The 205,546-nt window shown below is 56.0% G+C and carries 191 protein-coding genes, 2 tRNA genes, 2 pseudogenes and 1 riboswitch; of the genes and pseudogenes, 108 read left to right on the forward strand and 87 right to left on the reverse strand.

Going from position 1 to position 205,546, the window contains the following annotated elements; all coding sequences use genetic code 11:
* Window positions 1-181: 181 nt before the first annotated feature.
* Entirely contained in the window at window positions 182-484 is a 303-nt protein-coding gene (locus tag G6L28_RS06180; protein ID WP_174062914.1) for a helix-turn-helix domain-containing protein, read from the reverse strand.
* A gap of 147 nt (window positions 485-631) precedes the next feature.
* Here G6L28_RS06180 and G6L28_RS06185 point away from each other — a divergent pair, with 147 nt between their 5' ends.
* Window positions 632-1,438: an XRE family transcriptional regulator gene (locus G6L28_RS06185; RefSeq protein ID WP_174062915.1), complete on the forward strand. Its 807-nt coding sequence runs from the start codon at window positions 632-634 to the stop codon at window positions 1,436-1,438.
* 593 nt (window positions 1,439-2,031) lie between these two features.
* Here the strand turns inward: G6L28_RS06185 and xth are convergent.
* On the reverse strand, window positions 2,032-2,826 hold the full coding sequence (gene xth / locus G6L28_RS06190) for an exodeoxyribonuclease III (protein WP_174062916.1): 795 nt from the start codon (window positions 2,824-2,826) through the stop codon (window positions 2,032-2,034).
* A gap of 81 nt (window positions 2,827-2,907) precedes the next feature.
* Entirely contained in the window at window positions 2,908-3,237 is a 330-nt protein-coding gene (gene erpA / locus G6L28_RS06195; RefSeq protein ID WP_174062917.1) for an iron-sulfur cluster insertion protein ErpA, read from the reverse strand.
* A 176-nt stretch (window positions 3,238-3,413) separates the two neighbouring features.
* On the opposite strand from erpA, the gene G6L28_RS06200 reads away from it, so the two are divergent.
* The 13 genes from G6L28_RS06200 (at window position 3,414) to G6L28_RS06260 (ending at window position 19,350) form a co-directional block, all read left to right on the forward strand.
* On the forward strand, window positions 3,414-4,631 hold the full coding sequence (locus tag G6L28_RS06200) for a deoxyguanosinetriphosphate triphosphohydrolase (RefSeq protein WP_174062918.1): 1,218 nt from the start codon (window positions 3,414-3,416) through the stop codon (window positions 4,629-4,631).
* 117 nt (window positions 4,632-4,748) lie between these two features.
* Window positions 4,749-6,506 (forward strand): arginine--tRNA ligase, encoded by a 1,758-nt coding sequence (gene argS, locus G6L28_RS06205; RefSeq protein WP_174062919.1) that lies wholly within the window; start codon window positions 4,749-4,751, stop codon window positions 6,504-6,506.
* A gap of 67 nt (window positions 6,507-6,573) precedes the next feature.
* Window positions 6,574-9,591: an SPOR domain-containing protein gene (locus G6L28_RS06210; RefSeq protein WP_174062920.1), complete on the forward strand. Its 3,018-nt coding sequence runs from the start codon at window positions 6,574-6,576 to the stop codon at window positions 9,589-9,591.
* 229 nt (window positions 9,592-9,820) lie between these two features.
* The gene (gene nagZ / locus G6L28_RS06215) at window positions 9,821-10,837 is read left to right on the forward strand and encodes a beta-N-acetylhexosaminidase (protein WP_174062921.1); all 1,017 of its coding nucleotides are present in this window, start codon (window positions 9,821-9,823) and stop codon (window positions 10,835-10,837) included.
* Between the two features lie 46 nt (window positions 10,838-10,883).
* Complete coding sequence (locus tag G6L28_RS06220) at window positions 10,884-11,699, forward strand: segregation and condensation protein A (protein WP_174062922.1); 816 nt, start codon at window positions 10,884-10,886, stop codon at window positions 11,697-11,699.
* 118 nt (window positions 11,700-11,817) lie between these two features.
* Window positions 11,818-12,450: an SMC-Scp complex subunit ScpB gene (gene scpB / locus G6L28_RS06225; protein ID WP_234902489.1), complete on the forward strand. Its 633-nt coding sequence runs from the start codon at window positions 11,818-11,820 to the stop codon at window positions 12,448-12,450.
* Between the two features lie 161 nt (window positions 12,451-12,611).
* On the forward strand, window positions 12,612-12,818 hold the full coding sequence (locus G6L28_RS06230; protein WP_174062924.1) for a twin-arginine translocase TatA/TatE family subunit: 207 nt from the start codon (window positions 12,612-12,614) through the stop codon (window positions 12,816-12,818).
* A gap of 61 nt (window positions 12,819-12,879) precedes the next feature.
* Window positions 12,880-13,698, forward strand: a complete 819-nt coding sequence (gene tatB, locus G6L28_RS06235; RefSeq protein WP_174062925.1) for a Sec-independent protein translocase protein TatB — start codon at window positions 12,880-12,882, stop codon at window positions 13,696-13,698.
* On the forward strand, window positions 13,695-14,507 hold the full coding sequence (tatC, locus tag G6L28_RS06240) for a twin-arginine translocase subunit TatC (RefSeq protein ID WP_174062926.1): 813 nt from the start codon (window positions 13,695-13,697) through the stop codon (window positions 14,505-14,507). Before tatB ends, tatC begins: the two co-directional genes overlap by 4 nt.
* Window positions 14,508-14,599: 92 nt before the next feature.
* Window positions 14,600-15,883, forward strand: coding sequence for a serine--tRNA ligase (serS, locus tag G6L28_RS06245; RefSeq protein ID WP_174062927.1), 1,284 nt, complete (start codon window positions 14,600-14,602; stop codon window positions 15,881-15,883).
* 156 nt (window positions 15,884-16,039) lie between these two features.
* Entirely contained in the window at window positions 16,040-16,816 is a 777-nt protein-coding gene (gene surE, locus G6L28_RS06250; protein WP_174062928.1) for a 5'/3'-nucleotidase SurE, read from the forward strand.
* Window positions 16,813-17,466, forward strand: a complete 654-nt coding sequence (locus tag G6L28_RS06255; protein WP_174062929.1) for a protein-L-isoaspartate(D-aspartate) O-methyltransferase — start codon at window positions 16,813-16,815, stop codon at window positions 17,464-17,466. Before surE ends, G6L28_RS06255 begins: the two co-directional genes overlap by 4 nt.
* Window positions 17,467-17,760: 294 nt before the next feature.
* Entirely contained in the window at window positions 17,761-19,350 is a 1,590-nt protein-coding gene (locus G6L28_RS06260) for a peptidoglycan DD-metalloendopeptidase family protein (protein ID WP_425292656.1), read from the forward strand.
* A gap of 105 nt (window positions 19,351-19,455) precedes the next feature.
* Here the strand turns inward: G6L28_RS06260 and mobB are convergent, their stop codons facing one another.
* The 5 genes from mobB to moaA form a co-directional block, all read right to left on the reverse strand.
* Window positions 19,456-19,971 carry a molybdopterin-guanine dinucleotide biosynthesis protein B gene (gene mobB, locus G6L28_RS06265; RefSeq protein WP_174062930.1) on the reverse strand — a complete coding sequence of 172 codons (516 nt, stop codon included), beginning with the start codon at window positions 19,969-19,971 and terminating at the stop codon, window positions 19,456-19,458.
* The gene (mobA, locus tag G6L28_RS06270; RefSeq protein ID WP_174062931.1) at window positions 19,968-20,597 is read right to left on the reverse strand and encodes a molybdenum cofactor guanylyltransferase MobA; all 630 of its coding nucleotides are present in this window, start codon (window positions 20,595-20,597) and stop codon (window positions 19,968-19,970) included. Before mobA ends, mobB begins: the two co-directional genes overlap by 4 nt.
* Entirely contained in the window at window positions 20,594-21,820 is a 1,227-nt protein-coding gene (locus tag G6L28_RS06275; protein WP_174062932.1) for a multidrug effflux MFS transporter, read from the reverse strand. The genes mobA and G6L28_RS06275 overlap by 4 nt, the downstream gene beginning before the upstream one ends.
* Window positions 21,817-22,719, reverse strand: a complete 903-nt coding sequence (locus G6L28_RS06280) for a DMT family transporter (RefSeq protein WP_174062933.1) — start codon at window positions 22,717-22,719, stop codon at window positions 21,817-21,819. Before G6L28_RS06280 ends, G6L28_RS06275 begins: the two co-directional genes overlap by 4 nt.
* A gap of 138 nt (window positions 22,720-22,857) precedes the next feature.
* Complete coding sequence (moaA, locus tag G6L28_RS06285; RefSeq protein WP_234902490.1) at window positions 22,858-23,865, reverse strand: GTP 3',8-cyclase MoaA; 1,008 nt, start codon at window positions 23,863-23,865, stop codon at window positions 22,858-22,860.
* 162 nt (window positions 23,866-24,027) lie between these two features.
* On the opposite strand from moaA, the gene G6L28_RS06290 reads away from it, so the two are divergent.
* The 3 genes and pseudogenes from G6L28_RS06290 (at window position 24,028) to G6L28_RS06300 (ending at window position 26,928) form a co-directional block, all read left to right on the forward strand.
* Window positions 24,028-24,396, forward strand: a complete 369-nt coding sequence (locus tag G6L28_RS06290; protein WP_174062935.1) for a gamma-butyrobetaine hydroxylase-like domain-containing protein — start codon at window positions 24,028-24,030, stop codon at window positions 24,394-24,396.
* A 38-nt stretch (window positions 24,397-24,434) separates the two neighbouring features.
* On the forward strand, window positions 24,435-26,249 hold the full coding sequence (locus G6L28_RS06295; protein WP_174062936.1) for a monovalent cation:proton antiporter-2 (CPA2) family protein: 1,815 nt from the start codon (window positions 24,435-24,437) through the stop codon (window positions 26,247-26,249).
* 60 nt (window positions 26,250-26,309) lie between these two features.
* Window positions 26,310-26,928 (forward strand): annotated as a pseudogene (locus tag G6L28_RS06300) (pyridoxamine 5'-phosphate oxidase family protein).
* Window positions 26,929-27,017: 89 nt separating this feature from the next.
* Here G6L28_RS06300 and G6L28_RS06305 read toward each other — a convergent pair.
* Both G6L28_RS06305 and fumC read right to left on the reverse strand, forming a co-directional pair.
* On the reverse strand, window positions 27,018-28,088 hold the full coding sequence (locus G6L28_RS06305; RefSeq protein WP_174062937.1) for a GGDEF domain-containing protein: 1,071 nt from the start codon (window positions 28,086-28,088) through the stop codon (window positions 27,018-27,020).
* 307 nt (window positions 28,089-28,395) lie between these two features.
* A complete protein-coding gene (fumC, locus tag G6L28_RS06310) occupies window positions 28,396-29,787 on the reverse strand; it encodes a class II fumarate hydratase (RefSeq protein ID WP_174062938.1) in 1,392 nt (463 codons plus the stop codon).
* Window positions 29,788-30,240: 453 nt separating this feature from the next.
* Here fumC and G6L28_RS06315 point away from each other — a divergent pair, with 453 nt between their 5' ends.
* From G6L28_RS06315 to G6L28_RS06330, 4 genes are all read left to right on the forward strand, one after another.
* The gene (locus G6L28_RS06315; RefSeq protein ID WP_174062939.1) at window positions 30,241-32,079 is read left to right on the forward strand and encodes a L,D-transpeptidase family protein; all 1,839 of its coding nucleotides are present in this window, start codon (window positions 30,241-30,243) and stop codon (window positions 32,077-32,079) included.
* Between the two features lie 196 nt (window positions 32,080-32,275).
* Entirely contained in the window at window positions 32,276-33,205 is a 930-nt protein-coding gene (locus G6L28_RS06320; RefSeq protein WP_174062940.1) for a glutaminase, read from the forward strand.
* 69 nt (window positions 33,206-33,274) lie between these two features.
* The gene (gene ttcA / locus G6L28_RS06325; protein ID WP_174062941.1) at window positions 33,275-34,153 is read left to right on the forward strand and encodes a tRNA 2-thiocytidine(32) synthetase TtcA; all 879 of its coding nucleotides are present in this window, start codon (window positions 33,275-33,277) and stop codon (window positions 34,151-34,153) included.
* 60 nt (window positions 34,154-34,213) lie between these two features.
* Window positions 34,214-35,038, forward strand: a complete 825-nt coding sequence (locus G6L28_RS06330; protein ID WP_174062942.1) for an inositol monophosphatase family protein — start codon at window positions 34,214-34,216, stop codon at window positions 35,036-35,038.
* Window positions 35,039-35,107: 69 nt separating this feature from the next.
* Here G6L28_RS06330 and G6L28_RS06335 read toward each other — a convergent pair whose 3' ends face one another.
* A complete protein-coding gene (locus G6L28_RS06335; RefSeq protein ID WP_174063086.1) occupies window positions 35,108-36,316 on the reverse strand; it encodes a multidrug effflux MFS transporter in 1,209 nt (402 codons plus the stop codon).
* Window positions 36,317-36,451: 135 nt separating this feature from the next.
* Complete coding sequence (gene grxD / locus G6L28_RS06340; RefSeq protein WP_174062943.1) at window positions 36,452-36,787, reverse strand: Grx4 family monothiol glutaredoxin; 336 nt, start codon at window positions 36,785-36,787, stop codon at window positions 36,452-36,454.
* 186 nt (window positions 36,788-36,973) lie between these two features.
* Between grxD and G6L28_RS06345 the strand changes: the two genes are divergently transcribed.
* Entirely contained in the window at window positions 36,974-37,684 is a 711-nt protein-coding gene (locus G6L28_RS06345) for a polysaccharide deacetylase family protein (RefSeq protein ID WP_174062944.1), read from the forward strand.
* 2 nt (window positions 37,685-37,686) lie between these two features.
* Here G6L28_RS06345 and G6L28_RS06350 read toward each other — a convergent pair whose 3' ends face one another.
* On the reverse strand, window positions 37,687-37,950 hold the full coding sequence (locus G6L28_RS06350) for a hypothetical protein (RefSeq protein ID WP_174062945.1): 264 nt from the start codon (window positions 37,948-37,950) through the stop codon (window positions 37,687-37,689).
* A 140-nt stretch (window positions 37,951-38,090) separates the two neighbouring features.
* On the opposite strand from G6L28_RS06350, the gene G6L28_RS06355 reads away from it, so the two are divergent.
* Window positions 38,091-39,245: an alpha/beta fold hydrolase gene (locus tag G6L28_RS06355; protein WP_174062946.1), complete on the forward strand. Its 1,155-nt coding sequence runs from the start codon at window positions 38,091-38,093 to the stop codon at window positions 39,243-39,245.
* Window positions 39,246-39,426: 181 nt separating this feature from the next.
* Here the strand turns inward: G6L28_RS06355 and G6L28_RS06360 are convergent, their stop codons facing one another.
* The 3 genes from G6L28_RS06360 to G6L28_RS06370 form a co-directional block, all read right to left on the reverse strand.
* On the reverse strand, window positions 39,427-39,660 hold the full coding sequence (locus G6L28_RS06360; RefSeq protein WP_003516012.1) for a BolA family protein: 234 nt from the start codon (window positions 39,658-39,660) through the stop codon (window positions 39,427-39,429).
* A gap of 19 nt (window positions 39,661-39,679) precedes the next feature.
* Window positions 39,680-41,911 (reverse strand): phosphoribosylformylglycinamidine synthase subunit PurL, encoded by a 2,232-nt coding sequence (gene purL, locus G6L28_RS06365; protein WP_174062947.1) that lies wholly within the window; start codon window positions 41,909-41,911, stop codon window positions 39,680-39,682.
* A gap of 115 nt (window positions 41,912-42,026) precedes the next feature.
* On the reverse strand, window positions 42,027-43,442 hold the full coding sequence (locus tag G6L28_RS06370) for a PLP-dependent aminotransferase family protein (protein WP_174062948.1): 1,416 nt from the start codon (window positions 43,440-43,442) through the stop codon (window positions 42,027-42,029).
* A gap of 95 nt (window positions 43,443-43,537) precedes the next feature.
* Here G6L28_RS06370 and G6L28_RS06375 point away from each other — a divergent pair, with 95 nt between their 5' ends.
* Entirely contained in the window at window positions 43,538-43,843 is a 306-nt protein-coding gene (locus G6L28_RS06375) for a DUF1127 domain-containing protein (RefSeq protein WP_174062949.1), read from the forward strand.
* 89 nt (window positions 43,844-43,932) lie between these two features.
* Here G6L28_RS06375 and G6L28_RS06380 read toward each other — a convergent pair whose 3' ends face one another.
* The 12 genes from G6L28_RS06380 to bcp all read right to left on the reverse strand — a co-directional run bounded on the left by G6L28_RS06380 (window position 43,933) and on the right by bcp (window position 54,648).
* Window positions 43,933-44,340 (reverse strand): hypothetical protein, encoded by a 408-nt coding sequence (locus G6L28_RS06380; protein WP_174062950.1) that lies wholly within the window; start codon window positions 44,338-44,340, stop codon window positions 43,933-43,935.
* Between the two features lie 59 nt (window positions 44,341-44,399).
* Window positions 44,400-45,071: a phosphoribosylformylglycinamidine synthase subunit PurQ gene (gene purQ, locus G6L28_RS06385; RefSeq protein WP_174062951.1), complete on the reverse strand. Its 672-nt coding sequence runs from the start codon at window positions 45,069-45,071 to the stop codon at window positions 44,400-44,402.
* 19 nt (window positions 45,072-45,090) lie between these two features.
* Complete coding sequence (gene purS / locus G6L28_RS06390; RefSeq protein ID WP_174062952.1) at window positions 45,091-45,333, reverse strand: phosphoribosylformylglycinamidine synthase subunit PurS; 243 nt, start codon at window positions 45,331-45,333, stop codon at window positions 45,091-45,093.
* A gap of 17 nt (window positions 45,334-45,350) precedes the next feature.
* Complete coding sequence (gene purC, locus G6L28_RS06395; RefSeq protein WP_174062953.1) at window positions 45,351-46,115, reverse strand: phosphoribosylaminoimidazolesuccinocarboxamide synthase; 765 nt, start codon at window positions 46,113-46,115, stop codon at window positions 45,351-45,353.
* A 365-nt stretch (window positions 46,116-46,480) separates the two neighbouring features.
* The gene (locus G6L28_RS06400; RefSeq protein ID WP_174062954.1) at window positions 46,481-47,053 is read right to left on the reverse strand and encodes an RBBP9/YdeN family alpha/beta hydrolase; all 573 of its coding nucleotides are present in this window, start codon (window positions 47,051-47,053) and stop codon (window positions 46,481-46,483) included.
* A 178-nt stretch (window positions 47,054-47,231) separates the two neighbouring features.
* Window positions 47,232-48,539 (reverse strand): adenylosuccinate lyase, encoded by a 1,308-nt coding sequence (gene purB, locus G6L28_RS06405; protein ID WP_174062955.1) that lies wholly within the window; start codon window positions 48,537-48,539, stop codon window positions 47,232-47,234.
* A gap of 114 nt (window positions 48,540-48,653) precedes the next feature.
* Window positions 48,654-49,331 (reverse strand): ribulose-phosphate 3-epimerase, encoded by a 678-nt coding sequence (gene rpe / locus G6L28_RS06410; protein WP_174062956.1) that lies wholly within the window; start codon window positions 49,329-49,331, stop codon window positions 48,654-48,656.
* A gap of 184 nt (window positions 49,332-49,515) precedes the next feature.
* A complete protein-coding gene (locus G6L28_RS06415; protein WP_174062957.1) occupies window positions 49,516-50,589 on the reverse strand; it encodes an ABC transporter substrate-binding protein in 1,074 nt (357 codons plus the stop codon).
* A 130-nt stretch (window positions 50,590-50,719) separates the two neighbouring features.
* Window positions 50,720-51,124, reverse strand: a complete 405-nt coding sequence (locus G6L28_RS06420) for an NUDIX domain-containing protein (RefSeq protein ID WP_174062958.1) — start codon at window positions 51,122-51,124, stop codon at window positions 50,720-50,722.
* On the reverse strand, window positions 51,124-52,620 hold the full coding sequence (locus tag G6L28_RS06425; RefSeq protein WP_174062959.1) for a DEAD/DEAH box helicase: 1,497 nt from the start codon (window positions 52,618-52,620) through the stop codon (window positions 51,124-51,126). Before G6L28_RS06425 ends, G6L28_RS06420 begins: the two co-directional genes overlap by 1 nt.
* Before the next feature lie 179 nt (window positions 52,621-52,799).
* Complete coding sequence (locus G6L28_RS06430) at window positions 52,800-54,068, reverse strand: M23 family metallopeptidase (protein ID WP_234902484.1); 1,269 nt, start codon at window positions 54,066-54,068, stop codon at window positions 52,800-52,802.
* Between the two features lie 112 nt (window positions 54,069-54,180).
* Entirely contained in the window at window positions 54,181-54,648 is a 468-nt protein-coding gene (gene bcp / locus G6L28_RS06435; protein ID WP_174062960.1) for a thioredoxin-dependent thiol peroxidase, read from the reverse strand.
* A 179-nt stretch (window positions 54,649-54,827) separates the two neighbouring features.
* On the opposite strand from bcp, the gene G6L28_RS06440 reads away from it, so the two are divergent.
* The gene (locus G6L28_RS06440) at window positions 54,828-58,220 is read left to right on the forward strand and encodes a DUF3971 domain-containing protein (protein WP_174062961.1); all 3,393 of its coding nucleotides are present in this window, start codon (window positions 54,828-54,830) and stop codon (window positions 58,218-58,220) included.
* A 47-nt stretch (window positions 58,221-58,267) separates the two neighbouring features.
* On the opposite strand, the gene gltA is transcribed toward G6L28_RS06440, so the two are convergent.
* Window positions 58,268-59,557, reverse strand: a complete 1,290-nt coding sequence (gene gltA, locus G6L28_RS06445; RefSeq protein WP_174062962.1) for a citrate synthase — start codon at window positions 59,555-59,557, stop codon at window positions 58,268-58,270.
* Between the two features lie 317 nt (window positions 59,558-59,874).
* Here gltA and G6L28_RS06450 point away from each other — a divergent pair, with 317 nt between their 5' ends.
* On the forward strand, window positions 59,875-62,286 hold the full coding sequence (locus G6L28_RS06450) for a ComEC/Rec2 family competence protein (RefSeq protein WP_174063088.1): 2,412 nt from the start codon (window positions 59,875-59,877) through the stop codon (window positions 62,284-62,286).
* Window positions 62,287-62,508: 222 nt separating this feature from the next.
* Here G6L28_RS06450 and G6L28_RS06455 read toward each other — a convergent pair whose 3' ends face one another.
* Entirely contained in the window at window positions 62,509-69,327 is a 6,819-nt protein-coding gene (locus G6L28_RS06455) for a hypothetical protein (protein ID WP_174063089.1), read from the reverse strand.
* 480 nt (window positions 69,328-69,807) lie between these two features.
* On the opposite strand from G6L28_RS06455, the gene G6L28_RS06460 reads away from it, so the two are divergent.
* Both G6L28_RS06460 and G6L28_RS06465 read left to right on the forward strand, forming a co-directional pair.
* Window positions 69,808-70,176, forward strand: coding sequence for an Hpt domain-containing protein (locus tag G6L28_RS06460; protein ID WP_174062963.1), 369 nt, complete (start codon window positions 69,808-69,810; stop codon window positions 70,174-70,176).
* Between the two features lie 145 nt (window positions 70,177-70,321).
* Window positions 70,322-70,642: a 2Fe-2S iron-sulfur cluster-binding protein gene (locus tag G6L28_RS06465; protein ID WP_174062964.1), complete on the forward strand. Its 321-nt coding sequence runs from the start codon at window positions 70,322-70,324 to the stop codon at window positions 70,640-70,642.
* A 273-nt stretch (window positions 70,643-70,915) separates the two neighbouring features.
* Here G6L28_RS06465 and G6L28_RS06470 read toward each other — a convergent pair whose 3' ends face one another.
* Window positions 70,916-71,542, reverse strand: a complete 627-nt coding sequence (locus G6L28_RS06470; protein WP_174062965.1) for a DUF922 domain-containing Zn-dependent protease — start codon at window positions 71,540-71,542, stop codon at window positions 70,916-70,918.
* Between the two features lie 178 nt (window positions 71,543-71,720).
* Here G6L28_RS06470 and folP point away from each other — a divergent pair, with 178 nt between their 5' ends.
* Genes folP through folK form a run of 3 tightly spaced genes read left to right on the forward strand, consistent with a single transcriptional unit; the run spans window position 71,721 to window position 73,404 of the window.
* Entirely contained in the window at window positions 71,721-72,497 is a 777-nt protein-coding gene (gene folP, locus G6L28_RS06475) for a dihydropteroate synthase (RefSeq protein WP_174062966.1), read from the forward strand.
* A gap of 15 nt (window positions 72,498-72,512) precedes the next feature.
* Window positions 72,513-72,878 carry a dihydroneopterin aldolase gene (folB, locus tag G6L28_RS06480; RefSeq protein WP_174062967.1) on the forward strand — a complete coding sequence of 122 codons (366 nt, stop codon included), beginning with the start codon at window positions 72,513-72,515 and terminating at the stop codon, window positions 72,876-72,878.
* Complete coding sequence (gene folK, locus G6L28_RS06485) at window positions 72,871-73,404, forward strand: 2-amino-4-hydroxy-6-hydroxymethyldihydropteridine diphosphokinase (protein WP_174062968.1); 534 nt, start codon at window positions 72,871-72,873, stop codon at window positions 73,402-73,404. The genes folB and folK overlap by 8 nt, the downstream gene beginning before the upstream one ends.
* Before the next feature lie 6 nt (window positions 73,405-73,410).
* Here the strand turns inward: folK and G6L28_RS06490 are convergent, their stop codons facing one another.
* The 4 genes from G6L28_RS06490 to G6L28_RS06505 form a co-directional block, all read right to left on the reverse strand.
* A complete protein-coding gene (locus tag G6L28_RS06490) occupies window positions 73,411-73,965 on the reverse strand; it encodes a hypothetical protein (RefSeq protein ID WP_174062969.1) in 555 nt (184 codons plus the stop codon).
* Window positions 73,966-74,078: 113 nt separating this feature from the next.
* A complete protein-coding gene (locus tag G6L28_RS06495) occupies window positions 74,079-75,170 on the reverse strand; it encodes a YcjF family protein (RefSeq protein ID WP_174062970.1) in 1,092 nt (363 codons plus the stop codon).
* On the reverse strand, window positions 75,167-76,642 hold the full coding sequence (locus tag G6L28_RS06500) for a YcjX family protein (protein WP_174062971.1): 1,476 nt from the start codon (window positions 76,640-76,642) through the stop codon (window positions 75,167-75,169). The genes G6L28_RS06495 and G6L28_RS06500 overlap by 4 nt, the downstream gene beginning before the upstream one ends.
* 106 nt (window positions 76,643-76,748) lie before the next feature.
* Window positions 76,749-77,258 (reverse strand): SixA phosphatase family protein, encoded by a 510-nt coding sequence (locus G6L28_RS06505; RefSeq protein WP_174062972.1) that lies wholly within the window; start codon window positions 77,256-77,258, stop codon window positions 76,749-76,751.
* A gap of 269 nt (window positions 77,259-77,527) precedes the next feature.
* On the opposite strand from G6L28_RS06505, the gene dksA reads away from it, so the two are divergent.
* Window positions 77,528-77,947 (forward strand): RNA polymerase-binding protein DksA, encoded by a 420-nt coding sequence (gene dksA, locus G6L28_RS06510; RefSeq protein ID WP_174062973.1) that lies wholly within the window; start codon window positions 77,528-77,530, stop codon window positions 77,945-77,947.
* 122 nt (window positions 77,948-78,069) lie between these two features.
* Here dksA and tyrS read toward each other — a convergent pair whose 3' ends face one another.
* On the reverse strand, window positions 78,070-79,323 hold the full coding sequence (tyrS, locus tag G6L28_RS06515; RefSeq protein ID WP_174062974.1) for a tyrosine--tRNA ligase: 1,254 nt from the start codon (window positions 79,321-79,323) through the stop codon (window positions 78,070-78,072).
* A 148-nt stretch (window positions 79,324-79,471) separates the two neighbouring features.
* On the opposite strand from tyrS, the gene G6L28_RS06520 reads away from it, so the two are divergent.
* Window positions 79,472-80,605, forward strand: coding sequence for an anhydro-N-acetylmuramic acid kinase (locus G6L28_RS06520; RefSeq protein WP_174062975.1), 1,134 nt, complete (start codon window positions 79,472-79,474; stop codon window positions 80,603-80,605).
* A gap of 82 nt (window positions 80,606-80,687) precedes the next feature.
* Here the strand turns inward: G6L28_RS06520 and G6L28_RS06525 are convergent, their stop codons facing one another.
* Entirely contained in the window at window positions 80,688-81,365 is a 678-nt protein-coding gene (locus G6L28_RS06525) for an alpha/beta hydrolase (RefSeq protein WP_174062976.1), read from the reverse strand.
* A 214-nt stretch (window positions 81,366-81,579) separates the two neighbouring features.
* Here G6L28_RS06525 and G6L28_RS06530 point away from each other — a divergent pair, with 214 nt between their 5' ends.
* The 7 genes from G6L28_RS06530 (at window position 81,580) to sufA (ending at window position 88,835) form a co-directional block, all read left to right on the forward strand.
* Window positions 81,580-82,749 carry a cysteine desulfurase family protein gene (locus G6L28_RS06530; protein ID WP_174062977.1) on the forward strand — a complete coding sequence of 390 codons (1,170 nt, stop codon included), beginning with the start codon at window positions 81,580-81,582 and terminating at the stop codon, window positions 82,747-82,749.
* Window positions 82,750-82,954: 205 nt separating this feature from the next.
* Window positions 82,955-84,424, forward strand: coding sequence for a Fe-S cluster assembly protein SufB (gene sufB, locus G6L28_RS06535; RefSeq protein WP_174062978.1), 1,470 nt, complete (start codon window positions 82,955-82,957; stop codon window positions 84,422-84,424).
* A gap of 181 nt (window positions 84,425-84,605) precedes the next feature.
* Window positions 84,606-85,361, forward strand: coding sequence for a Fe-S cluster assembly ATPase SufC (sufC, locus tag G6L28_RS06540; RefSeq protein WP_174062979.1), 756 nt, complete (start codon window positions 84,606-84,608; stop codon window positions 85,359-85,361).
* Between the two features lie 24 nt (window positions 85,362-85,385).
* The gene (gene sufD, locus G6L28_RS06545) at window positions 85,386-86,657 is read left to right on the forward strand and encodes a Fe-S cluster assembly protein SufD (protein ID WP_174062980.1); all 1,272 of its coding nucleotides are present in this window, start codon (window positions 85,386-85,388) and stop codon (window positions 86,655-86,657) included.
* Window positions 86,650-87,903 (forward strand): cysteine desulfurase, encoded by a 1,254-nt coding sequence (locus tag G6L28_RS06550; RefSeq protein ID WP_174062981.1) that lies wholly within the window; start codon window positions 86,650-86,652, stop codon window positions 87,901-87,903. The genes sufD and G6L28_RS06550 overlap by 8 nt, the downstream gene beginning before the upstream one ends.
* A 22-nt stretch (window positions 87,904-87,925) precedes the next feature.
* The gene (locus G6L28_RS06555; RefSeq protein ID WP_174062982.1) at window positions 87,926-88,333 is read left to right on the forward strand and encodes an SUF system Fe-S cluster assembly protein; all 408 of its coding nucleotides are present in this window, start codon (window positions 87,926-87,928) and stop codon (window positions 88,331-88,333) included.
* 112 nt (window positions 88,334-88,445) lie between these two features.
* The gene (gene sufA / locus G6L28_RS06560) at window positions 88,446-88,835 is read left to right on the forward strand and encodes a Fe-S cluster assembly scaffold SufA (protein WP_174062983.1); all 390 of its coding nucleotides are present in this window, start codon (window positions 88,446-88,448) and stop codon (window positions 88,833-88,835) included.
* A gap of 147 nt (window positions 88,836-88,982) precedes the next feature.
* On the opposite strand, the gene G6L28_RS06565 is transcribed toward sufA, so the two are convergent.
* Complete coding sequence (locus tag G6L28_RS06565; protein ID WP_174062984.1) at window positions 88,983-89,963, reverse strand: hypothetical protein; 981 nt, start codon at window positions 89,961-89,963, stop codon at window positions 88,983-88,985.
* A 108-nt stretch (window positions 89,964-90,071) separates the two neighbouring features.
* On the opposite strand from G6L28_RS06565, the gene G6L28_RS06570 reads away from it, so the two are divergent.
* The 3 genes from G6L28_RS06570 to G6L28_RS06580 all read left to right on the forward strand — a co-directional run bounded on the left by G6L28_RS06570 (window position 90,072) and on the right by G6L28_RS06580 (window position 92,531).
* Window positions 90,072-90,653: a nitroreductase family protein gene (locus G6L28_RS06570; RefSeq protein WP_174062985.1), complete on the forward strand. Its 582-nt coding sequence runs from the start codon at window positions 90,072-90,074 to the stop codon at window positions 90,651-90,653.
* Window positions 90,653-91,258: a flavin reductase family protein gene (locus G6L28_RS06575; RefSeq protein ID WP_174062986.1), complete on the forward strand. Its 606-nt coding sequence runs from the start codon at window positions 90,653-90,655 to the stop codon at window positions 91,256-91,258. The genes G6L28_RS06570 and G6L28_RS06575 overlap by 1 nt, the downstream gene beginning before the upstream one ends.
* Before the next feature lie 124 nt (window positions 91,259-91,382).
* On the forward strand, window positions 91,383-92,531 hold the full coding sequence (locus tag G6L28_RS06580; protein WP_174062987.1) for a DUF2336 domain-containing protein: 1,149 nt from the start codon (window positions 91,383-91,385) through the stop codon (window positions 92,529-92,531).
* Between the two features lie 3 nt (window positions 92,532-92,534).
* Here the strand turns inward: G6L28_RS06580 and G6L28_RS06585 are convergent, their stop codons facing one another.
* Window positions 92,535-92,936, reverse strand: a complete 402-nt coding sequence (locus G6L28_RS06585; RefSeq protein WP_174062988.1) for a hypothetical protein — start codon at window positions 92,934-92,936, stop codon at window positions 92,535-92,537.
* 109 nt (window positions 92,937-93,045) lie between these two features.
* On the opposite strand from G6L28_RS06585, the gene G6L28_RS06590 reads away from it, so the two are divergent.
* On the forward strand, window positions 93,046-93,501 hold the full coding sequence (locus G6L28_RS06590) for a GNAT family N-acetyltransferase (RefSeq protein ID WP_174062989.1): 456 nt from the start codon (window positions 93,046-93,048) through the stop codon (window positions 93,499-93,501).
* A 27-nt stretch (window positions 93,502-93,528) separates the two neighbouring features.
* Here the strand turns inward: G6L28_RS06590 and G6L28_RS06595 are convergent, their stop codons facing one another.
* Window positions 93,529-94,728 (reverse strand): AI-2E family transporter, encoded by a 1,200-nt coding sequence (locus G6L28_RS06595; protein ID WP_174062990.1) that lies wholly within the window; start codon window positions 94,726-94,728, stop codon window positions 93,529-93,531.
* 224 nt (window positions 94,729-94,952) lie between these two features.
* On the opposite strand from G6L28_RS06595, the gene G6L28_RS06600 reads away from it, so the two are divergent.
* Window positions 94,953-96,680 carry an ABC transporter ATP-binding protein gene (locus tag G6L28_RS06600; RefSeq protein WP_174062991.1) on the forward strand — a complete coding sequence of 576 codons (1,728 nt, stop codon included), beginning with the start codon at window positions 94,953-94,955 and terminating at the stop codon, window positions 96,678-96,680.
* Between the two features lie 73 nt (window positions 96,681-96,753).
* Here G6L28_RS06600 and pdxY read toward each other — a convergent pair whose 3' ends face one another.
* Together pdxY and parE are read right to left on the reverse strand one after the other, a co-directional pair.
* The gene (gene pdxY, locus G6L28_RS06605; protein WP_174062992.1) at window positions 96,754-97,602 is read right to left on the reverse strand and encodes a pyridoxal kinase PdxY; all 849 of its coding nucleotides are present in this window, start codon (window positions 97,600-97,602) and stop codon (window positions 96,754-96,756) included.
* A 62-nt stretch (window positions 97,603-97,664) separates the two neighbouring features.
* Complete coding sequence (parE, locus tag G6L28_RS06610) at window positions 97,665-99,749, reverse strand: DNA topoisomerase IV subunit B (RefSeq protein ID WP_174062993.1); 2,085 nt, start codon at window positions 99,747-99,749, stop codon at window positions 97,665-97,667.
* 182 nt (window positions 99,750-99,931) lie between these two features.
* Between parE and G6L28_RS06615 the strand changes: the two genes are divergently transcribed.
* From G6L28_RS06615 to G6L28_RS06635, 5 genes are all read left to right on the forward strand, one after another.
* A complete protein-coding gene (locus tag G6L28_RS06615) occupies window positions 99,932-100,813 on the forward strand; it encodes an alpha/beta fold hydrolase (protein ID WP_174062994.1) in 882 nt (293 codons plus the stop codon).
* Window positions 100,814-100,982: 169 nt separating this feature from the next.
* Window positions 100,983-101,753, forward strand: coding sequence for a triose-phosphate isomerase (gene tpiA, locus G6L28_RS06620; protein WP_174062995.1), 771 nt, complete (start codon window positions 100,983-100,985; stop codon window positions 101,751-101,753).
* 102 nt (window positions 101,754-101,855) lie between these two features.
* Complete coding sequence (gene secG, locus G6L28_RS06625; RefSeq protein WP_174062996.1) at window positions 101,856-102,341, forward strand: preprotein translocase subunit SecG; 486 nt, start codon at window positions 101,856-101,858, stop codon at window positions 102,339-102,341.
* Window positions 102,342-102,500: 159 nt separating this feature from the next.
* The gene (locus G6L28_RS06630; protein WP_174062997.1) at window positions 102,501-104,129 is read left to right on the forward strand and encodes a CTP synthase; all 1,629 of its coding nucleotides are present in this window, start codon (window positions 102,501-102,503) and stop codon (window positions 104,127-104,129) included.
* A 345-nt stretch (window positions 104,130-104,474) separates the two neighbouring features.
* Window positions 104,475-105,464 (forward strand): carbon-nitrogen hydrolase family protein, encoded by a 990-nt coding sequence (locus G6L28_RS06635; RefSeq protein WP_174062998.1) that lies wholly within the window; start codon window positions 104,475-104,477, stop codon window positions 105,462-105,464.
* Window positions 105,465-105,662: 198 nt separating this feature from the next.
* Here the strand turns inward: G6L28_RS06635 and glp are convergent, their stop codons facing one another.
* The 7 genes from glp to G6L28_RS06665 all read right to left on the reverse strand — a co-directional run bounded on the left by glp (window position 105,663) and on the right by G6L28_RS06665 (window position 111,863).
* Window positions 105,663-106,877 carry a gephyrin-like molybdotransferase Glp gene (gene glp / locus G6L28_RS06640; RefSeq protein WP_174062999.1) on the reverse strand — a complete coding sequence of 405 codons (1,215 nt, stop codon included), beginning with the start codon at window positions 106,875-106,877 and terminating at the stop codon, window positions 105,663-105,665.
* A 160-nt stretch (window positions 106,878-107,037) separates the two neighbouring features.
* Window positions 107,038-107,520, reverse strand: coding sequence for a cyclic pyranopterin monophosphate synthase MoaC (gene moaC, locus G6L28_RS06645; protein WP_174063000.1), 483 nt, complete (start codon window positions 107,518-107,520; stop codon window positions 107,038-107,040).
* On the reverse strand, window positions 107,517-108,332 hold the full coding sequence (gene trpC, locus G6L28_RS06650; protein WP_174063001.1) for an indole-3-glycerol phosphate synthase TrpC: 816 nt from the start codon (window positions 108,330-108,332) through the stop codon (window positions 107,517-107,519). Before trpC ends, moaC begins: the two co-directional genes overlap by 4 nt.
* Before the next feature lie 9 nt (window positions 108,333-108,341).
* On the reverse strand, window positions 108,342-109,355 hold the full coding sequence (trpD, locus tag G6L28_RS06655) for an anthranilate phosphoribosyltransferase (RefSeq protein WP_174063002.1): 1,014 nt from the start codon (window positions 109,353-109,355) through the stop codon (window positions 108,342-108,344).
* A 21-nt stretch (window positions 109,356-109,376) separates the two neighbouring features.
* Complete coding sequence (locus G6L28_RS06660; RefSeq protein ID WP_174063003.1) at window positions 109,377-111,269, reverse strand: peptidylprolyl isomerase; 1,893 nt, start codon at window positions 111,267-111,269, stop codon at window positions 109,377-109,379.
* 246 nt (window positions 111,270-111,515) lie between these two features.
* Window positions 111,516-111,650 carry a hypothetical protein gene (locus G6L28_RS23045; RefSeq protein WP_272955837.1) on the reverse strand — a complete coding sequence of 45 codons (135 nt, stop codon included), beginning with the start codon at window positions 111,648-111,650 and terminating at the stop codon, window positions 111,516-111,518.
* A gap of 36 nt (window positions 111,651-111,686) precedes the next feature.
* Complete coding sequence (locus G6L28_RS06665) at window positions 111,687-111,863, reverse strand: hypothetical protein (RefSeq protein WP_174063004.1); 177 nt, start codon at window positions 111,861-111,863, stop codon at window positions 111,687-111,689.
* A 100-nt stretch (window positions 111,864-111,963) separates the two neighbouring features.
* Here G6L28_RS06665 and G6L28_RS06670 point away from each other — a divergent pair, with 100 nt between their 5' ends.
* From G6L28_RS06670 to G6L28_RS06700, 7 genes are all read left to right on the forward strand, one after another.
* The gene (locus tag G6L28_RS06670) at window positions 111,964-112,152 is read left to right on the forward strand and encodes a hypothetical protein (RefSeq protein WP_174063005.1); all 189 of its coding nucleotides are present in this window, start codon (window positions 111,964-111,966) and stop codon (window positions 112,150-112,152) included.
* 128 nt (window positions 112,153-112,280) lie between these two features.
* A complete protein-coding gene (gene coaD, locus G6L28_RS06675; RefSeq protein ID WP_174063006.1) occupies window positions 112,281-112,775 on the forward strand; it encodes a pantetheine-phosphate adenylyltransferase in 495 nt (164 codons plus the stop codon).
* Between the two features lie 26 nt (window positions 112,776-112,801).
* Window positions 112,802-113,371 (forward strand): peptidylprolyl isomerase, encoded by a 570-nt coding sequence (locus G6L28_RS06680; protein WP_174063007.1) that lies wholly within the window; start codon window positions 112,802-112,804, stop codon window positions 113,369-113,371.
* A 56-nt stretch (window positions 113,372-113,427) separates the two neighbouring features.
* Complete coding sequence (locus tag G6L28_RS06685) at window positions 113,428-113,937, forward strand: peptidylprolyl isomerase (RefSeq protein WP_174063008.1); 510 nt, start codon at window positions 113,428-113,430, stop codon at window positions 113,935-113,937.
* Window positions 113,938-114,077: 140 nt separating this feature from the next.
* The gene (gene queA, locus G6L28_RS06690; RefSeq protein WP_174063009.1) at window positions 114,078-115,160 is read left to right on the forward strand and encodes a tRNA preQ1(34) S-adenosylmethionine ribosyltransferase-isomerase QueA; all 1,083 of its coding nucleotides are present in this window, start codon (window positions 114,078-114,080) and stop codon (window positions 115,158-115,160) included.
* Window positions 115,160-116,290, forward strand: coding sequence for a tRNA guanosine(34) transglycosylase Tgt (gene tgt / locus G6L28_RS06695; RefSeq protein WP_174063010.1), 1,131 nt, complete (start codon window positions 115,160-115,162; stop codon window positions 116,288-116,290). Before queA ends, tgt begins: the two co-directional genes overlap by 1 nt.
* Window positions 116,291-116,314: 24 nt before the next feature.
* Window positions 116,315-117,469 carry an aminodeoxychorismate synthase component I gene (locus G6L28_RS06700; protein ID WP_174063011.1) on the forward strand — a complete coding sequence of 385 codons (1,155 nt, stop codon included), beginning with the start codon at window positions 116,315-116,317 and terminating at the stop codon, window positions 117,467-117,469.
* 99 nt (window positions 117,470-117,568) lie between these two features.
* Here G6L28_RS06700 and G6L28_RS06705 read toward each other — a convergent pair whose 3' ends face one another.
* The 4 genes from G6L28_RS06705 to lipB form a co-directional block, all read right to left on the reverse strand.
* Window positions 117,569-118,696: an S-(hydroxymethyl)glutathione dehydrogenase/class III alcohol dehydrogenase gene (locus G6L28_RS06705; protein WP_174063012.1), complete on the reverse strand. Its 1,128-nt coding sequence runs from the start codon at window positions 118,694-118,696 to the stop codon at window positions 117,569-117,571.
* Window positions 118,697-118,782: 86 nt separating this feature from the next.
* Entirely contained in the window at window positions 118,783-119,724 is a 942-nt protein-coding gene (locus G6L28_RS06710) for a DMT family transporter (RefSeq protein WP_174063013.1), read from the reverse strand.
* Between the two features lie 60 nt (window positions 119,725-119,784).
* Window positions 119,785-120,849 carry an NAD(P)-dependent alcohol dehydrogenase gene (locus G6L28_RS06715; RefSeq protein WP_174063014.1) on the reverse strand — a complete coding sequence of 355 codons (1,065 nt, stop codon included), beginning with the start codon at window positions 120,847-120,849 and terminating at the stop codon, window positions 119,785-119,787.
* Between the two features lie 101 nt (window positions 120,850-120,950).
* Complete coding sequence (gene lipB, locus G6L28_RS06720; protein WP_174063015.1) at window positions 120,951-121,682, reverse strand: lipoyl(octanoyl) transferase LipB; 732 nt, start codon at window positions 121,680-121,682, stop codon at window positions 120,951-120,953.
* A gap of 188 nt (window positions 121,683-121,870) precedes the next feature.
* Here lipB and G6L28_RS06725 point away from each other — a divergent pair.
* Window positions 121,871-121,955: transfer RNA gene (locus tag G6L28_RS06725), tRNA-Leu, on the forward strand.
* A 469-nt stretch (window positions 121,956-122,424) separates the two neighbouring features.
* Window positions 122,425-124,611 (forward strand): methyl-accepting chemotaxis protein, encoded by a 2,187-nt coding sequence (locus tag G6L28_RS06730; RefSeq protein WP_174063016.1) that lies wholly within the window; start codon window positions 122,425-122,427, stop codon window positions 124,609-124,611.
* 76 nt (window positions 124,612-124,687) lie between these two features.
* On the opposite strand, the gene G6L28_RS06735 is transcribed toward G6L28_RS06730, so the two are convergent.
* Together G6L28_RS06735 and G6L28_RS06740 are read right to left on the reverse strand one after the other, a co-directional pair.
* Window positions 124,688-124,933: a hypothetical protein gene (locus tag G6L28_RS06735; RefSeq protein ID WP_234902485.1), complete on the reverse strand. Its 246-nt coding sequence runs from the start codon at window positions 124,931-124,933 to the stop codon at window positions 124,688-124,690.
* 184 nt (window positions 124,934-125,117) lie between these two features.
* Window positions 125,118-125,285, reverse strand: a complete 168-nt coding sequence (locus G6L28_RS06740) for a Thivi_2564 family membrane protein (protein WP_174063017.1) — start codon at window positions 125,283-125,285, stop codon at window positions 125,118-125,120.
* A gap of 127 nt (window positions 125,286-125,412) precedes the next feature.
* Here G6L28_RS06740 and G6L28_RS06745 point away from each other — a divergent pair, with 127 nt between their 5' ends.
* The gene (locus G6L28_RS06745) at window positions 125,413-125,844 is read left to right on the forward strand and encodes an OsmC family protein (RefSeq protein WP_174063018.1); all 432 of its coding nucleotides are present in this window, start codon (window positions 125,413-125,415) and stop codon (window positions 125,842-125,844) included.
* Here G6L28_RS06745 and G6L28_RS06750 read toward each other — a convergent pair.
* Genes G6L28_RS06750 through G6L28_RS06760 form a run of 3 tightly spaced genes read right to left on the reverse strand, consistent with a single transcriptional unit; the run spans window position 125,835 to window position 128,975 of the window.
* Window positions 125,835-126,326 carry a peptide deformylase gene (locus tag G6L28_RS06750; RefSeq protein ID WP_174063019.1) on the reverse strand — a complete coding sequence of 164 codons (492 nt, stop codon included), beginning with the start codon at window positions 126,324-126,326 and terminating at the stop codon, window positions 125,835-125,837. The genes G6L28_RS06745 and G6L28_RS06750 overlap by 10 nt on opposite strands.
* A 13-nt stretch (window positions 126,327-126,339) precedes the next feature.
* Complete coding sequence (locus G6L28_RS06755; protein ID WP_174063020.1) at window positions 126,340-126,669, reverse strand: hypothetical protein; 330 nt, start codon at window positions 126,667-126,669, stop codon at window positions 126,340-126,342.
* Window positions 126,669-128,975 (reverse strand): FdhF/YdeP family oxidoreductase, encoded by a 2,307-nt coding sequence (locus G6L28_RS06760; RefSeq protein ID WP_174063021.1) that lies wholly within the window; start codon window positions 128,973-128,975, stop codon window positions 126,669-126,671. Before G6L28_RS06760 ends, G6L28_RS06755 begins: the two co-directional genes overlap by 1 nt.
* Window positions 128,976-129,374: 399 nt before the next feature.
* Here G6L28_RS06760 and G6L28_RS06765 point away from each other — a divergent pair, with 399 nt between their 5' ends.
* The 3 genes from G6L28_RS06765 to G6L28_RS06775 all read left to right on the forward strand — a co-directional run bounded on the left by G6L28_RS06765 (window position 129,375) and on the right by G6L28_RS06775 (window position 133,266).
* Window positions 129,375-131,141: a peptidoglycan D,D-transpeptidase FtsI family protein gene (locus G6L28_RS06765; protein WP_174063022.1), complete on the forward strand. Its 1,767-nt coding sequence runs from the start codon at window positions 129,375-129,377 to the stop codon at window positions 131,139-131,141.
* A gap of 172 nt (window positions 131,142-131,313) precedes the next feature.
* The gene (gene mgtE, locus G6L28_RS06770; RefSeq protein ID WP_174063091.1) at window positions 131,314-132,714 is read left to right on the forward strand and encodes a magnesium transporter; all 1,401 of its coding nucleotides are present in this window, start codon (window positions 131,314-131,316) and stop codon (window positions 132,712-132,714) included.
* 165 nt (window positions 132,715-132,879) lie between these two features.
* Window positions 132,880-133,266 (forward strand): MerR family transcriptional regulator, encoded by a 387-nt coding sequence (locus tag G6L28_RS06775; protein ID WP_174063023.1) that lies wholly within the window; start codon window positions 132,880-132,882, stop codon window positions 133,264-133,266.
* Between the two features lie 13 nt (window positions 133,267-133,279).
* On the opposite strand, the gene G6L28_RS06780 is transcribed toward G6L28_RS06775, so the two are convergent.
* The 3 genes from G6L28_RS06780 to G6L28_RS06790 all read right to left on the reverse strand — a co-directional run bounded on the left by G6L28_RS06780 (window position 133,280) and on the right by G6L28_RS06790 (window position 135,507).
* On the reverse strand, window positions 133,280-134,248 hold the full coding sequence (locus G6L28_RS06780) for a heparan-alpha-glucosaminide N-acetyltransferase (protein WP_174063024.1): 969 nt from the start codon (window positions 134,246-134,248) through the stop codon (window positions 133,280-133,282).
* A 73-nt stretch (window positions 134,249-134,321) separates the two neighbouring features.
* Complete coding sequence (locus tag G6L28_RS06785; RefSeq protein ID WP_174063025.1) at window positions 134,322-135,008, reverse strand: DUF599 domain-containing protein; 687 nt, start codon at window positions 135,006-135,008, stop codon at window positions 134,322-134,324.
* 103 nt (window positions 135,009-135,111) lie between these two features.
* Entirely contained in the window at window positions 135,112-135,507 is a 396-nt protein-coding gene (locus G6L28_RS06790; RefSeq protein ID WP_174063026.1) for a hypothetical protein, read from the reverse strand.
* 26 nt (window positions 135,508-135,533) lie between these two features.
* Between G6L28_RS06790 and cobU the strand changes: the two genes are divergently transcribed.
* The 5 genes from cobU (at window position 135,534) to ccoP (ending at window position 139,647) form a co-directional block, all read left to right on the forward strand.
* Entirely contained in the window at window positions 135,534-136,058 is a 525-nt protein-coding gene (gene cobU / locus G6L28_RS06795; RefSeq protein ID WP_174063027.1) for a bifunctional adenosylcobinamide kinase/adenosylcobinamide-phosphate guanylyltransferase, read from the forward strand.
* A gap of 188 nt (window positions 136,059-136,246) precedes the next feature.
* Window positions 136,247-137,869 carry a cytochrome-c oxidase, cbb3-type subunit I gene (ccoN, locus tag G6L28_RS06800; RefSeq protein ID WP_174063028.1) on the forward strand — a complete coding sequence of 541 codons (1,623 nt, stop codon included), beginning with the start codon at window positions 136,247-136,249 and terminating at the stop codon, window positions 137,867-137,869.
* A 12-nt stretch (window positions 137,870-137,881) separates the two neighbouring features.
* Window positions 137,882-138,613 (forward strand): cytochrome-c oxidase, cbb3-type subunit II, encoded by a 732-nt coding sequence (gene ccoO, locus G6L28_RS06805; protein ID WP_174063029.1) that lies wholly within the window; start codon window positions 137,882-137,884, stop codon window positions 138,611-138,613.
* A gap of 13 nt (window positions 138,614-138,626) precedes the next feature.
* Window positions 138,627-138,779 carry a cbb3-type cytochrome c oxidase subunit 3 gene (locus G6L28_RS06810; protein WP_174063030.1) on the forward strand — a complete coding sequence of 51 codons (153 nt, stop codon included), beginning with the start codon at window positions 138,627-138,629 and terminating at the stop codon, window positions 138,777-138,779.
* Between the two features lie 4 nt (window positions 138,780-138,783).
* Window positions 138,784-139,647, forward strand: coding sequence for a cytochrome-c oxidase, cbb3-type subunit III (ccoP, locus tag G6L28_RS06815; RefSeq protein WP_174063031.1), 864 nt, complete (start codon window positions 138,784-138,786; stop codon window positions 139,645-139,647).
* 56 nt (window positions 139,648-139,703) lie between these two features.
* Here the strand turns inward: ccoP and G6L28_RS06820 are convergent, their stop codons facing one another.
* The 3 genes from G6L28_RS06820 to G6L28_RS06830 all read right to left on the reverse strand — a co-directional run bounded on the left by G6L28_RS06820 (window position 139,704) and on the right by G6L28_RS06830 (window position 141,691).
* Entirely contained in the window at window positions 139,704-140,636 is a 933-nt protein-coding gene (locus G6L28_RS06820; RefSeq protein ID WP_174063032.1) for a DMT family transporter, read from the reverse strand.
* A 72-nt stretch (window positions 140,637-140,708) separates the two neighbouring features.
* The gene (locus tag G6L28_RS06825; RefSeq protein ID WP_174063033.1) at window positions 140,709-141,440 is read right to left on the reverse strand and encodes a helix-turn-helix transcriptional regulator; all 732 of its coding nucleotides are present in this window, start codon (window positions 141,438-141,440) and stop codon (window positions 140,709-140,711) included.
* A 68-nt stretch (window positions 141,441-141,508) separates the two neighbouring features.
* On the reverse strand, window positions 141,509-141,691 hold the full coding sequence (locus G6L28_RS06830) for a hypothetical protein (protein WP_174063092.1): 183 nt from the start codon (window positions 141,689-141,691) through the stop codon (window positions 141,509-141,511).
* 192 nt (window positions 141,692-141,883) lie between these two features.
* On the opposite strand from G6L28_RS06830, the gene G6L28_RS06835 reads away from it, so the two are divergent.
* On the forward strand, window positions 141,884-142,456 hold the full coding sequence (locus G6L28_RS06835) for an AAA family ATPase (protein ID WP_174063034.1): 573 nt from the start codon (window positions 141,884-141,886) through the stop codon (window positions 142,454-142,456).
* Window positions 142,457-142,465: 9 nt separating this feature from the next.
* Window positions 142,466-142,915 (forward strand): type II toxin-antitoxin system RatA family toxin, encoded by a 450-nt coding sequence (locus G6L28_RS06840; protein WP_174063035.1) that lies wholly within the window; start codon window positions 142,466-142,468, stop codon window positions 142,913-142,915.
* On the opposite strand, the gene G6L28_RS06845 is transcribed toward G6L28_RS06840, so the two are convergent.
* Together G6L28_RS06845 and G6L28_RS06850 are read right to left on the reverse strand one after the other, a co-directional pair.
* The gene (locus tag G6L28_RS06845; protein WP_174063036.1) at window positions 142,903-143,406 is read right to left on the reverse strand and encodes a CinA family protein; all 504 of its coding nucleotides are present in this window, start codon (window positions 143,404-143,406) and stop codon (window positions 142,903-142,905) included. The genes G6L28_RS06840 and G6L28_RS06845 overlap by 13 nt on opposite strands.
* The gene (locus tag G6L28_RS06850; RefSeq protein WP_174063093.1) at window positions 143,403-144,611 is read right to left on the reverse strand and encodes a bifunctional 2-C-methyl-D-erythritol 4-phosphate cytidylyltransferase/2-C-methyl-D-erythritol 2,4-cyclodiphosphate synthase; all 1,209 of its coding nucleotides are present in this window, start codon (window positions 144,609-144,611) and stop codon (window positions 143,403-143,405) included. The genes G6L28_RS06845 and G6L28_RS06850 overlap by 4 nt, the downstream gene beginning before the upstream one ends.
* Window positions 144,612-144,930: 319 nt before the next feature.
* Between G6L28_RS06850 and dusB the strand changes: the two genes are divergently transcribed.
* From dusB to G6L28_RS06895, 9 genes are all read left to right on the forward strand, one after another.
* Window positions 144,931-145,857, forward strand: coding sequence for a tRNA dihydrouridine synthase DusB (dusB, locus tag G6L28_RS06855; protein WP_234902492.1), 927 nt, complete (start codon window positions 144,931-144,933; stop codon window positions 145,855-145,857).
* Window positions 145,854-147,002, forward strand: a complete 1,149-nt coding sequence (locus G6L28_RS06860; protein WP_174063037.1) for a two-component system sensor histidine kinase NtrB — start codon at window positions 145,854-145,856, stop codon at window positions 147,000-147,002. Before dusB ends, G6L28_RS06860 begins: the two co-directional genes overlap by 4 nt.
* Window positions 146,999-148,450, forward strand: a complete 1,452-nt coding sequence (gene ntrC / locus G6L28_RS06865; RefSeq protein WP_174063038.1) for a nitrogen regulation protein NR(I) — start codon at window positions 146,999-147,001, stop codon at window positions 148,448-148,450. The genes G6L28_RS06860 and ntrC overlap by 4 nt, the downstream gene beginning before the upstream one ends.
* A 147-nt stretch (window positions 148,451-148,597) precedes the next feature.
* Window positions 148,598-150,862, forward strand: a complete 2,265-nt coding sequence (locus G6L28_RS06870; protein WP_174063039.1) for a sensor histidine kinase NtrY-like — start codon at window positions 148,598-148,600, stop codon at window positions 150,860-150,862.
* Window positions 150,852-152,216, forward strand: coding sequence for a sigma-54-dependent transcriptional regulator (locus G6L28_RS06875; RefSeq protein WP_174063040.1), 1,365 nt, complete (start codon window positions 150,852-150,854; stop codon window positions 152,214-152,216). Before G6L28_RS06870 ends, G6L28_RS06875 begins: the two co-directional genes overlap by 11 nt.
* 36 nt (window positions 152,217-152,252) lie before the next feature.
* On the forward strand, window positions 152,253-153,629 hold the full coding sequence (gene trkA, locus G6L28_RS06880) for a Trk system potassium transporter TrkA (RefSeq protein WP_174063041.1): 1,377 nt from the start codon (window positions 152,253-152,255) through the stop codon (window positions 153,627-153,629).
* 191 nt (window positions 153,630-153,820) lie between these two features.
* Entirely contained in the window at window positions 153,821-154,063 is a 243-nt protein-coding gene (hfq, locus tag G6L28_RS06885) for an RNA chaperone Hfq (RefSeq protein WP_027673217.1), read from the forward strand.
* A gap of 224 nt (window positions 154,064-154,287) precedes the next feature.
* The gene (hflX, locus tag G6L28_RS06890; protein ID WP_234902487.1) at window positions 154,288-155,616 is read left to right on the forward strand and encodes a GTPase HflX; all 1,329 of its coding nucleotides are present in this window, start codon (window positions 154,288-154,290) and stop codon (window positions 155,614-155,616) included.
* Between the two features lie 116 nt (window positions 155,617-155,732).
* Window positions 155,733-156,917, forward strand: coding sequence for a GGDEF domain-containing protein (locus G6L28_RS06895; protein ID WP_174063042.1), 1,185 nt, complete (start codon window positions 155,733-155,735; stop codon window positions 156,915-156,917).
* Between the two features lie 12 nt (window positions 156,918-156,929).
* On the opposite strand, the gene mazG is transcribed toward G6L28_RS06895, so the two are convergent.
* Both mazG and G6L28_RS06905 read right to left on the reverse strand, forming a co-directional pair.
* The gene (gene mazG / locus G6L28_RS06900) at window positions 156,930-157,769 is read right to left on the reverse strand and encodes a nucleoside triphosphate pyrophosphohydrolase (protein WP_174063043.1); all 840 of its coding nucleotides are present in this window, start codon (window positions 157,767-157,769) and stop codon (window positions 156,930-156,932) included.
* A 20-nt stretch (window positions 157,770-157,789) separates the two neighbouring features.
* Window positions 157,790-158,377 carry a nucleoside deaminase gene (locus tag G6L28_RS06905; RefSeq protein WP_174063044.1) on the reverse strand — a complete coding sequence of 196 codons (588 nt, stop codon included), beginning with the start codon at window positions 158,375-158,377 and terminating at the stop codon, window positions 157,790-157,792.
* Window positions 158,378-158,609: 232 nt separating this feature from the next.
* Between G6L28_RS06905 and cysG the strand changes: the two genes are divergently transcribed.
* The 5 genes from cysG to G6L28_RS06930 all read left to right on the forward strand — a co-directional run bounded on the left by cysG (window position 158,610) and on the right by G6L28_RS06930 (window position 163,535).
* Entirely contained in the window at window positions 158,610-160,070 is a 1,461-nt protein-coding gene (gene cysG, locus G6L28_RS06910) for a siroheme synthase CysG (RefSeq protein WP_174063045.1), read from the forward strand.
* Window positions 160,063-160,377 (forward strand): DUF2849 domain-containing protein, encoded by a 315-nt coding sequence (locus tag G6L28_RS06915; protein WP_174063046.1) that lies wholly within the window; start codon window positions 160,063-160,065, stop codon window positions 160,375-160,377. Before cysG ends, G6L28_RS06915 begins: the two co-directional genes overlap by 8 nt.
* Window positions 160,378-160,385: 8 nt before the next feature.
* The gene (locus G6L28_RS06920; RefSeq protein WP_174063047.1) at window positions 160,386-162,056 is read left to right on the forward strand and encodes a nitrite/sulfite reductase; all 1,671 of its coding nucleotides are present in this window, start codon (window positions 160,386-160,388) and stop codon (window positions 162,054-162,056) included.
* 13 nt (window positions 162,057-162,069) lie between these two features.
* Window positions 162,070-162,576: a DUF934 domain-containing protein gene (locus G6L28_RS06925; protein ID WP_174063048.1), complete on the forward strand. Its 507-nt coding sequence runs from the start codon at window positions 162,070-162,072 to the stop codon at window positions 162,574-162,576.
* Window positions 162,577-162,722: 146 nt separating this feature from the next.
* Window positions 162,723-163,535, forward strand: a complete 813-nt coding sequence (locus tag G6L28_RS06930; protein WP_174063049.1) for a ferredoxin--NADP reductase — start codon at window positions 162,723-162,725, stop codon at window positions 163,533-163,535.
* Between the two features lie 49 nt (window positions 163,536-163,584).
* On the opposite strand, the gene G6L28_RS06935 is transcribed toward G6L28_RS06930, so the two are convergent.
* Window positions 163,585-164,850 (reverse strand): MFS transporter, encoded by a 1,266-nt coding sequence (locus G6L28_RS06935; RefSeq protein WP_174063050.1) that lies wholly within the window; start codon window positions 164,848-164,850, stop codon window positions 163,585-163,587.
* Between the two features lie 141 nt (window positions 164,851-164,991).
* On the opposite strand from G6L28_RS06935, the gene G6L28_RS06940 reads away from it, so the two are divergent.
* Window positions 164,992-165,495, forward strand: coding sequence for a hypothetical protein (locus G6L28_RS06940; RefSeq protein WP_174063051.1), 504 nt, complete (start codon window positions 164,992-164,994; stop codon window positions 165,493-165,495).
* Between the two features lie 47 nt (window positions 165,496-165,542).
* Here the strand turns inward: G6L28_RS06940 and gcvP are convergent, their stop codons facing one another.
* From gcvP to G6L28_RS06960, 4 genes are all read right to left on the reverse strand, one after another.
* Complete coding sequence (gene gcvP, locus G6L28_RS06945; RefSeq protein WP_174063052.1) at window positions 165,543-168,407, reverse strand: aminomethyl-transferring glycine dehydrogenase; 2,865 nt, start codon at window positions 168,405-168,407, stop codon at window positions 165,543-165,545.
* Window positions 168,407-168,769 carry a glycine cleavage system protein GcvH gene (gene gcvH, locus G6L28_RS06950; RefSeq protein ID WP_027673205.1) on the reverse strand — a complete coding sequence of 121 codons (363 nt, stop codon included), beginning with the start codon at window positions 168,767-168,769 and terminating at the stop codon, window positions 168,407-168,409. The genes gcvP and gcvH overlap by 1 nt, the downstream gene beginning before the upstream one ends.
* A gap of 16 nt (window positions 168,770-168,785) precedes the next feature.
* On the reverse strand, window positions 168,786-169,925 hold the full coding sequence (gcvT, locus tag G6L28_RS06955; RefSeq protein ID WP_174063053.1) for a glycine cleavage system aminomethyltransferase GcvT: 1,140 nt from the start codon (window positions 169,923-169,925) through the stop codon (window positions 168,786-168,788).
* A gap of 151 nt (window positions 169,926-170,076) precedes the next feature.
* A riboswitch (glycine riboswitch) is annotated at window positions 170,077-170,164 on the reverse strand.
* A gap of 123 nt (window positions 170,165-170,287) precedes the next feature.
* The gene (locus G6L28_RS06960) at window positions 170,288-170,464 is read right to left on the reverse strand and encodes a DUF3008 family protein (RefSeq protein WP_174063054.1); all 177 of its coding nucleotides are present in this window, start codon (window positions 170,462-170,464) and stop codon (window positions 170,288-170,290) included.
* 128 nt (window positions 170,465-170,592) lie between these two features.
* Here G6L28_RS06960 and G6L28_RS06965 point away from each other — a divergent pair, with 128 nt between their 5' ends.
* Both G6L28_RS06965 and G6L28_RS06970 read left to right on the forward strand, forming a co-directional pair.
* Complete coding sequence (locus G6L28_RS06965) at window positions 170,593-171,000, forward strand: hypothetical protein (protein WP_174063055.1); 408 nt, start codon at window positions 170,593-170,595, stop codon at window positions 170,998-171,000.
* Between the two features lie 84 nt (window positions 171,001-171,084).
* Complete coding sequence (locus tag G6L28_RS06970; protein WP_174063056.1) at window positions 171,085-172,056, forward strand: copper chaperone PCu(A)C; 972 nt, start codon at window positions 171,085-171,087, stop codon at window positions 172,054-172,056.
* A 122-nt stretch (window positions 172,057-172,178) separates the two neighbouring features.
* On the opposite strand, the gene G6L28_RS06975 is transcribed toward G6L28_RS06970, so the two are convergent.
* Both G6L28_RS06975 and G6L28_RS06980 read right to left on the reverse strand, forming a co-directional pair.
* On the reverse strand, window positions 172,179-172,607 hold the full coding sequence (locus G6L28_RS06975; RefSeq protein WP_174063096.1) for a plastocyanin/azurin family copper-binding protein: 429 nt from the start codon (window positions 172,605-172,607) through the stop codon (window positions 172,179-172,181).
* Between the two features lie 78 nt (window positions 172,608-172,685).
* The gene (locus tag G6L28_RS06980; RefSeq protein ID WP_174063057.1) at window positions 172,686-172,961 is read right to left on the reverse strand and encodes a hypothetical protein; all 276 of its coding nucleotides are present in this window, start codon (window positions 172,959-172,961) and stop codon (window positions 172,686-172,688) included.
* A gap of 209 nt (window positions 172,962-173,170) precedes the next feature.
* Between G6L28_RS06980 and crcB the strand changes: the two genes are divergently transcribed.
* The 5 genes from crcB to G6L28_RS07005 all read left to right on the forward strand — a co-directional run bounded on the left by crcB (window position 173,171) and on the right by G6L28_RS07005 (window position 176,704).
* Window positions 173,171-173,548 (forward strand): fluoride efflux transporter CrcB, encoded by a 378-nt coding sequence (gene crcB, locus G6L28_RS06985; RefSeq protein WP_174063058.1) that lies wholly within the window; start codon window positions 173,171-173,173, stop codon window positions 173,546-173,548.
* A gap of 63 nt (window positions 173,549-173,611) precedes the next feature.
* Entirely contained in the window at window positions 173,612-174,604 is a 993-nt protein-coding gene (locus G6L28_RS06990; RefSeq protein ID WP_174063059.1) for an RluA family pseudouridine synthase, read from the forward strand.
* Entirely contained in the window at window positions 174,601-175,257 is a 657-nt protein-coding gene (locus G6L28_RS06995) for an HAD-IA family hydrolase (protein ID WP_174063060.1), read from the forward strand. Before G6L28_RS06990 ends, G6L28_RS06995 begins: the two co-directional genes overlap by 4 nt.
* Window positions 175,258-175,269: 12 nt before the next feature.
* Entirely contained in the window at window positions 175,270-176,061 is a 792-nt protein-coding gene (locus tag G6L28_RS07000) for an ATP12 family chaperone protein (protein WP_174063061.1), read from the forward strand.
* Between the two features lie 196 nt (window positions 176,062-176,257).
* Window positions 176,258-176,704: a hypothetical protein gene (locus G6L28_RS07005; protein ID WP_174063097.1), complete on the forward strand. Its 447-nt coding sequence runs from the start codon at window positions 176,258-176,260 to the stop codon at window positions 176,702-176,704.
* Between the two features lie 6 nt (window positions 176,705-176,710).
* Here the strand turns inward: G6L28_RS07005 and fghA are convergent, their stop codons facing one another.
* The 5 genes from fghA to G6L28_RS07030 all read right to left on the reverse strand — a co-directional run bounded on the left by fghA (window position 176,711) and on the right by G6L28_RS07030 (window position 180,871).
* Window positions 176,711-177,544 carry an S-formylglutathione hydrolase gene (gene fghA / locus G6L28_RS07010; protein ID WP_174063062.1) on the reverse strand — a complete coding sequence of 278 codons (834 nt, stop codon included), beginning with the start codon at window positions 177,542-177,544 and terminating at the stop codon, window positions 176,711-176,713.
* Window positions 177,545-177,568: 24 nt separating this feature from the next.
* Window positions 177,569-178,228 carry a DUF1345 domain-containing protein gene (locus tag G6L28_RS07015; protein WP_174063063.1) on the reverse strand — a complete coding sequence of 220 codons (660 nt, stop codon included), beginning with the start codon at window positions 178,226-178,228 and terminating at the stop codon, window positions 177,569-177,571.
* A 32-nt stretch (window positions 178,229-178,260) separates the two neighbouring features.
* Entirely contained in the window at window positions 178,261-178,707 is a 447-nt protein-coding gene (locus G6L28_RS07020) for a YaiI/YqxD family protein (RefSeq protein WP_174063098.1), read from the reverse strand.
* 370 nt (window positions 178,708-179,077) lie between these two features.
* Complete coding sequence (locus G6L28_RS07025; RefSeq protein ID WP_174063099.1) at window positions 179,078-179,341, reverse strand: hypothetical protein; 264 nt, start codon at window positions 179,339-179,341, stop codon at window positions 179,078-179,080.
* An 87-nt stretch (window positions 179,342-179,428) separates the two neighbouring features.
* On the reverse strand, window positions 179,429-180,871 hold the full coding sequence (locus G6L28_RS07030; RefSeq protein WP_174063064.1) for a D-alanyl-D-alanine carboxypeptidase: 1,443 nt from the start codon (window positions 180,869-180,871) through the stop codon (window positions 179,429-179,431).
* A gap of 574 nt (window positions 180,872-181,445) precedes the next feature.
* Between G6L28_RS07030 and G6L28_RS07035 the strand changes: the two genes are divergently transcribed.
* The gene (locus G6L28_RS07035) at window positions 181,446-181,703 is read left to right on the forward strand and encodes a hypothetical protein (protein WP_174063065.1); all 258 of its coding nucleotides are present in this window, start codon (window positions 181,446-181,448) and stop codon (window positions 181,701-181,703) included.
* A gap of 248 nt (window positions 181,704-181,951) precedes the next feature.
* Here G6L28_RS07035 and G6L28_RS07040 read toward each other — a convergent pair whose 3' ends face one another.
* Window positions 181,952-182,278: a hypothetical protein gene (locus G6L28_RS07040; protein WP_174063066.1), complete on the reverse strand. Its 327-nt coding sequence runs from the start codon at window positions 182,276-182,278 to the stop codon at window positions 181,952-181,954.
* A gap of 74 nt (window positions 182,279-182,352) precedes the next feature.
* Here G6L28_RS07040 and G6L28_RS07045 point away from each other — a divergent pair, with 74 nt between their 5' ends.
* Both G6L28_RS07045 and G6L28_RS07050 read left to right on the forward strand, forming a co-directional pair.
* Window positions 182,353-182,718 (forward strand): hypothetical protein, encoded by a 366-nt coding sequence (locus tag G6L28_RS07045; protein ID WP_174063067.1) that lies wholly within the window; start codon window positions 182,353-182,355, stop codon window positions 182,716-182,718.
* Between the two features lie 174 nt (window positions 182,719-182,892).
* Window positions 182,893-183,246, forward strand: coding sequence for a DUF1304 domain-containing protein (locus G6L28_RS07050; protein WP_174063100.1), 354 nt, complete (start codon window positions 182,893-182,895; stop codon window positions 183,244-183,246).
* Between the two features lie 2 nt (window positions 183,247-183,248).
* Here G6L28_RS07050 and G6L28_RS07055 read toward each other — a convergent pair whose 3' ends face one another.
* Complete coding sequence (locus G6L28_RS07055; protein ID WP_174063068.1) at window positions 183,249-183,476, reverse strand: hypothetical protein; 228 nt, start codon at window positions 183,474-183,476, stop codon at window positions 183,249-183,251.
* Window positions 183,477-183,624: 148 nt separating this feature from the next.
* Here G6L28_RS07055 and G6L28_RS07060 point away from each other — a divergent pair.
* From G6L28_RS07060 to G6L28_RS07100, 9 genes are all read left to right on the forward strand, one after another.
* Window positions 183,625-183,714: transfer RNA gene (locus G6L28_RS07060), tRNA-Ser, on the forward strand.
* 337 nt (window positions 183,715-184,051) lie between these two features.
* Complete coding sequence (locus G6L28_RS07065; RefSeq protein ID WP_174063069.1) at window positions 184,052-185,101, forward strand: septal ring lytic transglycosylase RlpA family protein; 1,050 nt, start codon at window positions 184,052-184,054, stop codon at window positions 185,099-185,101.
* Window positions 185,102-185,231: 130 nt separating this feature from the next.
* Entirely contained in the window at window positions 185,232-186,401 is a 1,170-nt protein-coding gene (locus G6L28_RS07070; RefSeq protein WP_174063070.1) for a D-alanyl-D-alanine carboxypeptidase family protein, read from the forward strand.
* Window positions 186,402-186,479: 78 nt separating this feature from the next.
* A complete protein-coding gene (gene tmk, locus G6L28_RS07075; RefSeq protein ID WP_174063071.1) occupies window positions 186,480-187,148 on the forward strand; it encodes a dTMP kinase in 669 nt (222 codons plus the stop codon).
* A complete protein-coding gene (locus tag G6L28_RS07080) occupies window positions 187,145-188,170 on the forward strand; it encodes a DNA polymerase III subunit delta' (RefSeq protein ID WP_174063072.1) in 1,026 nt (341 codons plus the stop codon). Before tmk ends, G6L28_RS07080 begins: the two co-directional genes overlap by 4 nt.
* A 102-nt stretch (window positions 188,171-188,272) precedes the next feature.
* Window positions 188,273-189,823, forward strand: a complete 1,551-nt coding sequence (gene metG / locus G6L28_RS07085; protein WP_174063073.1) for a methionine--tRNA ligase — start codon at window positions 188,273-188,275, stop codon at window positions 189,821-189,823.
* Between the two features lie 6 nt (window positions 189,824-189,829).
* Window positions 189,830-190,612 carry a TatD family hydrolase gene (locus G6L28_RS07090; protein ID WP_174063074.1) on the forward strand — a complete coding sequence of 261 codons (783 nt, stop codon included), beginning with the start codon at window positions 189,830-189,832 and terminating at the stop codon, window positions 190,610-190,612.
* 3 nt (window positions 190,613-190,615) lie between these two features.
* The gene (locus G6L28_RS07095; RefSeq protein WP_174063075.1) at window positions 190,616-191,446 is read left to right on the forward strand and encodes an MBL fold metallo-hydrolase; all 831 of its coding nucleotides are present in this window, start codon (window positions 190,616-190,618) and stop codon (window positions 191,444-191,446) included.
* A 17-nt stretch (window positions 191,447-191,463) separates the two neighbouring features.
* Window positions 191,464-193,245, forward strand: a complete 1,782-nt coding sequence (locus G6L28_RS07100) for a chloride channel protein (RefSeq protein ID WP_174063076.1) — start codon at window positions 191,464-191,466, stop codon at window positions 193,243-193,245.
* 590 nt (window positions 193,246-193,835) lie between these two features.
* Here the strand turns inward: G6L28_RS07100 and gyrA are convergent.
* Window positions 193,836-196,619 (reverse strand): DNA gyrase subunit A, encoded by a 2,784-nt coding sequence (gene gyrA, locus G6L28_RS07105; protein ID WP_174063077.1) that lies wholly within the window; start codon window positions 196,617-196,619, stop codon window positions 193,836-193,838.
* A 252-nt stretch (window positions 196,620-196,871) separates the two neighbouring features.
* Here gyrA and G6L28_RS07110 point away from each other — a divergent pair, with 252 nt between their 5' ends.
* Together G6L28_RS07110 and G6L28_RS07115 are read left to right on the forward strand one after the other, a co-directional pair.
* Window positions 196,872-197,501, forward strand: coding sequence for a MarC family protein (locus G6L28_RS07110; protein WP_174063078.1), 630 nt, complete (start codon window positions 196,872-196,874; stop codon window positions 197,499-197,501).
* Window positions 197,502-197,580: 79 nt separating this feature from the next.
* Complete coding sequence (locus tag G6L28_RS07115) at window positions 197,581-198,729, forward strand: HPP family protein (protein WP_174063079.1); 1,149 nt, start codon at window positions 197,581-197,583, stop codon at window positions 198,727-198,729.
* A 61-nt stretch (window positions 198,730-198,790) separates the two neighbouring features.
* Here the strand turns inward: G6L28_RS07115 and G6L28_RS07120 are convergent, their stop codons facing one another.
* Together G6L28_RS07120 and G6L28_RS07125 are read right to left on the reverse strand one after the other, a co-directional pair.
* The gene (locus tag G6L28_RS07120) at window positions 198,791-199,048 is read right to left on the reverse strand and encodes a hypothetical protein (protein ID WP_174063080.1); all 258 of its coding nucleotides are present in this window, start codon (window positions 199,046-199,048) and stop codon (window positions 198,791-198,793) included.
* Between the two features lie 202 nt (window positions 199,049-199,250).
* Entirely contained in the window at window positions 199,251-199,793 is a 543-nt protein-coding gene (locus G6L28_RS07125) for a single-stranded DNA-binding protein (RefSeq protein ID WP_174063081.1), read from the reverse strand.
* A 289-nt stretch (window positions 199,794-200,082) separates the two neighbouring features.
* Between G6L28_RS07125 and uvrA the strand changes: the two genes are divergently transcribed.
* Complete coding sequence (gene uvrA, locus G6L28_RS07130; RefSeq protein WP_174063082.1) at window positions 200,083-203,004, forward strand: excinuclease ABC subunit UvrA; 2,922 nt, start codon at window positions 200,083-200,085, stop codon at window positions 203,002-203,004.
* Window positions 203,005-203,050: 46 nt separating this feature from the next.
* On the forward strand, window positions 203,051-203,851 hold the full coding sequence (locus G6L28_RS07135) for a DUF72 domain-containing protein (protein WP_174063083.1): 801 nt from the start codon (window positions 203,051-203,053) through the stop codon (window positions 203,849-203,851).
* 98 nt (window positions 203,852-203,949) lie between these two features.
* Here G6L28_RS07135 and dusA read toward each other — a convergent pair whose 3' ends face one another.
* Together dusA and G6L28_RS07145 are read right to left on the reverse strand one after the other, a co-directional pair.
* Entirely contained in the window at window positions 203,950-204,960 is a 1,011-nt protein-coding gene (gene dusA / locus G6L28_RS07140) for a tRNA dihydrouridine(20/20a) synthase DusA (protein ID WP_174063084.1), read from the reverse strand.
* 482 nt (window positions 204,961-205,442) lie between these two features.
* Window positions 205,443-205,546, reverse strand: a pseudogene (locus tag G6L28_RS07145) (IS481 family transposase); the annotation flags it as partial.

Genomic DNA, 205,546 nt, shown 5'->3' on the forward strand with positions numbered 1-205,546 from the left:
CCGCTGCCAAAAGCCGGATGGTCGGATGAAATCCAGAGGGGGTCAAAATTGGATAAGTATTACCCCACCAGAGGGGTCAACATTCCATGCTTAAACACAACTGAGGAGAGCGTGTAGCGGGGCAGACTAGCGAAATATGTTACCGCGTCAGCAAGCGCCGAGGTCGTTGACAGAACCTTCTTCATGCCGCCACCATCATGCCAGCGGAGGCGTTAGATTTTTGACTTTCTAACGGTGGCCACTTTGCGCTATCTAATATGCCGGAGCTTTTCTTTGGGTAACGAGTCGGCCAGAGGTTTTCGGGCTTCTGGTCAATAAATGCGGCAAGCGTGTCCTGTGCTTTGTAGTGGGTAGTGGTGTTCAGTTTCCGTAGCAGGGAGCGATGAAATCCATTTCTAACTGCGAGTTCAGTTAGCGTCATTCCTCTTCGATGGACTTCGGCCTTGATGGCCTGCCAGTCCATAACTGGCTTGTGTTTGCTCATGGTTTTTCTCCGCTGAGAAAGCGGGCGCTGCAACGCCCGCTTTTTTGGGACTGTTTTAGGTACAAGTGCGAAGCGCCTAGGCGTTTCGCTGATAGGAGTATTAACGGAGATTCGCCGTTTTTTAAACGGAGACACTCCGTAATCGGTATGGCACGCCCACAGGTCGCTAAAACACCGTTGGCTCAACGGCTTACAGATGTTCGAAAGGCGCTCGGTTATCCCGCGCGCCTACCTTTTGCACAGCTTTTAGAGATGCACTCCGACACACTTGGTGGATACGAGCGCGGCGATTCGACGCCGGACCACGATTTCCTAAGTATGTATAAACGGAGATTTGGCGTTAATCTCGATTGGATCATTACGGGCGAAGGTCCGATGTTCACACCTCGAGAAGTGATGAGGATACTTGCGTCTCATTCCAATGATGCCATTTACGATCCAACGGCAGGCTCAGGCACGTTTCTCACTCATGCCCTTGAGCATGTGGAGGAAGAGGGGGAGAAAAAGGCTCTACCCGAAACGCTTCAAAAAGCTGACTTCGTCAACTTGCCCCAGTACGACGTGAGGGCGTCGGCAGGACGCGGGCTAATCCCCATCAACGAAATGCCGGTTTCCCAAACCGCCTTTGAACGCAACTTCCTGCGAAGTCTCGGTGGTGCGCCTGATTTCTGCTTTATGATGTGGTCAACCGGCGACAGCATGTTCCCAACCATCCACGACAACGCTTTGCTGATTGTGGATTCGAGCCAAACTCTCGTGGATCACGGGCGGATATACGTTTTCGCAGTCGGCAACGCCGTGCTGGTAAAGCGGGCGAAATGGCGCATGGATGGCAAGCTTGAGCTGGCGTCCGACAATGTTGACGGCCATTACCCTGTCGAAATCTTTGACGCGGACCGCGTAGAAGATTTGGTGGTCGTGGGCCGTGTGATTTTTATCGGCCATCAATCATAGACAACTCTATGAGAAGAGTTCTCTGTGTTTTCAATTTCTGTTTTTCTAACGCTGCTCTAAGCAAAAAGCGTCTTCCCACTTAGGAAATCGCGCTCATAGCGCTACCGCAGAAAATTCCCTAATTTTTTCAAGCTGTTGATCTAAGTGGGCAGCAGGAGTGCTAAGCGGGCAATTTCTGCCCACTTTATCTCCCGCGCTCGCAACGGGGTCGCTTGTCAGTTTTCGAGTAATTTGGGTGAACCGCGCAGGCATCGGTGATGCTGTTCGCGATTTTCTCTTTTCTTTTCAGAATGTTGTTCTTGTCAGCACCGTTGGCAGAACAATGCGAGAAGAATGCGCGAATCTGTCCAGAAGAATGCGCGATTTATCGCCACTTTTGATAGGCAACTTTCATCCGCATGCCCGACGCCGTTAGAGGCACAGCGCCGGATTTCCCTTATTTCATAGGCGGTTGCGGGTTTGGTTGGCCGGATAGCTCGTGTCCAGAAGGTAACACCCCCCTACATTGGCAGCAGCAAGAATTTGGATCAGATCGTTATGAGTCTACGGCCTAGGCTAACCGGTTACTGGATCACGTCCGATACCGTTAAAGATTAGGCCGCCTGAAAATCAAAATACCCGCACACCGGCACATGGTCGGATGGCTTTTCCCATGCGCGCACATGTTTCTCGATGGACACGGAATGCAGTTTGTCCGCTGCTTCCGATGACAGCAGCAGGTGATCGATGCGGATGCCGTTGTTCTTCTGCCATGCCCCGGCCTGGTAATCCCAGAATGTATAAAGGCCGGAGGCATCCGTCGTTGTGCGGGCGGCATCGGTTAGGCCAAGGTTTTCGAGCCTGCGAAACGCCGCGCGGGTCTGCGGCAGGAAAAGCGCATCGCCCTCCCAAACACGCGGGTCGTGGCAGTCGAACGGCTCGGGGATGACGTTGTAGTCGCCCGCGAGTATCAACGGCTCCTCAAGATCAAGTCGATCCTGGGCATAACGGCACAGACGCTCCATCCATGCCAGCTTGTATGGATATTTGATCGGGTCATCTGGCGGATTGCCGTTTGGCAGATAGAACGAGCAGACGCGGATAACGCCACCGGTGACCGAGAACACGCCTTCGATGAAGCGGGCCTGCTCATCGGCATCGTCGCCCGGTAGGCCACGGTTCACTTCGTCCGGCCTGATTTTAGAGAGTAGAGCCACGCCATTGAAGCCCTTTTGGCCATGCGTTTCCACATGATAACCAAGTGCCTCGATTTCGAGCCGAGGGAAGTTTTCATCGACGGATTTGATTTCCTGAAGGCAGGCGATATCCGGGTTCGAATCCTTCAGCCATTGGCAAAGATTTTCGATACGGGCCTTTACGCCGTTTATGTTCCAGGTGGCAATCTTCATCGCAGGTTCCATGTTCTTCTGGAATTGGTTTTAAACCATGCTACTGCGAAAGCCACCTGTTTTCATCGTTTCAACAGGTTGTCAGATTGAGAAACTGGTACCGCATCCGCAGCTTGCCACGGCATTGGGGTTTTTGATCTGGAAAGACTGGCCGAGCAGATTGTCGACGAAATCGATTTCCGAACCGGCCATGTAGACGACCGACATGCTGTCGATCAGCACCTTTGCATCGCCACGTGAAATAACCAGATCGTCGTCGGTCGGTGCGCCATCCAGGTCGAACTTGTAGGAAAAGCCTGAACAGCCTCCGCCTTTCACGGAAACGCGCAGCGCTTCCTTGCCGCTGTCTGCCGCGACGATCTGGGCGATTCGCTTCGCGGCGGATTCTGAGAGTGTGATGTCTGTGGTCATGTCGTTTCTCCAACCGGGGTCAAGAACCGGAGAGCAAAGTTCTGTGCAAGACCGATTATAAACCAGTCAAATTAGCCGTCTATAGGGTTACCTCAAGCCAAACAGCTTTGCGGCAACCTTCGCGATAGGTATGAAGGGTAATTGAAAAGGTCAATGGCCATATGGCAGGACGAGTAATGATTATCGATCAGCGTGCATTGGGGTTTGGTAGTGGAGACAGGGCGGTCTACGCCGCCGATCCATGGACGACGCGGGGACGTTTGTTTCCTGAAACCTCCAGCCTGACGCGATCTGAATTCCAACGAGACCGCGACCGCATCGTTCACACCACGGCCTTTCGCCGTCTGAAGCACAAGACGCAGGTTTTCATCAGCCCCGATGGCGATCATTATCGCACACGGTTGACGCATACGGTTGAAGTTGCACAGATTGCGCGTGCGCTTGCACGTGCTCTGAAGCTGGATGAAGATCTGGCTGAAGGCGTGGCGCTCGTTCATGACTTCGGCCACACACCGTTCGGGCATACGGGTGAGGATGCGCTGGATGCGGTGCTAAAGCCCTATGGCGGCTTTGATCATAACGCACAATCTCTGCGCATCGTCACCAAGCTAGAGCGACGCTACGCGGAATATGACGGTATAAATCTGACCTGGGAAACGCTCGAAGGCCTGGTCAAACACAATGGGCCACTGCAGGACAAAGACGGTCAGGGTACACATGGCCCAGTACCGCTGCCGATCACGGAGTATTGCCAGCTTCAGGATCTGGAGATCGACACCTTCGCAAGCCTTGAAGCGCAGGTGGCGGCGATTGCGGATGACATTGCCTATAATACACATGACATCGATGATGGTCTGCGCGCGGGCTATCTAACCTTCGAGATGCTGGAGGACGTGCCATTTCTCTCCGGGCTGATGTCAGAAGTGCGGGCGAAATACCCTAACCTCGACGATGACCGCTTCGCTCACGAGATCATGCGTCGCCAGATTACCCACATGGTGGAAGACGTGATTGGCGTGGCACAACACAATCTTGATCTGCTCAAACCGAGAAGCGCTGCGGACATTCGGGCAGCCGACCGCACCGTTGCAACTTTCTCGCCCGAGATGGCGCAGACGGACAAGCAAATCAAGAAGCTGCTGTTCGGCCACATTTATCGCCACCCGGAAATTATGCGTATTCGAGCAGGTGCTACGCAGATCGTCACCGATCTTTTTCACCGTTACATGGAAGCGCCTGCGGAGATGCAGAGCCACTATTGGGTGGATAGCATTCCAGGCATGAGCGAAGGGGCGAGGGCGCGTCACGTGGGCGATTATCTTGCGGGGATGACCGATAGTTATGCACTAAAGGCGCACCAGCGGCTGTTTGACCATACACCGGATTTGAGATAGGCAGCGGGCAATTACGGAGCCCAATGCATATCTCCAAGAAAGTGGTTGCCGGTTTCGAGAGACATGCACAGACAAAGCCCGGTTACGAACCAAAGCCCTTCGCGCAGGTAGATGATTATGAACCTTTTCGCCGATTTCGACGCACGAATCAAAAACGCTCTCGAGACAATCGATCTCGTGAGAGCCAATCGCGATGCCGTTGATTTTGGCCGGATAACCGTAGAAGCACCGCGTGATCCGAGCCACGGCGACGTCGCCACCAATGCCGCTATGGTGCTGGCAAAGCCGCTCGGCACTAATCCTCGCGCGCTGGCCGAACTCATCGTTCCGGCACTGGAGCAGGACGCGGATGTGGACAGCGTCAACGTCGCCGGTCCGGGCTTCATAAATATCCGCGTATCTGTCGCCTACTGGCAGCGCCTGCTGGCCGGCATGATTGAGCAGGGAGCTGATTTCGGTCGCTCCACGCTTGGTTCCGGCAAGACCATCAACGTGGAATACGTTTCCGCCAATCCTACAGGCCCGATGCATGTCGGCCATTGCCGTGGTGCGGTTGTCGGCGATACGCTGGCGAACCTCTTGGCATTCGCAGGCTATGGCGTCACCAAGGAATACTACATCAATGATGCGGGTTCGCAGATCGACGTTCTTGCGAAGTCTGTTTTCCTGCGTTACCGTGAAGCGCTTGGCGAGGAAGTCGGTACCATTCCGCCCGGCCTCTATCCTGGCGACTACCTCGTTCCCGTCGGCAAGGCGCTGGCCAATGAATTCGGCATAAAGCTGCGCACCATGCCTGAAGAGCAATGGCTACCCATCGTTAAAGAGAAGGCCATCGATGCGATGATGGCGATGATCCGTGAGGATCTTGCGGCACTCAACGTCCGGCACGATGTGTTCTATTCCGAGCGCACGCTCCATGCGGGCAACGCTGGGCCGATCCTTTCGGCCATCAACGACCTGACCTTCAAGGGCCATGTCTACAAGGGCACGCTTCCGCCGCCAAAAGGCGAAGTGTCCGAGGATTGGGAAGATCGCGAACAGACGCTGTTCCGTTCGACTGAAGTGGGCGACGACATGGACCGTCCGCTGATGAAGTCGGATGGAACCTATACCTATTTTGCGGCGGATGTGGCCTATTTCAAGGACAAGTACGACCGCGGCTTCAACGAGATGATCTATGTCCTGGGCGCCGACCATGGCGGCTATGTCAAGCGTCTGGAAGCAGTTGCACGTGCTGTTTCCGAGGGTAAATCTAAACTAACGGTTTTGCTCTGCCAATTGGTCAAGTTGTTCCGGGATGGTGAACCAGTCAAGATGTCCAAGCGCTCCGGCGATTTCGTTACGTTGCGAGACGTGGTAGACGAAGTCGGACGTGATCCGGTGCGATTCATGATGCTCTATCGGAAGAATTCGGAGCCGCTGGACTTCGATTTTGCCAAAGTGACGGAGCAATCGAAAGACAATCCGGTATTTTATGTGCAATATGCGCATGCACGTTGCAAGTCGGTCTTCCGGCAGGCAAACGAGGCGTTTCCGGGCTTGGAACTCTCCGTGTCCGACCTCGCTTCAGGGGCAGGTTTGATAAGCGATGTCAATGAGTTGCAGTTGATTGCTAAACTGGCAGAATATCCGCGCCTGATCGAGTCTGCGGCACAGAATCACGAGCCGCATCGCTTGGCATTTTATCTCTATGATCTGGCCAGTTCTTTCCATGGACACTGGAACAAAGGTAAAGATCAGCCGGAATTACGTTTTGTTAACGATAAAAACCGAGAATTGAGCGTTGCCAGACTAGGGCTGGTGAGTGCTGTCGCTAATGTACTGAAGTCCGGACTGACGCTTTTGGGAGCGGATGCACCTGACGAGATGCGATAACATACTCACCATTATTTGCTCACAATACGCTGGCAGTAGCTTTGATGCGTAGATGGTGGAACACGTAATGGTCGAAAAAAATGTCGCGTATAACCGGGACAACCGGTCTGAGGAATTCGCTGACAACGATCCCTTGGCGCAATTGGCGCGTCTCGTCGCGCAGGAGGATCGTCCCGCCCATGTTGCTCCACCGGTCGGTACGTCACCGGATGGACGGCGGGAGCCCGAGTTCAATCTGGAAGACGAGCTGCTTCGAGAGTTCGCCATCTATGATGCACCCCGGCATGAGCCGGTAGCGCTCGATCCGGCTAACGATGTTCGCGCTTCTGTGCCTGCAAACGAGTTTCTTCAGCGGGTCGAATCCGTATTTGCCCGCAAGGAGCCGGAGCTCGGACAAACACCTGCCGAGCAAACTGTGTATCAGCCAGTTGAGCAGTACGCGCCCGCTGACAACGAGGAATATTTGATTCCCGCTCACGCTGCGCCGTCTAATGCCTATTCCGATCTGCGCGATGATTTCAGCGATGATCCTGCATCGGTTGCGGCGCTGTTCGACGTTAATCATCGTGGCACCCACCAGCGGGTTGATACCCCGGTTTATCATGAGCCTGCCGCTGAGCCGGTTTACGAAGAGCCGGTCGCACAGCGTGCCGTCGAGCAAGAGCCTGTTCCTCACTACGTAGAGCCTGTTGCGGAAGCCCCTCAGGCCCAAATGCAGGCTGCATCCGCAGCGCCGCTACATCAACCCGACTGGGAGCAGATGGCGGAAACTTCCGGTGAAGCTGCGGTCGATCTGGCCAGCGAGTTGGAAATGTCCGTGGCAGATGTTGCTTCGCCCGTTCTGCCAACTGCGCCTCCCGTTCGCCGCTCGTCTCTGGAGTTTTCCAGCCTGCGCCTGCCTCTTGCGAATTTTGGAGCGACGCGTCCGATCCCGACCGCGCCAAGGTCTGCCGCAACTGTTGTCGACGCGCCCGCGCCCGTAGAGCCTGCGCCTGCTATTGCTGCTGCTGCGCCGCAAATGGAAGCACCGATCAGTCACATAGAGCCGTCTATCCCGGCAGGGCAGAAACTTTCAGCTATGGATGAGCTGATCTACGATGTTGCGAAATACGAAATCAGCAACAAGAGCGTGAGCGCCGCAGCGCCCGTTGCGCATCTTGAGCCTGTGGCGACTGCCGCTCCTACTGCGGCTGTTGCCCCCGCCATCGAGGCAGCGGTAAGGCCAGTGCCGCAACAGCCTGTTCGGGCCGAGCCATCTTTTCAGGTTCAGCCTGCCGCGCCCGCGCCCGCCGCGGACGACTTCGATGCATTCAAGGATGAAGATTTCGAGTTGGCTCTCGATGATATCGATTTCGATATCGACCTGTCGGAGATCGCCAACATCGATGTGCCCGAGCCAGTCGTGAACAAGTCTGCCGCGGAACCAGCGCCTGCCGCTCCGATTCTCGCGAGACCTGTTACTCCCGTTGCGCCGGTGGCTGCTGCACCAGCGCCTAAGCCTGCATCCGTTGCTCCACGTCCACAGCCAGTCGCTGTACCGGTTGCCCGGCAGGAAGTGCCACGTCATGCGGCCCCTGTCGTGCCGGTTTCGGAAGCGAGCCTTGAAAGCCTGCCATTCGATCCAACGCAGATCGGTGAAACGGAAGACGCTCCGGAAACAATCACCGAGATGGAAGTGCCGGAACTGCCTGTCGGCGTCTTCGAGCCTAAGTCAGCACCGCGCCGGCAGGAGGAAGACCTCGATCTTGATACGGAACTGGCCGCGCTTTTTGCACCCGCAGGGTCCGGTGGTCTTGATCGTCACAAAAACGCTGAAGCCAAGCAGGTAGCTGAGCGCCAGCCTCAGCCCACCCAGCATGAAGTCGATGAATTTGAGCGCGCGCTTGAGGAAGACTTCCGCCGAAGCATGCAGGAGGCGGCGGAGACGCGCGCCAGTGCAGCAAGCTCTCATCCTGAAAACATCGGGCAACAGGTTCGTTACGAAGATGAAGGCCGCAGCGGTGGTCGGCGTTGGTTCGTGCCGATGGCTGCTGCGGTCGGTCTCATTCTTGTCGGCGGCGGCACCTATGCGTTGTTGTCTGGCGGTGGTTCTAGCACCGGTTCCAATGGCGCTCCAGTCATCATCTCGGCCGATAATGAGCCAACGAAGGTCGTACCGGATAATCCGGGCGGCCGCGTGGTGCCTAATCAGGACAAGGCGGTTTACGACCGTGTTGCCGGTGGCGCGCCTTCGGCTCCAGTCCAGCCAGCCCTGATTTCGACGAATGAAGAGCCGGTTGATGTCGTTCAGCGCACGCTGATCCCGGAGCAGTTGCCGCTTGAAGACGAGGGCGATCAGATCGGAGGGGCGTCCACGCCGGTTGGAGAAACCGAGGACCCGCGTCTTCTGTCTCCCGAAGAGCAGCACGCCCAGAACAACAACGGTGGTTCCGGCGTAGGCGTTTCGCCGCGCAAGGTCCGTACAATGATCGTCAAGCCGGATGGTACGCTGGTAGCACAGGAAGTTCCTGAGCCGACGCCAGCAGCACCGCAACCGCAGGCCGACCGCGTTGAGCAACTTGCTGCGCCGCAGCCTCAGTCCGGCGAAGGCGCGCCAGCCGTGATCGCAACCTCGCGCGTTCCGGTAGCGCCGCAGCCGCCTGCACAGGCTCAGCCGCAGCAAACTGCCCCAACGCAGGCGGCCACGCAGACCGCTGCACCTATGCCAGCGTCGCGTCCGGCACCGGCTACACAGCCAACAACGACGGCTGCGAACCAGCCCAACGTCCGTCCTGCTCCGCCTTCGCAGCCTGCACAGGAAACGGCGGCGGCTCCAACACCTGCAACCAACGCTTCCTCCTCCGGCGGATACTATATCCAGATCGCATCTCTGCCGAGCCAAGCGGATGCGCAGAAGTCCTACCAGAACCTCTCGACCAAATTCGCTTCGGTCATCGGTGGTCGCGGTGTGGACATCAAGGCAGCGGAAATTGCTGGCAAGGGCACCTTCTATCGCGTTCGCATTCCCGCTGGCGATAAGAACGAAGCAGCAGCGCTTTGCGAGCGCTTCCGTTCTGCTGGTGGCAGCTGCCTGATTGCACGCTGATTGTTGCGAATGAATCTGGGAGCCGGGGTGGTATAGTTGCCCCGGCTTTTGTTTAAGCGGCGCTTCTCCCTACACTCGACGTCATCCTCGGGCTTGAGCCGAGGATTTGACCACGTTGATGTTGTGTTCGCTGATTCTTGGACCAAGCCCGAGGATGGCGGAGAGGCTCGAGGCCCGTATATCCTTGTATGCCCTCCAAATAGCATCCTTTTTTAGCAGGACCACCATCATGACCGAATCGAAAGCTGTCATCCTTGGCTGTAGCGGGCTGACCCTGACGCCGGAAGAAATTGCGCTTTACAAGGCGGAGCGCCCTTGGGGCTTCATCCTTTTCGGTCGTAACATTGGGGATGCCCAGCAGATCACCGATCTTGTGGCTTCCATGCGCGATGCGGTCGGTCGTCCCGACGCACCGGTGCTGATCGATCAGGAGGGAGGGCGCGTCCAGCGTATTCGCCCACCATTGTTGCAAGCCTACCCCAATGCACAGGCTCTCGGTGAAATCTACCTGCGCGACAAGGAGCAAGGTCTGCGCGCAGCTTGGCTGATGTCGCGCCTCCACGCCTTCGACCTGATGAAGTTTGGCATCAATGTAGATTGCCTGCCGGTGCTGGACGTGCCGGTGGAAGGGGCGAGTAACGTTATTGGCAACCGCGCATACGGCTTCGATCCGCATCTGGTCGCGCAGATGGGGCAGGCAGCGGCGGATGGCCTCAAGGCGGGCGGCATGTTACCCATAATGAAGCATATGCCGGGCCATGGTCGAGGCATGGTCGATTCGCATCATGAGCTGCCAGTGGTCGACGTCCCGCTCGCCGATCTGGAACGCCACGACTTTATTCCGTTCAAGGCCCTGAACGGAGAACTGATGGCCATGAGTGCGCATCTCGTCTTCAACGCAGTCGATGCCGAACGGCCCGCGACGACCTCTCCCAAAGTGATTGAAGAGATCATTCGCGGCACAATCGGCTTTGATGGTCTGCTCGTTTCCGACGATAGCTCCATGAACGCGCTGCAAGGTACCCTCGGCCAACGCGCTGCCAATATTGTTGCGGGTGGCTGTGATATTGTCTTGCATTGCAATGGCGTCATGAGTGAAATGCTGGAAGTCGTAAAGGAAGCTCCTGTTCTTTCCGGAAAAGCTCTTGAGCGTGCGCGGGCCGTGGAAGCGGGCTTTACAATTCCCGATGGTTCGGACGAGGCGACGCTTAGAGAAGAATTCAACGCCATGCTCGCAATCGCCTGATACTTTATCCGGCAGGCTGGTGAAGCATGGTCTGGCGGATGACAAGATGGCGGCAGAAAAATCGCGTGGCAGCGCGCCGATGGAAAAGCTTTGGCAGGATGTGACGCCTGAGCGCGCCACCGGCGAAGCTGCATTGATGATAGACGTGGCAGGCTTCGAAGGTCCGCTCGATCTTTTGCTCCATTTGGCCCGCGTCCAGAAAGTCGACCTTTCCCGTATTTCAGTTCTCGCGCTGGCTGAGCAATATCTGCTGTTCGTGGAAACCGCGCGCCGGGTGCGCATAGAGCTTGCCGCCGACTATCTGGTTATGGCGGCGTGGTTAGCATTCCTGAAATCGAAGCTGCTTATTCCGCAGCAAGCCAAGGATGACGGCCCAAGCGGCGAAGAGATGGCTGCAACACTGGCTTTCCGACTAAAACGTCTTGAAGCCATGCGAGACGCTGCAGAAAGGCTGACAGGCCGAGGTCAGCTCGGGCGCGATATATTTGCTCGTGGAGCGCCGGAACATATTCCGCACACCAACCGATCAGCTTTCGATGCATCGCTTTACGATCTGCTCAGCGCTTATGCGACCATGCGCCAGAAGCAGGCGATCACGCAGGTTACGATCGAAAAACGTCAGGTCTGGTCACTGGTGGAAGCGCGCGAATTGTTGACGTCGATGCTGGGTGACATCGGTGAATGGACTGTGCTGGATCGTTATCTTTTGCAATATGTGCCAGACCCGTCCATGCGGGCAACCGCCACTGCCAGCGCCTTTGCCGCATCGCTGGAACTTGTGAGGGAAGGGGCGCTCGAAATCCGTCAGGATGGCGCATTCGAGCCGATTTACATGCGTAAGGGCTGCCGTGAAGAGGAGTAGTCCATTGAAAGGAATAACGGTGGAGAGTGATCTGGATGCGAAAGATGACATCTTGCCGGAAGGTCAGGAGCGCACCTTGCCTTCGCTGGCTGAGCGCCAATTGAGGGAGGCTGAGCGGATGGCGGAGGCGTTGGTCTTTGCATCCGCTCAACCTGTTTCCGAGGCCTTTCTTGCCGAGCGTTTGCCGAAAGGTATCGATGTTTCGGCGCTGATGTGGAAGCTCAAGGCGACCTACATCATGCGCGGCGTCAATCTCGTGCAGGTGGGCGGCAACTGGGCTTTCAGAACGGCTGGCGATCTCTCCTTTATCATTCGTACGGATGACAAGGAGCCGAAGAAGCTTTCGCGGGCGGCACTGGAGGTTTTGGCCATCATTGCATATCATCAGCCGGTGACGCGTGCGGAAATCGAGGATATCCGCGGGGTTCAGACATCGCGCGGCACGCTCGATGTGTTGATGGAGGCGGGATGGGTCCGTTTTCGGGGACGCCGCCGCACACCGGGGCGACCAGTGACGCTCGGAACGACGGTTGATTTTCTGGATCACTTCGGGCTGGAAGATTTGCGCGATCTCCCCGGTTTGGACGAGCTGAAGGGGGCTGGACTTCTATCCGGCCGTATTCCAGCGAATTTCGGCATTCCCATTCCGTTGGCAAGTGATGATTTGACAGAAGACGAAGACCCGATCACCCAGCTCGATCTGGAAGAGCTTGGTCTTCTCGCTCCAAGGGACGGCGATCCGGACAGCTGACTTGGCTGCTTCACACAGCACTCATCACGAAAATTTGCTACGGCACTGATATCTCTTGTCCTCCGTACTCCGCTTCCTTTGTTGAATAGCCATTTTGTTGTTTGAAAAAGCCCGGCAAACGGCTTACATCGGTTCAAAGCAAAATTCAGGGAGTTTGCGTTATGGGTTCTTTTAGTGTGTGGCACTGGCTGATCGTTCTGGTGATCGTGCTCGTCCTCTTCGGTCGTGGCAAAATTCCGGAATTGATGGGCGACGTCGCAAAGGGCATCAAGAGCTTCAAGAAGGGTATGGCTGACGAAGACAACACGCCGCCTCAGACAGACGCCAACAGCAAGACGGTCGACCACAAGGCTGACGAGATCAAGTAATCGGTCTTTGTGCGCGGGCTGAACGACAGGCCGCGCCGTTGGGCGTGTCAGGAGCGTTGTAATGTTAGATATCGGCTGGAGCGAGTTGCTGGTGATCGCGATCGTATTGATCGTCGTCGTTGGCCCGAAAGACTTGCCGCCAATGATCCGTGCTTTCGGAAAGACGATGGCGGGATTGCGAAAGATGGCGGGCGATTTTCGCTCTCAGTTCGATGAGGCCTTGAAAGAGGCTGACATGGACGATGTACGCCAGACGATTTCGGATGTGCGCAACCTCAATCCGACGAATTCCTTGCGCGATGCGATGAATCCGTTGCGCCAGCTTGGCAACGACATCCGTACCGATCTACAGAAAGCGGCAACGCCTCCATCCGGTCCCGCCACAAGCGCGCCGGTCGATGCGCCTGCGGTCAGCCTGTCCGATCCGGAAATGAAGCTGCCTGACACGCCGCCACTTGGCGTCGCGCCAGCCGCCGCTACCGCTGCTCCGGCGGCGCCGGTCGTTGCCGAGGCTGCGCCTGTCGCCGAAAAGCCGAAGCGAGTACGCAAAGCCGTGAAATCCGCCCAGGAGGTGGAAGCCGAAACGGTTGCCGCCAAACCTAAGCGCACGTCTCGCACCATCGCGGCAAAGCCGGATGCTCAGAAGTCGAAGCCAGCAACGCTTGAGGATATGGCGGCTGAACCAGCCATTACGCCAGCATTGACGGAAGTAGCGGCGAATGCTGCTCGTTCGCGCACTGCAAAGCCCGCCGCTTCCGATAAGGTGGCTACGACGGCCAAGGCCCCCGCCAAGAAGACGGTAAGCATGAAGACAGATGTTTCTTCCGCCGCGCCGGTTAGAAAAGCAAAGACGGCCAAGGCCAAGAAGGATGAAGCATGAGTGAGGATATCGAGGATAAGCCGCAGCCGCTTATCGAACACCTCATGGAACTGCGCACGCGGCTGATCTGGTCGCTAGGTGCATTTTTTGTGGCTTTCTTGGGATGCTTTGCCGTTGCGAAGCATCTTTTTAACCTGCTCGTAATTCCTTATAAGTGGGCGGTGATGTGGGCCGGACTCGACGTTGCCAAGTCGTCGTTGATCTATACCGCCCCACAGGAGTTCTTCTTCACGCAGATCAAGGTCGCTATGTTCGGCGCGATGGTCATCTCCTTTCCGGTGGTGGCCTCGCAGCTTTACAAATTCGTGGCTCCCGGTCTCTATAAAAACGAGCGTGCGGCCTTTCTGCCGTTCCTGATCGCGTCACCTCTACTGTTTTTGCTCGGTGGTGCGCTGGTTTACTTCTTCTTCACGCCCATGGTCATGTGGTTCTTCCTCGCGATGCAGCAGCTACCGGAAGATGGCGAAGTTGCCATTTCCCTGATGCCGAAGGTGTCCGAATATCTCAGCCTTATCATGACGTTGGTGCTGTCTTTTGGTCTGGTTTTCCAGCTGCCGGTCATCACCACGCTTTTGGCACGGGTCGGAATTCTGACGAGCGACTGGCTGCGCGAGAAGCGCAAGTTCGCCATCGTCGCTGCCTTCGTTGTTGCCGCCGTGCTGACGCCGCCAGATCCCATGTCCCAGATCGGTCTTGCGTTGCCCGCAATCCTTCTCTACGAGGTTTCCATATATATGGCTCGACTCGTGGAGAAGAAGCGCGCTGCGGAAAACGCAGGCCGGGAGCTTGATGGTCCCGAAGAGGTTTGACGTTTTCACCTCAGCATTTTCTCCAGACGCCGGGCCATTCGTCCCGGCGTTTTGTTTTTGAACTCAATGCCAAATAACGGTCTGGAAGCACCATGCACGATATTAAATGGATACGCGAAAACCCTGAAGCTTTTGATGCGGCGCTGGCAAAGCGCAGCGCGGAGCCGCAGTCCGCAGCACTCATCGCTTTGGATGAAAAGCGCCGCTCCGTCATCCAGACCTTGCAGGACATGCAGTCCCGTCGTAACGCCGCCTCAAAGGAAATCGGTGCGGCATTGTCGCAGAAGAACGCCGAGCTTGCCGAAAAGCTGAAGGCCGAGGTCGCCGATATCAAGGACACCATGCCGAAGCTCGAGGAAGAGGATCGTCAGGTCACCGGCGAACTCAACGACGCTCTGTCGCGCATCCCCAACATTCCGCTGGACGACGTACCGGTCGGCAAGGACGAGCATGACAACGTCGTCACTCGCGTGGTCGGCCAAAAGCCCGGCTGGAACCATCCTGCGAGAGAGCATTTCGAAATCGGTGAAGCGCTCGGCTACATGGATTTCGACCGTGCAGCCAAGCTGTCGGGTTCGCGCTTCACAGTGCTGACCAGCCAGATTGCCCGGCTAGAACGCGCGCTCGGCCAGTTCATGATCGATTTGCACACCAGCGAGCATGGTTATATGGAAGTGTCGTCGCCGCTGATGGTGCGTGATGAGGCCATGTTCGGTACGGGCCAGTTGCCGAAATTCGCTGATGATTTGTTCAAGACCACGGATGGCCGCTGGCTCATCCCGACTGCAGAAGTGACGCTGACCAATCTTGTTTCGGGTGAAATCCTCGATCAGGAGAAACTGCCGCTTCGCTTTACTGCGCTGACACCATCCTTCCGTTCCGAGGCGGGCTCCGCCGGTCGCGATACGCGCGGCATGCTGCGCCAGCACCAGTTCTGGAAGTGCGAACTTGTTTCGATTACGGATGCGGAAAGCTCGATCGAAGAGCATGAGCGCATGACGGCTTGTGCGGAAGAGGTGCTGAAACGTCTCGGCCTGCATTTCCGCACCCTGACGCTCTGCACCGGCGATATGGGTTTCGGCGCTCGCAAGACCTACGATCTGGAGGTGTGGCTTCCTGGTCAGGATACCTACCGTGAAATCTCGTCCTGCTCCGTCTGCGGTGATTTTCAAGCGAGACGCATGGATGCGCGCTATCGCGGCAAGGGTGAGAAGGCGACGAAATTCGTTCATACGCTCAACGGCTCCGGTACGGCAGTCGGTCGCTGCCTGATTGCGGTTCTGGAGAACTATCTGAACGAAGACGGCTCCGTCACGATACCTGACGTTCTGCTGCCATACATGGGTGGTCTGACGCGGATCGAAAAGGCGGCTTGACCACTACAATGCGTCCCGGCCTTAAGCCGGGGCCTAGCGACGCGCGTCATGGATTGTCTTTAAGCCCAAAAAACGCAGATTGGATGATTCTGCTCACGGACGGAATGACGAGTGCTAGATGGCCGGTACGCTAAGAACTGAAGCCGGGAGGGCACCATGCGGATTTTGCTGACCAACGACGATGGCATTCATGCCGAAGGCCTCGCTGCACTTGAGCGGATCGCTCGGCAGCTTTCGGATGATGTCTGGATCGTCGCGCCGGAGACCGACCAGAGCGGTCTCGCGCATTCGCTGACCCTGTCCGAACCGCTCCGTCTTCGCAAAATTTCCGACAAGCACTTTGCGCTGCGTGGCACGCCGACGGATTGCGTCATCATGGGTATCCGTGAAGTTCTGCCGGGCAAGCCAGACCTCGTGCTTTCCGGTGTCAATGCCGGTGCCAACATGGCCGATGACGTGACCTATTCCGGAACCATCGCTGGTGCCATCGAAGGGACACTTCAAGGCGTGCGTTCTTTTGCGCTGAGCCAGGCTTTTGCGTATACCGGCCACGCCGAGCGGGTGGTGCCGTGGGAAGTGGCTGAGGCCTACGCGCCCGATCTCATCCGCAAGCTTAGCGATGTGGATCTGCCGGACGGTACGTTCCTTAATCTCAATTTCCCGAACTGCGCACCGAAAGAGGTGCAGGGCGTCAGCGTCACAGGGCAGGGGAAACTGGACTTCGGCTTAACGGTGGAGCAGCGGCAGGACGGTCGCGGGCTTCCATATTATTGGCTTCGCTTCGGCGAACGCCTCGGAACCTTCATGGAGGGGACGGACATCCACGCTGTCAAACACAACAGGATTTCTGTGACGCCGCTCAAGCTTGACCTAACGGACTACTCGGTGAAGGATCGCATCGCGAAGGCGATTGGATTCGGAGTGAACGATTGAAATCTGCGATGGTTGAGAAAGAGGGCTTTGCTGCACTGGTTCTGAGGCTGCGTGCCGAAGGCATCTCCGACATCGACCTTTTGACGGCTGTCGAGCAGACGCCACGTTCCCAGTTCGTGCCGAGTGAATTTACTGCGGAGGCTTACTCCAGCCGCACCATCCCCATTGATTGCGGTGCCTTTATGGAAGGTGCGGATATGGCGGTGAAGATTGTCCACCGTCTTCAAGTCAAGCCTGGTCAGCGTATTTTGGAAATCGGTACTGGCAGCGGCTTCATGGCTGCTGTCATGGGGCGTCGCGCCGAGCGGGTGCTTTCCATTGATCGTTACAAGACGCTGGTCCAGGCGGCGCAGAACCGAATGGATGATCTCGGCATTCGCAATGTCGTTATCCGGCAGGCAGATGGCACGAACGGACTGGTGGGCGAGGGCACCTTCGACCGGATCATTTCGACCGCCGCCTTTAGCACCATGCCGCGCTTCTTTGCCGAACAGATCGTGTCAGGCGGCATGATGATCGCACCGATCATTCTGGAAGACGGTCGTTGCATCATGACCCGCTTCTCCAAGACAGGCAGCCGCTTTGATCGGGAGGAACTGTTTGAGACGCCTTATCTCGCGCTTGAACCTCACATCGCCCGCTACCTGTAACAAAATGACACTGGTTTCCTAAACGCGATGACAGCGGTTTTCGCGTAAGCTGCTGGGTCGAGACGCGTTTATGCTACGGCTGGTAGCATCTGACATGACCACACCCCACGTCATGGTTATCGAATTATCAAAAAATATTCGAAGAGCTTAACGTTTTAACGGCGTGGTAACACTAACGCGCTTTAATCATATCCATCGACGCATGGTTTTTCCGTTTCGGAAGAGGGGCCTTGCAAGTGTTTGTTTCAGCCGGATCGATACCGATACGGCGTTTGCGTCAGTGTAGATCGAGTCATGCGTATGAGCCATTCGCCTAAAATCGGAAAATCAATCGCAAAGATGTTCGCAGCAGCATTACTGGCAAGCGTCGCCACGGGTTGCAGCTCGGATGCTACGCGTTTCAGTGGCCTCTTTTCCAGTGGACCGGACCAGATGACGACCGCTTCCATTCCAGCTCGCAACGGTGCGGGCGCTTATGGTCAAGTTCCTGTTCCGCAAGGGGAGATGAACGGCGGTGGTTATGCTGCGGCCCCACAGGGTGGCTATGCCAACCAGAATGCTGCCCAGAATAGTGGTATGAACCAGCCATATCCGGCTAATGGTGGCTACGTTCAGCCGTCCACCGCTCGTACCGCTTCTTCGTCTGCTCCGATCCAGCGCGGGGAGCTCTCGGCGCCAGCGCCTGCTGCATCTCGCGATCCATCCACGCGCAGAGACGCGATGGCTCAGCCGATGCCAGCAGCAAGCCCGGCGCCTTCCATGGCGTCCGCTCGCATCCCGAGCGATGCTCGTGCCGACAACATTTCCACCGGCTCCGTCCGTGCGGATAACAATGGCTGGCACGCCGACGGTGCATCCTCCGTTACGCTCAAGCAGGGTGAGACGATTGCGACGCTTTCCCAGCGTTACGGTGTGCCGGAAAAAGCGCTGTTGCAGGCAAACGGCCTAAGCTCGGCATCCGCTGCCCGCCCCGGACAATCTATCTTGATCCCGAAATTCGGCCAGGCCCGCAACGCTGCACGCGCCGCCTCCGACAATATCGACCTTAGCAAGAGCAATAATGGCCCGGCACCATCCCGTGGTCAGGAACAGAACGTTGCTGTTCTGCCGACGCAGACTGCGGCCCGCGACAAGGTTTCCGCAGAAAACGGCAAGCTCACCCCTCCCGGCGGTAAGCCTCTGCCTCCAGGCGGTGGCTACAAGGTCCAGTCTGGAGACAGCCTTGCCAAGGTTGCGCGTGATCACGGCGTCAGCGTCGCCGATCTGAAAGCAGCCAATGGTCTTGCCGACGGCAACATCCGTATTGGTCAAACCCTGACCATTCCGGGTGCCGCCACCGACAACATCAAGACGGCATCGGTGAAGCCGCAGCAGGCCGCCGCTGCAAAGCCAGTCGAAACCCCTGCCGTCGCCAAGGTCGAAGCACCGAAGGCGCCAGCTGCTGAAGCCAGCGTCAGCGATGTCGAGAAGAAGTCTGACGTTGCTTCCATCGCACCGGAATCTACCGGCATTGGCAAATATCGCTGGCCGGTCCGTGGCGCGGTCATTGCTGGCTTTGGTGAAAATGTCGACGGCAACCGAAATGACGGTATCAACATCTCCGTCCCGGAAGGAACGCCGATCAAGGCCGCAGAGAACGGCGTCGTCATCTATTCGGGCAACGGCCTGAAGCAGCTCGGCAACACGGTTCTTGTTCGCCACGACGACGGTAAAGTCACGGTTTACGGCAACGCTGCGAACCTCGATGTCCAGCGCGGCCAGAAGGTCCAGCGTGGCCAGACCATCGCTACGTCAGGTATGACAGGCAGCGCGAAGCGTCCGCAGGTTCACTTCGAAGTCCGCAAAGATGCGACGCCTGTAAATCCATCCTCTTTCCTTGAATAGTGTATCTCGTATCAAGGGCAGGAAAAGCCGGGTCGATAGCCCGGCTTTTTCATTTCATGACGGCTCCAGAAAACGCGAGGAGCGATTTTACTTTCGGAAATGCGTCTAGGTACGCTGTAAACCGACAGTGGTTTCGATGAAGTCTGCCACGCTTGCGGTATCGTCCAGATCGAAAACCGGCAACTGCGTGTCGGTCACTGAGTGGTCGGCCGCGATCGCTACGATGTATGGATCGCTCGGCGCGAGCGGCTCTCGTTTTGCCGCCTCCAGCCTTCGTGCTTCAATTTTCGGCACCGGCTCGTATTTGTAGCCTTCGATCAAAACGAGATCACAGGGCGCGATGCGTGCTAAAATGTCTTCGAAAGACGGCTCTGGTGCACCGCGAAGCTCATGCATGATGGCAAATCGCGTGCCGGAAACGATGGTCACTTCCTGCGCGCCCGCCTGCCGGTGCCTCCAGCTATCTGCCCCCACCTTGTCGATATCGAAATCATGGTGCGCATGCTTGATGGTCGAAACGCGATAGCCTCGTGCAGTCAATTCTTCGACGATACGCACTGCAAGACCCGTTTTGCCGGAGTTTTTCCAGCCGGAAATGCCGAATACTTTCTGGACCGTCATGCGCTCATACTCTTGAAGAAGGCCTCCGCCTGCGAAAGCTCGTCAGGCGTATTGATGTTGAAGAATGGATCGATGGAGGCCGTCGGGCTTTCGGCCGAGGGAAATGAAACGCCGAGCGTGGGGTGGCGCGAAAGAAAGCTGCGGATACGCCGGTTTTCGTCGTTCTCCAACCAGCGTTCCAGATCCTCCGCAATTGCGACCGGCCACAGCGCGAAGACTGGATGAACCTGTCCTTTCGACGCAGCAATCACGATCGTATCGTCATCGACCAGATGAGCGGCCAGCTTGCCCAGAAGATCCTCGGGAAAGAACGGGCTGTCCGCTGGAACGGTGATGAAATGACTTGTCGCTGGCATACTCGTACGGAAGTGGTGCATACCAGCGAGGATGCCAGCAAGCGGCCCGGCGTGGCCTTTTTTCGTATCCGGAACAAGTGGTAGCCCAAAGATTTCCGCCCAGCCGGACGGCGCGTTCAAGGTAAGCGTTGCCACCTGCGGCTCAAGCCGTTCGATGACGTGATGAAGAAGTGCTTTACCCCCAAGTGTGCTTAGCGCCTTGTTCGTTCCCATGCGCCTGGAAAGGCCTCCGGCGAGGATCAGTCCCGGAAAACTCAAATTTTGGCTCATCGTTCTTCTCGCCGTAACCGTTCGGAGTGCCGACGCTCCTGTGCACCTGCATAGGCACTCGTGACAACTGCCACCATTCCGTTTGCAAGCAATACAAGCAGCAAATATCTGGTGCCAGCTTCCGCGGATAAAAGAGAGGAGGCGAGGACGGAGAGGAGAGCTCCGCCGCCGATGGTCAGCGCGCCCCCTAAACCCGATGCCGATCCAGCGAGATGCGGCTGGACGCTGACCATCCCCGCATTCGCGCTTGGCAATGTTACGCCGTTGCCGACACCGATGAGGGCGAGTGGCAGGAAAAATTCGTAGTGGCTATCGAAACTGAAATACGGCAGCATGAACGCAACCACGATGCCGATGAAGGCGATGATGTTTCCGGTCAACATCATCTTCGGTATGCCAATCCTGCTTGCATATCGGCCAGAGATGAAATTCCCCAGCATGTAGCCACTGGCCATGAAGAAGAACTGCATGCCCAGCATTGCGGGGCTGAGGCCATAAATTACGCTGCCCACGAAGGGCGCTCCTCCGAGAAAGGAGAAAAACAGACCCGAAGAGAAGGTGGATGTCAGTGCGTAACCCCAGAACCGTCGGGAGCGCAGTAGTTGCGGCCAGGCATTGAACTGCTCGGAAAAGCTCGCTGATTTTTGGTCGTTTGTTTCACCGAGATCGAAGAATGCCAGCAGCAGCACGACAAATCCTGCGATGGCGACGAAAATGAAGCTGGACTGCCAGCCGGCAAAGTCGTTCAGAAAGCCTCCGAAGGTGGGGCCGACCATAGGAACGACAGACATGCCCATGGTGACATAACCGATCATGGAAGCCGCCTGCTCTGCGGGGACCATGTCGCGAACGATGGCGCGGGCAAGCACGAAGCCGGAAGCGATTGCGGCCTGCAATACACGACCGATCATGAAAATCGTAATATTGGGAGCAAAAGCGCAGATCAGTGTAGCAACGATCATCAGCAATATGCTGAAAAGCATCACGGGTCGCCTGCCAAACAGGTCGGAAAGCGGGCCGATGACGAGTTGTAGCAGTGCAGTCGCGGCCAGATAACCGGATACCGCAAATTGCATAACCGCGTAGTCGGTCTTGAAATGGACCGCCATTGCCGCGAGCGATGGCAGAAACACGTTCATGCAGAGAGCTGCAACGCCTGCGACGAGCACGAGCGTAACGACATGGGGCGGCGTCGAACGATCAAGGAAGCGAGCGCCGGTCATAGAATCCTCGTTGCGCGTTTGGCGATGGGCGCGCGCCGACGTCTGCTTTCACGATAAAACGTATAGAGGCCGGACACGACGATAATAGCTGTTCCAAGAATGATCCAGCTGTCCAGACGTTCTTGGAAGAAGAAGTAGCCGATGGAAAACGCCCACAGCATGCTCGTGTAGCGGAAGGGCGCTACGAAGGCGATATCGCCGCTGCGCATCGCGATAATAACCGCCTGATAACCGATAACGACCAGAAACGCCGCAGCGACGAGATGAGACCACACATATCCATCCATCGGTTGCCATCCACCAAAAGGAACGATCAACGCTGCACCGAAGATCGTATTGACGATGGTGGTGGTCATAGTCACAGCGAGAGAAGGCACGTCGGAATACATGCGCCTTGTCAGGATATCGCGTGCCGCAGTGGCGAATACCGAGCCCATGACAAGAAGGGCGCCAGTGGTGAAACCATCCGGGCCGGGTCTGAGGATGATAAGAACACCAAGAAAGCCGACCAAAATTGCCGTCCATCGCCGCCAGCCAACCGGCTCACGCAAAAATAACGCAGCGCCGAGTGTTACTGCCAATGGCAGCGACTGCATGATTGCCGCCACGTTGGCGAAATCCATGAGGGCCAAGGCGTTGAAGTAGAGGATCGAAGCGAAGACTTCGCAGAGGCAGCGTAGCAGGATGATCGGCCTCAGCATCGTCTTGATAGGCCGCAGTGCACCCATATGTCTGGCAATGCAGTAGACGAGTACGCATGTCATAAGGCCGCGAACGAAAAGAATCTGTCCGGTGTTGATGTAGGGAGTGACGGATTTCGTGAACGCGTCGTTTATCGTGAAACTCGCCATCGCGAGCGCCATCAGCAGAGCGCCGCGGGTGTTGTCCGTCAATGCCATTACCACAATCCCAGATCACTTGGCGATGTCAAAGACGCCAAGCGTCATACGACTCCTCCAACTCCTCCTACCGAGATGGAGTTACATGGCACGAGAATGAATTCAATCGAATAATGTGCAGAATGACGAATATGCTGATCAGCCGCCGGTGACACTCATATGCCGCGCGACTGCGGGCCGCTTGTGCGTGCGGTCGATGATGAAATCGTGCCCCTTCGGCTTGCGAAGAATGGCATCATCGATGGCCTTTGAAAGAAGCGCATTATCGTCCGACGCACGCAGCGCCGTGCGAAGATCCGCCGCATCGTCCTGACCAAGACACATATAAAGCGTGCCGGTGCAGGTGAGGCGCACGCGATTGCAGCTTTCGCAGAAATTATGCGTCATGGGCGTAATGAAGCCTAAGCGCCCGCCGGTCTCCTCGACCTTGACGTATCGTGCCGGACCACCGGTCTTGAACGGTATGTCCGTCAGCGTGAACTGTTCTTCCAGCGAGGCACGAAGCCGCGAAAGTGGCAGGTATCTGTCGGTGCGATCTTCCTCGATTTCGCCCATCGGCATGGTTTCTATGACGGTGAGGTCCATTCTCCGCTCATGCGCAAAGCGCAACATGTCGGGGATTTCGTACTCGTTGAAATCCTTCAGGGCGACGGCATTGAGTTTGATCTTGAGACCAGCCGCCAAAGCGGCATCGATGCCAGCCATAACTTTGGAGAAATCGCCCCAACGCGTAATCTGGCGAAATTTTTCGGGGTTCAGCGTATCCAGCGAAACATTTATCCGGCGCACACCGGAATCATAGAGTTCTTCCGCGTGGGTCGCCAATTGTGAGCCATTTGTCGTCAGCGTCAATTCGTCAAGCGTGCCCGCATGAACGTGCTGTCCGAGATCGCGCACCAGATGCATGATATTCTTGCGTACCAGCGGCTCTCCGCCTGTCAGCCGTAGCTTCCGGACCCCTTTGGCGATGAAGACGGAACAGAGACGGTTAAGCTCTTCGAGCGTCAGCAAATCCTTCTTCGGCAGGAAGGTCATATGTTCGGACATGCAATAGGTACAGCGGAAATCGCAGCGATCGGTAACGGAGACGCGCAGATAGGAGACGGCGCGCCCGAAGGGGTCGACCATCGGCGCCTTGCTTTCCATCAGGGATTCCGCTTCCTGAAGCGATCCGAGGAAGCTGTTCAAACTGAAATCTCCATTGCATTCCGCACTGTTTTCGCTGCTTACTAAATCCATGTAGTGCCTAGCGGATTGATGCACAAGAATACAGACATGCGGCATATTATCAAATGATGGAAATGAACAATGAGTGAGCCTTGGCCAACGGAACTTCGTGTTTCAAAGGACAGAAAACTGCTTTCGGTGAAGTTCGACACCGAAGCATCCTACGATCTTCCCGCCGAGATGCTGCGCGTCCTTTCTCCGTCTGCAGAAGTGCAGGGCCATGGGCTAGGACAGAAAGTAACTGTGCCGGGCAAACGCAATGTGGCAATCCGCAATGTCGTCGCGACTGGAAACTATGCCGTTCGCATTGCCTTCAATGACGGTCATGATAGCGGCATCTACACCTGGAAATATCTTCTGGAGCTGGGGCAGCAGGGTGACGCACTGTTCAGCGCTTATCAGCAAGAACTGACGGAAAAAGGCTTGAGCCGGGAGCCGAGAGTCCGTTAGTGGAAACAGTGTAATCGAAGCATTTCAGGGGTGACACTTTGGCCGTCGAAAATGGAAATGATCTGGCCCAGGTGGTCGTTCTCTTAGGCGCGGGGGTTGTTGCCGCGCCGCTGTTCAAGCGGGTAGGGCTGGGCTCCGTTCTCGGCTATCTCGCCGCAGGTCTCGTTATCGGGCCTTTTGGACTAGGCGCATTTTCCGATCCTCAAGCCATTTTGCACATAGCCGAACTCGGCGTGGTAATGTTCCTTTTCATCATAGGACTGGAAATGCAGCCATCGCGGCTGTGGTCCATGCGCAAGGATATTTTTGGGCTAGGCGCGTTTCAGGTCTTGAGCTGCATGGGCGGCCTGACGCTGATCGGTGTCGCGCTCGGCTTCCCGGTCATCCAGTCATTCGTCGCAGGCACCGGTTTCGTCCTGACTTCCACCGCCATCGTCATGCAGATGCTTCAGGAACGAAACAGCATGTCGACGCTGAAAGGTCAGCGCATTATTGCGATCCTGCTGTTCGAAGATCTGGCGATCGTGCCGCTTCTCGTGCTCGTCACTTTCCTAGGCGGTAGCGGAGAAGAAGCGACGTTTTCGGAGCAGATGACTTCCATCGGTATCGCGCTCGCGGCTATTGCGGCGCTGATTGTTGCCGGTCGGTACCTGCTTAACCCTTTCTTTCGGCTCTTGGCTGCCTCCGGCGCACGCGAAGTCATGACGGCGGCAGCACTGCTTGTTGTCCTCGGATCGGCGCTGCTGATGCAGGTCAGCGGGCTATCCATGGCTATGGGCGCGTTTCTTGCAGGTGTCCTGCTGTCGGAGTCCTCTTTCCGCCACCAGTTGGAAGCGGATATCGAGCCATTCCGTGGAATCCTGCTCGGCCTGTTTTTCCTAGGCGTCGGCATGGCGATCAACCTGTCTGTGATCGCCGCCAACTGGGAACTCGTCATCATCGGCGTCGTGGCATACATGGTATTGAAGGCGGCTTTGATCTATGGCGTTGCGCGTGTCGTCGGCACCTGTCAGCGTGAAGCGATAGAACGTGCAGTCCTGATGGCGCAGGGCGGTGAATTTGCCTTCGTGCTTTATTCTGCTGCCGCCGCAGTGGGCATTCTCGATGCGGAAGCCAACGCCATCCTGACGGCGACGATCATCATCTCAATGGTTCTCACACCGTTGATGGTAATCGCCCATGACCGCATCGTTCCAGCCGCCGTTCCGGATACGACTGATCTCGACTTGCCTGAGAATGTGGAGGGCACAATTCTGATGATCGGCTTTGGTCGCTTTGGCCAGATCGTCAGTCAGCCACTGCTTGCACGCGGTTACACGCTCTCGCTGATCGACAAGGATGCGCAATTTGTGCGCGATGCGGCGGATTTCGGCTTCAAGGTCTATTATGGCGACGGCTCGCGGTCCGAGATTCTGCACGCTGCCGGCGCCGCGACCGCGCGCGCCGTGCTGATCTGTGTCGATGATAAGGAAGCGGCGGTCCGGATTGCGGAAATCGTCAAGCACGAGTTTCCGTTGGTGCCGGTTTTGGCGCGGGCCTTCGACCGCGGCCACGCAATCGACCTACTGAAAGCCGGTGTAGATTACCAGATCCGCGAGACCTACGAGTCAGCGCTGAACTTCAGCAGTGAGGTTCTCACCTCCATGGGCGAGGAAAGGGAAGCTGCCCAGCAACTGGTGGAAGAGTTCCGCGATGTCGACAAGGAACGTTTTGCACTCGAAGTCGTCGGCGGTGTCTATGCGGGCCGCTCTCTGGTTCGAGGTAACGCGCAGCCGGCCGATATCATCGCTGCCAGAACGGCGCGGGAAAGAGCAGAGCGGGAAGCGCTGGAAGAGGCGGCAGAGAGCAATTGAGGTTGTCATGCTGCTGTCGCAGGACTGCGCTTCAAGCATGACATATGATGGGAGAAAAGGATGACGATCATTCGGTCGGTAGAGGAGTTGCGCGGAATTTACGATGGTGCCTCGGAGGCGTCGCTCGTCAAAGTCACTTCGGCGCTGACGCCGGAATATCGGCTGATGATCGAAGCCTCCCCATTTCTGGCTCTGGCAACGGTCGGCCCAGAGGGAATGGACTGTTCTCCACGTGGTGACAAGGGCGGTGTGGTGCGCGTTAAGGACGAGAAAACCGTGCTATTACCAGACTGGCGAGGCAACAATCGCGTCGACTCGTTGATAAACATTGTGCGCGATCCGCGCGTTGCGCTGATGTTTCTCGTTCCCGGCTCCAATACGACGATGCGCATCAACGGATCGGCTGTCGTATCTGTCGACCCCGATCTGCTTGCAAATTTCGAGATGGACGGCAAGCACCCGCGCACGGTGACTGTCGTAACGATTGATGAAGTCTACTTCCAGTGCGCCCGCGCTCTGATCCGCTCTGATCCGCTCTGAACTCTGGAACCCTGAAAATTTCATTGAATCGCAGTCACTTCCCACGCCAGGAAGTCTTCTGAAAGCGGCCAAGGCCGATTTCGACCGGGAAACCTATGATCGTGAATGGCCGGAGCGCGCTGCTAAAACCATGTGGTGACACGGCAATTGAAATAAAGCGCTGCATATCGATGCAGCGCCAGCCGGGTCAAGCGTCCTTCATGCGGTCCACATCACAAAGGCAGCGCTCTACTTTTTGTAAATCAGCCAGCTCTTGCCGGTGTAGTTCTTGTGCATACTCTCTTCAAAGAAAACGGTACGGTTACGACCGGTTTCTTTCGCATGGTAAAGCGCAGCATCTGCGTGAGCATAAAGTTCGCCGGGATTTCCTGCCTGAGATGCCATTGCGCAACCGATGGAAATCGTAACCTGGCCGTAGTCGGTGCCCGATTTAGAATTGCGGAAAGGTGTCTTCTCTAGCGAGAGGCGAATGCGTTCACATATCGCCCTGATCTCTTCCTGATTATTACCTTCCAGCAAAATAGCGAATTCTTCGCCGCCGCTCCTTGCTACAAAGACATCCTTGCGCACCGCGCTTCGAATGACCGAAGCCACTGAGGCGAGAATCTTGTCGCCCACAGGATGACCGTAGGTGTCGTTTATACGTTTGAAATTATCGACATCCAGCAAGACCAGCGCAGATAGATGCAGGCCGATACTTGTATCGTAGACCGATGCCAATTTGTCATCGAAGGCGCGGCGATTTGAAAGGCGCGTCAGAGAGTCCGTGTGGGCTATTCGCTTGTACTCGTCAAGTTCAAGGCGTACCTGCTGCATTTCCTCGGCGTGGCGATCGAAGTTTTTCGAAGTATCTTCACCCTCCGAAATCTTGTGGCCTGTCGCATCCGACAAAAGGCTGATCGCTGTCTTCAGAATGGTCGCGCTACTGATATTCTTGTCGATGATACGCTCACGCGTCTCATCCAGAATACGATTATAATTTTCAAGGCTGGATTGTTCGTGCCGCAACAAGAGCAGCAACGCTTCAAGTTCGGAATGAAGCTTCTCCTGCACGCTTTCTATCAGCTTGGAGTGATTGTAATCGAAATATCTGGCGCCGATCTCGTCCAGCTCTTCCTGATTTGCCTTATTACCAAGCGCGGCCAGATCCTTGGTCAGAGCAGGATTTGAACCGATGAAGGCTTCATAGAATAGGTTATAGTTGCGAGGAATGGGCGCGACACCCATGTTGCGCATCGCAAACAATATTTGCCCGGAGATGTCAGGTATCGGCGCTCTCGGCGTGGAACCTGTACTCATCAAGCGCCTCCAATAATATCGGGCTGTACTTCGGAATGATAATCTAACCCGATCGCGTTTCAAAATTTTAGGCGAAAAGCCATAAAACCTAACGCGTTGATCAGGTGCCTATCTTCTGCGTTCTTCGTCTGTCCTGCAGCCCCGTTTTCGAAACATATACGAAGAATGAGATAAGCCTATAACATTTTGCGGGTAAGTTTATCTAGTTATATTACTGTTTTATAAACAGCTTTTGAGCAGCAGGTGCATTCTAAAAAACCGGCGACGCGGGCGTCGCCGGTTTAAAGATAAAAGCGGACGCGCTAGATCACTTGGGGCCGATCATGTTCTCGGGGCGAACATACTGATCGAACTCTTCATTGGTGAGATAGCCGCCGCCAACGGTTTCTTCGCGAAGGGTGGTGCCGTTCTTGTGAGCGGTCTTGGCAATCTTCGCGCAGGCGTCATATCCGAGCTTGCTGTTCAGCGCGGTCACCAGCATCAGGGAGTTTTCGACGCCCTTTTTGATGTTGTCTTCACGTGCTTCGATACCAACGACACAGTTATCGGTGAACGAAACCGCCGCATCGCCCAGAAGTTGGACGGACTGCAGGAAATTGTAAGCCATCATCGGATTGTAGACGTTCAGTTCGAAGTGACCCTGCGAACCGGCAAAGGTGATCGCGGCCTGATTGCCGAAGATGTGGGCGCAAACCTGCGTCAAGGCTTCGGACTGGGTCGGGTTGACCTTGCCCGGCATGATGGAAGAACCGGGTTCGTTTTCCGGCAGTGCCAGTTCGCCGAGACCGGCGCGGGGACCGGAGCCCAGGAAGCGAATGTCGTTGGCAATCTTGAAGAGCGCGGCAGCAGCAGAATTGATGGCGCCGTGTGCGAAGACCATGGAGTCATGTGCGGCCAATGCTTCGAACTTGTTCGGTGCTGTGACGAATGGCAACCCGGTAATCTTTGCGATCTCGTCCGCTACCTGCTCGGCAAAGCCGACCGGTGCATTGAGGCCGGTGCCGACGGCGGTGCCGCCCTGTGCCAGTTCGCAAAGGCCAGGAAGTGTGAGTTCGATGCGCTTGATGGCGGAGGCAACCTGCGCGGCATAGCCGGAGAATTCCTGGCCGAGTGTCAGCGGCGTTGCGTCCTGCGTGTGCGTGCGACCGATCTTGATAATGTGGGCGAAGCCCGTTGCCTTGGCGTCCAGCGCTGCGTGCAGATGCTTGAGGCTCGGCAGCAGGTGGTGAACGATCTGCTCCGCACATGCAATATGCATTGCGGTCGGGTAGGTGTCGTTGGACGACTGGCTCATATTAACGTGGTCGTTCGGGTGAACGGGCTTCTTCGAGCCCATAACGCCGCCCAACATCTCGATGGCGCGGTTTGAAATCACCTCGTTCGCATTCATGTTTGACTGGGTGCCGGAACCGGTCTGCCAGACGACCAGCGGGAAGTGGTCATCCAGCTTGCCATCGATGACTTCTTGCGCGGCCTTTATAATTGTTTCGCCGATCTGCGCATCCAGACCGCTGAGCGCCATGTTGGTGCGAGCGGCAGCCTGTTTGACGATGCCGAGCGAGCGCACGACGGAAGCGGGCTGCTTTTCCCAACCGATTTTGAAGTTTCCGAGCGAACGCTGTGCTTGCGCGCCCCAATAGCGGTCGCTAGCGACTTCGATCGGGCCAAAAGTATCGGTTTCCGTGCGTGTGGCTGTCATCAGTCCTGCCTCTTGTGTGTGGTCCTCCGGCAAGACGGCCTCTCCGCACGTCCTGCGCGCGCAGACATATAGAGCCATAGGCGTTTCATGGAAAGCCTGTCATGAATGCACTCGTCATATTTTGGGGTAGATTCGAAAGTCCAGCGGCGTGACTTTTCGGTAACTGGTGCATCGATGTTGTTGAAGCCCTGTGCACTAAGAAAACTTGTTAGGGCAATCCTAGGAAATTAAAGAGAAATTTAACTATTCCTACCGGACTCTGTGGCCACGAATGCGTTTTTTAACGTGTTGGCATACGTGCGTTGGCACGAGACTGCGCTTCGTGCGTTTTCTTCCAAACGTCGGGCCAATCAGGTAGACAAGCTTGTACTTTCACGCGCCACGATGAAGATGGCGCAGGACGCGATGAGGACTAAATTGCAAATCACTTCTGGAAAAATATCGGCGGCATTCATGGTGGCTCTCGGTCTTTCCGTCTCGGTAAGCGCTCCAACCACCGCCAATGCCATTACGCTGATGGACCTGCTGCGTGGCGGACCCGGCAAGGTGGAACGTGAGCGTCAGGACCGTGGTTTGCCAGGCGTTTCTACCCAGAAGGAACTAAAGGCTGCGGGCGATGCCGATCCTGAGCCGCTGCCGAAGGTGTCCGGTCCTCGCTACTATACTTACAAGGCGGATGCTGCGCGTGCCGTCGATACGTCGAAATTCGGTTCTGCTTTTGCCTCCGCAAAGCTCTCAGCCACGCCGGACGTCGCTAAGGCTCTTGAGGCTTATTATGGAGCCGGTGGGAAGGCAATCTGGGTCGATAACGGCGATATCAGCGCACGTGCCAGCGCTGTGCTCGCATTCTTCGAAACGGTTGGCGACAGCGGCTTGAACCCTGCCGATTACAGTATCTCTGCGCCATCGCAGGACGTTACAGCAAGCATTACGGAGCAATCGCAGGCGCAGGTGCAGACTGTTGCGGTGACGCAGGAAACTGTGACTGGCTCGCCAGCCATGATGCAGTTCGAACTAGCGCTTTCTGCCAAGGTTCTGGCCTATGTTCAGGACACGCTTCGCGGTCGCGTCGATCCCAACAAGCTGTCCGGCTACCATGATTTCAAGCGCAAGACGGTCAATCTGGCTCCAGTCTTGAAGCTTGCCTCCATGAGCCCGGACGTTACCGCCTATCTTCGTTCGCGTGAGCCTTCCAATGAAGAGTACCAGGCTCTTAAGGCGGAGCTTTCCACGCTTCGCAACGAGGACAAGGATCTACAGAACCACATCGCCGTTTCCGCCGATCTGATTTTAAAGCCAGGCGAAAATAACGCCGAGATGGCAAGAGTGGTAAAGGCTATCGAGCACCGCGCTTCGCCAGCCTTCAAGACTAGCCATGCGGCGACGCTGTCCGGCTACCAGGAAACATCTGACTACTCGCCAGAACTGGTGGACCTCGTAAAGGCGTTCCAGAGCGAAAACGGCTTGAAGCCGGATGGCGTGATTGGTCGCGCTACCGTGCGTGCCATGACCGGTGACAGCAACGAAGCCAAGATTGCCAAGCTGGAAGTGGCCATGGAGCAGGTTCGCTGGCTTCCAGCCGATCTTGGTCAACGTTTCGTCTTCATAAACCAGCCCGCGTTCATGGCTTACTATCATGAGCAGGGTATCGAGCAATTTGGCATGAAGGTCGTTATCGGCTCCAAGGCGAACCAGACATACTTCTTCCAGGATGAAATCCAGACGGTAGAGTTCAACCCGTATTGGGGCGTTCCGCAGTCCATTATCGTCAACGAAATGCTGCCGAAGCTGCGCAACGATCCACATTATCTGGATCGCCTCGGCTATGAAGTATCGGTCAATGGCCGCCCGGTTTCGTCATCCAACGTCAACTGGTACGGCTCGACCAATGCCATTTCCGTGCGCCAGCCACCGAGCAGTGACAATGCGCTGGGAGATTTGAAAATTCTCTTCCCGAATGCGCATGCCATCTACATGCACGACACGCCTGCGAAGAGCTTCTTCAATAAGGATATGCGTGCGCTCAGCCATGGCTGTATCCGTCTGGTAGATCCACGCCGGATGGCCGCCGCTGTTCTCGGCACGAGCGAGGATAGCGTGAACAAGCAGATTGCGTCCGGCCAGAACCGCGCCGTGCAGGTGCCGGTCAAGATTCCCGTCTACGTGTCGTATTTCACGGCGTGGCCGGACAAGGATGGCAAGGTCCAGTATTTTGACGACGTTTACGATCGCGACAGCTACGTGATGAAGGCCTTCGATGTGACGACGAAGGCACGCTCGTCGTCTATTTGATACGTGCTTGATTTGAGTGGGCTTGAAGGCCTCTGCTTGTCATCCTCGGGCTTGACCCGAGGATCTAACTAATCACAACATAAACCGTGGTCAGATCCTCGGGTCAAGCCCGAGGATGACGTCGAGTTTGAGGCAAACTTCTTCGCCTCTAGCTTACGGTCTTCGTCATATCACTTCTTCATCGTCGGGCAGGGGCATGAAAGACATTCAGGCAGTCTTGAATTCCATCCATGAACGCATGCAGATGCGTCTCGGTGAAGGAAAAGTCGCAGACTATATTCCCGAACTTGCCAAGATAGACCCCCGCCACTTCGGCATTGCCGTCACGACCGTCGATGGTGAAACCTTCGTTGCTGGCGATGCTGCCGTACCCTTTTCAATCCAGAGCATTTCCAAAGTCTTCATGTTGACCCTTGCGCTTGGCAAGGCGGGCGAATCGGTGTGGAAGCGGGTAGGGCGCGAGCCATCGGGGTCCGCTTTCAACTCCATCGTCCAGCTGGAGCATGAGCACGGTATTCCGCGAAATCCATTCGTCAACGCAGGCGCCATCGTTGTGACCGACATGGTACTGGCGGGCCACCAGCCGCGTGAGGCTATCGGTGAGCTTCTGCGTTTCGTTCGTTACCTTGCAGATGATGAAACGATTTCCATCGACAACACTGTGGCCAAATCCGAACACGCAACCGGTTTCCGTAACTTTGCGCTGGCCAATTTCATGCGCAGCTTCGGCAATCTCCATCATCCTGTCGAATACACGCTCGGCGTCTACTTTCACCAATGCGCATTATCGATGAGCTGCGTACAGCTTGCCCGCGCGGGTTTGTTTCTGGCCAATCGGGGGCGCAATCCTCTAACGGGTCACAATGTCGTTTCGGACAAACGTGCCAAACGTATCAATGCGCTTATGCTCACCTGTGGCCATTATGACGGGTCGGGCGATTTCGCCTACCATGTCGGCCTGCCGGGGAAGAGCGGCGTGGGTGGCGGCATTATGGCGGTTGCCCCAGGCAAGGCTTCCATCGCCGTCTGGTCACCCGGTTTGAACAAGGTTGGCAATTCCGCACTGGGGTCGGATGCATTGGAAATGCTGGCGAACGAGATGGGCTGGTCTGTATTCGGGGCTTGATCTTGGCGGCATATGCGGGCATTCCCTTTGCCGGAACGCTCTCGCCGTTGGAGAGCAAGCGAGATTACCATGAACATGTCCGCTAATATCGATGACTTGCAGGAAACAGTTGAGGTCGAAGAGGCTGGTGGCTCGCATCCGCTTTTTGCCGATGCGCCACGCTCGGTTTCCTTCAACAAGCTGCGCAAGCGCCTGTTGAGAAATGTGCGGCAGGCCTTCGATGATTTCGACATGCTGAAAGGCCAGAAACGCTGGCTTGTTGGGCTTTCAGGCGGCAAGGATAGCTACGGGCTACTGGCGCTTTTGCTCGATCTCAAATGGCGCGGCCTGCTTCCGGTGGAAATCGTCGCCTGTAATCTGGATCAGGGACAGCCCAATTTCCCCAAGCATATCTTACCGGAATATCTGACGAAGATCGGCATCGAGCACCGCATCGAATATCGCGATACCTATTCCATCGTGAAGGAAAAGGTGCCTGCGGGCGGTACATACTGTTCGCTCTGTTCGCGCCTGCGACGCGGCAATCTCTACCGCATTGCCCGCGAGGAAGGCTGCGATGCGCTGCTCTTGGGACATCATCGCGAAGATATTCTCGAAACATTCTTCATGAATTTCTTCCATGGCGGGCGTCTCGCAGGCATGCCTGCAAAGCTGCTGAACGACGAGGGGAATTTGATGGTACTACGCCCGCTCGCCTACTGCGCGGAAGAGGACATGGCGAAATTTGCGACAGCGATGCAGTTTCCGATCATTCCTTGCGATCTGTGCGGTTCTCAGGATGGTTTGCAGCGCAACGCGATGAAGGACATGCTCGCAGATATCGAACGACGCATGCCTGGCCGTAAGGATGTGATGCTGCGAGCACTTTCACATGTAAACCCTTCGCATCTTCTCGACACGAAGCTGTTCGACTTTTCGGGGCTCGGTGTCACCGATCCGTCATCCTGACGGCGCCGACAGGCGGGCAACCCTGCCTGTCATGCTTTGAACGTAAAACAAGGAAAAGCCATGTCCGTTGAACTCGATATCGCTTCATTGGCCAATGCTTTGCAAGAAGCTGCGGCAGTAGAAATTCTCCCTCGATTTCGCAATCTCGGAGACGGTGATATCCGGGTGAAGACCGAGGCAATCGACCTTGTGACTGAAGCTGACGAGGCGGCGGAACGTCTGATCCGCGCGCGCGTGGCGGAATTCATGCCTGACGCCCTGTTCATTGGCGAGGAAGCGGTAGCTGCAGACCCCGCTCTTCTGGATAAGCTCGGTGGTGCGGAGCTTGCCGTTGTGGTCGATCCTATCGACGGCACTTTTAACTTTGCGTCGGGTCTTCCCTTGTTCGGTGTGATGCTGAGTGTCGTCTCAAAGGGTGAGACGGTTGCAGGCCTCATCTTCGATCCGATGGGTAATGACTGGGTGATCGCAGAAAAAGGGTCCGGTACATGGATGTGCAGCGCCGATGGCTCGCAGACGCAGATGCATGTTACGCCAGCGCCTGAACTTTCGCAGATGATCGGTATTGCCAACACAGGCTATTTCGAGGGGGACGCCCGTAGGCGCCTGCTGAATAATCTGGCCGACGTTCGCCTGTTTACGAGTTATCGCTGCGCGGCGCATGAATACCGTATCTTCTGCGGCGGGCATATGCACTTCCTGATGTATAACAAGCTGATGCCTTGGGATCACCTCGCAGGCACGCTTATTTCACAGGAGGCCGGTGCCTATGCGGCGCGTTTCGACGGTTCGCATTACTTGCCGCATCACGTTAGCGGTGGTCTGCTGCTTGCGCCGGACAAGGAGACATGGACGCTGCTCCGTGAACAGATTTTTACTGTCTGAAAACACACCATGAGATAAGCAAAAAGGCGCGGATGGGCATCCGCGCCTTTTTTATTAAGTTGGTTTCGATCAGTGAGTTGGTTTGTTGTGGGCTTGGAAAAGCTGACCTTTTTCACCGATCAAAACGAACACGAGCCCGAATACGGATACGATAAAGAAACCAGCGACCATGGGCAGGGCGGTTCCATCGAATGCCTGTCCGATTGCGGCACCGATCAGCGATCCGCCAACCGTTCCTAAAAACCCAATCACTGACGAAGCCGTGCCTGCGACGTGGCCGAGTGGCTCCATGGCTAATGAATTGAAATTCGAGCCGATGAGACCGAACTGGAACATGGACAGCGCAAAAAGCACGAGGAACAGCGCGAATGGCATGGGCTGTGGTCCAAAGATCTGAATCAGTAGCCAGACGAATGTGATGGCTATGAAGCCAAGCAGTGAGCCATGCGACAGCTTTCGCATGCCGAAACGGCCAACGAGCTTCGAATTCAGGAAAGAGGACAAGGCCATGAAAAGCGCCACTGCCGCAAAAGCTGCAGCAAACCACGCACCGAGACCATAGATACCCTTGTAGACTTGCTCGGCGGAGTTGATGAAGCCGAACAGCGCGCCGAAAATGATGGTGCTGGCGATGGTGTAGCACAGCGCAACACGGTTCGTCAGAACGATCTTGAAGCCGCCGATCACCGATGAAACGGTGAGTGGGCGAATGTCTTCTGCATGCAACGTTTCGGGCATTCGGATATACATCCAGACGGAAACGATGGCCGCGATCGCCGCCATGAAGCCGAAGATCAGGTGCCAGTCACCGAAGAAAAGGACGATCTGACCAGTCCCCGGCGCGATCACTGGAACGACCATGAAGACCATCATGATCAGTGACATGACTTCCGCCATCTGACGGCCGCCATAGATATCGCGAACGATGGAGATGGTAATGACACGCGTTGCAGCAGAGCCGATGCCCTGAATAAATCGCAGAACCAGAAGTCCGGCGAAAGACGGTATGAACACCACGGCGATGGAAGAGATGATGTAGATCGCAAGGCCAAACAGCATAGGCTTGCGACGGCCAAAGCGGTCCGCGATGGGTCCGTAAAAAAGCTGCGCTACGCCGAAGCCGAGAAGATAAGCCGAGATGACATACTGACGATGATTTTCATTATCGACACCGAGCGAAGCCCCGATCTCCTGTAGGCCAGGCAGCATGATGTCGATGGCGAGCGCATTGAGCGCCATCAGCGCTGCGGCCAGACATATGAATTCCGTGCGCCCCATGGTGATGGAGCGGGAAGTGGATTGTGAGGGATTTTTCAAAGATGTTGTCCCGAAAGAACGGCAAAGGCGTTGCTTGGGGCAACGCCTGGCAGAGATTTTTGACGTTCAGGATGGGCCGGTTCGAACCGGCCGAAATCAGGCCGCGCCGCGGACGCTGATACCCTGTTCTTGGAAGTGGCTTTGCAGTTCGCCGGACTGGAACATCTCTCGCACGATGTCACAGCCACCAACGAATTCGCCCTTGATGTAGAGCTGTGGAATGGTGGGCCAGTTGGAGTAATCCTTGATGCCCTGACGAATATCGGCATCCGAAAGCACGTTCACACCCTTGTACTCAACGCCAAGGTAATCGAGAATCTGAACGACCTGACCGGAAAATCCGCACTGCGGAAACTGCGGGGTGCCCTTCAGGAAAAGAACGATGTCGTTGTTCTTCACTTCGTTGTCGATCATTTCGTGGATGCCGCTCATGGCCGAATTCCTTTCACATGCGGTTCAAGGCCGCTGCTTCGTTCGCTCTTAAATAACACGGAATGCCATTATTTCCAGTCGTAAAGCCGAAAAAAGGCAGAGTGTTTGAAATGAAAACCGCTGCCATTCTTTCGCTTGGAAGCTGTATTTCGTTGATCGCCTACTTAATCGATTCCGAGGCAGGCTTTGCGCAGATATCTGATAGCGGCAGGTACTTTACTTTTTGCTTTCGCGGCGCTGTTCGGGATTTTTCAGCTCAGCAAGGCGCGCAGCTACCAGATTTTCGGCAAGATCCTTCCCCGCGTGGAAACAGCCCAGCCGGTGGTAGCGCTGACGCTCGATGACGGGCCGACGCTTCGCTACACCCGGGATGTGCTGAACATTCTGGATGATCGCGACGTCAAGGCGACCTTCTTCCTGACCGGCAGGGAAATCGAAGAAACCCCAGCTTTGGCAGCCGATATCGTGCGCCGCGGCCATCAGATCGGCAACCACTCCTATTCCCATTCGGACATGGCTCTGATGAGCACGGATAAAATCCGCGACGAAATCGAACGCACGGATCGGGCCATACGAAATGCTGACTATCAGGGTGAAATCTATTTCCGCCCGCCCTACGGCAAGAAGCTGGTGACGCTGCCGTGGTATCTCTCACGAACCGAACGCACCAGCATTACCTGGGATGTGGAGCCCGAATCCTACGCCGATATTGCCGAGGATGCGGACGCGATGGAAAAACATGTCATCGAGAATGCGCGCCACGGCTCGATCATTCTGCTGCACGTCATGTATCGAAGCCGGGAGGCATCCCGCCAAGCTTTGCCCAAGGTCATCGATGGCCTGAAAGCGCGGGGCTTCCAGTTTGTTACCGTGACGGACTTACTCTCCAGACGGTAGGTTTACCGAGAACGCTGCTTACTTCTCCCAGCGGCGGTACGGCGCTTGCTGACCTGCTTTTTTGCGGGCGCTCGTTTGGTCTTCCGGGCGGGCTTTCCGCCGAGGGCAGCCTCCAGAATGCTTCCGACGATGCCGCCACCGAGAGAGGTGCCAGCTTTCGCTTTTCCGCGCGTTCTTCTCGTCTTGCGAACGCCGGTTTTGGATAGGATTTCCGACATGGCGCCTTTGACCACGTTACCGATGATATCTTCGACTATTTTGGACAAGCAAACCTCGCAATAACGAACCGGCATATCGCCTGATTATGATGTAAAATCATAATTAAGCCACGGTCTTTACTATACGGGCGTAACCCACTGTATCAAGCGATCCTTTCGGGGCTTTCTCGAACCTGAGGCTCGCTATCATGGCGTCTGTCAACTCACGTCTTGTCTTTTATTTCCCCGGTTTCGACCCGTTAGACGCAAAGGCGCATCAGCAGCGTTACAGCCGAAGTGCAGCGCAATCCGGCAAGACCTTCGGGGTCGATTACACGGTAAGCGACGTCGAGCAGACGGAAGCGGGAAGCCGCATTGACGTGACCTCGGCGGTGGGGCCGGAACGCACAACATCCACGATTTACATCCACGATCACAACGCCATCATTTCGCAATTGCGCGCAATCCCCGTATGGAAACAGATCGCACTCGGCTTCAGGGCCGGGGCAGGGATCATCGCGGAAGGTGCGGCAACACAATATTTTCGCCATGCGTGGCGCTTCGGGCTGTTTTTATTGTTCCCATATCTGTTCATTCTTTGCGGGCTTCTTTTCTCGTGCCTCATCGCCAGCCTGCCACTTATGTTCGGCATCTCGCCGCTACTCTGTCTTCTCAGCATCCCTGCGGGATATGCGTTTTTCGTCTTCTGCGTCATGCGCTTCTCCCAACGTTTCCACACGCTGCACCTGTTCGCAGACTGGCGCTTTGCCTTGATCGTCGGACGCGACGAGCCGATGGCGCGGGAATGGATCGATGATCGCGCGGACAAGGTATTGCTCGCGCTGCACACACCTTGCGACGAAGTGCTCTTCGTGTCGCACAGCATGGGCGCAAGCCTGGCGCTCGCCGTCGCCGCACGCGTACTCGAACTGAAGCCGAACGCCTTCGACGGACGCAACGTCTCCTTCGTCACGCTTGGCGGTGCCGCCTTGCAATGTGCCTTCGTTTCCAGCGCAATGCGTCTGCGAAAAAGCATCGGCATTCTTGCTGGTCACCACGCGGTGAACTGGTTCGATATCCAATGCATCTCGGACCCTATCCACCTCTACAAGTGCAATACGGCGGTGCTGACAGGCCATGCCGATGCCGCTCAGCCAAGGTTGGTGCGGATCAAGTTCAAGCACTCCCTTTCGGACGAGCGTTACAGGAAGAACAAACTGAATTTCCTGCGCATGCACCGTCAATATGTGCTGGGCTCTGACCGCAAGTCCGGCTTCGACTTTACGCTGCTGACGGCGGGGCCGCTGCCTTCGGCGTCTTTTGCGGAGTTGCGGTCGGATGTAGCGCCGCAGATGTTCCGGTAGAGCAACTGGTTCTCAAAAGCTGTTCTAGCCGAACCTAACCCTCCAGCGTCATCCTTGCCTCAAGGGCGAGGATGACGGCAGTGGTTGGGAGAAAACGGAGCAAGTACTTCCGTTCCCAAAAACAAATGGCCTGCGTGATGTCATCACACATGCCATTTTCATTTCAAGTCGTAAGGCAGGGTTATTCCGGTGCAGACGTCTGTAGCGCAAGCGCGTGCAGGACGCCGCCCATATTGCCCTTCAGCGCGTCGTAGACCATCTGGTGCTGCTGGACGCGGGTCTTGCCCTTGAAGGCATCCGCTACGACTTCAGCTGCATAGTGGTCACCGTCGCCGGCGAGATCACGGATGGTTACCTTCGCTCCGGGAATTCCGGCTTTAATCATGTCTTCTATGTCGCCGGGCTTCATGGGCATGGTGTCTACTCCTCAATTATTATTCTGCAGCGACGAGCGTTTCGCCGTCCATGAACTGAGGGAACCATGATTCATGGGCGTTGCGCAATTCTTTAATCTCGACCGCGCGAGCCTTACCCAGCTTAACGGCGGAGCCGCCGGTTTTGCCGATGGCAACAAGCGAAACGCCTGCTGAAGCTGCCTGCGCCTTGACGGCTTCGAGGTCGGATTGCTTCACCGTTAAAACGTAGCGGCCCTGGTCTTCACCGTAGAAAGCAACAATTGGGTTGCCTGAAACGTCATCCACGGTCGCACCGATATCGGATGCTATTGCCATTTCGGCAACGGCAAGCGCCAGACCGCCGGAGGAGCAGTCGTGAACTGCGCTCGTCAGACCTTCGGTGATGATGGAACGGACGAAGTCGCCAGTCTTCTTTTCGTTTTCCAGATCGACATGCGGGGCAGGGCCATCGATACGGCCATGGATATCACGCATGTAGACGGACTGTGCGATGTGCGTGCCGAGGCCTTCCGGTGCGCCAGCGACGAGAATGACTTCTTCTGCAGCGGCGAAGCGAATGCGGGCCATTTTGCCCCAATCCTTCAGTAAACCAACGCCGCCGATGGTTGGTGTCGGCAGAATTGCCTGACCGTTGGTCTCGTTATAGAGCGAGACGTTGCCCGAGACGATAGGGAATTCGAGAACGCGGCAGGCTTCGCCGATGCCCTTGATGGCATGCACGAGCTGGCTCATGATCTCCGGCTTTTCAGGGTTGCCGAAGTTCAGGTTATCGGTTGCCGCCAGCGGCAGAGCGCCAGTTGCGGTAATGTTGCGCCAGCATTCGGCCACGGCCTGCTTGCCGCCTTCGAACGGATCGGCTTCGACATAGCGCGGGGTCACGTCAGACGAGAAGGCAAGAGCCTTTGTCTCGTGACCTTCAACGCGCACGACACCAGCGTCACCGCCCGGCAGTTGAAGCGAGTTGCCCTGAATGAGCGTGTCGTACTGCTCGTAAACCCAGCGGCGCGAGGAGTTGTTGGCCGAGCCCATGAGCTTTACCAGCGCGTCGGCAACATCTGCCTCCGGCACGTCATTTTCGGCAAGCGGGGCGGAAACCTTGGGCTGCGTCCATGGGCGATCATATTCCGGAGCCTGATCGCCCAGCTCCTTGATCGGCAGGTTGGCGACTTCTTCGCCATTATGCAGAACGCGGAAGCGCAGATCGTCCGTGGTCTTGCCGACGATTGCGAAATCCAGACCCCATTTGACGAAGATCGCCTTGGCAACTTCTTCCTTGGAGGGTTCCAGAACCATGAGCATACGCTCCTGGCTTTCGGACAGCATCATTTCGTAAGCCGTCATACGCTCTTCGCGCACCGGAACCTGATCGAGGTTGAGTTCGATGCCGAGATCGCCCTTCGCGCCCATTTCAACGGCGGAGCAGGTGAGGCCAGCGGCACCCATATCCTGAATGGCGATGACGGCGCCCGTCTTCATCAGTTCGAGGCAGGCTTCCAGCAGGCACTTTTCGGTGAAGGGGTCGCCGACCTGAACGGTGGGGCGCTTCTCTTCGATGGATTCATCGAATTCCGCAGAGGCCATGGTTGCGCCGCCGACGCCGTCACGACCCGTCTTTGCACCGAGATAGACGACCGGCAGGCCGACGCCTTTGGCTTCGGACAGGAAGATCGCGTCGGACTTGGCAAGGCCAGCGGCAAACGCGTTGACGAGGATGTTGCCGTTATAACGCTGATCGAACTCGACTTCGCCACCGACAGTCGGGACGCCGAAGGAGTTTCCGTAACCGCCGACACCGGCGACGACACCAGCCACGAGGTGGCGGGTCTTCGGATGATCAGGCGCACCGAAACGCAGTGCGTTCATGGCCGCAATCGGGCGCGCGCCCATGGTGAAGACGTCACGTAAGATTCCGCCAACGCCGGTTGCCGCGCCCTGATAAGGCTCGATGTAGGAAGGGTGGTTGTGGCTTTCCATTTTGAAGACCACGACATCGCCATCGTCGATATCAACCACACCGGCATTTTCGCCCGGCCCCTGAATGACGCGCGGACCCGTAGTCGGCAGGGTCTTCAGCCATTTCTTGGAGGATTTGTAAGAGCAGTGCTCGTTCCACATCGCGGAGAAGATACCAAGCTCGGTAAAGCTCGGCTCGCGTCCGATCAGGTCGAGGATACGCTGGTATTCATCGGGCTTTAGCCCGTGGGATGCAACGAGTTCCGGGGTGATCTGAATATGATTTGGAAGTGTCATAGGTCTCACGGGGTTCGAGCCGGTACGGGAGTTTTCGGTTCTTTACCCTAAGACACGCCTTCGTGCGACAGGAAAATGCCTTATCGAAGCGGCAAATCCACTGGTTGCGGTGTGGCTACTCAAGGCTGTCGTAACCCGCCGTGCCATTGTCCAACAGGCGTCGCAATATATTGAGTCCCTGTTGCAACTCCGCGTGCGTTCTAGGTAGAGAAAAACTCACGCGAACCCGGTGGAAAATTCTGTCGGTGCGGGCCGGTTTAAATTCGTCCTCGTCATCGATGAAGACTTTTTCCTTCATGGCGGCGCTGCGGAATGTACCGGAAAGCCATGGCTCAGGCAGCTTCACCCAGGCAAAAGCGATTTCCGGTGCGGAGTTGAAGTCCAAGCCATCAAAGGTCGCCTGAACGATCGCCTCCCGGGCGCGGATTTCGGCAATGCAATCCTTATGGATATCATAGGCATCGCCGCTGTTTACGAGCCGGGCCGAAAGCTCTGCCATCAGAAACGGCACGCCGCCCGTCAGCATTTTGTGGGCAACGCGGACCCGCGCGACAAAGTGGGGAGGGCAGGCGACCCATCCGCCCCGCAGGCCAGCGCCGACCGATTTTGATAGTCCACCAACCAGAAACGTCTGGTCCGGCGCAAGTTCGACAATCAATGGAATGCCATCGTTGCGCATCGCGCCATAAAGATTGTCTTCCACGATCCAGACATTGTAACGGCGGGCGATGTCTGCGATTGCCTTGCGCCGTTCCAGTGGTAGCGTCGCGCAAGTCGGGTTTTGCGCGGAGGACATGAGGAATATCAGTTTCGGATGCTGCTGGGCGCAGACGCGCTCGAAATCATCCGGCACGATACCATGCTCATCGATCTCGACCAGCGATATCCGCCGCCCGGTCAGGACCGCAGCGCGACTGACCTGCGAATAGGTCACGGGTTCGAAGACGATGCGGTCTCCCGGCGCAGTCATGGCCGAGATGACGCTCAACACTGCGGCATGGGCTCCAAGTGTCGCCACCACGCCCTCCGGCTTGGGTGACCAGTCGCCGTGGGATAGCCATTTCACGCCTGCGTCGGTCCAGCTTGTTGGAAAGCCGCGCGTGTAATCGGTGATCTCGTTCGGGTGTTCCTGCATGATGTCGCTGATGTGGCTGTTAATGATACTTTGCTGGCCGATGTTTGGAGCGGCGGTGCCATTGAGCATGATGTGGCCCGCATCAGCTTCGATCCCGACCCGAGTTCCGCCGAAAGGGCCGTCAACATCTTTCGGTTTGGGGGTAAGCGTTCGCCTTTCGTTGACGTAAGTGCCGCGCCCGACTTCACCGCTGACCAGCCCACGCTCATGAATGAGTGAGTAGGCGCGGCTGATGGTGCCGATTGTCACCCCGAGATCGAAAGCGAGATTTCTTTGCGGCGGCAGCTTCGTGCCAGCCGCTAGAGTGCCGCTGGCAATTGCGTTTTCGATGTGTTCGGCAAGGCGCAGGTAGATTGGGCCGCTGCCTTTCGTCAAGTCTGGAAGCCAATTTGTCATGGTGACAATTTATGCATTGTATCAGTATTCGAGTCAAATGTATTTATTGTTTCGGCGGAAGGCAGGTAGCCTCTGAAGAATAATACAGGTGCGATATGCGCAAGCTGAACGAATATTTAGTGACAATCGATACAATTCATCCGGACAACGATGAGCGCGACCATGTATTTCGCGATTCATGTGATATGCTGGATGCGAGGCCGTTTCCTCGACTGCCAGCGCGTACGATGCCGGGCAAAATCTTCTGTGCCATTTCCGTATGGTGTAGCAAGCGCCAAAGCAGATTGTCCTTGCGCGATCTTTCGCCTGAGCAATTGCGTGATATCGGCATCTCGCGTGGGCAGACCGATGAGGAGCTGGATAAGTCCCGCCTCTTATCGAGGCTGACGAGATCGCTTTGATCCCGGATTGGTAATGCCGACTTAAGTATTGCCAATCGAAGCTCGCTGCGCCCGTCCCAACCGGCTCAGCGAGTTTTTCTTTGTCGTGGTCAGCAGCCTTTGCCGCCGTTTGCCCAACGTTTGACATCGGCGGCGATGCGCGTGGCGTTCGCCTCGTTCATCATTGGCCCGAAGGCATCTAGCTTTGCCGGATTGCCTTCCGCGTGAACGACAAGCATCGGGCGCGATTCCGGGCTGTTGCGCGGCACGACCAGAATACGAGGTCGACCGGAGAAGGAATTCAGCTCTGGCGCAAGGCGGTAGGCCTTGAAGGCCGGATCACCCGACTTGAACCAGCAGGCATTGGCGCCGAGTGCGATGCGCTCCATGACCGGCAACGCGGCCTGCGAGGCCGCGCTGGCCGCAGGCTTTTTCTCAGACTGGCAAGCGGCGAGAGAGAGTGCGACGAGGCCGAGGCCTGCGATAGTGAGAACATTGCGGAGGGGCAGGCGGTTCATCGCTTCAATCCACTGGTACGAGATACAACAAAGCCGGTTTAACCCGGCTTTGTTAATATTTACGCTGCAATGACGCCGAGAGCGGAGGCGAATATGCCGCGTCCATCCTTGCCGCCATGCGCGGCTTCGATAAGGTTTTCCGGATGCGGCATCATGCCGAGAACGTTGCCCTTGGCATTGATTACGCCAGCGATATCGTTCAGGGAGCCGTTCGGATTGGTGCCTTCCGCATACCGGAAAACGACCTGACCGTTATCTTCCAGTGCCTTCAGCTCTTCCGCTTCTACGAAGTAGTTGCCATCGTGGTGAGCGACAGGCGAGCGGATGATCTGGCCCTTATCATAAGTGCGAGTGAATTCGGTGTCGTTGTTGACGACCTCGAGCTTCACTTCGCGGCAGACGAATTTGAGCGAGGAATTGCGCATCAGCGCACCCGGCAGAAGACCTAACTCAACGAGGATCTGAAAGCCGTTGCAGACGCCCAGAACCTTGACGCCCTGTTCCGCCTTTTCGCGGATGGCCTGCATCACCGGCATACGCGCGGCAATCGCGCCGCAGCGTAGGTAATCGCCATAGGAGAAGCCACCCGGTATGACGATCAGATCCACATCGGGGATTTGCGTTTCCGTCTGCCAGATGGTGACAGGGGCCTCGCCTGAAATCTTCGTCAAAGCCGCGATCATGTCACGGTCGCGATTGAGGCCAGGAAGCTGGACGACTGCGGATTTCATGGGCGCATGGCTCCCGATTTTAGAGGATGGCGATGGAGTAGTTTTCGATAACCGTGTTGGCGAGCAGCTTTTCGCACATCGCCTTCAGGTCTGCTTCTGCCTTCGACGTGTCGGAGGCGTTCAGTTCAAGATCGAAAACCTTGCCCTGACGAACCTGGCCGACGCCATCGAAACCGAGGCTGCCGAGCGCGCCTTCGATTGCTTTACCCTGCGGATCGAGAACGCCGTTTTTAAGCGTAACAGTCACCCGTGCCTTGATCACCTGAAGCTCCCCTGATGTCACTTGACGAGAACCGGACCCGTGCCACGGATCGGTTCGTTTTCATTGATGATGCCGAGACGCCGTGCGACTTCCGAATAGGCTTCGACAAGCCCACCCATATCGCGGCGAAAACGGTCCTTGTCCATCTTTTCCTGCGTTTCGATATCCCACAGACGGCAGCTATCCGGCGAAATCTCGTCGGCGAGAATGATGCGCATCATATCACCTTCGTAGAGACGTCCGCACTCGATCTTGAAATCGACCAGTTGGATGCCGACGCCAAGGAAAAGACCGGAGAGGAAGTCGTTCACACGAATGGCAAGCGCCATGATGTCATCCAGCTCGGCAGGGTTGGCCCAGCCAAAAGCGGTGATGTGCTCTTCGGAAACCATAGGGTCTTCCAGCGCATCCGACTTGTAATAGAATTCGATGATCGAACGCGGCAGAACCACACCTTCGTCGATTCCGAGGCGCTTGGACAAGGAGCCGGCCGCGACATTGCGCACGACGACCTCGAGCGGGATCATCTCCACTTCCTTGATCAACTGCTCGCGCATGTTCAGGCGGCGGATGAAGTGGGTGGGAATGCCGATCTTGTTCAGATGCGTGAAGACATATTCCGAAATGCGGTTGTTCAGAACGCCCTTGCCATCGATGACTTCATGCTTCTTTTTGTTGAAGGCAGTGGCATCGTCCTTGAAGAACTGGATGAGAGTTCCCGGCTCCGGACCCTCGTACAGGATCTTGGCCTTGCCTTCGTAAATACGGCGGCGACGATTCATAATGACAAATCTCTTAGTTGACGCCGATGCTGGCGGCGCTGGTTTAGTTTATTGAAGCGGTCCCATAACGGAAAAGACGGACTTTCACAATGCGGCTGGGCCTGCTTCGCAGCAATTCTCTTTGCCGTTGTTTTTCGCAAGAACCGGTTGGCAATACAGCCAGCGTGCTTCAATCGCTTTGTCCCGCATAGCAGTTCATGCTTGGAGACATGGAAATGGCGATAAAGTAAAACGGGGGTAGAAATATGTTCTTGCAAAAGGACCACTTCAGCCTTTCCTGACTAGATGGCGAGTCGTTTTTATACTCTATTTCCAGCCCATCCCGTTTACCACCTGTTATCGCCATTCTACCGAACGCTACACAGCTAATTCTTGAATTCCGGCGGCGGCTTCAGGCGGCTGAGAAACTGAGCGAACACCATCGTGCCCTCAGGCCATGGTCCATGACCGGACTCGCTGTTGATGTGTCCCGACATGCCGGCGTCTATCAACAATGAGCCCCAGGCAGCGGCAATATCGTCCGCATGCTCATAAGAGCCAAACGAGTCGTTCCGGCTTGCGATGGTTATCGTCGGGAAAGGAAGAGGATCGCGCGGGTAGGGGCCGAACGTCATAAGGTGCTTAGGGCGAATATCCGGGTTCGCCACGTCCGGCGGCGCAACCAGCATTGCGCCCGCTACCTTGTGGCCGATCTGCGGCAACGCATGGATAACCGTTGGTACGCCCAGCGAATGGGCAACCAGAACGACGGGCTTGGTGCATGCGTTGACCTCTTCGACCAACTTCGCAACCCAGTCTTCCTTCACCGGCTTCGACCACTCCGCCTGCTCCACCCGGCGCGCAGTGGACAGTTTTTGCTGCCACCGGCTTTGCCAGTGGTCGGGACCGGAATTGGTGTATCCAGGAACGATGAGGATATCTGCTTCTGATGCTTTCATGCCGTTTATCTTGGTGTGATGGTTGGTGGAATCAAGGTGCGTGACGTATTCCTCTACGTCATCCTAGGGCTTGACCCGAGGATCTGCTGCCGGTGCATCATATTGGCGGCGAACGAGAGAATGCCTTTGCGGTCGGTGGATCCTCGGGACAAGCCCGAGGATGACGGCATCAAATATTTCAAACCTGCCCAAACACCCGCTTGAAAATCGTATCAACGTGCTTGGTGTGATAGCCAAGGTCGAACTTTTCGCGAATGGTCTCTTCCGGAAGCGCAGCGCGCACTTCTTCGTCAGCGAGCAGCTCCTCAAGGAAATCCTTGCCTTCTTCCCACACTTTCATCGCATTACGCTGGACGAGACGGTAGGAATCCTCGCGGGATACACCGGCCTGCGTCAGAGCCAGAAGAACGCGCTGCGAGTGGACCAGTCCGCGAAACTTGTTCATGTTCTTCAACATGTTGTCCGGGTAGATGACCAGCTTTTCGATGACACCAGCCAGACGGTTCAGTGCGAAGTCCAGCGTTACCGTGGTGTCCGGGCCGATGGCGCGTTCGACGGACGAGTGGCTAATGTCGCGCTCGTGCCAGAGCGCTACGTTTTCCATGGCCGGAACGACCGACATACGTACCAGACGCGCAAGGCCAGTGAGGTTTTCCGTCAAAACCGGGTTGCGCTTGTGCGGCATGGCCGACGAGCCCTTCTGACCCGGAGAGAAGAACTCTTCGGCTTCGAGAACTTCCGTGCGCTGCATGTGGCGGATTTCGATGGCGACGTTTTCGATGGACGAGGCAATGACGCCGAGCGTTGCGAAGAACATCGCGTGCCGGTCACGCGGGATGACCTGCGTGGAGACGGGCTCTGGTGCGAGGCCGAGGGCCTTGCAGACGTGTTCTTCGACCGACGGATCGATATTGGCGAAAGTGCCGACTGCACCGGAAATGGCACCCGTGGCGATTTCCGCGCGGGCAGCGACGAGGCGGGCGCGGTTGCGGTCCATCTCAGCATAGAAGCGCGCAAATGTCAGGCCCATTGTCGTCGGCTCGGCATGGATGCCGTGGCTGCGACCGATGCGAACTGTGTTCTTGTGTTCAAAGGCGCGGGTCTTCAGCGCATTGAGAACGCGGTCCATATCGGCAATCAGAAGGTCTGCGGCGCGAACCAATTGTATGTTCAGCGTGGTATCGAGGACGTCCGACGAGGTCATGCCCTGGTGGATGAAGCGCGAGTCCGGGCCGACGAATTCTGCCAGATGCGTGAGGAAGGCGATGACGTCATGCTTGGTGACGGCTTCGATCTCGTCGATGCGCGCAACATCGAATTCAGCCGCGCCGCCCTTTTCCCATATGGTCTTTGCTGCTTCCTTTGGAATGACGCCGATTTCCGCAAGAGCATCGCAGGCATGAGCCTCGATTTCGAACCAGATGCGGAACTTGGTTTCCGGCGACCAGATAGCGACCATTTCCGGGCGGGAATAACGAGGGATCATGGCAAAGGCCTTCTTGATGGAGAAATTTTCTGCCCGTTTAGCAAAGTGTTTCGGCAATCTCAACGCATTCGGCGCGAGAGAGTGAATCGGTTAAACGAGTTCTTACGGTTGTTTTCAGGTCCGTCCGCTTTCCGCAGCCGTTCTGACGGCGTTGACCATCTTTCGATAGTCCTCAGTTCCGTCTCCCTTGAAAATGGCAGATCCTGCGACGAGCACGTTGGCGCCAGCGGCTATGGCGCTGCCAGCGGTCTCGACGGTAATGCCGCCATCAACCTCGAGTTCGATTGGCCTGTCACCGATAAGAGACTTTGCTGCGCGAATTTTATCCAGCATGGCGGGAATGAATTTCTGTCCACCGAATCCTGGGTTTACGCTCATGATAAGGATGAGGTCGATATCGTTCAGGATATTTTCCAGAACAGATAGCGGGGTCGCCGGATTGAGCGTGACGCCGACTTTTTTGCCCAACGAACGGATCGTCTGGAGCGAGCGATGAAGATGCGGTCCGGCCTCAGCGTGAACGGTAATGCCGTCACAGCCCGCCTTTGCAAAGGCTTCGAGATAAGGGTCGGCTGGCGCTATCATCAGGTGGCAATCAAAGAATGCCTGGCTGTGCGGGCGTAGCGCCTTGATGACGTCTGGTCCGAAAGAGATGTTAGGGACGAAATGTCCGTCCATCACGTCCAGATGAATCCAGTCTGCACCGGCAGCTGTAACATCGGCCACTTCCTGACCGAGCTTCGCGAAGTTTGCGGCAAGAATGGAAGGGGCGATTCGAACAGGAAGAGACATCGATAAAAGCTCCTTGAAGAAAAGGTATATAATGGCTGTCAGAAGACCGAATACCGCGCATCAGCCACCTTCGGGAAACGCCGACGATAATGCCGAATTCGGAAGACGGCCCGTCGTGAATCTCTCGTTGCGCGCCTTTACCACCGAAGTCGGAAATCAACAATCGCCACGCCTGCGATTGGCCTCAACGTTCGGCACGGTCCACAGGCGTGAAAGCCGTTCCGTTCCAGCGCTGCAAGATATAAGGGTTTGGTAGGAGCGTTTGCTGGTCATTGAAAGTGACCTTACCCATAACCGTTTCGAAAGTAGAGCCGATCATAACAGTCGGCGCTGGCTTTTCCTGAGATTGAACCAGCTCCAAAACCTTCGCCGAAATCTGCGTTGCAGCAAAGGCAGGCAATACGTAGGCTTCCGGCTCGATATTGCTCGCCCGCAGCTCGCTCACAGCTTCTGCCGCGGCAGGAAGGGCCGCGTAGTCGGGCGTCGTGATGGCCAGAACGCCTTGCTGGAGAGCAACAGGGGAATCTGCTGCCTTCATCGTATCGCCGGACATGATCGTGAGCGCGATCTTTTCCTGCGCGGCGTCGCGCGCTATGATCGAAACATCGTTTCGTTCTGCTGCGATGAAGACATTCGTGATGCCGGTCCGGCCCAGACGGCGAACGAGCGCAACCTGCTGTTCCTGCGCGGGCCTAACTGTGTCGTTGAAGGTTGGCTTCAGGCCCGCTTCTTCAAGCTTCAAGCGGATGCGGTCGACAAGTTCGCGGCTGTAGATTGTGCCGTCATCCACCAATCCGAACGACATGCCTTTCCAGTCTCGCAAAATAATGTCCGCTATCGCGTCGGACTCATCGCTGTCGGACGGAGCTAATCGAAATAGTGGCCACTGGCGCTTCAACGCGTCTTCCATCAGGATCGGGGCACGGCTGGACAGCGTAATCGCCGGGACCGCCGCATTTTTTAAAGTCGGAAGAGCGCCGCTGAGTGTTTCAGTGCAGAGAAAACCGATGACGACGCTGACTTTCGCGGCAACAAGACCATCCGCAATCGCACCACCGCTGCCTTCTTCGCAACTTTCCTGAATTTCGATAACATCAAGACCGGCTTTGGCCGCCGCAGCCTTTGCACCAGCACGAACCTGCGCGCCCAGCACCTCGAAGGGTCCGCTTTGAGGTGCGACGACGCCTATCGTTGCTGCACTCGCTGCGCCAGCCATGGCAAGGGTTGCTGCGGTGGTGAGCAAGCGAAATAAATGCATCGGGTGGCTGTCGTCCTCTTCCTGTTACTCGATGTTTATCGATACCAGCCGGTTTGCAAAAGAGGAAATGCTTTCGAATTACAACATGAAAGCGAATTTCATGTGCTTTCAGCGTGATCTAGGCAGCATCCTAAAGATGTCGCAGCGCGTCCTTGGCGAAAAGCGATAGTGGGGCAGGGAGTTCGTCCATCGCAAACCATCCCATATCCGAGAGCTTATCTGGCTCCGTGAGGGTCGGCTCGCCTTCAATATCTTCGGTAACGTAGATAAGCGACAGCCAGTGCTGGTCATCTTCCACAATGATTTGTTCACTTGTGCAAAGAAACTTTATATCGCCGATAACGAGGCCCGTTTCTTCGCAGGCCTCACGTTTTGCCGCCTTTGCCGCAGCTTCCATATGGTCGACCTTGCCGCCGACGATGCTCCAGTGACCCGCCTCTGGCGCTTTTACACGCTTGTAAAGAAGCACCTTGTCATCACGCATGATGACAAGGCCCGATCCAACGCCGGGAAAATCAATGCCGGGCTTGCCCATCAAGCTTTCGCGTTGGCGACGATCAGCATGAATGCGGGAATGTCGTCGCCGAAACCAACTGGCGTCGGGCCATCATCGTAGTCACGGTAATGGCGGCGGCGGTTATCGTCGTTTGCGTGGGAAGGATTGTGGTTACGCTCGAAATTGCGAGGTGCCTTTTCGTTTCTGCGTTCTGCCTTCACCTTGTCGCCTCCGTTCGCCGCAACGGGAGCGTTGTCGGCTGCTTGTACAATTGGATTTTCTGCTTCGAAGACCTGCGGAGTTTCGCGCCGGTTTCTGTCACGACCGCGGCCGCGTTCGCGTTCTTTTTCCTTGCCACGGCGCGGACGCTCGGAAGCAAAGCTTTCCATCGGCGCTGGCAATGCGGAAAGATCGCCACTCAACCATTCGATCTTCTCGCCGATCAGCTTCTCGATGGCGTCTAGATACTTGGTGTCACGACGGTTGACGAGCGTGAATGCGGCGCCTGAGCGGCCTGCGCGACCCGTACGACCGATGCGGTGGACATAATCTTCCGCATGAATCGGAACGTCGAAGTTGAAGACGTGACTGACGTCTGGAATATCCAGACCGCGCGCTGCAACATCCGATGCTACGAGCAGAGTGATCTGGTTATCCTTGAAACCAGCCAGCATTTTTGTGCGGGAATTCTGGTCCATGTCGCCATGAAGCGCACCGACAGAAAAACCGTGACGCTCAAGCGAGCGGTAAAGATCGGCAACATCCTTTTTGCGATTGCAGAAGATGATGGCGTTCTTCAGGTCTTCCTGCTGCTTGATAAGATCGCGCAGAACTGCACGCTTCTCGTAATCCTTTTCATGCGTGGCGACGATGCGCTGCGTGACGGTCTTTGCAGTGGAGGACGGCTTCGCCACCTCGACACGCACAGGGTTCTGCAGGAAGCGGTCGGCCAGCTTCTGGATTTCCGGCGGCATGGTGGCCGAGAAGAATAGTGTCTGGCGCGTGAACGGGATCATCTTGGCGATACGCTCGATATCGGGGATGAAGCCCATATCCAGCATGCGGTCGGCCTCGTCGATGACGAGGATTTCGACGCCCGTCATCAATAACTTGCCGCGTTCGCAGTGGTCCAGCAGGCGACCGGGGGTGCAGATCAGCACGTCTGCGCCACGCTCAAGCTTGCGATCCTGCTCTTCGAAAGATACGCCGCCGATGAGAAGTGCCACGTTGAGCTTGTGGTTCTTGCCGTATTTCTCGAAGTTCTCGGCCACCTGCGCTGCAAGCTCACGGGTCGGTTCTAGAATCAGGGTGCGCGGCATTCTTGCGCGCGCGCGGCCTTTTTCCAGAAGCGTCAGCATGGGCAGCACGAAGGACGCCGTCTTGCCGGTTCCAGTCTGCGCGATTCCGCAGATATCGCGTCTTTCCAGCGCTGGCGGAATTGCGCCAGCCTGAATGGGGGTCGGCGTCGAATAGCCCGCGTCAGTAATAGCGGAAAGAACTTTTTGGCTCAGGCCAAGATCAGAGAATGTTGTCAAAGGAAAAACTGTTTCCGTTCTGGTTCGAAAGAACACGCGATAGACGTAGCGGGTTTACCGCAGATCGTGGCCGCGACATAGGCCCAAATCGCCGAAAAGTCAAGGAAACAAGGGGAAGTCTCGAAATGATACGCTTTGCAGTATCAAATCTATGTGAAATTACTCGGCGTCAACTCCGTTTATTGCAGATATGACTTCAATTCGGTTCCGGCGACCAGAAACCGCATCGGGTCGACTGGCTCGTCCTTAAGCCTTACTTCGTAATGCACATGCGGGCCGGTGGAGCGCCCGGTACTGCCGGCATTACCAATGACATCTCCAAGTTCGACCTTTTGTCCTTCGTGTACTCTGATCTGCGACATGTGGCCATAACGGGTGGTGACGCCTTGCCCGTGGTCAATCTCGACCATGTTGCCGTAACCGCCCGATACACCCGCGAATACGACCTTGCCAGCGCCCGTTGTACGAACATTCGCACCGGTCTCTGCGCGGAAATCGATTCCAGTATGGAGCGCCAGTCTCCCGAGAAATGGGTCCATCCGGTTACCGAACCGGCTCGTGATATCCTGACCGGGGGCAGGGTTTCCGAGGGGAAGTTTTTCCGCAGCACCTCGAACGGTTTCAAGACGATCAAGCGCATTATCGAGGTTTTCGATGGACGTTTTAAACGGAATGCCATTTGTCATGTCGGGCTCCGCAAACGGGCCGCCAACTGCATCTGAATCATCAATCTTCAGGCCGGTGCTGCGGATGATATCCGCCATGGCGTCCGCCTTGTTCCGAACGCCCACCGTCAGCGAAGCGATTCGAGACATCTGGTCTGATTCGACTTCGTCGAGAGAGGCAAGCATGCGGGAGAGCGCATGCCCTGCGACAGGTTCTGTCGTGTCTTGATGATAGGCAATGGTGCCCTTGAGGTCAGAGCTTGCCGACGATGGACGTAGAAGGCGATCTATTGCAATCGATCCTTCCGAGAGGCTGGCCCGTTTTTGAGGGGCAAAAGCATTGGCAGGCAAACTGTCTTCACTGCTTTTCGTTGCAGCAGCATCTTGGGCTTCGTCCAGCAAGCCATTCATGCGCCCATGGCGGGATTTCAGCTCGCTCTGTTGTGCCAGAAGCTTTTCCACCTTTCGCTCGACGGCCTGCTGCTCCAGCAATTGCCGTGAGGTGACGCGATCGACCTGAGATCGCAGAGAGGCAATTCGGTCTTCATATTCCTGCTGCATGCGGGATTGGCGCGCCATCATCGCACCCAGCATATCGTCACGAAACATCAGATAGGCCGTGGCGCCCAGGTATCCTGCGGTAATAAAGGTAATGATGACGAGAGTAGCGACGATCAGCCATGGACGGATTGTGATGTGGCGAATTTTCTCGCCACTCGCCAATATGAGAACATGCTGCTGGCGCTTTTTGCCAAAGGCCAGGTTCTTCCCCGCGTCTGTCAAAATCCCCACTCCAGCTGTTCGCCCACTGCTGGAGAAGGTAATTTGTTAAGGTTAACGAAGTTTTACTTTTTAGCTAGGGTTGATGGAGCTGGACGACTGAGTTCGCTGAGGATCAGAGTGCTTTTGCAGCGTCTAGCACAGCCTTAGCGTGGCCCGGCACCTTCACCTTCTGCCAGACACTGGCGATGTTGCCTTCTTTTGAAATCAGGAAAGTCGTGCGTTCAACGCCCATGTATTTCTTGCCATACATGCTTTTTTCCTTCCATACGCCGTAGGCTTCCACCGCAGTCTTGTCTTCGTCGGCGGCAAGCATGACGGTAAGGGAATGCTTGGCTGCGAACTTGTCGTGGCTTTTTACCGAGTCGGGCGAAATACCGATGACGACAGTATTTGCGGCCTCGAATTCTGCGCCGAGTGCACTGAAATCTATGGCTTCCGCCGTGCAACCGGATGTGTCATCCTTCGGGTAAAAGTAGAGAACGACGGCTTTACCCTGAAGATCGGACAGGCTGACCGTTCCGCCGCCATTGCGTGGGAGATTAAAATCGGGCGCTTTTTCACCAATTTGCGGTTCTGACATGCGTCACCTTTCTTTTGCCGGGATTGTTGAGCATGGGGGCCTCTATTCGATATATACCGAATAAGAGCTTCGTCCAGTCTTGTGGCGATTCTAGCAGCGCGAATGGTTGAAACCATCGCTCGGGAAAACCCTGACTATGAATGCAGGGTCTAGGCATTTGCGGGGGCAGGCACAGGCGGATGGCGGAAATTCGTGGTGAAAAGGTCAGTTTCAGCAGGCGCGACATCACGCCGCTGCACACCATGCCGTCTGCGCAGGCAGAAGACCCCATCATCGTCCATTGCCCAATGCCTCGTTCCATGCTTCGAGCTTTTTCCAAAGTCTTCGCAGCACTCGTTGTTCTGGCATTCCTCTCCATCGGCGGCATTATCCTTTCCGTCGAAACAGGTTCTGTGGACAATGCTCTCTCCGGTCAGGCGCAACAGGCTTTGGAGCGTGCGCTCGGGCCGAAATATGAGGCCCGCATAGGTTCTACCGCCGTCCGTTTCGCATCCGGTTTTCATCTGGCACTTGTTGCGCAGGACGTCGATATCATCGACCGCGAATCCGGGCAGCATCTTAGCCGCGCCCGTGCGATCGGCATGGCGCTCGATCCGCTGGCACTTTTTGCGGGACGCGTATCCGTTCAGACACTTGAAGCGAACGGAATGGAGCTGGATGCATCCTTGCTGCCGAAGGGACAGGTTATCGATCTTGCTCATCTGAGGGTCGACGGCGTTCCAGATGCCCTTGAGGCAGCCTTCGGTGAGCTTGATCGCCTTTCTCAAACATTCCTGCGCAGCGGCACCGAGCAGATCGATATTTCGGATTTTGCGATACGGCTGTCGCCAAGCGAGGACGGCAAGCAGAGAACGATTGCGCTGAGCGAGCTTTCGCTGCTGCCTGATGGCAACGGTGGTTATTCTTTCGATGGCAACGTCGCTTTCAATGGTGAGATCGCAGAACTTGCCCTGTCCGCAACCTCGGTCAACGGCAGGATTAACCATTTCGCCGCTCGTCTGGACGGTTTCGATATCGGACCACTGCTTCAGAAGTTCGATAATGAAGGCCTTTTGCATGAAGGGCTGAATGTCAAAGCCGGTCTCAACGTGACTGCGAGCCGCGGTTCGGAACAGGAAATGCCTTCTCTACTGCTCTCCGCCGGCATTGGAGATGGTGAACTCTACGTGGGCGGCGAGGTGCAGAAGGTTTCTGGCGGTGCCATCAATGCGCGTTACGACTTCGACGATAAGTTCATTTCCATCGAAAACTCCCGTTTGATCCTAGGGCAGACGGTGTTGCCAATACTCGGGCAGGTTCGTGACAATGCTGACGGATTCGATCTTGCTCTGCGTGTACAGGAAGGCGTGGCTTCAGCCGAAGCCTCTGGCGAAGCGCCGGTCTCGTTCAACCTGTCGGCCAACGGCACCTATGACAAGGCTACCCGCCAGATCGATGTCCCATCGCTTTATGTGAACGGACCATTGGGAGACATGGCTGGATCGCTGAAGGTTCGTTTCGGCACGGGTTCACCGGAAATCAGCTTTGGTGCGCAAATCCCGAAGATGGAGGCAACTGCGGTAAAGCAGCTATGGCCATTCTGGATGGCGCGGAAGGCGAGACCGTGGGTGGTTTCCAATATATTCGGCGGTACGATCACCAATGGTTCGATAGCCGTGTTCATTCCGCAGGGGCGCATGTGCGGTCCCGGCTGCCCAATGGAGCTTGGTGCGAGCGAGTTGCAGATCAAGTTCGATATAGCCAGTACGCGGCTGAACATTGCGGGCGATATTCCGCCACTACGCGATGCGCACGGTCACTTCGAGCTGGTTGGCGAGCGGATAGATGCCAAGATCGTCAAGGCGACCTCCTATTTCCCGTCCAATCGTAATCTCGCGTTGGAGAACAGCAGCTTTTCCATCCAGTCCGTCTATGACAAGCCGTTGATGGCCGATCTGGACCTCAATGTTTCAGGCTCTGCGGATACGGTTGCCGAGCTGGCGTCCCTCCAGCCTATCAACGCGCTGCGCGACACCGAATTCAAGGCGGCTGATTTTTCCGGCACGGTGAAGGCAAATGCCAAGGCGCGCATTGGCTTACTGACCAGTCAGCAGCCACCTCCACCAGTCTGGTCTGCCAATCTCGATCTCAATGACGTGTCGCTGACGCGACCGTTTGGAAATCACAAGGTCACCGCCGTCAATGGCAGCCTCGCCATCGATAATGATACGCTGAAGCTTGCGGGCAAGGGCAGGGTAGACGATGTGCCGATGAACATTGACCTGACTCAACCGTCGCGCAAGTCCAGCAAGACGGAGCGCAAGCTGGCGCTGACTGCGACGCTTGAGCCGGGGCAAATCCAGAGACTTGCGCCTGAACTTGCGAAGGTTCTCGGTGGCACGACGCAGATCGAAATCGAAAGCTCCGATATGAAGCGGCAGCAGGTGAAGCTAGACCTTTCTCACTCCTCGCTTGTTCTGCCTGGTCTGGGCTGGACAAAGGGTGCCGGTGTTCCAGCTAGCGCTTCATTTGCCATGGAAACAACGGACGGTCGCACATCCATCCGGGATTTCGCGCTCAAGGGTGATGGCTTTGGCGCCAGCGGCGACATCACTTTTGATAAAAGCGGGCTTATTTCCGCGAACTTTTCCAGGCTCCAGCTTTCCCAGCAGGATGATTATGCCGTCTCGGTGACGTCGGCGCGAAACACATATCAGGTCAATATCAAAGGAAATTCAGCTGACCTTCGGCCTTTGATTGGCAGGTTGCGTAACACGGCTCCAGGCGGGGCGTCTTCCTCCTCCGGCAGCGGTAACCTCGGTTCGTCCTCCATCAAGGCGCAGCTCGACAAGATTTACGGTTTCAACGATGAGACATTGTCGAATGTTGATGCCGAGATCAATCTCAGGGACGGCAAACTCCGTACCGTGGATTTCAAAGGTGTAACCACCCGGGGCCAAGCTGTGGTCGCGCAGACCGTAAACCGGGGCGATGGCGGAACGATCAATCTGACGAGCAGCGATGCGGGCTCCTTCGCCCGTTTCACCAATCTCTACACGCGTATTCGCGGCGGACTGCTCAATCTCGGTCTCACCACCGCAAACGGCAACGACTGGAGCGGCTCGCTCGACTTGCGGAACTTCGCGGTCCTGAACGAAGCAAAGCTACAGGATATCGTGGCGACGCCCGCCGGGCAGGACGGGCGCAGCCTCAACGCGGCAGTTCGACGGAACATCGATGTGAGCTCGGAGAAGTTCCAACGCGGCTTCGCCCGTGTGGTTTACGTCAATGGCACTCTGGCGCTGGAAAACGGTGTGGTGCGCGGCGAACAGATCGGCGCGACATTTCAGGGTATCGTCAAGGACCAGAACGGCAACATGGAAATGACCGGTACTTTCATGCCCGCCTATGGCCTGAACCGCCTGTTCGGCGAACTGCCTTTCATTGGTATTTTTCTTGGCAACGGACAGGATCGCGGTCTGCTTGGCATAACGTTCAAGCTTACCGGGCAGACATCCGCCCCGCGCCTGGTGGTTAATCCGCTGTCGCTCATAGCTCCCGGCCTATTCCGGCAGATATTTGAGTTCCAATAAAAAGGGCCGCTTTCGCGACCCTCTTTTCAAATTTCTCAAGCCGAGACTTAACGCTTCGAAACTGGAACGTAATCGCGCTTTGGGGCACCCGTGTAGAGCTGACGCGGACGACCGATGCGCTGCTGCGGATCTTCGATCATTTCGTTCCACTGTGCGATCCAGCCAACGGTGCGGGCCAGAGCAAAGAGAACGGTAAACATGGTCGTGGGGAAGCCGAGCGCCTTGAGCGTGATGCCCGAGTAGAAGTCGACGTTCGGGTACAGCTTCTTTTCGACGAAGTAAGGATCGGAAAGAGCGATTTTTTCAAGCTCCAGAGCAACCTGCATGATCGGATCGTCCTGGTTGTTCGTTGCTTCCAGGACTTCATACATCGTCTTCTGCATGATCTTTGCGCGTGGATCGTAGTTCTTGTACACGCGGTGACCGAAGCCCATCAGGCGGAACGGATCATTCTTGTCCTTGGCACGGGCAATGTATTCCGGAATGCGATCGACCGAGCCGATTTCGTTCAGCATGTTGAGAGCCGCTTCGTTCGCACCCCCGTGGGCAGGACCCCAGAGGCATGCGATACCAGCCGCGATACACGCAAACGGGTTTGCACCTGAAGAACCAGCCAGACGAACAGTAGAGGTCGACGCGTTCTGCTCGTGATCTGCATGCAGAATGAAGATGCGGTCCATGGCGCGGGCCAGAACCGGATCGACCTTGTAGTCTTCGCAAGGAACGGCAAAGCACATGTTCAGGAAGTTGGATGCGTAATCGAGATCGTTCTTGGGATAAACGAAAGGCTGGCCGATGTGGTACTTGTAGGCCATTGCCGCGATCGTTGGCATCTTTGCGATCATGCGCAGTGATGCGACCATTCGCTGGTGCGGATCGGTAATGTCTGTCGAGTCGTGATAGAATGCCGACAATGCGCCGACGGTGCCGCACATGACGGCCATTGGGTGAGCGTCACGACGATAGCCGGTGAAGAAGCGGCTCATCTGCTCGTGCACCATGGTATGGCGCGTTACGCGGGTGTCGAAATCCTTCTTTTGTGCTGCCGTCGGTAGTTCGCCGTAAAGCAGCAGGTAGCAGGTTTCGAGAAAGTCGCCCTGATCGGCAAGCTGTTCGATAGGGTAGCCGCGGTGCAGCAGAACGCCTTCATCGCCATCGATATAGGTGATCTTGGATTCGCAGGAAGCGGTGGAGGTAAAGCCCGGATCGTAGGTGAAGGAGCCCGTGTGCTTGTAGAGCGTGCCGATATCGACAACGTTCGGCCCAATCGTGCCTTCTCGAACAGGAAGGTCGACCTTCTTGTCACCGAGTGTCACTGTAGCGGTTGTTTCCGTCATACCATACCTCCGAATTATGCAGGCGATGCGCGGTGACGCATCAGCCAGTTAAGCGTCAGCGATTTAGCTATATGATCCTTGCAGCAATGCCAAGCTATCCAAAAGGCAATTTGTGCATTGCGGAACTCGTTTATCCAGATATGGCGCATTTCTCATGGGAGCTGTTTCATTCTAGGTCAATGCTTCCTTAAAGGCTCGATGGGTTGCAATCGGTCTTTTACGGTTGCAAAGTAAAGTCCAGGGCGAGGGGCTGGAAGTTGGCAAGCGAAGGGGAACGACAGCACTTTCGGCTGGCGGATACGCGTTCCGTTGTAGAGATGGAGCGTGATGAAATCTGGCTGCCGACAGGCCTGCCGGATAACGCAATCGCGATCCTTCCCGCGCAACAACATGCTTTAGAGGCCAGTAAGCTGGAGCGAATGAAACGCACCATATCAAGGTGTATTTCGGAAGAGTTCGCTTACCGGCAGGACTTCCTGTTCGTTCCAGTTTTTCTCGGGGGCGGAGCCGCTCTGTGGTTCTCGCTTCCCCACACGCCATCGTATTGGCTGCTTGCCTTCGCCGGCGCTGCTCTCGTAGCGCTTGCTATCATCCTGCGATATCGCAGCGGTGCAATGGCCTATATTATCAAGTCGCTGGCGCTTCTTGCGCTGGGGATGGTGATTGCCGGTTGGGAAAGCCAACGCGCAGACACCATCATCCTCGATACACCGGTTACGACGACTGTTACCGGCAAGGTAGAGCGCCGGGAAGTCGACGCTCGCGGGTACTGGCGCTACATGGTGGAGCTCGAGTCCACGACCGACCCTGTAATTACTCGCCCACCGAGCCGCGCTTCACTGCTAACGCGTAGCAAACATGACGCTGTTGCTATCGGTCAGACGATTACGGGCAGGGTGCGCATTTCACCGCCTTCCGGCCCGGCACTTCCCGGCCTCAACGATTTCGCTTTTGCAACCTTTTTCAACGGTGTCGGAGCGACGGGATTTTTCTATGGCGCTCCTAAGTTGCTACCTGCCGAATCGGAAAGAGAGACGCAGTCCATTCTGAATATGTTGGACACATGGCTCTATCAGCTTCGCAGCAGCATAGCTGAAAGGATACGAAGCGTCATCGGCGGCGATGCGGGCGCGTTCGCCGCCTCCATCATCACCGATGAGCGACGCGCGATTTCGAGCGAGACCATGGAAGCGTTGCGGGTTTCCGGTCTGGCCCATATCGTTGCTATTTCCGGACTGAACATGGCGCTCGCATCCGGCATCTTCTTCGTCGGCATGCGCATGGCATTCAGCCTGTTTCCCGGCTTTTCGCAACGCTGGCCGGTGAAGAAGATTTCCGCGTTCGCGGCATTGTTGATGACGCTTTGCTATTACCTCATTTCAGGTTTCGCGGTCTCCGCCGAACGGGCTTGGCTCATGATGTCCATCATGCTTATTGCCGTTCTTGTCGATCAGCCGTCAATCAGCCTGCGAAACGTCGCACTCTCCGCCATCGTCATCATTACCCTCTCGCCCCACGAAGTCATGGGGCCGAGCTTCCAGATGTCTTTTGCTGCAACGCTGGCCCTTGTTGCAGGTTATGCTTTCTGGACGCGGTGGCGTGCGGATCGTGACCGCTTCTTCATGGCGCGACCGCCGCTATGGATGAGTATAGCATCCAAAGCAGGGACGATCATTGGTGGTGTCGTCATCACCTCGCTGATTGGCGGTATCTCCACGGCCATCTACTCCATCGAACATTTCCACCGTGTCACCACCTATGGACTGGCAGCCAACCTTGCCGCCATGCCTGTCATGTCGATGATCGTCATGCCTTTTGCGCTCATCGCCATGTTGCTGATGCCATTCGGTCTCGACGCGCCATTTCTCAAAGTCATGGGCTACGGCATGGCCGTGGTTATCGATATCGCTAAAACCGTTGCGGGTTGGGGCGGAGATGCCACCATTGGACGGCAGAACGAGTGGTTCCTGCTGGTTTCTACCATTGGCTTTCTTATCCTGACTCTCTTGCGAACAAGGCTGGCATTGCTTGGCCTGCCCATGATCATTGCAGGATTTAGCTTACTGATTGCAGAGCAATGGCGCACCAAGCCCGATCTACTGATCTATGAGGACGGGTCATTGGTTGCCCTCGTCTCTTCCGAAGCCGTCGCAACCACCAAGCCTCGCGCTTCTGGCTTTGTGTATGAACAGTGGGCAAGGGCTCTGCCGCTTCCGGAAAAGCACATCGCACCGGAGTTTCTGGAGAAAGCCTTGCGAGAAGGAGAGGATGACGAAGATGCTGTTGCAGCCCGCCCTCCCTCGCTGACCGATGTGCAGATAGCGAAGGCGCGCGAAGAAATCTCAGAAGCGTTTAGCAGAACCGGGTCGTTCACATGCCGCAAGGATGCATGGTGCGCTGCAAAATCCAGAACTGGCGCAACGATAGCCGTTTTGTCCAATTCAGGCCTTACCGGTACTGCATGCGACATCGCCGATATCGTCGTCACCAGCCGGTTCGTTCCGTTTCGGTCATGTCGCTCTGGTGCGATCCTCATCAGTCGAGAAACGTTGCGACGCACAGGTTCTTTGGAAATCTGGCTCAATCATAACAATGGCGGCGTCGAAAAGGCAATCTCCGCTATTGAAAGTGCCGCTCGCCCTTGGTCAGAGCACAGGACTTATAACTGGCGTGACAAGAACTTCGATGGAGTTTTGCCGCAGCACATCGAGGACATGCTTGCTCGTTAGCACTGCCAATCACCGTACATCGCGCTACGTCGTTTAGCGGTTTGCGATCATGCGCAAAGCCAGTCTATCGGCGCGAAAGCTGAACCCAATAACGCATCGATTTAAGGATTGAAGTGCGTCTATCGCGAGCATTTCTCATGCTGCGCGCTTCAGAGCGTCAGACAAAGGAAAATGGCCCCACGAGTAATCGCAGGGCCATTTTTTGAAATTCACGGATCAGACTTAGCTAAACCGGCCTGCGGCGTGAGCCAGCATGGTATAGACCTTGCCGGTATCGGACGTCAGGTAGGATTGCGTCACGGTACGGTCGCGGTCCGTTCTCGCGACATCGGCCAGCAGCTTTTCGAAATCGGATATGTAGCGGTCCACAGCAGTGCGGAATTCCTGTTCGCGGTCGTACTTGCGCTTGATCTCATCGAACGTCTGTTGACCCTTGAGGGTGTAGAGGCGGCGCGTGAAAACGTCGCGTTCGCCACGCTGGTAACGCCGCCAAAGTTCGACCGAGGCATCGTGGTCGATTGCGCGAGCGATATCGACCGACAGCGAGTTCAGCGATTCGACCATGTGACGCGGGTTGCGGTTGTCGGTTGCGCGGGTCTGCGGCTCGGCGGCGGGGCGAGGTGCCTGCGCTGTCGGCGCTGGAACTTCCTGGTTTTGTGAAGCACCACGCAGCAGATCGCTGATCCAACCGCTACCTTCTGCCGGGCGTTGAACCGGCGCCGAAATCCCGGCCTGCGGCGGAATGCTACGGTTTTCGACCGGGAGCGTGTTGCGGATAACTGGTGCCGCCGTCTGCTGCGGAGCAGGGCGCGGTGCGACCGGCGAGGGCGGCGGCGCAGTCATGACCGGCGTCGCAGGCTGCTGCTGTATGCGCGGTTCTACGCGTGGTTGCTGCGGCTGCGGTTGCGCGGCAGGCTTTGTCGCGGCGATAGCGCGGGCTGCCGGTTCGGATATCTCCATTTTTTGCGTGGAGCGACCGACGAGCTGCGAGATATCCTGCAACGCCTTGATTTGCTCGGAAACAGCGCGACGCATTGCGGCGGCGCTTTCCTTGGCCTCTTCTGGCAGATCGAACGCACCGCGCTTGAGTTCCGCTCGGGTGGAGTCGAGCTCCTGGCGGATATCGTTGCTGGAACGGCGAATTTCGTCTGTTGCGCCAGAGAAGCGGGCAACAGCCTCTTCCACTGCTTCACGAAGCGTTTCGCGCATCACTGCCGCTGCGGCATTCGACTTGTCCGTTGCGGAGCCTATGAGTTTATCGACATCGGTTAGCGAGGAAGCAACGCCGCCGCGCAGGCGATTGACCAGTTCGTCGGAATACTTCTGCGCTTCCGCCATCGTGCTTTCGATAGAGCGTGTGGCATCCTGACCGGCCGAACGCAGAGCGTTGCGCATATTCTCGGCGGCTGTCTGCGCACGCTGCTCCGTGGCATCAAGCGAGGAGCCGACATCTTCGAAGGAGGATTGCAGGTTGCTACGCAGATTGCCCGCCACATTGGCAGAGCGCTGCTCGGCTTCGTTGAGCGTCTGTTCAACGACACCCATGACACCGCGCATGGACGTTTCGATTTCTTCCGAGCGCTTGAGCAGCCCGACCGACAGAGTGCGCAGTGCTTCCTGCCGCTCTTCCAGAGTGCCAACGAGGCTCGTCTGGGCTGCGTTGAGCAGTTCCGACGCCTGCGAAAGCACGGTGGAATGCTCATCGAAGCGACTGACGATGCCCGCGACTTGTGAGAGCGTTTGACCGGAAATGTTGGTTAGACGGTCGATCTTGTTTTCCAGCAGACGGCTGGAACTGGAAACCATGTCGGCAGCGCGTGAAGCCGATTCAGAGAAGCTGGATGTCGCCGTGGTGAGCGAAGCATCTGCAGCCTGAAACTCCTGTGAAGCGCGTGCGACGACCGTGTTAAGGCTGTCTGCCGCGCCGGTGACGACTTCCGCCATGTTGGCGTGGGTCTGGGAGAGCATATCGGTGCTCTGACGGGTTGCGGCCACCAGCTTGTTGGCTGCATCGCTGCCAGCCTTGGCATAGTCGCCGATGGCCTGCTCAACCATTCCAACCATGCCGCTGTTGCTCTCGGCAAGCAGGTTTGCGCTTTGCTGTGCGGCGGAAACGATCTTCTCTGCCGCGTTCTGGCCTATGGTTGCGTATTCGTTGACGATGGGCTTCGCCTGCTCTTCGATCAGGCGCGAAAGCTCTGCCGAACGGCTGGCCAGCATGGAGTTGAGTTCGCGGGTGCGGTTGTCAAGCGTGGAGCGGATGGATTCACCACGCGCATCCAGCGCGCCTTCGACGCTGCTCAGAGTTTCGGAAATGACACCGACCTGCGAACGGACGACGGCTTCGGCCTCCGCAACCTTGTTGACGATGGCGTTCCCGGCCTCAGAGAACGTCTGTGCAACGGCTGCTGCCTGACCCGAGAGGCGGTTCTGGGCGTCGGAAATACGACCAACGATTTCGTCCGAACGCTGTTCGATGCTGCGCGTGAACTCGTCGTTGCGCGCCTTGACCTGATCGGCAAATTCGGAGCCGGTCTTGGCCAGAAGCTCCGTTGAGCGCAGTGCTTCGCTGTCCATGGTCTGCGTTGCGTTGACCACGGCGTCTCGCAGGCTCATGGCGAGGCCTGTCGCTTTGCCTTCGATGGTGCGGTTGACGTTTTCGAGGCCGATATTGAGAGCGCGGTCCATGGTGCCCAGGCGTTCGTCGATCCGCGTCGTGCCGCTGTCGAAAACGCCTGCGATACGCTGTGTGGCATCGTCGCTGGAGCGAACGAACTCTGCGGTGCGACCTTCAAGCGTTTCGGAAATCTTGCGGCTTGCATCCTCGATAGAGGTGTTTACGTGGCCAAGGTCGGTCTGGATGCGGGTTTGCAAGCTGCCGATGTTGTTTTCGAGGCGTGCACCCGTTTCATCGAGACGGGTAGACACGGTGCTGACGGATGCTTCCACTCGAGACGAGAGGGCATCGGCCGCGCTGCCGATTTCGCGGGCGGCATCACCAATCTTGTTAGCAACTTCGCCGGCGCTGCTGCGAAGACGTTCCTCGAGCGTCGCGCCGCTGAGGTCGATGGCGCGTTGCAGAGATTCCTGTTGTGTCTCAAGCGACATTTCCAGCATGCTGGCGCTGGAAGCGATAGTGGTTCCGATCGACATTGCCTGTTCGGACAGCGTCTCATTCAGGCGCTCATTTGCTGAGCCAAGGGTCTGCGCAAATGTGTTGTGGTGCTGTTCCAGAGTGTTGCGGATCGTCTCGTGCGAGGAAAGAAGATTGCCTTCCAGACGAGAGACACCACTTTCCATAGTGTTGGAGAATTTTCCCGCACCGCTTTCGATAGCGGTTTCGATGCGGCTTGCGGCATTGCCAACTGTCTGCTCGATGAGACTGCCATTACGCTCGACAGAACGGGTGATAGCGTCCGCCTGCACCCCGAGCATCGTATCGAGACGAAGGTGACCGACGGACATCGCTTCCTCGATGGTGGACGCCGTGGAAGCGAGACGCTGCTCGGCATTCGAAACGGTCTGCGTGATCGCGGAGGTACGACCGTCCAGCGTATCGATGAGGCGCTCTTCAGCGGACGAAATCGCCATGTCGATTGCCATAGTGCGGCTGTCGAGTGTGTCTGCGAGACGTTCTTCGACGCCGGAAACTGCGCCGGTCAGCGCCGTGGTGCGGCTGTCCAGCGTTTCGGCAAGACGCTCTTCGGCGCTGGAGAAGGCGATGTTGATTGCCATGGTGCGGCTGTCGAGGGCATCCGCAATGCGCTCTTCCACGCCATCGACGGCATTTGTCAGCGCGTTGGCGCGGCTGTCGATTGTCTCCGCAATGCGGGATTCGACGCCCGTTACCACGTTGCTGAGCGCTGCCGTGCGGCTATCCAGCGTTTCCGTAATCCGCTCTTCCGCACCGGAGAATGCCATGTCGATGGCCATGGTACGACTATCGAGCGTATCTGCGATCCGTTCTTCGACGCCGGAAACGGCATTGGTCAGCGCGCTCGTGCGGCTTTCCAAAGTATCGGCAAGGCGCTCTTCGGCAGTGGAGAACGCCATGTCGATAGCCATGGTGCGGCTGTCGAGCGTGTCTGCAATGCGTTCTTCGACGCCGGACACGACATTGCCAAGTGCCGCCGTGCGGCTATCGAGAGTTTCCGCGATCCTGTCCTCAACACCGGAAACGACGCTGGTGAGAGCGGCGGTGCGCGTGTCGAGCGTTTCGGAAAGGCGGCTTTCCACGCCGTAGACCACATTGCTGAGGGAAGCGGTGCGGGTGTCCATGGCTTCCGCGATACGCTCTTCCGCGCCGGAGAATGCCATGTCGATGGCCATCGTACGGCTGTCGAGCGTGTCCGCGATGCGCTCTTCCACGCCGGAAACGGCATTGGTCAAAGCGCTTGTGCGGTTTTCTAGGGTCTCCGCAAGGCGTGATTCCGCAGTGGAGAATGCCATGTCGATTGCCATGGTGCGGCTGTCGAGTGTGTCTGCAATGCGCTCTTCAACGCCGGAAACGACGCTGCTGAGAGCTGCCGTGCGGCTATCGAGAGTTTCCGCGATCCGGCCTTCGACGCCGGAAACGGCACTCGTCAATGCGGCGGTGCGGGTGTCGAGAGTTTCGGCAATACGCTCTTCCGCACCAGAGAAAGCCATATCGATTGCCATGGTGCGGCTGTCGAGCGTATCCGCGATGCGTTCCTCAACGCCGGAAACGACGCCGCTAAGGGCTGCGGTACGGTTTTCAAGCGTTTCGGCAATCCGCTCTTCGGCACCCGAAAGCGCCATGTCGATGGCCATGGTACGGCTGTCGAGCGTGTCCGCGATACGTTCTTCCACGCCGGAAACGGCGCTGGTCAACGCACTCGTGCGGCTTTCCAGCGTATCGGCAAGGCGTTCTTCGGCAGTGGAGAACGCCATGTCGATAGCCATGGTGCGGCTGTCGAGCGTGTCTGCGATACGCTCTTCCACACCGGAGACAACCTGGCTGAGAGCAGCCGTGCGGCTGTCCAGCGTATCGGCAATGCGATCTTCCACGCCGGAAACAGCACCGGTGATGGCGGCTGCACGGGTTTCGAGAGTTTCTGCAAGGCGACGTTCGACATCGGCAACGACCGTATTGATAACCGCTGCGCGCTCATCGAGAAGTTCTGCAAGACGCTCGGCTGTGCCGGAAACGGAAGAGGCGATTGCTTCCGAACGGCTGGCCAGCGCAAGATCGAAACGGTTCTGGCTGTCATCCAGCGCACCGAACATGGCGTTGCTGCGTGCTTCCAGAACGGCATCGATCTTTTCATGCGTGTTGCCGATGGCGCTGGAGATTTCCGCCGTGCGGGCGCTCAGCGCATCGGTGAGTTCGCGGGTACGGGTCTCAAGCGAGACCTCCAGCATTTCCTGACCGGTGCCAAGCGCCGTCGCGAGTGCGAAGGACTGGTCGGTAAGGGCGGTGCTGAGGCGTTCGATATTGGTATTGAGAATGCCGCTCAGAGAATCCGTGCCACCGGCGACGGTTTCGTTGATGCGGGCAAGGCTTTCCATCAGCTTGCTGTCGAGGCTGCCAGCGCGCTGGTCGAACGCGCTTGCGAACTCGGCAACGTGTTCATCGAATGCGGTGTTGACCGCACCCACGGTCGCCTGAAGCTTTTCTTCGAACAGGCCAGAGCGCAGGTCGAGGTCCATGATGGCGTCGTCGGCGGTGCTTTGCAGGCTCTGGCGGAAGGAGAGGCCTTTTTCTTCCAGCGTGGCTGTCAGCTTGCCGAGAACATTGTCCAGCGAACCGCCGATGATTTCCTGACCGCGATCAACATTCTGCGACAGTTCCAGCGTGCGCTTCGAAAGCGTGTCGTTGAGAAGGCGCGTGCGCTCATCCATCGACTTGTTGAGATTTTCCGTACCGGCGCTGAGTGTGGCGGCGTGGGCAGCAAACTGCTCCAGAAGCAAATGACCGCGAGAGTCGAAAGTGTTGCTGAGGTCGTGCAGGCGATGGTCGAACTCGCTGTTGAGCGCAGCACCGGACGTATTGAGCGCGCTCAGCAGGTTTTCGGTCTTCGCCGCAATCAGGCTGCCCATTGCCTCTGTCGAAGCGCGGGATTTTTCCAGCAATGCGGCAGAACGTGTGTCGATCATCGAGGCGAAAGCTTCGCCGCTGGTCGCCAGACGCATCGAAATTTCTTCGCCGACGATGGAAAGCTCTTCCTTCAGCTGCTCCTGCGCGCCGACGATGGAGGAGCGAATGCGTTCGGCATGGTTGATGATGGCGTCACGTTCGGCGCTCAATTCCTCTACGAGGCTGCGAACGCGCAATTCATTGTCGGCATAGCTGCGCTCAAGCGCATTCACTTCGGAATGCACGAGCGTTTCAAGCTCCGTCGCACGGGCAATGGTGCGCTCGATGCCGTCATTCATGGCCGAGACTTCACGGCGAACAGCCTGACCGACGGACATGATGCGGTCAGAGGCCACCGTTTCCGGCTCTGCCAGACGAAGCGCGACTTCGGCCATGGAGCGGGCTGCGTTGCGTAGATCCTTGGCACGCGCCATCATGATCGCGAAGGCGAAGAAGAGCATGATGGGAACGACGACGCCGACCATGATCGCCATCAGGCCGGGAATGGCGAAAAGCTCCGCAACGGAGCCGACATTCCACATCTGATCGCCGTAGATCACGTTCGCAAGGCCCGCACCAGCCACGGCCCATAGGACGGAAACGATTGATGCGTTTCTGATCGCGCCGGTCATCGAGCCCGCATCGAGCGAGCGCAGAATGGTTGCCGGGCTGCGCTTGGACGCATCGTTTGCGGCCTCAAGCGAAGCGGCTCTCGGCTGCGGTTCGGCAGAAGGGCGCTGCAACGGTGGCTGCGGCTGGGCCTGACTAGACTGCTGTTCAGCTTTACGCGGTCTGTTCTGTTCTGGCACTCTTGCCTCCGGGGGCTTGGGAGTGGACCTTTGCCGAGGCTCCGGCTGGGTTTCGTAATCGCCAAGCTGCAAAGCGTCTTCCAACGCCTGAAATGCAGTCTCGTCGATCGAATCGCTGATCTTGTTGTTCGCCATGCGGTTACGCCTCGTTACATATACGCCCGGCTTCATGCCGTTCATCCGCCCGCCGCCTGCAGCCGGATATCCGCCACCATGCCTACGAGGCACGATACCTTCCGGTATATAGTGCCCCGTTCCTTACTAAATCCTGAGAGCTGGTTGCCCAGCATTCAGGCAAAAATACATCTGCATGCCGAATTCGCAAAACCACACTTGAGGCCATGCTATACGACAGTATCGTAGTGACACATTTGCAGCATTTAAACAATTAACGCGCCCGGCAGGCTGGGTCCAAGTGACCGTTTGTTAACAGTTTTTAAACCCCGGTTGCGCCCTCAAAGCCTTGTTTCGCAGAAGTTTAACATAAATTAACCATAGCGAAAGATTTTCGCGTTTAACCCGCCGCATTTTCAGCTGAAAGCAGGGATAGCCTGCTTAGAAGTGGAACGATGTGAAACAAAACAAGAAGCGTAGAGACAAAAGAGGATGAACCGAATGGCCGCGCTCAGTATTGCTTTTGAAGCGCCCGATAATTACGGAAGTGCATCTCCTGCATGCAGCAAGCCCATCGATTTCAACCATCTCGCCCGGCAGACCATGGGCGACAAGGAACTGGAAATCGAAGTCCTGCAACTTTTCACCCGCAATGCCCGCACGCTGCTGCACGACCTTTCAATCTCTGATGACGCGGGGATGAAGGCCATTGCGCACAGGCTTAAAGGTTCCGCAGATGCGGTGGGCGCGTTCAATGTCTCGGCAGCGGCCGAAGCAGTTGAAAACGGAAGCCGGGATGGTGCCGCACTTGCAAAAGTGGCCAGCGCGGTCGTCGAGGCCGAAAACTTCATCCTGAAGCTCTGCCGTTAAGCCCGCGATCCTACCGGACCGGGATGCGCCCGGCGCAATGTTTTTGAAGGCCAGTTCCGATGCAGCCGCTTTGATGGGTTGCCAATCGGGGCTGGCCTTTCTATTTGTTTAGAAACATTCTCAAACGATCTTCTGGATTTCCGACATGACCAAACTGACCATCGTTGCTTTCGACGGCACGGCAACCGAACTTGACGTGAGCAACGGCTCCACCGTCATGGAAAATGCCGTCCGCAATTCCGTTTCCGGTATCGATGCCGAATGTGGCGGCGCCTGTGCCTGTGCCACCTGTCATGTCTATGTCGATGACGCCTGGACAGAGCGTGTTGGATCGCCTGAGCCGATGGAAGAAGACATGCTGGATTTCGCCTTCGACGTTCGCCCCACATCACGTCTTTCCTGTCAGATCAAGATGTCGAACGCACTGGACGGGCTGGTCGTTCATGTGCCGGAACGTCAAGGCTGATAGCTTTACCCAAGAAAATGCCTCGCCCTCGATTCTGGAGGAGCGAGGCGAGGCGGGCACATCACCAGCAGGCAGGGGAGGAAGAAGCCTGCGGCTCAAGACGTGCCAGGAGAACCCACGCAGTATTCGCAGTCAGCGGGTGACGTTGAACTCAAGCTAATTCATACGTGAGTCCCGCATTGCGGGCCACGGCAAGAAGTCAACGATCATATCAAGCATTTTACGCAGCTCTGGCCAGAAGCTTCGGGCAGTCGTCGAAAGCTCGAAACGACTTCAGCGACTCGTATTCTGTTGCTGAATTCGGTGCTTTAAAAGGCGGGTCATTCTGGCATCGAAGTTCTTGGATTCCACCGCGTCGAAACGGTATTGATCCTTATCGTGGGCGTTCATCACGTCCTGCGTCACATCGGCCACCATCTTCTGCATTTTCTCGCAATCAGACTGGGCCCTCAGGGCCTTCAGACGCTTATCCAGCGTGCGGGCATAGGTGCGGGCAATTTCTGCATGGCGCTCTTCATGCCTTTTTATGTCGGCAGCCAGCGTATCCCAGATCAATGCAAGATCGGCATTGGTGCGTTTTCTATTCGACCAGCGGGGCAGAAGGATTTTTGTGTTGAGCGTAACCTTGACCGTCCCGACACCGCATTTCCCGTCCTTTTCAACGTAGGTCAGTTCGCCGCCGAACTTGATCTCAGTTGCGCCCGGGTGTCTTGAGCCAGTGGCTTTCGTCATCGGACCGCGCTCGGAAAGCTCACGATCCAGATCTTCGGCACTCTTTCCACCAATGGAGAAATAGGAGAACGTCTTGTTGCTGATGGCTTCCGCGAAAGCAAACTGTGGCAGGCACGACAGAAAGACGCCAGCCACAATCGCGTGGCGCAAACGGAATTGCTGTTTCATTTGCCTGCCTTTCGGTTGAACTTGCCGGATGATTGCGGCATAGGCGGAGTGAATAGACTAGAAATGATAAGACACTCCGTAATTTCGGAAAGGCGTACGTTACTTGATAACAGCCAGTGGCAATGTGTGGCAAGCTGCCCATGGGCGTTCCCTGAAACTTGATGGGAATGGCTTAATCATGGCCATCGTAAACGCAACGCCCGACTCTTTTTCTGATGGCGGGCGGTTTCTGGCGTCCGATCATGCCGTTTCTCACGCGCTGGCGTGCGTTCGCGAAGGAGCGCACATCATAGATGTTGGTGGCGAGTCGACCAGACCGGGTGCTGCGGCTGTTTCGGATGCGGAGGAGCAGGACCGGGTGCTTCCTGTTATTGAAAAACTGTCTGGAGAAACCGAAGCGCTGATTTCCATCGATACCTATCGTGCGTCGACGGCAAAGCTTGCGATTGAAGCAGGCGCTCACATCGTCAATGACGTATTCGGCCTGCAAAAAGACGCTGAGATGGCGAATATCGTCGCAAATGCGGGGGCGGGCATCTGCATCATGCATACCGGCCGCGACAGGCAGAAATTGCCTGATGTGATCGCAGACCAGTTCGAGTTCCTGAACCGCTCGCTTGAAATTGCACAGGCCGCAGGGGTGGCGCGCGAAGCCATTATGCTGGACCCCGGCTTCGGTTTCGCCAAGGATACGGATGAAAACGTCGCGCTGATGTCGCGTTTCGATGAGCTTCGCGCATTCAATCTGCCTATCCTTGCCGGTACTTCGCGCAAGCGCTTCGTCGGCGCGTTGACGGAGCGTGAGGCGGCGAATGACCGCGATGTGGGGACTGCTGCAACGACGGCGATACTGCGTCTTGCGGGCGCGGTCGTCTTTCGGGTTCACAACGTTGCCATGACGAGGGATGCTCTTGCCATTGCCGATGCCGTTCTAGCGGAAAAAAAGAAAAGATAAGGGGAAGAGGCAGTCATGAGCAAATACACAATCCTTTTGAAAAACTGTTCGTTCTTCGCCCGCCATGGCCTGCTTGAGCAGGAAGAGGTGCTGGGTCAGCGCTTCTTTGTCGACGCGGAAATGGAAGTCGAAGCCGGCAACGCACTTGAAACGGACGAGATTGAAAACACCGTCGATTACGGTGTGGCTTTCGCTGTCATCGAAAAAATAGTCGTCGGTCAGCGTCGATATCTCATCGAAGCTCTCGCAAACGATATCGCCACTGCGCTGCGAGAGCGTTACCCACAAATTGTCTGGGTCAAGGTCACGGTGCGCAAACCATCGGCGCCTGTGCCAGGCATTCTCGATTACGCACAGGTGAGCGTTGAACAGCATGCCTGATGCGATGACGGTGGCTGCACTCGGTCTTGGCGGCAACATTGGCGATCCACCAGCAGCCATGGCAACGGCGCTAAAGGCTTTTAGCGATCATCAGAGTTGTCGCCTGCTGGCCGTATCCGATCTTTACAGCACCCCCCCGTGGGGTAAGACGGATCAGGCTGACTTCTTCAATTGCTGCGCGCTTGTCGAGACGTCGCTGTCGGCGGAGGCCTTGCTGGATCTTTGTCTGGATATTGAGCGTGGAATGAAGCGCGTACGCGCCGAGCGCTGGGGGCCACGCACCATCGATATCGACGTTTTGACGTATGGCAGCGAAGAGATGGTTACCGACCGCGTCGAGATTCCGCATCCACGGATGACGGATCGCGCTTTCGTACTCATGCCGCTTCACGATATCGCGCCCGATCTCTTCGTGAAGGGAAAATCGGTATCCGAATGGTTGGCAGATGCCGATAAAGTCGGGATCAAACGCGCAAACGAAAAACGGGAGTGGTGGACACTCCCGTCTACAAGCATTGAAAACTGACAGTTCTTACGGCTTGATCGAACCGACCGGCATGTCATCGACGCTGCGCGCCAAGGTGAGCCCGATAACCGGTATCATCTGATCCGCCACCTTCACCGAAATGGTGATGTTCATGGAGTTGTTGTCCTGAACGCGGGCAACCATTGCGCCGTTGAGCTTGGCGCGGTTGATCCCCATCACCACCTTGTCACCGCTGACTTGGCCCGATGTGATGTCTAGGCCTTTACCTTGAGAACCATCAAGGAACTTGCCCTCGTAACCGCCGCCCTTTTTGGCGATTACGGCGGACATCGGCTGCTTGAAAACACCAACGCGGCAAGTGCCGTCGAGCTTGATGCCTGTTTCCTTGTCGCCGAGTGGTTCGCCCGTCAGGTCGCAGTTGAACTTGGTGCCCTTGTACTTGCCGGCGACGATTTCTCCCGGGCCAGACCACGCACCGGCAACGGAGCCGAAAAATACATCGTCACGCGAAGCTGCCTGAACGTCGGTAACTGCAAGTCCGCCGCTGACGGACATAACGGCGGCAAGTCCGCCCAGAAGCGAAAAGAAGCGCGAATACATGATACTTTCCCTGGCGAATTGGCCGCTTGTGTGGGAGCAATCTAGTTCGCGAATGGTTAATGCTTGGTTTATTTCGGTTAATTCAAGTGGCCGGTTCGTAACCTTTTAAAACGCTATTGCCCTCGTATCCAAGGCTTTTCCGAGATTTTTGAACCGCTTAGATCAGGTGTCAGGTCGGACATGAAGTCACTTATTCCTGGGCGCTTCAGTGCGCGGAAGGGCAGAGGGCGGCAGAGATCCATCGCTGCGATTCCGATGCGCGCCGTCATCAGGCCGTTTATGACGCCTTCGCCCAAACGAGCGGATAGGCGCGATGCCAGACCGTGACCGAGAACCTGTTGCGCAAGCCCGTCACCAACCGCAATCGATCCCGTGACGGCAAGATGTGCGACGACGTCCCGCAATAGCCGGATCATGCCAAGTGTCCCGGGGCGTCCCCCGTAAAGCTCCGCCATGGCGCGAACGAGCCTGGTGACTTCAAACAGCACATAGGCGAGATCGACAATGGCTCGAGGGCTGACCGCAGTCACGACCGACACGCGCTTTGATGAGTTGAGGATCAGCGCGCGCGCCTGCCGGTCCAGCGGGCCAAGAAGTTCGCGTTCCGCAAGCTCGATCAGGTGGGGGCCATCGATCACATCGTTTACGGTATCTTCCAGTGCAGCGCGGCCTTTTGCCGTTTCGGCGCGATGGGAGAGTACGGCAGTGAGACGCATGATGACGGCACGGGCGGCAGACGGTCGTTTTGCCAGCGCTGCTGCTTCAGCATCAGTCTTGAGTGATTGCACCGCATTTAGTCGCATGATGCCGATGGCTTCTCGGGTCACCACGGCGAGAACACCGAAAATGGCAACGATCAGCGCAATGCTTGCTGTATATCCAAGCCAATCTGCCCGGGTAAACAGGTCCCGGATCAGCTGGTCTGCCCAGAGACCGAATGCAAGTGATAAAAGAACGCCAAAGGCGCCTGCTGCCAGTTTTGCAAAAGAGAAGCGATGTTTTCCAGGCTGAGCGACTGGAAGAGGTGCGGCATCTACATCCTCTGGCCCGAGAAAGGGATCGTCATCATCCGGCGTCATCGAAACATCCGTATCGAAGCTTTGTGGTGGACGACTCATTGCCGGAGCGCGACTGTCTACGGTCGTCTCACTCTCCAGCGTAAACGCCGTCGGGCGGCGCCCCGAAATGTTGTTTTCTGAAGTCATGCGAGTTTGTCTCCAAAAAGGAACTGCATGGCGCGATCCAGCCTGATATGCGGAACCGAGAGCTTCACGCCGCCAGCGGTTTCCTCCAGCTTTGGTGGGCGGAAGCGAACAATATTGACATCCGGCAAGTCTGCATTTGCACCTTCGGCATCGATCTGCCGAAACAAAGGCTCTGGATCTTCAGGCAGGTCTCCGGGAAAGATCGCAGTTGTGCGATTGCCGTCGAACTGCTCGCCGTTGATCGTCTCGCCCGCCATTGGAGTGCCGACGATGACAGGCAGAGAATGACCGTCCTGACGTACGCTGGCTTCCTTTGTTGCGCGCACGGAAGCCAGAGCCATCACCTCGATACCTGCTCCGGTCATGCCGATGGTGGTCACCGCCCGATCCACCAGACGCCGCGTCAGGTTTTCAAGCCTGTCATGGCTTTCATGGTGCAGATGGTCTGCCTTGGTCGCGGCGACCAGCACCTTGTCAATTCGCCTACCGACAAGTGAGGATAGCAGGCTGTTCTTGCCGGGCCTGAAACAGGCCAGTACTTCGCCCAGTGCGCGCTCCAGATCCTGCACCGCTTCCGGGCCTCGATTGACCGCCTGAAGCGCGTCGATCAGAACGATCTGGCGATCGAGCCGCGCAAAATGCTCACGAAAGAATGGCTTCACCACGATGGATTTGTAGGCCTCATAGCGCCGCTCCATCATGGCGCGAAGCGAACCCTTCGGTGCTTTCTCGTCGGTGAGCCCAGGTAGCGGAGAGAAGGTGAGGGCAGGCGAGCCTTCAAGATCGCCAGGCATCAAGAACCGGCCCGGTGGCAGAGTGGAAAGCGAACGCTCGTCGGATTTGCAGGCCTTGAGATAAGCAGCAAAGCTTTCCGCCAGGCGCCGGGCTGTCATCTCGTCGGCAGGAGCATTGATGTCGATGGATGATGCAATCTCCAGCCACTCGCGCGCAAGCTCCGCACGAACGCCGGTCTGCGCAAGTGCGGCGGCACTGTCGCTAAACGTCTTGTAGTCCTGTGTCAAAAGCGGCAGATCAAGCAGCCACTCTCCCGGATAATCAACAATATCGATGGAGAGCTTACCGGGAGAAAACCAGCGACCCCAACCGCTCGCGCTCTGGTAATCCAGCGTTATACGAAGCTCAGAGATGGCGCGGGTGGAATCCGGCCAGATACGATTACGCACCAGTGCCTGAATATGGTCCTCATACTGAAAGCGGGGAATGGCATCGTCCGGCTGCGGCTCCAGCCGAACATGGGCAACGCGCCCGGAGCGGATAGCTTCGAACAGGGGCAGGCGACCGCCATTCAACAGATTATGCACCAGCGAAGAAATGAAAACAGTCTTACCGGCGCGGGAGAGGCCGGTCACGCCAAGCCTCAATGTCGGGTTCGTCAAAGCGCTTGCACGGTCCGCAATATTATCGATTGCGATCAGTGCGCTGTCGGTCAGGGACGTTAGAGATGGCGGCAATGACGGTTTCCCACAAAATATTCAGCTTTCGGAAAATATATAGGGAAGCCGGATGCTCAAAAAAGAAGCGGCGGCTGGAAAGTTTTGGATTGTCGCCGACCGCGCATCACGGCACCAGGAATTCAATGAGCCGCCATTGAGGTGTTTTGCCATCGCTGTCCGCAATCACATCCAGCACTGCGAGGCCCGCAGTCGGGAAGCCATCAGGTAGGGCTGTCTGCAGCGCTTCATGCCCAATCAACGCTTCAATCGTGCCCTCCATCGTCGGGTTATGACCGACAAGCATCAGCGAGCTTATTTCCTGCTGACCCAGAATGAGTGACAGATAGGTTTCCGGCTGCGCGTTGTACATCTCATCTACATAGGCGATTTCCACGGATTCGTTGAAGGCTCGCCTGAACGCATCCGTCGTTTCACGGCATCGAGTAGCGGTTGAACTGAGGATCAGGTCTGGTTTGTAGCGTTTGTCGACAGCACGGTCTGCGATCAATTCGGCCTGATCGTAACCCTTATCGTCAAGCTTCCTGTCGAAGTCTCGCTCACCTGGATTAGGCCATGCGGCTTGCGCGTGCCGTAGCAGATAAAGCCGGAAAGGTTGTGGTTTGGTCACTGACATTTCCGGGTCGTCCCATGCGGCTATAAAGATCGGACCTTAGCTTTACAGGACTAGACTGCTGCGCCGCAAGTGGCTCACTGTATAGGTAAGTCCAGATAATGTGATCGGAGAAATAATTCGTGTTTAGCCGATAAAGTATAAAAAATAGACATTTAGCTGATTTTTGTGACAGATTTAAAAATGCCTGAAAACCGTTCTCAAGACTTGAACGCTCGCATGGCATTGGAGTATACCCGCGCCATATGAGATGTTCTTCGAGGAGAATCGCGTTGAGTGAGAAGATCGATCTTAGCAATTATGTGCTCTCGGAAAGCGACGAGTTCATGAATGCAAACCAGCGGGCCTATTTCAGGGCAAAGCTGGTAGGGTGGAAAAACGACATATTGAGAGAAGCGCGCGAAACACTGGGCCATCTGGCAGAGGAAAGCGCCAATCATCCCGATCTCGCAGACCGGGCATCTTCTGAAACAGACAGAGCAATCGAACTTCGCGCCCGCGACCGCCAGCGTAAATTGATCTCCAAGATCGATGCTGCACTTCAGCGTATCGAAGACGGAACCTACGGCTACTGCGAAGAAACCGGCGAACCCATCGGCATCAAGCGCCTCGACGCCCGCCCGATCGCTACGCTCTCCATTGAAGCCCAGGAACGTCACGAACGCCGCGAAAAAGTCTATCGCGACGAGTGAGTAACTTCTGAGAAGATTATGATTTACAGGCCGTGTCTAAAACGATGCGGCCTGTTTCAGTTTGCTTCGAAGAAAAGGGCCGCTTTCGCGACCCTTTGTGTTTTTCAGCTATCTCAGATTGCTTAAGCCGGGCGAACCAGAATGTGCTTTTTCTTGCCCAGAGAAAGCTTGATCACGCCATCTGTCGTTACTTCGCCTGAACCGATCAGCTTACGCTCATCCGACATGCTTTCGTCATTGATGCGCACGGCACCACCCTGCACATGTCGGCGGGCTTCGCCGTTGGAGCTGGCAAGGCCGGCGCGGACGATGAGGGAAAGCAGACCGACGCCAGCTTCCAGTTCTGCCTTTGGCACTTCGATCGAGGGCAGGTTATCGGCCAGCGCGCCTTCTTCAAAGGTCTTGCGGGCGGTTTCAGCAGCCTGCTCGGCATTGTCACGTCCATGCAGCATAGCGGTGATTTCGGTCGCGAGGATTTTCTTGACCTCGTTGATTTCCGAACCGCCGAGAGCGGAAAGACGCGCGATCTCGTCCATGGGCAACGTGGTGTAGAGCTTCAGGAAGCGAGACACATCCGCATCCTCGGTATTACGCCAGTATTGCCAGAAGTCGTATGCGGAAAGCATGTCAGGGTTCAGCCAGACTGCGCCATTGACCGACTTACCCATCTTGGCACCGGAAGAGGTCGTCAGCAGAGGTGAGGTCAATGCGTAGAGCTGTGGTGTTCCCATGCGGTGACCGAGATCGATACCGTTGATGATATTGCCCCATTGGTCCGATCCGCCCATCTGCAAGCGGCAGCCGGTGCGCTTGTTCAACTCCACGAAGTCGTAGGCCTGAAGGATCATGTAGTTGAACTCGAGGAACGACAGCGACTGCTCGCGGTCGAGGCGCGTCTTGACGCTTTCAAAGGACAGCATCCGGTTGACCGAGAAGTGACGGCCAACATCGCGCAGGAATTCGAGGTAATTGATATCGCGGAGCCAGTCGCCATTGTTGATCATCAATGCGGGCGCAACTGAATCCTCGTAGTTGAGGTAATTCGAGAAAACACGCTTGATCGATGCAATATTGCTTTCGATGGTGTCGATCGTCATCAATTGACGGGCATCATCCTTAAAGGATGGATCGCCCACCATGCCCGTGCCACCACCCATCAACGAAATCGGCTGGTGTCCGGTTTTCTGCATCCAGTGCAGCATCATGATCTGGATCAGACCGCCAGCGTGCAGGCTCGGCGCGGTCGGATCAAAGCCAATATAGGCAGTCACGGTTTCCTTGGCGAACAGTTCGTCGAGACCTGCCTCATCGGAGATCTGGTGAATGAAGCCGCGCTCATCGAGCGTGTGGAGGAAATCGGACTTGAACCTGGACATAACCTTTTTCTTTCTGGGATTTTGTCGTGATGCTCACTGCATTTCAGTGAATGTCAGCGCCTTTAACATTGTTTTTTGAAAAGTGCACCCGTTTGCGCCATGAATGTTGGCAGTGATGGCAATATGATTCTTTGAGGCGGTGCTGTGCATGGGTAACGTGAAAACGGCAATCGGCCTGATGAGCGGCACATCGATGGACGGCATCGACGTCGCGCTATTGCGCACGGATGGAGAAACCATCGTGCGCCACGGCCCATTCGGCTATTTCCCCTATGATCCGCAACTGCGTGGCATCTGGCAAAAAGCGCTCGTCACCGCGCGCGCCATCAAGCAGCGCAACGAGCGTCCGGGTGATCTGGCGCATGCCGAGCAAATGCTAACGCTCGCTCACGCCGCCGCCATCAAATCCTTTCTGGCGCGACAAAAGCTCAGCCCAAGCGATGTAGACGTCATAGGCTTCCACGGACAGACTGTGTTGCACCGCCCCGACGAAGCCCTGACGGTACAGATCGGCGATGGCTCGTTGCTGGCAGAGGAAACCGGCATTGATGTCGTTTACGACATGCGTGCCAAAGACATGGTGCATGGCGGGCAAGGCGCGCCGCTGATCCCGGTCTACCACGCAGCGCTCGCCGCCAATCTGCCGAAACGCTTCGAAACGCCCGCCGTCTTCGTCAATATCGGCGGTATCTCCAACCTTACCTATGTCGGCGCAAGCGGCACACTTGCGGCTTTCGATAGCGGGCCGGGCAATATGCTGATCGACCAATGGATCGAAGCCCATACCGGCAAATCCTACGACAAAGGTGGGGAGACAGCTGCGAGGGGAAAGGTCATCCCGGCGCTCATTGAGCGCTATATGCAAAGTCCCTTCTTCTCCGCCAACATCCGCCGCTCACTGGACCGCTCGGATTTCGTACCTCCCGAAAAAGGTGAAGCCAGCTTTGCGGACGGTGCAAGAACGCTCGCGCACCTCACCGGTGCCGCCATCCTAAAATCCGCCAGCTATTTGCCAGAGGCTGCCAAGAGTTACGTGGTGTGTGGTGGAGGTCGGCTGAACCCGGTCATCATGGCGGAATTTACTGAGCAGGCGTCAAAGCTCGGCGCGCATGTGATTGCAGCGGAAAAGGCGGGTTTCGATGGTGGAGCGATGGAGGCGGAGGCCTGGGCCTATCTCGCTGTGCGTTCGCTGAAAGGTTTGCCGCTGACCTATCCGGGCACGACCGGAGTGAACGAGCCGGTGACGGGTGGTGTATATGTAGCGGCGTCGTGCCGAAGGTAGTGAATAATCGTCAGGGGTAAGCCACACCCGCCCTCGATTACTTCAAAGCAGAACGGCTGCCAGAGGCAGCCGTCAAATTCAATTACCGAATGCGCTTGGCAGCCGGTTCCGGCACCAGTTCACCGTTCAAACGGCGGTCCAGATAGTCGCCGCATTCGTTCATCAGCTCGTCCACCTTGCCGGAGAAGAAGTGGTTGGCACCGGGGAGGGTGCGGTGGGTGATCAGGATGCCCTTTTGGGTCTTCAGCTTTTCCACCAGACCGTTCACATCCTTTTCGGGCGCCACCTTGTCGGAATCACCGTTGATGATGAGGCCGGAAGACGGGCAGGGGGCGAGGAAGGAGAAGTCGTAGGTGTTCGGCTGCGGCGCAATCGACATGAAGCCTTCGATTTCCGGGCGGCGCATCAAAAGCTGCATGCCGATCCATGCGCCGAAGGAGTAACCGGCGACCCAACAGCTCTTCGAATCCGGATGCAGGCTCTGTACCCAGTCCAGCGCGGAAGCAGCGTCGGAAAGCTCACCGGCACCGTGGTCGAACTCGCCCTGGCTGCGGCCGATGGAGCGGAAGTTGAAACGCAGTGTCGTAAAGCCGCGCTTCTGGAACATGTAGAAGAGCTGGTAGACGATCTGGTTGTTCATCGTGCCGCCGAACTGCGGGTGCGGATGAAGGATGATCGCGATCGGTGCGCTTTTTTCCTTGGAGGGCTGGTAACGGCCTTCGAGGCGACCCGCAGGGCCGTTAAAAATGACTTCGGGCATTGGTACTCCGGTCGGTTTTTCTGTTTCTGACCGCTTTCCATGCGCAAGAAGACTTGACGCGGATGGTCAGCTTTTCTAAAACCCAGTTTAGAATTATTCGAAACTTTGCGTGCCTTCAGCACAGTTGGGTGTGTCATAAGGCAAGGGCGACGGAAATTTCAAGGAAAATGCGCTTTCACGCGCGAATGACCCGGATAAAGGCAGCTTTTGCGCCATGAGCATGACGACACGCACATATATGGACTGGAACGCGACAGCGCCGCTGTTGCCATCCGTCCGTGATGCGCTTGTTTCTGCTCTGGATTTATCAGGCAATCCGTCCTCCGTTCACAAGGAAGGGCGCGCTGTCCGTGCCGCTATAGAATCAGCGCGTCGCGATGTTGCGGCTCTGGTCGGTGCGCAGGCGTCGCACGTCGTCTTCACCAGCGGTGCGACGGAAGCGGCCAATCTGGTGCTTTCGCCGCTCTTTAAAATGGGCCGTGCTTCCCTAAATATCGGCCATCTCTACGTTTCGGCCATCGAACATCCCGCACTTCGCGAAGGCGGTCGCTTCGAGCGTTTGAATGTGACGGAAGTGCCTGTCACGCATCAGGGACTTGTTGATCTCACGGCTTTGGAAGCCCTGCTTGCTAGGCATGATGCGGCAAGCGGGCTGCCGATGGTGGCGGTGATGCTCGTGAATAACGAGACCGGCGTTATCCAGCCAGTGGAAGAGGCAGCAAAGCTCGTTCACGCCGCTGGCGGGTTAATGGTTGTTGATGCCGTGCAGGCGGTTGGGCGTATTCCCGTCGATATCGAGGCGATTGGGGCTGATTTCCTGATCGTCTCCTCGCACAAGATCGGTGGCCCGAAGGGCGTGGGTGCCTTGATTTCGCGCGGCGAAGTGATGATGCCGAAGCCTTTGATCCATGGCGGTGGTCAGGAGAAAGGGCATCGCTCCGGCACGGAAAACACGCTTGCCATTCTTGGCTTTGGCGTTGCTGCAACAGAAGCGGCACAGAGGCTGGATGCGGAAGGCGAGCGTTTGGCGGGACTGCGGGTGCAGCTTGAGAATGCGATGCGGGCTGCGGCACCTGACGTCATTATCCATGGTGCCGATGTTCAACGCGTTGCGAATACCACCTTTTTCACCCTGCCGGGCCTGAAGTCTGAAACGGGGCAGATTGCTTTCGATATCGAAGGTGTTGCGCTGTCCGCCGGTTCGGCCTGTTCGTCCGGCAAGGTGGGCGAAAGCCATGTACTGACGGCCATGGGGCATGATCCGAAGCTTGGCGCGCTGCGCATATCGCTCGGTCACGCCACCACTGAGAATGATATTGAAAAGGCCATTCAGGCCTTCGCGAAGATTGCCGGGCGGCGGAAGCTTTCCGGTCAGGCAGCCTGAAAGGGCGGCGATTAAATTGCGGAATGTCAAAGATTCCGCTTGCGGTGCGGTGTGAAAAGCGCCAACCCGATCCTAAATTAACGCATAAAAGCGCTGGCTTCCAAAGCCTCTCGCATTTATGTGAAGCGCGAATGAAGGCGGCTTTTCCGTCTTGATACGTTGACAAGCCACCGGACCTTGTATCCGGCGAGATTGGAGAACGAAAATGGCAGCGGTTCAGGAAACGATCGATCAGGTTCGCCAGATCGATGTGGACCAGTATAAATATGGTTTCGAAACGCAGATCGAAGTCGACAAGGCGCCCAAGGGCCTGTCGGAAGATGTGATCCGTTTCATTTCCGCCAAGAAGCAGGAGCCGGAATGGCTGCTGGAATGGCGTCTTGAGGCCTATCAGCGCTGGCTGACGATGGAAGAGCCCACATGGGCGCGCGTCAACTACCCGAAGATCGACTTCAACGATCTCTATTATTATGCCGCGCCTAAGAGCACGCCAGGTCCGAAGTCTCTGGACGAAGTCGATCCCGAGCTTCTGAAGGTCTACGAAAAGCTCGGCATTCCGCTGAAGGAACAGGAAATTCTGGCCGGCGTGCAGACGCGCAAGGTTGCCGTCGATGCCGTGTTCGACTCGGTTTCCGTCGTTACCACCTTCAAGGAAGAGCTGAAGAAGGCGGGCGTGATTTTCATGTCCATCTCCGAAGCCGTGCGCGAGCATCCTGAGCTTGTGAAGAAGTATCTCGGCTCCGTCGTTCCGACGACCGACAACTTCTATGCGACGCTGAACTCCGCCGTCTTCACCGATGGCTCCTTCGTCTTCATTCCGAAGGGCGTTCGCTGCCCGATGGAGCTTTCCACCTATTTCCGCATCAATGAGAAGAACACGGGCCAGTTCGAGCGCACGCTGATCATCGCGGAAGAGGGTGCCTACGTCTCTTATCTCGAAGGCTGCACCGCACCCCAGCGCGATGAGAACCAGCTTCACGCTGCCGTTGTCGAACTCGTTGCGCTTGATGATGCCGAGATCAAATATTCCACCGTCCAGAACTGGTATCCGGGCGATAAGGAAGGCAAGGGCGGTATCTATAACTTCGTGACCAAGCGCGGCGATTGCCGTGGCGACCGCTCGAAGATTTCCTGGACGCAGGTCGAAACCGGCTCCGCCATTACCTGGAAGTACCCATCCTGCATTCTGCGCGGCGATGACAGCCGTGGCGAGTTCTACTCGATTGCCGTTTCCAACGGTTACCAGCAGGTCGATTCCGGCACCAAGATGATCCACCTCGGCAAGAACACGTCGAGCCGCATCATCGCCAAGGGCATCGCCGCCGGCTTCTCGGAAAACGTTTATCGCGGTCAGGTTTCGGCGCACCGCAAGGCGACCAACGCCCGTAACTTCACGCAGTGCGACAGCTTGCTGATCGGCGACAAATGCGGCGCGCACACCGTGCCTTACATCGAAGCCAAGAACTCGTCAGCGCACTTCGAGCACGAAGCCACGACGTCCAAGATTTCCGAGGACCAGCTGTTCTACTGCCTGCAACGCGGCATCCCCGAAGAAGCCGCGATCGCACTGATCGTCAACGGCTTCGTCAAGGAAGTCATTCAGGAACTGCCGATGGAATTTGCGGTCGAAGCGCAGAAGCTGATCGGGATTTCGCTGGAAGGTTCTGTGGGCTAACCCCTCGCTCGGCGTCGTCCTCGGGCTTGACCCGAGGATCCATTGACGCGACGTGCAAATTGAATTGACCGACTGGATCCTCGGGACAAGCCCGAGGATGACGGATGCAAATGTTGAGATGAGCCGGTAGCACGGCTTACGAGGCGGTCCTTGAAACCGCACTACGGATAGGAACTAAAAAATGCTTGAAATCATCGACCTGCACGCAAAGATCGCCGATACTGAAACCGAGATCATCAAGGGTCTGAACCTGAAGGTTGCGGCTGGGGAAGTGGCGGCTATCATGGGGCCTAACGGTTCTGGCAAGTCCACGCTGTCCTACATTCTGTCGGGCCGTGAAGACTACGAAGTCACCTCCGGCGACATTCTGTATAATGGCGAAAGCATTCTAGAACTGGACGCTGCCGAGCGTGCGGCGAAGGGCGTTTTCCTCGCATTCCAGTATCCGGTCGAAATCCCCGGCGTTGCGACCATGCAGTTCCTGAAGGTTGCGATGAACGAGCAGCGCAAGGCACGCGGCGAGTCCGAACTGACGACGCCTGATTTTATCAAGCGCGTCAAGGAAGCTGCTGGCGATCTGAAGATCGATATGGACATGCTGAAGCGTCCGCTGAACGTCGGCTTCTCCGGCGGTGAGAAGAAGCGTGCGGAAATCCTGCAGATGGCTCTGCTGGGACCGAAGCTTTGTGTACTTGACGAAACCGATTCCGGCCTCGACATCGATGCACTGAAGATCGTGGCCGATGGCGTCAATGCGCTGAAGTCTCCTGACCGCGCCACCATCGTCATCACCCACTATCAGCGCCTGCTCGACTACATCGTGCCGGATAGCGTTCATGTTCTTTACAAGGGCAAGATCATCCGCTCCGGCGACAAGGCGCTTGCGCTGGAGCTGGAAAACAACGGTTACGCCGACATCATCGGTGAAGCGGCCTAAGTTTAGGGCCAGGAGGTGATGTCCATGAACATTCAAACGACCAACCGGCTGACACCTGCGGAAACCGCACTGGTGGAAGCCTTCACGGCCAAGTTCAGCGAGTTGCCGGGCAATGGCGATGTGGTTGCCGCGCGTGACGTGCTGTTCGATGATCTGAAGACCGCCGGTCTTCCGACGCGTCGCATCGAGGCTTGGCACTACACCGATATGAAAAGCCTGCTGCGCAGCATCCCTGAGGATGCTTCCGCACCGGTTATCGAAAAACGTGCTGCCGCTGTTTCCGGATCGCAGGTGGTTTACCTGCTGCACGGCAGGGCTGCGGATGCGCAGATCGAGAATTTCGAAATCACCAGCTATGCCGAAAGCCTGCTGGATGGCACGGCGGCACCTGCGCTTATGGCCGCTGACAAGCACGATATGATCGGCCGCCTGAACGGCAGCTTCGTGCGCGATGGTTTTGCCGTTGCAGTGCCGGATGGTGCCGAGTTCGAGCAGCCGCTTGAGCTTCAGGCGATCCACGGCGCTGGTCAGGTTCACAGCCGCTCGCCGGTGCGTTTCGGCAAGGGTTCCAAGGCGACGGTTATCGAGCGCCACCTGTCTGTGGCTGAGGAAGCCGCCCTCGTATCTCATGTCAGTGACATCGAGGTTCAGGACGGCGCAGATGCGCTTTACATCATCCTGCAACAGCAGGGTGTTGCCGATATCCACCTTTCGCAGCTTCGCATCAAGCTGGGTGCGGAAGCGAAGCTTCGGCTGTTCATCATCAACGCCGGTGGCAAGCTGGTTCGCCAGGAACTGCGCATCGATGTGGAAGGTGAGGGGACCGACCTCTCCGTTCGCGGCGTCAACCTTCTTGGAGGCGAAACGCATACGGACGTGACCATGGTTCTCGGCCACAACGTGCCGAACACTACCTCGACGGAAGTCTTCCGCAACGTGGTGTTCGACCGCGCCAAGGGCATCTTCCAGGGTATGATCCGGGTTGCGCCCGATGCCCAGAAGACCGACGCCAAGATGGCCTGCAACACACTTCTGATGTCTGACGACGGCGAGTTTTCGGCAAAGCCCGAGCTTGAGATCTTCGCAGATGACGTTCAGTGCGGCCATGGTGCGACGGTTGCCGATATCAGCGATACTCACCTCTATTACCTGATGGCGCGTGGCGTGCCGCGTGCGAAGGCGCGGGCAATGCTGGTCAATGCTTTCGTCGATGAGATCGTTGAAGAGCTTGAAGAAGAAACGCTTGTAGAAGCGCTGGAGGGTATCATCTCCGACTGGCTGGAACATCATGCCTGATCATAGCGAACGCGCCGCCACCGTGGCCCCTTATGACATCGAAGCCGTGCGGAAGGATTTTCCGATCCTTTCGCGCGAGGTCTATGGCAAGCCGCTGGTCTATCTTGATAACGGCGCGTCCGCACAAAAGCCGCAGGTGGTCATCGATGCTATTTCGAATGCTTATGCAAACGAATATGCCAACGTCCACCGCGGCCTGCATTTTCTCTCCAATGCCGCGACCGATGCCTATGAGGCGTCCCGCGAAAAGGTGCGCCGCTTTCTGAATGCCGGTTCGGTAGACGAAATCGTCTTCACCAAGTCCTCCACCGAGGCGATCAACACGGTCGCTTACGGTTATGGCATGCCCAATATCGGCGAAGGCGACGAGATCGTCATCTCGATTATGGAGCACCACTCCAACATCGTGCCATGGCATTTCATTCGTGAACGTCAGGGTGCGAAGCTGGTATGGGTGCCGGTGGATGATGAGGGTACGTTCCACATTGAGGCGTTCGAGAAAAGCCTGACGGAGCGTACAAAGCTCGTTGCCATCACGCATATGTCCAATGCGCTCGGCACCATCGTGCCGGTCAAGGAAATTTGCCGTATCGCGCATGAGCGTGGCATTCCGGTGCTGATCGATGGCTCTCAAGGTGCCGTACACATGCCGGTGGATGTGCGCGATATCGATTGCGACTGGTATGTGATGACCGGCCATAAGCTCTACGGCCCCTCGGGCATCGGCGTGCTTTACGGCAAGGCTGACCGGCTGCGTGAGATGCGACCGTTTCAGGGTGGCGGCGAGATGATCCTCGACGTGTCCGAAGACGAGATTACTTATAACGAGCCGCCGCATCGCTTCGAGGCGGGCACACCGCCCATCGTGCAGGCCATCGGCCTTGGCTATGCACTGGATTATATGGATAATCTCGGTCGCGCCGCGATTGCCGCGCATGAAGCCGATCTAGCTGCCTATGCGGCCGAGCGTCTGCGCGACATCAACTCGCTGCGCATCATCGGCAATGCACCGGATAAGGGTGGCATCTTTTCCTTTGAGCTTGAGGGCATCCACGCGCACGATGTTTCGATGGTGATCGACCGTCGTGGCGTTGCAGTGCGCGCAGGCACCCATTGCGCCATGCCGCTCTTGAAACGTTTCGGCGTTACCTCCACATGCCGAGCATCCTTCGGGCTTTACAATACGCGTGCGGAAGTGGATGCACTGGCCGAAGCGCTGGACTACGCCCGCAAATTCTTCGCCTGAGATCGAACTGAGGATCAGGACCATGACGACAGATACAACTGAAAAGCTTCCAGATGCAGCCGAGGTGTCCGCACCGGATGCCGCCCCTACGCCTGCCAAGGCCTCCAGCATCAAGCCGGACGAGCTTGCGCGGCTCAGCGACGACGTGATTGCAGCGCTAAAGACGGTCTATGATCCGGAGATTCCCGCCGATATCTTCGAGCTTGGCCTAGTCTACAAGATCGATATCGAAGATGACCGCATGGTCAAGATCGTGATGACGCTCACTGCGCCCGGTTGTCCCGTTGCGGGTGAAATGCCGGGCTGGGTCGAAAATGCCGTGGGTGCCGTGGAAGGTGTTTCCGGCGTCACCGTTGAGATGACCTTCGATCCGCCATGGACCCCTGACCGCATGTCGGAAGAGGCCCAGGTCGCTGTCGGCTGGTACTAAGGCTGCCGTGATTTTGACAGGCGTCATCTCTTGATGATGTCTTCTGCTACGACTAGATTTGATTCCATGAAGCATCGGGCCTTGAACCCGATTGTTTAAGGAGAATGAGCCCATGGGCTTTGCAGTGATGACCATGACCGAGGCCGCAGCGTCGCGAGTCAAAGCAATCGTCGAAAATTCCGGCCCGGATGCCAAGGGCGTACGCGTCGGCATCAAGAAGGGCGGCTGTGCGGGCATGGAGTACACCATTGACCTCGTAACAGAGCCTTCAATCAAAGACGATCTGATCGAATTCTCTGGCGCCAAGGTATGGGTTGAGCCATCTGCGGTTCTTTATCTGCTGGGTACGCAAATGGATTTCGAAGTCACGAAAATGCGCTCCGGCTTTACCTTTATCAATCCAAATCAGACCTCCGCTTGTGGCTGCGGCGAATCGGTGGAATTGAAAGCTGCTGATCTGGCAACGCTTGCTAAGCAACGCGAAGCCGCTGCCAGCGCTTAAAAGCATGCGGGATTACTCAGAGGCCATGGCGGTCTCTGAGCATGGTCATTGAGCTGTGAACTGAGGGTGGATGCAGTAGCTTCTACTGGCGGGAGACCGTGATCCGCCTTCAAACATCTCTCGCCTATCGCCAGATTGCCGAGAGAATTATTCGAAATCTCCTGCCGCTTCCTCTGGCGCCTGGTCTTTCATCAGCACCTCGACATCTGCGTCCTGCCCCGATGTGACCTTGAAGCTTCGCTGGTAGACCTTTTCCTTGTTTCTGGCGATGGCGGTGTATTCGCCATCGGCAAGCACCATGGTGGAAAAAGCACTGACGCTTTCACTGACCACGTCACCGGAGCCCGTCAAAACGGACCAGGCAGTATCGGCGATTGCCTCCCCACCATGTTCAGAAACGAGCTTCAGCGTCACCTGTGCTGCGTGATGTTGAAGCGTAGCCTCCGTCAGCTTTCCGGCTTCGACCTGAATATCTGCTCTTACGACCGCGTTGACGCCACCGTAATCGGACACGACGTGGTACGTTCCGGCATTCAGCCGAACGACCGTGTTCGCCTTCACATCAGCCATCACCAGACGCCGCTCGCCGCCTTCATTGGCGTCTGCGGAGTAAATGGAAAATTTCAGCTGGCTGGACGGTATCTGGCGCTCATTACCCGCGACGGCATTCAGCACGAAGCCACCCGCGTCGAGGATCAGGACCTGCTTTTCGATTTTGCCATTGGCTGGAACGCTGAGTTTTTTGGTCACTCCCGCGCGTCCGAAAGCGACGTTTACGAAATAATCTCCAGGGGCAAGATGAAACTCGGCAGAGCCGCCATCAGAGCTCGCCAGCATCGGCAGCTTGCCATCAGGGCCGGGAATGGGACTGAACACGCGCCATGAAAGTCCTTCCATCATGGGGGCGCCATCATTCGTCAGTTTAGCTTCCATGGTGACGTCACGGGCTGGATTTGTTGGCGCATCCATTGAAAGGGGGGCAGAAAACGCGTTGAGCTTGGGCATTTTGGGGGTGCCGCCAAGCTGCTTGAAATCCTTGAATGCGTCTTGTGAAAGCGCGGTGCCATGGCATAGGGCGGACGAAACGAGCGCCACACATAAGCCTGCCGCGATTTTCATGGACGTCATTTCTGTGAACCGGATTGACTTCTTGATTTTCTGGGACCACTTCAATCCGAACCGCATGGCTATTTCAAGGCCCTAGTTTTCACATTTATGCGTATGGAACGTTCAACCATGAAAAACGATATCAAGCTCATCGACTATTTGAACATCCGCCGCTCTACCCCTGCTATTCAGTTGGCGGAGCCGGGACCGGAAAAGGCAGAGCTTGAGGAAATTCTGCGACTGACAGTTCGCGTGCCCGATCACGGTAAACTCGCTCCATGGCGCTTCATCGTCTATCGCGGTGAAGAGCGGCTTCGGTTGGGAGAAGCTGCGCTGAAACGTGCGCTGGAGAAGACGCCTGATCTCAGCGCTGAAATGCAGGAAGTGGAACGCACACGCTTCACCCGCGCCCCTATCGTCGTCGCCGTCATCAGCACCGCTGCGCCGCATGTGAAAATTCCAGAGTGGGAGCAGGTCATGTCGGCAGGGGCCGTGTGCCTCAATATGCTCATCGCCGCAAACGCGCATGGATATGCTGCAAACTGGCTGACGGAATGGCTTGCGTTCGATGAGAAATTCTTCCCCACGCTGGGAGTCGAGCCGGACGAGAAGATAGCCGGTTTCATCCATATCGGCTCGACGACCTTCCCGGCAGTCGAGCGTCCACGCCCAGAGCTTGGAGATGTCGTGACATGGGTCGGTGAGGCGTAATGTTCTACACCACCGATACAAATGGGCATGGCATGGCGCATGATCCATTCAAGGCGATCGTCTCCCCGCGACCGATTGGCTGGATTGGATCGAAAGGAAAAGACGGCACGCTAAACCTTTCACCTTACTCCTTCTTCAACGCGATCGCGGACAAGCCTAAGCTTGTGATGTTTTCGTCCAGCGGTCAGAAAGACAGCCTGCGCAATGTCCGGGAAACAGGCGTTTTTACCGCCAGCCTTGTCAGCCGACACCTTGTCGATCGGATGAATGCGTCATCCGCTCCTGTTGACTATGGCGTGGACGAATTCGCTCTGGCTGGGCTTACCGCCAAGCCGGGCGAGGTCGTCGATGCGCCTTATGTAGGAGAGGCGCTGGCAGCGCTTGAATGCCGGGTGACACAGATCGTCCAGCCAACAGACATTGACGGCAACCTGGCCGACTCCTGGGTGATATTCGGCCAGGTTGTTGGAATTCATATCGATGAAGCGATCATCCGCGATGGTCGTATCGATATGTCTTTGGCGCAGCCCGTGGCCCGCATGGGTTACATGGACTATGCCGATGGCAGCGCCGATGTATTCCAGCTTGCGCGCCCCAAGGCGTGAGTTCGCTCGCTGGTTAATGAATATGGTGAACCAAACGTAAACTATTTGCCCCTAGGTTGCTTCTTAAGCGCAGTCGTTGAGTCTCAGGCTTTCCGATGACCGCTTAAGGGGTATGACATGGTTCATGGGGTGCAGGGTGATCGTTCAGGCGTTTCTCCGTTGGTCTGAAAAAGCAGGGTCCAGCGACAGGGCAAAGGCTGCAAAGGCGCTGGGGCAGGCTTATCTGCAAGCGTCCCTGCCGGAAGATCGGCATGCCAGTGCCTATGCTGCGATGACCTGCCTGCTGGATGATCCATCGCCCAAAGTTCGATTGGCTCTCGCGGAATCGCTTGCTCACGCTGCCGATGCACCGCGCGCAATCATTATTGCGCTAGCTGAGGACCAGCCGGAAATCGCGTGTCCGGTGATTCTCAACTCACCGGTCCTACGTGAGGCGGATCTGGTGGAGTTGGTCGGAAGAGGCGGCCCGATTGCCCGCGCAATGGTGGCTGCGCGGCCAGGCCTTACACCCGGCATTTGCGCTGCATTGGCGGAAGTCGGCGAAGAGTGCGAAATTTCAATCCTTCTTGAAAACCGTTTCGTGACGGTAACGCCTTTCACCCTGCGACGAATTGCTCAGCGTTTTTCGACCATCCCCGGTATTCGAAGTCTTTTGCTGGATCACCACGAGCTGCCAGCGGATGTCCGGCATGCTCTGGTGCTTGAGGTTGGTGCTGCGCTAGAGATGGCTGGCATCGTGTTTCACGTCATCGCACCAGCCCGTGCACAACGCCTTGTTCGTGAGGCGTCAGACGCTGCGACGACGCTGATCGCTGGCGAGGTCCGTGGTACGGAGGCACCGGTTCTCGTTGAACATCTTCGCCAACAGAGTGCGCTTACACCTGCATTTTTGATGCATGTGCTTTGCCTCGGTAAGCTGGATTTCTTTGCTGAAGCCATATCTAATCTGTCCGGCCTCGATGAGCCGCGAGTGCGCTCGATTCTTGCCACGGGTCGGCAACATGCAGTGAAAGCGCTTTATCAATCCGCGGGCATCTTCGGTGTCGTGCTAGAGGTTTTCATGGAGGCGACGCTGTTGTGGCGCGGTGCTGCCGATATTCCTTATGGCGGCGCGGTCAGCCAAGTTACGGCAAAGTTGATCCGGAGATTTTCACCTGTCGAGTGTGATGGAACGCTTCAGGAAATCCTGTCGATGGTAGAGAGGCTGCACATTGCCGAACAGCGCAATCGCGCCCGCACTCTGGCAACGGATCTGGTTGCTGACGCAGCCTGATTCCTAGTCTGAAAAGCGCCTGGCGATCCACGAATAACTATCTTCGACTATTCGAACCGGTTTTCCCAACACCTGCTTGACGCCTTCAGTAGAGGGCAGAATTTTCCGAACACGGCCAATCGCACGCTGCGTTAGCGTTTCCTCTTCCTGCTGTTCGCTTTGCTGCGCTGCCGCCTGCGAGCTGACAGTTTCATCATTCTGCGTTGCTGTCTGCGTTTCAGGTGTCTGGCACACGGCCACGACAACCGGGTATGAAGCGTTGGCGAAGTTTCCGAGCTGTTTTTCGGACTCGGCGTCGCATAGTTCTATGCTTGTCCAGCGCTGTTGCAGCGTAGCGACGTGCTGGCAATCAGTGGCGCTGTCGTCGCAACCGAGAATAGTCATCAAAACAAGTGCGGTTCTCATTACGCGATGGTTGCCTCTGACTTGAAAATGATCTTACAAACAAAGATCTCTTACAGAATTGCAGTCTTATTGCGACGAAGCTCGCCCTCAGAAAAATATTGGATTTCGCATGTCAGTTCACATTCGCCTTGAGTCTCCGCGTCAGCCTGAAATCGCCCGTCTTATGGAAATGTCCAATGAGTATATGGCATCGCTATATCCCGCCGAGAGCAATCACATGGTCGACATCGATACCTTGGAAAAGGTTGGTGTGTCGTTCTTCGTCGCAAGACACGAAGGCAGGGTTGTCGGTTGCTGTGCGCTGGTAGAGGCAGGTGATGGAACGGCAGAGATCAAGCGTATGTTCGTCGATCCCGAGGCGCGTGGTCTCAAGATTGGAAAGAGGATGATGGAGACGCTGGTAGATCGTGGAAATGAACTCAGGCTCTCCGCGATACGTCTGGAAACTGGTATAAGCCAACCGGAAGCGATCAGCCTTTATCGCAAGGCAGACTTCGTAGAGATAGAGCCGTTTGCGCCCTACAAGCACGATCCGCTCAGCATGTTCATGGAACTCAAGCTCTGATCTTGCCAAAACCGGAAAGGGTGCGCCTTACGTCGCAGTCTTTCTCAAGGGCTGTGCTTGCTCCGCTTGTTCGATCAGAGGCTCATCGATTGCCTCTGCTTCGACGTTCGTTAACTCGGCCTCGCGCACCCATTCCCGCCAAACGGCCACCAGTAGCGCCATCAACACGGGACCGATGAAAAGGCCGAGAAAGCCCATCGTCTTTACACCACCGACGAGGCCGAAGAATGTGGGTAGGAATGGCAGCTTGATCGGTCCACCCACGAGACGCGGGCGGATGGTCTTATCGACGATGAAAAGCTCTACGGAGCCCCATACGAAAAGCCCAATGCCAGCCGCTGGGTTGCCGCTGGCGAGCAGATAAAGAGAGACCAGCGTAAAGGAGAGAGGAGCGCCGCCGGGAATGAGAGCCATGACGCCCGTCAGGACGCCGAGCGTTACGGGTGATGGAACGCCGGCGATCCAGTAGGCAATGCCTAGAATGATGCCCTCGCCAATGGCAATCAGCGTCATGCCAGTGACCGTGGAGCTGATCGTGGCAGGTACGACGCGGGAAATACGCTCCCAACGGGTGGGGAGAATACGTTCGCCGATGAGGTCTACTTGTCGCGCGAATCCCACTCCGTTTCTGTAGACAAAGAACAGCGCGATCAGCATGAACAGTAACGTGAGAACGAGGTGGAAGGCGCCATTACCGGCAGCCACGATAGCACGATAGATATTGCCGATATTCGCACCGCTGATGAGTTGTATGACCTCGCCGATTGCGCCCGGAGTGCCGATGTAGCGGGTCCACTGTTCGCTCATCCAGACGCCGACACCCGGAAGCCCGGCGATCCATTCCGGAACCGGAGCACCGGTGTTGTTGACGTCTACAGCCCAGCCAAACCATTCACGGATTTCGCTTGCGGTATATGAAGCCGCAATGACGATTGGAACGATCAGAAATGTGATGATGAGAAGCAGCGCGACCGTTGCGCCGACGGTGGTATTGCCGCCGACGCGGCGCAGTAACTCACGATATATCGGCCAGCTGGCGAAGCCGATAACCAGCGCTGCCAGAACCGGTACGAGGAAACCGTAGAAGAAATAGATACCAGCTGCGACAATCAGAACCAGTAGCCAGCGCGCCGCTGAAATAGATGGCACAAGTGCGATTCTGGCGGGTGTGGCCGGGCCAAGCCACCGGGGTTCGCCACCTGACTGATAATTGTCTGCTTTACTCACAGTATTTCTCTTTCGCATTCCCCGATTGCCGTTTCACACTGTCATAGATGAGAGACCGGGCGCAACATATTCCACCGGCATTTCGCTTTTATGTTCATGAGAGGACATATTGGAGGATTTTGGTAAAAATAACGCAACGTGTCTTGGACTTCTGACACAAATGTGAGAGTTGGGAACCACTTTTACAACCGTATCGGTTTCGAGACGTCGTCTGGACTTCAATCATGCTGCGCCGCTTCTTCGCTTACTATCAGCCCTACCGTGGACTTTTCGTTCTCGATTTTTCGTGCGCGGTCATATCCGGCTTGCTCGAACTGGGTTTTCCCATGGCGGTAAAGCTGTTTGTCGATGTGCTGCTGCCCGCATCAGACTGGCCGATTATTCTCGCTGCCTCAATCGGACTGCTGTTCATCTACATCCTCAACACCGGCTTGATGGCGACTGTCACCTATTGGGGACATATGCTCGGCATCAATATCGAAACCGACATGCGCCGCCTGGCCTTCGATCATCTGCAAAAGCTTTCCTTCCGATTCTTCGACAATCAGAAAACCGGCCATCTCGTCGGTCGCCTGACAAAGGATTTGGAGGAAATAGGTGAGGTGGCTCACCATGGACCGGAGGACCTGTTCATTGCCATCATGACGTTCATCGGAGCGTTCTTGCTGATGCTTTCGATCAACGTGCCGCTGGCGCTGATCACTGCTGCCATCGTGCCGCTCACGGCATGGGTGACAAGCCGTTACGGCAGCCGCATGACGAACAATTTCCGCGCTCTCTACGGTCGCGTGGGTGCCTTCAATGCCCGCATCGAAGAGAATGTCGGGGGTATGCGCGTCGTCCAGGCTTTTGCAAACGAGGATCATGAGCGCGCGCTGTTCGATAAGGACAATCAGCAATACCGCCGCACCAAGCTTGATGCCTACAAGATCATGACGGCCAGCACGTCGCTAAGCTATATGAGCATGCGCCTAACTCAGATGATCATCATGATCTGCGGCGCCTGGCTCGTCTTGCATGGCAATCTGACAAATGGCGGATTCGTCAGTTTTCTTCTGCTCGTCAATGTGTTCTTCCGTCCTATCGAGAAGATCAATTCCGTCATTGAAACCTATCCCAAGGGCATTGCTGGTTTTCGCCGTTTCACCGAATTGATCGATACCGCGCCAGATATTGCCGATGCGCCGGACGCTATAGATGTCCCGCCGCTTCGCGGTGATATCAGCTACAATGGCGTGAGCTTCGGTTACAGTGATGGAAAGCAGGTTCTGCGAAATATCAACCTGAATATTGGAGCGGGAGAAACCATTGCCTTCGTGGGGCCGTCCGGTGCGGGTAAGACCACGCTCTGCTCACTCCTGCCGCGTTTCTACGAAGTGACGGGCGGGGAGATTACGATTGATGGCATCGACATTCGCAGAATGACGTTGGCGTCGTTGCGAAGCCAGATCGGCATCGTGCAACAGGACGTATTCCTGTTCGGCGGTACTGTTCGCGAAAACATCGAATACGGACGTCTCGGCGCAAGCGATGTCGATATTTGGGACGCCGCACGGCGTGCGCGGCTGGATAAGGTCATCGAAGAAATGCCGGATGGTATGGATACCGTGATCGGCGAACGGGGAGTAAAGCTTTCCGGTGGCCAGAAGCAGCGCCTCGCAATCGCCCGCATGTTCCTGAAGAATCCACCTATACTCATTCTGGATGAAGCGACCTCGGCGCTGGATACCGAAACCGAACGTGCCATCCAGCAGTCGCTCGGCGAACTTGCCAGGGGGCGGACCACGCTCGTCATCGCACACCGTCTCGCAACGATACGCGATGCATCGCGCATTGTCGTCGTGGATGAAAGCGGCATCGTGGAAACCGGAAATCACCAGCAGCTTCTTGAGGCAAGGGGGCCGTATAGCCGCCTGTATGATGCGCAATTCGGACTGGGGCTTCTGGCCTGACGGTATTGCTTGCCCGCTAGTGACGTTTGCCTTTGCAGCATCACGGCGTCTGATTAATATCATATGGAAAGCGTCACAGCTTCACGATCTCTCTAGGTGCGGGGCGAACAAAATGGTCTTGTGCCGCTATGATGTGAAGCTCCCGCCGTCCTACCGCAAGTGTTTCCTGAAACAGTGCGAAGATGCTGGAAGCGGTTTTAGAAAGCGCGTTGTCCAGCGTCTCGCCAGCCAGAATATGCCCAAGGAAGAGGGCTGAGGTACAGTCGCCTGCGCCATTGGGTGCCGGGTCTAGAGGCAGGCGGGGCGTGGTGACTAGGAACTGCTCGCCGGACTTGGACGAGGCGAGCATCTGGATCTCGTCGCTGTGCGTATTTTCATGGATCAGCGATGTAAGAAGAACGATGTCCGGTCCCATGTCGTGGGCAATTCGGCACGCGTTGCGAGCATCTTCCAGCGAAGTAATCTGGCGACCTGTCAGATACTCCAATTCGAACTGGTTTGGCGTGATGATGTCTGCACGGGGCAGGGCACTATCTTTGAAAAATTCCGGAATGCCTGGACGCACGAAAAAGCCGCGTCCGACATCTCCCATCACCGGATCGCAAAGCCAGCGCACCCCGGCGGGTAAACGTTCACGTAGAGCAAGTATCGCGTTGCCGACTTCAGGGTCGCCGAGGTAACCGGTGAGAAGGCCATCGATCTCACCCAGTACGCCGAGATCGGCCAGTCCACTTACAAGCTCATCGATATGCTTTGCGGAAAACACATCGCCCGTCCATTTTCCATAACCGGTATGGTTGGAAAACTGCACCGTGTTGATGACAGTGACTTCGTGACCGAGTCGCTGCAATGGAAAGGTGGCGGCGCGATTGCCGACGTAGCCATATGCGACATGGGACTGGATCGAGAGAACATGTTTCATGGAAAAAGGCCGTTATGGTTCTCTCCGTCACCGGGCGTAACGGAGTTTCAGATCGCGGTTGATTAAATATCGAGATTTTCAGCAAAGGCCGCGCGGTCCTGAATGAAGCGGAAGCGTGCATCGGCTTTCGTGCCCATCAGGTTATCAACGGCCTCACGCGTTCCTTCAAAGTCCACGTCATCGATCTCCACGCGCAGCAGCGTGCGCTTGGATGGATCCATCGTCGTTTCCTTCAACTGAGCGGGCAGCATTTCGCCAAGGCCTTTGAAACGGCTGATCTCTATCTTTCCGCGCCCTTTGAATTCGGTCTCCATCAACTCGGCGCGGTGATTATCGTCGCGCGCGTAAGCGGATTTGGAGCCCTGCGTGATCTTGTATAGCGGCGGAACAGCCAGATAGAGGTGGCTGCCACGGACAAGTTCCGGCATTTCCTGGTAGAAAAATGTAATGAGCAGAGATGCAATGTGCGCGCCGTCCACGTCAGCATCGGTCATGATGATGATGCGGTCGTACCGCAAATCCTCTTCGCGATACTTCGTACGCGTGCCGCAGCCGAGCGCCTGAATAAGATCGGCGATCTGCTGATTTGCAGACAGCTTTTCGCGGCTGGCACTTCCGACGTTCAGGATTTTACCGCGCAACGGTAGAATGGCCTGGTTTGCGCGGTTGCGCGCCTGCTTGGCAGAACCACCAGCCGAATCGCCCTCGACGATGAAAAGCTCCGCACCTTCCGCCGTGTTCTGAGAACAATCCGCCAGTTTGCCGGGGAGGCGCAGCTTGCGCACGGCGGTTTTGCGGTTGACTTCCTTTTCCTTGCGGCGACGAAGGCGCTCTTCGCAACGTTCGATAACCCAATCAAGAAGCTTTGCCGCTTCGTTCGGGTTGCCCGCGAGATAATGATCGAAAGGATCGCGAAGCGCGTTTTCAACGATGCGCTGAGCCTCGACGGTTGCCAGCTTGTCCTTGGTCTGGCCGACGAATTCCGGCTCGCGAATGAAAACGGACAGCATACCGACCGCCGAAATCATCACGTCGTCAGTCGTGATTTCCCGGGCGCGCTTGTTTTGCGTCAATTCGGCGTAATTTTTCAAACCCTTCGTCAGCGCGATACGCAGACCGGCCTCATGCGTGCCGCCTTCGGGGGTCGGGATGGTGTTACAATAGGAATGCAGTTGGGCATCGCCGCCATACCACGTCACAGCCCATTCCAACGCACCGTGGCCGCCGGTCTTTTCGGTGCGACCGGAAAAGATTTCGCGGGTGACGGTGAAGTCCTTGCCAAGCGTCGCGGACAGATAGTCCTTCAGGCCGCCGGGGAAGTGGAAAACTGCCTTTTCAGGAATTTCTCCGCCCGCAGGCACGACGCCGGGATCGCAGCTCCAGCGAATTTCAACGCCGCCGAAGAGATAGGCTTTCGAGCGCGCCATGCGGAAAATGCGCGCGGCTTCGAACTTGGCGTGCTCACCGAAAATCTGCGCATCTGGGTGGAAGCGCACACGCGTTCCGCGGCGATTATGAACATCGCCCAGCTCTTCCAGCGGACCTTGCGGAATGCCGCGAGAAAAGCGCTGGCGATAGAGTTTACGGTTACGGGCAACTTCCACTTCCAGAACGTCCGAAAGCGCGTTGACGACCGACACACCGACGCCGTGCAGACCGCCCGACGTCTCGTAGGCTTTGCCATCGAACTTTCCGCCTGCGTGCAGCTTGGTCATGATGACTTCGAGCGTGGACTTGCCAGGCACCTGAGGATGGTTTTCCACAGGAATACCACGACCGTTATCGCTGACCGTCAGAAAGCCTTCAGTATCCAGATGCACTTCGATAAAGTTGGCGTGGCCCGCAACGGCCTCGTCCATGGAGTTATCGATGACTTCGGCAAAAAGGTGATGCAGCGCCTTCTCATCCGTGCCGCCAATATACATGCCGGGACGCATGCGCACGGGCTCCAGCCCTTCGAGAACGCGAATGGAGGACGCGCCATATTCTTCACCGGACGCAGCAACAGGCGCGGGAGCCGGTTTTGGCTGCGCGTTCACATTTGCGGCTGGCGCTGCGGGCTTGGCAGCGGGTGCGGCTTCTCGTGGCTCCGCTTCAGCGCGGGCAGCTGCGGGAATGCCGGAGAAAAGATCGTTGCTATCGTCCATTGTGTCCAGTTCAATCAGATTGTCGCCCAGATTTTGTCCATGCGAGCAGGCATGATGGGACGCCGGTACAGGTGTCAGCTTACTCGAGCAGGCATAATCGGCTTACGCTTTACCTTCAAGGATTGCGTCGCAGCGGCCCGGATGGCAAGACTTGTGGCGCAAATGAAACGGTTCCTCAAGGCATGTCCACAGCTATCTTCACCTTTTGTACTCTTTTCTGCCTCTCTGTTGCAACGCTGCCCGCTTCCGCCCAAAGCACAGGCGGCCCGTTGAAGCCATTCAAGGACGACCTGTTTTCCGAGCAGACCGTGCTTTCCACTGGTGATGGCGGCGCTTCGCAGGTCATGGATTACCAGGAAATGCGCGATATCAACGGGCGGGATGAGACACCAGAGCGGCGCGTGAAACGGGAATATGTCGATCTCGGGCCAAAGAAATTTCAGGCGATGGAGACCATTTCTGCCGAGGGCAGGGCGATCGAGGTGGGGCGCGTCGGCCCAGCATCTAGTCAGGCCTTTACCGTCATTTTCATTCATGGCCGGGGCGGGGACCGCAGGCTTGGCATGAACGACTACACCTTCGGCGGCAATTTCAACCGCCTGAAAAACCTCGCCGTCAACAATGGCGGCACCTATTATGCGCCGAGCGTGCGCAGCTTCGACCAGAACGGCGTGGCGGATGTTGCCGCACTGATTGCCGATGCGAAGGCGAAATCCGGCGGGCGTCCCGTCATTCTCACCTGCGCATCCATGGGCAGCTTCATCTGCTACGGTATCAGCCGCGATGCGCAGGCCGCCGCCAACCTCAAGGGCGTGGCGATCCTCGGCGGTGCGGTCGATCCGGATTTTCCGAAGAGCGCTTTCATCAAGGCGAAGAAGCCGGTGTGGTTCACCCATGGCAGTGTGGACAAGGTCTATTCGGCGGATCAGCAGGCGGCGATGTTTCGAGGGTTGCTGAAGACAGGCGTGCCCACGCGCTTCACGCTTTATGAGACTGGCACCCACGGAACGCCAGTTCGCATGACGGACTGGCGGGCGGCTTTGAACTGGATTCTGTCTCGTTGAGCTATAAACTTGCTTCTACGCAATGCAAATGTAGCGAAATGACGTGAATTTAACCAAAGTTTTGAACCAAAACCTTGCTTTTAAGTACCAATTCATTTCGCTGTCTATTATGACATGCATGAACTGCCGTGACAGGCACTTTTACACGCAAAGAGGAATGGAATAGCAGATGACCCCTGATGTACGCCCGCTCGTCGCTGGAAACTGGAAGATGAACGGAACGCGCGCTTCGCTTGATCAGATCAAGGCGATGGCCGAAGGGGTGAAGGGACCGCTTGCGGACAAGGTGGAAACGCTGGTCTGCCCGCCCTCGACGCTGCTTTATGTTGCGACTGCTCTTTGCGAAGACAGCTCGCTGAAGATCGGCGCGCAGGATTGCCACCAGAACGCATCCGGTGCGCATACCGGCGATATCTCGGCTGAAATGATCGCGGATTGCTTCGGCACCCACGTCATCGTCGGCCATTCCGAGCGCCGCACGGACCATGCCGAAACCGATCATCTGGTTAAGGCGAAGGCGACTGCTGCCTATGCTGCCGATCTGGTTGCCATCATCTGCATCGGTGAGACTGCGGATGAGCGCAAGTCCGGCCAGACGCTGGATATTCTCAAGCGCCAGCTTGCCGGTTCCGTGCCGGATGAGGCGGCTGCTGCAAACACCGTGATTGCCTATGAGCCTGTCTGGGCCATTGGAACCGGCCTGACGCCGACTGTCGAAGACGTGAAGGAAGCGCACGCTTTCATGCGCGAAGAGTTGGTCAAGCGCTTCGGTACGGAAGGCAAGGGCATGCGCATTCTCTATGGCGGCTCGGTGAAGCCATCTAATGCGCAGGAACTGATGGGCGTTGAGAATGTCGATGGCGCGCTGATCGGTGGCGCGAGCTTGAAAGCAGCCGACTTCCTTTCCATCTATGCGGCATATGAGCAATTGACGGCCTGATATCGTCTTTCGTCTTTCAGGGGCTTGGAATACGCTTTCGCCTCATGTAAAGAGCGGCAAACTTCTTCATTGTGCTCCTGATGGGGCATGGAATGGATTGTCATGCAGAACGTACTGATTGTTATTCACCTCATGATCGTGCTGGCGCTTGTCGGCGTGGTGCTGATCCAGCGTTCCGAAGGCGGTGGCCTCGGTATTGGCGGCGGTTCGGGCTTCATGTCCGCACGCGGTACGGCCAATGCACTGACCCGCACGACGGCTATTCTCGCGGCCTTGTTCTTCGCGACATCCCTCGGCCTTGGCCTACTGACCCGTTACGAAGCGCGCCCGACCGATATTCTGGACCGTATTCCGGCAACGCAGGGTCAGGGTAACGGCATTCTGGATACGCTTGGGCCCGCATCCACGACGCCCGCTGCTCCGGCAGGTCAGGCTCCTGCTCAGAACGGCGCTGCCAACGAGGCGCCTGCGACGCAGGCTCCGGCAACGACGACGCCAGCAGCACCGGCTGAAGGTGGCGCTGCAACGCCAGCACCGGCCCAGCCACAGGCTCCGGCCAACTCGACTGGCGTCCCGACCGGACAGTAAGTCAGGCAAACGCATAAATCTCCGGCAGGCCAAAAGCCTGCCGGTTTTCTTTTGTTCGCATTCCAGTCAGTCGCTCTTCAGGTTCGCAAACGACGAATATGGGGAAAGGCAAAGTTTTGGCTGGCGGAATCAATCATAAAAAGGTAACCGGTGAATCCCATGGCGCGATATGTATTCATCACAGGCGGCGTGGTCTCTTCCCTTGGGAAGGGCATTGCGGCCGCAGCACTCGGAGCGTTGTTGCAGTCCCGTGGATATCGGGTGCGGCTTCGCAAACTTGACCCCTATCTCAATGTCGATCCCGGCACGATGAGCCCCACCCAGCACGGTGAGGTTTTCGTAACAGACGACGGCGCGGAGACGGACCTCGATCTCGGTCACTACGAACGCTTTACGGGCCGTTCCGCAACCAAGACCGACAACATCACCACGGGTCGCATTTACAAGAACATTATCGATAAGGAACGCCGCGGCGATTATCTCGGCGCGACGGTTCAGGTCATTCCGCACGTCACCAACGAAATCAAGAATTTCGTGACTGAGGGTAACGAGGAATACGACTTCGTCATCTGCGAAATCGGCGGCACAGTGGGCGACATCGAGGCGATGCCGTTTATGGAAGCCATTCGTCAGGCGAAAAACGACCTGCCACGCGGCACGGCGATCTTCGTCCACCTGACGCTGATGCCTTACATTCCGGCGGCTGGCGAACTCAAGACCAAGCCGACGCAGCATTCCGTCAAGGAGTTGCAAGCGCTGGGTATCCACCCTGATATCCTGCTGGTGCGTGCAGACCGGGAAATCCCGGATGCGGAACGCCGCAAGCTTTCACTGTTCTGCAACGTGCGCGAATCCGCTGTCATTCAGGCTCTGGATGTCGCGAATATCTATGACGTGCCGATGGCTTACCATAAGGAAGGTCTCGACAACGAGGTTCTGGCAGCATTCGGCATCGAGCCTGCGCCGAAGCCACGTCTGGAGCAGTGGGAAGAGGTTTGCGACCGGATCCATACGCCGGAAGGCGAAGTCACGATCGCAATCGTCGGCAAATATACCGGCCTGAAGGATGCCTATAAATCTCTCATAGAAGCGCTTCATCACGGTGGCATTGCCAACCGCGTGAAGGTCAAGCTGGAATGGATCGAGTCGGAGGTCTTCGAAAAGGAAGACCCGGCGCCGTATCTCGAAAAGGTCAACGCCATTCTGGTTCCCGGCGGCTTCGGCGAGCGCGGTTCCGAAGGCAAGATCCGTGCGGCACAGTTCGCGCGCGAACGTCAGGTTCCGTATTTCGGCATCTGCTTCGGCATGCAGATGGCCGTCGTGGAAGCGGCGCGTCACCTTGCAGGCATCGAGAAGGCATCCTCCACCGAATTCGGCCCGACTCAGGAACCTGTCGTTGGCCTGATGACCGAATGGGTTAAGGGCAACGAACTCGAAACGCGCAACTCCAAGGGCGACCTCGGCGGCACGATGCGCCTTGGCGCTTACAAGGCCGCGCTCAAGAAAGACACCAAGATTGCCGAAATCTACGGCTCGACGGATATCTCCGAACGCCACCGCCACCGCTACGAGGTGAACGTGGAATACAAGGACCGTTTGGAAAACTGCGGCCTCGTCTTCTCCGGCATGTCCCCGGACGGTCTTCTGCCGGAAACGGTGGAATACCCGGATCATCCATGGTTCATCGGCGTTCAGTACCACCCGGAACTCAAGAGCCGCCCGCTCGATCCGCATCCGCTTTTCGCAAGCTTCATCGAAGCGGCGCTGGAGCGGAGCCGGTTGGTTTGAGCCGTATCGGTTGAATATATAAACTATTAAAAGGCCGCAGCGATGCGGCCTTTTTAGTAAGGTCTTCATTACGCTAACCCGACATTGCTGCCCTCCGCCGCATTCTCTATCATGCGACGTGGCAAGAGTTGGGAGAACGCGAATCAAGATTTTCGCGACGACTTGACGAATCGGCACTTGGCGTACAGTCTTTCGTTTGCGTGGTCTGCGCTCAACCTCCTCGACCTTCCCCAGCATGGTCTTGATCGGAGGCAAAGGGACTTCAGTCTCAGGCCGTTTTTTCTTGGTCCGATCGTGCCGGATGAGTTGCTGGGGAACTAAGTCCGGGACGCAAAAGGTCAGATCATGACAAAAAATGGAAATCTTAAACGCCGCGTGCGTGCCCGCGCTGCCAAAACCGGTGAATCTTACACTGCAGCTCTCAAGCACATCCGCCAACCTACGGTCGAAACTACGATCCGTCCAATAAGGATGGCGGTTGCCCAAACCTCCCTGTTCGATGATCCACGTAACGTTGCAGCGCTTCAGGCCAGTGGAGCTGAGATGCGCAGACTTATGCGCGACGCCCACAAGGCCGGGGCTCGACTCTTACATTTCCCCGAAGGTACAACCTGTTGGCCGCATAAACGGATCATGTCCCAACTCGGACCAAGAGAAATTGGGCCGTCCGATTGGACGCGCTTCGAATGGAATGTTTTGCGTGAGGAACTCGAAGCTACCAGAAGACTAGCCGGCGAGCTTAAACTTTGGACGATATTTGGTTCGGTCCATCCGCTCACCCCACCGCACCGACCGCACAACAGCCTGTATGTTGTCTCAGATCGGGGAGAGCTGGTGACACGTTATGATGAGCGCCTGTTATCAGACACGAAGATTTCGTTCATGTACTCTCCTGGCAAAAGCCCTAGGACTTTTGAAGTGGATGGTGTGCGTTTCGGCTGCGCATTGGGCATGGAGGTGCACTATCCAGAAATCTTCGTCGAATACGAAAACCTTGATGTCGATTGCGTCCTGTTCTCGACTGCAGGAGACAGCTCTTCTAACGCGAAGGCATTTGCAGCAGAAGCATTAGGGCATGCCGCAAGTAATACGTACTGGGTCAGCTTTTCCACGCTCGCCCTCCAAAGCACGGTCGTTCCGTCAGGCATAGCTTCGCCGGATGGTCAGTGGGCAATACAGTGCCCTATGACGGGGATACCCGCTATTGCTGTTACTGATATCGATACGAACCCACAAAGCCTCGCGCGACCATGGCGGAGAAAGGCTCGCGGTGATCTTTATGCTCCTCATCAAGTAGACGGTGATCCGAGAAGTGATGAACGAAACTTGTTCTAGCTGATCATCAGAGGCCGTGGGCCATCTTCTGGTCCGGTAATCGGGCCATTTAGCGAAAATCCTGATTTTTCGAAGCCATAGTCTCTCTTTATGACCATTTACCATTCCGTCGTGAAATGCTCTCGCAGGAACTAAAGGCTCGCGGCGATGACAGAGAGACACATGCCAGCGTCCAAATTTTTGAATTTATTGCCTTAATTACCGCAACTGCACTGCCAAGGTCTCCTCGTCGACCTCTAACTCCTTCGCAAACGGCGGGCGGATAATAAGGCAATCCGCCTGCGCCATGATTTTCATCATAGATGAATCCTGTTTGCCGAAGGCTTCGGCTACAGGCAGACCACTTTCGTGGCCGATTATGCGGGCGCGGATATAGTCCTGTCGTATATCGTTTGCTTTGAGAGGCGTTGCAGTTTTCACCTTGATTTCGCGCGAGGAAAGCGCGTGGTGGCCGAGCTTGGTGATGAGCGGTTCAAGGAACAGCAGGCTGCAAACCAAACTAGCGACCGGATTTCCGGGCAGGCCGAGCACCTGCATCTCGCCAATGGAGCCTACCATCAGTGGCTTTCCCGGGCGCATGGCGATACGCCAGAAATCGAGATGCATTCCCTGTGCCTTTAGCGCGGACTGCACAAGGTCATGGTCGCCAACCGAAGCGCCGCCGAGGGTGACTAGGACATCGGCTTTCGCCGCAACGGCCTTGTCGATCGCGGCGCGTATCACTCTCTCGTCATCCGCGACGATACCAAGATCGAGTACGTCTGCCCCCGCCTTTCGGGCAATTGCTGCGACTCCGAAGGTATTTGATGCGATGATCTGTGCTGGCTCAGGTCTGCCGCCCGGCTGCACGAGTTCGTCGCCTGTCGCCAGAATTGCGACGAGGGGCCTGCGATAAACGCAAAGTTCCGCGTGGTTCATTGCGGCGGCGAGGGTTAGATTGGCAAAGGTAAGCTCGGTGCCCACTTGCAGAGCAGTCTCACCCTCCATGAAATCCTGACCGCGCGGGCGGATGTGCCTCCCTGGGATGACTTCGAACTTCGTGCGTATTCTATTTCCGTCCAATAGGTCGGCATCTTCCTGGATGAGAACGGAATCAGCACCGTCCGGCACCGGCGCGCCGGTGAATATGCGCACGGCTTGACCTTCCCCGACGCTTCCGTTGAAGGCATGGCCTGCTGACGCAGTACCGATCACGGTCAATTGCGAATCGATCCGCGGTGCGTCTATGGCGCGCAGTGCATAACCGTCCATGGCGGAAGAGTGAAACGGCGGCTGGGTAAGCCGGGCGGCGATGTCGCTGGCGAGAACGCGACCGTCAGCATCTGCCAGCTTTACCGTCTCGACTGTGGTGATCGGCGTCGCTGCGCCGAGCAATCTGGCCTGTGCTTCTGCTACCGGGGTCAAGGGCTTCATCTTTGGTCCTCCGGCCTATCGCGACGGCAAACTACCTGCGCATATTTCAACATAACGGCTATAACGGATTGCTGTATTTTTTGCCTTTGGACAAGGGCGTTAGTAAAGGCAGCTACCGACTTGGTTTTTGATGTCCGTCGAACACATTGCATCAAAAGCCTCAAGCTTTGTAATTGCCTGACTTGCCGCCGCTTTTTTCCAGCAGTCGGATTGAGCCAATTTCCATGCCCTTATCCGCAGCCTTCGCCATATCGTAGATCGTCAGGCAGGCGATGGAAACCGCAGTCAGTGCCTCCATCTCGACGCCTGTCTTGCCCGAAAGCTTGACGGTTGCCTCGACGCGAAGACCTGGGAGGGCGGTGTCCACGGAAATATCCACCGTAACTTTGGTAATCATCAGCGGATGGCAGAGCGGTATGAGGTTTGCCGTCTGCTTTGCGGCCATGATCCCAGCTAGGCGTGCGGTACCGATCACGTCACCCTTTTTGGCGTTGCCATCGCGGATCAGCGCCAGCGTTTCAGACTTCATCTTCACGAAGCCTTCGGCCACGGCGACGCGAACGGTCTCCGCTTTGTCGCCAACATCGACCATGTGCGCTTCGCCGGATGCGCCGATGTGGGTGAGTTTTACGTCTCCGCTCATTCCGCTGCCAGAACGCCGTTTTCGCCGGTCAGCAGCGCGCGGGTCGCGGCAGCCACGTCGTCCTTACGCATCAGGCTTTCACCGACGAGGAAGGTACTGATGTTGGATTTCTGAAGCCGGAGGCAATCCTCATGCGTGAAGATGCCGCTTTCACCCACCAGCAGCTTGTCTGCCGGAACCATGGCAGCAAGCCGCTCGCTGGTTTGGAGACTGACATCGAAAGTGCGAAGATTGCGGTTGTTGATGCCAAGCAGTGGGGAGGCGAGTTTCAGCGCACGCTCTGTCTCTTCTTCGTCGTGAACTTCCACCAGAACGTCCATGCCGAGAGAAAAGGCCTCGTCTTCAAGACGTTTCGCTTCGTCATCGGACAGCGACGCCATGATAAGCAGAATGCAATCCGCACCCCAGGCACGCGCTTCATGCACCTGGTAGATCTCGAACATGAAGTCCTTGCGCAGAGCGGGCAGGGAACAGGCGTTACGTGCAGCGGTCAGAAACTCCGGCGCGCCCTGAAAGCTCGGTGTATCGGTAAGCACGGAAAGGCAGGCAGCCCCCCCGGCTTCGTAGGCCTTTGCCAGAGCAGGTGGGTCGAAATCTGGGCGAATGAGGCCCTTGGAAGGGCTGGCCTTCTTGATCTCTGCGATCAGCCCGAAGGAGCCCTCGGCCTGTTTGCGAATGAGAGCGTTATAAAAACCACGCGGCGCGGTCTGGTCTGCAGCCATGGCCTTTAGATCGGCAAGCGAGACCTTTGATTTTGCGGCAGCGATTTCTTCGCGTTTGTAGGCTTCGATCTTTTTCAGAATGTCGCTCATGACCCTGCCTTACTCTTCATTTGAAACCGCAACCAACCTATCGAGAGCTGCTGCGGCCTTGCCTTCATCCAGCGATGCGCTCGCGGTTTTCATGCCCTCGGTCAATGTTTCCGCTTTGCCGGCCACTACCAAGGCTGCGGCGGCGTTGCAAAGCGAAACGTCGCGATAGGCATTCTTGTGTCCCCCGAGAACGCCGCGCAATGCATTGGCATTAAAAATGCCATCACCGCCCTTGAGGTCATCGATTGTAGCAGAAGCGACGCCAAAATCCTTCGGTGTCAGATCGAATGTGCGGATCTTTCCGTCTTCGAGTGCTGCGACATGGGTGACGCCGGTGGTGGTGATTTCATCCATGCCATCGCCATGCACGACCCAGATAGTCTCCGAGCCGAGATCGCGCAGTACTTCGGCAATCGGCACCAGCCAGCGCGGTGAGAAGACGCCGAGGAGTTGCTTCTTCGCGCCTGCCGGGTTTGAAAGCGGGCCAAGCAGATTGAAAACCGTGCGGGTTCCGAGTTCCACGCGTGTCGGGCCGACATGGCGCATGGCGGAGTGGTGTAGTTGCGCAAACATGAAGCCGAGCCTGGCCTCGTTGATACAACGGCTGATCAGGTCAGGGCCGATATCAAGCTTCACACCGAGCGCCGAGAGTGCGTCGGCTGTGCCGGATTTCGAGCTGAGCGCCTTATTGCCGTGCTTTGCGACTGGAACGCCCGTTCCCGCCACGATGATCGAGGCGAGAGTTGATATGTTGTATGTACCGAGGCCGTCGCCGCCGGTGCCTACGATATCCACTGCGTGAGCCGGTGCGGAAACAGGCAGCATGCGTGCGCGCATCGAGGACACGGCACCGACGATTTCATCCACCGTCTCACCCCGTACGCGAAGCGCCATCAGGAAGCCGCCGATCTGCGAGGGCGTTGCCTCGCCAGACATCAGAATGTCGAATGCCTGCCGGGCTTCTTCCCGGTTCAGGCTTTCGCCATTCGCAACCTTGGCAATCAGCGGCTTCAATTCAGCCATATGCGTGCTTCCCCGGATTTATCAGTATGCGGTCATGGCCTGATCGGCTGCGGCTTGGTTGATCGTCACACCGTAATCATTCTGAAGGCGGTTGACCATCTGGTCCAGCATGTCGTCACCAGCGGCTCTTGCCATTGCCGTCACTTGCTGGTCGTTGCCATCCAGCGCGTCCGCAGGAGCGTTGACGTTGACTTCCGTTACCTTGAAGAGAATGCGGCTGGAGCCTTCGGCGACGGGCGCCGCGCCAACGAGCCCTTCCGCGCCGGAGAAGACAGCACCAACAGCCTGCTGGCCGAGCAGCGCATCTTCGCTGTTGCGACGCAGGCCCATCTTTGTTTCTACCGCGAGACCCATTTCGCCAGCGATGGTCTGGAAGGTGTCGCCCTTTTCAGCGCGGGCCTTCAGCTCATCTGCCTTTGCGGCGAGGGCAGTGCGCTGCTGTTCAGCGGTCCAGTCAGCGACCACACGGTCCCGAACTTCGTCCAGCGTACGGTCGCGAGGAGGCGTGATCTGCTCGACGTCGAACCAAACGTAACCTTCGCGACCGATGTTGACAGCGGGCGCTTCCGTGCCCGGTTCGGTCTTGAAGACTTCGGCCACAAGTTCAGAGGTTGGAAGACCCTGAACAGGATTGCTCTTTTCGTCTTCACCACTGGAGTCGATAGCGTTGATCGTCACCGGCTTGAGGTTCAGCTGGGTGGCGGCGTCGGCAAGCGAAGAGCCGCCGCCACGCAGGTCCTCATAACGGTCATGAACGTTGTTCAGTTCTTCGGCAGCATTCGCGGTGGCGAGCTCAGTCCGAATTTCCTCGCGGGCCTCTTCCAGCGATTTGACGCTGTCACCACGAATGCCAGTCACGCGCAGGATGACCGGACCGAAAGCGCCGTCGATCACTGGTGAAATACCGCCATCCTTCTGGACGCCGAAAGCTGCGTCTGCGAGCGCCGGATCGGGAATCGTATCCTTGGTAAATTCGCCCAGAAGAACGTCAGCCGGCTGCTTGCCCTGATCCTTCACAACCTGATCGTAGGTGGTGGTGCCAGCGCGAATTTGCGTAGCTGCTGCTTCGGCCATTTCCTTGTTTGGAAACACCAGCTGTTCGATGGTGCGGTGTCCAGCGGTGCGGAACTTGTCCTGATTTTTGTTGTAGTATTCCTGAACCTGAACGTCGGTCACCGCATCCTGATTGGCGATGTCGGATGGCTCAAGCTTCACGTAGCTGAACTTGCGATATTCCGGTGCGCGGTACTGTGCCTTGTTCGTTTCGAACCATGGCGCGAGAACGTCGTCGCCCGGCGCCTTTACGGGATCGATATTGGCATTGGACAACAGCACATATTCTATGGAACGTTGTTCGTTGCGATACTGCTTCAGCGCATCGACCAGAACCTGCGGCGGCGTGAAGCCATCAGAAATGGCGTCTACAATCTGGCTGCGAACGGCAACCTTGCTGCGCTCTTCGACATAATCGTCTTCATTAAAGCCCGCGCCGCGCAGACGTTGGCTAAACAGTGCACGGTCGAACTGGCCACCCGGTGTTTTGAACGCCGGGTCTTCTGCAATCAGGTTCGCCAGACGATCCTCGGAAAGCCCTAGCTTCATGTTCGCGGCAAGCTCATCCAGCGCAGCACCTGCGGCGAGCTGGTTGAACACCTGACGATCGATGCCGAACGCTTTCGCCTGCTCGGTCGTCAGACGCGTGCCGAACTGTTGCCCGATTTCCGCGACCTGACGCTGATAGGCAAAACGGAACTCGTTCGGCGTAACCGTCTGGTCGCCAACGGTCATGACGGCATGGGAATTTGTGGACATAAGCGATGCGGAAACGCCCCATACGCCAAAGGAGACGACGAGGAGAAGAAGAAGCAGCTTTGCCGCAAGAGTTTTTGAAGCACTTCTCAGGGAATCGAGCATCGTTATGGAAACCTCACAATATCGCCCGTTACGCCGGGTCTATCGGGGTTCCTTAAATCAATCGATGTGGAAATTGAAGGGCAAATCCCTTGAAAAACATCGGTTCTCTATCGAGCAACGTAAACAACGCCGTGAGAAAGCAGTGATGGGTGGCTGACGCGTAAGGCACTTGACCAGATAAATAAAAACCGCCCGATAAACGGACGGTCTAATTTTTGTGACTAAACCTGAACGGAGAGCGAAGTCTTAGAACGCTTTCGAACGTTCCAACATCTCTCTCAAATCCTCATCTTCCTTGCGCAACTCGGCAACAACCGAGACCACGGATGCCACGAACATTACGCTGATAAGGGCTGATAGCACTGTCAAAACTGTAATCATGGCATTTTACTCCGGGAGATTGGATTTGCCCGTTTATCAGTAATAATTCATGTACTGATCGCGGGATGTGAGCTGCGGAAATTCCGGGCCCTGCTGCGGCTTCTGCTCGTAAAGGCTGAAAGTCGTCGCGAGCATCGCTATGACCAACATAGTCCAAGCCGTGCTGATCACGCCGATTTTCGCCGAAGTCGACTGTTTTTCTTTAGCAAACATGTGTCCGTTCCTTTGTCTGCGATCTGAACGCACGATCCGAGTCGAGGTTCCGAATTATCGTAAAAAATCGATTAGCATCGACGCTCTGAAGCTTCCTTGAATGCCCTATTCATCTGGCGTTCAGGAAATCGGCAGTTCACGTCAATCCATGAAGACATATTCGACGACGAGAGATGTCGCGATTGTCAGGATCATCATGAACACCAGCATCCTCTTCTCCGATGGGCCATCCAGCCCGGTTGCTATCGATGTCGATACTTTTAATGATCTGCCTTTGAAGCAGCGCTGAATGGGTCATTCATCCGTCGTTCAGCGTCGGAATAGCCTGGAGAAGTTGCAGCGTTTAAAGGCATTAGTCTTGCAGAGCTTGGGCTTCCATGACAAAAGGCCAGCAATAACGGAAGTATCGAGAGCGATATGACGATTGCCTTTTATCCCGGATCTTTCGATCCCATGACTAACGGACATCTGGATGTACTTATCCAGTCGCTGAACGTGGCGTCGCAGGTTATCGTGGCAATTGGTATTCATCCCGGCAAAGCGCCCATGTTCAGTTTCGATGAGCGTGCCGAACTCATTCGCAAGTCTCTGGAAGAGGGGCTGCCGGGTCAGAGCAAGCGACTTCGCGTCGTTTCCTTTGGCAACCTCGTGGTGGATGCTGCTCGCGAACACGGTGCGGCGCTCTTGGTTCGTGGTCTGCGCGATGGTACCGATCTCGATTATGAAATGCAGATGGCGGGTATGAACAGGCAGATGGCATCGGATATCCAGACGGTTTTCCTACCGGCCGGAACGGCATCCCGGCCCATTACGGCCACATTGGTTCGCCAGATCGCATCAATGGGCGGCAATGTGGAAGCCTTTGTGCCCAAAGCCGTGCTTGAAGCCCTTAACACCAAGCTGAAACACTAGTTTCGGCATATGCGGAGCCAATCCAAATGAAATTGCTAAACGCTGCCATTGCTGGCGCCATGTTCGTCAGCGCTTTGACCGCAAGCACCATCGCGTCCGCTGCGGACCTGCTTACCATTCAGCTGAAGGATGGTCCGGTGGTTATCGAGCTGATGCCAGATGTCGCGCCGAAGCATGTGGCGCAGATCGAAGCGCTGGCCAAGCAGGGTGCTTATGACGGCGTGGCCTTCCACCGCGTCATTCCCGGCTTCATGGCGCAGACGGGCGATGTTCAGTACGGTAACATGAATAAGGGTTATAGCGCGCAACGCGCAGGTACCGGCGGTTCCGATATGCCTGATCTTCCCGCCGAGTTTTCCAAGGTTCCTTTCGAGCGTGGCACCGTCGGCATGGCCCGTTCGCAGGACCCGAATTCCGCGAACTCGCAATTCTTCATTATGTTCGATCAGGGTGCATTCCTGAACGGACAATATACGGTCGTCGGTAAAGTCGTTTCCGGTATGGAAAATGTGGACAAGATCAAGAAGGGTGCTGGCGGGAACGGTGAAGTTTCCGATCCTGACCGCATGGTTAAGGTCACTGTCAGCAAGAAATAACTTCGGCGCCACGACGTAAAAACGGGCGTTCAGCCCACATAGCAAGGAGAGATACCATGGCCGAGATCAAAGATCCGGAAAACACCCTCATCATGGAGACGACGACCGGCAAGGTCGTGATCCAGCTTTTGCCTGACGTTGCTCCGGGCCACGTTGCCCGCATCAAGGAGCTTGTTTCCGAGCAGGCTTATGATGGCGTTGTATTCCACCGCGTCATCGCCGATTTCATGGCGCAGACCGGCGACGTAAAGTTCGGCAAGAAGGGCTCCGCAGATTTCAATCCGGCTCGCGCTGGCATGGGTGGCTCTGAAAAGGAAGACCTGAAGGCTGAATTCTCCGCCATCCCGCACATTCGCGGAACCTGCTCCATGGCCCGTTCGCAGAGCCCGAACTCTGCTAACTCGCAGTTTTTCATCTGCTTCACGGACGCTCCCTGGCTGAACAAGCAGTACACCGTCTGGGGTCAGGTCATCGAAGGTATGGATAACATCGACAAGATCAAGAAGGGTGAGCCTGTAAAGGACCCTGACTCGATCGTCTCCATCCGCCTCGCTTCTGCCGCCTGAGCGTAGGATATAGACAGTTAGCCCGCCTCGCAGACTGCTGCGGGGCGGGTTTTGATATTCTGCGAGTCCCTTCATTCTTGTGACAAGCAACAGGAATAAAGGAATTTGGAGCAGACCTTTTGAATTTTAAGAGCCAGTAAATGCGTGTAGACCTGTTCGATTTCGATCTCCCCGACGAGAACATCGCCCTGCGCCCCGCCCATCCGCGGGATAGCGCACGCCTACTCGTGGTCGATCCGAACACGGACCGCATGACCGACCATCAGGTTTTCAACCTGCCGACATTCCTGAAGCCCGGCGATGCGCTGGTGTTCAACGACACGCGCGTCATTCCTGCCCAGTTGCACGGCGTTCGCTTGCGCGAGGGTGCACAGGAAACAGCCGTTTCCGCCACACTGCACATGCGCGCTGATGCAAGCCGCTGGAAGGCTTTTGCGCGGCCCGGAAAGCGCATCAAGCAGGGTGACCGTATTCGCTTCGGCTACGAGCGCGATAATGCCTGTGGTCTGACTTTCCTCGAGGCGACGGTGGAAGAGAAGGGCGACGAGGGCGAGATCACGCTGCTGTTCGATGTCTCTGGTCCTGTTCTGGACGAAGCCATCGCTTCCGTCGGCCATATTCCTCTCCCGCCTTACATTGCCGCGAAACGTCCGGAAGACGCGCAGGATCAGACAGATTACCAAACAATCTATGCGCGGGAAAAAGGTGCTGTCGCTGCACCCACCGCCGGACTGCATTTTACGCCAGCGCTTTTTGAGGCGCTGGATAAGGCGGGTGTCGAGCGGCATTTCGTGACGTTGCATGTGGGTGCTGGCACATTTCTGCCGGTAAAGGCGGATGATACCGAAGACCACAAGATGCATCTCGAAATCGGCTATGTTTCTCAAGAGACCGCCGAGAAGCTAAACGCCGTAAAGGCGAGTGGCGGGCGCATCATTTGCGTTGGCACCACCTCCCTGCGCTTGATCGAGAGCGCTGCCGGTAACGACGGGCAAATCCGTCCTTGGTCCGGTGCCACCGGCATTTTCATTACGCCGGGGTACCGCTTCAAGGCGGTCGACATCCTGATGACCAATTTTCACCTGCCGAAATCCACGCTCTTCATGCTGGTTTCGGCCTTCTGCGGGCTTGAGACGATGCGGGCGACCTACGCCCATGCCATCGAAACCGGCTACCGCTTCTATTCCTATGGCGACTCCAGCCTGCTGTTCCGGAAAATATGATGCACGAGAACTTCACCTTCACCCTCAAAGCAACCAGCGGCGGCGCGCGCCTCGGCGAAGTTGCGATGCCGCGCGGCGTGATCCGCACACCTGCCTTCATGCCCGTCGGCACGGTTGGCACTGTCAAGGCCATGTATCTGGATCAGGTGCGTGAACTTGGTGCTGACGTCATTCTCGGCAACACCTATCACCTCATGCTGCGCCCCGGCCCAGAGCGCGTGGCGCGTCTGGGTGGCCTGCATGAGCTGATCCGTTGGCCACACCCGATCCTCACAGACAGCGGCGGCTTTCAGGTCATGTCGCTTTCGGGCCTGCGCAAGCTGGACGAGAAGGGCGTGACCTTTAAGAGCCACGTCGATGGCTCGCTGCACCACATGTCGCCTGAACGCTCCATCGAAATTCAGGGAATGCTCGATTCGGATATCCAGATGCAGCTCGATGAATGCGTGGCGCTGCCTGCCGAGCGCAAGGAAATCGAGCGCGCCATGGAAATGTCGCTGCGCTGGGCCGAACGCTGCCGCGTTGCCTTTGGTGAGCAGCCGGGCAAGGCCATGTTCGGCATCGTGCAGGGCGGTGACCAGCCGGATCTTCGCATCCGCTCTGCCGAGGGGTTGAAGCAGCTCGATCTCAAGGGCTATGCCGTCGGCGGTCTCGCAGTGGGCGAGCCGCAGGATGTGATGCTGTCGATGCTTGACACCACGCTGCCGGTGCTGCCTACAGAAAAGCCCCGCTACCTGATGGGTGTCGGCACACCGGATGATATTCTGAAATCCGTTGCGCGCGGTATCGATATGTTCGACTGCGTCATGCCGACCCGATCCGGCCGTCACGGTTTGGCCTTCACCCGTCGCGGCAGGGTCAACATCCGCAACGCCCGCCATGCCGAAGACATGCGCCCGCTAGACGAACAATCCAACTGCCCTGCCACGCGTGATTACTCGCGTGCCTATCTGCATCATCTTGCACGCTCCAACGAGGCGCTGGGCGGCATGCTGCTGTCCTGGCACAATCTCGCCTATTATCAGGAACTAATGCAGGGGATTCGCAAATCGATCGAAGAAGGTCGCTTTGCAGATTTCTATGCCGAGACCATTGAAATGTGGGCGAAAGGCGATATCGATCCCCTGTGAGATTTCTTCTTCGGGTAATCGAATTTGCTGACTGCACCCTATGTTCTCTTTCGTGACGATACGACCGGCACCGTAACACTGTTTGCGAAGCCGGAAGAAATCATACTCGCGACTGAGATTGAGCAGTTCTTTCCCGCACTTGAGCGAATGGAAAGCGCTCGCAAGGCGGGCAAGTATTTAGCCGGCTATGTGTCTTACGAGGCGGGATATCTGTTCGAGCAGAAACTTGCACCACTTGCAGAGGGTGCGCGCGATGTTCCATTGCTCTGCTTCGGCGTCTTCATGTCACCGGTGAGTGACTCTGGAGCGGCCATTAAGCCCTTGCAAACAATGAATCCCGATGATTTTTTGAGCGACCTTAAGCTCGGCTGGTCGTTCAAGGAATATGAAACGCAATTCCGAAAATTGCACCAGCACTTACGGCAGGGAGATTGTTACCAGGCTAACCTTACCATGCCTATCACCGGACGGTGGCATGGAGATTCATTATCTGCTTTTTGGTCTTTAATAGAACGGCAGCCCGTCAAATATGGGGCTTTGATCGATTTCGGCGGACCGGTCATCCTCTCCCGTTCTCCCGAACTCTTCTTTTCGGTGAATGCTAAAGGTTGGCTTGAGACACACCCGATGAAAGGTACCGTCAAGCGCGGAGCGACGACGTGGGAGGATGCAGAGATCATCGCGGCCATGGGGCACGACGATAAGACTCTTGCCGAGAACCGCATGATTGTAGATTTGCTGCGTAACGATATCTCGCGCATCTCGGAAGTCGGCACGCTCGATGTGCCAAAACTATTTGAGATCGAAACATATCCTACCGTTCACCAGATGGTTAGCCATGTGCGGGCAAAGCTCCTGCCGAATATGACGCTGACCGATATTTTCTCAGCGATTTTCCCCTGCGGTTCCGTTACAGGAGCACCGAAAATGCGGGCGATGGAAATTTTGCACGACCTGGAAATTGGTCCGCGAAACGCCTATTGCGGTGCTATCGGCTATATTTCACCCCACGGCGACATGAGGTTTTCCGTCGCAATACGCACCATGACGCTGTTCGAAAACGGAACAGCTACGTTCAACGTAGGAGGGGGGATCGTTTTCGATTCCACGCCTGAATCAGAGTACGATGAGTGCCTGTTGAAGGCGAAGTTCGCCACGGGCGACCGGAAATTGGTTTAGTCCAGGTTCAGAAAATACCGTTGTCCCGATCTTAAACGGCAACCGTCAAAAAGGCTGCGGAACTCACGTCCCACAGCCTTTTTTAATCAAATCAGAGGATTAGTAGACGACGACACCACGGATGCTTTCGCCTTTGTGCATCAGGTCGAAGCCCTTGTTGATGTCTTCCAGCGGCATTGTGTGGGTGATCATCGGATCGATCTGGATTTTGCCTTCCATATACCAGTCGACGATCTTCGGCACGTCCGTGCGACCGCGTGCGCCGCCGAAGGCAGTTCCCATCCAGTTGCGGCCCGTGACCAGCTGGAACGGACGCGTCGAAATTTCCTGACCGGCACCGGCAACGCCGATGATGACGGACTTGCCCCAACCGCGGTGGGACGATTCGAGCGCCTGACGCATGACCTTTGTGTTGCCGGTGCAGTCAAAGGTGTAGTCCGCTCCGCCGATCAGGTCGTTACCACGCTTCGTCAGGTTGACGAGATAAGGTACGATGTCGTCGCCGACGTCCTTCGGGTTGACGAAATGCGTCATACCGAACTTTTCGCCCCACGCTTTGCGATCATTGTTGATATCGACCCCGATGATCATGTCCGCACCGGCAAGGCGCAGGCCCTGCAGCACGTTAAGGCCAATGCCGCCCAGACCAAAGACGATGGCGGTGGAGCCGATCTCAACCTTGGCCGTGTTGATGACGGCACCGATGCCGGTCGTTACGCCGCAACCAATGTAGCAGACCTTGTCGAAAGGGGCGTCGGGGTTGATCTTTGCCAACGCGATTTCGGGCAGCACAGTGAAATTGGCGAACGTAGAGCAGCCCATATAGTGGTGGATCTTGTCCTTGCCGATGGAAAAGCGCGATGTGCCATCCGGCATCACGCCCTGACCCTGCGTCGCGCGGATCGACGTGCAGAGGTTGGTCTTGCGCGAGGTGCAGGAATAGCACTCGCGGCATTCCGGCGTGTAGAGCGGAATGACGTGATCGCCTTTCTTGAGCGAAGTCACACCCGGACCAACATCAACCACAACGCCTGCGCCTTCATGACCGAGGATCGCAGGGAAAAGACCTTCCGGGTCCGCGCCGGAGAGGGTAAAATCGTCCGTATGGCAAATGCCGGTCGCCTTGACCTCGATCAGCACCTCACCGGCACGCGGGCCATCAAGTTGAACGGTCATAACTTCCAATGGCTTGCCTGCCTGAACGGCGACTGCGGCGCGAACGTCCATCGTGTCGTCTCCTTTACGTGCTTTTAGGGTTGAGGGGACTTTTGCCCCACGATCAACTTATGAACAAGTGCAGATGCGGCAATTCCTCAAACTTCTGCGACGTCCACTAGCCCGGTGCGTTGTGAGTTGCGACGCTCCCGCCAGATAATGAACAAGCCAGATGCGACAATTATGCCGATGCCCAACCATTTTGAGGCGGTCGGAAAATCACTGAATAGCAGATAGCCCAAAGCGGTGGCAGAAATGATCTCAAAATACTGCAACGGCGCAAGCAGTGAAAGCGGTGCCAGTCGAAAAGCTTTTACGACGAGCAGATGCATGTAGCCGGAAATTGAGCCGAGCAGGACGAGCAGCGCGAGTCCGTGTCCCCAGCCCGGCAGAGACATTTCGAAGTTCACATCTCCCAGATTGTCACCGATCAACAAGGCTATTCCCATGAAGATCGTGCCGGCAATGCCAGACATGGTTTGCATCACCAACGGACTATCGGCATTTCCGATGGCGCGGTTGAGGAAAAGATAGAGCGTGAAAAGGAAAGCGCACGCGATCGGAAGGAGTGATACCCAGCCAAACACCTCGAAGCTGGGCTGAATGACGATCATCGCGCCAGCAAAACCAACTGCAATCGCCGTCCACCGCATCCAGCCAACCCGGTCGCCGAGAAAAAGTGCGGACATGATGGTCAGGAGAAAAGGTTCGACAAAATAGATGGCAAAGACATCTGCCAGCGGCATGTATTTCACGGCGGCGAAGAACATCAGGCTGGCGGCTGCATGAAGGACACCACGCAGCAGGTTGACCCAGGGCCGCTTTGCCGAAATCAGGGCTCTCGGTGACAGTACGAGCAACAAGGGCAGGGTATAGACAAGCTGGAAGAAGAAGCGATAGAACGTCACTTGTGCGGGCGACATACCCTCCACGACAGCCATGTATTTGGCGATTGCGTCCATGATCGGCAGCACCAGCATGCAGACCGCCATAATGAGCATGCCCTGTACTGAATGACTGACGCCTTGTCGTTCGGACATGCTGACCCACCTGCTATCGATCAAATAAAAAGGGCGCCGCAGCGCCCTTTAGAAGATCGATCAGGCTGCCTGCTTCGGCAAGCTGTTCATATCGATGACGAAGCGGTAACGCACGTCACTTTTGATCATGCGTTCATAAGCTTCATTGATCTGGTCGATATTGATCATCTCGATGTCGGCAGCAATGCCTTTCTCGGCGCAGAAATCCAGCATTTCCTGTGTTTCGGGGATGCCACCGATCATCGAACCCGCAAAAGTCTTACGGCCAGGAATGAGGCTGAAAGCATGTACGGAAAGTGGCTTCTCGGGCGCGCCGACCTGTACCAACGCGCCATCGCGCTTCAGAAGCGCAAGGTAAGCGTTGATGTCGTGATCGGCAGCAACGGCGTCGATGATGAGATCAAGGCTGGCCGTACCCTTTTTCATCTGTTCCGGATCTTTCGAAACGATGACTTCATGCGCGCCAAGTTTCTTGGCGTCTTCTGCCTTGCCCGGAGACGTTGTGATCATGACCACCGTCGCGCCCATGGCATTTGCAAGCTTGACCGCCATGTGACCAAGGCCACCAAGGCCGACGACGCCAACTCGCGTGCCCGGGCCAGCATTCCAGTGGCGCAAAGGCGAATAGGTCGTAATGCCCGCGCAGAGCAGCGGCGCTGCGGCAGCGGGATCGAGGCTTTCAGGAATACGCAGCACGTAGCGGTCATCCACAACCACATGCTTGGAATATCCGCCGAGCGTATGTGCGTCTCCACCCATGGCCTTGTCCGGCGCATTATAGGTACCGGTCATGCCGTTTTCGCAATATTGCTCAAGACCTTCGGCGCAGCTTGCGCATTCGCGGCAGCTATCGACGATGCAGCCGACACCGACACGTTCGCCAGTCTTGAATTTTGTCACTTCAGCGCCAACGCGGCCAACGCGACCGATGATTTCATGGCCGGGAACGCAAGGATAGAGCGAACCCGCCCACTCGCCGCGCGCAGTATGAATGTCCGAATGGCATACGCCGCAGAACTCGATTTCAATCTCCACGTCCCGAGGACCAGGATCGCGGCGTTTGATCGTCGCGAGTTTGAGCGGGGAGGAGCCATCATCGCAGGCATAAGCAGAAGTCGTGAACATGTGATTCACCTATCTTTGTGTTGTGGAACAATCGGCGACAGACAAGAAGGTCTGCCAGACGTTTGGCAACGCCTTGCTGGAAAGAAAGTTCGCCGGTGGGATCAGCGAGAAGTCTCTCTGTCGGTCTCTACCGGCCCAAATACCTCCTCGAAGGATTCTCGCAGCAGAACATCGACATCGCTCATCATAACAAGCAATCCCAGATCGACAAGACTGGTTACACCATATTGGGTGATGCCGCACGGAACGATGCCAGAAAAATGCGACAGATCAGGATCGACGTTGATAGATAATCCGTGAAAGCTCACCCACTTCCGCAAACGAATGCCTAAGGCAGCAATCTTGTCTTCGCTGACTCCTCCGTCGGGCAGGAGAGGTTTTTCAGGACGTTGAACCCATACGCCAACCCGGTCCTCACGGCGCTCACCCTTGATATTCATTTTGTCGAGCGTACGGATGATCACGTCTTCCAGTGCTGCAACATATGCGCGGACATCCTGACGCCTGCGCTTCAAATCCAGCATCACATAGACAACCCTCTGACCCGGACCATGATAAGTGTATTCCCCTCCGCGACCCGTCGCGAAGACTGGAAAGCGGTTTGGTTCGATCAGATCGGCTGAGTCGGCGCTGGTTCCTGCGGTATAAAGCGGGGGATGCTCCAGCAGCCAGACGAGTTCGTGCGCTTCGCCCGTCGCAATTGCCGCTACCTCACGCTCCATTTCCTCAATGGCCTGTTCATAAGGCACCAATCCATCCGAGATTCGCCAGCGCACAGGCGGAGAGTCGGGATTTGCGAACATTTTGGTGGTCAGATCGGTGCGTGTGAGCATGGTGAAGTCCTTTCCACAGCCTTCTGGCAGAATGAGATGAGTGCGGCAACCCCAGCATTTCCGGCCTTCTTCTAGATAGTTACGAAGCCACCGATTTTTAATTTCAAAAAACTGTCACGACGCTCTTGTGCGCTGAAAATCCTTTTGCTACATGCACCTCCGTCGACGCAGGTCGGCCCTACCACGATGCGGTCGTGGCGGAATTGGTAGACGCGCAGCGTTGAGGTCGCTGTGGGGCAACCCGTGGAAGTTCGAGTCTTCTCGACCGCACCAAAGATAACCCGCTTCGGCGGGTTTTTCTTTTTCTAACAACGGCTTTGTTCCGTTTGTTAACGCTCCCTCTCAAATTACGAATACTCGTCGTTCCCTGGCCAATGAAGCATGGCCCGGATTCTCAGATGCTTTAATAGCTTCGATTTCTGCGACGCGATTTGTACCCGGTGATTGATAGCGGCGCACCAGGTGCTGCGTTGATCCTGCACGAACGGGACGCTCAGTCTCGCTTTACTTTTCGACTAAGTAGAAGTTATCTGTATGACAGCTTATCTGATCTCAGGTCAGCAATGATTAGATGTGCGTTTTTACTTTATGAATCGACGTTTGAATGCAACTTCTCTCATGTGCCAAGCAACCGTTCATTAAGGCTCCCTAAGCAACCTGCCGAAATAATCATCAGGTATCAAACTGCGCACGTATTACGATACCGGATTTAATCGGTGGCTTATGTCTGGGGGACAGAATTTTGGCCGGTAAAACTACACTTCTCACGCGGATATTGATCGCTGCATCTGCTTGCGTGTTTGTTTCATTTGCTGTTTTTGCGGTTTATCTCGACAATCTTCAGCGGTCTGCGACAACCGTTTCTGTCGAGCGAGGGATCAATGCTGCTGGACAGCAAGCGAGCCAGAGCATCGCTAACTGGCTGCACGGGCGGATCACAATGATCGATGTTCTTGCACGTCAGATCGCGTTCACATCAGACGATACGGAAATAAAGGAATTCGTTAAGAACGAAGCGCTTGCCTCGGAATTCATTCTCTCGTTTTTCGGTGTCGAATCAAACGGCGCATTCGTTACCTCGCCCGAACGACCCGTCAAACCCGGTTACGATCCACGTAAGCGTCCGTGGTATCAGGATGCCGTTAGCTCTAATGTGCCGTTCCTGACGGAACCCTATGCTGACTCCAACACCGGTGAACTTGTGGTGAGCGCAGTTTCTGCCGTGCGTACTAAAGGGGAATTGCGCGGCGTCATGGGCGGTGATTTCTCCCTTAAAGCTCTCTCTGGCATGATCGCATCGTTAGACATCGGAAGCCAGGGGTATGCCTTTCTTGTAAACAGTGACGGGAAAATCCTGATCCATCCCGATGCGGGGATGGTGACGAAGTCGCTTGCCGATCTTTTTCCTGAAAATACCCCTGCCATAGGTTCAGGGATGAGTGAAACTGTACGGGATGGGCAAGCTCAACTTGTGAGCTTCATACCCGTGACAGGGCTTGCTTCTGCAAAGTGGTATCTCGGTTTCGCCGTTGATGCCAAGGCGGCCTATTTGCCCGTCGAGGAATTTCGCGCAGCAGCGGTGGTTGCGACCATACTCTCCATCATCATTGTTGTGATTGGTTTGGCCTTCGCACTGAAAAGAATCGTCATTCGTCCGGTCACGGAAATGACGTCCTCAATGGAGAGGCTGGCGGCGGGAGATCTCAACGTCTCTATTCCGGGTAGAGATCGCACCGATCAGATCGGCTCAATGGCCGCCGCTGTCGGTGTGTTTCTTGAAAACGCGCAGGAAAGGGTGCGTCTGGAACAGGAGGCGGACGCCAATCGCAGCCTGTCTGAGAAGGAACGGATCGCCCGCGAGGAGCAGAAGGCGAAGGAAGCGGCGGATACGCAGTTTGCGGTCGATAATCTGGCCGATGCGCTGTCGCGTCTGTCCGAAGGCGATGTGTCCTATCGCATCAGCCAGCCCTTTGCCCAGCATCTGGACATGGTGCGCGAGAACTTCAACGCCTCTGCCGAAAAGCTTCAGTCGGCGCTGTCACGCGTGGCCAACAATGCCCGAGGTATCGATGCGGGCGCCAATGAAATCCGCTCTGCCGCCGACGATCTGGCCAAGCGCACCGAACAGCAGGCAGCCTCGGTCGAAGAGACCGCCGCTGCTCTGGAAGAGATCACCACGACGGTGAAGGATTCTACCCGGCGCGCGCAGGAAGCAGGCGAACTGGTCAGCCGTGCCCGCACCGGTGCCGAACAATCGGGCAATGTGGTGCGCAAGGCCGTTGTTGCGATGGAGCAGATCGAGAAGTCCTCGTCAGAAATCTCCAACATCATCAGCGTGATCGACGAGATCGCCTTCCAGACCAACCTGCTGGCACTGAACGCCGGTGTGGAAGCAGCGCGTGCGGGTGAGGCGGGCAAGGGCTTTGCCGTTGTTGCGCAGGAGGTGCGTGAACTGGCGCAGCGCTCCGCAAGTGCCGCCAAGGATATCAAGGCGCTGATCAACACCTCCAATACCCAGGTTCAGGAGGGTGTGGAGCTTGTGGGCGAGACGGGCCGTGCGCTGGAAACCATCGTGGCGGAAGTGCAGGAGATCAACCGGCATGTGATGGCGATCGTGGAATCGGCGCAGGAGCAGTCTTCGGGCTTGCAGCAGATCAATACGGCTGTGAACCAGATGGATCAGGACACGCAGAAGAATGCGGCGATGGTGGAGGAATCCACCGCTGCCAGCCATGGCTTGGCCCGTGAGGCGGCATCGCTGAACCAGTTGCTCAGCCAGTTCAAGCTTGCCGGTGGCTACGAGGCTCCGGTTCGTGCAGTCACCCCAACCGAACGCTCCGCACCATCACCGGCCCGCGCGCTTGGTCGCAAGGTCGCATCCGCCTTCAACGGCAATGCAGCAGTGAAGCAGGACTGGGAAGAGTTCTGAGATTGCCCGCAGCACGTAGCTGAACGAAAAAAACCGGGTGCAGAAGCGCCCGGTTTTCTGTTTACGCTGCTCCGCATCAGTGAATGTCGATTGAGCGTTTATCTGCTTCTTGTTTGATGATGTCTTCAACGACCTGTCGTTTGAGATTGGGGTTTCCCAAGAGATAATCATCGGCGATCTCGAAGATGGATTTTGGGCTTTCCGTTCGAGATAAGGTTTCCAGATCCTGGGCGATCTGTTGGCGAAGTTCTGTAAGTTGCTCCATCACGGCCTCCTTTGTCTCAAGAGGAATGCGTTTAGTGATCTGTAGTTCCTCATCCAAAAGGAAACCCTCCTTACGGGGGTGAGGTGGGGGAAGGACGGCGGCGCAATGATACGCTTGCCGTGCGCCCCTTCGAACCCGGATAGTCAGGGCGGGTTCCCATTTAATTTTGGACACGCTCGCTATAAAGCGCAAAAGAAAAGGCGGCAAAGAGGCCGCCTTTTGGTAGTTATAAATGTCGGGATTAAAATACTGCGAGGTACTTCAACAGCGAAATGATGCCGATGATTATCACGATAACCTGAGCGATCTGCTTTGCGCCGCCACCGACAGGCAGACGAGCGATCAGCCAAAGTACGAGAACGATGACGAGAAAGGTGATCAAAATGCTGACGAGTGTTCCAGTAACCATATGTCCCAGCTCCTTTTTTACAAATAGGGTAACGGCGCGATCACCGTTGCGTGAGTAAAAGCGCGAGCTTATATTTTGGTTCCATTGTGCAAAATGAATTTGCGGAAAACCGGATTGGAAAGATTGCATGAGTGAGTTGAGGGTGAAGAAGCGCGAGACAGGTGCAACGGCCACACTCGGACGCAATGGTCATCCTCAGTTGGTGACACCAACAGGCGGTACGCTGGCAGTGGTGACGGCGGCATCCGAACCCGGCTTCAATCCACTCGATTTGCTTTATTCGTCGCTGGCAGCCTGCCTGGTGTTAAGTGCGCGCATCGCGGCGAGCCGTATGAATTTGCTGGATCGTTTCAAGGCTGTTGATGCGCGTGTCACAGGCGAAAAGTCGGACGGAGAGCCTGCGCGCATAGTGCGGTTCGATATGGTGCTGACGATCGATGGTGATTTCGATCAGGACACCAAGCAGGCTATTGCGCAAGAGGCAGAGAAAATTTGCACGGTCAGCAACACGCTCCACGGAAATGCCGCGTTCCATCTCACAGTAAGTAATCAACGATGAGACTTTTCCCATTTGCGGATAAGTCGGTCTCGCTTAAGCTTTGACAGGCGTTTGATCCAGAACATCCCGTCGAGCTGATCGATCTCATGCTGAATGCAGGTGGCGTGGAAACCTTCTGCTGTTTCTTCGCGCCATTCTCCGGCGGTGTCCTGAAATCTGAGCGAAACTCTTGCGGGCCGCTCCAGTTCATCCGTAAAGCCCGGCATGGAAACGCTGCCTTCCACATGGCGCATCGTTTCCTCGGATGTTTCGATGATGGCCGGATTGACATACGTCATTATGTCGCCAGCCTTCAACTCGAGAACGAAGATGCGCTGGAAAATTCCGATATGGGCAGCAGTTATGCCAACGCCCGGAGCTGCGCGCATTGTATCGACCAGGTCTTGTTGGAGTGCGGCGAGTTCGGGTCCAAAACTACTCACGGGTTCACAACGCGTATTAAGCGCCGCATCGGGATAGGATGCAATCTTTCGTACTGCCATGATTTCTCCGATGTCAGGATTCGGAAAGCGTGCGCTTTAACCGCACGTCCGACGCAGAATGGGCCAGCGCCTTTCCCTCATCTGTCAACTCGATGAATGTTCGCTGCGTCCGCGTATCGCGCTTTGCCACTTTCAGCAAGCGGCCTGAGAGAGAACTGATGCTTCTCAGAGCGATGGCATGGGCAATGCCGAGCTTGTTGGAGAGGCTGCGGCTGTCGCTGCCGATGCCAAGGTAAATGGCTGCAATAAGTGCGGCCCCGGTAGCGTCAATCACAACCGGGGCCGTCTTTTCGATCTGCTCCACCACGGCCAGAAAGCGCGCGGCGGATTGATCCTCATCCATCAGGCTGCCTCAGCCTCGGCGCGTAGGCGAACCGAAACCAATACGGACTTGGAGGTTGGCGTAAAGCTGCCATCTCCATAGCTGTGAAGAGGGACGAGAACGTTCAGCTCCGGGTAATACCCCCCGACGCTTCCCTCCGGAATGTTATAAGGCACAAGACGGAAGTTTTCGGCGATGCGCTCGATACCGTCTCCATATTCACCGATAACATCTACGCGCTGCTTGGCGTGAGCGCCAAGTTTTTCCATGTCTTTCGGGTTCATGAAGATGACCTGACGCTCACCGTAGACGCCGCGGTAACGGTCATCCATACCGTAGATCGTGGTGTTGTACTGGTCATGGCTGCGGAAGGTTTGCAGCACAAAGATGCCGTCCTTGCTGAGCGCTTCCTGATGCTCTGTCTTTTCCGGCAGTGCGCCCGTAAAGAATGTCGCCTTCTTTGCTGGTGTGTTCCATTCACGCTCTGCCGCGGCGTTGCGCAGATGGAAGCCGCGAGGCACGCGAACGCGCTCATTGTAGCTCTGGAACCCCGGAATGACGCGCTCGATCATATCGCGGATCAGGTCGTAGTCATCCGCAAGAGCCTTCCAGTCAACGCGGTCGTTGCCGAGGGTCGCTTCCGCAATACCGGCGACGATGGCGACTTCGGAGCGCAGTTCCTTCGAAGCGGGTTCGTTGATACCGCCGGAGCCGTGGACCATGCTCATGGAATCTTCCACGGTCACGATCTGCGACGCACCCTTGGAATTGCGGTCGATTTCGGTGCGGCCAAGGCAGGGCAGGATGAAGGAGGTTTCGCCCGGAACCAGATGCGAGTGGTTCAGCTTGGTCGCGATGTTGACCGTCAGCTTCTGCTTCTTGAACGCTTCGATGATCAGTGGGCCATCGGGTGTTGCGCGCAGGAAGTTGCCGCCGAGCGCGATGAAGGCCTCTGCCTTGCCGTCCAGCATGGCGCTGATGGCTTCAACCGTGTTGTGGCCGCGATTGCGGGGCATCGAAACACCAAGTTCTTTTTCCAGCGCGTCGAGCAGGGCAGGCGGGGCTTTCTCATCGATGCCCACCGTGCGGTCACCTTGCACGTTGGAATGGCCACGAACGGGGCAAAGCCCCGCACCCGGACGACCGACATTGCCGCGCAGCAGCATGAAATTGGTAATTTCGCGGATGGTGATCACGGAATGTTTGTGCTGTGTAATACCCATCGCCCATGTGGTGATGACAGAACCGGCATTCATGTAAATGCCCGCTGCTTCCTCGATCTGCTCACGCGTGAGGCCGGACTGATCGAGAATAGTCTCCCAGCTCGTTGCCTCGACCGCTGCGCGGTAAGCTTCGAACTCCACGGCATGTTCCGCAAGGAAGTCATAATCGATGATGGCTTGCTTACCCGCGGCGCGGGCGGCATCGTCAGCAGCGAAAATCGCCTTGCTCATGCCGCGCACGGCGGCCATGTCGCCGCCCTGGCGCGGCTGGTAATAATTGGTGGCAATCTTGGTATTGCCGCCGGTGATCATTTCCAGCTTATCCTGCGGGTCGGTGAAGCGCTCCAGCCCCTTTTCACGGATGGGATTGAACACGGCAATCCGCGCACCGCGAATGGCGGCGCGGCGCAGATCGCCCAACATGCGAGGATGGTTGGTGCCGGGGTTCTGACCGATGACAAAGATCGCGTCTGCCTTTTCGAAATCTTCTAGTAGAACCGTACCCTTGCCGACGCCCACGGACGCTTTCAAACCGACGCCACTGGCCTCATGGCACATGTTCGAACAGTCGGGGAAGTTGTTGGTGCCGTAAAGCCGAACCATCAACTGATAAAGGAATGCAGCTTCGTTGGAGGCACGACCTGAGGTATAGAATTCGGCGCGGTCAGGATTGTCGAGGCTGCGCAAGATCTTGCCGATTTCCGAGAATGCTTCGTCCCACGAAACCGGAAGATATTTGTCCGTGGCGCGGTCGTAACGTAGCGGGTCCGTCAGGCGGCCCTGCTTTTCCAGATCGTAATCGGCCCATTTACTGAGTGCTGCAACGGTGTGTGTGGAGAAGAATTCCGGCGGCACGCGGGCCTCGGTTGCTTCCCACGCCACGGCCTTAACACCGTTTTCGCAGAATTCGAAAGAAGAGCCGTGCTCCGGGTCGCCCCATGCGCAGCCGGGGCAATCGAAACCATCGGGCTGATTGGCCTTCAACAGCGTTCGAGCGCCGGAAATCGGTGCGCCCGATTCCAGCAGACGCTTGCCAACGCTTTTGAGTGCGCCCCAACCGCCAGCAGCAGAGGAGGCTTTGCCGATGAAATCCATCTTGCCCATTTTAAGGTCTCTTTCCGATCTATTTTAGTTTTGTGCCGCTCGATCCGGGTGCCAGCCCGGTCGATTAAGAGTCTGCGACAATTTGTCATTCAGATTCTCGCATAACTGCCATATGTCAACTTGTATCTGCGTTAGAATGACGCACCCCGCGTTCACGTTGGCGGGATCATCGCAGCCTAAACCGTATGTGTGCGAAAATTGGTCCACTCCCGTCGCGCATTAACCTTATAGACATAAACGCTTGTGCGCTGCGTGCGCCAATTAAGATTCTGTTTACGGATTGACTGCAACTTTAAATACGGCGCGACTTTCGTTCAAGCGTGCCGGATTACTGCATTCGTTTTAAGTAGCCAGCAGGCGTCTTCCGCATTGGCGTGGCTGAATTTGGATCCGTTCGGAATGAGCATCATTGCCTTTACCGTGCGGCTGCGAAGCCGTGCGCATTTTTACCTGCAACGAAATGGATGGTCGAATGGCCGCCATATTGGTCTAAATATAGCAAAGCGCAGACGCCAGTCGCGCCAGCGTCTCGGCATTACCGTTGCAGTGTTCGTTGGACTTTATGCTGTGGTGGGCGTTCGGCTCGTTCAGTATGGAGTGAGGGAGCCTGAGCTTACGCAAACAATTATCGGCGCTGGAGCAGGCGTTGCGTCCCGTCCAAACATCATTGACCGAAACGGAGAGATGTTGGCGACAGATCTGAACATGGTTTCGCTTTACGCTGAGCCTCGCAGGATCGTTGATGCCGACGAGGTGGTCGAAAAGCTCGATACCGTTATTCCGGGTTTGAACTGGGCGGAAACACACAAGAGGTTGCGCTCCGATTCCGGGTTCCAATGGCTCCAGCGGCAGATAACGCCGAAACAGCAGGCGGCTATTCTCGAACTTGGCATTCCGGGCATCGGCTTCAGACCGGAGAAGCGGCGGTTTTACCCTGGTGGAGCAACCGCATCGCATGTGGTTGGTCATGTGAACATCGATAACCAAGGGCTTGCTGGTATGGAGCGATATATAGACCAGCAAGGCTTTGCAGCATTGCGCGCTGCCGGTCTGACAGGTGAAGGACCGTTGGAGCCCGTGCGGTTGTCGATCGATCTTCGGGTTCAGAACGTGGTCCGCGAAGCAGTGTTTCGTGCGATGCGTGACTATCGAGCAGAGGCCGCCGGCGCTGTTGTCATGGATGTTGAGACAGGCGAAATCCTGGCCATGGCTTCCGTGCCGGACTACGACCCTAATCAGCCTTCGCGAACCTTGCCAGATGGCAGCGTCGATAAGGAATATGAGAAGGGCTGGTTTAACCGCATCAGCAATGCCACCTTTGAAATGGGCTCGACGTTCAAGAGCTTCACGCTCGCGATGGGGCTGGATGCAGGAAAGATAACGCTGAATTCCGTTGTCGATGCTTCAAGGCCGATCCGCATGGGTGGCTTCACCATCCGGGATTTTCGCGGCAAGAACCGCATCTTGACGATGCCTGAAGTGTTTCAATACTCCTCCAATATCGGCACGGCGGCGGTTGCGGACATGGTGGGTATCGAAGGCCATCAGGCGTTCCTGACGAAGCTTGGTCTGCTGACGAAAATGAATACGGAAATGCCAGGTGTTGCGACGCCGACGCAGCCTCGCGCATGGAAGAAGATCAATTCCGTGACCATTTCTTTTGGCCACGGCGTAGCGACGACACCGTTACAAACCGCCGTTGCGGCAGCTGCTTTGTTGAATGGTGGCAAGCTGTTGCCACCCACGTTTTTGCCTCGCTCGGTAAACGAGGCACAGGCCTTTGCCACGCCAGTCATTACCGAAAAAACGAGTGCGGATATGCGCTATCTCTTCAACTGGAATGGACAAAACGGCTCTGGCCGGGCAGCACAAGTTGAGGGCTTCCATGTGGGAGGGAAGACCGGCACCGCGGATAAGGTCATAAACGGACGTTACGCTTCGGATATGAACTTCAATGCCTTTCTTGCAGGTTTCCCCATGGATAAGCCAAGATATGTCGTCCTCTCCATCATCGACGCTCCGATGACAGGCGAAAAAGGTGGCAGGCAGGCTGCTTTTACAGCAGCTCCGATCGTTCGGGAAATTATTGGCCGCGCCGGAAATATGCTCGGTGTGCAGCCGAGATTTGGCCCGTTAGCGAGACCGGAGCTATTGAAGGATTTCTGATTAAAGAAGTCCCCGCGGTCAGCTATTCAAAGCGGTTTTGATGCAACTTCTTTTCGCCTAACCGGTTGTTGACAATGTATATTTAAAAGCCATTCTCCTGCCGTTCGCGAAGCAGGCATCATTTTTCCGGTAAAGGGGGCGCAAGTTGACACAAGCCGACCACGATCATCCCATGCCGGAAGAAACCAAACGCCCCGAAGTCATGGCGGATATTTATGCCGAGAATGGATCCATCCGCTCTGATTTTCTGGCGATGGTGGGTGCTGCTATCGCGGATCGCGACGTACTTTTCCTGCGCGAAAACGTTGCACGTCTACATGAGTCCGAACTCGGCGATCTGATCGAGTCCATTCTGCCCGAGCAGCGCCACGCGATGGTTCGTCTGCTGGGCTCAGACTTCGACATGACGGCGCTGACCGAGGTGGATGAGGGCATCCGTCTCGATATTGTCGAGCAGATGCCGAACGAGCAGATTGCTGCCGGTATCGGCGAGCTGGATTCGGATGACGCTGTCTACATTCTGGAAGACCTAGACCGGGAAGACCGTGAGGACATTCTTTCCCAGTTGCCGTTTACCGAGCGTGTCAGGCTGCTGCGGGCATTGGACTACCCGGAAAGCTCTGCCGGTCGCCGTATGCAGACGGAATTTGTGGCTGTGCCTCCGTTCTGGACGGTCGGACAGACAATAGACTATCTGCGTGAGGAAGAGGAACTGCCCGAATCCTTCTCCCAAATCTTCGTCATCGATCCGACCTTCAAATTGATGGGCGCCCTAGATCTTGACCGCGTACTCCGCTCAAAGCGGCAGGTGAAGATCGAAACCATCATGCACGACACGAACCATCCGATTCCCGCGGAGATGGATCAGGAAGAAGCGGCTCAGCTTTTCGAGCAGTACGACCTTCTGTCTGCGGCCGTGGTCGATAATAATGGGCGTCTCGTTGGCGTGCTGACAATCGATGACGTGGTGGACGTCATTCAGGAAGAGGCCGAGGAAGACCTGTTGCGCCTTGGCGGTGTCGGCGACGAGGAATTGTCAGACTCGATCAAGGATACCTCGCGTTCCCGCGTGCCTTGGCTGGCAGTTAATCTGGTAACGGCTTTTTTGGCCGCTTCGGTAATCGGTCTGTTCGACGCGACCATCGAGCAGATCGTGGCGCTCGCCATCCTGATGCCCATCGTCGCCGGAATGGGCGGCAATGCGGGTTCACAGACGATGACCGTTTCAGTGCGAGCGCTAGCGACAAAGAATCTCGATATTCACAACGCTGCCCGCATCATCCGCCGTGAAGCGGGAGTGGGGCTACTGAACGGTGCGCTGTTTGGCAGCGCCATCGGTGTTGTGGCGGGCATGTGGTTTCATGACGCAAATATCGGCGGGATCATCGCCACCGCAATGCTTATCAATATGTTTGCTGCAGCCCTTGCAGGGATATTGATACCGCTTCTGTTGGATAAGGTGGGGGCTGATCCAGCCGTATCTTCCGCAGTTTTCGTAACGGCGGTCACCGATATCGTCGGCTTCTTTGCGTTTCTTGGACTGGCGACATGGTGGTTTGGAATATCCGGTTGAATGCTCGAAAATTGACTTTTACGTGAAGGTCAATGATAATGGTTTCAAGAGGGCGCGGAGAGCATAATCATAACCGAATCTGACGCTCTATCGTGTTGTTTGAGCACCGGATTTCCGAAATCTATAGTTCAGTTTCGGGCCGAGGCTACAGAATCGGATGAAGCCTTGAATAAGTATTATAGCATAACCGAACTAACGCGTGAATTCGGAGTATCCACCCGGACACTGCGTTTTTATGAAGATGAAGGGCTTATTCACCCCGAACGTCGCGGACGCACGCGCCTGTTTCGCACCGCAGACCGCAGGCTTATCCAGGAAATCCTCAGAGGTCGCCGTATCGGCTTTACCATCGCTGAAATTCGCGAAATCATTCAGGTCTATAAAGAACCACCGGGCGAATCTGGTCAGCTCGAACTTCTTATGAAGAAGGTAGACGAAAAGCGAGCCGATCTTCGCCAGAAGCGCAAGGATATCGAAGAGACCCTTGCGGAACTGGACAACGTCGAAGAGGCCTGTCTCACGCGCCTTGCTGAAATCGGCGTCGGCACCTGATCTCGGCTGCAATTTAACGCGTCTGTATGGAACATTCCGAAGCGATATCATTGAGCTTCGTCTGCTGATCAAGTGTCAGTATGTTGGACATCATAGGTTCGAAGACATTTGCAGCCTGTAGTTTTTCCAGCGTACAGCCGCAGAAGCTTTCACATAGCTCCAACCCGTTCTCTCCCTGCGTACAACGCGCGACACAGCTGTTCTTGTATGCTTCCACCTGATCGACCGGGGCAGGGGGTATGGTGATAGACGCGAGGTAGACGAGCCCGATCAGCACCGGTTGGTGAATGAGATAGAAGGACAGGCTGTGACGGCCTAGAAATGCGAGAACATTTCGCGTGCCGCTAGGCTTCCGGAAGCGATCAAGCCAGCCGCGCGGCGTGACTATTTGCGACACTGCGAGCCCAAGCAGAAACGGTGCAAGGAATGGCAGGATCGGCACATAATCGTTTGAGCGGGGAGGGATAGTGTTGAGGCCTATCCACGATAGCCAGTTTGTATTGAAGCTCTCGGATGCGAGGTAGCGCGGCGCAAACAGCGCCGCTGCGGCAAAGACCAGTGTCACTGGTGCGGGAAGGCGTAGGAAAATAAGGCCAATGAGGCTGGCGGCCGCAATGTTGTGTAGGATGCCGAAGAATATCCAGCCATCTGGCACCGCAAAGTAGGTGGCAACGGAAATCAGCATCGCCGCGCTCGCAACCATCGCAAAACGTTTGCCAAATGAGCGCCAGTTTACGCCGCGACGATGCGCCAGATAAAGGCTGAAGCCCGCGAGAAAAAGAAACGAGCTGGCAATGGCGCGTGCGTAAATTCGCCACCAGCCTTGCGTGGCCGTGCCGGGATCGAGATAGCCGAACATCTCCAGATCCCAGGTGAAGTGGTAATGCGCCATGGCAAGCAAAGCTATGCCGCGCAGTGTATCGAGAGCGCCGATACGGCCCTTTGCCGTGGTTTCCGTTGTTGCAAGGGAGGCGTCGTTCATCAGGGTCCGTCCTTTGGCAACGGGAAAGGTGAGGTGCCGCCGCTTCGCCTGCGAACTACGGCAATTTCATGTCTCAGAGCTCATCCATGATGGCACGGCGTGCCTCTGAAAAGAATTGGCGGCGCAGCAAGGCAACGACGATGACGACCGTGCTTAGAATGAAAACGTAAGGGTTTACGAACCAGCCCAGATAGCCGATTGCCAGGAAGAAGGTTCGCAAGCCATCGTTGAAGTTCTTTGCAGCGATGATGTTCATTCGAATGACGTTTTCGGCCGCACGTTCAGCGGCTCTCTTGTCCGCATTGGTCTCATGCATCATCGGCATCGCGCCGAACAGAATGGTGCAATAGTTGAACAGACGATAAGACCAGCCGAATTTGAAGAATGCATATCCGAACAGGCAGGTAAGCCCTATAACCTTGAGTTCGAAAGCGGTACGTCCGCCGTAGAACACGAAAGGCATGTCCCGAAAAACGGACTCCACGCGATCTGTCGCGCCGAGCAACGCAAAGCAGCCGCCAATCGCAAAGATGGAAGTCGATGCGAAGAAAGCGGTGCCGTTCTGCAAGCCCGCCATGATCTGCGTATCGATCATCTTGAGATCACGGGTCAGCGAATTATAGATCCACTTGCGCCGACGCTCCGCCATGGCCTGATTGAGGCTGGTGCGCGAAAAGAAGGTCTTTTCGGTGGTGATATAGCTATAGACGAACCAAAGCCCGATGAAGATCGCTAGCGCGATGTAATCGATTGTCGTCATGTCTGCCTTTGCCTGCCTTAAATTCACACGCGAATCTTCGCGCCAATATTCATTCGATTTATGGGTAAAGCAATGATGACGGAAAAATCATGACAGGTACGTTTTAGTTGTCGCCGCTAACGATCCGGTAAGAATGTCTGGCTAAGACTGTTGCTGTAGCGCCGGACTGGTTTTGCGTACCGGCCGCTTTTAGTTTCCCTTGCGTTTTAAGGGTCTCAAAGCCGCGTCGACACTCCGGTGCAGCGCGGTTTTTGTTTGCGAAAATTTGACAATAACGCTCAGCGGTCTTATTTCTAGGGTGCGATCCGGCACTTTCGAATTCGAATACTTTGTCGACATGCCAGCTAGTGCCGGCGGGCAAAGCATCTTCGGAAAAGAAACCGTAGGCGCGCAGCATGATCGACCGGGAGAACGCCTCCATATCTACGAATCGTTTTCTTTTCATGTCTGGCCCGTCACGGCTTGCTGTTCCATCCGCATCGGTAGCCGGATCGCTCATCTTTCATTTCCCCACAGGTTCATGTCATGTCTGATCGTTCCCGCTGCGTCCTGGTGCTTGGCGGGGCGCGCTCTGGCAAATCTGCTTTCGCGGAACGAAAGGCGCTCTCTTCCGGTCAGACCGCTCATTACATTGCTACCGGTCGTGCTTGGGACGATGAGATGAAAACGCGGATTGCCCAGCATCGCGTTCAACGTGGCGACCTCTGGACCACCCATGAAGAGCCGGTCGAGCTGGTGAAAATACTGGATCGGCTCGATCAGCCCGGCAATGTCATTCTCGTGGATTGCCTGACCCTATGGGTTACGAACCTGATGATGGAGGAGAGGGGCGATGTCGAGACCGCCTTCGGTCCATTGGTTGACCTAGCGGCAAGTGCAAAAGCGCGGATTGTGTTCGTTTCTAACGAAGTTGGTCTCGGTATCGTCCCTGAAAACCGCATGGCGCGACAGTTTCGCGACCATGCCGGACGATTGCATCAACGGATCGCAGCCGTAGCTGACGAGGTCTACTTTATTGCCGCAGGTCTGCCCCTGAAAATGAAGGGGTGACGACCCCGATTTCTTTCCGCTCGTTACGGTATTCCCATCATTCCTCACCCCATCGGTCTTGATTTGGATCAAGGCCGCTTGCTCAGCATGGTGGCAAAGCTGCAAACGACGCGAAAGCAGGTTTGCCGTTTTTGATCCGGCTCCTTCCCCTCGCGTCATACCTGCTTTGACGTTGGGGGAAGCCAACAATGAACTCTACTTTAGGAATAGCGATGGTGGCCGTAGGGGCCTTCTTCGCTTTGCTCGGGGCGGCATTCGCTCACGACAATCTTTTCGCTGCCCATATGTGGGCGCTGTTTTTCGTCCTGATCGTGTCGACAGTCGTCATGTTGCGCCGACTATCCTTTGTGCCCGTCGACCGCGCTGCGATGGAGCGGAGACAAACCGAATATTTCGACGACGTGATCCGTTATGGCGTCATCGCCACGGTCTTCTGGGGCGTGGTCGGCTTTCTCGTCGGCGTCGTCATTGCCTTCCAGTTGGCCTACCCAGATTTGAATTTCCAGCCGTGGTTCAATTTCGGTCGTGTCCGCCCGCTTCACACGTCAGCCGTGATCTTCGCTTTCGGCGGAAATGCCCTCATTGCAACCTCGTTTTACGTGGTACAACGCACCTGTCGCGCGCGCCTTTTTGGCGGCGATCTCGGCTGGTTCGTGTTCTGGGGCTACAATCTTTTCATCGTCATGGCTGCCACCGGATATCTGCTCGGCATCACGCAGGGCAAGGAATATGCGGAGCCGGAATGGTATGTCGATATCTGGCTGACCATCGTCTGGGTTGCCTATCTCGTCGCGTTTCTCGGCACGATCTTCAAGCGTAAGGAACCCCACATCTACGTGGCGAACTGGTTCTATCTCGGCTTCATCGTCACCATCGCAATGCTGCATATCGTCAACAACCTGGCGGTACCGGTGTCGTTTCTTGGCGTGAAAAGCTATTCGGCTTTCTCCGGCGTGCAGGATGCGTTGACACAGTGGTGGTATGGCCATAACGCCGTCGGCTTCTTCCTGACCGCTGGCTTCCTGGGCATGATGTACTACTTCATTCCCAAACAGGTGAACCGTCCGGTCTATTCCTATCGCCTGTCGATCATTCACTTCTGGGCGCTGATCTTCATGTATATCTGGGCGGGCCCGCACCATCTGCATTACACGGCATTGCCGGATTGGGCGCAGACGCTTGGCATGGTGTTCTCTATCATGCTGTGGATGCCCTCGTGGGGCGGCATGATCAACGGGCTTATGACGCTTTCGGGCGCGTGGGACAAAATCCGCACAGACCCAATCGTACGTATGATGATCATGGCCGTTGCCTTCTACGGAATGGCGACCTTCGAAGGTCCGGTGATGTCGATCAAGGCGGTCAACTCGCTCAGCCATTATACGGACTGGACCATCGGTCACGTCCATTCTGGCGCACTCGGCTGGAACGGCATGATTACCTTCGGGGCAATTTACTTCCTCGTTCCAAAGCTTTGGCACCGCGAACGGCTTTATAGCCTTCAAATGGTCAACTGGCACTTCTGGCTCGCAACGCTGGCAATCGTCGTCTACGCGGCTTCCATGTGGGTCGCAGGCATCCAGCAAGGTTTGATGTGGCGCGAATATGATGCGCAGGGGTTCCTCGTTTACTCCTTCGCAGAAACCGTGGCGGCGCTATTCCCATACTACCTGTTGCGCGCAGTTGGTGGCCTCCTGTTTCTCGCCGGCGCAATTATCATGGCCTACAACGTCACAAGAACCATTCTCGGAGACTTGCGCGAAGAGAAGACCGGCACGGCGGCAGCACCCAAGCTGCAGCCTGCCGAATAAGGGAGATCGATCATGTCTCTTCTCGATAAACACGGCATCATTGAACGCAACGCGACACTTCTTCTCGTTGGATCGCTGGCGGTCGTCTCCATCGGCGGCATCGTGGAAATCGCGCCGCTCTTCTACCTCGAAAACACTATCGAAAAGGTGGAGGGGATGCGGCCATACTCCCCGCTGGAGCTTGCCGGACGTAATATCTATATCCGCGAGGGCTGCTACACCTGCCACAGCCAGATGATCAGGCCCTTCCGCGACGAGGTGGAGCGTTACGGTCATTACAGCCTGGCAGCGGAAAGCATGTACGATCATCCTTTCCAGTGGGGTTCGAAACGCACCGGACCCGATCTGGCGCGCGTGGGCGCACGCTATTCGAACGAATGGCACGTCCAGCACATGAGCGATCCCCGCTCGGTGGTGCTGGAATCCATCATGCCAAGCTACGGCTTCCTGAAAACAACATCTCTCGATGTGCCGGATGCTGCCATGGAGCTGAAGGCGAACAGGGCAGTCGGCGTACCCTACAGCGACGAAATGATCGAAAATGCGGAAGCAGACCTCAAAATCCAGGCCGATCCCAACGCAGACACTTCTGGTCTCGAAGCCCGATACCCCAAGGCCAAATTAGGCGATTTTGATGGCGATCCGACGAAGCTGACCGAAATGGATGCGCTCATCGCCTATCTGCAAATGCTCGGCACGCTGGTCGATTTCTCGACCTATGACGATGCCGCCGGTTATCGATAAGAGGGGCCAAGTAATGGAAATTTATACGGCCATGCGCCACTTCGCCGATAGCTGGGGTCTTCTCGGCATGACGCTGTTCTTCATTGGCGTCGTCGTTTTTACGTTGCGTCCGGGTGGCGGCAAGGCAGCCAACGACGCCGCAAACATTCCTCTCAAGGAGGACTAGGAACATGTCGGAAAAACATATCGATAAGGTCAGCGGCGTCGAAACTACCGGACATGAATGGGATGGCATTCGCGAGCTGAACAACCCGATGCCGCGCTGGTGGGTCTGGACATTCTATTTCACCATATTATGGGCCATTGGCTATACCATCGCCTTTCCAGCGTGGCCGCTGATCGACGGTGCTACGAAGGGCGTGCTTGGCTGGAGCAGCCGGGCAGACGTGGCAACGGAAGTAGCGGATGCGAAATCAGCTCAGAATGTTTATCTGGAAAGGATAGCAGCGTCGTCGCTTCAGGAGATCAAAAGCGATAGCGCGTTGATGCAGTTTGCTGTCGCGGGCGGCTCTGCCGCTTTCAAGGTCAATTGCGTCCAGTGCCATGGTTCTGGTGCTGAAGGCGGCAGCGGTTATCCCAATCTCAACGATGACGACTGGTTGTGGGGAGGAAGTGCCGAAGACATTTACACATCGATCACCCACGGCATTCGTTTCAGCGAAGACCCGGAAACGCGAATTTCTGAAATGCCAGCCTTTGCCGACATTCTCAGCAGTGGCGAAATCCGCGAGGTCGCGGCCTATGTCGTTAGCCTGACGGCAACGCCACGCGATACGGCCATGGTGGAACCGGGAAAGCAGATATTTGCCGACAACTGCGCCTCCTGCCATGGTGAAGACGCCAAGGGCAACCAGGAAATGGGCGCGCCCAACCTTGCAGACGCTATCTGGCTGAAAGCGGAGGCCGAAGAGGGTATCGTTGCGCAAATACGAACGCCGAAGCACGGCGTAATGCCGGCCTGGGGCGAGCGTCTCGGCGACACCACGGTCAAGCAACTTGCTCTGTTCGTGCATTCGCTGGGTGGCGGAGAGTAGGGGTATTGCAACACGATCCTCGGTTAAGGCCGGGGATCTTTTTTTCTCTCGGTGGCCTAGCCGTGAACTTTCTCAGGTCTGTGCGCCTGCATGCAAAGTATAACACTGATAACAACGGAAAATATCGCGACGCTCTCGATAAGCGTCGGTCCACGCTGTTCCCAGATGTAGCCATAGAGCAATGCAAACAGCGTTTCGAAAAGTATCATTTGTCCCACCATGGTGAGCGGTAGCAGACGGCTCATGCGGTTCCAGAAAGCGTTGCCGAGGATCGAAGCGGAAAAGCCGAGTCCCATCGCAACGAGCATAAATTGAACCCAGTCGGCTTGCGTGTGTGTGCTTCCACCAAATGCGAATGCCGGGATGGCGAGGAGAACCGCAAGCCCTCCGGTTACGACGCCCGTCATGAGGTTCCATTCGTCCGCGGTAACATGGTGGAGCCGCGCCAGCCACCGGGCATTTCCAACAGCGAAGGCCGTCCATGACGCAAGAGCAGCAATGGCGGCCGCAAGGCCGATCAGTTGCGAAACATCGAGGTTACCGCCGTCTTTTGTCAATGATTGCCAAGAGATGCCCAGGATACCGATTGCACCGAAAAGAAGCGATGGCCAGAGCCGTTTTAGTGAAACCGCACCGTGATCTCGGCTGCCGATGATGGTGACGGCAACAGGCAGGAAGCCGATGATGATGGAGGTGAAAGCAACACCGCTCAGTTGCACAGCCGTCGATATGAACAGATAGTAGAGCAGGTTTCCAATGACGCTCAGCCAAAGCAGCGCGACCCATTCCGCTTTGCCGAATTGCGCAGCCACCCGACCGATCCTTGGACCAATCAGGATCAGTGCGATGACGCCATAGGTTAGATATCGTGCTGTCGAGAGTTGCAGAGGTGTAAAACCGGCAGGGACGAGTTTCGGGGCAAGGAATATCCCGCCCCACAGAGCTCCCGCAAGCATTCCGTAAAATACGCCCAAACCGGTCTCGTTCATATCGTGCCCTCATGTCTCGGCAGGCGGTTTGCCATGTCCGATGAGGACTGTCTTGACATAAACTATGGTGGCTCAGGAAAAATGATCGCGACGATAAGCTGCGGGTGTGGTGCCAAGCGACCTTTTCATTGCTCGGGTCAGAGCTGTCTGGTCCGAAAAGCCCGCACGGTGCGCAATCTCGGCGATGGAGAATGAACTATGCCGCAAAAGCCTAAGAATTTTCATCATCCGCGCATCCGCCACCCAGAGATGAGGCGTCTTTTCGAAATGGTCTCGAAAGAGCGCGTGAAGATGGCTGGTGCTTACCTCGATTTGTTGAGCCATTCGCTCGACAGTCCAGGGCTGGAATGGGTCCAACTCGACAAGCTGCTTCAGGATGGATAGCCGTGAGATGAGGTTTGGCAATTCCCTGTGGAGGCTACCGATCAATACGAGCGACCAAAGATAAGCGGTTTCAGCGTCATCTCCGCCGCTGTCGAGAACGCTCCTCATGTAATGAATAAGCTTTGAAACGCGCGGGGTCAGGTCGAAAAAGGGAGTGCCGGTGAATCTGTCGAGCGTGTCTGCTGAAACCAGAGCTTCGTCAATGTCAACGATCAGTGACTGGTTAGATACAACAGCTCTTTGCGTGTGGCGGTAATCGTGATGAATGAAGACTGCCTTTGAAGGCGAAAGCCTGTCTTGGAGGCCGCTGACATCAATTTCCAGGTGACCCGCGAGAGGCAAAACGATCTGGACGAAGGCGTGTCGCTCCTGTGGCTTTTCATCAGCGTACGAACGAAGATCAACGGAAGCGGTATGCATCTACCTGTCTCCACTCCACGCGGCTACCGGCATCAAATTTTGCCCATAAAGAAGCAAAAATGGCTGTTTCAGGCTTCGGCCTCATGTTTGACCGTCGACTCGCCACGTTTGCGTTTGCGCAAGACCGGCTTGTTCTCACGGGCCTCGCATTTCGCCACGTCGATCAGATAGGCAAGCATCGGCATTTCGTTCATCGACGCCAGCTGCTTCGCAGACTCGAGAAGATTGATGATATTTGAGAAATCGTCCATGGTGTCACTCGGCAGGGTCATTACGACCCATCGCTTGTTGAAAATCTGCCAGACACGAAACCGTGCCAGAATATTCTCCGGCCCGGTTGCATCTCATGGCTGCAATCACGGTCATAGCAGATATCAATTCGGCCCGCGAGGTTACTATAGTCAATTTCTGCGGGCAGCTATGCAAGGCGATGAGGAAGAGGAATGCCCAATTTCATTCATGATACCGGTGTTGCCGCAGACATACTGAAGACAGCGGCGCGAATAATGGTGGTCGGTTCGTCGGGCGCAGGAAAATCCACATTGTCGCGAAAAATCGCTGACCGCCTGCATGTCGAATATTTCTCGATAGACAGGGACGTGCGCTGGCTTGCAAACTGGACTGCGCGGGATCAAGCCGCGCAGCGCTCGATTTTGCAGCAAATTGCGTCACGCGAGCGGTGGATTATCGATGGCAGCGGCCCGTCCAGTTTCGACATCCGTCTACCGCGAACCGATATCGTCATATGGATGCGGTTGCCGCGTCTGACCTGCATGCTTGGACTGGCCCGTCGCGTGACCAAATATTATGGTCGTGTGAGACCGGATATGGCGGGTGGATGCAAAGAGCCACTGCCAGGCTTCGATTTCCTCACCTATATCTGGACCTTCGAAAAACGGCATGCGCCGTTATTCGTCCGAAACTTTGACTTGCACGGTCCCGACGTGCCGATATTTCAGATAAAATCGAGGGCAGAGGCGGATCGCCTCCTTGATCTTATGGGTGCCTCGCATTAATTCCGGCTCATGCCGCACTTCGAAACTCGCCGCCCCGTAAAACACTCTCCTCAACGGATGTACGATCTCGTAGCCGACGTGGAGAAGTACCCGGAATTCCTGCCGCTCTGCGAAGCATTGAGCGTTCGCTCTAGAAAGGAGCGGGACGGAAAGTCGCTTCTGGTTGCCGACATGACCGTAGGTTACAAGGCGATCCGTGAAACCTTCACGACCCAGGTTTTGTTGAAGCCGGAAGAGCATGCCATCGACGTGAAATATCTGGATGGCCCGTTCAAATACCTGGATAATCGCTGGCGTTTCGAGCCATCGCCTGATGGAGGGTGTTCCGTTTATTTCTATATCGATTACGAGTTCAAAAGCCTTATTCTCGGTGCCGTGATGGGATCGATGTTCGACCGAGCTTTCCGCATGTTTGCAGAAGCGTTCGAGGCCCGTGCCGACCGCATTTATGCGGAGTGAGCAAGCTCGAGCAACATTTCCAGCGCGGTCTTGATTGTGGCAAGCCGTACCTGATCCCGGCCGATGTCACCGTAGCGCATTTCTCTGTGAGCGACGTTGCCGTTTCGGCTCTTGGCTGCCAGATGCACGAGGCCGACCGGCTTTTCCAAAGACCCGCCGCCGGGTCCGGCAACACCCGTAACCGCAACTGCGAACGACGCACGCGAGTGAAGCAGCGCACCATCGACCATCTGTAGAGCTATTTCTCTGGAAACAGCGCCGAATGTATTGAGCGTTGCTTGCGAAACGCCAAGCATGTCGACCTTTGCTTCGTTGGTGTAGGTCACGAATCCTCTGTCGACCACCGCTGAAGAGCCTGAAATCTCCGTCAAAGCCCCTGCGATCAGCCCCCCGGTGCAGCTTTCCGCCGTTGAAACCATATGTCCCGCAGCAGTGAAGCCGGTGATGATCCGGGTAGCGAGGATCTCGATTTCCTTTGGGAAGATGCTCATGAGGGTGTCCGATAGACGACCGTTGCCGTGGCGATGGCGGCAATGCCCTCTCGCCGTCCGACAAAGCCGATGGTCTCGTTCGTAGTGGCCTTGACCGAGCATCTGTCGAGCGAAATATCAAGCATGGTTGAAAGATTCTCTCGCATGGCTTGACGGTGCGGCCCCACGCGCGGAGCTTCCGCTATCAACGAAACATCGGCGTTCATGATCGTGCCGCCATTGTCACGCACGACCTTTGCTGCATGTTCGAGGAAGATGCGGGAGGGCGCACCCTTCCACTGCGGGTCCGAAGGCGGAAAATGGTCGCCAATATCTCCGGCACCGCATGTTGCCAACAGCGCGTCGGTCAAGGCGTGCAATGCGACATCCGCGTCCGAATGTCCTTTCAGCGTTTGATCGTGCGGAATGAATATACCGCAGAGTGTTACGCCATCGCCTGCTTCCAACTGATGCACGTCATAGCCGTTTCCGGTTCGTACATCCGGCAACGAAGTGGAAAGTCTCTCATCGGCCATGGCAATATCCCGTTTCAATGTAAGCTTCACGTTGTCTACCGATCCCTCGACGAGAGTAACAGGGATACCCGCCCATTCGGCAATGGAAGCATCATCGGTAAAATCCGTTCTGCCCGATGTTTCCGCTGCTGCGTGTGCCGCAAGGATGGCCGCAAACTCGAAGGCTTGCGGGGTTTGGGCTGCGTAGAGACCACTTCGGGAAACCGTATCCTGAACCATGCCAGCCTGGCCGCGCTTCAGCGTGTCCGTAACGGGCAGGGCAGGCAGAACAGCCTTCGCGCCACCGGAAAGCTCCGATGAAATCCGCTCCAGCAAGTCGTTCTTTATAAACGGTCGAACCGCGTCGTGGATCAGTACATGAGTGATGTTGCGATCCTTGAGTGCTTCAAGACCCGCGAGAACCGAATTTTGACGTGTAGATCCCCCTGTGACCGTAACGAGGGAGGAGCTCTCAGGAAGGCGCTGCGCGACCTGTTCAAACAAGAGACGATCGTCGGGATGGATCACTACCACGAGGGGCGCATTAGGCTGCCACTCGAGAAAAGTTCTCAGTGTATGCTCGATAACGGCCTTGCCGCCTATTGCGCGATATTGTTTCGGTCCCTCTTCGGGGGAGCCCGCCCGTTCGCCTCTCCCGGCGGCTACGATCACGGTACCGATTTTATCATTGATTCTCTTGGCCGTGTTCATACTCACCCAGTCCGTCCTTCAAGGTTGACAGTTTTGCTCTAACCCCTCAAAAAACGAAAAACCAGCCTCAATCGGCGTTGTGATCCATATGAACGAAATAGAGCTGGTTGCTGCGTGGGGCCACCGGATTTCCTCGAATGGCTCTGTTAAAAAATAAGAACAAATGTCGTTTTGGTGCTTGGCAAGCGATGAAACGCTGTCTAAAAATAATGCAAAATTATTTTCTGCATGAAAGATCACCAAATTGGCCATCCCGGCTTTGTCAGAGCAGCTAAAAATCGGCCCTGTGACCATTCGCAACCGGGCAGTGCTTGCGCCGATGTCCGGCGTCACGGACTTGCCTTTTCGCAGGATTGCCTGGCGTTTTGGTGCCGGCTTGGTAGTGACCGAAATGGTGGCTAGTCGTGAGCTGGTGGCCAACAAGGGCGAATCATGGGCGCGGTTGAAAAATGCGGGCATGACGCCACACATGGTTCAACTGGCCGGGCGAGAAGCGCACTGGATGGCTGAGGCGGCAAAGATCGCGGCAGACAACGGTGCGGATATCATCGATATCAACATGGGCTGTCCTGCAAAGAAAGTCACCGGTGGTTATTCCGGCTCGGCACTGATGCGTGATCCAGATCATGCCTTGGGGATAATCGAGGCAACGGTCAAAGCCGTCGATGTTCCGGTGACAGTGAAAATGCGGCTGGGTTGGGATGAAAATTCCCTCAATGCACCAGAAATCGCCGCGCGCGCCGAAGCGGTTGGCGTGCAACTCATCACCATCCATGGCAGGACGCGGATGCAATTCTATGAAGGTCGCGCAGATTGGGATGCTATCAAGGCAATACGTGATGTCATTTCCATTCCGCTGATCGCTAATGGTGATGTCGAGACGGACGTTGATGCGGCGGAAATCCTGCGGCGTTCCGGTGCCGATGCGGTGATGGTCGGTCGCGGTGCTCAGGGCCAGCCTTGGCTGCCTGCTGTTCTCGCAGGTAACGCCCCGCCAGCGCATGACGACATTAGCGATATCGCTGTTGAGCATTACGAAATGATGCTGGAATTTTATGGCGTCGAGGCCGGGCTACGTCATGCCCGCAAGCATCTCGGCTGGTACCTGGATCGCTTCGCACCAGAAATGCCGGGTGATGAGAAGGCTCAGATCATGACATTGAAAAACACGAGCCAGGTGATCGCCATGCTTCGATCCGCTCTCAACCAAGGCGCGGATCAAGCCGCCGCAAGGAAGGCAGCATGAGCGCCGAAACGTCATCCGCATCTGGCAATAACGCACTTGCCATGGCCGTGCTTAATGCGGTTCAAAACCCGGTTATCCTCGTGAATGAGGAGGGGTTCGTTGCTTTCGCAAACTGGGAGGCTGAAGCGTTCTTCGGCGCAAGCGCGACGCATCTGGCCCGTTACCGGATTTCGACCTTCATACCGTTCGGCAGTCCATTGCTTGCTCTCATCGATCAGGTGCGCGAGCGGCGTGCACCAGTCAATGAATATCGCGTCGATCTGTCTTCCCCACGTCTCGGTCAGGACAAGTTGGTCGACCTTTATGTCGCACCTGTCGTCAGCGAACCCGGATCGGTGGTTGTGGTGTTTCAGGAACGCTCGATGGCCGACAAGATCGACCGGCAGTTGACGCATCGAGCCGCTGCCCGTTCGGTGACCGGTCTGGCATCCATGCTGGCGCATGAAATCAAGAACCCGCTTTCCGGCATTAGAGGCGCTGCGCAGTTGCTGGAAACCTCGGTAGAGGACGAAGACAGGGCGCTGACCCGCCTGATCTGCGACGAAACCGACCGCATCGTGTCGCTGGTCGACCGGATGGAAATCTTTTCGGATGAACGCCCGGTGGATCGCATGCCGGTCAACATTCACTCGGTTCTGGATCATGTCAAAGCGGTGGCCAAAGCTGGCTTTGCCCGCAATATCAAAATTACCGAGAATTACGATCCCTCACTGCCGCCGGTTTACGCAAACCGCGATCAGCTAGTGCAGGTCTTCCTTAATCTGGTGAAGAATGCAGCAGAAGCTGTGGGTAACCAGTCGGATGGCGAAATCATTTTGACCACTGCCTATCGCCCTGGCATTCGCCTTTCGGTCGCCGGAAGTCGCGAGCGCATTTCACTGCCGCTCGAATTTTGCGTGCATGATAACGGGCCCGGTGTTCCGCCTGATCTTCTGCCACATCTTTTCGATCCCTTCATTACCACCAAGACCAACGGCTCCGGTCTTGGCCTAGCTCTCGTCGCAAAGCTCATAGGTGCCCATGGCGGCATCGTGGAATGCGACAGCCAGAATCACCGCACGACTTTCCGCGTATTGATGCCCGTCTCCCCCGAAGTGGCGCCTGACGACAGCATTGTGCAGAACCCGACAGGACCAAATTCATGACAGCAACGATTCTCGTGGCCGATGACGATGCGGCCATCCGCACAGTTCTCAATCAGGCGCTGAGCCGCGCTGGTTATGATGTGCGGATCACCTCAAACGCTGCAACGCTTTGGCGTTGGGTTTCGGCAGGTGAGGGCGATCTGGTGGTAACCGACGTCGTTATGCCGGACGAAAATGCATTCGATCTCCTTCCGCGTATCAAGAAGGCTAGGCCAGACCTGCCCGTGTTGGTGATGAGCGCGCAAAACACTTTCATGACGGCGATCAAGGCTTCCGAAAAGGGTGCCTATGATTACCTGCCGAAGCCATTCGACCTTACCGAATTGATCGCCATCATCGGGCGAGCCCTGTCTGAGCCGAAACGCAAGCCAGCGAAGTTGGACGACGACATGCAGGACGGCATGCCGCTGGTCGGTCGCTCTGCTGCCATGCAGGAAATCTACCGTGTTCTGGCACGTCTGATGCAGACCGACCTGACACTGATGATTACGGGCGAGTCCGGAACGGGCAAGGAACTGGTGGCTCGCGCGCTGCATGACTATGGAAAGCGCCGTAATGGCCCTTTCGTTGCGATCAATATGGCGGCCATCCCGCGTGATCTGATCGAATCCGAACTTTTCGGCCATGAGAAAGGTGCTTTCACCGGCGCACAAAACCGTTCGACAGGTCGCTTCGAGCAGGCCGAGGGTGGTACACTGTTCCTCGATGAAATCGGCGACATGCCGATGGATGCTCAGACGCGGCTGCTTCGCGTTCTTCAGCAGGGCGAATATACGACAGTTGGTGGTCGCACGCCCATCCGTACCGACGTGCGTATCGTTGCCGCAACCAACAAGGATTTGAAACAGTCCATCAATCAGGGCCTGTTTCGCGAAGACCTGTATTACCGCCTGAACGTGGTCCCCTTGCGCCTGCCGCCTCTTCGTGATCGCGCAGAGGATATCCCCGATCTGGTGCGTCATTTCATCCAGACGGGCGAGAAGGAGGGACTTGAGGGCAAGCGTTTCGAAAACGAGGCGCTTGAGTTGATGAAGGCATATGCGTGGCCGGGCAACGTGCGTGAGCTTGAAAACCTCATCCGCCGCTTGATGGCGCTCTATCCCCAGGAGGTCATCACCCGCGAGATCATCGATCAGGAACTTCAGTCGGATGTTCCGGATAGTCCTATCGACCGCACTGCTGTCCGCAGTGGCTCGATGACGATTTCGCAAGCTGTTGAAGAAAACATGCGGGACTATTTCTCAAGTTTTGGTGAGAATTTGCCGCCGCCCGGTCTCTACGATCGTGTCCTTCACGAGATGGAGTATCCGCTGATCCTAGCCGCTCTGACGGCAACGCGCGGAAACCAGATCAAGGCAGCAGATCTGCTCGGGCTTAACAGAAACACGCTTCGAAAGAAGATTCGTGAGCTCGGCGTTTCCGTTTATCGAAGCTCTCGCACTGCTTGACGATTGACAATGCAACGCTGGTCGTTGCATTTTCGCCACAAAGTGTTGCTTGGAAAACACTGGTGCATCAAAGATTCGCTACAAGTGCGGCTTGATGATGTGGGCTATGGCGGTTGTCGCTGAATAGCGGCTTTGGGAACATGATCGATGCGCAGACCAGTCGCGGATAGGAAGACCGACGATGCGACGGACGGTATGGTGATCGCCGACCGCCGAATGTCGTTTGCGCTACCCGGACTTGTTCTTGCGGGCGTAGCGCTGATTTGCGCTATCGTTACGCTTTTCGTCCTTCTAGGTCTGACGCCGATTGCGCCGACGTCCAATGTCGTGATCGCTTCGGTCATCATCAATTCGATTTTCGTTCTGGGCCTGATGTATCTCATCGGTCGCGAAATCAATCGGCTTCTGAAAGCACGACGCAAAGGCAGGGCAGCGGCGCGGCTACACGTCCGTATCGTCGTGCTGTTTTCCATTGTCGCCATAACGCCAGCTGTGCTTGTCGCAATCTTTGCCAGCTTGACGCTGAATGTCGGTCTGGACCGCTGGTTTGCGATCCGCACACAGGCCATTGTGGATTCGTCCAGCAATATCGCGCAAGCCTATATGATGGAGAATGCAGGCTATCTCCAGGGCCAGACCCTTTCCATGGCAACCGACCTCGACCGAAACCGGGCACTGTTCTACCTGGACCGTACAGGCTTTGTAGAGTTGATGACGCGACAGGCAAGAGGCCGGGGGATGCTGGGCGCGTTCCTTGTGCAGTCTGATGGCGATGCGGTCGTTCAGGCGGATATTCAGACCGAAAAGCCTTTGCCGGCGATCCCTACGGACGCACTGGAGAAAGCGGCAGCAGGCCAGCCGACCCTCATTCCGCCGGGCGTTACGAATCTCGTCGGTGCCATCATTAAGCTAGAAGGTATCGGCGGCACATTCCTTTACACCGTGCGCGCGGTCGATCCTAAAGTGATGTCGGCGATGCGGCTGATGGAGGAAAACCGCGCTGAATATAAAGCAATGGAAGCAGGTCGTGCTCCATTGCAGATGGCGTTTGCAATCCTCTATCTCGGTTTTGCGCTGATCGTGCTTCTGGCGGCAATATGGACTGCTATCGCCGTCGCCGACCGTATCGTAAGGCCTATCCGTCTGCTTATCAGCGCGGCTGATAGCGTGGCTACAGGGAATATGCACGTGCTTGTCCCGGTTCGCGCCGTGGATGGTGACGTGGGGCGTCTATCGCGCACGTTTAACAAAATGGTCTCTGAAATCCGTAGCCAGCAGGACCAGATCATCGAGGCAAAGGACGATATCGATAATCGCCGACGCTTCATCGAGGCGGTTCTATCCGGCGTCACGGCAGCCGTCATTGGCGTTGATGAAAATCGGAACGTCACCATCGCCAATCCTTCTGCGGAAGAATTTCTGGCCGTCTCGTCAGATCAGCTCGTCGGTGCGCCTTTGGGCGTCGTAGCACCCGAAATCGAACACGTTTTGACAGAAGCCGCCGCCTCGGCGCGTGTCGATTTCCGCCAGCAGATCAACATCATGCGGCGCGGCAAGGAGCGGACGCTCAACGTGCAGGTGACGCGTGAGGATGCGCGTGACGGGCGCGAGTCCTGGGTCGTGACACTCGATGATATTACCGACCTGGTGATCGCGCAGCGTTCGACCGCATGGTCTGACGTCGCACGGCGCATCGCGCATGAAATCAAGAACCCGTTGACGCCGATCCAGCTGTCAGCCGAGCGTATCAAACGCCGCTTCGGCAAGCAGATCGACGACAGCGATCGCGCCATCTTCGATCAATGTACTGACACTATCGTTCGCCAGGTTGGAGACATTGGCCGCATGGTGGACGAGTTCTCGGCCTTCGCGCGTATGCCGAAGCCGACGAAAGAGATGTCCGATCTGCGCGCAGTACTCAAGGACGCCACATTCCTCAGGGAAATGGGTGCCAGCCACGTGAAGTTCGAAACCGAGTTTGGCGATGATCCGCTGCAAGGGATGTTCGATTCCCGAATGCTGGGACAAGCCTTCGGCAACCTCATCAAGAACGCGACCGAAGCAATCGAGGCTGTAGATCCAGCTGAGGGGCGCAAGGGCCGGATATTGGTGAAAGCCGCTTTCGATGCGGCAACCAACCAGTTTGTGGTGGATGTGATCGATAATGGCAGAGGTCTGCCGGTCGAAAATCGGCATCGCATTCTGGAGCCCTATATGACGATGCGTGACAAGGGTACCGGTCTTGGTCTCGCCATCGTCAAGAAGATCATAGAAGAACACGGTGGCCATCTCGAATTGCATGATGCGCCCGCTGATTTCGATCTAGGCCGTGGAGCCATGATCAGAGTGCTGTTGCCGCATGTAGAAGCGGTCAGCATCGAAACTGACAAGGAAGTTGCATATGGCATCTGATATTCTGGTCGTTGATGACGAGGCCGATATCCGCGAAATCGTCGCAGGCATTTTGTCTGACGAGGGCCACGAAACCCGCATGGCGCATGATAGCGATAGCGCGCTTGCGGCGATTTCCGAGCGAGTACCACGCCTGATTTTCCTCGATATCTGGATGCAGGGCAGCAAACTCGACGGGCTTGCCTTGCTGGACGAAATCAAGAGCCGTCACCCGGAATTGCCCGTGGTGATGATCTCCGGCCATGGCAATATCGAGACTGCCGTGAATGCGATCAAGCGGGGCGCATTCGACTTTATTGAAAAACCGTTCAAGGCAGACCGTCTGATCCTGATTGCCGAGCGGGCGCTGGAAAACTCAAAGCTGAAGCGTGAGGTTCTGGAGCTAAAAAAGCGGACGGGCGACGCGGTTGAACTGATCGGCGCGTCGCTTGCCGTGTCTCAGTTGCGCCAGAACATCGACCGGGTCGCCCCAACGAATAGCCGCATCATGATTCTTGGCCCGTCCGGCTCCGGCAAAGAACTCGTGGCGCGCATGATCCATAAGAAATCCTCTCGTGCGAACGGTCCTTTCGTAGCGCTGAATGCTGCGACAATTACGCCTGATCGCATGGAGATTGCTCTGTTCGGAACTGAAGGTCTGCCCGGCCAGCCGCGCAAGGTCGGCGCACTGGAAGAAGCACATCGCGGCGTCCTCTATCTCGATGAAGTGGGTGAAATGCCCCGCGAAACGCAGAACAAGATCCTCCGCGTTCTTGTCGATCAGCAGTTTGAGCGCGTTGGGGGCGGGAAGCGGGTTAAAGTCGATGTCCGCATCATCTCGTCCACTGCGCTGAACCTTGAAAATCTCATTGCCGACGGCATGTTCCGTGAAGATCTTTACCATCGTCTGGCGGTGGTTCCGGTAAAGGTACCGGCGCTGTCCGAGCGTCGCGAGGATATTCCGTTCCTTGTCGACATGTTCATCCGTCAAATCTCAGAGCAGGCGGGTATCCGTACGCGAAAGATCGGCGATGATGCGATGGCCGTTCTGCAGACGCATGATTGGCCAGGAAATATCCGTCAGCTTCGCAACAACATCGAGCGACTGATGATTCTAGCCCGTCCAGAAGGTGGAGATGGTGCGATTTCGGCTGACATGCTTCCGTCCGATATTGGCGACATGCTGCCGAAGATCGCAGCGCAGGGGGATCATCACATCATGACCCTGCCACTACGCGAGGCACGCGAAATGTTCGAACGTGACTATCTGGTGGCACAGATCAGTCGTTTCGGTGGTAATATTTCCCGCACTGCGGAGTTTGTGGGAATGGAACGCTCGGCGCTTCACCGTAAGCTGAAATCGCTTGGCGTCTAAGAATATCGCTTACCTGCACGCGTTCAGAGAGAGCATATGAAAGTCATTATTTGTGGCGCGGGGCAGGTGGGCTATGGCATTGCCGAACAGCTTTCTCGTGAGGACAATGAAGTTTCCGTCATTGATACGTCTGCCGCACTGATCACCGCGATCACCGAAACGCTGGATGTGCGTGGCTATGTGGGCCATGGATCGCACCCGGATGTGCTGGCGAAGGCTGGTGCGGATCAAGCCGACATGATCATCGCAGTAACCCTCTATGATGAAATCAACATTGTCGCCTGCGAAGTGGCGCATGCACTGTTCAGTGTGCCGACAAAGATTGCCCGTATTCGTGACCAGAGCTACATGCGGCCCGAATATTGCGATCTTTTCAGCGGCGAGAACATGTCCATCGACGTGACGATTTCGCCAGAGGTTGAAGTCGGCAAGATGGTGTTACGACGAATCGCCTTTCCCGGTGCGACCGATGTCGTGCGTTTTGCCGATGATAATGTATCCATGCTGGCCATCGAGTGCATGGAAGACTGCCCGGTCGTCAACACTCCGCTACAGCAGTTGAGCCAGCTCTTTCCCGACCTCGTGGCGACAGTGGTTGGTGTCTATCGCAATGGACATCTGAAGGCCGTCGATTCCTCAGAGCAGTTGCGAACTGGCGATCTCGCCTATGTGATATGCCAGCGAGAACATGCACGCAGGACGCTCGGGCTTTTCGGCCATGAGGAAAAAGAAGCGAGCCGGATCATCATCGCTGGCGGTGGCAATATCGGCCAGTATGTGGCTCGCTCCATTGAGGAGGTGCAGCCGAAGACACGGGTGAAGATCATCGAGTCCGACAGGGAAAAGGCTGTCGCTGCATCTGAAAAGCTGAATTCGACGATTGTTCTCAACGGATCGGTGCTGGATCAGAAGATTCTGCATCAGGCAGATATTCAGGATGCAGATCTCATCGTTACGCTGACGAACAATGACCAGACGAACATTCTCGGCGCGGTGATGGCCAAGCAGCTCGGGTGCAAGTCCAATCTAGCGTTACTGAATGGCACTTCTTTTCACGATGTCGCAAAATCGCTCGCGCTCGACGCTTACATCAACCCGCGCGCAGTCACAATTTCCCGTGTTCTACAGCACGTCAGAAAAGGCCGCATTCGATCCGTCTACGCCGTGCAAAGAGGTAATGGTGAGATCATCGAGGCGGAAGCACTCGAGACATCTCCACTCGTCGGTCAGGCGCTTCGTGAAGTGGACTTGCCGGATGGTGTTCGCATCGGCGCGGTATATCGTGACAAGACGGTTCTGAGGCCGGATGGGAACATGAAAATCAAGGCAAAGGATCGTGTCGTCTTGTTCGCGTCTTCGGACGCGGTGCGGGACGTGGAACAGCTATTCCGAGTATCGCTGCAGTATTTCTAAATTATTGAGTGTTAAATAAAAACCTGCTCACTCAACAAAAAACTGAGTGAGTTTTTCGACATTGCGGAAAAGACTGCGATTTGATACCAGAGGTTCACGTCGGTTAGCGGGGGACGAGACTTTAACCGGCAAAGATAATCAATGTTTATTTCCCGGTCTCCCATCCGGGCAAAAAAGAAAGAAGCGGCGCCATGGCGGAACGTTCTCAAAACCTGCAAGATCTCTTCCTCAACACCGTTCGCAAGCAGAAGATTTCATTGACGATCTTTCTCATCAATGGCGTCAAGCTGACGGGCGTCGTGACCTCCTTCGACAACTTCTGCGTTCTTCTGCGTCGTGACGGTCACTCGCAGCTCGTGTATAAGCACGCCATTTCTACCATCATGCCGGGTCAGCCCATGCAGATGTTCGAAACGGAAGAAGGCGCGGCGTAAGGGCCGGATCCGCGAACTCATCGGCGGAATTGCCGTAGCAAATATGCCGGTCTTTACCACGGCGACAACGGAACCAGTCATTACGTTCCGTTGTTTTGCCTTGACGTCGCTTGTGTGTTTTAGTGCGACGCTCTTAATTTGTCTCAAAGAGGGACCTGCAGATTTCTACGCGTGACACATCGAACGAATCGATTATTCCAGAGCTTGAAAAGCGCCGCGACGATATGCGCGCGGTTGTTCTCGTTCCCGTTTTAAAGCAGCGCGACACGCGCGAGGCTTCCGTAACGTCGCCACCGCGGACGATGGAAGCCAAGCTGGAAGAGGCCAAGGGTCTTGCGCTCGCCATCGATCTTTCTGTCATCGAAGGACTGATCGTAACGATCAGCCAACCCCGTCCCGCGACACTGTTCGGCACCGGCAAGATCGAGGAGATCGGTCATCTTCTGGACGAGACGGATTCCGGTCTTGTGATCATCGATCACCCGTTGACGCCTGTTCAACAGCGAAATCTTGAGAAGCAGTGGAACTCGAAGGTCATTGATCGCACCGGCTTGATTCTTGAAATTTTCGGTCGTCGTGCGTCCACGAAAGAAGGTACGCTTCAGGTCGATCTTGCGCATCTGAATTACCAAAAAGGACGTCTGGTCCGCAGCTGGACACACCTTGAGCGTCAGCGTGGTGGTGCCGGTTTCATGGGTGGTCCCGGCGAAACCCAGATCGAAGCGGACCGTCGACTGTTGCAGGAGCGTATCGTAAAGCTTGAGCGCGAACTGGAGCAGGTGGTTCGAACACGCCAGCTTCACCGCGCAAAACGCCGTAAGGTTCCCCATCCTATTGTAGCTCTGGTCGGATACACCAACGCTGGCAAGTCTACGCTATTCAATCGTATTACGGGCGCGGGCGTTCTTGCGGAAGACATGCTGTTTGCGACGCTCGATCCGACATTGCGTCGGATGAAGTTGCCGCATGGCCGCACCGTCATCCTGTCCGATACGGTCGGTTTCATTTCAGATCTCCCAACGCACCTCGTTGCCGCTTTTCGCGCAACATTGGAAGAAGTGCTGGAAGCCGACCTCATCCTGCATGTCCGTGATATGTCTGATCCGGACAATGCGGCGCAAGCGGGCGACGTATTACGAATTCTCGGTGATCTGGGCATTGATGAGAAGGTTTCTGAGGAGCGGCTTATCGAAGTCTGGAACAAGGTGGACCGTCTCGAGCCGGAGGCTCACGATGCCATTATGCAGAAAGCGGTAGGGCGTACGAATGTGCGGGCTGTCTCTGCAATTACCGGTGAGGGCGTCGATGCTCTCATGACGGAGATTTCATCGCGCCTGTCAGGCGTTCTGACCGAGACCACGGTCGTGTTGCCAGTCGATAAGCTGAAGCTGCTGTCCTGGGTCTATGACAACGCAATAGTCGATGCTCGCGAAGACCAGGAGGACGGCTCCGTGGCGCTAGATCTCCGTCTCTCAGAAATGCAGGCTGCCGAGCTTGATCGTCTTATGGGCGTCGGGAGCCAGGCGAAACCGGAAGACTGGGAGCGGGAATAGGTTTTCCTTTTTGCATGGCAGCCATGCGGCGACTCTAAGAATTGTGGTTGCTAAGTTAGGGTTTCGTAAGGTGAGGCATGTGATATTATCGCGCAATTGATGCGAGCAGAAATTACATGTCACAGCCTTTAGATCTGGCAACCGTACTTCTTTTACACAAGCTATCTTTTTTCGTCGGCGCGCTGTGCTTCCTGTATGTACGGTCGCAGTCTCGTGAAAGTGTTGGGTTGGGTTTTCTGGCCCTCGGTTTCTTTCTCGTCGCCATGGCTTCGACTCTAGGCAGTATCGGTAAGGTTTACGTCTCGGTTGAGCACCAGTTTGCGATTGCGGGAAATTTCGCCGGGATCGTGGGTTATGCGATCTTTTGGGTGGGCATGTGCCGTATCAGCAGCCAGAGACAGCGGCGAAGAGAATGGCTGATACTGTTCTTGCCGGTCGTCGTTTGCTCCGTTCTTCTGTTGAGCGGCCTGTATACAGTTATGGCTGCAAGAGCCTTCGCGTTTCAAACCACCGCCGCTGCGTTGCTTTTTGCCGCTGCCTACACGATCTTTTCAGACCGGCGTACAGAGCCTTTACCTGTTCGCAAGGTAATCGGAGCAACGGTTGTTTTTGCAGCGATCCTGAGCATCTTTGTGGCACTTGGCGCTGTTTTCCCTACTACTTCTCTTGTGTCAGCGCGAAACGCGTTCTTCGTATCCATCATTTGTCACTTCGCGATTGCGTTCTTCGTAATGGCTCTGGTCAAGGAGCGCGCCGAGGCAGGATTAAAGCGTTTGGCCGATCTGGATATTTTGACGGGTGTGCCGAACCGCCGATCCTTCACGTCCCATTTGCCTGACGTCCTGCATCATGGCGACGTGATCGTTATGATCGACATTGATTACTTCAAGCGGATCAATGACGGTTTCGGTCACTTGGCCGGCGATGAAGTTATTGCTCGGGTGGCAAAGGAACTCTCGAGCCGCATACGTCCAACTGATCGTTTCGCCCGCTTCGGCGGCGAGGAGTTCATTCTTTATCAGCCGGCGATTGGCGAGGAAGAAGCTTTGGCACTGGCCGAAAGCACGAGGCTGCTCGTCAGCGCCATCCGGCATGTGATCGAGGATCAGAAGATTCCCGTGACTCTGAGCATGGGGCTGGCTGTCTGTGAGGAAAAGACCTGCGCACCCCTAGCGTTGATCAAGAAGGCCGATATGGCTCTTTATGCATCCAAGGCCTCCGGTCGTGATAGACTGACTGTCTACAATGCTGAGGATTTCGACTTGAAAAACTCCGGCGAAGAAATCCGGCAAGCAGGCTAGTCCCTTGCTATATCAAAGCTTTTCGAGTTGCCGTTCGATCGCCTTTGCTGCCTGCCACAACTCTTCCATTTGCTCCAGTGACGCCGATTCGAGCGTGTGACCCTGCTCTGGTAGCGATTTTTCGATGTGGTTAAAGCGGCGTCGAAACTTCGTATTCGTGCCGCGAAGTGCGTTTTCAGGATCTGCCTTAACGTGGCGACCGATGTTGACGAGCGCGAAAATTAGGTCACCCAGTTCGTCCGTGACCTTGGCGGGGTTTCCCTCAGACAAGGCTTGACGGAGCTCCGCGATCTCCTCTTCGATCTTATCCAGGATCGGCTCGGACGCAGACCAATCGAAACCGACGCGCGCTGCCTGTTCCTGCAATTTCAGCGCTTCGGTTAATGCAGGTTGGCTCCGCTGGATCGACCCAAGAAACCCGGCCTTGAAGTCCTCGGTGATACCGCGCTTTGCCCGCCGCTCCGCGCGCTCTCGTTTCTCCTGAGCCTTGATGACATCCCATTGAACTTTAACGGACTCAGCCGTATCGGCATCCGATACGGCAAACACATGAGGGTGGCGGCGGATCATTTTCGACGTTACCGCGTGAACGACATCTTCGAACGTAAACTCGCCCATCTCCTCGGCTATCCGTGAGTGGAACACGACTTGAAGCAACAGGTCACCGAGTTCGTCGCAAAGGTCGTCCATATCCTTGCGCTCGATTGCATCGGCGACCTCATAGGCTTCCTCGATGGTGTAAGGCTTTATGGTTTCGAACGTCTGTACAATGTCCCAGGGGCAACCGGTTTCAGGCTGCCGTAAAGCCTCCATGATCTCGATGAGACGGGAAATATCTTTGGAGGCTTCCATTTGAGGTCTTTTCTTCTGCGTCAGTTCAAGGGGATATCGTTGTCGGCCTTGGAAGACTGATAACTGCTGGAAAGGTCGTTATAAATTGCTTTAATACGCGCTGTCTGCTGTACCAACTCGGTCTTCAGAGGGTCGTCTTCGGTTTCCACGAGTTCGGAAATGAAAAAAGAATTCCAAAAGGAATTACTGCGTCGGTAACCGCCGGGTTCCAGCCCAAAGACTTCTTTCAGAATCTTGAGGTCGTGCGGAATGGCAAATGCGTCACGCGAATCCTCATGGCTGAAAAACGAATAGAAATTGTCGAAGCCAGCCCACGTAATAGCCGACATGCACATGGTGCAGGGTTCATGCGTCGACAGGAAAATCAGATCCTTCGTATTCGGCTTATCTTTGAGCTCGTAGAACTGCTTGAGGGTGTGGACTTCGCCGTGCCAAAGCGGGTTCTCGAGTTCATTATTTGTTTCAGCAATGACCAGCGACAGGTCGGACTTGCGCAAGATCGCCGCTCCAAAAACCTTGTTTCCTTTGGAAACGCCCAGTGTAGTCAAGGGCAGGATATTCTTTTCGATGACCTCGAGCAGGCGTCGAGCAATCGTGCGTTCAGTCAAGGTAATTTCCTGTCTTCCCGTTTGTATTAATAGAGAATGATTAAGCCCGCGAATCCTCTGAGAAATATACCATTTTCATGGAAAATACCGAGAATTCTATGTGTATTGCAAATCGGTGACGCGGTTGCTTTTCCTCAAAATCCGGGCTTGCCGAAGAATAAAAATCTACTGCATTATAACGAATAAATTTCTGTACCTTCACTGTCCAGACCTGATCGGCGATATTGCGACCATGCTTGAAACACCAGTCTCATATCATGACGAAAGACTCGACACATTCCCCGCCTTTTTCAAGGTGAGGGGAAAGCGGGTTGCCGTCTTTGGAAATGGTGATGAGGCCTATGCAAAAGTTCGTCTACTCTTGAACACGAACGCTGCGATACTGGCTTTTTCAGAGGAGCCGGAAGAGAGCTACGCACCGCTGTTGAAGAGCGGATCGGTGACGCATGTGTCTGAGGCGTTCTCTCACTCGCACCTGGACAATATCACGCTGGTATTTGCAGCGACCGGCGATGAGGCGCTTGATCGTCGAATCGTCGATGAGGCTCGTGCTCGCCGGATCCCGGCAAACGCGGTAGACCAGCCGCATTACTGCGATTTCTTCACTCCGGCCTTGGTGTCGCGTGCTCCGGTGGCTGTTGCAATCGGTTCGGAGGGTGCAGGGCCGGTGCTTGCGCAGATGATCCGTGCGCAGGTAGATCAAATGCTGTCGCCCTCGCTCGGAAGGCTGTCGCGATTGGCCGTCGAATATCGTGCTGCCGCCGAACGTGCGATCCCTAAAGGTGCCCTGCGTCGTGGCTTCTGGCGTCGCTTCTTTTCCGGCAGTGTCGCTGATGCCGTATCCCTGAACGATATTGATGCGGCTCGTGCCGCGGCCGAGCAATTGCTTGCCACCCCCGAGCGTCACGACGGCTACGTCTGGCTGGTTGGTGCTGGCCCCGGTGCTGAGGATTTGCTGACACTGCGCGCACAGCGCGTTCTCATGCAGGCGGATGTGATCGTTTACGATGCTCTCGTTCCGCAGGAAATAGTCGATATGGGTCGCCGTGATGCCGAGCGACTTTCCGTTGGCAAGCGCAAGGGCTGTCATTCGAAATCTCAGGAAGACATCAACAAGCTTTTGGTGTCGCTGGGAGAGAATGGAAAACGAGTTGTGCGCCTTAAATCCGGCGATCCGCTGGTTTACGGTCGTGCAGCGGAAGAGATGGCGGCACTGCGGGAAGCGGGCATTGGATATGAGATCGTTCCGGGCATCACCTCTGCTTTTGCTGCTGCCGCTGATTTTGAGCTGCCCTTGACACTGCGCGGTGTGGCCTCGTCTCTCATCTTCACGACAGGTCATGATCTGGCTGGCGATGTCTTGCCGGATTGGGCGCGTCTTGCGGTCTCGGGCGCAACAATCGCCGTTTATATGGGACGCTCGGTCGCTGCCTCTGTAGCCACGCGGCTGATGAGTGCGGGATTGAACGCGGATACGACCGTGGCGGTCATTGAGAACGCCAGCCGCAGTTATCGCCGTCTTATGCACGGTATATTGAAAGACTTGCCCGATCTGGAGCATCGCGACGAATTGAGCGGTCCGGTCATGGTCATCATCGGTGATGCGGTTGCCGGTGCGAATTTTGAAAGATCCGAAGCATTGGCTTTATCGCCCATTCGCTCGGATCTTGAGCAGGAGTATGCAAATGGTTGACAAGGTGCTGACAGCAAATCGCTTGAGCGATGGCATCGCCGTCTGGCTCGATGCAGCTGGTGAGTGGACTGAAGACCTTCAGGCAGCCCTGGTTGCCCGCCACGCGGAGGCGGTTGCCTCGCTGGAGGAAATAGGCAAGCGCGATTTTTCCGCGAACAAGGTCGTCGACGTAAACATTGTCGATGTCGCCGAGGAAAACGGCAAGCTTTGGCCGACACGCCTGCGTGAGCGTATTCGTGCAGCTGGCCCAACCATACCCTATGCGCCCGGCTACAAGGCAGCCGACGCGGAATTCATCGCAGTCTGAGGAATACCATGTACCGTTATGACGAGTTCGATCACGCTTTCGTAAAAGGTCGCGTGGACCAGTTTCGTAATCAGGTGGAGCGTCGCCTATCTGGAGAGCTTGCAGAAGATGCGTTTAAGCCGCTCCGCTTGATGAACGGCGTCTATCTCCAGCTTCACGCCTACATGCTGCGCGTGGCCATTCCCTACGGTACGCTGAATTCCAGGCAAATGCGGATGCTGGCGCATATCGCTCGCAAGTACGACCGCGGTTATGGTCACTTCACCACCCGCCAAAATATTCAGTACAACTGGCCGCGTCTTGCTGACACGCCCGCCATTCTTGAAGAACTGGCCACCGTTGAAATGCATGCGCTCCAAACGTCAGGCAATTGTATTCGCAACGTCACGGCAGATCATTTCGCTGGCGCTGCTGCCGATGAGGTTGCAGACCCGCGGCCCTACGCTGAAATCCTGCGCCAGTGGTCTTCGGTTCATCCGGAGTTTTCCTTTTTACCGCGCAAATTCAAGATCGCGGTAACGGGTGCCGAGCGCGACCGCGCTGCCATTCAGGTTCACGACATCGGTCTTCACTTGAAGAAGAACGAGGACGGCGAAATCGGATTTGCAGTTTATGTCGGCGGCGGGCAGGGCAGAACCCCTATGATCGCCAAGAAAATCCGTGACTTCCTGCCGGAAGAGGATTTGCTGTCCTACACGACTGCCATCATGCGCGTTTACAACCTGCATGGTCGCCGCGACAACAAGTATAAGGCACGCATCAAGATCTTGGTCCATGAAACGGGTGCTGAAGAACTAGCGCGTCAGGTCGAGAACGAGTTCGTTCATCTGAAGAACGGCGAGTTGAAACTGCCCGACGCCGATATCGCCGCGATCACCACTTATTTCGAACCGCCGAAGTTGAAGGACCGTCCCGAGAGCTGGGAGAGCCTGGCGCGCTGGAAGAAGGCGGATAGCGACTTCGCCCGATGGGTCGATCAGAACGTTCAGCCGCATCAGCACCCCGACTACGGCATGGTGACGATTTCGCTGAAGCCGATCGGTGGCATTCCGGGCGACGCATCGGACGAGCAGATGGATATCGTCGCGGATATTGCCGCCGAATATGCTTTCGATGAAATCCGCATCAGCCATGAGCAGAATATCATTCTGCCGCATGTTGCTCTAGCGGATTTGGAGCCTGTTTATCGTGCGCTTCTGGGTGCGGGTCTGGCGACTGCAAATGCCGGTCTCATCACCGATATCATTGCCTGTCCCGGGCTGGACTATTGTGCGCTCGCCAATGCGCGCTCTATTCCAGTCTCCCAGGAAATCTCAATGCGTTTCGGAGCGCCGGAGCGTCAGGCAGAAATTGGCGAACTGAAAATCAAGATTTCTGGCTGCATCAATGCATGCGGGCATCATCATGTCGGCCATATCGGGTTGCTCGGCGTGGAAAAGAAGGGGGCTGAGCTCTATCAGATCACGCTTGGCGGTTCCGGCGATGAGAACTCCTCCATCGGCGAAATCATCGGTCGTGGTTTTGAGCCCGAGAAGGTCACGGATGCGGTGGAGACGATCGTTGACACCTATCTGGGCCTGCGTCTTTCCAGGGAAGAAACCTTCCTCGAAGCATATCGCCGTGTCGGCCAGCAGCCCTTCAAGGATGCGCTTTACCCGGCATCTGCCGCGGCCGCATAAGGGACATTTGACGATGACAAAAATCTGGAACGAAAGCGGTTTCGTCGACAACGACCCGTGGGTCATAGAGACGGATGAGGTGAATGCGGAAGAAGGGCAAAATGCTGTCCTTCCACTTGATGCATTTCTCACCCGTGCTGCAGAAAGCAACGATGTAGGTCTCGGCGTTCTCATCACGCCCGCCGACGACGTGACGAAACTCGAACCGTTTATTGACCGCATCGCATTGGTCGCCATCAGCTTCCCTGCATTTAATGACGGTCGCGGCTTTAGCCACGCTTCACTTCTGCGAAGCCGCCTTAATTATAAGGAAGAGGTGCGGGCAGTTGGTGATGTGCTGATAGATCAGGTGCCGTTGATGCTGCGTACCGGCTTTACCAGCTTTGCCGTGACCAACGAGACGGCGCTGCAGCGTCTGTCGGAAAATCGCTTGCCGAGTATCGATGTCTACTACCAGCCGACGGCTAAGGCTGCGGCTGGAAATGAAGCCTATAGCTGGCGTCGCCGGCTGACCGCCTGATAGATTGCGTAAAAATATGAGTTTTTGATACTTATTTCTACGCACATAGCTGTAATGACAGTCCTGTACCTTCAAAAATACGCTCAAATGTTATATTCGCCGCGTATCAAAATGTTGGTCAGTTAATGAAGACGAACGGATAGAGAATGAACGCCCCAGCCAAGACGGAAGAATTTGCGGTAAAAATCCCGGACGGTGTTTATGCCGAAACGGTGCTTTCGGTCGAGCATTATACGGATCATCTCTTCCGTTTCCGCATGACGAGGCCTGCTGGCTTCCGCTTCCGCTCGGGCGAATTTGCGATGATCGGTCTTATGGTTGGTGAAAAGCCGATTTATCGTGCTTATTCCATCGCAAGCCCTGCATGGGATGAAGAACTGGAATTCTTCTCTATCAAGGTACCGGATGGCCCGCTAACGTCGCATCTTCAGGCTATCAAGCCGGGCGATACCGTTTTGATGCGCAAGAAGCCAACAGGAACATTGGTTCTTGATGCGCTGACTCCCGGCAAGCGCCTTTACATGTTCTCAACGGGGACTGGCATCGCGCCGTTCGCAAGCCTCATCCGCGACCCCGAAACCTATGAAAAGTTCGAGGAAGTCATTCTTACGCATACGTGCCGTGATGTTGCTGAGCTTAAGTATGGCTTTGATTTGATCGAAGAAATCAAGAACCACGAATTCCTGAGCGAAATCGCTGGCGACAAGCTGAAGCATTATGCCACCGTTACCCGCGAGGAATACCCTTTCAAGGGACGCATTACCGACCTCATCGAAAACGGAAAGATGTTTACCGACCTTGGCGTTCCGGCTTTCGATCCAGCGATTGATCGCGGCATGATCTGCGGTTCTTCTGCTATGCTGAAGGACACCAAGGAATTGCTGGAGAAAGCCGGTTTAAACGAGGGTGCAAATAACAAGCCAGCGGAGTTTGTGATCGAGCGCGCTTTCGTCGGTTAACGTGACTTCGAGATAATTTTAAAGGAGGCCAATGGCCTTCTTTTTCTTTTCAGCTTTCTGCAGGTTCATCCTTAGGAACGATGTCCCGTCGAAACATAACGAAAAGAATGATGGCAATGGCAGCGATGCTACCGCCAACCATATGCGACAGGCCAAAACCGCCCTCGGTGGTTAGCCAACCCGCTACGCCGTTGCTCAGCGAAGCGCCGATGCCCTGCACCGTCATCACACTGGCGAGACCCACATTGAAGCGGCCAGTTCCTTTCAGGATTCTCTCGACCGCGACCGGCGTAACGATACCGAGCAGGCCAGCGCCGATCCCATCCAGAAGCTGTACCGGATAAACCACCCAGAAATCGTGGAAAGATGCTGCGAGGAACCCACGCAGCGGAAGGGCGGCAAGAGCGATAAGAAAGACGGTGGAAAGGCCGAAACGCCGAATAAGCCGAGGTGCCATGGCCGCCACGAAGATCATGGCGAACTGCGCAACGCCGGTGATGATCGCTGTCGTCTTGAACGGTGAATTGAGTTCCACCGCAAAATCCTGGGCAATCAGGCGACCCATCGGCGCATTGCCGAAGTGGAAGATCAGCAGAATGATCGCCAGTAGAATGAGGCCGCGTTCATGGAGGAGAACATCGAAACCGGACGGACCGGGTTTGCCCTCATCATGCCCAAGCCCGCGCGCTACCTTATGGTCGATGCGGTTCGGGTCGATAGCGGCAATGGCGATCAACGTGCCGATGGCGGTGATGACCATGAGGCCAATGACGCCTGAAACGCCGAAATAGGACACCGCGACATAGGTAGCAAACAGCGAGGCGAAGTTGCCGCCGTGGTTCCAGAATTCGTTACGCGAAATCTGATGCGAGAACATTCTCTCACCGACCAGACCCAGCGTCAGCCCCGCCAGCGCAGGCCCAACCACAGCGCCCACCACGGCTGTCATGATCTGGCCTGACCAAACGACGATCTCGTTGGTGAACAGGAGGGTGATCAACGCACCAGCTGTTACCAGAACCACCGGACCCGCGATAAGGGCCCGCTTCCAAGTGGTGCCATCGACAAGCGCGCCGCAAACGGGGGTGACAGCCAAGCCAACCAGACCGCCGACCGTTGCGATGACGCCGAGTTGCATGGGAGACCAGCCGTTCGTTGCCAGAAATGCATCGAGAAACGGCCCAAGCCCATCGCGCGCATCGGCTAGAAAGAAATTGAGAACAGCAAGCGCGAACAACGTTCGGTCGCTTATGCCGCTGCGTGGAGTGTTTCCGAGTGAACCTTGAGGCAGAGATGACGAAGCAACGGATGTCATGCGTGAAACTCCAGCATGAGTGGCAAAGCTGGCGAAAAACGCGCGGCGTCTTTATTAGTTGCTATCGGCTATAACTATTCATGGGCAGGAACCTTCAATCAGTCCGTACGTTCGCTTTCCTTAAAATGAGGAACAAGCGAAATGACTTACAAGATCACGTCCATCATGGCTGTTGCAGTTGCCCTCATCGCAGCCCCGGCCTTTGCAGATGAAAGTGCATTTCTCTCTTCGCTCTCCGGCAGCTGGAAAGGCAACGGCACAGTGACCACGCGAATCGGCTCCAAGCCGGTGAACGTCAACTGCACCTTCCAGTCCACCGCCTCCGGCCCGTCGCTCCAGATGAACGGCACCTGCCGCGGCTTCGTCGTCGTCCGCCGCGCGATTTCAGCCGATCTCTCGGCGCGCGGCAACCGCTACTCCGGCAACTATGTCGGCCCGTCCGGAAGACCATCCGCGCTCAGCGGCAGCCGCCGTGGAGATGCGATCAACCTGACGGTGCGCTGGAACAAGGACATCAACGGCGACCGTGTTGCTGGTATGACCATCAGCAAGGTCGGCACGAACGGCTTAAGGTTGCGAACGACGGATAAGGACGGCGCGAACGGGCCGACTGTCGTGACGGCGGATATTCGGTTGACGCGGTAATATTCAGACGAAAAAGCCCGGATCGCTCCGGGCTTTTCTTTTTGCGCTTACTCAGCGGCTTCCTGATATTCGCTCATGGGCGGGCAGGTGCAGATGAGGTTTCGGTCGCCATAGACGTTGTCGATGCGGTTGACCGGGGACCAGTATTTATCCACGCGGAAGGAGCCGGGTGGGAAGCAGCCTTTTTCGCGGCTGTACGGTCGGTCCCATTCGCCGACGAGGTCTTCCACCGTGTGCGGGGCGTTCTTCAACGGGTTGTTGAGCTTGTCCGAACGGCCTTCCTCGATGTCGCGGGCTTCCTCGCGGATGGCCAGCATTGCATCGCAGAAGCGGTCGAGCTCTGCCTTGGTCTCGGATTCCGTCGGCTCGATCATCAGCGTGCCGGCAACCGGCCAGCTCATGGTCGGGGCGTGGAAGCCGCAATCCACCAGACGCTTCGCAACGTCATCCACCGTCACACCGCAGCTGTCGTTCAGCGGGCGGGTGTCGATGATGCACTCATGCGCAACGCGGCCCGTCTCCGACTTGTAGAGCACGTCATAGGCGCCCTTCAGTCTCGCGGCGATGTAGTTGGCGTTAAGGATGGCGACCTTGGTTGCCTGCGTCAGCCCTTCGCCACCCATCATGAGGCAGTAGCTCCATGAGATGGGGAGGATCGACGGCGAGCCGAATGGCGCTGCGGAGACTGCACCGGGGCGACCGTCGCTGGCCGGGTGGCCGGGCAGGTAAGGGGCGAGATGCGCCTTGACGCCGATCGGGCCCATACCGGGACCACCGCCACCATGTGGAATGCAGAAGGTCTTGTGGAGGTTGAGGTGCGATACGTCGGAACCGATATCGCCGGGGCGGGAAAGACCGACCATGGCGTTCATGTTCGCGCCGTCGAGATAGACCTGACCGCCTTGGCTGTGAACGATCTCGCAGATCTCGCGAACGGTCTCTTCAAAAACGCCGTGCGTGGATGGATAGGTGATCATGCAGCACGAGAGGTTTTCTGTGTACTGCTCTGCTTTTGCACGGAAATCTTCGACATCGATATCGCCGTTCTCACGCACCTTGACCGGTACGACCTTCATTCCGACCATCTGTGCGGAGGCAGGGTTGGTGCCGTGCGCCGAGGTGGGGATGAGGCAAACATCGCGATGCGCGTCACCACGGGCAAGGTGGTAATTGCGGATCGTCAGCAGGCCCGCATATTCACCCTGCGCACCGGAATTCGGCTGCATGGAGAATGCGTCATAGCCCGTTACCGAGCAGAGCTTGGCTGAGAGATCGTCGATCATCTCCTTGTAACCCAGCGCCTGATCGGCGGGGACGAAGGGGTGGATGTCGGAGAACTCAGGCCATGTGATCGGCAGCATTTCGGCCGTTGCGTTCAGCTTCATGGTGCAGGAGCCGAGCGGGATCATGGAGCGGTCGAGAGCTAGATCGCGATCCGAAAGACGGCGGATATAGCGCGTCATTTCGCTTTCGGCGCGGTTCATGTGGAAGATCGGGTGCGTCATGTAAGCACTTGTACGCAATAGATCTTTCGGCAGTCGGTAATCCGGTTCGAAATCCGAAATCGAGAAGTTGCCACCGAAGGCGCGCCATACGGCTTCCAGCGTTGCCGGGCGGGTGCGCTCGTCAAGGCTCATGCCGATTTTGGTGGAGCCGACCTTGCGCAGATTGACGCCCTCAGCCACGGCTGCACGCAGGATAAGCGCCTGCATGTGGCCAACATCGACGGTGATCGTGTCGAAGAAGGTTTCCGGCTCGATTGTGTAGCCGAGCTTCTCCAGCCCCTTCGCCATCAGCACCGCCTTCTGGTGCGTCTGCTGGGCTATGGCCTTGATGCCCTGCGGACCGTGAAAGACGCCATACATGGACGCCATGACGGCCAGCAGCACCTGTGCGGTGCAGATATTGGACGTGGCCTTCTCACGACGGATGTGCTGCTCGCGGGTCTGGAGCGACAGGCGATAGGCACGGTTGCCGCGCGCATCGACGGAGACGCCGACAAGGCGACCGGGCATGGAGCGCTTATGCGCATCCTTCACGGACATGAAGGCCGCGTGCGGACCACCGTAACCGACCGGAACGCCGAAGCGCTGCGACGAGCCGATGGCGATATCTGCACCCATTTCGCCGGGTGACTTTAGAAGCGTCAGTGCCAGCAGATCGGTCGCGACGGCAGCGATGGCGCCGGTCTGATGCAGGCGGGCGATGAGGCCAGAGAAATCGCTGACGTGGCCATGCGTGCCGGGGTACTGGAAGATGGCGCCGAAGACATCCACCGGATCGAGATCCGTGAACGGGTTGCCGACGATGACCTTCCATCCGAGCGGTGCTGCACGGGTTTCGATGAGCGCGATGGTCTGCGGGTGGCAGTTGGCATCCACGAAGAAGGCGTTGGCCTTCGACTTCGCGACGCGCTGGCACATGGACATGGCTTCGGCGGCCGCAGTCGCTTCATCGAGAAGCGAGGCGTTTGCCACATCGAGGCCAGTCAGATCGGAAATCATCGTCTGGAAGTTCAGAAGCGCCTCAAGGCGTCCCTGAGAGATTTCCGGCTGGTAGGGCGTGTAAGCAGTGTACCAGGCAGGGTTTTCCAGAATGTTGCGCTGAATGACCGGCGGCGTGATGGTTCCGTAATAGCCTTGGCCGATCAGCGAGGTCAGAACCTTGTTCCGGTTCGCGGTTTCGCGGAGACGGTCCAGCGCCTCGCGCTCGGTCAGCGCGGCACCCCAGGTAAGCGGAACCTTCTGGCGAATGGAGGAGGGCACGGTGGCGTCGATCAGGGCGTCGAGGCTCTTGTAGCCAACGACCTTTAGCATCTCCTCCATTTCCACCGGCGACGGGCCGATATGACGACGGTTGGCGAAGTCATACGGCTGATAGTCGGTGAAATGGAATTCGGTGGGCGTGGTCATTACGCTACCAGCTCCTTGTAGGCGGCTTCATCGAGAAGCGCATCGGCGTCAGCGGCGTTGGAGAGCTTCAGCTTGAAGAACCAGCCAGCGCCCTGCGGATCGGAATTGACGAGGGACGGATCGTCAACGATGGCCTGATTGATTTCCACCACTTCGCCATCCAGCGGACAATAAACGTCGGATGCAGCCTTCACGCTTTCAACGGTTGCGGCGTCGCCATCCTTTGCGAAGGTCGCGCCGACTTCCGGCAGTTCAACGAAGACCAGATCGCCGAGCTGTTCTGCGGCGTGGGTGGTGATGCCGACAGTCGCGACATCGCCTTCGATCTTCAGCCACTCGTGTTCCTGAGTAAATTTCAACATGGGTTTCTCCGCAGAATTAGCGTTTGTAAGTCGGTGTGATGAAGGGCAGGGCAGCGACGGTGACGGGCAGGTATTTGCCGCGAACCTCGGCAAAGATCGCCTTGCCGGGTGTCGTGAAATCGGTCGGAACATAACCCATGGCGACGGGACCTTCGACCGTTGGGCCAAAGCCGCCGGAGGTGACTTCGCCGATCCCTTCTCTGCCTTCGGCATCGGCAAACAGCTTGGCGTGACCACGAACGGGAGCCTTACCTTCCGGCTTCAGGCCGACGCGTCGACGGGTGGTGCCATTGCCGAGTTCTTTCAGAATGCGATCAGCGCCGGGGAAGCCACCTTCGCGATCACCGCCGGTGCGGCGCGCCTTCTGGAGGGCCCATTCGAGCGAGGCTTCGATGGGAGATGTCGTCGTGTCGATATCATTTCCATAGAGGCAGAGACCGGCTTCGAGACGAAGGCTGTCACGCGCGCCGAGCCCGATAGGCTCGCAATCTGGATGCTCCAGCAACGCCTTGGCGATTTCTTCCGCCTTGTCGGCTGGAACGGAAATTTCGAAACCGTCTTCACCGGAGTAACCCGAGCGGGAGACGATGCAGGGAACGTCGTGTAGCGGAATTTCGCGCACATCCATGAACTTCATGCCGGAAACGCCGGCCCAGAGTTCTGCAAGAACGGCTTCTGCGCGTGGGCCCTGAAGCGCGATCAGGGCCCGATCTTCCAGAAGCGTCACGTCGCAAGTGTCGGACAGATGCGCCTTCATGTGCGCCAGATCGGCATCTTTACAGGAGGCGTTGACAACGACGAAGAGGTGGTCGCCCAGATTCGTGATCATGAGATCATCGAGGATGCCGCCGTTTTCGTCTGTGAAGAAACCGTAGCGCTGGCGGCCTGGCTTGAGGGCCAGAATATCGACCGGAACGAGCTTTTCGAGCGCGAGAGCGGCATCTTCCACCTTGCCCGACTTCGCCTTAACGATGACCTGACCCATGTGGGAAACATCGAAGAGACCGGCGGAGGCGCGGGTGTGGATGTGCTCCTTCATCACGCCTGCGAGATATTGCACGGGCATGTCGTAACCGGCGAATGGCACCATGCGCGCGCCAAGAGACAGATGCAGGGAATGGAGCGGGGTGACTTTTAACTCGGCTGTATCGGCCAAGGACGCCTCCAGGGTAGCGCGTTTTCGCGCGGGCTCATGTTCGTGACACTCTGCGAGCGTCGGGTTCAAGAGCCCCCTCTGTCCTTGTCGCCTGAGATTGTTATCCCTTCGGCGAGCCATCCCTTGCGGGCGGCTTCTCTCCAGAGTTCTATCCTCGCCGCTGGTCCTTTTGCCTGAGAGTTTCCGGGGCGGTTGCTCCTTCGGCACCGCATTGAAGCGGCTTCTCCCAGCGGGATGGCGCTCATTATCTTCGAAGCCCTTCAGTTGGCAAGAACCAAATGCCGCATCTGAACAGTTTTTTGTCCAAATAGCGCCATTGCTTGGAAGAGAGTTTCCATGGAAGTGCTCGCCGATTAGACGTCTTACTTTTCTGGCAGATTCTTTCGTTTTGTGGATGCCATATCTTCAAGTTCTTTCTCCGTCATGGACTTAGCCATGCTTTTTGAAGCGCCTTGTAAACGAGATTTAGGCACATCGCCGCGCTTCGCCGCAAGTGCGGCCCCCGCCGCTTTCTGTTGAGCCTTGGATTTTGCAGGCATTCAGGCATCCTCCTTTGTAAATGAATTTCATTCGAACAACGCTCCATCCATGACCCTGTTCCGCCTGCGCGGATTTGCGCTTTGATTTACTGTAGAAAGCGCGATATCGATTTGCCATGAGGGTTGGCATGCGAACAGAATCGACAACAGTAGGACAGTTGCTGCGTATTTTTTGCGCCGCTCTGATGCTGTCACTTGGTTTTGCTCACAAGCCGGTGCAGGCAATTGCAGGGCCGTCCGCTGCATATGACGACTCCTATCGGCTACCAGATGGCACATTTGCGGAGATATGCGCAGACCATTCCGGCTCCGAACTGACAGGTCATCGCGGGGGCGGGCATTCGGGCGATCCGGTCCTGTTTTGCGAAGCCTGCCTGTTGGCGTCATCCATCCTTGTGCCGGTGCCAGACGATAATTCCTGGCTGAAAACAAGCGGTGCTTCTCTTGAGAATTCACCGGTTCCGGATACGCAGACAGTGTCTGCTAACTCGTTCTACAGACCAAACGCCCGCGCGCCGCCTATTGGTACCGTCTGATCCCTTTTCCACAATTACAATCAACCGCTAAGAGCGTTGACTTCGACTGACGATGCTTCTGGCCTCAGTCCTAAGGATCAAAACATGACGATATTGAAAACTGCCACCTTTGCTGCATTTGCGACGACCATTGCCTTGCCCGCTTTTGCCCACACGAGTTTCGTCAACGGAACTGCGGATCAAGAGAGCACCATCGTTGCTGAGCTCCAGGTGCCGCATGGCTGCGAGGGCGGGCTCGCCACGACTGAAGTGCAGATGATATTGCCTGAAGGTTTCATTGCAGCGAAGCCACAGCCTAAGGCAGGCTGGGAGCTGGAAATCATCAAGGGTGATTATCAGAAAACCTACAAGAACCATGGCAAGGACGTGAAAAGCGGCCCAGTGGAAATTCGCTGGAAAGGCGGCGATCTTGCCGACGAATTCTATGACACTTTCAATGTGCAGGGAAAGATTTCCGGTGTCGAAGCCGGTACGAGCCTGCCATTCAAGGTTACGCAGCTTTGCGGTGAGAAGAGCAGGGTAAGCTGGGACCAGATTGCCGCTGAAGGGCAGGACCCGCATTCACTTGATAATCCCGCGCCGGTGATACGTGTGACTGCGAAACAGCAAGGTGAAGGTCATGACCATGCATCGATGGCCGCTGACGGGGTCGTTAAAGCAGGAAGCCTAGAGCTTTCCGGTGCATCGACCAAGGCTATGCTGCCCGGACAACCAGTGGGCGGAGGTTTCGTAACGATCAGGAACAACGGCGCTTCCGATGATCGTCTGATATCCGTGGAGTCACCTTTGGCGGGACGCGGAGAAATTCACGAAATGGCGATGGTCAATGACGTGATGAAGATGCGCAAGCTGGATAGTGGTATCGAAATCCCGGCGGGCCAGACAGTCGAACTGAAGTCGGGCGGTCTGCACTTCATGTTCTTCAATGTTTCAAAGCCGTTCGCGGAAGGCGACAAGGTGCCGGTAACGCTGACCTTCGAGAGGGCTGGAAAGGTCCAGATCGAGCTTGAAGTCGTTTCGGCCAGCAAGGCCGAACAGAAGCACGATCATAACTAACCATTGCCGAGAAAATTGAACTCGATTTTCGGTGCCTGCAAGCCTCTAGTAAGGGGCTAATGAAAAAGGCTGTCGGGACGCGGCACAATCCCGGCAGCCTTCAGTTTTAGGTTTGGCCTTTTTTATTTGGTAACCGTCAGCTTGGCCTGCATTCCGGCTTCATAGTGTCCCTTGATGTTGCAGAATAAAAGATAGGTACCCGGTGTCAGCTTGGCTTTTAGCTGACCGTCTTTGCCGGGCTTCAAATCCGCAACCTCACCGAGGCTCTTCAGCTTTTTCTCATCCACGCGATGCTTCATTGTGTCGAGCGGGATCTTTTCATCAGGAGATTTGAGTTTGACGAGAACCATTTCATGGTCTTCCGTCATGGCGTCGTTGTGAACCTTGAAGGTTGCTTCACCAGCCTGAACGGTGGACTTATCGAGCATAAGGCTCATAGGCTGCCCACCTTCGCCGCCCTCGGTCACCTTAATAGTGGTGGCTGCGAAAGCTGGCAGGGAAAATAGCGCTATTGCGCTGGCAGTAACGACGGTTTTTGAAAAACTTCTCATCATGAGCCTTTCTGCTTTTGATTGCATGAAAGACTTCTTATGTTTTGCTGACACGAAGCTGAACGCGCACGAGCAGATTTATGGTTCTTCGACCTCGTTTTCACCGTAAGCTTCGACGACCTCCTCCAAAGTGGCCTGGGGGTGGCGCCTGTCAGATGTGGAGAGATAGAGGGATGGCGCTAGGGCCGCGATTGCACGTTGTATTTCGGTTGGATCATCATCACCGCGCACTCTTTGCACCAGCTCTTTCGCAGCACGTTCAACTTCAATTTTCTTAGGCGCGCGATGCGTGCGCTTAATGCTCTCTGAAGCATAAGCTGCTGCATCTGCCGAAGCTGACCAAACCTGCCACATTTCCTGTCTTTCAAAAAAGAGTTAGGACAAGTTATCACCGACGAATTTATGGTCTCATAAATCTTCTGGTTGCATTTGATTCGATTTTTACACAAGTCGCTGCTGGTTTCGACGTCCCCAAAAGAAGATGCATTGTTTGCTTTCGGCCGATCATGCCCTACACCTTGCCGGTTAGATTCTGCTTTACTATTTCTCGCTGGAGTTTTCCCATGCTCAACATTGTCCTTGTCGCCATCGGCGGCGCAATCGGCTCGGTTGCGCGCTATTTGGTCGGCGTATTTGGAACACGCCTGATGGGTCCAAATTTTCCATGGGCAACACTGACGGTCAATGTGGTTGGTGCTTTTTTGATCGGGCTTACGGTAGAGCTCGTGGCGCGTCGTTTCAATGCTTCAGCCGAAATGCGCGTCTTTCTCGTTACCGGCATCCTCGGTGGTTTTACGACATGGTCGTCATTCACGCTCGATGCAGTCGTGCTGTTCGAACGCGGAGCACTGGGTATGTCCGCGCTTTATATTCTTTCGAGCTTGCTGGTTTCCTTCACGGCAATCTTTGCTGGGCTGGCCTTAGGGCGCGCTTTGTTCTAAAGACAAGGCCAAGTTCCGCACATCAATGAGGCGGTGTACCACAAAACAACGACTGGAATTGCCATGGCAGGTATCGAGCACATCAAGGTAGAGGCCGACGAGGCCGGAATGCGTCTCGACCGCTGGTTCAAGATTCACTATCCGGGCCTCGGCTTCGGCCAGTTGCAGAAGCTCATGCGCTCTGGCCAGGTGCGCGTGGATGGCGGTCGTGTCAAGACGGATGCCCGCGTTCAGCCGGGGCAGATGGTGCGCGTGCCGCCGCTGGATGTCGACTCCAAGGTCAAAAGCGGTCCGATTGGCGCCAAGGACCTCAAGCATTCGGAAGATGGCGATCTCCTCAAGCGTATGTTGCTGCATGAAGACGACAAAGTCTTCGTTTTCAACAAGCCCGCTGGGATCGCCGTGCAGGGCGGCTCAGGCGTCACCCGCCATATCGATGGTCTTCTGGAAGCCTGGACGAGCCAGAAGGGCGAGAAGCCGCGCCTCGTGCACCGTCTCGACCGCGATACGTCGGGCGTGCTCGTCGTTGCCCGCACGCGTGGAGCAGCGCAGAAACTGACAGCAGCATTCCGCGAACGCGACACCAAGAAGACTTACTGGTCTCTGGTCAAAGGCGTTCCACGCAAGCATCAGGACAAGATTTCGAGCTGGCTCGTAAAAGAGCAGACGCCGGATGGAGACCGCATGCGCATTGCCAAACACGGTGAGGAAGGTGCGGACCACGCGATTTCCTGTTACCGCGTCATCGATACCGCCGCTCAGAACCTGGCATGGCTGGAAATGGAGCCATATACTGGCCGTACCCACCAGCTTCGCGTTCACGCGCTGCATATCGGTCATCCCATCATCGGCGATCCCAAGTATTATATCGAGGACCCGAACTGGGATTTCCCAGGCGGTATTCAGAAACGCCTGCATTTGCACGCGCGCCACATCGATATTCCGCATCCCTCCGGCGGGCGTCTGCGCGTAACCGCACCCCTGCCACCGCACATGGTGCAGACGTGGAACCTCTTAGGCCTCGACGTTACGGATGGTGACAAGGACGACGAATGAAACTGGTTCTTTTCGATTGCGATGGCACGCTTGTCGATAGCGTGGGCCTCATCCATGAGGTTATGGCGCGCACCTTCGTTCATTTCGGATATTCAAGGCCAGATGTCTCGCTGACGAAATCCATCATTGGTCTGACTCTGGATATCGCTATTGCCCGCATGCAGGGCAAGCCGCATGTCGACGAAGAAGCCACCGCGATGACCGCTCACTACAAGGCAATTTTTGCCGAAACGCGCGCCGAGGCCGGTTTTCAGGAGCCTTTGTTCGACGGCATAAAGCCGATGATCGATCAACTCGCCAAGCGCGATGAGTTGTTGATGGGGGCCGTGACAGGCAAGTCGCGCCGCGGTCTCAACCTTATCATGGATACACATGGATTTCGGGAGAACTTCATCGTGTCTCGCACGGCCGATGACTGCCCATCCAAGCCGCATCCAGCCATGGTGACAGAGTGCTGCCATGAAACCGGCATGGTTGCGGCAGACACTATCGTCATCGGCGACGCCATATACGACATGCAGATGGCCAAGGCGGCTGGTGCCAAGGCAATCGGCGTAGCATGGGGATATGCTTCTGTGAGCGATCTAACGGCGGCAGGGGCGGATGCGATCGTAAACCATCCAAGCGAAATTCCAGGCCATATTCCGCAGTGATGAGGAAAGACAATGCGTGATTTGCTAAATGATCTTTCGGAAGGCCTTAGCCACCCCGATCCAATTCGCCGTGCTCAAATCCAGATGCAGAAACCGCTACCAAAGCGTTTCTACAAGGACGTGACGATCGCTAAGATCGGCGAGGAGGGCACTTACACCATTAACCTTGATGGGAAAGCCGTCCGCACACCCGCTAAACATCCTCTTGTCGTACCTACCGAGGCGCTCGCCGAGTTGCTGAGGGCGGAATGGGACGCCCAGGCAGAAGTTGTCGATCCGGCAACCATGCCGATTTCCCGCCATGTGAACACGGCAATCGATGGGCTTGCCAACGATACGCAGGCGGTTTTCGAAGATATATTGCGTTTTTCCTCCAGCGATATGCTTTGTTACCGGGCAGGCGAACCGCAGGAGCTCGTAAGGCGGCAGACCGATCAATGGGACCCGGTCATCGAATGGGCGGCAAATACGCTCGGCGCGCGCTTCATTCTGGTGGAAGGTGTCATGCATCAGGAGCAGCCGCGTGAGGCCATTGCCGCTTTTGCCGTGACGTTACGCAAATATGATACGGCAATCGAACTTGCCGCTCTACACACAGTGACGTCGTTGACCGGTTCCGCCATACTTGCGCTGGCGCTGGCGGAAAACGAATACAGCCTTGAAGAGATCTGGGCTCTGGCTCATCTCGATGAGGACTGGACGGCTGAGCAGTGGGGTGAAGACGACGAAGCGAGGGAGCGCCGTGCCGCGAGATTTATCGACATGCGCGCTGCCGATGCCGTTCTTCGCGCAACTAAAGAGTAGAACGCAAGGACCTGTAACGGCTCATCGATCTCCACACGCGGGTGGGGATGTCGAAGGTCGTTTTCCGCCACATCGTTTAGCGTATTTTTAACCGTAAATGACGATTATGGGCGCATACCTGACTTAAGGGGAGGCGTCCATTTTGTTTCAGTCATTCAGGCGCTTGGGCACGATTGCGCTGGCTTGCCTTGCCCTGATGTCTTTCAAGCTTGGACCGGAAACCACCGGCGGCGAAAAACTTATTTATGACGTTCGCGGTGCCTTCGTTGCCGCGCGCCCAGATATTTCCCCAGACCTTATGCAGTCGATCCACTATCAGATATCTAATGCTATCGAGGCGACGACGCGAGGCAAAATCAGGCCGCGTGTGGTACTGACGATCCGGCTTGTCTCCGTTGCGAAAAATTCGATGCTGGTGGGAGAACGGGCTTCTGCTCGTGTCATCGTGCGTGCTGCTGCGGTTCAATCCGGAGAGGTGATTGCCGAGACAAAGTTCACGGCCACCGTCGTAAGTCTGGATAAGTCCTCGATTGAGCAAGACCTCGCATCCGGAATTGCAGAGCGGGTGATCAGCGAATTTCGACTGAACAGGCCGTCACCTTCGACATTGGCAACGGCGCTATTCGCCAGTCCCGTCCGCTAACTCAGCTCAGGCAAGCCGCTCGGCATGCCATTTTAGATGGTCTTCCATGAAGGTTGATATGAAATAATAGGAGTGGTCGTAACGCTCATGCATGCGCAGCGTAAGGCCGATATCCTTGCCCTTGATCGCCTCTTCGAAGAGCCATGGGCGCAATCCGCTATCAAGGAAGCTGTCAGCCTTGCCCTGATCGATCAGGAATTCCGGGAAGCGGGCTCCGTCTTCGATCAGGGAGCATGCGTCGTACTGGCGCCATGCGGATTGGTCTGCCCCGAGATATTTCTCGAATGCCGGTGCGGACCAGTCCGCGGATGAAGGCGCGACGATGGGGGCAAAGGCCGAGCAGCTTTTGAAGCGATCAGGATTTTTCAACGCAATCGTCATAGCGCCATGCCCGCCCATCGAATGCCCGAAGATAGCTTGGCGGCTCATGTCCACACGAAATTGCTGCGATATGAGCGCAGGTAGTTCCTCCGTGATGTAGCTGTACATCTGATAATGCTCTGACCACGGCATTTCAGTAGCATTCAGGTAAAAGCCAGCGCCCTTGCCCATTTGCCAGTTTGTCAGTTCATCAGGCACGTCATTGCCACGCGGGCTGGTGTCGGGGCAAATGACAACTAATCCCAACTCCGATGCCATGCGACGGTATTCACCCTTTTCCATGACATTGGCATGGGTGCAGGTGAGGCCGGAAAGATACCAGACGACCGGGCAGGGCTCGCTGATTGCCTTTGGCGGAACGTAGACTGCGAAGGTCATCTCCGACTTGCACGCCTCTGAGTCATGGGCGAACACGCCCTGCATGCCACCAAAGGCGGTGTTTTGTGAAATGACTTTCATGGAGTTTTCCTTTGCATGTAGAATTCAGCCCGCAAGCGATACGGCGGCATTGACCGCTGCTGCCACGAGGACGGTATTGAAAAAGAACGAAACGATGGAATGCACCAGTGTCACCTTGCGCATCGCAGTTGTCGTTACGGCGACGTCGGAAGTCTGAGCGGTCATGCCGATTACGACAGAGAAATACAGAAACTCATAGATTCCAGGGGCCTTGGTATCAGGAAAATCCATGCCGCCACGTGGTGACTTATGACCGTTCTCATTCGATGGACGCCAGAAGAGATGTGCGTAATGAACGGCGGCCATGGTATGGATCGTCATCCAGCCGAGGATAACAGAGGCAAAAGCAAATCCTAACGACAGCGCCGTTTCACCGGCATGGTTGAGCGCCATAAACAGCGATACGACAGCAACACCGACGGCAAGAAGCGTGATGCCGATGATCGCGATGGCAGGCAGGTCGTCGCTATCCGCATGCGCCTTAAGATGATCGGCGTTGAGCTGGGGCAGGTGGCTTGCAAGTATGCCGAGGTAGGTCAAAAAGAAGACGATGGCCGATGCTTCCACAGCAAGGGATGGAGCCAACAGTAATCCGCTTGCCAGCACCAGAATGCCGAACACGGCTGCGATCAAAAACGGGCGATGTCTTCTATAGCGACTGACCTCTGGATGATCCGAATTCATGCTCCTGCCACCCCCGCTTCAGTCTTGATAGGTCACATTTTCACTCTGCGGCAAAGTTTGTCGAGTGTTTCGAGAAACTGCGACCGATCTCTTGGAGAAAAGGCGGCGTTATACCCCTTACTTTCACCGGTCTCGCGAAGGTGAGCACCCAGATCGCGCATTGCCGTCGCCATGCCGATATTGCCTTGATCGAAAATACGACCCGTCGGGCCCGTGACCATCGCACCGGCCGCGACACAGCGCCCTGCCAGCGGTACATCTGCCGTTACCACAATATCACCGTCGCCCACCCGCTCTGCAATCCAGTCATCCGCCGCATCGAATCCGTTCGAAACGATCACATTTTTGACCATAGGATCGCGGGAAGGTCGCAAGCCTGAATTGGCGACAAAGGTTACTTCAAGGCTGTGACGTTCGGCGACCTTGAGAATTTCCGGTTTTACTGGGCAGGCATCTGCATCGACATAGATTTGCGGCATAAGTTCTTCATGAAGTTGAAACACCGCTCTCTTTTAGAGCATTGGACCGAAGACTGTGAAGCGATTTTCACGCGGTTCGATGCTCTTTCCCACGAGACTTGGGACAGGCTGCGGCAGCTTGATTATGCGTCCACCCGGCTTTGCGTAGAGCCTTATGAAAAAGCTTAAGTGACAACCCTTGCTGCCACTGGACGAGGTATTCGAATTTGCCAGCTTTGCATTCAGAATGAGTTTGGGCCGCTTTGCCGGGTTTCAGCCGGTGACGCTGAGTCAAGTTTCTCCGAATGTTTGGGCGGACGAAACCAATGATCACCCAAACAAAAAGCCCTGCAGAATCGCTCCTGCAGGGCTTAGAATGTTATCACTCCAATCAACGAAGCCGCATGTTGACCGGCGACTTTCCAGAGCGGGCGCCGATGTGAAGATGAATCTTCGCTTCAGGCTGGTTGCTGCGCCAGGCGCGTGCGCCGTGGGAAAGCAGGAGATTGACGAGGTCGCGGGTCTTGTGGCGCGACCGGTTCAATCCAATATCAGCGATACGCATCGCCGCCTCATGGATCGGATGAAGAACGGACAGGTTCTGGTTTCTGCTCCTGGTCGCTGCAACTTCCGAATAGTTTTCGTTGATTGCCATCTGGAAAGCCTCGTTACACAATACAATTCGAGGGTTGGAGCCGCTAATCTGAAGTCTCATGGCTACCGGCTCCGGGTACATTCAGGCTTACTGGAGAGATGCCCAGCAGCTCACACCTTTCTTTTTCAGGGCATTGCATGCATTCACTGCGTCCGACTGACCGCCAAAGCCACCGAAGCGAGCGCGGTACATCTGTGAGCCGTCCTTGGTGAAAGCTACCGTGAACGGTTTGGCGGTACGCAGTACATTGCCGCCCTTGTCCTGCGCAGACTGAAGAAGATTGCGCGCAGAGTTCTCGTCAGGTGACGCGCCGATCTGGATCACCCAGCCTGCGGACGATGCAGATGGGGCGACTGGAGCGGTCGAAGCCGTGACGATGTTGTCTACTTTCGTAGAATTGGTGACTAGCGAACGGTCCGGCTTCATCTCGACCGGCGGAGCCGACTTCGCGGAATTCTTTGGACGTGTTGCAACATCCATTGCCGCCACTGCGGCATTTGCCTGTGCGGGGGCGAATGCGGAAACCGGCGCCTCATCCGCATAGCGAGCCTGCGGAACAGGGCCAGCGTTTGGAAGGCCAGAGGTCGCAGCGACCGCAACCGGCTCCTCGACAGGCGCGGAAGGCGTTGCCGCAATCAGGTTACTGTTGCCGCCACGGGAAGCCTTTGGAAGATATTCCGCGACCAGTTTACGCATTGTGGCATCACGTGCGGCACTGGAGCGGCCGCCGAGAACAACGGCAACGATGGAGCGACCGTCAAGCTGGGCAGAAGTCGTTAGATTGCTGCCTGCAGCGCGCGTGTAACCGGTCTTGATGCCGTCAACACCGCGGACTGTACCGACGAGACGATTGTGGTTTCCGATAACCTGCTTACCAAAGGTAAAGCTGCGGGTGCTGAAGTAACCGTAATACTGCGGAAAATGCTGTCTAAGCGCGATCCCGAGGCGCGCCTGATCGCGAGCAGTCGTCATCTGCGCCGTGTTCGGCAGACCATGAGCATTTCTATAGGTGGTGCGCGTCATGCCAAGCGCACGTGCTTTGGCGGTCATCATGCGGGCAAAACGATCCTCTGAGCCACCGAGATATTCACCCAAGGCCGTCGAGATGTCGTTTGCGGAGCGAGTCACGAGAGCCAGGATCGCCTGCTCGACAGTCAAACTGCCACCTGCACGCACACCTAGTTTCGAGGGCGGCTCTTTAGCAGCGTTCGCGGAAACGGGAATTTTGGTGTCAAGTGTAAGACGACCGGCACTCAGGGCTTCGAACGTAAGGTACAGCGTCATCATCTTCGTCAGCGACGCAGGATAACGCAGACCATCAGGATCTTCGCCGTAAAGTACCTTGCCGGTTTTCGCGTCAATCACGATGCCAGCATATTTAGGGTCGGCTTTTGCGACTTGCGCTGTGGACACCGTTGCCGTTGCAACAGCCACCGCAAACATAAAAACCTTCGCGAAGGAGGCGGCACCCGCGGTACGCCCCAGTGCCTCAGATATTTTTTTCAACACAGTTGAACTCTTTAATCGCATGCCACAGTTCCGTCCGACACGCCCCGCCAGACTTTTCACGAGCAGACTTTAGATGGATGGCGTTACCAAGTGGTTTATGAAAGGTATCCAAGGCCGATAAAATGCCCCGTTTGAACGAAATCAGCACAGCTTCATAAGCTGCTCGATTTCTGTGCGGCACAATTATTCTCCGAGCTGTTGGACGCGACGCGCTGGTCGCTCTTTATTCAGGCGGGAATGAGGCAGACTCAAGCGGTATTGAAACCCTGGTTGGGCGCTGCTACCTGAGCCGAAGAAGAAGGATGGCCCATGTACTCAAGAGATCGATACTCCCGTAAACTGGAATGTTCCCGTTGTGGCCATAGCGGCTTCGCCGAAGTTTCTGAAAAAGACGAGAAATACAGCGCGGATGTCGATTTCCGCATTGATGAAATGCCGCGCGGTTTTCGTGCTGAGCGTCCATCGACCAATCCGGCAGAGTTCATGATTCGGTGCGCGCAATGTGGCAACATTTTCCGCTTTTTGCAGAAGACAGCCTACGCTCCCGGCGGCGAGCCACGCGCCAGAGGTAAATAACGCTTACGAGGGAACGGTAATGAGCCTGGATGACGACCGCAGACTGCCCCCGAAACGCCGCAAGCCACTTTGGCCGTGGTTGCTTTTGCTCGTTATGACGCTGTGCGCGATTTATTCCTACAACAAGATTACCCTTATCGCCGAAGACATGATGAGAAACATGCCGGACGTCATCATCGACCTGTTTCACGATCTGCTCGATTCGGATCGGCAAAATCGCGATGGCTTGCGCGTTGAAAAACTGCCTGCAAACACCACCGTTCGAATAGAAGCTTGAAACAAAAAAAGCCCCGCGAATTGGCGGGGCAGGTTGTTCGCTCGGGGAAAGTTGGGCAGTGCCCTTGAGCGATGGATAACAGATATAATGAGCGGCTAAGCAAGTGATAGTGCAATTACGTCTGAAACGGTACGCTCAGAAAAATACGTCAGTAAATACGACATAATTTGCGTAGCCGCAAAAAGAAACCCGCAGCGAGCGGGTTTTTCAGTCGAGAGGGGAACTTTGAGACTGTGAGTCTCTCGTCCTTAACGGCGCAAGCGCAGACAGGTTGCAGCCAGCGTGTTCTTTTTGATGATTTCTCGCTTACCATAAGCATTGCGCAAAGCTTTTCGGTACTCTCCCATAAAAAAAGCCCCACCAAAAGGCGGGGCAAGAATGCCTGATTGGCTTTCAGGACTTGGGAGCTCCTCCCACGGAGGAAGCAACGAGAAGATAATCGTGTTCCTTCGCGTGCAAAAGGTCACTGTGAAGGCTAACGGTACGCCTGTAGGCGAAAATAGAGAATCTACCAGTACGTGTATCACGCCGGGAAGGGTGAGCTCAAAGGACATCGCAGTCCATTCAGCAGTCATTCATAAATTCTGTGCCACTTTGTCTGCATATTGAGTCCATACTGGGCTGGTATGGCTCACTTGGAGAAGCCCGCATGAAAAAGATTCTTCTCACTACCTTGGCTGCGGTAATCGCAAGTGGCGCTGTTCTAGCCAGCGTACAAACCGCATCCGCGCAATATTACGATGGGCCATATCGATATGAACGTCGCGGACCTCCGCCCCCGCCTTATCGTGATCCGCCCCGCAAACATCGACACCACGATAATGGCGCAATCATCGCAGGCGGTATAGCTGCTGGTGTTTTGGGTGGTCTTGTTGCGGGCGCGCTTGCCAATGATGGTCCGCGTTATGTTGAGCCTCCACCACCGCCTCCGCCCCGTTGCTGGTTCGAGGACCGCCGCGTGCCGAATTCCTATGATGGTGGATGGCACATGGAAAGCTTCCGCGTCTGCCAATAAATCTTGAAAAATCGCGTTGATGTTAGCCGGTCCAAAAGGGCCGGTTTTCTTTTTGACTGACTTGCGGTGCTTTTCCGGGTCAATGAAAATGGGTTGCGGGCCAATAAACGCTAGGTGCAGGCAAGGCTGAAAGGCTATTTTTGCGGGCATGATATTTTGGCGGAGGAGGTTCAATTGATTGGAAACATACTGGCAGAGCTTATAGCCGCCTTGCATATTTATATTTTGATTTTGCAGATGGTGCTTTGGGATAAACCAGCCGGCCGCCGTGCTTTTGGCCTCTCGCCGGATTTTGCGAAGGCAAGCAAGGTACTTGCTGCAAACCAGGGCTTATATAACGGCTTTCTGGCCGCAGGACTGATCTTCGGGCTTTATCAGGGAGAGCAAGGAAAAACCTTCGTCATATTCTTCCTTGCTTGTATTCTGGTGGCTGGCATTTTCGGCGGAATTACTGCTAGCCGCAAGATTGTTTTCATCCAGGCACTGCCGGCATTACTCGCGCTCGCGGCAGTTCTTTCGGGTATCTAAACTCACTTGGGCGCGGCAGCGTGGAGGCGTGCGACGATATAATCGTAAGTTTCCATGACCTGCACGCGCTCATTCCCCATGCGCATGATCAGAGTTCCCTGTGCGAGCGGTGATATCTGTATGACGTGATTGAAATTGATGGCGAATTTCTGATTGTTGCCGACAGCAGTTACTTCAATCCACATTAATAAGGGCCTTTCAAATATCGCGAACTTTCCATGGTCGCTCATGTATTTGCCTCTAATTCGTTAGCGTCTGGTGAAGGCTGCTGACGATCTCAAAGCAAATATGGGAGATAGGTGCTAATGACGCACTTTATGTCTTTACGGACGGATTGACGGGTACACTCAAAAGGTTATAAAGCCACGCCAAGCAGCTGGATGGGTGTCCGAGTGGTTTAAGGAACCGGTCTTGAAAACCGGCGTGCGTGAGAGCGTACCGTGGGTTCGAATCCCACCCCATCTGCCAGTTCCCAAAATAATCTTGTTAAAAATCATAAATCGACCTTGCGCAAAGATCTCTGCGCGACGCAAATCGCTGTCGAATTCTCAGTCTGTTGTTTCCTTTTCATGTCGGTTCTCAACGATCGTGCGCAGTGATTCCGCCTGTTTCGCGGGTTAATGCATTAGTGTTTCATTAACCACGTTGATTACAATTTTATCCATTCTGACGAACTCGTTCGCATTTTTGCCATGTTGCGGGCAAGATTAAGCGTCTGTTAGGTGCTTCGATGTCAGGGGCATGAGCATCGAAGCGTTGAGAGGGGTCGAGGGAAACCGACCCAAAGCAGCACGGGGCAGAGAATTTGAGATCTACCGTTACGAAAGTCGGTGTGAGCGTGAAGTGGCTCGGCATTGCCGTTCTCTGCGCAGCAACCGCATCCTGTTCGACAACGTCGGAAACAAAAACAAAGCCGAAGCGCAGCAAAGAATATTTTTCCGAATCGGAATATGGCGTTAAAGCCAGTCCACGCGTTGCCGAAGGCAATAACGTTCCCAAAGGGGGCGGTCGTTTTCTGGTGGGTAATGCCTACACGGTAAAGGGTCGACGTTATTTCCCGAAAGAAGATCCGAATTACGACAAGTCCGGTCTTGCTTCCTGGTACGGCTCTGCATTTCACGGTCGCCTGACAGCAAATGGTGAGGCTTACGACAAGGAACACCTGTCTGCGGCCCATCCGACTTTTCCCTTGCCCAGCTATGCTCGCGTTACCAATCTCGAAAGCGGTTCGTCCGTCATCGTGCGTGTCAACGATCGCGGTCCGTTCCATGAAGGACGCCTGATCGACGTTTCCAGCAAGACTGCCGACATGCTCGACATGAAGGCGACCGGTACTGCCAATGTTCGCGTGCAATATGTCGGTCGTGCGCCACTTGATGGCCACGATATGCCGTACCTGATGGCATCCTATAGCCCGAAGGGGTCGCGCTCTCCTGGCGTTCATCCTGACGGACAGATCGCTTCCGGCGTGATGGTTGCCTCTGCCTCTGCGTCGAATATTCCGATTCCATCCAGTCCCGCTTATGGCGGCTCTGCACAAATGGCGTGGACCGGCTCGAAGTCCAGCAAGGCACTTCAGTCGATGCCGTTGGTAAACGGCCCCGCACCCGTCATGGATCAGAGCGCTGGACAGTTTTTCGTGCTACCGGAAATCGGTCCGTTCATTACCGAACGTCCTGAAGGAAACTTCCTGCGCGTCCCTGCGCCTTCTCCGAAATATGCATCTGCCTATTCGGAATCTGCTCCGGCCTCGAAGGCTGCCCGCGCCTTCGACAGCGTTCTTGTAGGGCATGGTGAGTTGACGGAGCAATCCATTCTAGATCACGTCAAAAGCAGGCAGGGCAGGGCTCTTTAAGCTTTGCCATCTGGCGTCGCCTCGCGCATAATTGTCTCGTTTCGGGATGATTTGCGAGAAAATTGAGTCGCGACGCTGCATCCAGACACGTCGGACACGAACAAAATCAATGACGGCGGGCTGGCGTTTGATGCGCAAGATAATTCGAAAACATATCCGGCTATTATGCGCTGCGTTGCTGTGCCTCACCTCCAGCGTAGCAACGGCCAGCGCGCAGTCGGTGCTGACGGTCAAGGCGCAGCAGGCCTATATGATAGATGCCGAAACCGGAACGGTTCTGCTTTCCGTGAATGAACATACGCCGTTTCCTCCGGCATCGCTTGCGAAGTTGATGACGGTTGAGGTGGTAATGGATGCCTTGAAAAAAGGGCAGATCACCGGAGAAACTGTTTATCCTGTTTCTGAATATGCCTGGCGAACGGGCGGTGCCCCGTCGCGCACCTCCACAATGTTTGCGGCTCTTAAATCCTCCGTCAGCATCAATGATCTGCTGACCGGCATTATCGTGCAAAATGCCAATGATGGTTGCATCATTCTGGGTGAAGGTATGGCAGGCTCGGACCCGGCCTTTGCCAAGTTCATGACGGAGCGCGCAAAGGAGCTGGGGCTTACCGCAAGCGTATTTGCGAACTCCACCGGTTTGCCTGATGCCGCCAACAAAACGACTGCCAAAGATATGGTCATGCTGGCAAAGCATCTTCATGACACTTACCCGGATCGCTATAGCCTTTTTACCAAGCCGGATTTCGAGTGGAACCGCATTTTCCAACGCAACAAGAATACGCTCCTTTCACTTGGGAACGGTATAGACGGGTTTGGGCTTGGGTTTGCGGAGGGGCATGGCTATTCCGCCGTCATTTCCGCAGAGCGCGATGGCCGTCGCATTTACCTTACGCTGGCAGGAATGGAAGACGACAAGACTCGACAGGAGGAAGCACGCCGCGTCGTGGATTGGGGACTGTCCGCATTCGAGAGACGAAGCCTGTTTCAAAAGAATGAAGCGGTAGGCAATATAAGCGTCTATGGAGGCGCATTATCTCACATCGATCTGGCTGTGCATGAGGAGGTCAGCGTCCTCGTCCCGATAAATAACCCTGAGCGTCTGTCCGGTCGCATTGTTTACAACTGGCCACTCAATGCGCCTCTGGATGCTGGCTATAACGCAGCAACGCTGAGGATATATTCCGGCGAGAAGATTCTGCGCGAAGTGCCGCTTTATACGACGGCGGCCGTGGGTGAGGGCACCTTGAGCCAGAACGCTGCGGGAGCCTTGAAAGAACTGCTGTTTTTCTGGCTATGACAACGGCCGCTCACAGGTTTCGCGCGCAGCTGAATTGGTCTAAGAAGAAGCAACAGGCTTAAGGATCAGGAAGAGACATTGCCCGAAAAAGGATTGTTCATAAGCTTCGAAGGCGGCGAGGGTGCCGGTAAATCCACCCAGATTCGCATTCTTGCCGAAAAGCTACGAGCTCGCGGTCTCGATGTTGTCGTCACGCGCGAACCGGGTGGTTCGCCCGGCGCTGAGGCCGTGAGGCATGTGATCCTTTCCGGTGCTGCGGAAGCCTTTGGCGTTCGGATGGAGGCAGTTCTCTTCGCTGCTGCACGCAACGATCATGTCGAGGAGGTCATCCGCCCCGCTCTTAAAAACGGTTCGGTGGTTCTCTGTGACCGTTTTCTCGACTCGTCGCGTGTCTACCAAGGCACCACAGGAAATCTGGAGCCGGAATTTATCGAGACGCTTCAGCGTATCGCTATCGATGGCACCATGCCTGAGTTGACGTTGATCTTTGACATTTCAGCGGCAGCAGGACTGGCACGCGCCCGCAACAGGGCGGATGATGGCGCAGCCCCCGATCGTTTCGAGAAAGAAGAGCTTGAAACGCATGAGAAGCGCCGTGAAGCCTATCTCGACATCGCACTCAACGAGCCGCGTCGCTGCCGCATCGTCAACGCCGATCAGCCGCAGGACAAGGTTTCCGAAGATGTTTTCTCGTTGGTCGAGCCGTTGTTGACGAAGTTCGAGAATGTTCCGGAAGTGGCGGAATGAGCGATACACCCGGCGTTCTGGATGGTGCCATTCCCCCCCAGGAGAACACTCGGCTGTTCGGTCATGACGATGCCGAACAGTTTCTTGCGCAGTCCTATCGCTCGGGCAAAGGCCACCACGCCATTCTCATCGAAGGACCGGAAGGTATTGGCAAGGCGACGCTGGCGTTTCGTTTCGCCAATCATGTTTTGTCGCATCCAGAGCCTGCACTTGCGCCGGACACGATAGCCGATCCCGATCCTGCATCCATTGTCAGCCGCCAGATTTTATCCGGCGCTTCGCATAATCTGCTGCATCTGGCTCGCCCCGTGGATGAAAAGACAGGGCGCACAAAGTCCGCAATCACGGTGGACGAGGTGAGGCGGGCAGGGCACTTTTTCTCTCAAACATCAGGCACGGGCAACTGGCGCATCGTCATCATAGATCCTGCCGACGATTTGAACCGTAACGCTGCCAATGCGATCCTGAAAATCCTGGAGGAGCCGCCGAAGCGAGCGATGTTTCTCGTTCTGTCTCATGCACCCGGGAAATTACTGCCCACCATCCGTTCTCGGTGCATGCCACTCCGTCTCTTGCCATTGCAAAATGCCGATATGGAGCAGGCACTGAACAATCTGGGGCTTAATCTGACAGGCGAAAAACGCGACATATTGCTGGACGCTTCCAAGGGCAGCGTCGCGCAGGCGTTGAAACTCGTAAACTACGGTGGCTCGGATATCGTGGACGTGTTTAATGCAGTGATGTCCGCCGAAGGCCCATCCGCCCGCAAGCAGATGCATAAGCTCGCGGATGTGCTGGCACAGAAGGATGGCGATATCATCCTCAGCTTCTTCATGGAGCATGCGACGGAAGAGTTGATGCACCGTGCAAAGGCCGCGGCACTTTCCGGCGATCTGAACGGCGCAGAGCGCCAAGCACGTCTCTCATCCTCGCTCTTGGAGCGCATCACGATTGCTCAGGCCTATAATCTCGACAAGAAGCAGATGGTTCTTTCCATTCTGGAGGACATGCGCTCCGTCTGACATGCGGATCGAACATTCGGTACGCTTTTTCTTTCGCTAGTGCGAACAATAGGCTAAGAGCGGTCTATCATTGAAAACAGACCGTAAAGTCGATCGAGCGTCATGACAGACAAGACACCTTTCTACATCACTACCGCGATTTCCTACCCTAATGGCAAGCCGCATATCGGCCATGCCTATGAACTCATCGCGACGGATGCTATGGCGCGCTTTCAGCGTCTGGATGGACGGGATGTCTTCTTTTTGACAGGCACGGACGAGCATGGCCAGAAGATGCAACAAACAGCACGCGCCGAAGGCATTTCGCCAGAAGAACTTGCGCAGCGCAACTCCGATCAGTTCCGCGAAATGGGCAAGCTTCTCAACGCCTCCAATGACGATTTCATCCGCACGACGGAGGAGCGTCACCATGAGACATCGCGCAACATTTGGACCCTGATGGCCGCTGCGGGCGACATCTACAAGGACAGCTACGCCGGCTGGTATTCCGTGCGTGACGAGGCCTATTACGCCGAGGACGAAACGGAAGTCCGCGCCGATGGCGTTCGCTATGGGCCGCAAGGTACTCCTGTCGAGTGGGTGGAGGAAGAAAGCTATTTCTTCAAGCTCTCCGAATATCAGGACAAGCTTCTGAAGCTCTACGAAGACAATCCTGATTTCATCGGCCCGGCAGAACGCCGCAACGAGATCATCTCGTTCGTTAAATCTGGTTTGAAGGACCTTTCGGTCTCCCGCACCACCTTCGATTGGGGCATCAAGGTGCCGAACGATCCCAAGCACGTCATGTATGTGTGGGTAGATGCGCTGACCAACTACATTACCGCGACCGGTTACATCGAAGACAAGAACGGTGAGCGTGCAAAATATTGGCCTGCGGACGTCCACATTATCGGCAAGGATATTATTCGCTTTCATGCCGTTTACTGGCCTGCTTTCCTGATGAGCGCTGGCTTGCCGTTGCCCAAGCGTGTTTATGCGCACGGCTTCCTGCTCAACAAGGGCGAGAAGATGTCGAAGTCACTCGGCAACGTGGTCGATCCGATCAATTTGGTGAACCATTTCGGTCTCGATCAGGTTCGCTATTTCTTCCTGCGTGAAGTCTCCTTCGGTCAGGATGGCAGTTACAGTGAAGAAGGTATCGGTGTTCGCATCAACGCAGACCTCGCCAACGGTATCGGCAACCTTGCCAGCCGGTCGCTCTCCATGATCGTCAAGAACTGCGATGGGCAGATCCCGACGCCAGGCGCGTTCACTGATGAAGACAAGTCGATGCTGGCTGCTGCTGATGGCCTGATTGCCATTTGCCGCGAAGAGATGGGCAAGCAGTTGATTCACAAGGCACTCGCTGCAATCATCGCCGTCGTTTCTGAAACCGATCGTTATTTCGCCGGGCAAGAACCGTGGGGGTTGAAGAAGACCGACCCGGAGCGCATGGGAACCGTGCTCTACGTGACCGCAGAAGTCGTGCGTCAGATCGGCATTCTGCTACAGCCATTCATGCCTCAATCATGCGACAAGCTGCTTGATCTCGTTGCCGCACCTGCGGACAGCCGAGATTTCGCAGCACTGGGCGAAGCTGGCCGTCTGGTTCCTGGCACTCCGCTTGAAGCGCCAAAGCCCGTCTTTCCGCGTTACGTGGCGCCAGAGGCTTGAAATAGCATGCTGATCGATACCCATTGCCATCTGGATTTCGCCGATTTCGATGCGGAGCGCGACGATATCATCGCCCGCGCTCATGCCTCCGGCGTCGCCCAGATGGTGACGATCTCTACCCGTGTTCGTCGCCTGCCGGAATTGTTGAAGATTGCGGAGCAATATCCGTCCGTTTTCTGCTCGGTCGGCACGCATCCGAACAATGCGGACGAAGAACTGGATATCACTACCGACGAACTCGTGCGGCTGGCTAACAGCCACGAGAAGATCGTGGCGATAGGCGAGGCGGGTCTGGATTATTTCTACGACACGCAAAAGCCGGACGACCAGAAAACCGGCCTGCGACGTCACATCGAAGCGGCGCGTATCACCAAGTTGCCGCTCGTCATCCACAGTCGCAGCGCTGATGAGGATATGATCGCAATACTGCGTGAAGAAAGCGGTAAGGGGTCTTTCCCTTTCATTCTACACTGCTTCTCCGCAGGGCCGGAATTGGCGAAAGCCGGTGTCGAACTCGGCGGTTACGTTTCCTTCTCAGGCATTTTGACGTTCCCCAAGTCGCAGGACATCCGCGATATCGCCGCAACTGTTCCACTCGACAGGCTTCTGGTGGAAACCGATGCGCCTTACCTTGCACCAAAGCGCTGGCGTGGAAAACGTAACGAGCCATCCTACGTCGTTAACACCGCGGAGGTTCTGGCCGAGGTGCATGGCCTGTCTTATGAGCGGATGGCAGAGATCACCACTGAAAATGCATTTCGCTGTTTTTCGAAAATGACGAAGGTCTGAGCCTTGGCCAATTATCGGCGTCGTTTCACGATTCTCGGATGCGCCTCATCTCCCGGTGTGCCACGGATCAACGGTGACTGGGGTGCCTGCGATCCGGTAAACCCGAAAAACAGACGTACGCGTACAGCTTTCATGGTTGAACAGATTGCGCCAGATGGCGGCGTGACGACCATAGTCATCGACACCGGACCTGACTTTCGTGAGCAAATGATCGCCGCTAGAGTCCAGAACATCGACGCCGTTCTCTACACTCACCACCATGCGGACCATCTTCATGGCATTGATGACCTGCGCGGCTATTTCATCACAACAAAAAAGCGTATTCCCATCTATGCCGAACCGGACACGATGCAGCGCATTCGGGAGGGCTTTCCCTACTGTCTGGAAACGCCGCCCGGCAGTAACTATCCGCCCATCGTTGAACCGCATACCATCGATGATCTCGATAAGGACATTGTTATAGACGGCTACGGCGGCCCGCTGCGGGTAAGTCCGCACCTTCAGCAGCATGGGGACATTGTTTCGCTTGGATTTCGCTTTGGCGATGTCGCCTATTGCACCGATGTCAGTGATTTTCCAGCCAAGTCCGTCGATAAATTACAAAACCTCGACATGATTATCATCGATACGCTCCAGTATCGGTATCACCCCAGTCATCTTTCCCTAGAACAATCATTGGGCTGGATTGAAAAGCTCGCCGCAAAACGTGCTATACTGACCCACATGCATACGCCGCTCGATTACGACACTGTTATGCGTGAGACGCCCGATCACGTCGAACCCGGATACGATCTAATGCGGTTCGAAGTGGAGCTTCCCGTCGAAGTTCTTTGAATAAGTAGAGGAATGCGATGTCGACCAAGCCTTTCCGTGCACCAAGTATGGCGAGCTTTTTCGACAATTTGCGGAGCGGACGCCTGCGCGCACTCGTGCGTCGTGGCGAAGTTTCACTTGTCATACTCGCGATTTTTATCGGTATCGCTGCCGGATTGCTCGTCGCCTTGATCGGCGCGATGAGCAGCGCAATCCACATTCTGGTTTTTGGTGTGGAGAGACTGAGTAGCAGTAATTTGACCGGTTGGGTGGTGCTCGCCGGACCGATAGCGGGCGGCGTCATTCTTGGTATTATCATCTTCGTGCTATCAAAGACCCGCAAGAAGCCGATGGTCGACCCCATCGAAGCCAACGCGCTCCATGGCGGTCGTCTGTCGCTGACGGATAGCATCATCGTATGCGCGCAAAATATCGTTTCGAATGGCTTCGGCGCATCGGTGGGTCTCGAAGCGGGATATACTCAGGTTGCCAGCGGCGTCGCATCGAAGCTCGGCGTCAAACTGAAACTCAGGCGAGGGGACATGCGTATCCTTGTTGGATGCGGGGCGGCGGGCGCCATAGCCGCTGCTTTCAACGCGCCATTGACCGGTGCATTCTACGCAATCGAGCTCATCATCGGAACCTATACTATTGTGACGTTAGCGCCGCTCATAGTGTCAGCGCTTGTCGCAACCATGGCCGCAGATTTGATTTCCGACCATGGGCTGACCATTGAGATTTTTGGTTCCAGCGTGGTGACACCACCAGACTATCTGCCGGCGATTTTTCTCGGCATGGCTTGCGCGGGTATAGGGATCGTCTTCATGCAGGCCGTTTCTTATATCGAGGAAACAGCGCGCAAGAGTGCAATTCCAATTTGGGTTCGACCCACATTGGGCGGCATCGTGGTCGGCGGATTGGCGTTGGTCTCACCGCAAGTCCTTTCAAGCGGCCATGGCGCGCTACACCTCAATCTTGATGCCAACATCACTTTGCTCGGTCTTTTCGGGCTTTTTCTTCTGAAAGCGACAGCCAGCGCCGTTTCCATCGGCTCCAGCTTTCGCGGCGGTCTTTTCTTCGCTTCGTTATTCATGGGATCGCTGCTCGGCAAGATTTTTGCGATCTGCGCGCCTTACCTTGGCTATGGAGATACGCAGCCAGTTGTCTACGCCGTCATCGGTATGAGTGCCTTCGCAGCCGCCATAATCGGTGGTCCTTTAACAATGACGTTTCTGGCGCTTGAACTGACCGGAGATTTTCAGATTACGGCGCTGGTGCTTGCGGCAGTCATAACCACCTCGTTGGTCGTTAGAACCACGTTCGGCTACTCTTTCGCCACATGGCGCTTTCACTTGCGCGGCGAAAGCATTCGAAGCGCACACGATATCGGCTGGATCAGAGATTTGACGGTCGGCAAAATGATGCGCGCCGATATCCGGATGGCCAACCTCAGCATGGGAATTTCGGCGTTCAAGGAAAAATTCCCGCTCGGATCCACGCAGCGCGTCATTATGACTGACGACGATGGACGCTACGCGGGCATTATCCTGGTCCCGGAAATTTACGCCGATCCAATCGAGCGCGATGCAGCAAAAATCAACCTTGAAACCTATCTGCATTACAAAAACGATGTACTGCTAACCACAATGAACGCTCGCCAGGCCGCAGCCAAATTCGACGAAACAGAAAGCGAAGCATTGGCAGTCGTGAACGACAAGGTCGAAAATCGACCAGTGGGTCTCCTGACTGAGAGCCATACGCTGCGACGATACAGCGAAGAACTCGATTTACGACGCCGCGAAGCATCTGGTGAAATATAGCCGCACAAAACAGCAACCGCATTAGTCATCAGGCGGTGGTAGCGCATCTTGTGATATCTGATAGCCGTAAAAGTTCCATAATATATATTATGCGATCTCAGTATGTGCAGAGTAAGCAATGCGACACTCTCCTCGCACACACTGGTCAATGTCAGTGTTGTGCGAGGATGCGACTAGGTCAGCTTGGCTTGGGTCATGAGCGTTCGGCACAGTGGACACCCCTTCAATATGACGTCGACGAAACTGCGTCTCGCGCAAACCACAATGGAAACCCGGAAACGACTGTGGCTGACCTTTGCACTGAACTCGGCCTCATCCCACAGACATCTATCGCGGCGTAGATCCACGGCAAGCTTCGAAAGGATGACGAGCGGTTCCTTCAGCGCTGCACGTAAGTCCTAAATGAATGAAGAAGCCGGATTTCTACACCAACTGAGTGGTTCTCCGATAATACGATTGAGCCAGGCATGGCGCTAAACCTGCCCCGCAAAAAAGCTGCGCGAGCCATGCCACCAATCAAATCTTAGTCTCCAGAATCAAAAAAGCGACGGACATTCCTGTCCATCGCTTTTTTCTTGCAATGAAAGCTATCAGTTCTCTGAAGGGCCGGATTCTGTTGCTTCTGCACCCTCATCGGCGCCTTCCAGTGCCTCTACCTCTTCGTCACTTTCTGGCTCGTTTATGCGCTCGACCGAAACGACTTTCTCGTCCTTTGCGGTAGAGAAGATGGTAACGCCCTTCGTCGCGCGGCTGGCAATGCGGATGCCGTTGACCGGCACGCGGATAAGCTGACCGCCATCCGATACCAGCATGATCTGGTCGCCGTCTTCGACCGGGAATGCGGCAACCAGTTCGCCGATTTCCATAGTCTTCGAGGTATCTGTAGCGCGGATTCCCTTGCCGCCGCGACCGGATGTGCGGAAGTCATAGGAAGACGAGCGCTTGCCGAAGCCTTTTTCAGAAACCGTCAACACGAACTGTTCGCGTATCTTGAGTTCCTGATAACGATCTTCCTTCAGTTCGCCTTCTTCCGTAACTTCCTCACCAACCAACGCAATCTCTTCTTCATCGACACCGGCTGCACGACGCTCGGCTGCAGAGCGTTTAAGATAGGCTGCCCGTTCCCATGGCTCAGCATCACTGTGGCTGACGATAGTCATGGAGATGATACGATCGCCTTCGCCCATATTTATACCGCGAACGCCCACCGAATTACGGCCCGCGAAAACGCGAACGTCATCAACGGGGAAGCGGATGCACTGGCCAAGCGCCGTGGTCAGCAATACGTCGTCACGGTCGGTACAGGTTTCCACGGAGAGAATCTCATCGCCCTCCTCGTCAAGCTTCATGGCGATCTTGCCGTTTCGGTTAACCTGGATGAAGTCGGAAAGCTTGTTGCGGCGCACCGTTCCGCGCGTGGTTGAGAACATGACGTCCAGCGTTTCCCACGTCGCCTCATCTTCCGGCAATGGCATGATCGTGGTGATACGCTCGCCCGCTGCGAGCGGTAACATGTTGATAAGCGCCTTGCCCTTGGACTGCGGTGTACCGACAGGCAGACGCCAGACCTTCTCCTTGTAGACAATACCACGCGAAGAGAAAAACAGAACCGGCGTGTGGGTATTGGCCACAAAGAGACGGTTGACGAAATCCGCATCGCGCGTCGCCATGCCCGAACGCCCCTTGCCGCCACGACGTTGTGCCTTGTACGTGGTCAATGGTACGCGCTTGATATAACCGAGATGGGACACGGTAACGACCATGTCTTCACGGGCGATGAGGTCCTCATCATCCATATCCGGACCGCCCTCGATGATTTCGGAGCGACGGGGCGTTCCGAATTCTTCACGGACTGCGGCCAGTTCGTCCTTGACGATTTTCTGGATGCGGATGCGGGATGACAGGATATCAAGATATTCGCTGATTTCAGCGCCGATCTTGTTCAACTCGTCGCCAATTTCGTCACGGCCGAGAGCGGTCAGGCGAGCCAGACGCAGCTCGAGGATCGCACGCGCCTGTTCTTCGGACAGGTTATAGGTGCCATCTTCATTGATACGATGACGTGGATCGTCGATCAGCAAGATCAGGCTCTCGACGTCCGCGGCAGGCCAGCGACGAGTCATCAGCTGTTCGCGGGCGGTTGCGGGGTCCGGTGCTTGACGAATAACCCGAATGACTTCATCGATATTCGCAACGGCAATCGCCAGACCGACCAAAACGTGGGCACGTTCGCGTGCCTTGCGCAGCAGATACTTGGTGCGGCGGCTGACGACATCTTCGCGGAAAGACACAAAGGCGCGCAGCATATCCAGCAGCGTCATCTGCTCCGGCTTGCCACCATTCAGCGCAACCATGTTGCAGCCGAAGGATGTCTGCAGCGGCGTATAGCGGTAGAGCTGGTTCAGAATGACTTCCGCATTGGCATCGCGCTTCAGTTCGACGACAACGCGATAGCCCTGACGATCGGATTCGTCGCGTAGATCGGAAATGCCCTCGATACGCTTTTCCTTGACCAGCTCGGCCATCTTCTCGATCATCGATGCCTTGTTCACCTGAAAAGGAACTTCGGTGATGATGATCTGTTCACGATCGCCGCGCATCGGCTCGATTGTCGCCCGGCCTCGCATGATGACAGAGCCACGACCTGTCTCATAAGCAGACCGGATGCCGGAACGACCCATGATGAAAGCGCCGGTCGGGAAATCCGGTCCGGGAATAATCTGCATCAATTCCGGCAGATCGATCTCCGGGGTGTCGATCAGAGCGATACAGCCGTCAATGACCTCCGAGAGATTGTGCGGGGGAATGTTCGTCGCCATGCCGACAGCGATGCCACCTGCCCCGTTGACCAGAAGGTTCGGGAACTTGGCGGGAACAACGACAGGCTCCTGTAAGGTGCCATCGTAGTTATCGCGGAAATCGACAGTTTCCTTGTCGAGATCGTCGAGCAGGGAATGCGCAGCTTTCTCCAGGCGGCATTCCGTATAGCGTTCCGCCGCCGGCGGATCTCCGTCGATGGAGCCGAAATTGCCCTGCCCGTCGATCAACGGCAAACGCAGGGACCAATCCTGCGCCATACGTGCAAGGGCATCATAAATTGCCGAGTTTCCGTGCGGATGGTACTTACCCATCACGTCACCGGTTACGCGGGCGCATTTTACGTATTTCTTGTTCCAGTCGATGCCGAGTTCGGACATGCCGTAAAGAATACGGCGATGAACGGGCTTCAGGCCGTCACGGACGTCGGGAAGCGCGCGGGACACGATAACGCTCATGGCGTAATCGAGATACGACCGCTGCATTTCCTCCATGATGGAAATCGGCTCAATGCCTGGCGGAAGCTTTCCGCCGCCTGGGGGGCTCTGGTCAGTCAAAACAGATCACATTCTCTTTTAAGAATCGGATAGATTTTTATATCGGAAACAGTGGCATTGCGCCAATTTCCAAGGCGGTTTTGAACAGTCTTTTACGTCATTTACAAGACGATACACAGTTTTATGCGGGCTGGGAGGCAAAAGCCCGTTCGCGGGGTTTCAAAGGTGCGTCACCTTGCCTAACATCACGCAAAAACCAGCTGTCTCGGACATCGAAATAGATGCTGGGACCGGCCATAAAGCGGGAAAGACATGGCAAACGTAGAACTCCTCGTCAATGCGCTGACAACGATGCTCGTCACGCTCGACCCGCCAGGACTGGGGCCCGTGTTTCTGGCACTGACCGCCGGTATGACGCGGGCGCAGCGCGGTCAGGTCGCGTTGCGCGGCTCGCTAATCGCCTTTGGCATTCTCGCGATGTTCGCGCTGTTTGGCGCATCGATATTGGAGTTGCTGGGCATTTCGCTGGGGGCATTCCGTATCTCAGGCGGACTGCTTCTTTTCTGGATTTCCTTTGAAATGATCTTCGAGAAGCGGCAGGAGCGTAAGGAAAAGACGTCGGAAATGGCAGTCACACAAGATCATATCCAGAATATCGCCGTGTTTCCGCTGGCTCTGCCCCTCATTGCCGGTCCAGGTGCTATTTCCGCGACCGTGTTGATTTCCGGCACGATGGCGAGCACTTTCGACAAGATGCTGTTCATTCTGCTGCTTGCGTTCAGTATGCTGCTGGTGTTCCTAGCGCTTCTGGCCGCCGATCGGTTGGACAGGTTCCTGGGAAATACCGGCCGTGCTATCCTTACGCGCCTCCTTGGCGTCTTGCTGGCCGCACTTTCAGTTCAGTTCGTGGTCGACGGAGTAAAATCTGCCATGAACTCCTGAGTACTAGGTCGATAAATCCGAGACAGCATTTTCATTTCTGCGTAAAAGCCGTTTCCAGTGGGAATCGGATTTTGAGGACATGAAAAATCTGTTGCGGCTTATTGTGCCGGAAACAAAGCCGGTCAGTTACAGAGAGCGGCTTCGTGCAGCGGCGGGTGCGCTAATCGGCATTTTCGTAACCGGCTTGGTGGGTTACCTCGCAGTCGGCGCCACTACTGCCCTTCCAGCCTTGATCGCGCCCATGGGTGCCTCAGCCGTGCTGTTGTTCGCCGTACCATCCAGTCCGCTTGCGCAACCATGGTCGATCCTTGGCGGCAACATCATCTCGGCGCTCATCGGCGTCACCGTCGCTATGCTTGTCACCAACCCCTTCATCGCCGCAGCCATCGCCATCAGCATTGCGATTGCCGCCATGATCAGCCTGCGCTGCCTCCATCCACCGAGTGGTGCAGTCGCGCTGACGGCAGTTCTGGGTGGTTCCGTCATTCACGATTTAGGCTATGGTTTTGTGCTGTGGCCAGTAGCCGGAAACTCGCTCATTCTCTTGACGCTCGCCGTGCTGTTCAACAACGTAACCGGTCGCCCCTACCCGCATTCGATCAGGCCACAACCCGCAGGCCATGGCACGGAAGGCCCAGCGCCCATCGAGAGAATTGGCTTCTCATCCGCTGACCTTGATGAGGTCCTGAAAGAATATGACGAGGTTCTCGATATCAACCGCGACGATCTCGAGACCATCTTACGGCGGACCGAACTCCGTTCCTATCGCAGGCGCGCGACGCATCTCGATTGCGCCAGCATCATGTCGCGCGATGTTGTTGGCGTTGCACCAGACGATCCTCTGCGTCACGCCCACGCGCTAATGCGCGGCCACCATTTCAAAGCCCTGCCCGTAACAAACGACAATGCGGAGGTGGTAGGGATCGTTACGCAAACGGATTTTCTCGATAAGGCCAAATGGACGAACGGTCGCCCCAGCATCGGTTTCGCCCAGCGCTTGCGCCTGATCCTAACTGGCAAATCAGCGCCGAATGATACTGTCAAAGACATCATGACGTCGCCTGTTAAAACCGTTACGCCACACACGCCGATAGAGGATGCAATCGTCATCTTCGCCGAACAGGGCTTGCACTACCTGCCGGTTATCGATGCAAACAACAAGCTCTCCGGCATTATTTCGCAGTCTGACGTTCTCGTTGGAATGCTGGCAGACAAAGCGACGACATAACTGTCAGCAACTGGAAGCGGGCTATTTCAGGCACCTTGGCGCGCTGAACACCCGCAAGTTGTTATCGCTTCGCCTTCAGGATCCGTTTCCAGATCGTGCCGCCGAGATAGTGATTGAAAACTATAAAATAGGCGATCATCAGCGCGAACAAGATGAGTGCTGGCATGCCGTTCAGTTGGAAGCCATTTTCCGTACGACCACCCAAGATGGATGCCACCAGAAAACCCAGAACCCAAAATGCGGTGAAAAAATCCAGAATAAATGCGAGTACGATGCGCCAGGTTGCTGGCTGCTTGGGTGTTGTCGTTTGATCTGTCATGCGTGGAGCCCCACTTCAATTGATTGCCAAACTAAACGCTTTTCGCGGATTTCATCCTGCCAATTTTCGATGGCGATCCACGCACTCAGTGAAATTCTTTCAAAGATGCGATTGTAAGAACCACCCGGTGGAAAAAGAGCGGCAACAACAGTCACCGCTCTACAGATACGCCTATACCCAAACTCCGGCCGTGCTTTGCGCCTCAGAACGGAATGTCATCATCCAGATCGTTGGAGAAGTTGCCGGAAGACTGACCACCGCGGGAAGAGCCGGAACTGCCACCACGAGAAGATTGCTGATCGTATCCGCCGCTTCCGCCGCCATAGGAGCTTCCACTACCATAATCGTTACCGCCGCCGAAGTCTCCGCCACGACCGCCGCCGCCACCTTCGCCTCGGCCGTCCAGCATGGTCAGCGTCGCATTGAAGCCTTGCAGAACCACTTCGGTGGAATAACGGTCATTGCCGTTCTGATCCTGCCACTTGCGGGTCTGCAACTGGCCTTCGATGTACAGCTTCGCGCCCTTCTTGACATATTGCTCGACAACCTTGCACAGACCTTCGCTAAACACGACGACGGTATGCCACTCGGTCTTTTCCTTGCGCTCACCGGAATTGCGGTCGCGCCAGCTTTCCGATGTTGCGATGCGCAAGTTGGCAATAGGACGACCATCCTGCGTGCGGCGGATTTCCGGGTCAGCGCCGACGTTTCCGACCAGAATAACCTTGTTTACGCTGCCAGCCATATCTATCTTCCTGTCTGCCGAACGTCATGGACGGCATTTCCTGTTCTAAAATCCAGCGCACCATAGCCCATCGTCTACCGGGATGGGCAGCAGATGGAACGACAATCCACAAGGAATGTTCTTGGCCAATGTACGGCTTGCAATCCGTTCCTTTTTTGTTCTATTAAGGCATAGCCAGTGAGTCAAGTGGATATAAACGCTGAGTTTCGACGCAATGCACCTAGACTGGCGGTCTATGGTCATTGCGCAAGAACCGACGCTTCCCAACACCTTAAATCCGAGCCTTGTCATGAGTGAATTGAAGACGATTTCCATCCGCGGTGCCCGTGAGCACAATCTTAAGGGCATCGATCTTGATTTGCCGCGTAACAAACTGATCGTCATGACGGGGCTTTCCGGCTCTGGCAAATCATCGCTCGCCTTCGACACCATCTATGCGGAGGGACAGCGCCGTTATGTAGAGAGCCTTTCGGCCTATGCGCGCCAGTTTCTGGAAATGATGCAGAAGCCGGATGTCGATCAGATCGAGGGTCTCTCTCCGGCAATTTCCATCGAGCAAAAGACGACCTCGCGTAATCCGCGTTCGACAGTCGGCACGGTTACCGAGATTTACGATTATATGCGTCTGCTGTTTGCGCGTGTCGGCGTCCCCTATTCGCCCGCTACGGGACTGCCCATCGAAAGCCAGACCGTTAGCCAGATGGTAGACCGGATCCTCGCTTTCGAGGAAGGCACACGCCTCTATATTCTCGCGCCGATGGTGCGTGGACGAAAGGGCGAATATAAAAAAGAACTCGCGGAGCTGATGAAGAAAGGCTTTCAGCGCGTGAAGGTGGACGGGCAGTTCTACGAAATTGCTGACGTCCCTGCCCTCGACAAGAAATATAAACACGATATCGACGTCGTGGTGGACCGCGCGGTAGTGCGTCCCGATATGGCTGCGCGTCTGGCCGACAGTCTTGAGACATGCCTCAAGCTCGCTGATGGCCTTGCTGTTGCAGAGTTTGCAGACAAGCCCCTACCTCCGGAAGAAACGGCGGCGGGCGGTTCAGCAAACAAGTCTCTCAACGAAACCCATGAACGGGTGTTGTTTTCAGAGAAATTCGCCTGCCCCGTCTCCGGTTTCACGATCCCGGAAATCGAGCCGCGCCTGTTTTCCTTCAATAATCCCTTCGGTGCGTGCCCGACCTGTGACGGTCTGGGCTCGCAACAGAAAGTCGATGAAGCGCTGATTGTGCCGGAACCGGCACGTACGCTGAAAGACGGTGCAATTGCCCCTTGGGCGAAGTCCTCATCGCCTTACTATAATCAGACGCTTGAGGGGATTGGCAAAGCCTTCGGCTTCAAGCTTTCCAGCAAGTGGAACGATCTGTCCGACGCAGCGAAGAAAGCGATCCTGCAAGGCACGGATGAGAAGATAGAATTTCAGTATCAGGACGGTGCCCGCTCCTACAAAACCGTCAAGAACTTCGAAGGCATCGTGCCTAATCTCGAACGCCGCTGGAAGGAAACGGATAGCGCATGGGCGCGCGAAGAGATCGAGCGTTACATGTCCGCAGCGCCCTGCCCGGCCTGTGCTGGTTACCGCCTGAAGCCCGAAGCGCTGGCGGTGAAGATCAACAGGCTTCACATCGGCGAAGTTACGGCAATGTCGATCCGGACGGCGCGCGACTTGTTCGAAGGGTTGCCGGAAAAGCTGAACGCTAAGCAGAACGAGATCGCTGTTCGGATCCTCAAGGAAATCCGCGAGCGCCTTCGCTTCCTGAATGATGTTGGGCTGGATTATCTCAGCCTTTCGCGTAATTCCGGCACCCTCTCCGGTGGCGAAAGCCAGCGTATACGTCTTGCGTCGCAGATCGGTTCAGGCCTGACGGGCGTTCTTTACGTTCTCGACGAGCCTTCCATTGGTTTGCACCAGCGCGACAATGCCCGCCTTCTCGATACGCTGAAACATCTTCGCGATATCGGCAACACGGTTATTGTCGTCGAACACGATGAAGATGCGATCCTGACTGCGGATTATGTCGTTGATATCGGCCCCGCCGCTGGCATCCATGGCGGCGAAGTCGTGGCCGAGGGCACGCCGCATGAGGTGATGGCAAACCCGAAATCGCTGACCGGAAAATATCTGTCCGGCGAGATGGGCGTGAATGTCCCTTCCGAGCGGCGCAAGCCGAAGAAGGGTAAGGAGATCAAGGTCGTCGGCGCGCGCGGAAATAACCTGAAAAACGTGACCGCTTCCGTGCCGCTTGGCGTATTTACGGCGGTAACAGGCGTTTCTGGTGGCGGGAAATCAACCTTCCTCATTGAGACGCTGTATAAGTCCGCCGCCCGACGCGTCATGGGTGCGCGTGAAATTCCTGCCGAGCATGATCGTATCGATGGTTTCGAGTTCATCGACAAGGTAATCGACATCGATCAGTCGCCGATTGGCCGCACACCGCGGTCCAATCCAGCCACCTACACCGGAGCATTTACGCCGATCCGAGACTGGTTTGCCGGTTTACCGGAAGCGAAAGCGCGTGGCTATGCTCCCGGTCGTTTCTCATTCAACGTCAAGGGTGGACGCTGCGAAGCCTGTCAGGGTGATGGCGTTATCAAGATCGAGATGCACTTTTTGCCTGATGTCTACGTTACCTGTGACGTTTGTCACGGCAAGCGCTACAATCGCGAAACGCTGGATGTGACATTCAAAAGCAAGTCGATCGCGGATGTGCTGGATATGACAGTTGAGGAAGGCGTCGAATTCTTCTCCGCCGTCCCTGCCGTGCGTGACAAGCTACAATCGCTCTTCGATGTCGGACTTGGCTATATCAAGGTCGGGCAACAAGCCAATACACTTTCGGGTGGCGAAGCGCAGCGCGTGAAACTCGCCAAAGAACTGTCAAAACGCTCGACCGGCCGCACGCTCTATATTCTCGATGAGCCGACCACAGGCCTGCATTTCCACGACGTCAACAAGCTGCTGGAAATGCTGCACGAACTGGTGAACCAAGGCAATTCGGTCGTGGTGATCGAGCACAATCTGGAAGTGATCAAGACAGCTGACTGGATCATTGACATCGGCCCTGAGGGCGGCACGGGCGGCGGTGAAATCGTCGCTATTGGAACGCCAGAGCAGATCGTCAAGGAGAAGCGCTCCTATACAGGTCAATTCCTGAAAGAGTTGCTGGAGCGGCATCCCGACAAAAAGATACAGGCGGCAGAGTGATCTGCCGTCCGAAGATGTTTTATGAAGACTTGAGAGGGAGGACATGATGAGTAAATCGGGAACGATCCGCGCGGGGATCGGTGGCTGGACTTTCGAGCCATGGGAAGGCACGTTTTATCCCGAAAAACTCACAAAGAAGCGCCAACTCGAATATGCTGGATCGAAGTTGAAGGCAATCGAGGTAAACGGCACCTATTATGGTAGCCAGAAGCCCGAAACATTTGCGAAATGGGCGTCCGAAGTCCCTGATGACTTCATATTCTCATTGAAAGCGAGCCGCTTTGTCACCAATCGCAAAGTCTTGGCGGAGGCCGGGGAGTCGATTACAAAGTTTCTGACGCAAGGCTTGACCGAGCTCGGTGAACACCTCGGTCCGATCCTGTGGCAGTTCGCACCCACAAAGAAATTCGAACCGGATGATTTTTCCGCTTTCCTTGCTCTGCTGCCGAAGAAGCAGGATGGCTTAAGGCTGCAACACGTAGTCGAGGTGCGGCACGATAGTTTTCAGGTCCCCGAATTCATCGACATGCTGTCAAAGCACAATGTCGCGGTCGTTTGCGCGGACCATCATGACTACCCTATGCTGCCGGACGTGACCGCAGATTTCGTCTACTGTCGACTTCAGAAAGGCGAAGACAGTATCGAGACATGTTACCCTGAAAAGGATGTGAAGTCCTGGAGTGAACGGCTGAAAGCCTATGCGTCTGGCGGTGCACCAGACGATCTTTCACGGATCGCTCCGGACAGTCAGGCAGAGAAAAAGCCCCGCGATGTCTTCGCCTTCTTCATCACGGGTGGCAAAGTAAACGCACCGAACGGTGCGCAACTCTTGCAGACGCTGGTATGACTTTAGTCATTGAAGGCGACCGCTTTTGAGTAGTCTGCCTTCAACTCAGTTTCCGCACAGCTTGGCGGGACATGCGTTTGTGTCGGTGCAAAGTATCACTAAACCGCCATACCGGCAGGCGCTTTTTCGAAATCAATCGCAGCAAAGGCTGCGGCGATGACTTCTGGGCCAGCCCCCGGTTTCGTAGCATCACTGGAGAGAATCTGTCGAAAGCGGCGTGCGCCTGGCATGCCTTGGAAAAGGCCTACCATGTGTCGGGTCACGTGATTGAGCCGACCACCCTTGGCAATATAATCCTCGGCATAGGCCATCATCGCGTCTCGCAAGGTTGCCCAGTCCAGCTCGTTCGAAGGCTCGCCGTAGATGCGGTGATCAACATCCGCGAGAATGGAGGTGTTGTGGTAGGCGGCACGACCCAGCATCACGCCATCCATATGCTTCAGATGCGCTTCGGCTTGATTGAGATCGGCAATGCCGCCATTGATACCGATGAACACGCTGGGATTTTCTTGTTTCATACGATAGGCAAGCTCGTAATCCAGTGGCGGCACTTCGCGATTTTCCTTGGGCGATAGACCCTGAAGCCAGGCTTTGCGGGCATGTATCCAGACCGCATCTGCGCCCGCCGCAACAACCCGCGCGATGAAGTCGGGCAGAACAGATTCAGGCTCCTGATCGTCTACGCCGATACGGCATTTGACGGTAACAGGCACCGTCGCAACGGCCTTCATCGCCGCTATACAAGCGGCAACAGTGTCCGGCTCCCGCATCAGGCAGGCGCCGAACGTACCGGATTGGACACGATCCGAAGGACAGCCGACATTCAGGTTGATTTCATCATAGCCGTAATCTGACGCAATCCTGACCGCTTCGGCGAGTTTAACGGGATCAGAGCCACCCAGTTGCAGCGCCACGGGATGCTCTTGGCTATGATAGTCAAGAAGCTTGTCGCGCTTGCCGTGGATGATAGCATCGGCAACGATCATCTCAGTATAGAGCAGAGCATGTTGCGACAACTGGCGATGAAGGAACCGGCAGCGCGTGTCCGTCCAGTCGATCATCGGCGCGACGGCAAAGATTTTTTTACGTCTATGATATTGATTTTTCATGGCTTACCAAAGCTGCACATAACGCCATCAGCGCGTTCGTAGAACATTTGGAGCACTCTCTATCATGATCAACCATTTGAATCCATTGGTGTGCTTTTCGCATCATTTCCCAACTGCACACAAAACTGCACTATTGGGATTGGTGTCATTGCACAATTCATGGCAGTTCATCGCAGATCACAACCAGTGCCAAATCAGGGCGTAAGATGTTTGATAGGCAGAGGGCAATGCGACTGCTGGACCACAGGATGCAATCCGTAGCCACTCTAAACTGGGCGCTTCGTCTGCGATCAGAGTGGGATAAAGCGCCATCTATTACTGTGTTTGTCGACGGCAAGTTGACGCTCGAAGGCAACTTGAATGCCATTATCAACCCCATACTGGAGGTCGGGCTGGTTCATTGCCGAGCCATGCTCGAATTTCTTGGGCTTTGCGACATTAGTGGAGCGCTTGGCCAGATAAAAAAGCGAAGGAAAGGCGACCTAGTTGTTTAGTCCCGGGAATTGATGGGTCGGGTCGGTGGTGAATCGATCCGGTTCATTTGTCAAGCTCCGACAAATGAATTCGTATGGAGTGAGGCCTTTGA

Origin of the sequence: Agrobacterium larrymoorei (assembly GCF_013322225.1) — a bacterium.
In the GTDB taxonomy this organism is placed as follows: domain Bacteria; phylum Pseudomonadota; class Alphaproteobacteria; order Rhizobiales; family Rhizobiaceae; genus Agrobacterium; species Agrobacterium larrymoorei_A.

Coding starts and splice junctions, on each gene's coding strand:
- G6L28_RS06375 (WP_174062949.1), top strand. CDS start 43,538: ATGCGCAAGCTGAACGAATATTTAGTGACAATCGATACAATTCATCCG.
- G6L28_RS06965 (WP_174063055.1), top strand. CDS start 170,593: ATGCGAACAGAATCGACAACAGTAGGACAGTTGCTGCGTATTTTTTGC.
- G6L28_RS06290 (WP_174062935.1), top strand. CDS start 24,028: ATGAGTGAGCCTTGGCCAACGGAACTTCGTGTTTCAAAGGACAGAAAA.
- G6L28_RS06970 (WP_174063056.1), top strand. CDS start 171,085: ATGACGATATTGAAAACTGCCACCTTTGCTGCATTTGCGACGACCATT.
- G6L28_RS06845 (WP_174063036.1), bottom strand. CDS start 143,406: ATGAGCATCTTCCCAAAGGAAATCGAGATCCTCGCTACCCGGATCATC.
- fghA (WP_174063062.1), bottom strand. CDS start 177,544: ATGAAAGTCATTTCACAAAACACCGCCTTTGGTGGCATGCAGGGCGTG.
- G6L28_RS06280 (WP_174062933.1), bottom strand. CDS start 22,719: ATGGCATTGACGGACAACACCCGCGGCGCTCTGCTGATGGCGCTCGCG.
- xth (WP_174062916.1), bottom strand. CDS start 2,826: ATGAAGATTGCCACCTGGAACATAAACGGCGTAAAGGCCCGTATCGAA.
- dusB (WP_234902492.1), top strand. CDS start 144,931: ATGTCCGGCGTCACGGACTTGCCTTTTCGCAGGATTGCCTGGCGTTTT.
- G6L28_RS06685 (WP_174063008.1), top strand. CDS start 113,428: ATGGCCGAGATCAAAGATCCGGAAAACACCCTCATCATGGAGACGACG.
- G6L28_RS06870 (WP_174063039.1), top strand. CDS start 148,598: ATGCGCAGACCAGTCGCGGATAGGAAGACCGACGATGCGACGGACGGT.
- G6L28_RS06530 (WP_174062977.1), top strand. CDS start 81,580: ATGAGCATGACGACACGCACATATATGGACTGGAACGCGACAGCGCCG.
- sufC (WP_174062979.1), top strand. CDS start 84,606: ATGCTTGAAATCATCGACCTGCACGCAAAGATCGCCGATACTGAAACC.
- hflX (WP_234902487.1), top strand. CDS start 154,288: ATGCGCGCGGTTGTTCTCGTTCCCGTTTTAAAGCAGCGCGACACGCGC.
- mgtE (WP_174063091.1), top strand. CDS start 131,314: ATGCCGGAAGAAACCAAACGCCCCGAAGTCATGGCGGATATTTATGCC.
- G6L28_RS07030 (WP_174063064.1), bottom strand. CDS start 180,871: ATGCGATTAAAGAGTTCAACTGTGTTGAAAAAAATATCTGAGGCACTG.
- G6L28_RS06420 (WP_174062958.1), bottom strand. CDS start 51,124: ATGGGCAAGCCCGGCATTGATTTTCCCGGCGTTGGATCGGGCCTTGTC.
- G6L28_RS07035 (WP_174063065.1), top strand. CDS start 181,446: ATGAGCCTGGATGACGACCGCAGACTGCCCCCGAAACGCCGCAAGCCA.
- G6L28_RS06355 (WP_174062946.1), top strand. CDS start 38,091: ATGGCGTCTGTCAACTCACGTCTTGTCTTTTATTTCCCCGGTTTCGAC.
- G6L28_RS06785 (WP_174063025.1), bottom strand. CDS start 135,008: ATGACGACAATCGATTACATCGCGCTAGCGATCTTCATCGGGCTTTGG.
- G6L28_RS06635 (WP_174062998.1), top strand. CDS start 104,475: ATGACAAAAAATGGAAATCTTAAACGCCGCGTGCGTGCCCGCGCTGCC.
- G6L28_RS07015 (WP_174063063.1), bottom strand. CDS start 178,228: ATGAATTCGGATCATCCAGAGGTCAGTCGCTATAGAAGACATCGCCCG.
- G6L28_RS06585 (WP_174062988.1), bottom strand. CDS start 92,936: ATGAGAACCGCACTTGTTTTGATGACTATTCTCGGTTGCGACGACAGC.
- G6L28_RS06360 (WP_003516012.1), bottom strand. CDS start 39,660: ATGCCCATGAAGCCCGGCGACATAGAAGACATGATTAAAGCCGGAATT.
- G6L28_RS06940 (WP_174063051.1), top strand. CDS start 164,992: ATGACTTACAAGATCACGTCCATCATGGCTGTTGCAGTTGCCCTCATC.
- G6L28_RS06930 (WP_174063049.1), top strand. CDS start 162,723: ATGAACGCCCCAGCCAAGACGGAAGAATTTGCGGTAAAAATCCCGGAC.
- G6L28_RS07125 (WP_174063081.1), bottom strand. CDS start 199,793: ATGGCTGGCAGCGTAAACAAGGTTATTCTGGTCGGAAACGTCGGCGCT.
- G6L28_RS06790 (WP_174063026.1), bottom strand. CDS start 135,507: ATGAGCGATCCGGCTACCGATGCGGATGGAACAGCAAGCCGTGACGGG.
- G6L28_RS06915 (WP_174063046.1), top strand. CDS start 160,063: ATGGTTGACAAGGTGCTGACAGCAAATCGCTTGAGCGATGGCATCGCC.
- G6L28_RS06740 (WP_174063017.1), bottom strand. CDS start 125,285: ATGGTTACTGGAACACTCGTCAGCATTTTGATCACCTTTCTCGTCATC.
- G6L28_RS07120 (WP_174063080.1), bottom strand. CDS start 199,048: ATGACAGATCAAACGACAACACCCAAGCAGCCAGCAACCTGGCGCATC.
- G6L28_RS06380 (WP_174062950.1), bottom strand. CDS start 44,340: ATGAACCGCCTGCCCCTCCGCAATGTTCTCACTATCGCAGGCCTCGGC.
- lipB (WP_174063015.1), bottom strand. CDS start 121,682: ATGCTCACACGCACCGATCTGACCACCAAAATGTTCGCAAATCCCGAC.
- parE (WP_174062993.1), bottom strand. CDS start 99,749: ATGGACGATAGCAACGATCTTTTCTCCGGCATTCCCGCAGCTGCCCGC.
- G6L28_RS06895 (WP_174063042.1), top strand. CDS start 155,733: ATGTCACAGCCTTTAGATCTGGCAACCGTACTTCTTTTACACAAGCTA.
- G6L28_RS06850 (WP_174063093.1), bottom strand. CDS start 144,611: ATGAACACGGCCAAGAGAATCAATGATAAAATCGGTACCGTGATCGTA.
- G6L28_RS07070 (WP_174063070.1), top strand. CDS start 185,232: ATGCGCAAGATAATTCGAAAACATATCCGGCTATTATGCGCTGCGTTG.
- G6L28_RS06460 (WP_174062963.1), top strand. CDS start 69,808: ATGGCCGCGCTCAGTATTGCTTTTGAAGCGCCCGATAATTACGGAAGT.
- G6L28_RS06580 (WP_174062987.1), top strand. CDS start 91,383: ATGGGGTGCAGGGTGATCGTTCAGGCGTTTCTCCGTTGGTCTGAAAAA.
- gcvP (WP_174063052.1), bottom strand. CDS start 168,407: ATGACCACGCCCACCGAATTCCATTTCACCGACTATCAGCCGTATGAC.
- G6L28_RS06260 (WP_425292656.1), top strand. CDS start 17,761: ATGCGTATGAGCCATTCGCCTAAAATCGGAAAATCAATCGCAAAGATG.
- G6L28_RS07005 (WP_174063097.1), top strand. CDS start 176,258: ATGTCTTTCAAGCTTGGACCGGAAACCACCGGCGGCGAAAAACTTATT.
- cysG (WP_174063045.1), top strand. CDS start 158,610: ATGCTTGAAACACCAGTCTCATATCATGACGAAAGACTCGACACATTC.
- trpC (WP_174063001.1), bottom strand. CDS start 108,332: ATGAGCGACATTCTGAAAAAGATCGAAGCCTACAAACGCGAAGAAATC.
- G6L28_RS06575 (WP_174062986.1), top strand. CDS start 90,653: ATGTTCTACACCACCGATACAAATGGGCATGGCATGGCGCATGATCCA.
- G6L28_RS06600 (WP_174062991.1), top strand. CDS start 94,953: ATGCTGCGCCGCTTCTTCGCTTACTATCAGCCCTACCGTGGACTTTTC.
- serS (WP_174062927.1), top strand. CDS start 14,600: ATGCACGATATTAAATGGATACGCGAAAACCCTGAAGCTTTTGATGCG.
- G6L28_RS06990 (WP_174063059.1), top strand. CDS start 173,612: ATGGCAGGTATCGAGCACATCAAGGTAGAGGCCGACGAGGCCGGAATG.
- G6L28_RS06875 (WP_174063040.1), top strand. CDS start 150,852: ATGGCATCTGATATTCTGGTCGTTGATGACGAGGCCGATATCCGCGAA.
- tyrS (WP_174062974.1), bottom strand. CDS start 79,323: ATGTCCAGGTTCAAGTCCGATTTCCTCCACACGCTCGATGAGCGCGGC.
- G6L28_RS06400 (WP_174062954.1), bottom strand. CDS start 47,053: ATGAAAGCATCAGAAGCAGATATCCTCATCGTTCCTGGATACACCAAT.
- moaA (WP_234902490.1), bottom strand. CDS start 23,865: ATGGAAAGCAAGGCGCCGATGGTCGACCCCTTCGGGCGCGCCGTCTCC.
- G6L28_RS06505 (WP_174062972.1), bottom strand. CDS start 77,258: ATGTCAGTGACCAAACCACAACCTTTCCGGCTTTATCTGCTACGGCAC.
- G6L28_RS06525 (WP_174062976.1), bottom strand. CDS start 81,365: ATGCCCGAAGTCATTTTTAACGGCCCTGCGGGTCGCCTCGAAGGCCGT.
- G6L28_RS06330 (WP_174062942.1), top strand. CDS start 34,214: ATGTCCGTTGAACTCGATATCGCTTCATTGGCCAATGCTTTGCAAGAA.
- fumC (WP_174062938.1), bottom strand. CDS start 29,787: ATGACAGCCACACGCACGGAAACCGATACTTTTGGCCCGATCGAAGTC.
- ttcA (WP_174062941.1), top strand. CDS start 33,275: ATGAACATGTCCGCTAATATCGATGACTTGCAGGAAACAGTTGAGGTC.
- purQ (WP_174062951.1), bottom strand. CDS start 45,071: ATGAAATCCGCAGTCGTCCAGCTTCCTGGCCTCAATCGCGACCGTGAC.
- argS (WP_174062919.1), top strand. CDS start 4,749: ATGAACCTTTTCGCCGATTTCGACGCACGAATCAAAAACGCTCTCGAG.
- purC (WP_174062953.1), bottom strand. CDS start 46,115: ATGAATCGTCGCCGCCGTATTTACGAAGGCAAGGCCAAGATCCTGTAC.
- purL (WP_174062947.1), bottom strand. CDS start 41,911: ATGACACTTCCAAATCATATTCAGATCACCCCGGAACTCGTTGCATCC.
- G6L28_RS07115 (WP_174063079.1), top strand. CDS start 197,581: ATGAAAAATCTGTTGCGGCTTATTGTGCCGGAAACAAAGCCGGTCAGT.
- folB (WP_174062967.1), top strand. CDS start 72,513: ATGAGCAAATACACAATCCTTTTGAAAAACTGTTCGTTCTTCGCCCGC.
- queA (WP_174063009.1), top strand. CDS start 114,078: ATGCGTGTAGACCTGTTCGATTTCGATCTCCCCGACGAGAACATCGCC.
- G6L28_RS06550 (WP_174062981.1), top strand. CDS start 86,650: ATGCCTGATCATAGCGAACGCGCCGCCACCGTGGCCCCTTATGACATC.
- G6L28_RS06615 (WP_174062994.1), top strand. CDS start 99,932: ATGTCCACAGCTATCTTCACCTTTTGTACTCTTTTCTGCCTCTCTGTT.
- G6L28_RS06780 (WP_174063024.1), bottom strand. CDS start 134,248: ATGAACGACGCCTCCCTTGCAACAACGGAAACCACGGCAAAGGGCCGT.
- G6L28_RS06975 (WP_174063096.1), bottom strand. CDS start 172,607: ATGAGAAGTTTTTCAAAAACCGTCGTTACTGCCAGCGCAATAGCGCTA.
- hfq (WP_027673217.1), top strand. CDS start 153,821: ATGGCGGAACGTTCTCAAAACCTGCAAGATCTCTTCCTCAACACCGTT.
- G6L28_RS06315 (WP_174062939.1), top strand. CDS start 30,241: ATGGTGGCTCTCGGTCTTTCCGTCTCGGTAAGCGCTCCAACCACCGCC.
- tatC (WP_174062926.1), top strand. CDS start 13,695: ATGAGTGAGGATATCGAGGATAAGCCGCAGCCGCTTATCGAACACCTC.
- G6L28_RS06935 (WP_174063050.1), bottom strand. CDS start 164,850: ATGACATCCGTTGCTTCGTCATCTCTGCCTCAAGGTTCACTCGGAAAC.
- G6L28_RS06570 (WP_174062985.1), top strand. CDS start 90,072: ATGAAAAACGATATCAAGCTCATCGACTATTTGAACATCCGCCGCTCT.
- grxD (WP_174062943.1), bottom strand. CDS start 36,787: ATGAGCGGCATCCACGAAATGATCGACAACGAAGTGAAGAACAACGAC.
- G6L28_RS07000 (WP_174063061.1), top strand. CDS start 175,270: ATGCGTGATTTGCTAAATGATCTTTCGGAAGGCCTTAGCCACCCCGAT.
- G6L28_RS06980 (WP_174063057.1), bottom strand. CDS start 172,961: ATGTGGCAGGTTTGGTCAGCTTCGGCAGATGCAGCAGCTTATGCTTCA.
- G6L28_RS06760 (WP_174063021.1), bottom strand. CDS start 128,975: ATGGGCAAGATGGATTTCATCGGCAAAGCCTCCTCTGCTGCTGGCGGT.
- dusA (WP_174063084.1), bottom strand. CDS start 204,960: ATGAAAAATCAATATCATAGACGTAAAAAAATCTTTGCCGTCGCGCCG.
- G6L28_RS06320 (WP_174062940.1), top strand. CDS start 32,276: ATGAAAGACATTCAGGCAGTCTTGAATTCCATCCATGAACGCATGCAG.
- erpA (WP_174062917.1), bottom strand. CDS start 3,237: ATGACCACAGACATCACACTCTCAGAATCCGCCGCGAAGCGAATCGCC.
- mobA (WP_174062931.1), bottom strand. CDS start 20,597: ATGAGCCAAAATTTGAGTTTTCCGGGACTGATCCTCGCCGGAGGCCTT.
- metG (WP_174063073.1), top strand. CDS start 188,273: ATGACAGACAAGACACCTTTCTACATCACTACCGCGATTTCCTACCCT.
- trpD (WP_174063002.1), bottom strand. CDS start 109,355: ATGGCTGAATTGAAGCCGCTGATTGCCAAGGTTGCGAATGGCGAAAGC.
- G6L28_RS06590 (WP_174062989.1), top strand. CDS start 93,046: ATGTCAGTTCACATTCGCCTTGAGTCTCCGCGTCAGCCTGAAATCGCC.
- tpiA (WP_174062995.1), top strand. CDS start 100,983: ATGACCCCTGATGTACGCCCGCTCGTCGCTGGAAACTGGAAGATGAAC.
- cobU (WP_174063027.1), top strand. CDS start 135,534: ATGTCTGATCGTTCCCGCTGCGTCCTGGTGCTTGGCGGGGCGCGCTCT.
- sufB (WP_174062978.1), top strand. CDS start 82,955: ATGGCAGCGGTTCAGGAAACGATCGATCAGGTTCGCCAGATCGATGTG.
- G6L28_RS07090 (WP_174063074.1), top strand. CDS start 189,830: ATGCTGATCGATACCCATTGCCATCTGGATTTCGCCGATTTCGATGCG.
- G6L28_RS06705 (WP_174063012.1), bottom strand. CDS start 118,696: ATGGACGTTCGCGCCGCAGTCGCCGTTCAGGCAGGCAAGCCATTGGAA.
- ntrC (WP_174063038.1), top strand. CDS start 146,999: ATGACAGCAACGATTCTCGTGGCCGATGACGATGCGGCCATCCGCACA.
- G6L28_RS06670 (WP_174063005.1), top strand. CDS start 111,964: ATGCCCTATTCATCTGGCGTTCAGGAAATCGGCAGTTCACGTCAATCC.
- ccoP (WP_174063031.1), top strand. CDS start 138,784: ATGTCGGAAAAACATATCGATAAGGTCAGCGGCGTCGAAACTACCGGA.
- rpe (WP_174062956.1), bottom strand. CDS start 49,331: ATGTCTCTTCCTGTTCGAATCGCCCCTTCCATTCTTGCCGCAAACTTC.
- G6L28_RS07110 (WP_174063078.1), top strand. CDS start 196,872: ATGGCAAACGTAGAACTCCTCGTCAATGCGCTGACAACGATGCTCGTC.
- purB (WP_174062955.1), bottom strand. CDS start 48,539: ATGATCCCTCGTTATTCCCGCCCGGAAATGGTCGCTATCTGGTCGCCG.
- scpB (WP_234902489.1), top strand. CDS start 11,818: ATGGCGGAGGCGTTGGTCTTTGCATCCGCTCAACCTGTTTCCGAGGCC.
- coaD (WP_174063006.1), top strand. CDS start 112,281: ATGACGATTGCCTTTTATCCCGGATCTTTCGATCCCATGACTAACGGA.
- nagZ (WP_174062921.1), top strand. CDS start 9,821: ATGACCGAATCGAAAGCTGTCATCCTTGGCTGTAGCGGGCTGACCCTG.
- G6L28_RS06960 (WP_174063054.1), bottom strand. CDS start 170,464: ATGCCTGCAAAATCCAAGGCTCAACAGAAAGCGGCGGGGGCCGCACTT.
- folK (WP_174062968.1), top strand. CDS start 72,871: ATGCCTGATGCGATGACGGTGGCTGCACTCGGTCTTGGCGGCAACATT.
- G6L28_RS06455 (WP_174063089.1), bottom strand. CDS start 69,327: ATGGCGAACAACAAGATCAGCGATTCGATCGACGAGACTGCATTTCAG.
- G6L28_RS07025 (WP_174063099.1), bottom strand. CDS start 179,341: ATGGCAATCAACGAAAACTATTCGGAAGTTGCAGCGACCAGGAGCAGA.
- G6L28_RS06495 (WP_174062970.1), bottom strand. CDS start 75,170: ATGACTTCAGAAAACAACATTTCGGGGCGCCGCCCGACGGCGTTTACG.
- crcB (WP_174063058.1), top strand. CDS start 173,171: ATGCTCAACATTGTCCTTGTCGCCATCGGCGGCGCAATCGGCTCGGTT.
- surE (WP_174062928.1), top strand. CDS start 16,040: ATGCGGATTTTGCTGACCAACGACGATGGCATTCATGCCGAAGGCCTC.
- G6L28_RS06745 (WP_174063018.1), top strand. CDS start 125,413: ATGAGTGAGTTGAGGGTGAAGAAGCGCGAGACAGGTGCAACGGCCACA.
- G6L28_RS23045 (WP_272955837.1), bottom strand. CDS start 111,650: ATGATTACAGTTTTGACAGTGCTATCAGCCCTTATCAGCGTAATGTTC.
- G6L28_RS06840 (WP_174063035.1), top strand. CDS start 142,466: ATGCCGCACTTCGAAACTCGCCGCCCCGTAAAACACTCTCCTCAACGG.
- G6L28_RS06440 (WP_174062961.1), top strand. CDS start 54,828: ATGGCGGAAATTCGTGGTGAAAAGGTCAGTTTCAGCAGGCGCGACATC.
- ccoN (WP_174063028.1), top strand. CDS start 136,247: ATGAACTCTACTTTAGGAATAGCGATGGTGGCCGTAGGGGCCTTCTTC.
- G6L28_RS07100 (WP_174063076.1), top strand. CDS start 191,464: ATGTCGACCAAGCCTTTCCGTGCACCAAGTATGGCGAGCTTTTTCGAC.
- G6L28_RS06765 (WP_174063022.1), top strand. CDS start 129,375: ATGAGCATCATTGCCTTTACCGTGCGGCTGCGAAGCCGTGCGCATTTT.
- G6L28_RS06755 (WP_174063020.1), bottom strand. CDS start 126,669: ATGGATGAGGATCAATCCGCCGCGCGCTTTCTGGCCGTGGTGGAGCAG.
- G6L28_RS07045 (WP_174063067.1), top strand. CDS start 182,353: ATGAAAAAGATTCTTCTCACTACCTTGGCTGCGGTAATCGCAAGTGGC.
- G6L28_RS06920 (WP_174063047.1), top strand. CDS start 160,386: ATGTACCGTTATGACGAGTTCGATCACGCTTTCGTAAAAGGTCGCGTG.
- G6L28_RS06520 (WP_174062975.1), top strand. CDS start 79,472: ATGGGTAACGTGAAAACGGCAATCGGCCTGATGAGCGGCACATCGATG.
- gltA (WP_174062962.1), bottom strand. CDS start 59,557: ATGACGGAAACAACCGCTACAGTGACACTCGGTGACAAGAAGGTCGAC.
- G6L28_RS06305 (WP_174062937.1), bottom strand. CDS start 28,088: ATGAGTACAGGTTCCACGCCGAGAGCGCCGATACCTGACATCTCCGGG.
- uvrA (WP_174063082.1), top strand. CDS start 200,083: ATGAGTGAATTGAAGACGATTTCCATCCGCGGTGCCCGTGAGCACAAT.
- G6L28_RS06995 (WP_174063060.1), top strand. CDS start 174,601: ATGAAACTGGTTCTTTTCGATTGCGATGGCACGCTTGTCGATAGCGTG.
- G6L28_RS06220 (WP_174062922.1), top strand. CDS start 10,884: ATGGCGGCAGAAAAATCGCGTGGCAGCGCGCCGATGGAAAAGCTTTGG.
- G6L28_RS06200 (WP_174062918.1), top strand. CDS start 3,414: ATGATTATCGATCAGCGTGCATTGGGGTTTGGTAGTGGAGACAGGGCG.
- trkA (WP_174063041.1), top strand. CDS start 152,253: ATGAAAGTCATTATTTGTGGCGCGGGGCAGGTGGGCTATGGCATTGCC.
- G6L28_RS06660 (WP_174063003.1), bottom strand. CDS start 111,269: ATGCTCGATTCCCTGAGAAGTGCTTCAAAAACTCTTGCGGCAAAGCTG.
- G6L28_RS06925 (WP_174063048.1), top strand. CDS start 162,070: ATGACAAAAATCTGGAACGAAAGCGGTTTCGTCGACAACGACCCGTGG.
- moaC (WP_174063000.1), bottom strand. CDS start 107,520: ATGAGCGGAGACGTAAAACTCACCCACATCGGCGCATCCGGCGAAGCG.
- G6L28_RS07055 (WP_174063068.1), bottom strand. CDS start 183,476: ATGAGCGACCATGGAAAGTTCGCGATATTTGAAAGGCCCTTATTAATG.
- G6L28_RS06710 (WP_174063013.1), bottom strand. CDS start 119,724: ATGTCCGAACGACAAGGCGTCAGTCATTCAGTACAGGGCATGCTCATT.
- G6L28_RS06555 (WP_174062982.1), top strand. CDS start 87,926: ATGACGACAGATACAACTGAAAAGCTTCCAGATGCAGCCGAGGTGTCC.
- G6L28_RS06490 (WP_174062969.1), bottom strand. CDS start 73,965: ATGTATTCGCGCTTCTTTTCGCTTCTGGGCGGACTTGCCGCCGTTATG.
- pdxY (WP_174062992.1), bottom strand. CDS start 97,602: ATGAAACATGTTCTCTCGATCCAGTCCCATGTCGCATATGGCTACGTC.
- G6L28_RS06450 (WP_174063088.1), top strand. CDS start 59,875: ATGGAGCGTGATGAAATCTGGCTGCCGACAGGCCTGCCGGATAACGCA.
- G6L28_RS07080 (WP_174063072.1), top strand. CDS start 187,145: ATGAGCGATACACCCGGCGTTCTGGATGGTGCCATTCCCCCCCAGGAG.
- G6L28_RS06335 (WP_174063086.1), bottom strand. CDS start 36,316: ATGGGGCGCACGGAATTCATATGTCTGGCCGCAGCGCTGATGGCGCTC.
- tgt (WP_174063010.1), top strand. CDS start 115,160: ATGCACGAGAACTTCACCTTCACCCTCAAAGCAACCAGCGGCGGCGCG.
- folP (WP_174062966.1), top strand. CDS start 71,721: ATGGCCATCGTAAACGCAACGCCCGACTCTTTTTCTGATGGCGGGCGG.
- gcvH (WP_027673205.1), bottom strand. CDS start 168,769: ATGTTGAAATTTACTCAGGAACACGAGTGGCTGAAGATCGAAGGCGAT.
- G6L28_RS06415 (WP_174062957.1), bottom strand. CDS start 50,589: ATGCATTTATTTCGCTTGCTCACCACCGCAGCAACCCTTGCCATGGCT.
- G6L28_RS06630 (WP_174062997.1), top strand. CDS start 102,501: ATGGCGCGATATGTATTCATCACAGGCGGCGTGGTCTCTTCCCTTGGG.
- G6L28_RS06860 (WP_174063037.1), top strand. CDS start 145,854: ATGAGCGCCGAAACGTCATCCGCATCTGGCAATAACGCACTTGCCATG.
- G6L28_RS07020 (WP_174063098.1), bottom strand. CDS start 178,707: ATGCCGCAAATCTATGTCGATGCAGATGCCTGCCCAGTAAAACCGGAA.
- G6L28_RS06820 (WP_174063032.1), bottom strand. CDS start 140,636: ATGAACGAGACCGGTTTGGGCGTATTTTACGGAATGCTTGCGGGAGCT.
- G6L28_RS06230 (WP_174062924.1), top strand. CDS start 12,612: ATGGGTTCTTTTAGTGTGTGGCACTGGCTGATCGTTCTGGTGATCGTG.
- G6L28_RS06715 (WP_174063014.1), bottom strand. CDS start 120,849: ATGTTCACGACTTCTGCTTATGCCTGCGATGATGGCTCCTCCCCGCTC.
- G6L28_RS06185 (WP_174062915.1), top strand. CDS start 632: ATGGCACGCCCACAGGTCGCTAAAACACCGTTGGCTCAACGGCTTACA.
- mobB (WP_174062930.1), bottom strand. CDS start 19,971: ATGACGGTCCAGAAAGTATTCGGCATTTCCGGCTGGAAAAACTCCGGC.
- G6L28_RS06465 (WP_174062964.1), top strand. CDS start 70,322: ATGACCAAACTGACCATCGTTGCTTTCGACGGCACGGCAACCGAACTT.
- G6L28_RS06835 (WP_174063034.1), top strand. CDS start 141,884: ATGCCCAATTTCATTCATGATACCGGTGTTGCCGCAGACATACTGAAG.
- G6L28_RS07135 (WP_174063083.1), top strand. CDS start 203,051: ATGAGTAAATCGGGAACGATCCGCGCGGGGATCGGTGGCTGGACTTTC.
- G6L28_RS06665 (WP_174063004.1), bottom strand. CDS start 111,863: ATGTTTGCTAAAGAAAAACAGTCGACTTCGGCGAAAATCGGCGTGATC.
- sufA (WP_174062983.1), top strand. CDS start 88,446: ATGGGCTTTGCAGTGATGACCATGACCGAGGCCGCAGCGTCGCGAGTC.
- G6L28_RS06750 (WP_174063019.1), bottom strand. CDS start 126,326: ATGGCAGTACGAAAGATTGCATCCTATCCCGATGCGGCGCTTAATACG.
- glp (WP_174062999.1), bottom strand. CDS start 106,877: ATGAAGCCCTTGACCCCGGTAGCAGAAGCACAGGCCAGATTGCTCGGC.
- G6L28_RS06825 (WP_174063033.1), bottom strand. CDS start 141,440: ATGCATACCGCTTCCGTTGATCTTCGTTCGTACGCTGATGAAAAGCCA.
- secG (WP_174062996.1), top strand. CDS start 101,856: ATGCAGAACGTACTGATTGTTATTCACCTCATGATCGTGCTGGCGCTT.
- G6L28_RS06210 (WP_174062920.1), top strand. CDS start 6,574: ATGGTCGAAAAAAATGTCGCGTATAACCGGGACAACCGGTCTGAGGAA.
- G6L28_RS06565 (WP_174062984.1), bottom strand. CDS start 89,963: ATGACGTCCATGAAAATCGCGGCAGGCTTATGTGTGGCGCTCGTTTCG.
- G6L28_RS06180 (WP_174062914.1), bottom strand. CDS start 484: ATGAGCAAACACAAGCCAGTTATGGACTGGCAGGCCATCAAGGCCGAA.
- bcp (WP_174062960.1), bottom strand. CDS start 54,648: ATGTCAGAACCGCAAATTGGTGAAAAAGCGCCCGATTTTAATCTCCCA.
- G6L28_RS07040 (WP_174063066.1), bottom strand. CDS start 182,278: ATGACTGCTGAATGGACTGCGATGTCCTTTGAGCTCACCCTTCCCGGC.
- G6L28_RS06680 (WP_174063007.1), top strand. CDS start 112,802: ATGAAATTGCTAAACGCTGCCATTGCTGGCGCCATGTTCGTCAGCGCT.
- G6L28_RS06810 (WP_174063030.1), top strand. CDS start 138,627: ATGGAAATTTATACGGCCATGCGCCACTTCGCCGATAGCTGGGGTCTT.
- G6L28_RS06830 (WP_174063092.1), bottom strand. CDS start 141,691: ATGGACGATTTCTCAAATATCATCAATCTTCTCGAGTCTGCGAAGCAG.
- ccoO (WP_174063029.1), top strand. CDS start 137,882: ATGTCTCTTCTCGATAAACACGGCATCATTGAACGCAACGCGACACTT.
- tatB (WP_174062925.1), top strand. CDS start 12,880: ATGTTAGATATCGGCTGGAGCGAGTTGCTGGTGATCGCGATCGTATTG.
- mazG (WP_174063043.1), bottom strand. CDS start 157,769: ATGGAAGCCTCCAAAGATATTTCCCGTCTCATCGAGATCATGGAGGCT.
- G6L28_RS06275 (WP_174062932.1), bottom strand. CDS start 21,820: ATGACCGGCGCTCGCTTCCTTGATCGTTCGACGCCGCCCCATGTCGTT.
- G6L28_RS06470 (WP_174062965.1), bottom strand. CDS start 71,542: ATGAAACAGCAATTCCGTTTGCGCCACGCGATTGTGGCTGGCGTCTTT.
- G6L28_RS06370 (WP_174062948.1), bottom strand. CDS start 43,442: ATGACAAATTGGCTTCCAGACTTGACGAAAGGCAGCGGCCCAATCTAC.
- sufD (WP_174062980.1), top strand. CDS start 85,386: ATGAACATTCAAACGACCAACCGGCTGACACCTGCGGAAACCGCACTG.